Below are 224,721 nucleotides of genomic sequence, written 5' to 3'. Positions count from 1 at the left end.
CCGGCACGGGTGCGCATGCGCAGGCGGAAGCCGTGGGTCTTCGCGCGACGACGGTTGTTCGGCTGGAAGGTGCGCTTGCTCACTCGGGGGCTCCAGAAATGATTCGTAGATGGCGGGACATCGCCTGGCTGTCACCGTGCGCCCACGAGTAGCTCGCAATACGCCCGAGTGCACCGCTACACGATCACAGACCGTGATCTTTGCCCATCGGAGGCAGGCGGCAGCAGCCATCGACAACTCGACCTGGTTACGGTACGCGCGGCTACGCCATCCGGTCAAACCGACCTGTCGCCACCTCCCATTGTGCACAGGCTGTGGACAAAACTTGAACCACGTCATCCGCCCCGACTACCGTGAACGGTCTCCGTAATCTTTTTCCGTTCTGTCCTCACCTGTCCCGGGCGACCCGTCCGCACGGACTTCGACCCACCGTCCCCGAGAACCACACCATCGTGGGACCTGCGAGAAAGCGTGCCCTGTGGCTGACGTACCTGCCGATCTTGCCGCAGTGTGGCCGCGTGTCCTCGAGCAGCTTCTCGCCGAGGGCCAGCAGGGGATCGAGCCCAAGGACAAACAGTGGATCGAGCGCTGCCAGCCGCTCGCCCTGGTCGCGGACACGGCTCTGCTCGCCGTGCCCAACGAGTGGGGGAAGCGGGTCCTGGAGGGCCGGCTCGCCCCGCTGATCAGCGAGACCCTCAGCCGTGAGTGCGGCCGGCCGATCCGGATCGCGATCACCGTCGACGACTCCGTCGGCGAGCCGACGCCGCCGGCGCCCCCGGTGCAGCAGTCGCAGCAGTCGCGCTACGACGAGCGTCCGCAGCCCGAGCCGTACGAGAAGTACGAGGGCTACGGCCACCGGCCGATGTCCGACGACGGCCTGCCCACCGCGCGCCCGGCCTACCCGGACTACCAGCAGCCGCAGCGGCCCGACCCCGGCGCCTGGCCGCGCACCCAGGAGGACCTCTCCTGGCAGCAGCCGCGGCTCGGCGGCTACCAGGAGCGCGCCCCGTACACCGGCCCCAGCAGCCCGACCGGCCCCGAGCAGTCCCGGGGGAGCCGTTACGACGAGCCGGCCCGCGGTTACGAGCCGCAGCGGCCCGAGCGTGCCGAGCTGCCCGATCCGCAGAGCCACGGCCCCCGTCCCGGGCCCCGTCCGGGCGGTCCGGTCCCCGGGCCCGGCGGCGTGCCGGGCGGCGGCTCCTCGTCCTCCGGGCAGGGCGCCGGCGGCCCGAACGAGCAGCACGCGCGTCTGAACCCCAAGTACCTCTTCGACACCTTCGTGATCGGTTCCTCGAACCGGTTCGCGCATGCGGCCGCCGTCGCGGTCGCCGAGGCGCCGGCGAAGGCGTACAACCCGCTCTTCATCTACGGGGAGTCGGGTCTCGGCAAGACCCACCTGCTGCACGCGATCGGGCACTACGCGCGGAGCCTCTACCCGGGCACGCGCGTGCGGTACGTGAGCTCCGAGGAGTTCACCAACGAGTTCATCAACTCGATCCGCGACGGCAAGGGCGACGCCTTCCGCAAGCGCTACCGCGATGTGGACATCCTGCTCGTCGACGACATCCAGTTCCTGGCGAGCAAGGAGTCGACGCAGGAGGAGTTCTTCCACACCTTCAACACGCTGCACAACGCCAACAAGCAGATCGTGCTCTCCTCGGACCGGCCGCCCAAGCAGCTGGTGACCCTGGAGGACCGGCTCCGCAACCGCTTCGAGTGGGGCCTCACCACCGACGTGCAGCCGCCCGAGCTGGAGACGCGCATCGCGATCCTCCGCAAGAAGGCGGTGCAGGAGCAGCTCAACGCCCCGCCGGAGGTGCTGGAGTTCATCGCGTCCCGGATCTCGCGGAACATCCGTGAGCTGGAGGGCGCGCTGATCCGGGTGACGGCCTTCGCGAGCCTCAACCGGCAGCCGGTGGACCTCGGGCTGACCGAGATCGTCCTCAAGGACCTGATCCCGGGCGGCGAGGACAGCGCGCCGGAGATCACCGCTCCCGCGATCATGGCGGCCACCGCCGACTACTTCGGTCTGACGGTGGAGGACCTCTGCGGATCCTCGCGCAGCCGCGTCCTGGTGACGGCCCGGCAGATCGCCATGTACCTGTGCCGTGAGCTCACGGACCTGTCGCTGCCGAAGATCGGCGCGCAGTTCGGCGGCCGCGACCACACGACGGTGATGCACGCGGACCGGAAGATCCGCGCCCTGATGGCGGAGCGGCGCTCCATCTACAACCAGGTCACCGAACTCACCAACCGCATCAAGAACGGCTGACGCGGGCCTGCCACAGGGCCGTCAGAGCCTCTCGAAGGGCGCTCCGGGACACCTCCCCGGGGCGCCCTTCGGCGTTCCCTCGGCCCCCACGCGCCCGCACTTCGCCCCTGCCTGACCCCTGCCCCGCCCCCTCCTCGCCCCTGTCCCGCCTCCGCCTCACCCCTGGCCTGTTCGATTCCCTCGTTCCGGTGGCAGGTTCTCCACAGATTGGGGGATGATCTCCCGTCCACAGGGTGGGGACTGTCGAGTTATCCGGATTGTGTCCACAGGCAGGCCTGGTGACAGGGCATCACTCCAGGTCAGACCCTTGTGGAATTGTTGGCAACCGTTCTCCACAGCCTGTGGATGAATCTTTCGTCCACAGGGGGTCCCGAAGGTTGTCCACCGGCTGCCCACAGGGAGCAGTCGGTTGCCCACAGCTTCTCCACACCGCTGTCCACTGTTCGGCAACGAAACACCCCCGCTCACCGGGTCGAGTGAAAGCCGTCACACCAAGGGAGACGTTTGGGCTGTGGGGAACCTGGGGAAAGCTGGGGACAGCGCTGGGGAGAACTCCCCCTGGTCTGTGTATCGGCTGTGCAGAACTTTCGGGTGTCCACAGACACACCTGGTTTTCCACTGGTTCCACCCACAGCCTCGGTGGACAAAAAACCTGGACTGACCTGCGAGAACGGCGTTATCCACGGTTTCCACAGGCCCTACTACTACTCCCACATAGAGTTAGCTCGGAATCCGTTTCGAAGTGGGTCCTGTGCACAACTCGGCGCCGGAGCTCCGGCACGCTCTCGTCGCGATTTGACCCCGAGCAGCACCGAGTGTCTGCGGCGTACGTCAGACTGGTTCCCGCAGTCGACGAAGAGCCAGCAACAGCAGGAGGCGGTTCCGGTGAAGATCCGGGTGGAGCGCGATGTACTCGCGGAGGCGGTGGCCTGGGTGGCCCGCAGCCTCCCGGCCCGTCCGCCGGCCCCCGTGCTCGCGGGCCTTCTCCTGAAGGCCGAGGACGGCGCCCTGAGCTTCTCGAGCTTCGACTACGAGGTCTCCGCCCGGGTCTCGGTCGAGGCCGAGGTGGAGGAGGACGGCACCGTCCTCGTCTCCGGCCGGCTGCTCGCCGACATCTGCCGCGCCCTCCCCAACCGTCCCGTGGAGATCTCCACAGACGGTGTACGGGCGACCGTCGTCTGTGGATCCTCCCGCTTCACCCTCCACACACTGCCTGTGGAGGAGTACCCGGCCCTGCCGGAGATGCCCACCGCGACCGGCACCGTCCCCGGCGAGGTCTTCGCCTCCGCCGCCGCGCAGGTGGCCATCGCCGCCGGCCGTGACGACACGCTGCCCGTCCTCACCGGTGTGCGCATCGAGATCGAGGGCGACACGGTCACCCTGGCCTCCACCGACCGCTACCGCTTCGCGGTCCGCGAGTTCCTGTGGAAGCCGGAGTCCCCGGACGCCTCCGCGGTCGCCCTGGTGCCCGCGAAGACCCTCCTGGACACCGCCAAGGCGCTCACCAGCGGCGACACGGTCACCCTGGCGCTCTCGGGCTCCGGCAAGGGCGAGGGCCTCATCGGCTTCGAGGGCGCGGGCCGCCGCACCACCACCCGCCTCCTGGAGGGCGACCTCCCGAAGTACCGGACGCTCTTCCCCACCGAGTTCAACTCGGTCGCGGTGATCGAGACCGCCCCCTTCGTGGAGGCCGTGAAGCGCGTGGCCCTGGTGGCCGAGCGCAACACCCCGGTCCGGCTGAGCTTCGAGCAGGGCGTCCTCATCCTGGAGGCCGGCTCCAGCGACGACGCACAGGCTGTGGAGAGGGTCGACGCGCAGCTGGACGGCGACGACATCTCGATCGCCTTCAACCCGACCTTCCTGCTCGACGGCCTGAGCGCGATCGACTCCCCGGTCGCCCAGCTCTCCTTCACGACCTCCACGAAGCCGGCGCTGCTCAGCGGCAAGCCCGCGCTCGACGCGGAGGCGGACGAGGCCTACAAGTACCTGATCATGCCGGTTCGCCTGTCCGGTTGATCCCGGTTCCTCGGGGCATCGCCTGAGCGGCCGACCCCACAGGTGTGCACCCGGGTCCGGGCGTAGGCTCGGACCCGGGTAAACCGCACACGACGCTTAAGGAATCTCTGATGGAGCTCGGTCTCGTCGGTCTCGGCAAGATGGGCGGCAACATGCGTGAGCGCATCCGCCGCGCAGGCCACACCGTCATCGGATACGACCGCAATCCGGACCTCGCCGACGTCCACAGCCTCGAAGAGCTTGTGGGCAAGCTCAAGGGTCCGCGCGTCGTGTGGGTCATGGTCCCGGCCGGTGCCGCGACCCAGTCCACCATCGACGAGCTGGCCGACCTGCTCTCCCCCGGCGACATCGTCGTGGACGGCGGGAACTCGCGCTGGACGGACGACGAGAAGCACGCCGAGGAGCTCGCCGCCAAGGGCATCGGCTTCGTCGACTGCGGCGTCTCCGGCGGTGTGTGGGGCCTGGAGAACGGCTACGCGCTGATGTACGGCGGCTCCGCCGAGGACGTGGCGAAGGTCCAGCCGATCTTCGACGCGCTCAAGCCCGAGGGCGAGTTCGGCTCGGTCCACGCGGGCAAGGTCGGCGCCGGCCACTTCGCGAAGATGGTCCACAACGGCATCGAGTACGCGATGATGCAGGCCTACGCCGAGGGCTGGGAGCTCCTGGAGAAGGTCGACTCCGTCACCGACGTGCGCGAGGTCTTCCGCTCCTGGCAGGAGGGCACGGTCATCCGCTCCTGGCTGCTCGACCTCGCGGTGAACGCGCTGGACGAGGACGAGCACCTGGACAAGCTGCGGGGCTATGCGTCGGACTCCGGCGAGGGCCGGTGGACGGTCGAGGCCGCCATCGACAACGCCGTCCCGCTGCCGGCGATCACCGCCTCGCTGTTCGCGCGGTTCGCCTCCCGCCAGGACGACTCCCCGCAGATGAAGATGATCGCCGCGCTGCGCAACCAGTTCGGTGGCCACGCGGTCGAGACGAAGAAGTAATCCACAGGCTGTGCACCCCGCGGTGCACAGCCGCCGGGGGAAGAAGGTCGGCGCCCACCATGCACGTCACGCATCTCTCGCTGGCCGACTTCCGCTCGTACGCCCGGGTCGAGGTTCCGCTCGACCCGGGCGTCACCGCTTTCGTGGGCGCGAACGGCCAGGGCAAGACCAACCTCGTCGAGGCCGTCGGCTATCTCGCGACCCTCGGCAGCCACCGCGTCGCCTCCGACGCCCCCCTCGTCCGGATGGGGGCGGAGCGCGCGGTCATCCGCGCCGCCGTCACCCAGGGCGAGCGCTCCCAGCTGGTCGAGCTGGAGCTCAACCCGGGCCGCGCCAACCGCGCCCGCATCAACAGGTCCTCGCAGGTCAGACCGCGTGACGTGCTCGGCATCGTACGGACCGTGCTGTTCGCCCCCGAGGACCTCGCCCTGGTCAAGGGCGACCCCGGCGAGCGCCGGCGCTTCCTCGACGACCTGATCACGGCGCGCACGCCGCGCATGGCGGGCGTGCGCTCCGACTACGAGCGCGTCCTCAAGCAGCGCAACACGCTCCTGAAGTCGGCGGCGATGGCCCGGCGGCACGGCGGCCGGGGCGCGGACCTGTCCACCCTGGACGTGTGGGACCAGCACCTGGCCCGGGCCGGCGCCGAGCTGCTCGCCCAGCGGCTGGACCTCATCGCCGTACTGCAGCCGCTCGCCGACAAGGCGTACGAGCAGCTGGCGCCCGGCGGCGGACCGGTCCTCCTGGAGTACCGCCCCTCCGCGCCGGGCCCCGGGCACTCCCGCGAGGAGCTGTACGAGCAGCTGCTCGCCGCCCTCGCCGAGGTCCGAAAGCAGGAGATCGAGCGGGGCGTCACGCTCGTCGGACCCCACCGGGACGAGCTGCTCCTCAAGCTCGGCGAGCTCCCCGCGAAGGGGTACGCCAGCCATGGCGAGTCCTGGTCGTACGCGCTGGCGCTGCGGCTCGCCTCGTACGACCTGCTGAGGTCCGAGGGCAACGAGCCGGTCCTCGTCCTCGACGACGTCTTCGCCGAGCTCGACGCGCGGCGGCGCGAGCGGCTCGCGGAGCTGGTGGCACCGGGCGAGCAGGTGCTCGTCACGGCGGCGGTGGACGACGACGTGCCGGGGGTGCTGGCGGGCACGCGGTACGCCGTGTCCGGCGGGACGGTGGAACGGGTATGAGCGAGGAAATCTCTCCACAGTCTGTGGACAGGCCGGCGCCCCCGGTGCCCGAGCCTTCGGGTGTCGACCTCGCGCGGGTCGCGCTGCGCGCCGCCAAGGAGCAGGCGAAGGCGCGGGGCGCGGCGGCGGCGCAGAAGAAGCAGGCCAGGCGCGGGGGCGGGCTGCGCTCCGGCGCGCGCGCCGACGGGCGCGACCCGATGGCGCTCGGCGCCGCGATCAACCGGCTGATCACCGAGCGGGGCTGGGAGACGCCGGCGGCGGTCGGCGGGGTCATGGGGCGGTGGCCGCAGATCGTCGGCGAGGACCTGGCGAAGCACTGCGTGCCGGTGAGGTTCGACGACGAGCCGGATGCGCGGGTGCTGACGGTGCAGTGCGACTCCACTGCGTGGGCCACGCAGCTGCGGTTGCTGGCGCCGACGCTGGTGGCTCGGCTCAATGAGGACCTGGGGCACGGGACGGTGCGGGTCATCAAGGTGCTGGGGCCGGGCGCCCCCCGCCGTGGGTACGGCCCGCTCAGGGCGCCCGGAAGCGTCGGGCCCGGGGACACGTACGGGTAGTACGGGGGCCCCGGGGCCCCCGTGGTGCGGGTCCGGGCGGAGGGCGCCGTTGCGCGTGGGCGTTGTGCCCACCCTCCCCCAAGCTCTCGGCTTCGCTCGAGCAGGGGGGACCCCCTAGCCCCAGCGGAACGATCGCCCACAACGGGGCGGATCTGATGCCCACCGCGGGGGCGGAGCGCGTGCCCGCAACGCGTGGCCGACCGATGCCCACTGGCCGTCACAGCTCGAAGCGCTAGGTGGCCGTCTACGGCCTCTGGAGCCCCTGTGTGGATATGGGGAGTCGTCTCGCGCCCGCGCAGGGCGGCACATGCGCATTCAGGTACCGGCAAACCCCCATGAGTGTCGGCGGTACCGGTAGACTGGGAGACAATCCCGCCACCCTGCGGAACATGTCGAACGACGCAGCCGCTCCCGTATGCCCGGAGAACGGCCTGTGCTGTGCCAGAAAGGGCGCTTCGTGGCCGATTCCGGCAACCCCAACGAGAACACCCAGTACACCGCCAGCAACATCCAGGTACTCGAGGGCCTGGATGCCGTGCGCAAGCGCCCTGGCATGTACATCGGCTCGACCGGTGAGCGCGGTCTGCACCACATGGTGCAGGAGGTCGTCGACAACTCGGTCGACGAAGCCCTGGCCGGGCACGCCGACACCATCGACGTGACGATCCTGCCCGACGGCGGCGTCCGCGTCGTCGACAACGGCCGCGGCATCCCGGTCGGCATCGTGGCCTCCGAGGGCAAGCCGGCCGTCGAGGTCGTGCTGACCGTGCTGCACGCGGGCGGAAAGTTCGGCGGCGGCGGCTACGCGGTCTCCGGCGGTCTGCACGGTGTCGGCGTCTCCGTCGTGAACGCCCTGTCCACCCGGGTCTCCGTCGAGATCTGGACGGACGGCCACCGCTGGACGCAGGACTACAAGATGGGCGCCCCGACGGCCCCGCTCGCCCAGCACGAGGCGACCGACCGGACCGGCACGTCGGTGACCTTCTGGGCCGACCCGGACATCTTCGAGACCACCGAGTACTCCTTCGAGACGCTCTCGCGGCGCTTCCAGGAGATGGCCTTCCTCAACAAGGGCCTGACGATCACGCTCACCGACGAGCGCGAGTCGGCGAAGGCGACCGTCGGCGCCGACGACCCGGACGTCGAGGCCACCGCCGAGGCCGCCGCGCGCACGGTGAGGTACCACTACGAGGGCGGCATCGTCGACTTCGTGAAGTACCTCAACTCGCGCAAGGGCGAGCTGATCCACCCCACCGTGATCGACCTCGACGCCGAGGACAAGGACAAGAACCTGTCCCTCGAGGTCGCGATGCAGTGGAACAGCGGCTACAGCGAGGGCGTGTACTCCTTCGCCAACATCATCCACACCCACGAGGGCGGCACGCACGAGGAGGGCTTCCGCGCCGCGCTGACCTCGCTGATCAACAAGTACGCGCGCGACAAGAAGCTGCTCCGCGAGAAGGACGACAACCTCACGGGCGACGACATCCGCGAGGGTCTGACGGCGATCATCTCGGTCAAGCTGAGCGAGCCGCAGTTCGAGGGCCAGACCAAGACCAAGCTGGGCAACACGGAGGTCAAGACCTTCGTCCAGAAGGCGGTCTACGAGCACCTCAACGACTGGCTGGACCGCAACCCGAACGAGGCCGCGGACATCGTCCGCAAGTCGATCCAGGCCGCCACCGCGCGCGTGGCCGCGCGCAAGGCGCGCGACCTGACCCGCCGCAAGGGCCTCCTGGAGTCGGCGTCCCTCCCGGGCAAGCTGTCCGACTGCCAGTCGAACGACCCGTCCAAGTGCGAGATCTTCATCGTCGAGGGTGACTCCGCCGGCGGTTCGGCCAAGTCCGGCCGCAACCCGATGTACCAGGCCATCCTGCCGATCCGCGGCAAGATCCTGAACGTCGAGAAGGCCCGCGTCGACAAGATCCTGCAGAACACCGAGGTCCAGGCGCTGATCTCCGCCTTCGGCACCGGCGTGCACGAGGACTTCGACATCGAGAAGCTCCGCTATCACAAGATCATCCTGATGGCGGACGCCGACGTCGACGGCCAGCACATCAACACCCTGCTGCTGACCTTCCTCTTCCGCTTCATGCGGCCGCTGGTCGAGGCCGGTCACGTCTACCTCTCCCGCCCGCCGCTCTACAAGATCAAGTGGGGCCGGGACGACTTCGAGTACGCGTACTCGGACCGGGAGCGGGACGCGCTCGTCGAGCTGGGCAAGCAGAACGGCAAGCGGATCAAGGAAGACTCGATCCAGCGCTTCAAGGGTCTCGGCGAGATGAACGCCGAGGAGCTGCGCGTCACCACCATGGACGTCGAGCACCGCGTACTCGGCCAGGTCACCCTGGACGACGCCGCGCAGGCCGACGACCTGTTCTCGGTGCTCATGGGTGAGGACGTCGAGGCACGGCGCTCGTTCATCCAGCGCAACGCCAAGGACGTTCGCTTCCTCGACATCTGAGTCGGTCTCAGCTGACCGTACGAAAGGACTGACGACCAGCAATGGCCGACGAAACCACTTCCGGCACCACCGAAGAGCAGGAACCCGTGCTGCGGATCGAGCCCGTCGGGCTCGAGACCGAGATGCAGCGCTCGTACCTCGACTACGCGATGTCCGTCATCGTGTCCCGCGCGCTGCCCGACGTCCGCGACGGCCTCAAGCCCGTCCACCGGCGCGTGCTGTACGCGATGTACGACGGCGGCTACCGGCCCGAGAAGGGCTTCTACAAGTGCGCCCGCGTCGTCGGTGACGTCATGGGCACGTACCACCCGCACGGCGACTCCTCGATCTACGACGCGCTCGTCCGCCTCGCCCAGCCCTGGTCGATGCGGATGCCGCTCGTCGACTCCAACGGCAACTTCGGCTCCCCGGGCAACGACCCGGCCGCCGCCATGCGCTACACCGAGTGCAAGATGGCGCCGCTGTCGATGGAGATGCTCCGCGACATCGACGAGGAGACCGTCGACTTCACGGACAACTACGACGGCCGCAACCAGGAGCCGACGGTCCTCCCGGCCCGGTTCCCGAACCTGCTGGTCAACGGCTCCGCCGGCATCGCCGTCGGCATGGCCACCAACATCCCGCCGCACAACCTCCGCGAGGTCGCGGCCGGCGCCCAGTGGGCCCTTGAGCACCCCGACGCCAGCCACGAGGAGCTCCTCGACGCGCTGATCGAGCGGATCAAGGGCCCCGACTTCCCCACCGGCGCGCTCGTCGTCGGCCGCAAGGGCATCGAGGAGGCGTACCGCACCGGCCGTGGCTCGATCACGATGCGCGCGGTCGTCGAGGTCGAGGAGATCCAGAACCGCCAGTGCCTGGTGGTCACGGAGCTGCCGTACCAGACCAACCCGGACAACCTCGCGCAGAAGATCGCCGACCTGGTGAAGGACGGCAAGATCGGCGGCATCGCCGACGTCCGCGACGAGACCTCGTCCCGGACCGGCCAGCGCCTGGTCATCGTGCTCAAGCGCGACGCCGTCGCCAAGGTCGTCCTCAACAACCTGTACAAGCACACCGACCTGCAGACGAACTTCGGCGCGAACATGCTGGCGCTCGTCGACGGCGTGCCGCGCACCCTCTCGCTCGACGCGTTCATCCGCCACTGGGTGACGCACCAGATCGAGGTCATCGTCCGCCGGACGAAGTTCCGGCTGCGCAAGGCCGAGGAGCGCGCCCACATCCTGCGCGGCCTCCTCAAGGCCCTCGACGCGATCGACGAGGTCATCGCCCTCATCCGCCGCAGCGAGACGGTCGAGGTCGCCCGTACGGGCCTGATGGACCTCCTCGCGATCGACGAGATCCAGGCCAACGCGATCCTGGAGATGCAGCTCCGCCGGCTCGCCGCCCTGGAGCGCCAGAAGATCATCGCCGAGCACGACGAGCTCCAGGCGAAGATCAACGAGTACAACGCGATCCTGGCCTCGCCGGAGAAGCAGCGGACCATCGTCAGCGAGGAACTGGCCGCGCTCGTCGAGAAGTTCGGCGACGACCGCCGCTCCAAGCTGGTGCCCTTCGACGGTGACATGTCCATCGAGGACCTGATCGCCGAGGAGGACATCGTCGTCACCATCACGCGTGGCGGCTATGTGAAGCGGACGAAGACCGAGGACTACCGCTCGCAGAAGCGCGGCGGCAAGGGCGTGCGCGGCACGAAGCTGAAGCAGGACGACATCGTCGACCACTTCTTCGTCTCCACGACCCACCACTGGCTGCTCTTCTTCACGAACAAGGGCCGGGTCTACCGGGCCAAGGCGTACGAGCTGCCGGACGCCGGCCGGGACGCCCGCGGCCAGCACGTGGCCAACCTGCTGGCCTTCCAGCCGGACGAGCAGATCGCCCAGATCCTGGCGATCCGCGACTACGACGCCGCCCCGTACCTGGTGCTCGCCACCAAGGCCGGACTGGTGAAGAAGACCGCGCTGAAGGACTACGACTCGCCCCGTTCGGGCGGTGTCATCGCCATCAACCTGCGCGAGCGGGAGGACGGCAGCGACGACGAGCTGATCGGTGCCGAGCTGGTCTCCGCCGAGGACGACCTGCTGCTCGTCTCCCGCAAGGCGCAGTCGATCCGCTTCACCGCCACCGACGACGCGCTGCGTCCGATGGGACGCGCCACTTCGGGCGTCAAGGGGATGAGTTTCCGCGAGGACGACGAGCTCCTCTCGATGAATGTCGTCCGGCCCGGTACTTTCGTCTTCACCGCGACCGACGGCGGGTACGCGAAGCGCACCCCCGTCGACGAGTACCGCGTCCAGGGCCGTGGCGGCCTCGGCATCAAGGCCGCCAAGATCGTGGAGGACCGCGGCTCGCTCGTGGGCGCGCTGGTGGTCGAGGAGACCGACGAGATCCTCGCCATCACGCTGTCCGGCGGTGTGATTCGTACGCGAGTCAACGAAGTCAGGGAGACCGGCCGTGACACCATGGGCGTCCAGCTGATCAACCTGGGCAAGCGCGATGCCGTCGTCGGCATCGCGCGGAACGCCGAGGCGGGAAGCGAAGACGAGTACGCCGACAATGCCGAGGACGCCGAGGGCGTCGTCGAGTCGGACGGCTCGGGCGAGGCCGAAGCGGCCGAGGGCACCGAGGCCCCGGCCGGGGAGCACGAGGAGTAAGAGCGTGAGTGGAGCCACGGGCGCCGGATCGGCGGCTGCCGGAGCTTCTGCCGGTGCGGGAGCGAACGGCGCCCGTGGCCCCGCCACGGACTCCCAGGGGGTTGCGGTGACGGACACTCGGGGGCAGCAGCCCTCGTACGAGACGTACAACGGGCCACTGCCCGGCGAGCGCCCCCAGGGGCAGCCGGCAGGGCCCTACCACCCGCCGCAGGCGTACGGCACGCCCGCGGGCGGTACGCAGGGCGGGCAGACCGGGGCCGTGCGCCGGCCGCGTACCGGGGCGAGCACGACGCCCAGGACGCGCAAGGCGCGGCTGCGGGTGGCCAAGGCCGATCCGTGGTCGGTGATGAAGGTGAGCTTCCTGCTCTCCATCGCACTGGGCGTCTGCACGGTCGTGGCCGCGTCGGTGCTGTGGATGGTCATGGACGCCATGGGCGTCTTCTCGACGGTCGGCGGCACGATCAGCGAGGCCACGGGCTCGAACGAGTCCAACGGCTTCGACCTGCAGTCGTTCCTGTCGCTGCCGCGGGTGCTGATGTTCACCTCGGTGATCGCCGTGATCGACGTGGTCCTGATGACCGCGCTGGCGACGCTGGGCGCGTTCATCTACAACCTGTCGGCCGGCTTCGTGGGCGGTGTCGAGCTGACGCTGGCCGAGGACGAATGACGTGCGCGGGGGCCGGTGCGCTTACCGATTTTGGGACTGGCCCCCACGTGCGCTAATGTTCAGGAGTCAGCGAGCGGGACACACACCGCGAAGCAGACGGAGGGGCTATAGCTCAGTTGGTTAGAGCGCATCCCTGATAAGGATGAGGCCACAGGTTCAAATCCTGTTAGCCCCACATATCGGATCGACCCGGATGGTACTCCATCCGGGTCGATCCGTTTGTGTGAGGTTTGAAGCTCGCACAGGTCACCGATCGGTATCGGTCGATGTGTAGAGTGGGCGTCAGAAGTCTCCTACGTCAACGAAAGACGAGGTCGCGCGGTGAAGAAGCTTCTCCTGGTCGCACTGGCCGCCATCGGCGGGCTCCTCGTGTACCGCCAGATCCAGGCGGATCGCGCCGAGCAGGACCTGTGGACGGAGGCGACCGACTCCGTGCCCGCAGGTTCCGGTGTCTGAGAGACACGCATTCTGTGGGTGAAGCCCCGGCCGCTCAAGCGGACCGGGGCTTCATCGTTTCCGGACCACGCCTCTTCTGTTTCCCTTCGTGAACCTTTCGCTTGCTCACGCAAATCCTCGGGGGAGGCCGTGACGGCGGACACCGTAGGGACGGGCGGGGCAGGATGGGCGGCACCACCGGACGGGGACGGGAGAAGCGCGTGAGCACGCAGGCCGCGAGGCGGCGGACCGGGACGGGGACCGGCCGGAGGGCGGGGGCCCTGATCGCGGCGGTCGCGGTGGTGGGGGCCGTGGGGGCACTGCCCGCGCAGGGGGCGTGGGCTTCCGAAGGGGCCGTGGGGGCCGGCGTACCGCCGTACGCCTTCGACGGCTCGGCCCAGCGGATCCAGGGCGCCGCCACCAGCCTCGACGCGAAGACCCTGAGGACCGACCGGACGTACCGGGACACCCTCAGGAAGGACGGCAAGGCCTACTACCGGATCGACCTCGACACCCGGCGCAACGCGTACGTCTCCGTCGTCGCCGTCCCCAAGCCCGGCGCCAGGGTCGCGTACGGCGACGGCTTCAAGGTCGGCATCCAGGACAACTCCGGAGCCGACTGCGGCTACCAGGACGTCGACTTCGGCTCCGGGAAGTACGCCAGGCCGCTCGTCGGCTACGCCCGCCGGATCGTCGACCCCGACTCCTACAGCTGCCAGAAGCCGGGCGCCTACTACGTCCTCGTCGAGCGCGATTCCGCCCCGGAGTCCAGCGCGGACGACTGGGAGCTGGAGCTCCGGTACGTGACCGAACCCCTCCTCGCCCAGGCCGGCCCCACGGCGCTCCCCGAGGCCTGGCCGTCGGCCACGCCCGCGCCGCCGTCCGGAGGCCAGCGGAGGCGCCAGGGCGGCGCCGGGTTCCACGAGGCCGTCTCCCTGCGGGAGGGCGAGTGGCGGGCCGACCTCCGGCCCGGCCAGACGCTCTTCTACCGGGTTCCCGTCGACTGGGGGCAGCAGCTCTTCGCCGGCGCGGAACTCGGCAGCGGCACCGAAGGGGACCTGGTGGGCAACGCGCTCACCCTCTCGCTCGCCAACCCGGCCCTCGGCTTCGTCGACACGGGCACCGTCGGCTACGACGGGAGGCCCGCGACGGTGGCGCTCGACCCGCTGCGGCCGGTGGCCCACGAGAACCGCACCTCGTACGACACGGCCACCAACGGCATGAGGTTCGCCGGCTGGTACTACCTGTCGGCGACGCTCAGCCCGGAGATCGCCGCCGCGTACGGCGACAAGCCGGTGCCGCTGACGCTCCGGGTGAACGTCAGGGGCACCCCGAAGAAGGCTCCCGCGTACGACGCGGACCCCGGGATGTTCTCGGTGACCAAGGACGACCGGGAGGCGGCGGAGAACGGCGCCGCCGGGGCACCGGCCACGGCGGACGGCACCATGAAGGCCCTCGCGGCGGCCGGGCTCGGCACCGGCACCGTCCTGCTCCTCGGGCTCGGCGCCTGGACCCTGCTGGCCCGGCGGCGGGCCTGACTCAGATCCGCCCCAGCGCCCAGAACCCGACCGCGAGCGACACCAGCGCGAGCAGAAGCACCGGGACCGCCACCTTCGGGGGCGGCCCCGGGCGGCGTACGGGGGCGGGTGGGGGCACGGTGGGCACGGTGGGTGCGGGTGCGGTGGGCGCGTAGGGCGGCGGGTACGCGGCCGGCGGGGGCAGGTGGAAGCTGCCCGTCTCGGAGGGGCCGGGCAGCGGCGGCCCGAAGCCCGTGGGGACTTCGGGGGCTCCGGGGCCTTCGGTCATCCCGGGGCCTTCGGGGCCGAAGCCGGGCGGGAGGGGACCGAGGCGGTCGACGATCTGGACCGGCTCCTCGGCGGGGCCCTGCGCGGGCAGCATCTCGACGGCGGCGTTCAGGGCCGTGCGGGCTCCCGTGGCCGTACGGAAGCGGGCCCGGGGATCGGGCTGGAGCAGACCGGTGAGGACCTGCCAGAGGGGCTCAGGGACGCCCTCAGGGGCGCCGGGAGTGCCATGGGTGAGGAAGTGCTCCACCAGGGCCTGTGAGTCCGGCTTGCGGCCCTGGAGGAGATGGAGCCCGACCAGGCCGACGGCGAAGAGATCGGCGGTGAAGTCCGGCTCGGCGCCGAGGAGCTGCTCGGGCGCGAGGTAACCGGGCGTCCCCACCACGTAGTTGGTCTCGGTGAGGCGGGGTTCGCCCTTGCGCATGGAGATGCCGAAGTCGGACAGGCGCAGGTGCGGCCGCCCGGTGCCGGTGACCTCCATGAGGAGGTTGGCGGGCTTGACGTCCCGGTGCACGACCCCTTCGGCATGCACCGTGGCCAGGCCCGAGAGCAGCTGGTCGAGCAGGGTGCAGACGAAACGGGGCGGCAGCGGGCCGTGGTCCCCGACGACGTGGGCCAGCGAGCCGCCGGCCACCAGGTCCATGGTGAACAGGACCTTGTCGTCGTCGGCGGCCCAGCTGGCCGGGGCGAGGACGTGCGGATGGTCGATCCGCAGCGCCTGCTCGCGGACGAAGCGGAGCAGGGTGTGCGCGTCGCTCTGCTGGAGCACCTTGGCCGCCACGTAGCGGCGCCGCCGGTGGTCCCAGGCCCGCCACACCGCGCCCGCCCCGCCGCGTCCGATCGGGTCGACCAGCTCGTACCGACCAGCGAAGACCTCACCCATCGCGCTGCGCCCGCTCCCCGTCCGCGTCGTCTCCCCGAGGTCCCGGCCGGCTGCCGGGCCGCGTCAGTTCTGGTGCGACTCGTAGTGGGCGACCGCGTCGGCGGTGCGCCCGGCGCCGTACACCCGGAGGAACTCTGCCAGTTCCGGGTGGGCGGGGGCGAGCGAGTCGGCGGCGTCGATGATGTCGCCGGCGGCGGCCACGGAGCGCAGCAGCGACTGGATCTCGCGGACCACGCGGCGCACGGTCGGCGCACCGGAGCCGGTGGTGGTCTGGGCCGTGCTGGTGAGGACGGAGCCGCCCTGCGACTTCTTGATCTCGTCCATGCGGTCGGTGGCCTCGGCGGCGCTGACGCTGCCGTCGGCGACCTGGACGGCGAGCTCCTGGAGGGCCTGGACGCGCTGGACGACGGCCGGGTTTCCGATCTTGGCCCGCTGGCCGCTCATCAGCTGGGACAGCATGGGCGCGGAGAGTCCGAGTACGCCCGCGAGCCTGGCCTGATTGAGCCCGAGGTCGTCGATCAGCCGACGGAAGAGCGCCCCCAACGGCTCCCCGTACCAACTGCGCTGAAGCTCTCTGGCTCTTGCCGTGGCTTCCTGCTGCGCTGCGTCCATCACGTACTCTCCCCATCCCTTAGGTTCGCCACTGCGAACCTCGGGCAGCATCTTACGGAGAGTGGTCGCTGACCGGGAGTCCCAATCCTTTTGCCGGACATGGGGGGTGACCCGGTACGCTGTCCTCGTTCCGGGGCCTTAGCTCAGTTGGTAGAGCGCTGTCTTTGCATGGCAGATGTCAGGGGTTCGACTCCCCTAGGCTCCACCCGGACGAGACCCCCTTGGCCTGCGGCAGCGCAGGGCAAGGGGGTCTTTCGCGTGTGTGGCGCTGAGTGACCGGGGCGGGGCTGGGCCGACCGGGTGGTGTTCATCGGAAGAACTGCGCGACGGCGGCGTCGGTCCACGGAAACCGGGGCCCCATCCAGATCATGAGAAAGGTATGTAAAGCGCGCAACCTGAAATGAACCATCCGGGAACGTCACGAAAGTGAGGGGCCATGGCCACCGCCAAGGTCAAGCAGTTCTGGACCGCCTTCGTCTCCGTCCTCTTCGCCCTGCTCGCCTCCGTCGGCCTGGCGAACACCGCCGCCGCGGCCGCGCAGCCCGCCGTCCAGCAGCCCGAGGAGCCGGCCGCGCCCGCCGTGCCCGCCGCCGTCCGCGCCGTCACGGCCGGGGAGCGCGCCCTCGCCTCCGTACCGGCGCAGCGGACGCACCGGTGGCCGCTCGCCGGGGACCGTTCCCTGCCGCCCACCATCAAGCAGCGCATCGCCGCCGAGGCCCACGGCTCCTCGCCCGCCGCTCGCCAGCGGTCCTCGTCGACCGCCGCCGCCGAGAGCGACCCGGCCGCGCTGACCGAGCTCGCGCTCGCGGCCGCGGCGTAGGGGCGCGGGGAGACTCCCCGCACCCGGTACGACCCTGCCAGGACCCGAGTACGACCCCGGCAGGCCCGAGCACGACCCGGGCGGCAGCCCGGCGCACTCCGGCAGAACCCGGTAGGACCCGGGTACGGCCCCGGCAGCCCCAGTACGACCCCAGTACGGCCCCGGCAGGACCCGGTACGACCCGGGTGCGTCCCTGGCAGAACCCTTTACGACCCGGCGGGACCCGAGTACGACCCGGCAGAACCCAGTACGGCCCGGCAGAACCCGGTAGGACCCAGTACGACCCGGCAGAACCCGGTAGGACCCAGTACGACCCGGCAGAACCCGGTACGACCCGAGTACGGCCCCGGCAGGAGTGGTGGTCGGTCAGCGGCGTTCGTCGCGTTCGGTGGCCTCGGCCTCCGCATCCGCGTCGGTTTCGGCCTCCGTGTCGAGGGGAGCCCCACTGCCGTCCACGGACGACGGGGAGGAGTCCTCGTCCACCTCGGTGGCCGCGGGAGGTTCCACCAGCCAGTCGGGATTGGCCTGCTTGTCCCACCACTTCCAGGCGGCGAACGCGCCGCCGACCAGTAGGCCGAGGACGACGAGTCCCTTGGCGAGGCGTCCGGCCCTGGCCCGACGCTCGTGCTTCCTCACGATCTTCTGGATTTCCCTCGGCGTCACCTGACCGCGCAGCGCGGCCCAGGCGGCGGTGGAACGCGCTCCGGCCTCCTCAAGGACGGGACCGGTCGCGGCGACCGCGCTCTCGACGCGCGGAACGGTGTAGTCGGCCGCCTGACGGGCGGCCTGGCGGGTCTTGACCGCCGCACGGTGTGCGGCCGCGTCGACCCGCGGCGGTACGTGCGGTGCGACATACGAGTCGTACTGCGTGCGAGCCTGCGTACGGGCCGCGGACGCGGCCTTCGAGACCTTCGGCGCGAGCGCCGCCCGCGCCTCGTGTGCGTAGTGCGCGGCCTGGTCCTTGGCCGTGCCGGCGTACGGCGCCACCACTTCCGCGGCGTGCAGGACGCTCTCCTTCGCCGAACCTGTCGCGGCGCGCACGCTGTCCATGCGGGTCACGGGATTCCTCCTCCTCGGTGGCGATGTCGGTTTTTCACCTTTCCATCCTTTTCGGAATCATGCCCGCCGGAGCGGGCTCCGGCATGTGGGGCGGGCATCCGGGGCATGCGAGGATCGGACACACCAGAGACAGACGTGACATGACGCGGGACGCGGGGCGCGGGACGACGCGACGCGACACCACGCGACACGACGTGGGACGGAAGGCGACCGTGGCCGAGCAGCTGTACGCGATCCTCAAGACGAGCCTGGGCGACATCGAGGTGCGGCTGATGCCGTTCCACGCCCCGAAGACCGTCCGGAACTTCGTGGAACTCGCCTCCGGCGAGCGCGAGTGGACGCACCCCGCCACCGGCAAGGTCTCCTCGGACCCGCTCTACGACGGAACGGTCTTCCACCGGGTCATCAAGGGCTTCATGATCCAGGGCGGCGACCCGCTGGGGAACGGCACGGGCGGCCCGGGCTACGAGTTCGCCGACGAGTTCCACCCGGAGCTCTTCTTCGACCGGCCCTACCTGCTGGCCATGGCCAACGCCGGCCCGGGCACCAACGGCTCGCAGTTCTTCGTCACGGTCGGTGCCGCGACCTGGCTGAACCGCAAGCACACCATCTTCGGCGAGGTCGTGGACAAGGAGAGCCGCAAGGTCGTGGACGCGATCGCGACCGCCCCGACCGACCCGCACACCGAGCGTCCCCTCCAGGACGTGGTCGTCGAGTCCGTGGTGATCGAGAAGCGCTGAGGCGGAAGGGACGGAACCCGCCATGGACACGCAGCCCGGTCTGCTGCGCTGCTACCGCCACCCGGAGACCGAGACCGGCATCCGCTGCGCCCGCTGCGAGCGGCCCATCTGCCCGCAGTGCATGATCTCGGCGTCCGTCGGCTTCCAGTGCCCCGAATGCGTACGGGACGGCTCGGGCACCGGCCACTCCGCCGGCGCCAACCAGCCCCGGACGCTCGCGGGCGGCCGGGTGGCGGCGGACGGGCGCCTGGTCACCAAGATCCTCATGGCGGTCAACCTGGCGCTGTTCGTCGCCGTCCAGGTGGTGGGCGACCGGCTCGTCGACGACCTCGCGCTCATCGGCGGCGCGTACCTGCCGAGCGGTGAACCGGTCGGCGTCGCGGACGGCGAGTGGTACCGCCTGCTGACCTCCGCCTTCCTCCACCAGGAGATCCCGCACTTCCTCTTCAACATGCTGGGCCTGTGGATGATCGGCGGGATCGTCGAACCCGAGCTGGGGCGGATCCGGTACGCGGCCCTCTGCCTGCTCTCCGGGCTCTCCGGCTCCGCGCTCGCCTACTGGCTCTCCCCGCAGAACCAGTTCTCGCTCGGCGCCTCCGGCATCGTCTACGGCCTGCTCGGCGCCTGGATCGTGCTGGCCCGGCGCCGGCGCCAGGACATGCGGCCCGCGCTCCTGTTCGTGGGGCTGAACCTGCTCATCACGTTCACCCGTCCGGGGATCTCCTGGCAGGCGCACGTCGGCGGTCTGGTCGCCGGCGTCCTGCTGACGTACGCGATGGTGCACGCGCCCCGGGCCCGGCGGGACCTCGTGCAGTACGGGGCCTGTGGACTGGTGCTCCTGATCGACCTGGGGATCGTGCTCGCCCGATCGGCTGCGCTCACCTGAGCACACAGGGCTGTGGAAGAGCTTCTCTGTGAGCTTTCCCCAGAGTTATCCACAGTGCGTGGCGGATCTTCCGCGCTCTGTGGGGAAAGACCGCGCCCCTCGCCTCTGACCTGGTGTTTCTCCAGGGAGGCGAGGGGCGTTGTGTATATCGCCGGGGGTGATTCCGGTCATACCGGCGTCAACCTCGTGCGAGTTATCCACAGATCTTCGTAAGTTATCCAGTGCTGTGCACAACGCTGTGGATAAGCTCGGGGGAGAGCTTGACGGGAGGCCCGCGCAAGCGCTACCCGGCTACGTCCACCGCGTGGAGACGGCTACGTCCACCGTGCGGAGACGGCTACTTCCACTGCGTGGAGACGCCGAAGCCGGCCGCGATGAAGCCGAATCCCACCACGATGTTCCAGTTCCGGATCGACTCGACCGGCATGGAGCCGTCGGTGACGTAGAAGACCACGATCCACACCAGACCGATGGCGAACAGTGCCAGCATCACGGGCGCCACCCAGCTGCGGTTCGTCAGCTTGATGTTGGTCGCCTTGGCGGGCGGGGGCGTGAAGTCGGCCTTCTTGCGGATCCGTGACTTCGGCACGAGGGACTCTCCTGTCGATGCGCTGCGTGACCGCGCAGGGAACTGTGGCTGGCGCCGGGATGTGACGAAGGAGGACGACTGCGTCCCCCAGGCGTCCGTTAGCGTAGTGCTTCCGAGGCATTGAAGGGGATCAGGGTACGTTGAGCAATTCCGCCGACACTCCCGAAGGGCCGGGCCGCACCACGAGGTGGCGCCCCGTCCGGGTGCTCACCCTCGCCGTCTTCGCCCTCGCCGGACTGATCTTCGTCACGAGCTTCAACACGGCCAAGGGCACGAACCTCCGCACGGACGCCTCGCTCCTCAGGCTCTCCGACCTCATCGAGGAACGCAGCCACAAGAACGCCGGCCTCGACGAGTCCACCGCCGCCCTCCGGCACCAGGTCGACTCCCTCGCCGCCCGCGACGACGGCTCCACGCGCGCGCAGGACGAGAAGCTCGACGCCCTCGAAGCGAAGGCGGGCACCAGCGAGGTCGCCGGCGCCGGTCTCACCGTCACCCTCGACGACGCCCCGCCGAACGCCCAGGCCGCCCCCGGCTACCCCGAACCGCAGGCCAACGACCTGGTCATCCACCAGCAGGACCTCCAGGCCGTCGTCAACGCCCTGTGGCAGGGCGGCGCCGAAGGCATCCGCGTCATGGACCAGCGGCTCATCTCCACCAGCGCCGTCCGCTGCGTCGGCAACACCCTGATCCTCCAGGGCCGCGTCTACTCCCCGCCGTACAGGATCACCGCCGTCGGCGACCGGGGGAAGCTCACCAAGGCCCTGGCCGCCTCCCCCGCCCTCCAGAACTACCAGCTGTACGTCAAGGCGTACGGGCTCGGCTGGAAAGTCGACGAGCACAGGGCGGTGACTCTTCCCGGGTACTCGGGCACAGTGGACCTCCACTACGCGAAGCCGGTGAGCTGACAGCGGGAGGGCCGCTTGCGTCTCGTCGTCAGGACCCTCAGCGAGCTGTGCATCACCGCCGGCGCCCTGGTCGTCCTCTTCGTCGCCTACCTCCTGTACTGGACCGGCGTCCAGGCCGACAGCGCCAGCGCCGCCCAGATCGACACCCTCCAGCGCGCGTGGGCCGACGCACCCGTCGCCCCGGCCCCCGCACCCGCGCGCGTACCTGCGCCGTACGTCACCGGCAAGGGCATCGCCGTGATGTACGTCCCCCGGCTCGGCCGCGACTGGAAGTGGCCCGTCCTCGAAGGCACCGGCCCCGGCATCCTGGAACAGGGCCTCGGCCACTACAGCCGCACCGCCGCCCTCGGCGGCACCGGGAACTTCGCCGTCGCCGGCCACCGCCGCACCCACGGCGACCCCTTCAAGGACTTCCCGCGGCTGCGCCCCGGCGACGCGGTCGTCCTCACCGACGGCACGACCTGGTTCACGTACCGGATCGACCGCGGCCCCTACCGGACCGTCCCCGGCGACACCGCCGTCGTCGACCCCGTCCCCAGGAAGTCGGGCTTCCAGGGGCCCGGCCGCTATCTCACCCTCACCACCTGCGACCCCGAGTGGGGCAGCAGCCACCGGCTGATCGTCTGGGCGCACCTCGACGCCACCCGCCCGGTGACCGACGGTCGTCCACAGGCTTTGGACAGCTGACCCCTCACGGCCCCCTCGCCCCGTACTCTGGTCCCCGTAACGAACGGAAGGGGCGGTCCACGTCATGTACGGCTGGATCTGGCGGCATCTGCCGGGCAACGCGTGGGTACGGGCGCTGATCTCGATCGTGCTGGTCCTCGCGGTCGTCTATGTCCTCTTCCAGTACGTGTTCCCCTGGGCGGAGCCTCTGCTTCCGTTCAACGATGTGACAGTGGACGGCCAGTGAGCGCGCGAATTCTCGTCGTCGACAACTACGACAGCTTCGTCTTCAACCTCGTTCAGTACCTCTACCAGCTCGGCGCGGAGTGCGAAGTCCTCCGCAACGACGAGGTGGAGCTCTCGCACGCGCAGGACGGCTTCGACGGCGTGCTCCTTTCGCCGGGGCCGGGCGCGCCCGAGCAGGCCGGGGTCTGCATCGACATGGTCCGGCACTGCGCCGACACCGGGGTGCCCGTCTTCGGCGTCTGCCTCGGCATGCAGTCGATGGCCGTGGCGTACGGCGGCGTCGTCGACCGCGCGCCCGAGCTGCTGCACGGCAAGACCTCGCTCGTCACGCACGAGGGCCAGGGCGTCTTCGCCGGCCTGCCCTCGCCGTTCACCGCGACCCGCTACCACTCGCTGGCCGCCGAGCCCGCCGCCCTGCCGGCCGAGCTGGAGGTCACGGCGCGGACCGAGGACGGCATCATCATGGGGCTTCGCCACCGTGAACTCCCGGTCGAGGGAGTGCAGTTCCATCCCGAGTCGGTCCTCACCGAGCACGGTCACCTGATGCTCGCCAACTGGCTGGAGCAGTGCGGCGACAAGGGAGCGGTCGGCCGGTCGGCGGGGCTCGCTCCGGTGGTGGGCAAGGCCGTCGCGTGACGACGGGCTCGCCGTGGTTCCGGACGACGAACGGACCGGCGCCCGAGCCGATACCCGGGAACTCGTACGCGCCCGCAGAGCCGTACGCGCCAGCTGAGCCGTACGCGGGCGGTGAGTCGTACGCGGCGACCGAACCGTACGCGCCCGCGGAGCAGCCCTACGCGGGAGGCGAGCCGTACGCGGGCGCCGAGCCGTACGCCGCTGCCGAGCAGCCGTACGCACCGCCTGCCGATCCGTACGCACCGCCCGCCGACCCGTACGTCCCCGCAGAGCCGTACGCGTACGAGGAGCCCGCGTCCCAGTCGGACGTCGCCCAGGAAGGCCCCTACGAGCCCCCGTACGGGCCGTACGGGGCGCCGGAGTCCCCGCGGGTCCCGCGGGACGAGACGGCGCCCATACCGGTCGTGGAACAGGGCTCCGAGCCGCCCTCGGGGCCCGGGCGGGCCGAGCGCCGCCGCGCCGCCAAGGGCGGCCGGGGCAGGAGCCGGGGCGCGGCCCCCGCGGCGCCCGCTCCCGAAGGGCGGCCGCTGTCCCGCGTGGAGGCACGGCGGGCCGCCCGCGCGGCCAAGGAGAGCGTCGGCGTCGTCGCCAGCCGCGTCGTCGGGGAACTCTTCATCACCTTCGGCGTCGTCATGCTCCTCTTCGTCGCCTACCAGCTGTGGTGGACGAACGTCCTCGCCGGCCAGGAGACCGACCGGGCCAAGGAGCAGATCGAGGACACCTGGTCCAAGGGCGGCGGCGACAGCCAGCCCGAGGCCTTCGAGCCCGGCAAGGGCTTCGCCATCATGTACATCCCCAAGCTGGACGTCGTCGTCCCCATCGCCGAGGGCACCAGCAAGAGCAAGGTCCTCGACAAGGGCATGGTCGGCCACTACGGCGAGGGCAAGCTCAAGACGGCCATGCCGGCCGACAAGCAGGGCAACTTCGCGGTGGCCGGCCACCGCAACACGCACGGCGAACCCTTCCGGTACATCAACCAGTTGAAGCCCGGTGACCCGATCGTCGTCGAGACCCAGAGCGCGTACTACACGTACGAGATGACCAGCATCCTGCCGCAGACCTCGCCCTCGAACGTCTCGGTGATCGACCCCGTGCCGAAGCAGTCCGGCTTCAAGGGCCCCGGCCGGTACATCACCCTGACCACCTGCACGCCGGAGTTCACCAGCACGTACCGCATGATCGTGTGGGGCAAGCTGGTCGAGGAACGCCCGCGCAGCAAGGGAAAGCCGAAACCGCTCGTAGGCTGAGACCCCACACCTCCGGACGGGACGACGGGACGACCTAGTGGCACGCGCGCGCAACCGGATCGCCGGGATCATCAGCCTCTTCGGCGAACTCCTCATCACTGCGGGCCTGGTGCTCGGCCTCTTCGTCGTCTACTCCCTGTGGTGGACCAACGTCCTCGCCGACCGCGCCGCCGACAAGGACGGCGCCCAGGTCCGCGACCACTGGGCCGACCAGGGCCCCGGCGCGCTCGACACCAAGGACGGCATCGGCTTCCTCCACGTACCCGCCATGAAGAACGGCGAGGTCCTGGTCAAGCGGGGAACCGGCACCGACGTCCTCAACCACGGCGTCGCCGGCTACTACACCGACCCCGTCAAGTCCGCGCTGCCGCAGGACGAGCAGGGCAACTTCACGCTCGCCGCGCACCGGGACGGGCACGGCGCCAAGTTCCACAACATCCACAAGGTGAAGACCGGGGACCCGATCGTCTTCGAGACCAAGGACACCTGGTACGTCTACAAGGTCTACAAGACGCTTCCCGAGACCACGAAGTACAACGTGGACGTCCTCCAGCCGGTGCCGAAGGAATCGGGGAAGACCAAGCCCGGCCGCTACATCACGCTGACGACCTGCACCCCGATGTACACCTCGGACTACCGCTACATCGTCTGGGGCGAACTGGTCCGCACGGAGAAGGTCGACCGCGACCGGACGCCCCCGGCGGAACTGCGCTGATCTTCGGAGACGGCTTCGGGAACACGGGAGAGCCCCGGCATCCGCTTACCGGATGCCGGGGCTCTTCTCTGTGTGTGGCGGGCGTCAGCCGAAGAAGCCGCCGCCGGGGTTGCCGTTGTTGTCGCCCCCGCCGCCACCGCCCAGCGTGGTGACGGTGACCGGCTGGTTGGTGGGGATCGTCGAACCCTCCGGGGGGTTCGTGCCGAGGACGAGGGCGTCCTCCTTGTCGGAGCCCACCTGGACGACCTGCAGGCCCAGGCCCTGGAGCAGGTCCCGGACGTCCTTGAACTTCTTGCCGGTCAGGCCCGGGGGGATCGTGACCGTCTGCTGCTGCGGGCCCTTGGAGACCTTCAGGACGATCTGGACGTCCTTCGGCTGGTTCGACGGGCCCTGCGGGGTCTGGTCGACGACCGTGCCCGCGGGCTGGTCGTTGTCGACCTCCTCCTTGGACACGTTCGTGAAGCCGAGCGAGGTCAGCTGCTGGTAGGCCTGGTCGTACGTCCGGCCCTTCTGGTCGGGAAGCTGGGTGAGCTGCTTCTTCGAGACCGTGATCGTGATCTCGGAGTTCTGCTCCGCCTTGGTGCCGCCCTCGGGGTTCTGGCGCAGGACCGTGCCGGGGTCCTGGTCGGACTCCTCCTGCTCGACCTTGACCTTGAAGCCCTTGTCCCTGAGGCTCTGCTCGGCCCGCTCCTGGGACTGCTCCATGACGTCGGGCACCTCGATGAGCGGGGCGCCCTCGGACACGAACACCTGGATGGTGCCGTTGATGTCCATCTTCCGGACGTTGTCCGCGACCGGCTCCTGGCGGCAGACGCTGCCCTTGGGCTGGTCGCAGCGCTCGGTGCCGGCCTGCTGGACCTGCACCTGGACGTTGCGTGCGAGGCCCTTGGCCCCCTCCATGGTCTGGCCGACCAGCTGCGGGACCGTGACCTGCTGCGGGGCGTCCTTCTTGTTGAAGACCGCGACACCGATGAAGACCGCGCCGATGAGCACCAGGACGGCCGCGAGGGCCAGCAGGATCGTCGAGGTGTTCGACTTCTTCTGGCCACCGCCGCGGCGGCGGTCCGGACGGTCGTCGTAACCGCCGTAGCCGCCGTCGTCCGGGTTGACCGGCGGCAGCATCGACGTCTGGCCGACCGGGTCGGCCTGGCGCAGCGCGGTCGTCGGCTGGTCCTCGGGCGGATAGCCGTAGCCCCCGCCGTACGCGGGCGCGCCCGCCATGCCCATTCCCATGCCCATCGCGGCGGCGGCCGCGACCGGCTGACCGTCGAGGCAGGCCTCGATGTCCGCGCGCATCTCGTCGGCGGACTGGTAGCGGTAGTCGGGGTCCTTGACCAGCGCCTTCAGGACGATGGCGTCCATCTCGGGCGTGATCTCGGGGTCGAAGTTGCTCGGCGGTTGCGGCTCCTCGCGGACGTGCTGGTACGCGACCGCGACCGGGGAGTCGCCGATGAACGGGGGGCGGACGGTGAGCAGCTCGTAGAGCAGGCAGCCGGTGGAGTACAGGTCGGAGCGGGCGTCGACCTGCTCGCCCTTGGCCTGCTCCGGGGAGAGGTACTGGGCCGTGCCGATCACCGCGGAGGTCTGCGTCATGGTCATGCCGGAGTCGCCCATGGCGCGCGCGATGCCGAAGTCCATGACCTTGACCTGGCCGGTGCGCGTCAGCATGACGTTCGCCGGCTTGATGTCACGGTGCACGATGCCGGCGCGGTGCGAGTACTCCAGTGCCTGGAGGATGCCGACGGTCATCTCGAGGGTGCGCTCGGGCAGCAGCTTGCGTCCGGAGTGCAGCAGCTCGCGCAGGGTCGACCCGTCGACGTACTCCATCACGATGTACGGGATGGAGACCTGGTCGACGTAGTCCTCGCCGGTGTCGTAGACCGCGACGATCGCCGGATGGTTCAGCGAGGCGGCGGACTGTGCCTCACGGCGGAACCGGGCCTGGAAGGACGGATCACGGGCCAGGTCGGCCCGCAGCGTCTTCACGGCGACGGTGCGGCCGAGCCGGGTGTCCTGGGCGAGGTACACCTCGGCCATGCCACCACGGCCGAGCACCGGGCCCAGCTCGTACCGGCCGCCGAGGCGACGCGGCTCTTCCATAGCTAATCCAGCCCTCTCCGTCTGTCCCGACCGCACCCATGGGTGGTCCGGCGGTGTGTGCTGTTCGCGCATACGCTACCGGCCCCGGGGAGGCGTTCCGCCCGGGGCCGGTAGCTGATACCTGACCGGTACCTGGCTCGTACGGGGTCCAGGGGGTCAGCCCCGGGTCTTGAGGACCGCCTGCATCACGGCCTTGGCGATCGGGGCGGCGAGACCGCCACCGGTGATGTCCTCACGGTCGGTGCCCGCCGAGTCCTCGACGACGACGGCGACCGCGACCGGGGAGCCCTCGGAGGTCTTCGCGTACGAGATGAACCAGGCGTACGGACGCTTCGCGTTCTTCTCGCCGTGCTGGGCGGTACCCGTCTTGCCGCCGACCTTCACGCCGTCCATGTGCAGATCGGCGTTGCCGCCGGTTCCGTTGCTGACGACGTTCTCCATCATCTGCTGGAGCTTCTGGGCGGTCTCCGGCGAGACCGGGCGGCTCATCTCCTCCGGCTCGTTCTGCTTGAGGACGTCGAGGTTCGGGGCCCGCAGCTGGTCGATCATGTACGGCTTCATCAGCTTGCCGTCGTTGGCGATCGCCGCCGTGACCATCGCCATCTGGAGCGGGGTCGTCGCGGTGTTGAACTGGCCGATGGACGAGAGCGCGTTGCCGGGGCGGTCGGCCTTCTTGTCGAAGACGGAGGCCGAGGAACGGACCGGGGTGAACTGCTCGGCGTTGAAGCCGAACTTCTCCGCCATCTCGACCATCTTGTCGCGGCCGACGTCGTCGCCGAGCTTCGCGAAGACCGAGTTGCAGGAGATCTCCAGGGCACGGTTCAGGCTGGCGTTGGCGCAGCCCCTGGCGTGGTTGACCATCTCCTTGGTGGAGAGCGGGAGCTTCCAGCCCTCCGGGGTGTCGGTCGGCGCGTTGATGTCGGTGACCTTGCCGTTCTCCAGCGCGGCGGCGGCCGTGACGACCTTGAAGACGGAACCGGGCGGGTAGATCTCGCGGATCGCGCGGTTCAGCTTCGGCTTGTTCTTGTCCTTCTCCAGCGCGACCCAGGCCTTCTCGTCCTTGCCGGAGTAGCCGGCGAAGGAGGAGGGGTCGTACGAGGGCGTGGACGCCATCGCGAGGATCTTGCCGGTCTTCGGCTCGATGGCGACGACGGCGCCGGTCTTGCTGCCGAGTCCCTTGTAGGCGGCCTTCTGCGCGGCGCCGCTGAGGGTGGTGACGACGTCGCCGCCCTTCTTCTTCTCACCGGTGAACATGGCGAGGGTGCGGTCGAAGAAGAGCCGGTCGTCGTTGCCGGTGAGGATGCCGTCCTCGATCTTCTCGATCTGGTTGGCGTCGTAGGCCTGCGAGGCGTACCCGGTGACCGGGGCCCACATGGGGCCGTCCACATAGGTCCGCTTGTACTTGTAGAACTTGTCGCCCGAGTCGACGGAGCCCGTGACGGGCTTGCCGTCGACGATGATGTTGCCGCGCTCGTTCGAGTACCGCTCGATCTGGATGCGCCGGTTCTTGGGGTGGGCGGTCAGCTCCTCGGCGCGGACGGCCTGGAGCCAGTTGTCCCGAAGGAGCAGGGCGAGGACGAGCAGGCCGCAGAAGATCGCGACCCGCCGCAGCGGCTTGTTCACGGACGGACCACCTGGGTCATCTCGGCGTCGGGGTTCGGGGCGGGGGCGGGCGCGGGACGGCGCGCGGTGTCGCTGATCCGGATCAGGATGCCGATGAGGGCCCAGTTGGCGATCACGGAGGAACCGCCGTACGCGAGGAACGGCATCGTCATACCGGTGAGCGGGATGAGGCCCATCACACCGCCGGCGACGACGAAGATCTGCAGCGCGAAGGCACCGGAGAGGCCCATCGCGAGCAGCTTGCCGAAGGGGTCGCGGGCGGCGAGGGAGGTGCGGATGCCGCGCTCGATGATCAGGCCGTACAGCAGCAGGAAGACCATGACGCCGGTCAGGCCGAGCTCCTCGCCGACGGTGGCGAAGATGAAGTCGGAGTTGGCGGCGAACTGGATGAGGTCGGAGTTGCCCTGGCCGAGACCGGTGCCGAGGATGCCGCCCGAGCCGAACGACATGAGCACCTGCGTCATCTGGTCACAGGCGTTGAGCATGTTCGGGTCGGTGGCCGTCTTCAGGCACTCGAAGGGGTCGATCCAGGCGGCCACACGCGACTTCACGTGGCTGGCCGTGGAGCCCACGACCACCGCGCCGGCCACGGCCATCAGCAGACCCATGACGATCCAGCTGGTCCGCTCGGTCGCCACGTACAGCATGATCACGAACATGCCGAAGAACAGCAGCGAGGTGCCGAGGTCGTTCTCGAAGACCAGGATGAGGAGGCTGACCGCCCAGATCGTGATGATCGGGCCGAGGTCACGGCCGCGCGGCAGGTAGAGCCCCATGAAACGGCGGCTCGCCAGGGCCAGCGCGTCCCGCTTCACCATGAGGTAGCCGGAGAAGAAGATCGCCAGGACCAGCTTGGCGAACTCACCGGGCTGGATCGAGAAGCCGCCGACGCGGATCCAGATCTTGGCGCCGAAGACGTCCGCGCCGAGCCCCGGCACGAGCGGCAGCAGCAGCAGGACGAGCGCCGCCACCATCGAGATGTACGTGTACCGCTGCAGCACCCGGTGGTCCTTGAGCAGCAGCAGCACGCCCACGAACATCGCGATGCCGATCGCCGAGTACATCATCTGGCTCGGCGCGGACGGGCTGAACGCCCCGTACGCGCGCTTCGCCAGCGAGATCAGCCGCGGCGACTGGTCGAGACGCCAGATCAGCACCAGACCCATGCCGTTGAGCAGAGTCGCCAGCGGCAGCAGCAGCGGGTCCGCGTACGGCGCCCACTTCCGCACCACCAGGTGCGCGACGCCCGCGAGGAGGGTCAGGCCGAGGCCGTACCCGAGCATTCCGGCCGGGACCTTGCCGTCGATGGCCAGGCCCACGTTGAGGTACGCGAACACCGGGATGACGACAGCGAACGCGAGCAGCGCCAGCTCGGTGTTGCGGCGGCTCGGCGCCTCGATCGCGCCGATGGTGGTCGTGTTGGTGACAACGCTCATGGTGGTGAAAGGCCCCCTACGGGTGCTTACTGCTTGCCGCAGTTCGAGGCCAGCTTCTGCTCCTCCGCGGTGAGGGTGGGACCCGGGGACGGAGCGGCTGTGGTGGGCTTGGAAGTGGGGGTGGCGGTGCCCGCGGGCTTCTGGGCCGGCGGCTTGCTCGCCTGGTCGGCGGCCTTCTCGGCGGCGGCGTGACGCTGCTCCGCCTTCTTGCAGGCCGAGGCCTGCACGGCCAGCTCGGAGATCTTCGTCTGGGCCTTGTCGAGGCTGCCGCCCGCGATCGTGTCCTCGACCTGCTTCCGCTGGTAGGCGGGGAGGTACTTGAGTTCGATCTCGGGGTGGTCCTTCTCGACCTTCGAGAGCGACACCCACGCCAGGTCCTGGCTGATGCCCTGGTACAGCGCCACGTGCTGGTCCTTGGACCCCACGTAGTACTGCGTCTGCGTCCAGCGCCAGGCGCCGTAGAGGCCGCCGCCGACGAGACCGAGGACGAGGAGGAGGAAGAAGGAGCGCTTGAGCCACTTGCGGCCCGTGCGCGGCTTGACGAAGTCGTCGTCCGTGTACGAGTCGAAGGAGCCCTGCGGAGGCATCCCGCCGTACCCGTGGTCGCCGCCGCTGCCGGGCGGGCCGAAGCCGCCGGCCGGAGGCTGCTGGTGCGGCGCGGGCCGGCCGAGGCCGGAGGCGCGGCCGGCCGGGGTCTGCATCGCCCCGCCGTCGTTCAGCTGCGCCTGGTTCTCGGCGACGGCGCCCACGATGACCGGGGTGTCGCTGAGGTGGCCGGCGAGGGTGTCGCCGCCGTCGACGTCGAGGACGTCGGCGACGATCACCGTGATGTTGTCGGGGCCGCCGCCGCGCAGCGCGAGCTGGATCAGCTCCTGCACGGTCTCGTGCGGGCCCTGGTAGCTGGCGAGGGTGTCTTCGAGGGTCTGGTGCGAGACCACGCCGGACAGGCCGTCGGAACAGATCAGGTAGCGGTCGCCGGCCCGGACCTCACGGATGGAGAGATCGGGTTCGACGTGGTCGCCGCTGCCGAGCGCGCGCATGAGGAGCGAGCGCTGCGGGTGGGTGGTGGCCTCTTCCTCGGTGATCCGGCCCTCGTCGACGAGGCGCTGGACCCAGGTGTGGTCCTGGGTGATCTGGGTGAGGACACCGTCGCGCAGCAGATAGGCGCGCGAGTCTCCGACGTGCACGAGGCCGAGGCGCTGGCCGGTCCACAGGAGGGCGGTGAGCGTGGTGCCCATGCCCTCCAGCTGCGGGTCCTCCTCGACCATCATCCGCAGCTGGTCGTTGGCGCGCTGCACCGCCGTACCGAGCGAGGTGAGGATGTCGGAGCCGGGGACGTCGTCGTCGAGCGTGACGAGCGTGGAGATCACCTCGGAGGAGGCGACCTCGCCGGCGGCCTGGCCGCCCATGCCGTCGGCGATGGCGAGGAGCCGGGGACCGGCGTAGCCCGAGTCCTCGTTGCCCTCGCGGATCATGCCCTTGTGCGAGCCCGCGGCGAATCGCAGGGACAGAGTCATGCGCACCTGCCCTGTCGACGCTGCATCGGGGTACAGCCGGTCTCGACCCACACTGCCCACCCTCCGGTCGCTCCGTTCACGCCGGCCCCGCCGGTCGCTCCGGTCGCTTCAGTCGCTCCGGTCGGGAGCGCGGCACGGCCTTTGACGGGGCTCGTCCCGGCTCGCTCGCTCCGCTCGCTCATTCTCGTACTACTTCCGCAGCTCGATGACGGTCTTGCCGATGCGGATCGGCGCGCCCAGCGGAATGGGTGTGGCGGTGGTGAGGCGGGCCCGGTCGAGATACGTGCCGTTCGTGGACCCGAGGTCCTCGACGATCCACTGGCCGTCCCGGTCCGGGTAGATCCGGGCGTGACGGCTGGAGGCGTAGTCGTCGTCGAGGACGATCGTCGAGTCGTGCGCCCGGCCCAGCGTGATCGTCTGGCCCTGGAGGGCGACGGTCGTGCCGGTGAGGGTGCCCTCGGAGACGACCAGCTTCGTCGGGGCGCCACGGCGCTGGCGGCCGCCGCCCGCGTTCTGCTGGCCGCGCTGCTGCGGAGGCGCGGCGGCCTGCTGGCGCGCGTTCTGCTGGGGTCGCGCCTCCTGGCGCCGCGAACCACGCTGGGTGACCCGCGTACCGAAGAGGTCGCTGCGGATGACCTGGACGGCCACGATGACGAACAGCCACAGAACGGCCAGGAAACCCAACCGCATGACCGTCAGGGTCAGCTCTGACATTGCCCCCGCTTCACCCTTCGGCTTGCCGGTAAACGATGGTGGTGCTGCCCACGACGATCCGCGAGCCGTCGCGGAGCGTAGCGCGGGTGGTGTGCTGCCCGTCCACCACGATGCCGTTGGTGGATCCCAGATCCTGGATCGTCGAGGGCGTTCCGGTCCGGATCTCGCAGTGCCGGCGGGAGACGCCGGGATCGTCGATCCTCACGTCCGCGTCGGTGCTGCGGCCGAGGACCAGGGTCGGGCGGGAGATCTGGTGGCGGGTGCCATTGATCTCGATCCAGCGGCGCACCGGGGTGCCCGCTCCGGCGTGGGTGCCGGGGCCGGGCATGGATCCGGGGCCGCCCGCCGGACGTCCCGCGGGCGCCGTCGGCCGGTGGCCGGGCGCGCCGGGAGGCGGAGAGGAGGGCATGGGCGGGGCGCCGGCCGGGGGGTACCCGTAGCCGCCGCGGCCCTGGCCCTGCTGCCCGGGGGAGGGCGGCTGGGGCTGTGACGTACTCGACGCCAGCGTGCGGCTGCGGACGCGGTACAGGCCGGTGTCGAGGTCCTCGGCCTTCTCCAGGTGGACCTTGATCGGGCCCATGAAGGTGTACCGCTGCTGCTTCGCGTAGTCCCTGACCAGGCCGGCGAGCTCGTCGCCGAGCTGGCCCGAGTAGGGGCTGAGACGCTCGTAGTCCGGCGTGCTCAGCTCCACGATGAAGTCGTTGGGGACGACGGTCCGCTCGCGGTTCCAGATCGTCGCGTTGTTGTCGCACTCGCGCTGGAGCGCGCCCGCGATCTCGACGGGCTGGACCTCGGACTTGAAGACCTTGGCGAAGGTGCCGTTGACCAGACCTTCGAGACGCTGCTCGAAACGCTTCAGGACTCCCATGGGGCACCTCCTCCGTCGTTGTCGCCCTGGTACTGCTTACTGATCGTATCCACGCGTCGGGAAATCGGCTGGTTCCCCTTCTCTGCCCTGTGGACGAGTGTCACCTCTCACAGGCTTTCCCCACGGATCGTAGAGGCGGCCTGTGGACAGTGTCCCGCACCCGGCTGCGGGAGCGGAGGCGCGGGCCGGGGTTCCGGGCCGGTCCGTCCCCTTCCGCCCTCCTTCTCCCCTTCCTTCTTCCTCTCTTTCTCTCTCCTCCCTCTTCTTCCCGTCCCCTCCGCTGCCGCTCTTCTGCCGCTCTCCTCTCCCTGCCCTCCCCTGTCCTCCCCTCCCCTCTCACCACCCTCTCCCCCTTCTCTGCCCCCTCGGCTCCGTCGCTCCTGCCCGCCCGCTCCCGCCCCCGTTCCGCCGTGCCTCCACCCCTCTCCTTGTTCTCCGGGAGCGGGGGCGAAACAACGGATGTGAATCCACGGTCTGCGACGTGCTAATCTTCAGATGTCGCCAGGCGCTCCCACTGAAAAGTGAGAGGGCAGGGAGACCACCCAATGCGCGGGTGGCGGAATAGGCAGACGCGCTGGATTCAGGTTCCAGTGCCCGCAAGGGCGTGGGGGTTCAACTCCCCCCTCGCGCACCAGACGGAAGCCCCGTAGGTCATCGACCTACGGGGCTTCCGCGTTCGTCGGCACCGATGTGAGCCTTCCCACGTCGGGCCCCGGTGCATGCGAGCGGTCGTCGCTTGTCGGCGCGCGACCTTCGTCGTCGGAGGGCGAGACGAAAGAGAGGCGTCCGGGGTGCCGGGCGCTGCCTAGGGTTCGAGCGTGGACGCTATGTCGAAGTCGGGGACCTGGACCGTGCGGGAGATCGGGGCCAGGGCCACCGCCTGGTGGGACTGGTTCGCCGCGCCCGGACAGTGGTCGCGGCGCAGGATCACCGGCGAGGTGGCCCTCGCCCTGGTCCTCGCGGTGCTCGCGGCGGGGACCGAGGAACTCATGGGCGGCGAGGGCTGGCGGCCGGCCGCGGTCGGCGCCGGCGCGGCCGTCCTGTCGCTGCTCCGGCGCAGACTCCCCGCGAGCATGCTCGTCCTGACCGCCGGGCTCACACCCTTCGTGCCCGGCCTCGGGGCGCTGCTCATCGTGCTCGGCTGGTCGTCCGGCCGGTACATCGCCAGTGCCGGGCGGGCGCTGGCCGCGTTCATCGCCTCCTTCGTCCTGAACGTCGGCGGGACGGTCCTGGAGACCTGGGACCGGCAGCGGCTGCTCACCGTCGCCTTCATGGCGACCCTCTACTACCTGGGCACCACCCTGGCGCCCGGCCTCGCCCACCGGTACTGGACCCAGCGCCGGACCCTGCTCCACGCCCTCCAGGAGCGCAACGCACAGCTGCTGCGCGAGCGGAACATGGTGGTCGGGCAGGCGCGGCTGCTGGAGCGGCAGCGGATCGCGCAGGACATGCACGACAGCCTCGGGCACCAGCTGGCGCTGATCGCCGTGCACACGGGGGCCCTCGAAGTGGACCGGGAGCTCGGCGAGCGCCAGCGCGAGGTGGTCGGCGTCCTGCGGAACGCGTCGGTGACCGCCATGCACGAGCTGCGGGAGGTCGTCGGGATACTCCGCGACGGGGTCGCGGTGGACGGGACGGCGGCGCCCGCGCCGGTCGGGGACGAGACGGGGCGGGCCGCACGCGGCATCGCCGGGATAGAAGGGCTCGTCGAGGCGGCCAGGGCGACCGGCACCTCGATCGGGCTGCGGCGCCTCGGGGAGGAGCGGCCGCTGGCCCCGGCCGCCGACCACGCCGCGTACCGGATCGTGCAGGAGGCCCTGACCAACGCCTACAAGTACGCGCCGGGGACGCCGATCGGCGTCGAGCTGCGGTACGAGCCGGACACCTTCGTCGTGGAGGTCTTCAACGGCGAACCGGTCGACGGACCGGCGAAGGACGTCGTGAGCGGCGGGCAGGGGCTGGCCGGGCTCGTCGAGCGGGCCCGTCTCGTGGGCGGCATCTGCCACGCGGGTCCCGCCGACGGCGGCGGGTTCCGGGTGGCCGGGATGCTGCCGTACGGGGCCGCGCCCGTCGTGGAGGCAGCGCCTTTGGTCGATGCGGCCGACGACTTCCGGCAGCAGACCACGAAGCCGCTGGTGGGCGATGGTCGTCCGGTCGTGGTCGGACCGGCCGACTGGACGTTCACGGAGCGGGAGCTGGCGATGGCGGTGCGTGGGGGCAAGAGCAGGAGCACGGGCGGGGCGATCGCGCTGGGCTGCGGGATCGCGTTCGCGGCGCTCGTCCTGCTGGTGGTGGCCGGCGGCTTCGGCCTCTACTTCCTGATGGGCTCGCTGAAGGACGGGATGATCGACCCCGCCCAGTACGACGCGGTGAAGACGGGAATGACGGAGAAGGAGGTCCGCGAGCAGCTGCCCTCGGGCGGCACCATCGCCACGACCGGACTCGACGGCTCGGGACCCGAACGGCCGGAGGGCTCCCGCTGCCTGGTGCTGCTGTCCTCGGAGATGGGCGACGCCTATGACGAGGACCCCGTTTTCCGGTTCTGCTTCAAGGACGGCAAGCTGATCGAGAAGAAGTCGTACGTGGTCAAGCAGCGATAGCGCTGCACCGCCCGTACCGGAGGCGTGGGGGAGAAGCTGTGGCAGGGCAGCCCATCAGGGTCGTGATCGCCGACGACGAGCCCCTGATCAGGGCCGGGATCCGGATGATCCTCATCTCGGACCCGGAGATCGAGGTCGTCGGGGAGGCGGCCGACGGGCGGGCGGCGATCGAGGCCGCGCGGGCGCACGCCGCCGACGTGGTGCTCCTCGACATCCAGATGCCGGTGCTCGACGGCCTCTCGGCGCTGCCGGAGCTGCGCCGGGCGGCTCCCGCGGCCCGGGTGATCATCCTGACGACCTTCGGGGAGCGGGAGAACGTGCTGCGGGCCCTGGAGCACGGGGGTGCCGGGTTCCTGCTCAAGGACACGGCACCCGCCGAGCTGATCCGGGCGGTGCGGGCCGCCGCGGCGGGGGACGCGTACCTGTCGCCGGCGGCGACCCGGCACGTGGTCGAACGGCTCGCCACCGGCCGGGAGGCGGCCCGCGCCGAGGAGGCACGCGCACGCGTGGCGGCGCTCAGCGAGAAGGAGCGCGACGTCCTCGCGCTGCTCGGCGAAGGGCTCTCCAACGCGGACGCCGGAAAGCGCCTCCACATGAGCGAGGCCACCGTGAAGACGTACGTGAGCCGCATCCTGTCCAAGCTGCACTGCGAGAACCGGGTGCAGGCGGCGCTGCTCGCGCGGGACGCGGGACTGTAGCCGCAGGGGAACCCTCGGGGCTCCGGGTCAGGCGGAAGGGGCGTCCGGGAGAGGGCTCTCGATCGCTTCGTTGTAGCGCAGCAGGTACGCGGCGAAACGGGCGAGGTCCTCGGCCGGCCAGTCCTTCAGACGCTCCTGGAAGGCGGCCATGCGGTTCGTCTGGGCCGAGGCGAGGACCTCGGTGCCTGCCGCGGTGGGGTGCAGGACGTGCACCCGGTGGTCGTCGGGGGCCGGGCGCCGCTCGACGAAGCCGAGCTTCTCCAGAGCGGCGATCTGGCGGCTGACCGTCGACTTGTCCAGGAGGTAGTGGGCCGCGAGGTCGGTGGCGCGGCAGCCGCGCTGCTCCTCGATGTGGGCGAGGAGCGTGTACGAGACCAGCGGGAGCTCGGGATGGACCCGGGCCGCCGCGGCGCGGGCCCGGCGGGCGAAGGCCGTCAGCTCGCGCTGGATGACGTCCACGGACGCCTCACGGGGAGGCGGTGTGCCGCCGGTCATCGTGGGCTCCCTGTCGTCGTTCGTCGTTCGTCGTTCGCCATGGTCGCGGTGTTCGTCAGCCATGGGCTTTCGGTTGTATAGTACAACGGTTCTTTAGTTGTAAAAGCCAACCATGGAGGTCTCGGTGTCCGCAGGACCGAACACCAGCGGTGCGTTGCGGCATGTCCTCGGGCATCTGCTCACCCCCCTCTTGATGTGCGTCGGCATGGGGCTCGCCTACCTCGGCGCCTTCCACGCGCCCCAGCCCCACGACCTGCGCGTCGACGTCGTCGGCTCCGGACCCACCGCACAGGTCCTCGCGCAGACGCTCCACGACAAGGGCGCCGGCGCCCTCGACGTCCGTACCGTCGCCGACCGGGACACCGCCGTCTCCGCACTGCGCGAACAGCGCAGCTTCGGCGCCTACATCCCCGGTGAGAAGCCCGAGCTGCTCGTCGCCTCCGGCTCCTCCGACACCAGCGCCATGGCCGTCGAGAGGGTCTTCACCAAGGTCGCCGCCGCCCAGGACGCACCGCTCAAGGTCACCGACGTCGCCCCCACCTCCTCCGGCGACCCCACGGGCCAGGGCGTCTTCTTCCTGCTCGTCGCCCTCAGCATCGGGTCGTACGCCTCCGTCGCCGTCATCGGCGGCGCCGGCGCCGCCCTGCCCATGCGGATCAGGGCCCTCCTCGCCGCCGGCATGTCCCTCGTCGTCAGCCTCATCGGCACCCTCTTCGCCGGGCCCGTCTTCCACCTGGTCGACCAGGGGCTCGGCGGCGTGTGGGCGCTGTCCTGGCTGTACGCGGCGGGCATCCTGGCCGTCGGCGTCGGCCTGCACACCTTCCTGCGCCGCTGGACCACGCTCGGCGTGATGGTGCTCTTCGTCATGCTCAACTTCACGAGCTCCGGCGGCATCTACCGGCCCGAGCTCCAGCCCGGCTTCTTCGGCGCGCTGCATGCCTTCTGGAACGGCGCGGGCTTCGTCGAGGGCGTACGCGGCCACGTCTACTTCGACGGCCACGGGCTCGGCCGGAACGTCCTCGTCCTCGCCCTCTGGCTCCTCGCCGGCGCCGTGCTCCTCGTCCTCGCCGGGCTGGCGGAGGCGCGGCGGAGGAAGGCGGGCGCTGTGGTGGCCACGGCGTCGGCCGATTCCGCTGCCCGGCCCGGGACCGGGCACGCGGCCGAGACCGAGGCCGAGGCCGAGGAGGAGATGGAGGAGGCTGTCGCGGTCTGATGGCGGGCCCCGGTGGCGGGCCCTGCGGTGGGTCCGGTGGCGGGCCCGGGGTGGGTGCGGAGGTGGGGCCCGGGGTGGGTCCGGAGGTTGTCCACAGGCGTTGTCCACAGGGGGAGACGGCTGATCGGGAACGGCGGTACGGTCGGGGCCGGATGATGTTGGACATCGCATCGGGGGAGGGCGTCCCATGGACGAGATCAGGGCCGTCGTGCCAGGACAGCGCGGTACGGACGGAGAGCGGGACGGGGCGCGCATCCCGCACGTGCCGGGCTTCGCACGCCGATCCGCCCCCGGCGCCGGGGTCTCCCCCAAGGAGCGCGGCAAGCAGTTGCGCGAGCGGGTGCCCCGCTCCTCGCATGCCCTGCCGGCCCTCGCCGCCGACCGCCCGGACGCCGTGCGCGCCGTCGAGGAATCGAGCCGGGACCGGGTCCCCGAGCTCACGCCGATACGGGTCGGCAGGATGGCGGCGAGCCCCTTCGCCTTCCTGCGCGGTTCCGCCGGGCTGATGGCCCAGGACCTCGCCGGAACGCCCGTCACCGGGATCGCCGCCCAGATATGCGGCGACGCGCACGCCGCCAACTTCGGCCTCTACGGGGACGCCCGCGGCCGGCTCGTCATGGACCTCAACGACTTCGACGAGACCGTCGTCGGCCCCTGGGAATGGGACCTCAAGCGGCTCGCGACCTCCCTCGTCCTCGCCGGGCGGGAGGTCGGAGCGGACGAGGACGTGTGCCGGGCCGCCGCCTTCGACACGGCCGGCGCGTACCGGCGCACCATGCGCCTGCTCGCCCGGCTCCCCGCCCACGAAGCCTGGAACGCGATCGCCGACGAGGAACTCGTCTCGCACACCGACGCCCGCGACCTCCTCGGCACCCTGGAACGGGTCTCCGCCAAGGCCCGCAACAACACGAGCGCCCGGTTCGCCGCCCGGTCCACCGAGGCCGTGACGGACACCGAGGGCGGCGGCCGCAGATTCGTGGACGCGCCCCCGGTGCTGCGCAGGGTCCCGGACGCCGAGGCGGCCGAGGTCGCCGCCTCCCTCGGCGCGTACCTGGAGACCGTGTCCGAGGACAGACTGCCGCTCCTCGCCCGGTACGCCGTCCACGACGTGGCCTTCCGGGTCGTCGGCACCGGCAGCGTCGGCACCCGCTCCTACGTGGTCCTGCTCCTGGACCACCGGGGCGAGCCGCTGGTGCTCCAAGTGAAGGAGGCCCGTCCGTCGGCCCTGCTGCCCCATCTGCCGCTCGCCGGCTTCACCGTGCCGGACACCGGCCACGAGGGGCGGCGCGTGGTGCTCGGACAGAAGCGGATGCAGGTCGTCAGCGACATCCTGCTGGGCTGGACCACGGTCGAAGGGCGGCCGTTCCAGGTGCGGCAGTTCCGCAACCGCAAGGGCAGCGTGGATCCCGCCGCCCTCACCCCGGACCAGCTCGACGACTACGGGCGGATGACCGGCGCCCTGCTCGCCCGCGCACACGCCCACAGCGCCGACCCGCGCCTGATATCCGGCTACTGCGGCAAGAACGAGGAACTCGACGAGGCCGTCGCCGCCTTCGCCGTCACCTACGCCGACCGCACCACCGCCGACCACGCCGACCTGCTGTCGGCCGTCCGCACGGGGCGGATAGCGGCGGAACTGGGTGTCTGACGTCGGTCGGGTCGGCAAGCCGGGGCGCGCCCGGCAGGGGAAGCCAAGGGGGAGGGGGGAGGGGGAGGGAGGGGGGAGGCCCCCCCGGGAGGACCTAGGCTGGGTGGGACGAGGCGGAACGAGGACTTGGCGGGCGTGGACGTGAGCGTGGACCAGGGTGTGAACGAGGGGCCCGGGGACGAGCGGCCCGTGGCCGAGTCCGGGGAGCCGCAGGCTGCGGACCAGTCCGTCGCGGATGGGCCTGCTGCGGACCCGTCGGGTGGGGACGAGCGGCCCGAGGCCCGGTTGGAGCGGGCTGTCCGGGTGGCGGAGCAGGCGTTGATCGAGTTCGAGATCGCCGTGGAGACCTTCCGGGTCGAGGTGGAGAACTTCTCGCGGCTGCACCACCAGAAGCTCGGGCCGATGTACGCGCGGCTCGATGAGCTGGACGCGCGGATCGCCGAGGCGCGGGCGGCGCGTACCGGGGATCCCGAGGATCTGCGGCGGGCTCAGGAGGCGCGGGCGGCGGTGCTGCCGATGCCGGGTGTGGACGAGCTGTTCCATGACTGGATCGACACCGACGGGCTGTCCCCCGAGGCCGCCGCGATGCTCACGGACCGGCCCGTTCAGCCGCCGAAGCGGGTGCGGCCCGGCGAGGAGGCCCGCAGGCTCTACCGCGAGCTGGCCCGCAAGGCCCACCCCGATCTGGCCCGCGAGGAGGAGGAGCGGAAGCGGCGCGAGGAGTTCATCACGCGGGTGAACGCCGCCTACGCCCGCGGCGACGAGGCGCTGCTGCGCGAGCTGTCCGAGGAGTGGGAGGCCGGACCGGTGCCGGCCGAGGAGCGGCTCAGCGAGAGCGAGGAGCTGTACGCGCGCCTGGAGTGGCTGGCCGAGCGCAAGGACATGCTGTCGGCGGTCGCCCGCGAGCTGGAGGAGAGCGCGATCGGCGCGATGCTGCGGATGGCGCCGGACGACCCGGACCAGCTCCTGGAGGAGATCGCCGAGCAGTTGCTCGCGCAGGTCGCCGAGCGGGAGGGCGAGCTGGCGGGGCTGGTGGAGTAGGTTTTCAGTACCGGCCGAGTCCTTCGGGCGGTACTGGAACGAGAGAAGGCCTGTCCCATGAATTTCTCCCCGCTGCCCTCGGTGGACGCGGCTTCCGTGCCGGCCGATGCCCTGGTGCTGGACGTCAGGGAGGACGACGAGTGGAAGGCCGGTCACGTCGAGGGCGCGGTGCACGTGCCGATGAGCGACTTCGTGGCCCGCTTCGGTGAGGTGACGGAGGCCATGGCCGAGCACGGCCGCGCCTATGTGATGTGCCGGGTCGGCGGTCGTTCGGCGCAGGTCACCCAGTACCTGGTGCAGCAGGGCTTCGACGCGGTGAACGTGGACGGCGGGATGATGGCCTGGGACGGTGCGGGGCGCCCGATGGTGGCGGAGGGCGGCAGCCCGGCCTTCGTCCTCTGACGCTTCCTCCTGGGGCGTCAGCCGAGGGGGTGGGTGGCCAGCAGGTCGCCGAGGGCCTCCTCGTGGGCCGCTGCGGGGCCGAGGGACAGTTCGAGGTGCTTGGCCCAGGCGTGGTAGCGGTGCAGCGGGTAGTCGGTGTCGGCGCCGAAGCCGCCGTGCAGGTGCTGGGCGGTCTGCACCACGCGGCGGACCCCTTCGGAGGCCCAGATCTTCGCGACGGCGATGTCCCCCGCCGCGGGGAGCGCCCCGTCCGCGTCGCTGGAGAGGCGCCAGGCGGCCTGCCAGAGGGTGGCCTCCATGGCACGCAGGTCGATGTAGCGGTCGGCGGCCTGGACGGCGACCGCCTGGAACGTGGCCACGGGGTGGCCGAACTGTTCGCGTTTTCCGGTGTATTGACTGGTCATGGTGAGGACGGCCTCGCCGAGTCCGAGGGCGAGCGCGCACGTTCCGGTGGTGAGGAGGTCGCGCAGCCGTTCCCAGGCGCCGTCGGTCGCGATGACGTCCGCGTCGTCGATCCGTACGGCGTCGAGGCGTAGTTCGGCGAGGAGTTCGCCGCTGGTCGAGTACTGGGCGGTGAGGTTCACGCCCTCGTGGGTGCGGGGCAGCAGGGCGAGGACCGTGCGGCCTTCGGCGGTGTGCGCGGGTACGGCGATGATGTCGGCGCGGTGGGCCCAGGGGACGGCGGTCTGGAGGCCGTCGAGGATCCAGTCGGTTCCGTCGCGGCGCGCGGTGACGGCCAGGTCGGCGGGTTCGTGGCCGGTGCGTCCCTGGGAGGCGGCGGTGAGGACGAGTTCGCCGCGGGCGGTGCGGGGGAGGAGCGCGGCGGCCGTACGGGGGTGGGCGTACCGCTCGACGGTCAGGGCGACGGCGCTGGTCTCCAGGAGGGGGACGCGGGCGAGGACGCGGGCGGACTCGCGCAGGACGAGGCAGAGGGCGACGGGGTCGAGTCCGGCGCCGCCGTGCTCGGGGGCCAGGGCGAGGCTGAGGAGGTCGGCGGCGGCGAGGCGGGCCCAGAGCGGCCGGTCGAGGTCCTCGGCCACGGCGCCCGGGGTGAGGGCGGGGCTGGGGACCGCGTCGGGCGTGACGTCCGCGAAGACCGCCTTGGCCGCCTCGACGGCCGCCTGCTGCTCTTCGGTGAAGGTGAAGTCCACGGTGCTGCCTTCCCGTTGCCCGGAGCCTGCTCTTCTGACGGTTCGTCAAGATAGAACAGGTTCTAGGGGAAGGGAATGGTGGCGCCGCACCTCGTCGGCGCCCCGCTCGTCAGCGGTCGTTCGTCACCGTTCTTTTGTCAGCGGTCGTTCGTCAGCGGTCGAAGTCCAACTCCACGTCCGGGGTGGCCGGATGGGACTGGCAGGCCAGGACGTATCCGGCTTCGGTCTCCTCCGGCTCCAGGGCGAAGTTGCGGTCCATCCGCACCTCTCCGCCGACGAGGAAGGCGCGGCAGGTGCCGCACACGCCGCCCTTGCAGGCGTACGGGGCGTCCGCGCGGGCGCGGAGCACGGTGTCGAGGAGGGTCTCGCCCCGCTCCACCGGCCAGGTGCCGGACCGGCCGTGCAGGGTCGCCGTCAGGGTGGCGTGCGCCGGGGCGTCGGCCGCGGGGGCCGGGGCGGGCGCGGAGCCGTCGTCGACGTGGAAGATCTCCTGGTGGATCCTGCTCCGGTCGACGCCCAGGCCGCGCAGGGCCTGCTCGGCGCCCTGGACGAGTCCGAAGGGGCCGCAGAGGAACCAGCCGTCGATGCTGTCGACCGGCAGGAGGGCGGGCAGGAGTCCGGCGAGCCGCTCGCGGTCGAGGCGGCCGGACGGCAGGCCCGCCTGCTGCTCCTCTCTGGAGAGCACGGTGACCAGCTGGAAGCGGCCCGGGTAGCGGTCCTTGAGGTCGGCGACCTCGTCGAGGAACATCGTGGACGCGGCGGTGCGGTCGCTGCGGATCAGGCAGAACCGGGCCTCCGGCTCGCGGGCGAGCAGGGTGGCCGCCATCGAGAGGACCGGGGTGATGCCGCTGCCGCCGACGACGGCGGCGAAGTGGCCGGGGCGCGCGGTGAGGGTGAAGCGGCCCATCGGTTCCATGACCTCGACGAGGTCGCCGACGGCGAGTTCCTTGAGGGCGTACGTGGAGAAGGAGCCGCCGTCGACGAGCCGGATGCCGACGCGCAGGACGGGGGGCTCGCCGGCGGGGGACGCGGGGGCGCAGATCGAGTAGGTGCGCCGGATCTCCTCGCCCTGTTCGCTTCTGCGGCGCAGGGCGAGGTGCTGGCCGGGGAGGTGGCGGTACGCCTCGTGGAGTTCGGGCGGGACGGCGAAGGTGACGGCGACGGAGTCGTCCGTGAGCCGGTCGACCTGGCTGACCCGGAGGGGATGGAACCCGGCCCGTGCGGCGGCTGAGGATTCCATCTACAACTCCTTGAAGTGGTCGAACGGTTCGCGGCAGGCGGTGCAGCGGCGCAGTGCCTTGCACGCGGTGGAGGAGAAGCGGCTCAGGAGCTCGGTGTCGGTGGATCCGCAGTGGGGGCAGCGGATGGCCAGGGTGAGGGGCACCGGGCCGCCGGCGGGTCCCTGGGGGCGGGGCGGGGCGATGCCGAACTCGGTGAGTTTGCGCCGTCCTTCCTCGCTGATGTCGTCGGTGGACCAGGCGGGGGTGAGGACGGTGACGACGGAGACGTCCGGGACGCCGTGCTCGTGGAGGGCGTGCTCGATGTCGGAGGCCATCGCCTCGATCGCGGGGCAGCCGGTGTAGGTGGGGGTGAGGGAGACCTCGACGCGGCCGGGGCCGAGGACCTGCACGCCCCGCATGACGCCGAGTTCCTCCAGGGTGAGGACGGGCAGCTCGGGATCGGGGACGGAGCCGGCGACGCGGCTCAGTTCCTCCTCCAGGGCCGTCATGGTCACCATGTCGCCCCCGGGTGGCTGCGGTGCAGGTGCTGCATCTCGGCGAGCATCCGTCCGAAGGATTCGGTGTGGAGGCCCTGGCGGCCGGCGCCCGCGCTCCAGGCGCCGGTGCGGGGCCCGGAGGGGACGGTGAGCGTGGCCCGGCCGAGGACGTCGGTGACCGAGTCCAGCCAGGTGGTCTCCAGGGCCGGGAGGTCCAGGTCGAGGCCGTCGACGGGCTGGAACAGTTCGCCGGTGTACCGCCAGAGGGCGTCGCAGGCGCGCTGCATCCGCTCGTGGCTCTCGGGGGTGCCGTCGCCGAGGCGGAGGGTCCAGTGCTCGGCGTGGTCCTGGTGGTAGGCGACCTCCTTGACGGCCTTGGCCGCGAGGCCGGCGAAGGGGCCGTCGCCGGTGGCCAGCTGCCCGTACAGGAGTCGCTGGTAGGTGGAGAAGTAGAGCTGGCGGGCGATGGTGTGGGCGAAGTCGCCGTTGGGCTGCTCGACCAGCTGGGCGTTCCGGAAGGAGCGCTCCTCGCGGAGGTAGGCCAGTTCGTCCTCGTCCCCGACGAGGGAGAGCAGGACGCGGGCCTGGCCGAGGAGGTCGAGGGCGATGTTGGCCAGGGCGACCTCCTCCTCCAGGACGGGGGCGGAGCCGGCCCATTCGCCGAGGCGGTGGGAGAGGACGAGGGCGTCGTCGCCGAGGGCGAGCGCCGCGGCCGTCGAAACGGTGGTCTCGGTGGTCACAGGTGCTTCACCCCTTCCGGGATCTCGTAGAAGGTCGGGTGGCGGTAGGGCTTGTCCGCAGCCGGCTCGAAGAAGGGGTCCTTCTCGTCGGGCGAGGAGGCGGTGATCGCCGTGGAGGGGACGACCCAGATGGAGACGCCTTCGGACCGGCGGGTGTAGAGGTCGCGGGCGTTGCGCAGGGCCATTTCCGCGTCGGGGGCGTGGAGACTGCCCGCGTGGGTGTGGGACAGTCCGCGGCGGGAGCGCACGAAGACCTCCCACAGCGGCCAACCGTCGGTCGTCATGCCTGTCCCTCTCCGTGCTGTCCGGTGTGCTTCTCCGCGTAGGCCGCCGCGGCTTCTCTGACCCAGGCGCCGTCCTCGTGGGCCTGGCGCCGCTTGTTGAGCCTCTGGTCGTTGCAGGGGCCGTTGCCCTTGAGGACGGCCCAGAACTCGGTCCAGTCGATCGGGCCGAAGTCGTAGTGCCCGCGCTCCTCGTTCCACCGGATGTCGGGGTCGGGGAGGGTGAGGCCGAGGGCCTCGGCCTGGGGCACGGCGATGTCGACGAAGCGCTGGCGCAGTTCGTCGTTGGTGTGGCGCTTGATCTTCCAGGCCATCGCCTGGGCGGTGTGCGTCGACTCGTCGTCGGGCGGGCCGAACATCATGAGCGAGGGCCACCACCAGCGGTTCACCGCGTCCTGCGCCATGGCGTGCTGGGCCTCGGTGCCGTTCGACAGGGCGAGCAGTGCCTCGTATCCCTGGCGCTGGTGGAAGGACTCCTCCTTGCAGACCCGGACCATCGCGCGGGCGTACGGGCCGTAGGAGCAGCGGCAGAGGGGGACCTGGTTGGTGATGGCGGCGCCGTCGACCAGCCAGCCGATCGCGCCGACGTCGGCCCAGGTCAGCGTGGGGTAGTTGAAGATCGAGGAGTACTTCTGGCGGCCGGAGTGGAGCTTGTCGAGGAGCTCGTCGCGGCTGGTGCCGAGGGTCTCCGCCGCGCTGTACAGGTACAGGCCGTGGCCGGCCTCGTCCTGCACCTTGGCCATGAGGATCGCCTTGCGCCGCAGGGAGGGCGCTCGGGTGATCCAGTTCGCCTCGGGCTGCATGCCGATGATCTCGGAGTGGGCGTGCTGCGCGATCTGCCGGACGAGCGAGGCGCGGTAGGCCTCGGGCATCCAGTCGCGCGGCTCGATCCGCTCGTCGGCGGCGACGGCGGCGTCGAACACGGCCTCGTAGGCGGCCTGCTCCGCCGCCACGGCCGTGTCCGGCACGCCGGGTGCGCCGGTGGTCCCTGTCGTCGCTGCCGTCACCGCGGTCATCAGACTCCCTACCGACCGATCGTTCGGTTGAATGACTTCAATGGTGGGTCGGCGGCCCGTATGGTGTCAACCCTGTGGATAACCGAGGCAGGCTGATCGGGATCGGGGCGGGATGGACGCGTACGTCGAAAAGGACGCGGTCGAGGTGGGCGACGACGGGCGGAGACCCCCCGCGGACCCGCCGGTGGCCCCTCCCGAGACCCCGGGCGCCGCTCCCGAGACCCCGGTGACCGCTCCCGAGCATTCGGGCGCCACTCCCGGAGCCGAGGACGGCGAGGGGTCCAAGGGGGCCGGGAACGGCTCGGGCGTCGGGATCATGGCGCTCTCGCTGCCGTACCAGGTCGTCGCCGCCGTGGCGCTCGGCGTCGTCGGCGTCTTCGCCTGCGTCCACCTGGCGATGGTGTTCCTGCACGTGGCGCCGTCCAACACGCTGACCAAGCGGCACGGCGAGGTCGTCGACGACTGGATCTACCCCGAGTTCGAGCAGAACTGGAAGCTCTTCGCGCCCAACCCGCTCCAGACGAACGTCGCCCTGGAGGTCCGCGTCGAGCTCGCCCCCGCCGCCGACGGCGGCCGCCGCACCACCGGATGGGTCGACCTCACCGCCCAGGACATCGAGGCCATCCAGCACAACCCGATCCCCAGCCACTCGCAGCAGAACCAGCTCCGCAGGGCCGTGGACTTCTACACCAACACGCACAACGACAACGGCCGCTCCAACGGACTGCGCGGCGACCTCTCGGAGCAGTACATGCGCCGGCTCGTGATGCTCAGGCTCGACGCCCTCGAAGGCCCCGACGGACGCGCCCTCGGCCCCGAGGTGCGGCGCATCCAGCTCCGCACGGTCTCCCGGCCCGTCCCGGCCGCCCGGTGGAGTACCGAGAAGTCGCGCTCCACCCCCTCCTACCGCGCCTTCCCGTGGTGGACGATCACCGAGGCCGACCGGTCCTCCGGTGCCGGCGCGAGCCGCACGGAGGCGGGTCGATGAGCATCTCCCCCGCCACGCCCGCGCGTGCCCGCGAGCCCTTCGACCGCAAGCTCGCCCGCGGCGTGCAGGCCGTCACCGGCCGTGCCCTCGCCCCGTACCAGAGCGCGATCGTACGGATCGGCTTCTCGCTGACCTGGCTGGTCTTCCTGCTGCGCGAGCTGCCGCACCGCCATCTGCTGTACGGACCCGACGGCCCCTGGTCCTGGGAGCTGGCGCAGCGGCTGATCGCCGACAACCGGGCCTTCACCGTGCTCATGTGGTCGGACGGCCGGATCTGGTTCGAGCTCGTCTACGGGCTCGCGGTGCTCTCCGCCGCGCTGCTCCTGGTGGGCTGGCGCACCCGGGCCGTGTCCGTGGTCTTCATGGTCGGGGTGCTCTCGCTGCTGAACCGCTCCGTCTTCGTGGGCGACGGCGGCGACAACGTCCTCCACATCGTCGCGATCTACCTCGTCTTCACCCGCTGCGGCCAGGTGTGGTCCCTGGACGCCCGGCGGGCGGCCCGGGAGGCCCGCGCGGCCCGTGCCGGGGAGCCGCCGCGCCGCGATGTCGTCGGACCGCTGCTGTGGACGGTGCTCGGGGGCTTCCTCCTCGCCGCCACCTGGTTCAGCGACGTCAGCGGCGAGTGGTGGGTGCCGGTGCTGCTGTGGGTGCTGTGGCTCGGGAACGGGCTGTGGTGGCTGGCCCGCCGGATCGCGCCCGGGGAGCCGCGGATCCTGCTCGACGCCCTCGCCAACCTCGCGCACAACGCCGTCCTCGTCGTGCTCATGGCCGAGGTCTGCCTGATCTACTCCACGGCCGGCTGGTACAAGATCCAGGGCTCGCGCTGGGAGGACGGGACCGCGCTGTACTACCCGCTCCACCTGGACTACTTCTCCCCCTGGCCGGCCCTCTCCGGCCTGCTCGGCGCCAGCGGGGTCATGGTGATGCTGCTGTCCTACGGCACGGTGATCGTCCAGGTCGCGTTCCCCTTCACGCTCTTCAACCGCAAGGTCAAGAACGTCCTGCTCGTCGTGATGATGGCCGAGCACGCCGGGATCGCGGTGCTCCTCGGGCTGCCGGTCTTCTCGCTCGCGATGATCTCCGCCGACGCCGTGTTCCTGCCGACGGCGTTCCTGGTGTGGCTGGGCGCCCGGGTGGTCCGGGGCAGGGACCGGCTGCTGAAGCGGACGCCGGCCGAGGCGCTGCCCGAGCAGCGCCGTACGAGTGAGGAGCCGGACCCCCGTACCCTCGTCGGGTGAGCACCACGGAAGAACAGCCCGAGCCGGTCCAGTACGACGAGGGGTTCGGCCCCGAGATCGGCGTCGGGCCGCACCCGGAACCGTGGCCGCAGGGCGAGCGGTACGACCCCGAGCTGCTCGCCGGGGGCGACCGGCGCAACGTCGTGGACCGCTACCGGTACTGGACGCGCGAGGCGGTCGTCGCCGACCTGGACACCCGCCGTCACGACTTCCACGTGGCGGTGGAGAACTGGGGCCACGACTTCAACATCGGCTCGGTGGTGCGGACCGCCAACGCCTTCCTGGCGAAGGAGGTCCACATCGTGGGCCGCCGTCGCTGGAACCGGCGGGGCGCCATGGTCACCGACCGCTACCAGCACGTCCGGCACCACCCGGACACCGCCTCGCTGACCTCGTGGGCGGCGGCCGAGGGCATCCCGGTCATCGGGATCGACAACCTGCCGGGAGCCGTCCCGCTGGAGCGGACCGTGCTGCCGCGCCGCTGTGTGCTGCTCTTCGGGCAGGAGGGCCCGGGGCTCACCGAGGAGGCCCGCGCCCACGTGGAGATGGTCTGCTCGATCGCCCAGTTCGGCTCGACCCGGTCGATCAACGCGGGCGCGGCCGCCGCGATCGCCATGCACGCCTGGGTGCAGCGGTACGCGGAGATCGAGGCGCCGTAGTTCCCGCGGGTTCTCGTGGAGGCCCCGGAGGGCCTCCACGAGGCCGTGGGTCAGGCCTGGCGGCGGACCTCCACCACCCGGAAGCGGTTGGAGACGAAGGCGCCGTCGCACAGCGCGGCGTTCGCCGCCGGGTTGCCGCCGGAGCCGTGGAAGTCGGAGAACGCGGCCGTCTGGTTCACGTACACCCCGCCCGTCAGGTTCAGCGACAGCTGGGCCGACTCCTCCAGGCAGACCTCCTCCACCGCGCGCTCGGTGTCCGCCGAGGTCGTGTAGGCGCCGACCGTCATGGCGCCCTTCTCGCGGACCGTGCGGCGCAGCAGCTCCAGGGCGTCGGCGGTGGAGTCCACCGAGACGGCGAAGGAGACCGGGCCGAAGCACTCCGAGAAGTACGCGGCCTGGGCGTCCGGCTTGGAGCCGTCCAGCTTCACGATGACCGGCGTACGGACCACGGCGTCCGGGTACTCCGGGTTGACCACCTCGCGGGAGGCGAGCGCGACCTCGCCGAGCCCGGCCGCGGCCTCCAGGCGGGCCTTCACGTCCGGGTTGACCAGGGCGCCGAGCAGGCCGTTCGCCCGGGCGTCGTCGCCGAGCAGGCCGCCGACCGCCGCCGCGAGGTCGGCGACGACCTCGTCGTACGACTTGGGGCCCTGGTCGGTGGTGATGCCGTCGCGGGGGATCAGCAGGTTCTGCGGGGTGGTGCACATCTGGCCGCTGTACAGGGAGAGCGAGAAGGCCAGGTTGGCCAGCATCCCCTTGTAGTCGTCGGTGGAGTCGACCACGACCGTGTTGACGCCGGCCTTCTCGGTGTAGACCTGGGCCTGCCGGGCGTTGGCCTCCAGCCAGTCGCCGAAGGCGGTGGAGCCGGTGTAGTCGATGATCCGGATCTCGGGGCGGACGGCCAGGGTCTTGGCGATGCCCTCGCCGGGCCGCTCGACGGCGAGCGCGACCAGGTTCGGGTCGAAGCCGGCCTCGGCGAGCACCTCGCGGGCGACCTTCACGGTGAGCGCGAGCGGCAGGACCGCGCGCGGGTGCGGCTTGACCAGGACCGGGTTGCCGGTGGCGAGGGAGGCGAACAGGCCCGGGTAGCCGTTCCACGTGGGGAAGGTGTTGCAGCCGATGACCAGGGCGATGCCCCGGCCGACCGGGGTGAACTCCTTGCTCAGCTCCAGGGGGTCGCGCTTGCCCTGCGGCTTGGACCAGCCGGCCCGGCCGGCGGGGGTGCGGGTCTGCTCCTCGTACGCGTACGCCACGGCCTCCAGGCCGCGGTCCTGGGCGTGCGGGCCGCCGGCCTGGAACGCCATCATGAACGCCTGGCCGCTGGTGTGCATGACGGCGTGGGCGAACTCGTGGGTGCGGGCGGAGATCCGGGCGAGGATCTCCAGGCAGACCAGGGCGCGGGTCTCGGCGCCGGCGTCCCGCCAGGCGCCCATGCCGGCGCGCATCGCGGGCAGCAGCACGTCGATGTCGGCGTGCGGGTACTCGATGCCGAGCGCCGGGCCGTACGGCGAGGTCTCGCCGCCGGTCCAGCCGTCCGTGCCGGGCTGGTCGAGGTCGAAGCGGGTGTTCAGCGCGGACTGGTGGGCGGCGAGGCCCGCCGCCGCGTCGAGCGAGCCGTCCGCGCCGTACGCCTTCGGGTGCTCGGGGTACGGCGACCAGTAGGCGCGGGTGCGGATGGTTTCGAGCGCCTGGTCGAGTGTGGACCGGTGCTTCTCGGCCAGACGGTCGGTGGTCAGCTGAGCGGTGGCCATCGATGGACCAACTCCTCGTCGAGCTGGGCAGGGAGACGCGTACGGAGTTAGAGTAACCGAACGATCGGTCGGGACAAGGGGGTCCGTCGATCCTGTGGAAAACCCATCGGGGAGGATCACTCCCATGAGCGCCGACGTGAGCACCAACGTGACCGTCAGGGGGAGCGACGACGTGACCACCCGTGAGACCACCACCGAGGGACAGAACCGCGCCGCGGGCATCGGACCCGACCGCACCGTCGCCGTCGTCGGCACCGGGACCATGGGCCAGGGCATCGCCCAGGTCGCGCTGGTCGCCGGCCACCCCGTGCGCCTCTACGACAGCGCCCCCGGCCGGGCCGCCGAGGCCGTCGCCGCCCTCACCGCCCGCCTCGACCGGCTCGTGGAGAAGGGGCGCCTCGACGCCGCCGCCCGGGAGGCCGCCGTCGGCCGGCTGCACGCGGCCGAGGACCCCGCCGAGCTCGCCGACGCCGCCCTGGTGGTCGAGGCGATCGTCGAGGACCTCTCGGTCAAGCAGCGGCTCTTCGCCGACCTGGAGAAGATCGTCGGCGACGACACCGTCCTCGCCACCAACACCTCCTCCCTCTCCGTCACCGCCATCGCGGGAGGACTGCGGCTGCCCGGCCGCTTCGTCGGACTGCACTTCTTCAACCCGGCGCCGCTGCTCCCCCTCGTCGAGGTCGTCAGCGGCTTCGCCACCGACCCGGACGTCGCCACGCGCGCGTACGCCACGGTCAAGGGCTGGGGCAAGACGCCGGTGCGCTGCGCGGACACCCCCGGCTTCATCGTGAACCGGGTCGCCCGCCCCTTCTACGCCGAGGCGCTCCGGGTGTACGAGGAGGGCGCGGCCGACCCCGCCACCATCGACGCGGCCCTGCGCGAGTGCGGCGGCTTCCGCATGGGCCCCTTCGAGCTGACCGACCTCATCGGCCAGGACGTGAACGAGGCCGTCACCCGCTCGGTCTGGGACTCCTTCCACCAGGACCCGAAGTTCACCCCCTCGCTCGCGCAGCGCCGGCTCGTCGAGTCGGGTCGGCTCGGCCGCAAGTCGGGGCACGGCTGGTTCTCGTACGCGGAGGGCGCGGAGCGGCCCGAGCCGCACACGGCGGCGCCGGCCGAGGCACCCGAGCGGATCGCCGTACGCGGCGACCTCGGGCCCGCCGAGCCGCTGATCGGGCTCTTCGAGGAGGCCGGGATCGAGGTCCGGCGCAAGGGCGGCAACGGGTACGTCCTGCTGCCCGGCGGCGCCCGGCTCTGCCTCGCCGACGGCGAGACCGCCTTCGAGTACCCCACCGACGAGATCATCTACTTCGACCTCGCCCTGGACTACGCGCGCGCGACCCGGATCGTCCTGTCGACCGGCGAGCACACCTCGGCCGAGTCCCTCGCCGAGGCCGTGGGCCTCTTCCAGGCGCTCGGCAAGCAGGTGTCCGTGATCGGCGACGTGCCGGGCATGATCGTCGCCCGTACGGTCGCGATGCTCGCCGACCTCGCGGCCGACGCGGTCGACCGGGGCGTCGCCACGGCCGAGGACGTCGACACGGCGATGCGGCTCGGGGTCAACTACCCGGCCGGCCCGCTGGAGTGGGCCGGGAACGTGGGCCACGCGCGCGTACGCGACCTGCTCTCCGCCCTGCACGAGCGCTACCCGACGGGGCGGTACGCGCCCAGCCTGGCCACCGCCCGCCGGGGATACGCCGAGGAAGGGCAGGGCTCCTGATGACCACGGCCAAGCGCGACACGTACACCCCCGAGACGCTGCTCTCGGTCGCGGTGCGGGTCTTCAACGAGCGCGGTTACGACGGCACGTCGATGGAGCACCTGTCCAAGGCGGCCGGGATCTCCAAGTCCTCGATCTACCACCACGTCTCCGGCAAGGAGGAGCTGCTGCGGCGGGCGGTCAGCCGGGCGCTCGACGGGCTCTTCGCGATCCTCGACGAGCCGGGCGCCGGGCGCGGCCGGGCCGTGGACCGGGTCGAGTACGTCACGCGCCGCACCGTCGAGGTGCTGATCGCGGAGCTGCCGTACGTGACGCTGCTGCTGCGGGTGCGGGGGAACACCGGCACCGAGCGGTGGGCGATGGAGCGGCGCCGCGAGTTCGACCACAAGGTGGCCGATCTGCTGAAGGCCGCCGCCGCGGAGGGCGATCTGCGGGCCGATGTGGACATCCGGCTCGCGACCCGGCTCCTCTTCGGCATGATCAACTCGCTGGTGGAGTGGTACCGGCCGCATCCGGACGCGACGGCGGAGCGGGAGCAGCTGGCCGAGACCGTCGTCCACCTGGCCTTCGACGGGCTGCGGACGGCCCGCTGATCCCTCGTACGGCGCACTCGGGGCCCGGGGCTCAGCGGCCCGGGTCCAGGCGGTCCGGGTCGAGGTCCGTCTCCTCGAAGACCAGCAGGGTCCGGGTGGAGAGCACCTCGGGGATCGCCTGGAGCTTGGTGAGCACCAGCTCGCGCAGGGTCCGGTTGTCCGGGGTGTGGACGAGCAGCAGGACGTCGAAATCGCCGCTGACCAGGGCGATGTGCGCGGCTCCCGGCAGGGCCTGGAGCTGCTCGCGCACGGTCCGCCAGGAGTTCTGGACGATCCTGAGCGTGATGTAGGCGGAGGCGCCGTGGCCCGCCCGCTCGTGGTTGACGCGGGCGCTGAAGCCGCGGATCACCCCGTCGTCGATGAGCCGGTTGATCCGCGCGTACGCGTTGGCGCGGGAGACGTGCACCCGCTCGGCCACGGAGCGGATCGAGGCGCGGCCGTCCGTCTGGAGGATGCGCAGGATGTCGCGGTCGACGGCGTCCAGAGGGCGTGCCGGGACGCCTGGGATCACCGGTGCCGGAGCCGGTGCGACGACCCGCTCCCAGTCGTCGGCCATTTGTTCATCCGCCATATGCCCCCGCCTCTCTCCGGTGGACGACCTGCCCTTATCCCAGGCTGTGGAGAACCGTTTGTCCACAGGCTGGAGGTGCCTGTAGCCAAAATGCCTCCACGACCGAACAATCGGTAGGTGAGGCGCGCCACACTCGCGCCACCCGCCTTCGGGTCTTATGCCCGCTCCCACGAGGAGGTGGACTCGTTGCAACAGCGCAGTTCGACAGTCCAAGAGCCACCCGGTGCCGTTCCCGCCCACGCGCCCGCCCCGCCGCCGGCGTGGCGGCCGCGTACCGACCCCGCCCCGCTGCTGCCCGACGCCGAGCCGCTGCGCGTGCTCGGGACGGACGCCGTGGCCGACGCCGACCCCGCGCTGCTGCTGCGGCTCTACGCGGAGCTGGTCCGCGGCCGCCGGTACAACACGCAGGCCACCGCCCTGACCAAGCAGGGCCGGCTCGCCGTGTACCCGTCCACCACCGGCCAGGAGGCGTGCGAGGTCGCCGCCGCCCTGGTCCTGGAGGACCGGGACTGGCTCTTCCCCTCGTACCGCGACACGCTCGCGGCCGTCGCCCGGGGCCTCGACCCCGTCCAGGCCCTGACCCTGCTGCGCGGCGACTGGCACACCGGGTACGACCCGCACGAGCACCGCATCGCGCCGCTCTGCACGCCGCTCGCCACCCAGCTCCCGCACGCCGTGGGCCTCGCCCACGCCGCCCGCCTCAAGGGCGACGACATCGTGGCCCTCGCCATGGTCGGCGACGGCGGCACCAGCGAGGGCGACTTCCACGAGGCGCTGAACTTCGCCGCCGTCTGGCAGGCCCCCGTGGTCTTCTTCGTCCAGAACAACGGCTTCGCGATCTCCGTGCCGCTCGCCAAGCAGACCGCGGCCCCCTCCCTCGCCCACAAGGCCGTCGGGTACGGGATGCCGGGCCGGCTCGTCGACGGGAACGACGCGGTCGCCGTCCACCAGGTGCTCACCGAGGCCGTGGTCCGCGCCCGGCTCGGCGGCGGACCCACCCTCGTCGAGGCCGTCACCTACCGGATCGACGCCCACACCAACGCCGACGACGCCACCCGCTACCGCGAGGCGGGCGAGGTCGAGGCCTGGCGGGCGCACGACCCGATCCTCCTGCTCGAACGGGAACTGACGGAGCGCGGCCTGCTCGACGAGGACGGCAGGCGCGCGGCGGCGGAGGCCGCCGAGACGATGGCTGCGGAGCTGCGCGAACGCATGAACGCCGACCCGGTGCTCGAACCGATGGAACTCTTCTCCCACGTCTACGCGGAGCAGACCACGCAGCTGCGTGAGCAGGCGGCGCAGCTGCGCGCCGAGCTCGACGCCGAGAGCGAGGCGTGATGACGACCGCGACGAGCGGCCCCGCGGCGGCCAAGGCGGCCGCGAAGGCCGGGAAGACGAAGCCCGCCACGATGGCGCAGGCGCTCCAGCGCGCCATGCGCGACGCGATGGCCGAGGACCCGACCGTCCATGTGATGGGTGAGGACGTCGGCACCCTCGGCGGCGTCTTCCGGGTCACCGACGGGCTCGCCGAGGAGTTCGGCGAGGACCGCTGCACGGACACCCCGCTGGCCGAGGCGGGCATCCTCGGCGCGGCGGTCGGCATGGCCATGTACGGGCTGCGGCCGGTCGTCGAGATGCAGTTCGACGCCTTCGCCTACCCGGCGTTCGAGCAGCTGCTCTCGCACGTGGCGAAGATGCGCAACCGCACCCGCGGCGCGATGTCGATGCCGATCGTCATCCGCGTCCCGTACGGCGGCGGGATCGGCGGCGTCGAGCACCACAGCGACTCCTCCGAGGCCTACTACACGGCCACCCCGGGTCTGCACGTCGTCACCCCGGCCACCGTCGAGGACGCCTACGGGCTGCTGCGCGCGGCCATCGCCTCCGACGACCCGGTGGTCTTCCTGGAGCCCAAGCGGCTCTACTGGTCCAAGTCCGACTGGTCCCCCGAGGCGCCCACGCCCGTCGAGCCCATCGGCAAGGCCGTCGTGCGGCGCCGGGGCACCGGGGCCACCCTGATCACCTACGGCCCCTCGGTGCCCGTCTGCCTGGAGGCGGCGGAGGCCGCGCAGGCCGAGGGCTGGGACCTGGAGGTCGTCGACCTGCGCTCGCTCGTGCCGTTCGACGACGAGACCGTCTGCGCCTCGGTGCGGCGCACCGGCCGCGCGGTCGTCGTCCACGAGTCGACCGGCTTCGGCGGCCCCGGCGCGGAGATCGCCGCGCGCGTGACCGAGCGCTGCTTCCACCACCTGGAGGCGCCGGTGCTGCGGGTCGCGGGCTTCGACATCCCGTATCCGCCGCCGATGCTGGAGCGGCACCACCTGCCGGGCGTGGACCGGGTCCTGGACGCGGTGGCGCGGCTGCAGTGGGAGGCGGGAAGTTGATGGCACACGTGCTCGAGTTCAAGCTGCCCGACCTCGGTGAGGGCCTCACCGAGGCCGAGATCGTGCGCTGGCTGGTCTCCGTCGGCGACGTCGTCGCCATCGACCAGCCGGTCGTCGAGGTCGAGACGGCCAAGGCCATGGTCGAGGTGCCCTGCCCGTACGGCGGCGTCGTCACCGCCCGGTACGGCGAGGAGGGCACCGAACTCCCCGTCGGCGCACCGCTCCTGACGGTCGCCGTGGGCGGCACGGGGGCGCCGGAGGAGCTCGCGGAGGCCGCTCCGGAAGCGGCCCGCACGGAGGCCGACGCCGCCGTCTCCTCCGAGTACTCGGGCAACGTGCTCGTCGGCTACGGCACGGCCGGTCCGACCGCCCGCCGCCGTCGCGTACGGCATGCGAACCCGGCGGCCGCGCAGGCCCCGGCCGCCGCCCCGGCCCCGGTCGCCGCGCCCGCTCCGGCCGCGGCTTCGGCGCCCGCCGCTGCGACTCCGGCTCCGGCTGGGGCTCCGGCCGCGGCTTCGGCGCCCGGCAAGCACGAGGGCCCCGTGCCCGTCATCTCGCCGCTCGTGCGGAAGCTGGCCCGTGACCGGGGCCTCGACCTGCGGGAGGTGCGCGGCTCCGGACCCGAGGGGCTGATCCTGCGGGCCGACGTGGAGCTGGCCCTCGCCGCCCGGGAGCGGCAGGCCGCCGCCCCGGCACCCGCCCCCGCCGCGGCGGCCGCGCCCCTCGCGGCGCCGGCCGGTGAGCGGGTTCCGCTGCGCGGGGTCCGGGGCGCGGTGGCGGACAAGCTGTCCCGCAGCCGCACGGAGATCCCCGACGCGACCTGCTGGGTCGACGCCGACGCGACCGAACTGATGGCGGCCCGCGCCGCGATGAACGCGGCCGGCGGACCGAAGATCTCGCTGCTCGCGCTCCTCGCGCGCATCTGCGTCCACGCCCTGGCCCGGTTCCCCGAGCTCAACTCCACGGTGGACACCGCCGCCCGGGAGATCGTCCGACTGCCGTCCGTGCACCTCGGCTTCGCCGCCCAGACCCCGCGCGGTCTCGTCGTCCCCGTGGTCAAGGACGCGGGGAGCCGGACGGCCGAGTCGCTGACGGCCGAGTTCGCCCGGCTGACGGAGGCGGCCCGGCAGGGCGCGATCACCCCGGCCGATCTGACCGGCGGCACGTTCACCCTCAACAACTACGGGGTGTTCGGGGTCGACGGCTCCACGCCGATCATCAACCACCCCGAGGCCGCCATGCTCGGCGTCGGCCGGATCATCCCCAAACCGTGGGTGCACCAGGGCGAACTGGCCGTCCGTCAGGTCGTGCAGCTCTCGCTCACCTTCGACCACCGCGTCTGCGACGGCGGCACGGCGGGCGGCTTCCTGCGGTACGTGGCGGACTGCGTCGAACAGCCCGCCGTCCTGCTCCGCACGGTCTGACGCGGGCGTCCCCCGCGTTCCACCGGCCCGTCTCGTCTCGTCTGGTCTCGGCGAGGGAGACGGGCCCGTCGGCGGTGGCGCCCGACGGCCCATACTGCTGGGGTGACCACCGCATACGACGCCGTCGTCCTCGCCGGGGGAGCCGCCCGGCGCCTCGGCGGTTCCGACAAGCCAGGGGTACGGATCGGCGGCCGGACCCTCCTCGACCGGGTCCTCGCGGCCTGCCCCGACGCCGACCGGACCGTGGTCGTCGCCGATCCCCGCCCGGCCGTCCGCCCCGTCCGCTGGACCAGGGAGGACCCGCCCGGCGGCGGCCCGCTCGCCGCCCTCGGCGCGGGCGTCCGCGAGACCGGCGCCGACGTCCTGCTCGTCCTCTCCGCCGACCTGCCCTTCCTCGACGCGACCACCGTCCGCCGCCTCCTCGACGCGCTCGACGCGGATCCCGGGGCCGAGGCCGCGCTCCTCACCGACGCCGGGGGCCGGGACCAGCCGCTCGTCGCCGCGTACCGCCGCACCCCGCTCCTGCGCGAACTGGCGCGCGTCACCGACCTGCGGGGCACCCTCGCCGACGGGCCGCTGCGTCTCCTCACGGCGGAACTCCGCCTCACCCGGGTCACCGCGGACCCCCTCGCCTCATTCGACTGCGATACCTGGGAAGACATCGCCACGGCCCGGGCCCGCATCAGGGATCATGGGAACGTGCTGGATGAATGGATCACCGCAGTCAAGAACGAACTGGGCATCGACCTGGACGTCGACACCGGCCTCCTGCTCGATCTCGCCCGTGACGCCGCCCACGGCGTCGCCCGCCCCGCCGCGCCCCTGACCACCTTCCTGGTCGGCTACGCGGCGGCCCGCGCGGGCGACGAGGGCGGACCGGAGGCCGTCGCCGAGGCCGCCCGCAAGGCCGCGGCGCTCGCCCAGCGCTGGGCCGCCGAGCAGGACGAGGCCAGATGACGCTGAAGGAGCCCGTCCCCGTGGCCCCGGGAACCGCCACCGGCACGAAGGCCGAGCCGCCGCACCGGTCCACCGCCTGGCCCGAGGCCCGGGCCGCCGCCGTCCGCGCCGGGACCACCGCGCGGGCCGGCCGCGCGCCACGGCGCCTCCCGCTCGGGCAGGCGCTCGGCCACACCCTGGCCGAGCCGCTGCTCGCCCTCACCGACCTGCCCTCCTTCGACACCTCCGCCATGGACGGCTGGGCCGTCGCCGGACCGGGCCCCTGGACCGTCCGCACGGAGAGCCCCGTCCTCGCCGGTCACGCGCCCGCCGCCGCGCTGGACGACGGCGAGGCCGTACGGATCGCCACCGGCGCCCCCGTCCCGCCCCGGACCAGCGCCGTCATCCGCAGCGAGCACTCCCGTACCGAGCGGGCCGGGACCGCGGGTCTCGTCCTGCACGCCCTGCACGAGGTGGCCCCCGGACAGGACATCCGGCCCCGGGGACAGGAATGCCGCTCCGGCGACGAACTGCTGCCCGCCGGCACCGCCGTGACCCCCGCCGTACTGGGCCTGGCCGCGGCCGCCGGCTACGACGAGCTCCCCGTACCGCCGCGACCCCGGGTGGAGGTCCTCGTCCTCGGCGACGAGCTGCTCACGGCCGGACTCCCCCACGAGGGGCTCATCCGAGACGCCCTCGGCCCGATGCTCGGCCCCTGGCTGGCGGCGCTCGGCGCCGAGGTGCTCGCCACCCGGCGGGTCGGCGACGACGCCGAAGAGCTGTACGCGGCCGTCACGGACTCCGCCGCCGACCTGGTCGTCACCACCGGAGGCACCGCTGCCGGGCCCGTCGACCACCTCCACCGCGTGCTCGACAAGGCGGGCGCCACGCTCCTGGTCGACGGGGTGAAGGTCCGCCCCGGCCACCCGATGCTCCTCGCGGCCCTGGGCGGCCGCCGTCATCTCGTCGGCCTGCCCGGGAACCCGCTCGCCGCCGTCTCCGGCCTCCTCACGCTCGCCGAACCGCTCCTCACGGCCCTGGCCGGCACTCCCCTCTCCCGGGGCCGCGCCCCCGTCCAGGAGGAGGTGCACGGGCATCCGCACGACACCCGGCTCGTCCCGGTCGTCCGCCGCAACGGGCAGCTCGTCCCGCTGCGCTACAACGGGCCCGCCATGCTCCGGGGCATCGCCGTCGCGGACGGCATGGCCGTCGTCCCGCCCGGCGGCGCCCGGCCCGGCCAGGAGCTGGACGTCCTCGACCTTCCCTGGCCGCCGGCGTCGGGCGCCGTACCGGCCCAAGGGGCGTGTTTCACGTGAAACTTCCCAGCCGTGACGTGATGGCCCGCAACGCGGACGAGCGGGTCTCCGGCCCGCAGGTCCGGCTCCCCCGCCGGGTCGTCGAGAGACCGTTGCGGCAGGTCGGCAAGCGGCTGTTGATGGCGCTCGGGGTGCTCGTCGTGACGGTCCTCATCGTCTACGCCGACCGCGGCGGCTACCACGACAACGCCGACGAGAAGCTCGACTTCCTCGACTGCGTCTACTACGCGACCGTGACGCTCTCCACCACCGGATACGGCGACATCGTCCCGTACAGCGACACGGCACGGCTCGCCAACATCCTGCTGGTCACGCCTCTGCGCGTGCTGTTCCTGATCATCCTGGTCGGCACCACCCTGGAGGTCCTCACCGAGCGGACCCGGGAGGAGTTCCGGCTGAACCGCTGGAGGTCCACCTTGCGCGACCACACCGTCATCGTCGGTTTCGGGACGAAGGGCCGGTCCGCGATCCAGACGCTCTGCGCGACCGGGCTCCGCAAGGACCAGATCGTCATCGTCGACCCCTCCACCAAGGTGATCGAGACGGCGAACGCGGACGGGTTCGTCGGCGTCATCGGCGATGCCACCCGCAGCGACGTGCTGCTCCGCGCCGAGGTGCAGCGGGCCCGGCAGATCGTCATCGCCACCCAGCGCGACGACACGGCGGTCCTCGTCACCCTGACGGCGCGCCAGCTCAACCGGGGCGCGAAGATCGTCGCCGCGGTCCGCGAGGAGGAGAACGCGCCGCTGCTGCGCCAGTCCGGCGCGGACGCGGTCATCACCAGCGCCAGCGCCGCCGGGCGCCTGCTCGGCCTGTCCGTGCTCAGCCCCAGCGCCGGCACGGTGATGGAGGACCTCATCCAGCAGGGTTCGGGCCTCGACCTCGTGGAACGGCCGGTGACCAAGAGCGAGGTCGGCAAGAGCGTCCGCGAGACCGCCGACCTGGTGGTGAGCGTGCTCCGCGGCCACCGGCTGCTCGGTTACGACGACCCCGCGGCCAGCCCGCTCCAGCTGACCGACCGCGTGATCACCATCGTGCGCGCCGCACCGGTGACCCCGCTCTCCACACCGCCGGAGGACTGAGCCCGCGCGGGAGTAGCCTCGCCGCCATGTATGCGATCACGATTCCGGAACCCGGCGGCCCCGAGGCGCTCGTCTGGGCCGAGGTGCCCGATCCCGTACCCGGCGAGGGCGAGGTCCTCGTCGAGGTGGTGGCGAGCGCGGTCAACCGCGCCGATCTGCTCCAGCGCCAGGGCTTCTACGACCCGCCGCCGGGCAGCTCCCCGTACCCCGGCCTGGAGTGCTCGGGCCGGATCGCCGCCCTCGGCCCCGGAGTGTCGGGCTGGGCCGTAGGCGACGAGGTGTGCGCGCTGCTCGCCGGCGGCGGCTACGCGGAGAAGGTCGTGGTCCCGGCCGGCCAGCTGCTGCCGGTCCCGGAGGGCGTCGACCTGGCCACGGCCGCCGCGCTGCCCGAGGTGGCGGCCACGGTCTGGTCGAACATCTTCATGATCGCGCACCTGCGGCCGGGCGAGACGCTGCTCGTGCACGGCGGGGCGAGCGGGATCGGCACGATGGCGATCCAGCTGGCGAAGGCGGTCGGCGCGAAGGTCGCGGTCACCGCCGGCGGTCCCGAGAAGCTGGCGCGCTGCGCCGAGCTGGGCGCGGACATCCTCATCGACTACCGCGAGCAGGACTTCGTCGAGGAGCTGGCGAAGGCGACGGACGGGGCGGGCGCGGACGTCATCCTGGACATCGTGGGCGCCAAGTACCTGGAGCGGAACGTGAAGGCGCTGGCCGTGAACGGCCGGCTGGTCGTCATCGGCCTCCAGGGCGGGGTGAAGGGCGAGCTGAACCTCGGGGCGCTGCTCGCGAAGCGCGCCGCCGTCATGGCGACCACGCTGCGGGCCCGCCCGGCGCAGGAGAAGGCGGCGATCGTCGCGGCCGTACGGGAGCACGTCTGGCCGCTGATCGGCGCGGGCACGGTCCGGCCGGTCGTCGACCGCACCCTGCCGCTGGCGGAGGCCGCCGAGGGGCACCGGGCCCTTGAGGACGGCCGCCACGTCGGCAAGGTCCTGCTGCTCGCCCCGGGCGCCTGACGGCCGCCGAGCGACCGCCGGCGCCCGGGCCCGCCCAGCGGCCGCCGGTACGCGCACCCGGCGCCCCCGGTACGCGCCGCCCGGCGTCCCTGGTATGCGCCGCCCGGCGTCCCTGGTATGCGCCGCCCGGCGTCCCTGGTACGCGCCGCTCGGCGTCCCTGGTACGCGCCGCTCGGCGTCCCCGGCGCCCGTCCCCGGCGCCCGCGCCCGGCACCCGCCCCCGGCACCGCCTGTACCGGCGCGTGGCCCCGCCAGGACCGGCAGCCCCGCCGTGCGGTGCCCGTGGCGCAGGGAAGGGCCCGGCACACCAGGTGTGCCGGGCCCTTCAGCGCACGAGCTGTGCGACCTACAGGTACGGTCCCGAGCGGACCGCGTGGCCGTGGCCGTGGTCGTCGTCATCGTCGTGGGAGGCGCCCGGAGGCAGGGCACGGCGCATCTGCTCCAGCTGGGCGCGGGCCGCCATCTGCTGGGCGAACAGCGCCGTCTGGATGCCGTGGAACAGGCCTTCGAGCCAGCCCACCAGCTGCGCCTGGGCGATGCGCAGCTCCGCCTCGGAGGGGATCGCCTCGTCCGTGAACGGCAGGGAGAGCCGCTCCAGTTCCTCGACGAGCTCGGGAGCGAGCCCGTCCTCCAGCTCCTTCACGGAGCTGGCGTGGATGTCCTTGAGCCTGACCCGGCTCGCCTCGTCCAGAGGGGCCGCCCGTACTTCCTCCAGAAGCTGCTTGATCATGCTGCCGATCCGCATGACCTTCGCAGGCTGCTCGACCATTTCCGTCACCGGGACCTCGCGGGGTTCGTCGTCGCCCTGAGTGCCGCCGAGCGCCATCCCGTCCTGTCCCACGATGAGGACCTGGGGGCTCTCCTGCGACCTGTCATTCCTCGGCATCTCCATGCCGCCATTCTCTCGTACACACGCGTCATCACAGGGTGTGCCCCTGTACGGGGGTGATCCACCCTCGTACAGGGGCACAGGACGGGAACGAAGACCGTCAGGTCGCCGCGCGCCGGGCCAGCGCGCCGCGCGAGCGGGTCACCAGGGCGGCGAGGAGCGCGGCGCCGAGCGGGACGGCGACGAGCAGTCCGGCCAGCGTCTCCCAGGGGACGACGATCGGCACGTGGGGCGGGGTGAGGTCGGCGCTCCAGCCCTCGGCGAGGTTCTGCTCGTAGTAGTGGAGCTGCTCGCGCTCCTCGGTGAGCCGGAGTCCGACGGCGGGCAGCAGTCCGGCGGCCGAGCCGAGGACCACACCCATCGCGGCGACGACTCCGCACTGGAATCCGCTGAGGGTGCGGCGGACCCGGGGCGGGGCGCCCACGGCCGCGAGCGTCTTCAGATCGGCCTCGGCGTCGGCCTGGGCGAGCCCGGTGGCGATGCCGGCGGCGCCGATGGTGACCAGGCCCGCGAAGACGGCGAGCGAGAGCAGGATGATGCCGTACTCGTTGACGAAGCCCTCCTCCAGGTGCATCTCGACGTTGCTGCCGAGCTTGGAGAGCTCGCTGTCGAGCTTCTGGCGCTGCTCGCCGTCCGGGAGCCGGTCGGTGGAGACGTACACGCCCATCGGCACCGTGGCGAGGCCGGCGGCCTTGGCGGTGGCCGGGGTCATGAGGACCTGGACGCCGTAGGACTTCCTGTCGCCGGGCACCTGGTAGGCGGGCAGGGCGCTGACCTTGCCCGGGGTGGGGCGGCCCTGCTCGGCGGCCTTGTCGGCGGCGGGGATGTCGGTGACCTGCTTGATCCCGACGGTGCCGTTCCTGTCGACCAGGGAGCGGTTGAAGGCGACGATCTTCCCGTCGGCGAGGGCCTTCACGGTCGCGGGGTCGTCGACGCCGAGGACCTGGAGCAGCTTGGCGTCACCGACGACCAGGCCGCCGTCGGAGACCCACATCCCGCTGCTCGGGGACTCCTCGCACCGCCAGTCCTCGGTGAGCATCTTCCGCCGCTGCTCGGGCGTGTACTTCGCGGCGGGGTCGCCGCCGCCCGGGACGGTCGCGTACAGCGGGCACTCGTTCGCCGGCGGGACCAGGACCTCGTAGCGGCCGCATCCCGGGTCGCCGCCCCAGGGCGGGCAGCCGGGCTTGCCGACCGAGACGCGGCCGACGTCGGCGCGGACGTCGACGGGGAAGTTGCGCTGGATGGCCTCGCGGACGGCGGGGACGTCCCGGCCGCCCTCCTCCTGGACGAAGGCCGCGGCGACGCCGTACGGCAGGGTGGCCTCGTACTCGGCCCTGTGCTGGGCCTCGCGGCTGGCCATGTACGTGGAGACGGCGACCGTGCCCGCGACGGCGGCGAGGACGGCGGCGACGGCGGGCGCCGTACGGCCCCGGTTGCGGACGGCGTCCCGCAGCGCCAGGCGCGGGGAGAGCGGCAGCCAGCGGCCGGTGCGCCCGAACAGGCCCACCAGGGCCGGGGTCATGGCGACGACGCCCAGCTCGGCGAGGGCGGAGCCGACGGCCACGAGGGCGACCTGCTCGGAGACCATCGAGCCGAAGAGGGCGACCGCGCCGCCGATGAGGAGGGCGACCAGGCCGATCAGGGGCAGCACCCGGCTGCCGCGGCGGACCCCGCGCCGACCGGTGAGCGAGGCGAGGACGGTCTGCCGGGAGGCGGTGAAGGCCGGGACGATCGCGGCGAGCAGGCCGGTCAGGACCGCGAGCAGCGCGATGCCGAGGAGTTCGAGGGGCCGGATGTCGAAGGCCCCGAACCGCTGGCCCATGGCCTCTTCGAGGACCGGCTGGAGCACCAGGGTGAGGATCAGCGCGAGGACGGTGCCGGTGACGGCGGCCGCGACGCCGATGACGAGACCGCCGCTCAGCACGATGGCCCGGATGTGGCTGCGGGCACCGCCGTTGGCCCCGACCAGACCGAGCTGGCGGCGCGAGCGGCGGGCGCCGACCGCGAACGCGGGTCCGGCGAGGAGGCAGATCTCCAGGATCGCCAGGCCGACGACGGTGGCGAGGGAGGCGAGCGCGGCGGCGTCGGCCGCCGGGCTGGACTCGTAGTCGCCGAAGCTCTTCTTCTGGTAGAGCGGGACCTCGGACTTGGCCGGCGGGTCGAGGAGCGCCGCGCGCGAGACGACGGTGACGCCCTTGGCGTTGATCTCCTTGACGGTGTTCCACGTGAAACCACCGGACTTGCGCACCAGATACGAGACGGAGGCCTCGGGCGCGGGCACACCGGCCTTCTCGACCGCCTTGCCGTACGGGGCGAGGAAGGCCCCGGGCAGCGCGTTGACCTGGTCGGTGTTGAGCGTGTCGGGAAGTTCGTAGGAGCCGACGATCCGGTACGGGCGGTCGAAGTTGCGGGCGGAAAGGGTCGAGCCGATCGACAGCCCGCTGCTCTCCAGGAAGTGCGAGGTCGCCATGACCTCGTCCGCCTTCTCCGGGTAACGCCCCTCCAGGAGCGGCATGATGCCGCGGGCGATCGGGTCGGAGGCCTTGAGCTCGCGCACCTCGGCCTGGAGCAGACCGTGGGCCGTCGTCAGCTTGGCCGAACCCTGGGTGTCCGTGAGGACGGTGGAGCCCGCGGGGATGGTCCTGGTGACATCGGTGGAGCCGCTGGGCCAGGGCTCGTCCTCGTAGTCCTTGACCGGCGTGCTCGTCTCGCCGGCCGGGTCCTGGAAGATCGGGACGCCGCCGAGGGCGGCGTCCTTGAAGCGGGCGTCGGCCGCGCCGAGCGACCGCTCCACCTTCTCGGCGGGGGAGAGTTCGGAGCTGCGGTAGGTCAGGTCGAGGCCGCTGACGCCCAGGATGGGCAGCGCGATCATCGCGAGGACGAGGGCGCTGCGGCCCTTGGAACGCCAGGCGTCGCGGCGGGCTATGCGGATCGCGGCCCGCCAGGAGTGGAACCAGGTCTTCACGCTTCGGCCACCCGACCCGAGAGGAGCGAGTCGGCCTCGCTGCGTACGGTCTGGTCGACGATGGCGCCGTCCCGCAGGAACACGACCCGGTCGGCCCAGGCGGCGAAGCGCGGCTCGTGGGTGACGAGGACGCCGGCGGCGCCCGCGTCGCAGCGGGAGCGGAGCAGGGCGAGCACGGACTCGCCGGTCTCGGAGTCGAGGGCGCCGGTCGGCTCGTCGGCGAGGACGAGGCGGCGGTCGCCGACGAGGGCGCGGGCGACGGCCACGCGCTGCTGCTGGCCGCCGGACATCTCGTCGGGGAAGCGGTCGGCGAGGTGGCCGAGCCCCATCTCCTCCAGCGAGGCGAGGGCCTCGACGCGCGCCTTGCGGGCGGAGATCCCGTCCAGTTCGCGGGGCAGGGCGACGTTCTCGGCGGCGGTCAGGGCCGGGATGAGGTTGTAGTCCTGGAAGACGTACCCGATGCTGCGGCGGCGCAGGGCAGCGAGCTGCTTGGCGTTCGCGGCGGTGATGTCGGTGTTCTCGACGATCACCCGGCCCGAGCTGGGGGTGTCCAGGCCGCCCGCGATGGTGAGCAGCGTGGACTTGCCGGAGCCCGACGGGCCCATGACGGCGACGAGTTCGCCGGGGTACACGGCGAGGTCGATGCCGCGCAGGGCATGCACCTCGGTGGCGCCCGCGCCGTGGACGCGGGTCAGGTTCTGGAGTTGCAGCACGGGCTGCTGTGTCGGTGTGGACATGGAGGGTCCCCCCGTTGGCCGTACGCGGCGGTCGTGCCGGGTACGGGAGCGTGCGGTGGAAGGTGGTGCGGCGGCGGTACGGGTGGGGCGCGCGCGTGCGGTCAGCGCGCCCCGGGCGTACCGGTGGCCGGCGTGCCCTGCGAGGCCGGAACCCCGGGGCCGATGGGATCGGCGGGGCCGGTCGAGGTCCCCGGCACGGTCGGGATGGTCGAGGTCCCCGCACCGGTCGTGCCCGTCCCGGCCGTCGGCGCCGTCGCCGACAGGCGGATCAGCCGGGACTCGCAGTGGTCCAGCCAGCGGGCCTCCGCCTCGGTCTGGAAGATCAGCTGCTCCAGGACGAGCAGCCAGGCCACGTCGTCCCGCTCCCGGGCCTCGCCGCTCTCGACGGCGAGCAGGGCCTGCGCCTTGAGCCGGGTGTAGTCCTGCATCGCCTTCACGGTGTGCCGGCGCTGGGACTGGATGACGGCGCGGATGTCGACGCCGGGGGCGCCCACGGCCATGGCGAGCTTGATGGCCAGCTCGTCGCGGGCGGGGCTGGTGCGGTCCACCGGCTTCTCGAACCAGGTCCTGAGCTCGGCGCGGCCGCTGTCGGTGATCGCGTAGAGCGTGTGCCCGGCCGCGTCCTCGCCGCCCTGGGTGACCATGCCGTCGCGTTCCAGCCGGTTCAGGGTCGTGTAGACCTGGCCGACGTTGAGCGGCCAGGTGGAGCCGGTGCGGGACTCGAACTCCGTACGGAGCTGGGAGCCGTAGCGAGGGCCGCGTTCGAGGAGGGCGAGGAGCCCGTGGCGGATGGACATACTCAGTATGTATACCGGGTATGTCGACGCCGACAACCGTCCTGAGAGGGAAGCGCCAGGTCCGACTCAAGGGGGACCCGGCCGGTCCCGGCGGGGTCAGCGGCGGCGCATCCGGAGCCCGAGGAAGCCGATGCCGAGCCCCATCAGGGACAGCCCCACGCCCAGGGTGAGGACGGGAATCCGCTGGTCGGCGAGGGTGGGCGCGGCCTCGGCCGACAGCCCGGGCGCCGCGGCGGGCAGGCTGGCGGGCGCCGCCTCGGGCGGCACCGGGTCCTCCTCGCGTACCGCTTCGCCCGTCTCCTCGGCGGTCGCGCGCCCGCGCGGCGTTGTAGCGGTTTCGGTACGAGCGGGGCCGGTCGACGGCGTCGCGGCGCTCGCCGAAGCGGTGGCGGACTCGGTACGGCCGGGGCGCGGCCGCCCCTCCCCTGCCGGCCGGCCCGCGAGGGAGGCGGAGCCGCTCGGCGCGGGGGCGTCGGAGGGTTCGGCGCTCGGCGTGGCCGTGGAGGACGGCACCCCGGTGCCGGTGGGGGCGTGCGCGGGGGTGGCGTGCGCGTGGGTGCCCTGCGGGACAGGGGACGCGGAGGCGGAGGGGGAGCCCGGCGACGCGCTCGACGAGGGCGCGACGGAGGTCGTACTCGCGGCGGGCGTCGGGGCGGTGCTGGTCACCGAGGTACCGGGGGCCTCGGCCGCGCCTCCGTGGGCCGCACTTCCGTGGGCCGCGCCTCCGTGGCCGGCGCCTCCGTGGCCGGCGCCCCCGGCGACTGCGCCCCTGACGGTCGCGCCCCCGGAGCCGACCCCGCCCCCGACAGGCATGCCTCCGGCAGCCGCGCCTCCGAGGACAGGGCCTCCGGCAGCCGCGCCTCCGAGGACAGGGCCTCCGGCAGCCGCGCCTCCGAGGACAGGGCCTCCGGCAGCCGCGCCTCCGAGGACAGGGCCCCCGGCAGCCGCGCCTCCGAGGACAGGGCCCCCGGCAGCCGTGCCCCCGAGGACGGGACCCCCGGCAGCCGCGCCTCCGAGGACAGGGCCCCCGACAGCCGCGCCCCCGGAGCCGACCGTGCCGCCGGACGACGCCGCCGCGTACCCGATCGGGCCCGCGTACAAGGCGCAAGCGCAGGTGAGTGTGCAGGTGAGCGCGGGGCGGAGGGTCCGTGCGCGTGTCCTGCGGAGTGCTGGAGTCACCGGGTGACCCCCTCCCGTACCGAGCTGCCGAGCTGCCGAGATGTCCGACTCAGCGTCACATGTCGGAACAGTTCCGGCATCCGGGACGGGGCAGGGGGCGTACGCCGGTGTGCGGGGCTACTGCGGCGGGTTGCCCGTCGAGATCTTGAGGGTGAACTCGGCGTCCTTGTCCGTGATGTCCTCACCGGCCGGCGGGTACTGCTCCAGGACCGTGCCCTCGCCGTACGTGGCCTCGTCCACCGGGGTCTCGGTCATGATCTTCCACCCGGCCGCCTGGACACACGCCTTCACGGACTGGATGTTCTTGTAGGTGAAGTTGGGAACCTCGAACTTCGCGGGGTCGTCGCTCGACTCCGAAGGCTGCGTGCACTTCTTCGTGTCGATCGTCTTGGTGAGGTCGGGGCCCTTGTGCCCGGGCGCCGCCGTCTCGCTCTGCTGCGTGTCCGAGCCGCCGTTGCCGCCCGCCTGCGGGTCCGTGTCGTCCCCGTTCAGGTTGTACGCGAGGAGCAGGCCGCCGATCGCGAGCACCGCGGCGGCGATCGCGCCGACGACGATCCGGGTGCTCCGCCCGGAGCCGCCCCCGGCGGGGACGGGAGCGGGCGCGGGCGCGGGGACGGGCGCCGGCATGGGCATCGGCGTCGGGGCGTACGGCGAGGGGGCCGGGGTCTGGTAGGCGGGCGCGGGCGCCTGCTGCGGGTAGCCGTACGAGGGGCCGGGCGCGGGGGTCGCCGGGCCGTACGGACCGGGCTGGGGGGTCGGCGGCAGGTACGGCTGCTGCACCCCGTGCGTGGCCGGCGGCGGGGTCTGGCCGACGGGCGGGAAGACCGCCGAGCCGACGCCCGCGCCGCTGCTGACCGGACCGCCCTGGACGATCACCGGCGCACCGGTCTGGCCGGCCGAGAGCACCCGCAGGCACTCGTCGCGCATCGCCGCCGCGCTGGGGAACCGCTCGTTCGGGTTCTTCCGCAGGGCGCGGGCGACGAGGGCGTCCATCGCCGGGGTCACCGAGCGGTTGACGGAGGACGGGGCGACCGGCTCCTCCTGCACGTGCGCGTAGGCGATGGCGAGCGGGGAGTCGGCGTCGAAGGGCAGACGGCCCGTCAGCAGCTGGAAGAGCATGATGCCGACCGAGTAGAGGTCGGAGCGGGCGTCCACCGCGCGGCCGAGGGCCTGCTCGGGGGAGAGGTACTGAGGGGTGCCGACGACCATGCCGGTCTGCGTCATGGAGGTGACGCCGGACTGCATGGCCCGCGCGATGCCGAAGTCCATGACCTTGACCACGCCGCGCTTGGTCGTCATCACGTTGCCCGGCTTGATGTCGCGGTGGACCAGGCCCATCTCGTGGCTGACCTCCAGGGCGGCCAGCACGTCGGCCGTGACCTTGAGCGCCTTGTCGGCGGGCATCGCGCCGTACTGCTGGACGTCGGCGGCGAGGACCGAGCCGAGCGGCTGCCCCTCCACGTACTCCATGACGATGTACGGCATGACGGCGCCGTCGAGGGTGTCCTCTCCGGTGTCGAAGACCGAGACGATGTTCGTGTGCGACAGCTTCGCGACGGCCTGCGCCTCGCGCCGGAACCGCTCGCGGAAGGACTGTTCCCGGCCGAGCTCCGTGTGCAGCGTCTTGATGGCGACCTGCCGGTCGAGCGCGCTGTCGTAGGCCAGGTACACCGACGCCATGCCGCCCTCGCCGAGCAGGTCACGCAGCTGGTACCGGCCGTTCGCGACCGAACCGCCCGCATAGCGGCCCTGTGCGCCGTCCTGGCTCATCTGTGCTTCCCCCTACGCGCGCGTGGCGGCGTCGATCCGGAATTTCCTGGCGCAAGTCTGCCGTAGGGCAGTGACACGTCAAGCCGGGCACCGGTTCGGTACCCGTTCCGTGACCCTCCGCACAGGAAGCTTCCCCGAACCGTTTCCGCACGGCCGGATGAAACCCGTCGAATTTGCACAGGTGTACGTCGAGGGGGTTGGATGGCCGGTCCATCTCGGACCGTGGTGTCCCACGAAGCCTGTAGCGTGACGACTGGACACGGCACGACAGACGACGGCGAGGAACGATGGCACCCGAATCCGGAGCAGGTAACGGTGTGCCGGACGCGTCGGCGGAATCCTGGGGCGAGGGAGGTGTCGTCGGCGACGGCCGCTACCGCCTGACGCACCGTCTGGGCCGGGGCGGCATGGCGGAGGTCTTCGCCGCCGAGGACGTACGGCTCGGCCGCACCGTGGCCGTGAAGCTGCTGCGCGCCGATCTCGCCGAGGACCCGGTCTCCAAGGCCCGCTTCACCCGCGAGGCACAGTCCGTCGCCGGGCTCAACCACCACGCCATCGTCGCCGTGTACGACTCCGGCGAGGACCTCGTGGGCGGCCGGCCCGTCCCGTACATCGTGATGGAGCTCGTCGAGGGCCGCACCATCCGCGACCTGCTGCTCAGCGCCGAGGCGCCGGGTCCCGAGCAGGCGCTCATCATCGTCTCCGGGGTCCTGGAGGCGCTGGCCTACTCGCACCAGCACGGCATCGTGCACCGCGACATCAAGCCGGCGAACGTGATCATCACCAACAGCGGTGCGGTGAAGGTCATGGACTTCGGCATCGCGCGCGCCCTGCACGGCGCGCAGTCGACGATGACCCAGACCGGCATGGTCATGGGCACCCCGCAGTACCTCTCCCCCGAGCAGGCCCTCGGCAAGGCGGTCGACCACCGCTCCGACCTGTACGCGACGGGCTGCCTGCTCTACGAACTCCTCGCGTTGCGTCCCCCGTTCACCGGCGAGACCCCGCTCTCCGTCGTGTACCAGCACGTCCAGGACGCGCCCGTCCCGCCGTCCGACGTGACGGGATCGGTGCCGCCGGAGCTCGACGGCCTGGTGATGCGCTCGCTCGCGAAGGACCCGGACGACCGGTTCCAGAGCGCTGAGGAGATGCGCGGGCTCATCCAGTACGCCCTGTCGATGCTCCAGCAGCAGGGCGGCTACACCGGCACGTGGAGCACCGGGCCGGTCGAGATGTACGACGGCGGGCACACCCAGGGCGGCGGCATGGCCGCGACGACCGCGATGGGCCACCCCATGCACGGCGAGACCGCGCAGGGCCCGATCCTCCCGCCGAGGAACCCGGACGACGGCGGCGTCGGCGGGTACGGCGGCTACGACAGCGGCACGGGCGGCTACGGCCAGGACGGGTACGGCGCGCAGAACGGCGGCCGCGGCAACCGGGCCAAGATGTGGCTGTTCGCCGCGCTCGCGCTGATCGCGATCGTCGCCGGCGTCGCGTACGCGATCGACAAGTCGGGCGGCTCGGGCGAGGGCGGCGGGGTGCAGCCGACGAAGACCGTCACCGACTCGCCGTCGACCGCCTCCGAGGAGCCCACCGCCACGGACGAGCCCACCCACGACCAGACCGAGGACCCGGGCACCTCGACCGACGGCGGCTCGACCCAGCAGCCGTGGAACCCGCCGACGACGCAGGAGCCGACCCGGTCCACGGGCGAGCCGACGACCGCGCCCCCGACGCAGCCGACGACCGCCCCGCCGACGCAGTCCACGGGCGAGCCGACGGAGCCGACGGACCAGCCGACGACGGACCAGCCGACGCAGCCGACGGACCAGCCGACCGACGACTCCTCCGGCGGCAACGGCAACCCGGACACCCCGCCGACGGGCGCGGGCGCGGTCACCGGCTGACCACGGCGCGGCGGACCGGGCGGGACGGTCAACCGGCGAAGGCGTCGCGGACCGCCGCGTACTCCCGCGTCCACCAGACCGCCAGGGCCGACACCGCGGGGAACTGCGGGTCGGCCCTCCGGTCGTGCAGCTGGTAGCGCCAGCGCAGCGTCCAGAAGTCGTTGAGCCGCTCCCACCACACCCGGTGCGCCGCCGCCGCCAGCTCGGCGCCGTCCGCGCCCGTCGCCCTCCGGTACGCGCGCGCGTAGGGCCGCACCTTCTCCAGGGCGAGCTGCCCCTCCGGCCGTACGAAGAAGATGGCGGCGGCCCTGACCGCCTCCTCGGCCCTGGGGCGGACCCCCAGCCGGTCCCAGTCGACGATCGCGGCGGGCTCCGCGCCCCGGTAGAGCAGGTTCAGCGGGTGGAAGTCGCCGTGCACCCAGCCGGCCGCGGAGGCGGGCGGCGGACGGTGGTGGGCGTGCTGGGCGAGCAGCCTGCGGCGCTCCCTGAGCCGGTGCTCGGCGAGCGCGTCGAAGTTGTCGCGGGGGCGGTGCGCGCGGGCGAGGCGGAGCAGTTCGTCGATGGCCCGGAAGGTGTCCTCGGGGTGGGCGCTCTCGTGGTCGCCGCCCGGCGGCGGGGACTCCATGACCTGCTCCAGACAGGTGTGGACGCGGCCGAGGAGGGTGCCGAGGCGGCGTGAGCAGCCGGTGGAGAGCTGGGCGCCGTGGCGGTGGCGGCCGTCGACCCAGGGGTGCAGGGCGTAGCAGTGGCCTCCGACGAGCGCGACCGTGCGGCCCCGGCTGTCGGGGAGCGGCGGGGCCACGGGCAGTCCGAGGGCGGCCAGGCGCTGGGTGGCGCGGTGCTGGCGGGTGATGGTGGCCCGGTCGGAGGTGGGGGCGTCCAGGTGCTGTTTGAGGAAGTAGGCGCCGCGTGTGGTGGAGAGCCGGTAGCCGCGGTTGAGCAGGCCCTCGGTGACGGGGACGCAGGAGAGGGGCTCGCCGACGTCCGTGTAGCGGCGCAGGAGGGGGCGGAGGGGCGGAGCGGGGGGTACAGATGAGCGCGGCACTCCGCAGATGTTAGATCACGCTGCGTGGTGGAGGTGTCGCTCTTCGGAACGCTCTTCGGAATGCTCTTCGGGACGCTTTTCGGAATGCCCCGTGGAACCGGCTTCCGGCCGGCCGCTGTAGTCGAGCTCGTGGACCGTCACGAACTGCGGTTCGATCCGCAGGAACACCGGGGTGAAGGGCTCGCCGTCCACCCGGACGGGCTCGGGGCCGAAGGCGGCCAGCTCCTCCGTCGTCGGCTCGACGATCTCGGCGGTGCCGGTGAACTGCACGGACCAGATCCGCTCGGTGCCGGAGCCGAAGTTGTCCGCGCCGTACGCGACGACGCTGCCGTTGCACGCGCGGTGGTAGCCCAGGCCGCGGTGCATCCGGAGCAGGACGCGGCCGTCGGCCACGACGTGGCGGGCGGGGGCGACGAACGGCATCGCCCGCATGCTCGTCGCCACCCGGCCGTACGACACGCGGCCGAGCAGCTCGATGGCGCGGATCTCGTCGGCGGACACGGTCTCGTCGGCGGACAGGGCCTCGTCGGTGGACATGACGTCCACTCTCCGCCACCGGCACCGTGCCGGAAAAGGGGCCCCTGCCCCGGTTCGACGGGGCCTTAGGTCCCGAAAACGGCTCATCGGCCCCGGCCGGGCCCGTACGGGCGGGACCGGGGCCGCACGGGTCCCAAGGGCCTTCCGGCCCTGATCCGCCGGACGGGCCCTAGCGGCGCTCGGCCTGGAGCCGCGCCACGTACGCCGCGGCCTGCGAGCGCCGCTCCATGCCCAGCTTCGACAGCAGGCTGGAGACGTAGTTCTTGATGGTCTTCTCCGCGAGGTGGAGCCGCTCGCCGATGACCCGGTTCGTCAGGCCCTCGCCGATCAGGTCCAGGATCTTGCGCTCCTGTTCCGTCAGGTTGGCCAGTCTGTCGTCGCCCTTGCTGTTGTTGCCGTTGCGCAGCCGCTCCAGGACCCGGGCGGTGGCCACCGGGTCGAGGAGGGACTTTCCGGCGGCCACGTCCCGCACGGCCTGGAGGAGTTCGTTTCCCCGGATGGCCTTGAGGACATAACCGGAGGCCCCGGCCATGATCGCGTCGAAGAGGGCTTCGTCGTCCGCGTACGAGGTCAGCATCAGGCACTTGATCGACTCGTCCTGCGAGCGGATCTCCCGGCACACCTCCACCCCGCTGCCGTCGGGCAGCCGGACGTCGAGCACCGCGACGTCGGGGCGGACCGCGGGGATCCTGACCAGCGCGTCCGCCGCCGTCCCGGCCTCGCCGACCACCTCGATGTCGCTCTCCATGGAGAGCAGCTCGTGGACGCCGCGCCGCACGACTTCATGGTCATCCAGCAGAAATACCGTGATTTTTCCTTGTTCGCGCACGCGGTCAGTCTCACATATTGGGTCTTCCGGCGCCCGGGGTGCGCGGGATAACGTGCCGGGTGTTCCGACGAGGGCGTCGGGCCGTTGTCCATGCGCTGACCAGCGGCGTTTCCCCTATTTCTCGATTTACTTGGAAATCCAAGCAAAATCGCAGGTCAGGTGGGGTTTCGCGGGAATGCCGCGTCATGGGTAACGTGCCTATGACGGCGTTCGCCGGAGCACCTGTCACGCCCGACTCCGGCCGCGTCGCACCCACCCCGTGCGAAGGTACGGACAAGGCGGAGCCGCACTGGCCTCACCGGCGAACCCGGGGGCCGGACCGACGGAGGAGCACGCACGTGACCGTGGAGAGCACTGCCGCGCGCAAGACGACGCGACGCAGCAGCGGCACCAAGCGCACCGCAAGCGCGAGCACGAGCACCACCAAGAAGGCGACGGCCACCACGGCCACGGAGCCCGAGCTCGTTCAGCTGCTGACGCCCGAGGGGGAGCGCGTCCAGCACCCCGAGTACGACATCGACCTGAGCGCCGAGGAGCTGCGCGGCCTCTACCGCGACATGGTCCTCACCCGTCGTTTCGACGCCGAGGCCACCGCCCTGCAGCGGCAGGGCGAGCTGGGCCTGTGGGCCTCGCTGCTCGGCCAGGAGGCGGCGCAGATCGGTTCCGGCCGGGCCCTGCGCGATGACGACTACGTCTTCCCGACCTACCGCGAGCACGGCGTCGCCTGGTGCCGCGGGGTCGACCCGACGAACCTGCTGGGCATGTTCCGCGGCGTGAACAACGGCGGCTGGGATCCCAACAGCAACAATTTCCACCTGTACACGATCGTCCTCGGCTCGCAGACCCTGCACGCCACCGGCTACGCCATGGGCATCGCCAAGGACGGCGCGGACTCCGCCGTACTCGCCTATTTCGGCGACGGCGCCTCCAGCCAGGGCGACGTCAACGAGTCGTTCGTGTTCTCCGCGGTCTACAACGCCCCGGTCGTGTTCTTCTGCCAGAACAACCAGTGGGCCATCTCCGAGCCCATCGAGAAGCAGACGCGCGTCCCGCTCTACCAGCGCGCCCGCGGCTTCGGCTTCCCCGGCGTCCGCGTCGACGGCAACGACGTCCTCGCCTGCCTGGCCGTGACCCGCTCGGCCCTGGAGCGCGCCCGCCGCGGCGAGGGCCCGACGCTCATCGAGGCGTTCACCTACCGGATGGCCGCCCACACCACCTCCGACGACCCGACCCGCTACCGCCGCGACGCGGAGCGCGAGGCGTGGGAGGCCAAGGACCCGATCCTGCGCCTCAAGGTGTACCTGGAGAACGAGGGCCACGCCGACGCGGCCTTCTTCGAGGAGCTGGAGGCGGAGAGCGAGACCCTCGGCAAGCACGTCCGTGAGGTCGTCCGCGCCATGCCCGTCCCGGACCACATGGCGATGTTCGACCACACGTACGCGGACGGGCACGCGCTCGTCGACGAGGAGCGCGCGCAGTTCGCCGCCTACCAGGCGTCCTTCGAGGGCGGAGAGGCCGAGTAATCATGGCTGTTCAGAAGCTTCCCCTGGCGAAGGCGCTCAACGAGTCGCTGCGCAAGGCCCTGGAGACCGACCCCAAGGTCGTCATCATGGGCCTGGACGTCGGCAAGCTCGGCGGTGTCTTCCGCATCACCGACGGTCTGCAGAAGGACTTCGGCGAGGACCGGGTCGTCGACACCCCGCTCGCCGAGTCCGGCATCGTCGGCACCGCGATCGGCCTCGCCCTGCGCGGCTACCGGCCGGTCGTGGAGATCCAGTTCGACGGCTTCGTCTTCCCGGCGTACGACCAGATCGTCACGCAGCTGGCGAAGATGCGGGCCCGTTCGCTCGGCACGGTGAAGATGCCGGTCGTCATCCGCATCCCGTACGGCGGCGGCATCGGCGCGGTCGAGCACCACTCCGAGTCCCCCGAGTCGCTCTTCGCGCACGTCGCGGGCCTCAAGGTCGTCACCCCGGCGAACTCCTCCGACGCCTACTGGATGCTCCAGCAGGCGATCCAGAGCGACGACCCGGTCATCTTCTTCGAGCCCAAGCGCCGCTACTGGGACAAGGGCGAGGTCGACACCGAGGCCATCCCCGGCGAGCTGCACAAGGCCCGCGTCGCCCGCGAGGGCACGGACCTCACCCTCGTCGCCTACGGCCCGATGGTGAAGACCTGCCTGGAGGCGGCCGCCGCCGCGGCCGAGGAGGGCAAGTCGATCGAGGTCGTGGACCTGCGCTCGATCTCCCCGCTCGACTTCGACACCATCCAGGCCTCGGTCGAGAAGACCCGCCGCCTGGTGGTCGTCCACGAGGCCCCGGTGTTCTTCGGCTCCGGCGCGGAGATCGCCGCCCGCATCACCGAGCGCTGCTTCTACCACCTGGAGGCCCCCGTCCTGCGGGTCGGCGGCTACCACGCGCCGTACCCGCCGGCGCGCCTGGAGGAGGAGTACCTGCCGGGCCTGGACCGCGTGCTCGACGCCGTCGACCGCTCGCTGGCGTACTGAGGAGAGCACGACCATGACGATCCGCGAATTCAAGATGCCCGACGTGGGCGAGGGCCTGACCGAGGCCGAGATCCTCAAGTGGTACGTCCAGCCCGGTGACACCGTCACCGACGGGCAGGTCGTCTGCGAGGTCGAGACGGCCAAGGCCGCCGTCGAGCTGCCGATCCCCTTCGACGGCACGGTCCACGAGCTGCTCTTCCCCGAGGGCACCACGGTCGACGTCGGCCAGGTCATCATCTCGGTGAACGTCGGTGGCGGCGCCGAGCCCGAGGCGCCGGCGGCCCCGGCCGCGGCCGCCGCCCCCGCGCAGGAGCCGGTGGCCGAGCCGGCCGCCGAGCCCGCGCCGGAGGGCCGTCAGCCGGTCCTCGTCGGCTACGGCGTGGCCGCGTCCTCCACCAAGCGCCGGGCCCGCAGGACGACGGCCGCCGAGCCCGCCGCGGCGGTCGTGCCCGAGCAGCTGAACGGCCACGCTCCGGCCGCCGAGCGCCCGCTGGCCAAGCCGCCGGTGCGCAAGCTCGCCAAGGACCTCGGCGTCGACCTGGCGACGGTCACCCCGACCGGCCCGGACGGGATCATCACCCGCGAGGACGTCCACGCGGCCGCCGCCCCGGCACCCGCCCCGGTCGTCGAGGCCCCCGCGCCCGTGGCGGCCCCCGCCCCGGTCGCGGCTCCGGCCCAGGCGGCGCCCGCCGCCGCGTCGGACGCCCGGGAGACCCGTATCCCCATCAAGGGCGTACGGAAGGCCACGGCGGCGGCGATGGTCGGCTCGGCCTTCACCGCGCCGCACGTCACCGAGTTCGTGACCTTCGACATCACGCGCACGATGAAGCTGGTCGAGGAGCTCAAGTCCGACAAGGACATGGCGGGCCTGCGGGTCAACCCGCTCCTCCTCATCGCCAAGGCCGTCCTGGTCGCCGTCAAGCGCAACCCGGACATCAACGCGGCCTGGGACGAGGCGAACCAGGAGATCGTCCTCAAGCACTACGTGAACCTGGGCATCGCCGCGGCCACCCCGCGCGGTCTGATCGTGCCGAACATCAAGGACGCGCACGCCCAGACCCTGCCCGAGCTCTCGCAGTCCCTGAGCGAGCTCGTCGCCACCGCCCGCGAGGGCAAGACCACCCCGGCGGCGATGCAGGGCGGCACCTTCACCATCACCAACGTCGGCGTCTTCGGCGTCGACACCGGTACGCCCATCCTGAACCCCGGCGAGTCCGCGATCCTCGCGGTCGGCGCGATCAAGCTCCAGCCGTGGGTCCACAAGGGCAAGGTGAAGCCCCGCCAGGTCACCACCCTGGCCCTCTCCTTCGACCACCGCCTGGTCGACGGCGAACTCGGCTCCAAGTTCCTGGCGGACGTCGCCGCGGTCCTGGAGAACCCGAAGAGGCTCATCACCTGGGCCTGACATCCCATGTGACCGTTTCACGTGAAACAGGCCCGTCCGTATCGCGGACGGGCCTGTTTGTTGCACCTCTGTTGTATCTAAGCTGTGTTCATGGCATCCGCACCCCCAGCAGCAGACCGCGTCTACATGCACGTCAAGCAGGCCGTACTCGACCGGCGCTACGAGGGAGGCACCCTCCTCACCGAGGGCGAACTCGCCCAGGCCGTCGGGGTGTCCCGGACGCCCGTCCGCGAGGCGCTGCTCAAGCTGGAGATGGAAGGGCTGCTCAAGCTCTACCCGAAGAAGGGCGCCCTCGTCCTCGCCGTCTCCGCCCAGGAGATCGCCGACGTCGTCGAGACCCGGCTGCTCGTCGAGGAGTTCGCCGTCCGCCGGGCCGTGCCCGCGCCCGCCTCCCTGATCGCCCGCCTCGAAGAGCTCCTGGAGGAGCAGAAGCGGCATGCCGAGGCCGGGGACCTCGCCGAGGTCGCCGTCACCGACCGCTGCTTCCACGCCGAGATCGTCCGGCACGCCGGAAACCAGATCCTCGCCCGCCTCTACGACCAGCTCCGCGACCGGCAACTGCGCATGGGCGTCGCCGTGATGCAGTCCCAGCCCGACCGCGTCGCCAAGAACATCACCGAGCACGCCGAGATCCTCGACCGCATCAAGGCCGGCGACGTCGAGGGCGCCGCGCACTGCGTCCGCCAGCACCTCAGCTGGGTCAAGGTCCTGGTCCGGGGTGAGGCCCGATGAGCACGGTCAGCCTGCCCGGAGACCCTCCCGGCGGAAAGAAGGCCGCCCTCGTCTGGGGCGTCGGCGTCTCCGTCTACTTCGTCGCCGTCATCTTCCGTACGTCCCTGGGCGTCGCCGGACTCGACGCCGCCGACCGCTTCGACGTCAACGCCTCCGCGCTCTCCACCTTCTCCATACTCCAGCTGCTCGTCTACGCGGGCATGCAGATACCCGTCGGCCTCCTCGTCGACCGGCTCGGCACCAAGAAGGTCCTGACCCTCGGCGTCGTCCTCTTCACCATCGGCCAGCTGGGCTTCGCGCTCTCCCCCTCGTACGGCACGGCCCTCGCCTCCCGCGCCCTCCTCGGCTGCGGCGACGCCATGACCTTCATCAGCGTCCTGCGGCTCGGCAGCCGCTGGTTCCCCGCCCGCCGGGGCCCGCTGATCGCCCAGCTCGCCGGGCTCATCGGCATGGCAGGCAACCTCGTCTCCACCGTCTTCATCGCCCGCGCCCTGCACGGCCTCGGCTGGACGACCACCTTCGTCGGCAGCTCCCTCGCGGGCGTCCTCGTCCTCGTCCTGCTGCTGCTCCTCCTCAAGGACCACCCCGAGGGCTACGAGCCGACGCCCTCCGCCCACGCGGGCGCCGCCTTCGTCCGCCGCCAGATCGCCGAGTCCTGGCGCGAGCCCGGCACCCGGCTCGGCATGTGGGTGCACTTCACCACCCAGTTCCCGGCCATGGTGTTCCTGCTGCTGTGGGGCCTGCCATACCTCGTCGAGGCGCAGGGCCTGTCCCGGTCTACCGCCGGAACCCTGCTCACCCTGGTCGTGCTCTCGAACATGCTCGTCGGCCTCGCGTACGGGCAGATCATCGCCCGCCACCACGCGGCCCGCGCCCCCCTCGCCCTCGGCACGGTCGCGGCCACCGCCCTGCTGTGGGGGACCACCCTCGCGTACCCCGGCCACGCGCCGATGTGGCTGCTCGTCACCCTCTGCCTGGTCCTCGGCGCCTGCGGACCGGCCTCGATGATCGGCTTCGACTTCGCCCGCCCGGCCAACCCGCCGGAGCGTCAGGGCACCGCCTCGGGCATCGTCAACATGGGTGGTTTCGTCGCCTCGATGACGACGCTGCTCGCCGTGGGCGTGCTGCTCGACGCGACCGGCGGCAACTACCGGATCGCGTTCTCCTCGGTCTTCGTCCTGGAGAGCCTCGGACTCGTGCAGATCCTGCGCCTCAAGGCCCGCACCCACCGCAGGGAGAAGGAACGGCTCGTCGCCAGCCGCGTCGAGGCCGTGCACGTACCGGTATAGAACCTGGCGGTATCTACCGGGGCGTCACCACATCAGCGGGGCGTCACCGCGAAGTTGTCCAGGATCGCCGCCGCCAGCTCGGCGTCGCCCTCGGTCTTGACCCGGTCGGCCACCTCGGCCGGCCGGACCCGGCCGCAGGCGAGGCGCACGAACGTCTCCCAGTCCGTCGTCAGCGTCACCGCGGGACCCAGCGACGGCGCGCCGTCGATCGTGCCGCGGCCCTCCGCGTCCACCCGTATCGTCCGCAGGAACTCCACCGGCCCGGTCACGTCGAGCACCACCGCCGAGGACGCGGGCGCCCCGGCGTCCTTGGCGACCACGTCCGGCAGCGCCTCCAGGAGCACGTCCCGGGCCACCAGCGCACCCGCCGAGTCCAGGTTCCCCGGCACGCCCAGCGCCGTCCGCAGGTCCTGCTCGTGCACCCACACGTCGAAGGCCCGGTCCCGGTAGCCCGTTTCGAGGGTCTGCTCGGCGCTGAGGGGGGCGCGGATCAGGTGCTCGGGGGAGCGGGTCTCGTTGCGGAGCTGACGGGCCCGCCGGATCAGGATGTACTCCAGCTCCGAGGTCATCTCCGGGGAGGTGTGGTGCCGCCGCACATCGACCTGGACCTCCATGTAGCGGGCGAAGTCACTGCGCACGTGGTACAGGTCGCGGGGCAGGGAGTGGATCGGCCGCGGGTCGCCGAGCATCTCCGTCTCCATGCCGATCACATGGGACACGATGTCCCGCACCGACCAGCCGATGCACGGGGTCGGCCGGTTCCATTCGCTCTCCACGAGCGGCTGCACCAGCTCGGCTATCGCCTCGATGGAATGGGTCCAGGCGTCGGCGTAGTTCTGGAGGCTGGGATGGACGGTCACGGGACCCCTCGGCGGTTCTTCGGTGCGCGGGCTGAAAACACGACTGGGTGGGAGGCTCGGACGCTAAGTTACGCTGCCCGAAGGCACCCCGGCAGTGCTTTCGTGTGACGATCGTAGGCCGGTGTTGACGGCTCGAATGCCAGGACGGTGGTAGTGTGCGCGCCTCGCTGATCCAGATCGCGGTAGACCCGGACGAACCGGTTGATGCCAGACGGGCCCGCGTGGCCCGTCTCGTAGGGGAGGAATCCGGCCGCGCCGACCTCGTGGTCCTCCCGGAACTGTGGACCGTCGGCGCCTTCGCGTCCGACCTCTTCGCCGCCGAGTCCGAGCCGCTGAACGGCCCCACCCACCGGGCGATGGCGGCGGCCGCCCGTGACGCCGGGGTCTGGCTGCATGCCGGCTCCTTCGTCGAGGCGGAGGGCGGCGCCCTCTACAACACCTCGCTCGTCCTCTCCCCCGACGGCGAACTCGTCGCCTCCTACCGGAAGATCCACCGCTTCGGCTTCGACAAGGGCGAGGCCGTGCTCATGGCCGCCGGCGAGGACCTCGTCACCGTCGACCTGCCGCTCCTCACCGTCGGCGTCGCCACCTGCTACGACCTGCGCTTCCCCGAGCTCTTCCGCGGGCTCGTCGACGCGGGCGCCCAGGCCTTCGTCGTCCCGGCCGGCTGGCCCGCCCGCCGCCGCGCCCACTGGACGCTCCTGGCCAGGGCCCGTGCCGTCGAGAACCAGGCGTACGTCCTCGCCTGCGGCACCGCCGGCACCCACGCGGGCGTCGAACAGGCCGGTCACTCGATCGTCGTCGACCCCTGGGGCGAGACCCTCGCCGAAGCCGGTCCCGACGAGGAGATCCTCCGCGTCGTCCTCGACCCGGCGAAGGTCCGCACGACCCGCGAGGAGTTCCCGGCGCTCAAGGACCGGGTGCTGGGGATCGCGGCCCCGCGCATCCGACGGGGCTGAGCGCCGCCCGCCCGCCGTGGCGTGCCTGAGCGCGGTGGGGCCCCGGGCCTCGCCGCGCCCGAGCACCGCAGGGCCGGGCCTCGCCGCGCCCGAGCACTACGGGGCCGGGCCCCGCCGCCTCTGAGCACCGCCGGCCGGGCCCGGCCCGGGGCCGGCCGGCCCCGCGCTGCCCGGCCCGGGCCGCCCCGCTCAGCCCCCACCCCACCCCACTCCACCCAGCCCCACCGAGAGGCCCCCACCCCCGTGACCGACCCCGCCACGGCCGCCCTCGCCGCCTTCGCCGCGCTCTTCGGGCCGCCGCCCGAGGAACCGGCCCCACCCGTCGACTGGGACGCGGTCGAGGAGTGGACCGGCCTCCGCCTGCCCGCCGACTACAAGGCGATAGCCGCCGCGTACGGTCCGCTCGACATCGGCGAACGGCTGTGGCTGCACACGCCGTTCGCGAGCGACGCGCGCCTCTTCGACTACGGCCGCTTCGTCGAGGAGGGCCGCCGGGCCGCCCCCGGTGTCCTCCCCTTCGGCGCCACCCGCAGGGCCGACACGCTCTACTGGGACACGACCGCCTCGGACGACCCGGACCAGTGGCCCGTCGTCGTCCATGTGCAGGATCTCGCCAATTCCGGCAAGGACCCCTGGCTCCGGCCCGGCACCACCCTCCTGCCCACCCTCGCCGGTTTCGTCTCCGACGGCCTGCGCCCGCGGCTCGCCCGCAGCGGCATGGCGGGCGGCGAACTGTCCGCCTGGACCCCGCCGGCCCGCCGCCCCGAACCGACCCCCGAGCAGCGCGCGGCCCTCACCGGCGGCGGTACCGGCCTCGACACCCTCACCGCCCTGGTCCCGCCGCCCGCGGAGCCGTACCTCGGCGAGCAGAGCTGGGAGTGGCTGTACGAGCGGCTCGGCACCCGCCTGCCCACCGAGTACGTCCGGCTGATGGAGGCGTACGGCGGCGGCGCCTGGTGCCAGTGGCTGCGCTTCAGCACCCCGCTGGGCACCGGGCACTACGACCTGGCGGGCACGGAGGAGTGGTACGGCGAGGCCTACCGGGGCCTGCGCGCCGACCACCCCCAGTACCACCCGCTGGCCGTCTGGCCCGAGCTCGGCGGCTTCCTGCCCTTCGCCGACTCCATCGACGGCGACCAGCTGTGCTGGCTCACCGAGGGCGACACCCCCGACGACTGGCCCCTGATCGTCGTCCCGCGCCACGCCGACCAGGGCCCGCCCCTCACCGGCACCCTCACCGCGACCCTCCTCGCCTGGCTGCGCGGCGAACTCGTCACGGACGGCTTCCCCCGCCTCGTACGCCCCCACGAGGACCCGCTGGAGGCCATCGACTTCGAGCAGTACGGCCCGGAGGACGACGACTAGCGCAGCTCCGTCGCGTCCGGGAGCAGCGCGGTCAGTTCCTGCCAGACGCGCTTCGGGGTGACCGGGCGCAGCCGGAACGGGCCGTCGGCGGGCGCGCCGCCCTCCGCGAGGGGCTCGGCGGGCAGTTCGCGCAGCCAGTAGCCGAGCGGGCCGCAGTCCCAGGCGGCGACCGTGCGGGCGACCACGCCCTGGGCGCCGTCCTGCCGGCCCTGCCAGGCGGCGGTCATGCGCCACTGGGAGCGGAGCTCGACGATCAGGTCCGCGAGCCGGGAGGCGGTCGAGGCGGTCACGGAAGTGCCTCCCGCCGCGCGCAGCGCCTCCGCGACCAGCGCCCGTTCGTTCGCGCCGGGCTCCGCGGAGGCCTTCTCCAGGGCCGCGAGCCCGGCCTCCAGGACGCCCACCGTCGTCTCCACGACCTCCTCGCCCTCGAACTCGCCCGACTGCCGCAGGGCCACCAGGTCGGCGAGCGTCCACACCACGGTCCTGGGCTCCACGAGCCGGTACTCGGCCTCCTCCTCGCCCGGCCAGGTCTCGTGGCACACGACGTGCTCGTCGCCGATCAGCAGCCCGTGGTGCAGGGTGCCCTGCCGGCCGCCGGCCTCCAGGGAGACGATCACGGACGGCTGCACGAGGGTCTTCATCAGCGGCAGCAGGAGGGCCGACAGCTCCCCCGCCCCGTTGACAAGACCGGCGTCCCGCAGCCGCGCCGCCGCCGGCTCCAGGGAGTCCGGGACCGGCTGACCGGTCGCCAGCTGGGCGAGGACGAAAACCTCGTCGTCGTTCAGCCGGAAACGGGATCGGGTCACGTCGAAGGAAGGCATCTCACGCTCACTCATCAGGTGGTCAGTACTGGGACTCGGTCCAGAAGTGGGTCACGCGGGACAGCCCGGCCTTCACCGCGCCGAGCTGCGTCAGCGTGGAGCGGTCCACGCCCGCGAAGATCAGGGCGAGCGACAGGTCCCCGCCCTCGGCGCGCCCGTCGACCCGCACGGAGAGCCGACGGCCCTTGCCGCGCCCGGTCTCCTGGACGGTGATCCGCACGCCGGGGTCCTCGTCGTCCGCGGCGCGGGTCAGGACGTAGCCGTGCTTGTCGAGGGCCGCGAGCCGGTAGTGGTCGCCCGCGTACCGCATCGCCAGGGCGCGCTGCTCCAGCGTGGCGCCGAAACGGTTCCGCTCCACGTACACGACCCGGTCGCCGACCCGCAGCGTGGACCGGTTCAGGCCCGGCAGCTTCATCCCCTCGACGTGCATCCCGCGCGCCTCGAAGGAGGCGGTCGGCAGCAGCCCGCCGCGCACCTCCGAGACGAGCGACTCGGGGGAGGTGCGGGGGAGGGGGCAGGTCAGCAGGATCTCGCCGAACTCCGGCGAGACCCCCTTCCAGCCGGCGCGGTAGTCGTGCCGGTTCCCCTCCTTCCACGCCTGGAGTTCGAAGGGGGTCACCTGGATGTGCATCTGTCTCAAACTCCTGTGCAGTCGAAGGGGCTCGGTCGAAGGGGCTCAGTCGAAGGGGTTCAGCGCGCTGCCGAGCTTCTTCGCCCCGTCCTTGAGCCCGTTCCCGATGTCGGACGCCGTGTCGCCGACCCAGTCCCCGGCCGCCTCCAGGCCCTTCCCGATCGCCTCGTGGTTGTCCCAGATCAGCGCCGCGCCGTACGCAACGCCCGTACCGACCGCGAGGCCGAGCGTGACCGGGTTCGGGGCCACGGTCAGCGCGGTCAGCGAGGCGTTGAAGGCCGTCCCGGTGAGGTCCGTGGCGAACTTCGCCGGGTCCGCCTTGATCATGTCCGTGTCGTACGTGGCGAGGTTGGCCACGCCGTACGCGGTGGCGGCCACGCCGCCGACGACACCCGCGCCGCGCAGCCAGCCCGCTGCCTTGGCCGCGTTGGCGAGGCCGCCGTTCTGCGCGACCTTCAGCAGGTTGGCCTCGGCGGCCGTCGGCATGAAGAAGGCGCCGTTGCGCATGAACCCGCCGTACATGGCGGCCTCGTCGGAGCCGGTGATCGCGGTCGCGACCCCCGGCGGCACCTTGCTGAGCAGACTGCCCGGAGCGGCCCCCGCCAGCCGCATGTTGAACTGCTTCGACAGGAAGGTGCCGGGCGCGGTCGGGTGCGTGAACGGCGGCCGTAGCGCCTTGGACAGCTTGTACGAGTAGAGGCCGGCGGCCGTCAGGGCGCTGGAGAAGGCGCCCGCCGTGATGGCGCCCCGGGTGAACTTGTCGACCAGATCGGCGAGTTTCTCGTTGCCGGTGAGCTTGGCGATGCCGTCGCGCTGGAGCCGCTGGACGTAGTCGTCGAGCGTCTCGTCGTCCTTCATCTTCAGCCAGGCCAGGTCCATCCGGTCGTCCTTGGCCTTGTCGTCGGCCGCGGCGATCTTGCCCGCGTCACCGTTGAAGCCGGTGCCGAGGGTCTCGTCGTTCTTGTCGCCGTAGCCGTCCCGGACCACGGCCTCCAGGTCCTTCTTCAGGTCCTGGTCGGCGACGTCGAAGGCCTTGACGCAGCCGTCCAGATGTTCGGCCCAGGACGCCTCGGCCTCCCGGACGCTCCTCGCGCCGTCCGGGTCGTGGTGCAGCGCGCTGCGCTCCTCGGGGGTCAGCCGGTCGTAGTCGTACGCGACCCTTCCCGCCTCGGAGACCTTCATGCCGGCCTTCACGGCGTCGGCACGGGCGTTCTCCAGCTGCTTCTTCAGCTCCGTGAACTGCTCGTGGGCGTTGCGCAGCAGCGTCGCGGTGGCCTTTGCCTGCGTCTGTGCCGCCTGGTACTCGTAGCGGGTGGCGGCGAAGTTGGTGTGGGCGGCGGTCGCGCTCTCGCCCAGCCAGGTCTGCGCGGTGGTCAGCGACTGCACGCTGTCCCGGTAGCGCTCCTCCACCTTGTGCAGCTCGCCCGCCATCTCGTCCCACTTGTCGGCGGCGGTGGCGAGCTTGCCCAGGTCGGTCGTCATGATCTCGGCGTACGTCAGCACGGGCCGCCCCCTCAGTACTGACCGATGCGGGAGGCCGGCTGGACCCCCGCGAGACGGGCGCGGGTGTCGGTCTCCTGCCGGCCGAAGGCGTCCGCCGTGCCGCGCAGGGCGGTCTTCTCGGAGGCGAGCCGGGCGAGGAGCGTCCTGACCTGCTTGTCCCAGGTGGTCTCGACGGTCTTCAGACCGGCCGCGGTCGCCCAGCCGGTGAAGCCGCCGACGGCCTCCGTGGTGGCGGCGTCCGCCCACTGTGCGGCCTTGCCGGTGTTCGGCTCCAGCTCGGTCTCGATCGTGTTCGCCGCGGCCTTCTTCTTTGCTGGTGCGGTGGCGAGATCGGGCGCCCCGCCCGCCGCACCGCCACCGCCGCCGCCGTCGAGCTGGTTCAACCGCATTCCGACGGGGGCCTGTTCCGTCGCGTCGGATCGTATTCCGGCCCATTCCTCGTCAAAGCCCATACCGCACTGCCCCCATGGAAGAATGCTTGCCACTTTGCAGGTGCATCGTATGTTTCCGTGGTGACGGTGCGGCACGCAAGGCCGGACGGCACGTCGGCGACCTGGCCGCCGGTCCGTTCGCCGTCTAGTCCTCCCGCTCCCGCTCGGCCATCCGGATGACGCACACGGCGACCGCGATCTGCAGGGCCGCGTCCGCGTCCTCGCGGACGACGTTCACCGCGTAGGTCTCGCGGACGTGGAACCACTGCCGGGAGATGTGCGCCAGGAGCTCGCCCTCGTACTCGACGGTGAACTCGCGGTCCAGGACACGGCCGCTGACGTCCAGTTCGGTGCCGTCGACGAGCGTCACCCGGTAGTGGTTGCGGAGCAGGGAGAGCCGTTTGCGGCGGACGGTCGCGAGCGGCCGCTCGTCCCGCTCGATCGTCATCGCGTCCCGGAGGCTGAACATCTTCTGCCGCAGGGTGACGAGGACCTGTCCGTCGGGGTCCTTCAGCTCCAGGGTGTCGCGCAGCCGCAGGGCCTTGCCGTCGACGAGGAAGGCGTGGCGGCCCCGCTCGTCCTCGATCCAGTAGTCGTCGCCGATCGCGAAGATCTTGTCCCGTACGAGATATTTCACGGTCCTATGTCTGCCCCGCCCGCCCCGCTTCTCACCCGAAGTAACGGGTGAACGCGTCCGGCGACGCCCCGAGCATCTCCCCGAACGGCGAGTCGAGCTGATGGATCAGCAGCACCGTGAAGGCGATGAACCCGGAGAGCCCCATCACCATCACCACGTGCGTCCTACTCCTCTTGATCCCGAAGAGGAACATGAACGCCAGCGTCAGCACGCCCCCGATCAGCAGCCCCGTCCACAGCACGGGCGACAGCCGCTCCTGCGCCGCCGCCTCCCGCCCCCGCCGCGCGTCGTCGACGTACCCGAGCTGGGCCAGCACCTCCTGGGCCGCGATCTGCTCCGGCACCTTGGCCGAGTCGTCCACCTCGCTCGCCTTCCGGAGCCGCGCGAGCAGCGTCCAGCCGGAGTCGCCGAGCGGCTCGCGGACGGCCATCTGCGGCCATTCGACGTCGACGACGTGACGGGCGTACGCCTGGTGCAGGGCGCTCGCCTCCGTCTGCGCGTGGTCGTCGGCGGAGGCGCGGGTGTCCCAGACGGAGACCAGACAGATCCCGAGCACGACGGCGTACAGCACCGACACCATCATCGCGATGTACTCGGCGACGTCCTCGCGCGGCTCCTCGTCCTCGCCGACCGGGAAGAGCCTGGTCTTGGCGAAGACGGCGAGGGCGGCGACGAGCGCCACCCCGAGGACGACGAACAGCGTCTCGAACAGGGCCACGGTCACTTCCCCCGGTTGCCGAGGAGCGCCGCGGCGACGGCCGCCGGGATCAGGACCAGCAGCAACATCATCACGACCCCGAACTCCTTCGCCTCCCGCCCCCGCCGACTCAACCGCCCGACGAACCCCTCGTCGTCCCGCACGGCCTGCGCCCGCGGCGGGCGGGCTGCGGTGGCGCTGGTGCCCGTGCCGGTGCCGCCGCCGGTGCTGGTGCCGCCGCCTGTGCCTGTGCCGGGCACTGCCGCCGACAGGTCGGGGACGGACCGGGGAGGGGAGACGCGGGCAGGGGCGGAGGGCTTGGGGGAGGTGGGGGAGGTGGGGCGTACGGCGGGGGGTACGCCTCCGGTGCCGGTCCCGGCACCGGTTCCGGCTCCGGCACCAGTTCCGGTCCCTGTCCCTGTCCCGGCCGCTGCGCTCGCGCCAGGAACCCCGAGAGCCCCAGGAGTCCCGAAAGCCGCAGCAGACCCGGCAGCACCAGCGACACCAGCAGCACCAGCCGCCCTGGCACCACCAGCCCCGCCGACCCCACCGGCCCCGGGCACCACCCCACCAGCTCCCCCACCCCCACTTCCCCCACCCCCACCCCCACCAACCCCCCGCACCACCACAGGCGAAGCGATCGTGAAGACGGCGGACGAGCGGGCGGTGAGGGCCGGGGCGGGGACGAGGGTGCCCGCGGCGTCGTAGGTGGGGACCCGGTCGGTGCCGGTGGCGAGGCCGGTGCTGCGGTGGGTGCCGGGCGGGCGGCGGACGGTGGCCGTGCAGCGGACCGAGGCGCCCGGGGAGAGGACGGGCGCGGTGCCGCCGCAGTCGACGGTGCCGAGGCCGAGGCCGAGGGCGGTGTCCCCGACGCGTACGGCGTGGACGGGCCGGTTGCCGATGTTGGTCACGGTGTAGGTGACGGTCGCGGTCCCGGCGGGGGCCGCGTGGACCGACCGTCCGGCCGTTCCGGGCGCACCGGCCCCGACCACGACCCGCTCGCCGAGCGCGAGGGCCCCGGAGACGCCGTCGTACCCGGAGCGGGCGGTGGCGTTGATGCGGCGCCCGAGGGACGGGATGTCCCCCTCGGCCCGCGCGGTGGCGAGGCGCGCCCCGGGCTGGGCGGGGAAGCGGGCGACGCATTCGAACTCCCGGAGCGCGCCGAGCGTCCGCCGGGGGCACCGTACGACCCCGCCGGGCACGCCCGGGTCGAGGATCCGCACGCCGTACAGGTGCGCCTCGCCGTGGTTGACCAGCCGGTACCGCTTCACGACCTGCGTCCCGGCCCGTACGGTCGGCGGCCGTGCCGCGCTGTCGGTCCGCCCGGCCACGGTGACGGTCATCCGCAGTGCCCCGTCCCCGGCCCCGCCGGCCCAGGCGACGGCGCCGGGCGGCACGAGCAGTACCGCCATCAGCAGTCCACCGCTCACCCGACGGCGGTGGTAATCCGATGATCTGCCCGCACGCGTCATGTGCCCCATGCCACCGCCCGTCCCCCGACCACCCCCTCCCGGGACACGCCCCGGCCCCCCGCCCGGCCCTCACTTTCCACCCGTACGGCACCCTTGACCCATGAACGCTCCCGCGCCCACCCCCGCGCCCCGACGTGCCCGTGTCCGCGCCCCCGAGCTGATCGGCAAGGGCGGCTGGCTGAACACCGGCGGAGAAGAGCTGACCCTCGCCGATCTGCGAGGGAAGATCGTTCTGCTCGACTTCTGGACCTTCTGCTGCGTGAACTGCCTGCACGTCCTCGACGAGCTCCGGGACCTGGAGGAGAAGCACCGCGACACGCTCGTGATCGTCGGGGTGCACTCGCCGAAGTTCGTGCACGAGGCCGAGCACCAGGCCGTCGTCGACGCCGTCGAGCGGTACGAGGTGCACCACCCCGTCCTCGACGATCCGGAGCTCGCGACCTGGAAGCAGTACGCCGTGCGCGCGTGGCCGACGCTCGTCGTGATCGACCCCGAGGGGTACGTCGTCGCCCAGCACGCCGGGGAGGGGCACGCCAACGCGATCCGGACGCTCGTCGAGGAGCTGGAGGCCGAGCACGAGGCCAAGGGGACGCTGCGGCGCGGGGACGGGCCGTACGTGGCGCCCGAGCCGGTCGCGACCGACCTGCGCTTCCCCGGGAAGGCCATCACGCTCGACAGCGGGAACTTCCTCGTCTCCGACACCACCCGGCACCAGCTCGTGGAGCTCGCCGAGGACGGGGAGACCGTCGTGCGGCGGATCGGCGAGGGCGTCTTCCGGGAGCCGCAGGGCCTCGCGCTGCTGCCCGACGGCAAGGTCGTCGTCGCCGACACCGTGAACCACGCCCTGCGGACGTACGACCCGGAGACGGGGGCCATCGAGCTCGTCGCCGGCACCGGGAAGCAGTGGTGGCAGGGGTCCCCGACCTCCGGCCCGGCCCTCGACGTGGACCTGTCCTCGCCGTGGGACGTCGCCTGGTGGCAGGGCAAGGTGTGGATCGCCATGGCCGGTGTGCACCAGCTGTGGACGTACGACCCGGAGACGCGGACCGTCGGGGTCGCGGCCGGGACGACGAACGAGGGGCTCGTCGACGGCCCCGCCGCCGAGGCCTGGTTCGCGCAGCCCTCCGGGCTCGCCGCCACCGAGGACCGGCTGTGGATCGCCGACTCCGAGACCAGCGCCGTCCGCTGGATCGACACCGAAGGCGTCGTGCACACCGCCGTCGGCACCGGGCTCTTCGACTTCGGGCACCGGGACGGCGCCGCCGACCAGGCGCTGCTCCAGCACCCGCTGGGCGTGACCGCCCTGCCCGACGGCTCGGTCGCCGTCTCCGACACGTACAACCACGCCCTGCGCCGCTACGACCCCGCCACCGGCGAGGTCACCACCCTCGCCACCGATCTGCGCGAGCCCAGCGACGCCGTCCTGGTCGGCGGCGACATCGTGGTCGTCGAGTCCGCCCGGCACCGGCTGACCCGGCTGCGGCTGCCCGAGGAGGCCGTCCAGGTCGAGTCCGCCGCCTACCGGACGCAGCGCGAGGCCACCGAGGTCGCCCCCGGCCGGCTCCGCCTCGACGTCGTCTTCCAGGCGCCGACCGGGCAGAAGCTGGACGAGCGGTACGGGCCCTCGACCCGCCTGCTGGTCTCCTCGACCCCGCCGGAGCTGCTGCTCGGCGGCGAGGGCACGGGGACGGACCTCTTCCGGGAGCTCGACCTCAACCCCGAGGTCACCGAGGGCGTGCTGCACGTCTCCGCGATGGCCGCCTCCTGCGACGACGACCCGGCCAACGAGTACCCGGCCTGCCACGTCCACCAGCAGGACTGGGGCGTCCCGGTGAAGGTCACGGCGGCGGGCGTCGCCCGCCTCCCGCTGATCCTCGCCGGCATGGACGGCTGATCAGCGGACGATCCCCTGGTTCCTGGACGGGCGCCCCGCGGCCCCGTCCAGGCACCCCTCCACCCAGGCCGCCGGGTCGTGCACGGCCCGGTCGCCGCCCATCCCCTGCCGTTCCATGTCGGCGCACTCGCCCTCGCGCAGGGCGCGCCACTTCACGATCCGTACGGCTTGCAGGTAGCCGCCCTCGTACGCGATGTCCGTGCCCCACGGGGGCCGTCCGTCGTAGCGCGCGATCACGGCTCCCGCCGCCGCCGCGGCGAGCACCACGGCGGCGGCGAGGACGGCGAAGAACTTCCCCCGGGGCGGGCCCTCATGACGTTCCATGAGGACCACGCTCTCAGCGGGGGGCTTTCGCGGATGTTTCCGTGGTGCTCAGCCCTCCAGGAACGCCACCAGCGCGTTCGCCAGGAGGTACGGGTCGTCCGCGCCGCAGAGTTCGCGGGCGCTGTGCATCGAGAGGATCGCGACGCCGATGTCGACCGTCGAGATGCCGTGGCGGGCGGCGGTGATCGGGCCGATCGTGGTGCCGCAGGGCATGTCATTGTTGGAGACGAAGGACTGCCAGGGCACCCCCGCCTTCTCGCAGGCGGCGGCGAACACCGCGCGGCCGCTGCCGTCGGTGGCGTAGCGCTGGTTGACGTTCACCTTGAGGATCGGGCCGCCGTTGACGCGCGGGTGGTGCGTCGGGTCGTGGCGCTCCGCGTAGTTGGGGTGGACGGCGTGGCCGGTGTCGGAGGAGAGGCAGACGGTGCCGGCGAAGGCGCGGGCCCGGTCCTCGTAGGAGCCGCCGCGGGCGTAGACCGAGCGCTCCAGGACGTTGCCGAGGAGGGGGCCCTGGGCGCCGGTGTCGGCCTCGGAGCCGTTCTCCTCGTGGTCGAAGGCGGCGAGGACCGGGATGTACGGGAGGTCGTCGCGGCCCGCGAGGGAGGCGAGCGCGGCGACGGCGGCGTGCACGGACAGCAGGTTGTCCATGCGCGGCCCGGCGAGGAGCTCGTTGTCGCGGCCCAGGTAGGCGGGGGCGTCGACGGCGTGGACCATCAGGTCCCAGCCGGTGACGTCCTCGGCGTCGACGCCGGCCTCGGCGGCGACGAAGGAGATCAGGTCGCCCTCGTGGACCTCGCCGATGCCCCAGATGGGCTGCATGTGGCGCTGGCGGTCCAGCTTGAGGCCGTCGTTGACCGAGCGGTCGAGGTGGATGGCGAGCTGCGGGACGCGCAGCAGCGGCCGGTCGACGTTGACCAGGTGGTGGCTGCCGTCGCGGAGGGTGAGGCGGCCGGCGAGGCCGAGGTCGCGGTCGAGCCAGGTGTTGAGGAGGGTTCCGCCGTAGACCTCGACGGCGACCTGGCGCCAGCCCTGGGCGCCCATGTCGGGGCGCGGCTTGACGCGCAGGTTGGGGGAGTCGGTGTGGGCGCCGACGATCCGGTACGGGGTGTGGGCGGCGGCGCCCTCCGGCACGTACCAGGCGATGATCGCGCCGCCGCGGATCACGTACTTCCCGCCGCTCGTCCCGTCCCAGGCCGCGGTCTCCTCGACGCGCCGGAAGCCGACCTTCTCCAGCCGCTCGGCGGCGGTCGCCACCGCGTGGTACGGCGAGGGGGAGGCCGTCAGAAAGGCCATCAGGTCGTCGGTGTGTCCGCGGTCGAAGGGGCCGGCGGTGGGGCGGGAAGCTGCGCTGCTCATGGGGTTCACCTTACGCACGGACCGCATACGGAATACCAGACTCCGGAAAGGGTGACCAAGATGTGCCCAGGCAGCAGGACGGCCCGCCCCCCTCCCCGGGGACGGGCCGTGCCTGCAGGACGAGGGGCGTCTTAGAACGCGGCCTCGTCCAGGTCCATGAGCGAGCCGTCGACGGCCTCGGCCAGCGCGCGCTCGGCGGAGACGCCCGGCAGGACGTTGGCGGCGAAGAACTTCGCGGCCGCGATCTTGCCCTGGTAGAAGGCGACGTCCTTGGCGTTCGCGCCCTCGGCCAGCTTCTCGGCGGCGACGGCCGCGCCCTTGAGGAGCAGGTAGCCGACGACGACGTCGCCGGAGGCGAGCAGCAGGCGGGTGGTGTTCAGGCCGACCTTGTAGATGTTCTTGACGTCCTCGCCGGTGGCGGTGAGGTCGGTGATCATCTTGCCGACGATGCCCTCCAGGTCGACGGCGGCCTTGGCGAGCGCGTCGCGGGCGCCGGCCAGCTCCTCGCCGCCGGTGCCGACCGCGAGGAACTTCTTGATCTCCTCGGACAGCGCGTTCAGGGAGGCGCCCTGGTCGCGGACGATCTTGCGGAAGAAGAAGTCCTGGCCCTGGATGGCCGTGGTGCCCTCGTAGAGGGTGTCGATCTTGGCGTCCCGGATGTACTGCTCGATCGGGTACTCCTGCAGGAAGCCGGAGCCGCCGAAGGTCTGGAGCGACTGCGCGAGCTGCTCGTAGCCCTTCTCGGAGCCGTAGCCCTTCACGATCGGCAGCAGCAGGTCGTTCAGGCCGTGCAGCGCCTTGGCGTCCTCGCCGGCCGCCTCCTTGATCGCGATCTCGTCCTGCACGGAGGCCGTGTAGAGGACGAGGGAGCGCATGCCCTCGGCGTACGCCTTCTGCGTCATCAGCGAGCGGCGGACGTCGGGGTGGTGCGTGATGGTGACCTTGGGGGCGGCCTTGTCCATGAAGTTCGCCAGGTCGGTGCCCTGGACGCGCTCCTTGGCGTACTCCAGGGCGTTGAGGTAGCCCGTGGAGAGGGTGGAGATCGCCTTCGTGCCGACCATCATGCGGGCGAACTCGATGATGAGGAACATCTGGCGGATGCCGTCGTGCTTGTCGCCGATCAGCCAGCCCTTGGCGGGGTGCTTGTCGCCGAAGGTCATCTCGCACGTGTTGGAGGCCTTGAGGCCCATCTTGTGCTCGACGTTGGTGGCGTAGACGCCGTTGCGCGCGCCCAGCTCGCCGGTCTCCCAGTCGAACTCGTACTTCGGGACGAGGAAGAGGCTCAGGCCCTTGGTGCCGGGGCCGGCGCCCTCGGGGCGGGCGAGGACGTAGTGGAGGATGTTCTCCTCCATGTCGTGCTCACCGGAGGTGATGAAGCGCTTGACGCCCTCGATGTGCCAGGAGCCGTCCTCCTGCTGCACGGCCTTGGTGCGGCCGGCGCCGACGTCCGAGCCCGCGTCGGGCTCGGTGAGGACCATGGTGGAGCCCCAGCGCTTCTCGACGGCGATCTGCGCGACCTTCTTCTGCGCCTCGTTGCCCTCGTTGTAGAGGATGCCGGCGAAGGCCGGGCCGGAGGAGTACATCCAGATGGCCGGGTTCGAGCCGAGGAGCAGCTCCGCGTAGGCCCAGATCAGGGAGCGGGGGGAGACGGTGCCGCCGATCTCCTCCGGGATGCCCAGACGCCAGTACTCGGACTCCATGAAGGCGTTGTACGACTTCTTGAAGGTGGCCGGGACGGGGGCGGTGTTGGTCTCCGGGTCGAAGACCGGCGGGTTGCGGTCGGCGTCGGCGAAGGACTCCGCGAGCTCGTTCTCGGCGAGACGGCGGATCTCGTCGAGGATGCTCTTGGCGGTCTCGACGTCCATCTCCTCGAACGGACCGGTGCCATACACCTTGTCGCGGCCGAGGACCTCGAAGAGGTTGAACTCGATGTCGCGGAGATTCGACTTGTAGTGCCCCATGGCGACGGCTCCGTAAGGCTCGGGGAGGCGGATTCTTCGTACGACGTACTACCGGTGAGTAGCTCACGCTCTCTACGATGATGCTACCCACCGGTAATAACGGCAACCCCTATCCGGGCCGGATGTCTGTGACGCGGACCGCAGCCACCCCCCGTGGCCCCTCCGCGCCTCTCAGTCACCCACCTTGTACGCCGGGTCCACGTAGCACGGCGAGGTCACCGAGACCGAGAGGCTGTCCCGGGTGGCCTTCTCCCACTTCGAGGCGTCCTCGTACGTCGACGGGAGCAGCAGCTCGATCGTCGCCGTGTGGTGCTCCTTCTCGTGCTCGACGTCCAGCTGGAGCTGCTTGGCCTCGGACTTCGCCGGCGCGAAGCGCTGGACCTTCCAGCCCTTGGCCGGCAGGTCCTGGTGCAGGCGGTCCATGGCCTGCTTCAGGGCGTCGGCGTTCGGCCCGTACATCGACCAGAAGTGGCGGACCCGGAAGCCGTGGTCCACGCCGTCGCAGGGCGCGGCGTCGGGGGCGCCGTTGTTCGCCTCGCGCAGGCCGGCCGCGTCGTAGATCGCGCTGGACTGGGCGCGGACCAGGTCCTTGGCCTCGGCGACCGTCTTGTGCTGCGGCTCGTAGGGCAGGCCGCTGCCGCCGTCGTTGCTCATGGTGCTGCATCCCGTCAGGAGGAGGGCGGCCGCGGCGGCGAGCGCGCCGCCGCGCGCCGCGGAGGAACCGGAGGGGCGGAGGGTCACTGGTAGGTCACTTCCTTGTACCGGCCGGTGACGACACGGGCCTGGTTGTTCAGGCTCTCGGTGCCGTTGTCCCAGTAGCCGCTGTGGCCGCGGGAGCCGTCCGTGGCCACGATGTGCGCGCCGAAGTCGGGGTTGGTGGGGGTCAGGGGCTTCACGACGCTCATGCCGTCGCCGTCGAGCCACGAGGGGAGGATGTCGATGTCGACCTTCTTCGGCGCGTGGCCCCAGCCACCGATGTCCGGCACCGGGTCGCTGGTGACGAAGGGGACGTTGAAGCCGCCGTACTTGTCGTCGGTGAGGGCGCCGAGCGGGCCGGGCAGGTGCAGCCCCTTGAGGTACGGGTCGCTGTCGGCCTCCGCCGCGTAGACGTGGCCCTTGGGCACGTCCAGGTCGGTGGCGCTGCCCACCTGCATGCCGGGGCTGCCCGCCACGAAGACGTCGTCGGCGTGCAGCGTCCCCTGGCGGGCGGCGGAGCCGATGACCGTGGAGCCGTAGCTGTGGCCGGTGACCGTCAGGTGCGAGGGCTCGCCCTGGTGGGTGGCGCGCAGGCCGTCCACGAAGTTGTTCAGCTTGGGGGCGCCGTCGTCCGCGTAGTGGCTGAAGGGGGCGTCCTTGACGATGTTCTGCGGGGCGTCGTAGCCGAGCCAGGTGATCGTGGACACGCTCTGCCCGTTCGCCAGGTTGTCGCTGGCCCGCCAGAGGGTCTCCATGCGCTTGATGTCGCCGCCGATGCCCTCCAGGTTGGACGTGGTGCCGGGTACGTACATCGCGGTGTGCGTGGCGGTGTCCGGATTTCCGTTGGCGACGATCGCATGCCCGTTGCCCTGGGTGTCGAAGCCGAGGAGGTACGCCTCGGGCAGCGGCTTCTCGCCGGGCCGCTCGGCCTTTCCGGTGCGGTCGAAGCGGTCCTGGATGGCGTTCATGCCCTTGAGGTCCGCCTCCAGCTCCTTCTTCCGGTCGCCGTACTTGTCGTTCCACTCGCGCCACTCGGGGTTCTTGATGACCGCCGGGTAGGAGCCGTTGGGGTTCGGCAGGTACTCCTGGGGCTGCTTCGGGATGGCGTTGAGGTCGAGCTGGGTCTGGGCGCGGGTCTCCGCGAGGACCATCCGGTTGGCGTCGTCGCGGACCGCGGAGGGTATGCCGTCCAGGGCGCCGATGGAGGCCGGGTAGAGCGTCGCGTACTCGTCGCGCTGCTCCTGGCTCAGGCCGTTCCACCAGTCGGCGTTCTCCTTGGGGGACTTGCCGTGGGGGATCTTGTCGTCGTCGGCGTACTTGCCGGCGGCGTCCTGCATCGCCTTGGTGTCCTTGGCGGCGTCCGCGAGGGTCTCGTCGCTGACGGTGAGGCCGGGCTCGGCCTTGAGCTTGCGCAGGACTCCGGCGTAGCGGCCGTCGATCTCGGCGGCCTCCCGGACGGCGTCGCCGATGCGCTGGGCGATGTCCTCGGCCTTGCCCTTGTTGGCGTCGGCGCTGCCGATGCCCTCGGCCTTGCCGGGGAGGTAGGGGAAGGGGGCGCCGTCGTGCGCCGTGTTCGAGCCCGGGGCGAGGACGTACGACTGGGTCGGGTAGGTCACCGTCCCGTCGGGGTTCACGGTGAACTTCAGGTTCTCCGCGTCCTCAAGGGCCTGCTTCAGCTTCTTCTGCGGGGCGGCGAGTTCGGCCGCGAGCCCGTTGAGCGCCGTACGGATCAGGCCGCACTCGGTGTGCAGGTACTGGTAGTTGCGGGAGAGCTGCTGGACGTCGCCGCTCGCCTTGGTGGCCGCCTCGCCCTTCTGGGTGTCGTGGATCTTGGCGAACACGCCGTTGTCCACGCGGTCCTTGTCCGCGTTGGCGCGGGAGCTGACCTTGCCCCAGCCGTCGGCGGCATCGGTGTACTCGCTCAGCTTGACGTCGCGCAGCTGCTGCCAGGTGGGCACGGAGGTCAGCCCTCCTTCTTCTGGGAAGGACCTGACTGGCGGGCGCCCTCGGCGGCCACCTTCTGCCGGGTGTCCTCCTCGCGCTCGCCGAAGTCCCGCCCGGCGGCCTTGAGGGCGCCTTCGAGCCGGCCGCACTCGTCGCGGACGGCGGAGAGGCGGGTCTTCCAGGTGCCGAGGATCTCGTCGAGCGCGGCGGAGGAGTCGAAGCCGGCGGTGGAGCCGGTGACGCCCTCGTTGGCCGTGTCCAGGTCGGTGACCGAGTTCGAGGTGGAGGTCCGCAGCTCGCCCGCGGTGTTTCCGGCGCTGTGCCAGGGGCCGACGTCCGCCTTGAGGTCGCCTCCGCCTCCCCCGTCGGGGGCGGGGAGCCCCGCGAGGCTCATCGCGGCGGGTTGTTCTCCGATGATTTCCTGCCATTTGGCGTTCAGCGCCATCTGTCACCCCCGTGGTGGCCGGATTGCTTCCGCGAACCTAGCAAGAGAGGGGGTGCGGTGCGAAGAAGGGGGCGAGAGGCACCCGTGCGCCTGTCCGTGGCCCCGCCGCTCGATAGTCTTGGCCCCATGTACGGCTACGAGCAGAACCCGGGTGCCCAGCAGCAGTACGCGCCTCCCCAGCAGGGGCAGTACCCGCCGCAGGGCGGCATGCAGGCCGGGATGCAGGGCGGTGTCCCCGGTGGGTACGCCCAGCAGCAGCCCCCGCTCTACCCCGAGCCCTCGCCGCCCTCCCTCGCGGACGCCGTACGCGCCTTCACGACCGGCACCCTGGCCCCCGAGGACTTCCAGCAGATCTTCGCGACCTCCAAGGTCTACTGCCCGCGCGGCGACAACCCCGGCTTCCTGGCCCTGCACAACACCCAGCAGCCGGTCATCCCGATGTTCACCTCGCTCAAGGAGCTGCGGCGGTACGCGGGCAAGGAGTCGAAGTACTTCGTGATCACCGGCGCCGAGGTGATCGACCTGCTGCCGACCGGCTACGGCTTCGTCCTCGACATGGAGGGCGACCACCGCATGGTCTTCGACGCGAAGGCCGTGGAGCAGATGGTCGACTACGCGATGCGGCGGATGTACGGCTGAGCCGTACGGCCGACGGAAGCGCGGACGCGCGCACGCGGCCGCACGGACGTGTACGGGCGGGCCCGGCACCCTTTCGGGGGTCGCCGGGCCCGCCCGTTCCCCGTGCGGCCTACTCCGCCTCCGCCGCGATGAGGTCCGCGTACTGCGAGGCGTCGAGCAGTCCGGCCGGCGCGCCGGTGCCGGACGTCTCGATCTCGATGATCCAGCCGTCGCCGTGCGGGTCGGAGTTGATCAGCTCGGGCTCACCGTCGAGCTCGGGGTTCTTGGCCGTCACCCGGCCGGCGACGGGCGCGTACAGCACGCTCACCGACTTGACCGACTCCACGGTGCCGAACTCCTCCCCCGCCTCGACGTCGCGGCCCATCGCCGTGACGTCCACGAAGACGATGTCGCCGAGCTGCTTCTGCGCGAAGTAGGTGACGCCGACGCGCACGCGCCTGTCGCCCGTCACCTCCACCCACTCGTGGTCCTTCGAGTACTTCAGGTGCTCCGGGTAGTGCGACATGCGGGCTCCTTCAGGGGCCGTCGGGGTGCCGGGAGGTCTGTCCGGCGGAGACAGCGTGCCCGAGTGGCCGGGGGCGCGGGGGCGTGGCTCACTCGGACGGGTGGGCGGCTTTCGGCCGTCCGGACGGGACGCCCGGGAATGACGCGGAACGGTTCCGCGTTCCGGGTGGCAGAAAGTTCAGCGTTCAACTAAAGTGGACGTACAAGGTCGCACCCAAGGAGGTCCGGTCATGCCCGCTGTGACTGTCGAGAACCCGCTCACCCTGCCGCGCGTCGCCGCCCCCGCCGACGCCGTCTCCCGCCCCGTCCTCGCCGTCACCACGGCCCCCCAGGGCTTCGAGGGCGAGGGCTTCCCGGTGCGCCGCGCGTTCGCCGGGATCAACTACCAGTACCTCGACCCGTTCATCATGATGGACCAGATGGGCGAGGTGGAGTACGCGCCCGGAGAGCCCAAGGGCACGCCCTGGCACCCCCACCGCGGCTTCGAGACCGTCACCTACATCATCGACGGGACCTTCGACCACCAGGACTCCAACGGTGGCGGCGGCACCATCACCAACGGTGACACCCAGTGGATGACCGCCGGCTCCGGCCTCCTCCACATCGAGGCCCCGCCGGAGTCCCTCGTCGTCAGCGGCGGCCTCTTCCACGGCCTCCAGCTGTGGGTCAACCTGCCCGCGAGCGACAAGATGATGGCCCCCCGCTACCAGGACATCCGCGGCCGCCAGGTCCAGCTCCTCACCTCCCCCGACGGCGGCGCGCTGCTCCGCGTCATCGCCGGCGAGCTCGACGGCCACGAGGGCCCCGGCATCACCCACACCCCCATCACGATGATCCACGCCACCCTCCGCCCCGGCGCCGAGATCAACCTCCCCTGGCGCGAGGACTTCAACGGCCTCGCGTACGTCCTCGCCGGCCGCGGCACCGTCGGCACCGACCGGCGGCCGATCCACACGGGCCAGACCGCCGTCTTCGGCAAGGGCGGCGCCCTCACCGTCCGCGCCGACGAGAAGCAGGACGGGAACACCCCCGACCTGGAGGTCGTGCTCCTCGGCGGACAGCCCATCCGCGAGCCCATGGCCCACTACGGCCCGTTCGTCATGAACACCCAGGCCGAACTCCGCCAGGCCTTCGAGGACTTCCAGGCGGGCCGCCTCGGCACGATCCCGGCGGTGCACGGGATGGGCGAGTAACGGAGGAGTCGGTACGGGGCGGGGCCGGAGGCCCGGCCCCGTACGGCCCGGGGCGTGCCACGCGCGTGCCCACGCGCGCGTGGCCGTGGGCGTGCGGACCGGGCCACGCGCGTAGCCGTCCGTGCCCCGGCCGCACCCCTGACGGGCTGTCACCCGTACGGCTGTCAGAGCGCGACGACACGCCGACGGGCGTGGTCCGGTGAGGAGGTGCAGACCAGCCGAGCGCCGCTCCTCCCCGAACCCGCCCGCCGGTTCGCCGCCTGGTGCGTCGTCCTGCTGCTCGCCGCCGGGGTCGCCGCCGTCTTCATCTGGCTCTGCGTCCTCTTCAAGACGGCCGTCACCCCCGTCCTCCTCGCGATCCTCGGCGCCGCCCTCCTCGGCCCGCTCCACCGGCGCCTGCTGCGGATGAAGGTGCGCAGGGGCCTCGCCGCGGCGCTCACCGTCGTCGCCGTCCTCGTGGTCGTCGGCGGCGCCACGTACATCGTCGTCGCCGCCCTCGTCGAGACCGGCGACCAGATCATCGCCTCGCTCCGGCAGGCCGCCACCGACATCGCCGACCACCTCGGCGCCGCCGGCACCTCCCTCGACGACATCGCCGGGAACGCCGAGAAACTCCTCAGGGAGTTCGGCGGCACCGCCGCCTCCGGCGTCATCAGCGGCCTCAGCGTCGTCGGCCAGATGCTCGCCACCGGCGTCCTCGCCCTGTTCCTCATCTTCTTCTTCCTCAAGGACTCCGACCGGGCCGCCGGCGCCCTGCGCTCCCTCGCCCCCCGCGGCACCGGCGACCTCGTCGAGGCCATGGCGCGCCGCGCCTTCGAGGCCGTCGAGGGCTTCATGCGCGGCACCACCTTCATCGCCCTCGTCGACGCCGTCCTCATCGGCATCGGCCTGGTCGTCCTCGACGTGCCCGGCGCGGTGGGGCTGGCGGCGCTCGTCTTCGTGACGGCCTACATCCCCTACCTCGGGGCCTTCCTCTCCGGGGCGATCGCCGTCCTCGTCGCCCTCGCCGACCGCGGCTTCGCCATCGCGCTGTGGGTCCTCGGCGTCGTCCTGGCCGTCCAGGTCGTCGAGGGCCACGTCCTCCAGCCCCTCGTCCAGAGCAGGACCGTGCAGATGCACCCGGCGGTGGTGATGCTGGCGATCACCGCGGGGGCGTCCGTCGCGGGCGTCCTGGGCATGCTGCTCGCCGTACCGCTGACGGCGGCGGCGACGGGGATCCTGGGGGTGCTGCGGACGCGGTACGGGGCACCACCGGAGCCCGTGGACGAGGCCTGAGACCTGTCCGACAGGCCTCAGGCCTCAGGCCGCCGCCATCCCACCCGCCTCGAACGAGGCCAGGAGCTGTTCGAGCGCCGCCTGGTCGGGGCCGACGAACGGGTCGGCGTCCGGGGCGGCGGCGATCGTGCCGAGCATCTGCCGCGTCATCCGTACGGCCGGAGGCAGGTGCGTGCACAGCACGATCTCCGGGTTCATCTCCGCCAGCGGGGCGAGCGACGCCCGGTACTTCTCCGCGTCCACCAGGTGCACCCACGGGCTGTCGATCGTCGCCCACAGCAGCTGCGCCCGCCGCAGCTCCTCCGGCTTCAGGTCGCTCGCGTGCCCGCTCTCGGCGAGCTCGGCGCTCGGCATCGGACCGCCGAAGCAGTCGGAGCTGAAGCAGATCCGGGTCCGGTCGTCGTAGAAGCCGACGGTGGCGGGGTTGTCGAAGAGCGGCGGCCGGAAGGCGTGCAGGGTGCGGTCGCCGACGTCGAGGGACTGGCCCGGATTGAGGAAGTACACCCGGTCCATGGGCAGTGCCCGCTCGGTCGTCATGATCCCGAAGCCGAGGAAGGTCGTGACCACGCGCGCGCGTGGGGCCGCGTCGAGCAGGTCGAAGATGCCGCCGGTGTGGTCCCGGTCGGGGTGGGTGAGCCAGATCCAGCGGACGTCGGCCGGGTCCATGACCCCGCCGAGCGCGGCGACGAAGTCGCGGTCCTCGACCGAGAGCCCGGTGTCGACGACGACGGGTTCGGCGGCGGTGAGGACGTAGGCGTTGGCGGGGACGTGCCCGATGCCCGGGACGTCGAGACTGTCGGCGATCACCGTCGTGTCGCTGCCGACCTTGTGGGTGTCCATGGCGCGCTCCGTTGTCCCCCACGCGCGACCGTACGAAACCAGTCTGCGCCCCGTTCCGACCCCGCGCCCGGCTGGGCGCCGTCCGGGCGGGGGCACCGCTCCGGCGGGCGCGGGCCCACAACGGGCTAGCCGCAGCAGCCCCCCTCCGAATCCGGTTCGTTCAGTTCGAACCAGATCGCCTTGCCCTCGCCCCGAGGATCGACCCCCCACGCGTCCGCCAGCATCTCCATCAGGACCAGTCCGCGCCCGCTCGACGCCATCTCGCCCGGGTGTCGCTTGTGCGGCAGTTCGTCGCTCCCGTCGGAGACCTCCACGCGCAGCCGCCGTGCCTTCTCGCCGCACGCCACCTCGGCCACCAGGAGCGCGTCGCCGTCCGTGTGGACGAGGACGTTCGTGACCATCTCGGAGACCATGAGGACGGCCGAGTCGAGCTGGTCCCCGTCGGACCAGTCGTGCAGCAGCTGCCGGACCTGCTCGCGCGCCTCGGCGATGCGTTCCGGTTCGGCCTGGGCGATGGACATGAGGGTGCGGCGGGGGGCCTCGCGCACGGTGCCGGCGGGCCGGCGGGAGAGCAGCAGGACGGCGATGTCGTCCTCACGGCGGTCGGCGAGCGGCCCCGTCGTGTGGTGCGATCCGGGCCCGTGGACGGCCTCCACGAGGACGTCGGCGAGCCCCTCCAGGTCCTCGCCGTCGTGGGACTCCAGCAGCTTCCGTACCCGCTCCCAGCCGCTGTCCAGGTCGTGCCCGCCGGTCTCCAGGAGCCCGTCGGTGCAGATCATGAGCGTCTCGCCGGGATCCAGGGTGAGCCGGGTGGTGGGGTAGTCGGTGTCGGGGTCGATGCCGAGCGGAAGGCCACCGGCCGTGGGCCGGAGCAGAACCGTTCCGTCGTTCATCCGCACCGCCGGATCCGGATGCCCCGCCCGCGCGATGTCGACGGTCCCCGTCTCCAGGTCGACCTCCAGGTAGAGGCAGGTCGCGAAGCGCGGACCGCCGCCGTTCCCGTCCCCGTCGTCCCCGTCCGTGATCCCGTACAGGAAGCGCGAGGCCCGCGAGAGCACCGCGTCCGGCCGGTGGCCCTCGGAGGCGTACGCGCGCAGGGCGATCCGCAGCTGCCCCATCAGCCCGGCCGCCCGCACGTCGTGCCCCTGGACGTCGCCGATGACGAGGGCGATGCGGCCCGGGCCGCGCCCGCCGGTGCGGGAGGTGCCGCCGGGCAGCCGGATCATGTCGTACCAGTCGCCGCCGACCTGGAGCCCGCCGCCGGTCGGCACGTACCGCGCGGCGACCTGGATGCCGGGGATGCCGGGCCCGAGGACCGGCATCATCGTCCGCTGGAGCCCGAGCGACAGCTCGCGCTCGGACTCGGCCACGCCCGCGCGTGCGAGGGCCTGCGCGAGCATCCGCGCCACCGTCGTCAGCACCGACCGCTCGTCGGGCGTGAACGCCACCGGGTGCTTGAAGGCCGCCATCCAGGCGCCCATCGTCCGCCCGGCGACGACGAGCGGCACGAAGGCCCACGACCGGCGCCCGAAGCGCTGCGCGAGCGGCCAGGTCATCGGGAACCGCCGCAGGTACTCCTCCGGCGTCGGCAGGTAGATCGCCCGCCCGGTCCGTACGACCTCCGCCGCCGGATAGTCCGTGTCCAGCGGCATCGACGAGAACGGCCCCTCGTCGCCCTCGCTGTGCCCGTGGTGGCCGATGACCGTCAGCCGGTCGCCCGCCACGCCGAAGACGGCGAGCCCGTCGGGCGAGAAACCGGGCATCGACAGCGAGGCCGCCACCCGCAGCACCTCGGCCGTCGACCGCGCCTCGGCGAGCGCCCGCCCCGCGTCGAGCAGGAAGGCCTCGCGGGAGCGGCGCCAGTCGCCGGTGATCGGGGTGCGGGCGGCGGTGCCGGGCGGCTGCTCGGCGACCTCCTGGAGGGTGCCGACCAGCTGGTAGTCGTTCCCCTCGATCAGCGGCTTCGACCTGCTCCGTACGGTACGGAGCACCCGCCCCTGCTCGTCCATGATCCGCAGCCGGGCCTCGGCGAGGGTGCCCTCGGCGACGGCGAGGTTGACCACCCCGTCGATCTCGTTCCAGTCCACCGGGTGGAAGCGCGACCGCACGGCCGCCTCGCTGAGCCGCACGGGCTCGGCGGGCAGCCCGAGCAGCCGGGCGGCCTCTGCGTCGAGCGAGACGATCCCGGACGCGTTGTCCCAGCGCCACAGGCCGGTCGCGATCGCGGCCAGGACGTCCTCGGTGCGCATTGCCCCACTTTATGAATATCGGACACCAGGTCGCCACCGAGAGTATTCGAAATGCGATCTTGGCCCGGCCGGTACCCTGGGTGGGTCTGCCCGCGTGTCCTGTGACATCTGTGACAGTGCTCACGTCCGGCCGGCGCCCCAGACCCAAGATCCCGAAGACTGGATGAACGACGATGCATCGGTACAGGTCCCACACCTGCGGCGAGCTCCGCGCCTCTGACGTCGGCACCGACGTCCGGCTGAGCGGCTGGCTGCACAATCGGCGCGACCTGGGCGGCATCCTCTTCATCGATCTGCGCGACCACTACGGCATCACGCAGCTCGTCGCCCGGCCCGGCACCCCCGCCGCCGAGGTCCTCGACAAGCTGACCAAGGAGACCGTCGTCCGCGTGGACGGCAAGGTCGTCTCCCGTGGCGCCGACAACGTCAACCCGGAGCTCGCGACCGGCGAGATCGAGATCGAGGCCGCCGAGGTCGAGGTCCTGGGCGCCGCCAAGCAGATCCCCTTCACCATCAACGCCGACGACGGCGTCAACGAGGAGCGGCGCCTGGAGTACCGCTTCCTCGACCTGCGCCGCGAGCGCATGCACCGCAACATCATGCTGCGCTCCGCCGTCATCGCCTCCATCCGCTCCAAGATGGTGGCCCTCGGCTTCAACGAGATGGCGACCCCGATCCTCGCCGCGACCTCCCCCGAGGGCGCCCGCGACTTCGTCGTCCCGTCCCGCCTGAACCCGGGCAAGTTCTACGCGCTGCCGCAGGCGCCGCAGCAGTTCAAGCAGCTGCTGATGATCTCCGGCTTCGACCGGTACTTCCAGATCGCGCCCTGCTTCCGCGACGAGGACGCCCGCGCCGACCGCTCGCCGGGCGAGTTCTACCAGCTCGACGTCGAGATGAGCTTCGTCGAGCAGGAAGACGTCTTCCAGCCGATCGAGAAGCTCATGACGGAGATCTTCGAGGAGTTCGGCGGCGGCCGCCACGTCACCTCCCCCTTCCCGCGCATCCCGTTCCGCGAGTCGATGCTGAAGTACGGCAACGACAAGCCGGACCTGCGCACCGACCTCGAACTCGTCGACATCTCCGACGTCTTCGAGGCCTCCGAGTTCAAGGCCTTCGCCGGCAAGCACGTCCGCGCGCTCGCCGTCCCGAACACCGGCGACCAGCCGCGCAAGTTCTTCGACTCCCTCGGCGACTTCGCGGTCTCCCTCGGCGCGAAGGGCCTGGCCTGGGTCCGCGTCGGCGAGGACAACGCCCTCACCGGCCCCATCGCCAAGTTCCTCACCGAGGAGAACGTCAAGGTCCTCACCGAGCGCCTCGGCCTGAAGCCCGGCCACGCGATCTTCTTCGGCGCCGGCGAGTTCGACGAGGTCTCCAAGATCATGGGCCCGGTCCGGGTCGAGGCCGCCAAGCGCGCCGGCCAGTTCGAGGAGAACGTCTTCCGCTTCGCGTGGATCGTCGACTTCCCGATGTACGAGCGGGACGAGGAGACCGGCAAGATCGACTTCTCGCACAACCCGTTCTCCATGCCGCAGGGCGGCCTCGAGGCCCTGGAGACCCAGGACCCGCTGGACGTCCTCGGCTGGCAGTACGACATCGTCTGCAACGGCATCGAGCTCTCCTCCGGCGCCATCCGGAACCACGAGCCCGAGATCATGTTCAAGGCCTTCGAGATCGCCGGCTACTCCCGCGAGACCGTCGAGTCCGAGTTCGCCGGCATGCTCCGCGCCTTCGAGTACGGCGCCCCCCCGCACGGCGGCATCGCCCCCGGCGTCGACCGCATCGTCATGCTCCTCGCCGACGAGCCCAACATCCGCGAGATCATCGCCTTCCCCCTCAACGGCAACGGCCAGGACCTCCTCATGGGCGCCCCGACCGAGCTCGACGAGTCCCGCCTGCGCGAGCTGAACATCCAGCTCCGCAAGCCCGTCGAGAAGAAGGTCACGGAGGACCGCCCGATCACGGAGTCGGTCCACCCGGAGGCGGGCCGCTAATCGGCTTTCGACACTGGTGGGGCCTGGAACCGTGGATGCGGTTCCGGGCCCCACCGGTGTTTCTCGGCTGCGCGAACGATCAGCGGATCCCGACCGCGCAACCGCAACAGCTCAGCCCTCGTGCGGGTTCTCCCGCGCGGAGGTGAGCTGGCCCAACGTTCGTATGATCGCGTCGAGGTCGTCCCACGCCTGCGCGCAGAAACCCTGGTCCCGCGTGGCCGTCTCGACGCGTTCGTCGAAGGCGGGTGAGGCGGCCGGGTTCGCACCGTCTCCCAGGATGCGCGCCGGAGCGAGAAGCCAGTTTCTCCGGGACGTGTCCACGCGCCACTCCACCTGGGTGGGTGTCGTGCGCACGGCCTCTTCGACGAACTGGAGCTTCGAACTGCTGGGCTCGGCGAACCGCCAACCGACGTAAGGCACTTGAAGATGGCCGAGTTGGGGGTGGCGACTCACACTGAGTTTGAACCATTCCAAAGCCCCAAGACGGCTGATTGTCTTGCCCGCCACCTGAAAACGTGCCGACATGCGTCCGATGCCTTTCTCTTCGTCACCAGAGAGGCCCGTCGTATCCGCCGTTGCCGACGATCAATTTCTTCCCAGGGTTATTCAGTCGAATCGCGCGTTCGTAGTCCCCGTAGGGAATGGGGTCGCTGCTCATTGCTGGGTCGTATACGTACCTACCGTCCGTGTATACGTCATGATAGCGATAATCCGTCACCTTTGAGCCCATATTCTCTGGGATGTTTATGCCGTCGCCTCCCCTGAGCGTGAAGTTGATGATCTTCCCGTTGCCGCTAGAACCCTCGAGTACTCGTTCCGCAATCTCCGAGCAATCGATGTTTCCACCGCGTGGGGCGGACCTCATGGCGTCTACGGCGGCCTGGTCAGGTGGGAACTGAGGATTTGGTTGCCGGAAATCGTACTCACCGCGTTCGTCGGGGCAGGGCGAAAGTCCTAGCGGGTCGCTCCATCTGTGTGGGTTGTGGACGTATGTAGCCGGATTCGGGGCGGGGGTCAGCCCCAGGGGGTCCTGGCTGAGGTAGCGGGACAATTCCGGGTCGTAATAGCGGAAATAGTTGTAATGCAGGCCAGATTCGGGGTCGAAATACTGCCCAGGGAAGCGCAGCGGTGTATATGCCGTGGCGTCGCGGTTCCACGTTGTCGTGCCCCAGAGAGCCGAGCGGGTGCGCCAGGCCACGTCACCCGACTCGGAGACCAGTTCCGTCGGTGAGCCGATCAGGTCGGTGACGATCGCGAAGAAGCGCTCGGCCGTGGAGTCCGGGCCCGTGCGGCGTTCCGTCTGGGCCAGGGGGCGCAGGCCCGCGTGGTCCCAGGTGAGGGTGATGTCCTCGGTCGTCTGCTCGCAGAGAGTGGCGCCGTCCCAGGTGAAGTGGACCGTCTCCAGCGGGGATTGCTTGGATATGCGGCGGCCCAAGGGGTCGTACCCGTAGCGCCACACCGTGCCGTCCGGTGTCGTCACCGCCGTGAGGCGGTCTTCCGCGTCCCACTCGTAGCGCCAGGTGTCCGGCTTCCGTGAGAGGCGGGTCTTCTGGCGGAGGACGATCCGGCCCTGGGCGTCGTGTTCGTAGCGGACGGAACCCGCGCTGGTGATGCGCGTGCCCTGGTAAGCGCGTGCTCCCGTCGACGAGTGGGACGGGTGCGTCGACGGCCAGGACGCCTCCGTCTGGTTGCCGGCGTCGTCGTAGGCGTACCGCTCCGTCCAGTTGTGGGCGTGGACGGCCGTGACACGGCCGGCCGCGTCCAGGTCGAAGCTGCGGGTGCCCGAGAGCGTGTCCGTGATGCCGATGAGGCCGCCGTCCGCGCGGTGCTGGAGGCGGCGGCCCGAACCGCCCGTGACCTCCTGCGCGGTGAGGCGGCCCATGGTGTCGAACGAGAAGTCCAAGGCGGCGAAATCGGCTACCCGACGCGAGACTTCACGGCCGACGGCGTCGTGGGTGAAGGCCAGCGTCCGGCCCGAGGACGTCAGTTCCGTACGGCGGCCCGCCGCGTCGTACGACCATGTGCTCGTCGAACCGCCCGGAGTCGTCTGCCCCGTCCGCACTGCCCGCGTCCAGCGCGACCCCTCCCGGCCCCGGCAGCATCGGCACCATCACGTCGAGGAGCCGCGCGCCGAGGACCGTCCGGTACGTCCACTCCCGCGCCGCGTCTCCGCGCGCGACCGCGAACCGGGCCAGCGCCTCCTCGTCCGAGAACGCGCAGATCCACCGCACCCCGTTGAAGTCCGTGGTCCACAGGCTGTCGTGGTCGTCGAACGGTACGAGGACGGCGGTACGCCGGAATTCGCCGAGCAATCGCGCAAACTCGCGTCGCTTCGTCGCCGCCGCCTCGTCGGCCGGTCGCGGCTCCGGATCCGGCTCCGGTTTTGGCTGTACGGGCGGCACCGCTACGCCTGCCGGTGCGTCTGCCGGTGCGTTCGCCAACTCCGCCAGCCGTGACAGCTGGTGGGGCTCCGGCCTGTCGTCCCCCTGCTCAGTCACTCACGCAGGCTGGCAGGCGAACATTCGCGCGAGCAACGAGGAGTGGCCCACCCTGTCAGGTCGCCGACGCGCAGGCGGCGCAGGTGCCCGGTTCGGGGCCCCGGTAGGCGCGGTCGCAGATGTCGCAGTTCTGGAGGGGGTGCTGGACGCCCGGTTCGGGGGAGCAGAAGGGCGGCAGGGGCGGGAGGTGGGCGATGAGGCGGTGGGCCAGGAGGGCGGCCGGGCGGTGGAGTTGTTCCCGGGGGAGGGCGAAGGTCAGGATCCGGCGTACGGACTCCGGGGTGACCTGGCGTTCCAGCCAGGTGGCGACGCCCGGGGCGAGGTGGTCCACGTCGGTGGCGGAGAGGTACAGGCGCGGGTCGTCACGGCGCAGGTCGATGAGCATCGCGCGTGCCGTCACCAGGAGGTCCGGGGCCGGGTAGGCGGGCTGCGGGACGGCGGGGAGCGCCTTGCGCTGGGGGTCCGGGCGGCGGGCGGGCAGCTCGGGTTTCGCCGGCGGTTCTTCGACGGTCTTCCGGCCCGGCATGTTGTGCGAGACCGTGCGGGTGACCATCCGCCCGTCCGCCAGGCGCTCTCGCGTCCGGCTCAGATAGCCGTGGGCCTCCAGCTCGTTCAGCGCGTCGCTGATCCGCTTCCTCCCCTCCGGGAACTTCCCTTCGAGGGTCTTGATGCTGACGCAGGACCCGGTGGGCAGCGACTGGATGTGCGCGGCGAGGCCGATGGCGGTCAACGACAGCTCGGCGTGCTGGGCGAGGTGGTTGCCGATCACCGTGAAGCGGCGGATGTGGCGGCCGTTGTCGTGCATGACGCCTCCGGGACGGGCGCATGTACGCGCCTTGGGGTGGGTTTTCGCGCCGTTACGGGACGAGGCGGAGGTGCGCGCGCTAGTGTTCCGAGTACCCATCAGGAAGTGGTCCTTCCATGGTGGTCAGGCCCTCGTCCTGGGATTGCCCTCCCGGCGAGGGCCGACGCATGTCTGTTGGCATATGCCGGTCGAGCCGAGCGTAAAGCAGGCAACCCCTCCCGAATCCAGCCCAGTTGGCGTCATTCACTCGCATGAGTGAGCCTTCGACGTGGGAGGGAAAGGGTGGGGTTTGGTGGGGGTTCTTTCTCTCGGCTCGTTGCTTTGGAAGACGTCCCGCCCAGCCGAACGCCGCATTCCCGGAGTTCGGCTGAGTGGGCCGTTTCCGCAGGTCAGAGTTGCGGTAGATCGATTTCTGCCCATACGGTCTTTCGGGGCGAAGGGCCGGTCTCCACGCCCCACCGGTCCGCCAACGCCTCGACGAGCAGCAGCCCGCGCCCGGAGTCCCCGTCAGGGGCTGGGCGTTGGACGCGGGGAAGGTCCTCGCCCCGGGTGTCCGTCACCTCGATCCGGAGAGCGTCCTCCCGGGTGAGAAGCCCGAGCCGGAAGCTCCGGCCGGCGACCCGGCCGTGCGTCGCCGCGTTCGCCGCGAGCTCCGCGACGACGTGGGTGGCGGTCTCGGCCACGCCGTAAGGAACCTCGTGATCCCGCATCCACTCGACGGCGAGCAGCCGGGCGAGCCGGGCCCCGCGGGGCGTGGGTGACAGGAGCACGCTGAAGTGACGTGCAGGGAAAAGGAGTTGGGTGGTGTTCTGCTGATTCACATCACCGAGCGTGGCCGCCCCTGGCTACCGTGAACAGTGACGACTCCGATGCGTAGGGTCACTGTCCGGGGCTTGTCCACTGCTGTCCGGCCTGTCCGGAGGCCTGCGGAGGGTAGGGGTGTCGCGCCATGAAACGGGGCCAGGGAAGGGTGCGGTATGTCGGTGGACGACGGCGTGCGGAAGCTCAAGAGCGAGGCGGACGAGCCGGGGTGGGAGGTCGACCCGGACGACGACTGGGGACTGGCCGTCATCGCCACCGTGGGACGGCAGTTGAGACTGCGGAGGGAAGCGGTGGGGATGCGGGCCGTGGACTTCGGGATCGCGGTCGGCTACGGCGAGGACCTCGTCTACAAGATCGAGGGCGGGAAGCGGATCCCCCGGCCCGAGTATCTGGACAAGGCCGACGAGGTCCTGGACGCGGGTGGGCTGATCGCGGCGATGAAGGACGACGTCGCGAAGGTGCGGTACCCGAAGAAGGTCCGAGCCTTGGCGAAGATGGAGGCCACGGCGGTCGAGATCGGGGTGTACGAGTGCAACATCATCGCCGGCCTGTTGCAGACCTCGGAACACGCCCGGGCCGCCATCGAGGCGGCGCAGCCTCCGTACTCGCAGAGCGATGTGGAGCGGATGGTGGCCGCTCGGGTGGCCCGGCAGTCCGTCTTCGAGCGGGATCCCGCCCCCGCGATCGGTTTCGTGCTGGAAGAGGCTCCGCTGAGGCGCCCTCTCGGAGGCACAATGGCGTGGCGGAGGCAGCTCGAACGTCTGCTGGAGGTGGGCCGTTTGCGTAATGTCACGCTTCAGGTGATGCCGATGCACTGCGAGGTGCACTCCGGTCTGGACGGCAGGATCGAACTGCTGAAATTCGCGGACGGTACGGCGGTGGGGCGCTCCGACGGTGCGTTCGGCGGGCGTCCGGTGACCGACCTCAAGCAGCTCCGCATCCTTGAGCTGCGATATGGCACCATCCGGGCGCAGGCACTCCCGCCACGGGAGTCGCTGGCCCTCATCGAGCAACTGCTGGGAGAAACATGATTCGCAAGGCCTCTGCCAGGGACGCTTCCGAACTGGCGTGGTTCAAGAGCAGCTACAGCGGTGGCAACGATGGCGAGTCCTGCGTCGAGGTGGCCGCCACCCCCGCCACCGTCCACGTCCGCGACTCCAAGAACATCGGCGGCCCGCAGCTCGCGCTCACGCCCGGCGCGTGGGCCGGGTTCGTCTCGTACGCCGTCGTCGGCGGCTGACGGACGCGGGAACCCGCAGCCCGCTCTCACGCGGGCTGCGGGGGCGCGGGCGATGTCCTCGACGCGCGGCCCCAGCAGGCGGGCTCGTCAGTTCTCGTCAGAGAAGTGGTGCATGACGATCCAGTGGTCGTACTCCTCGTCGGACACCGCGCACATGGTCTGCCCGTCCACGGAGACGGTCAGGAACTCCGGGTCGCCGGTGGCGGCCAGGATGCGGGAGGGGAGGTTGGTGCCGATGGGGTCCTTGACGCGGATCCAGCCGATGTCGTGGGAGCCGGGGCCGGGGGCCAGCATGCAGAACTCGCCGGCCGGGTCCGTGAGGTGGGCGGAGGTCGTCAGGGAGTTCCACTGGCGGTCGAGTTCGGCCGCGGCGTCGGGCAGGTCACGGCTGACCGAGACCGTCGGTTTGACCTCGTAGCCGGCGAAGGCGCGGTGGGCACGGGGGACGTCGGGGAGGTGGGAGGCACGGTCGAGGTCCAGGACGCGGAGGCCGCTCGCTTCGAGCTTGCGGTGCCAGTCGGGGGCCGGGTGGGAGACGAGGACGTCCCCTGCGCGGAGTCGGTCGAGCGGGCCGCCGGACAGGAGGACGGCGGCGCTGTGCGGGGGGTCGAGGGACTCCAGGGGCTGCCGGTACTTCTCGATGCGGTCGAGGACGAGCGTGTTTTCCGGTCCCGCCGTGTCCTGGTCGCGCTCCAGGACGAAGACCTGCCCGACGCGGGCGGTGCCCCCGACGCAGCGGACGATGCAGAGGCCTCCGTCGGCGGCCTCGCCCGGTCCCACGACCTCGTAGACCTGGAGCCTGCTGAAGAGGGCGGGGTTCTCGGAGGCAGGCACGTGGCCCTCCCGGGTCGGTGTCTCGGCTGCGGTCGGGAACAGGCTGGTGCCAGGCCGCGCGGGCTCGCAAGGCCGGCTCCCCGGGTGCGTCACGTTCCGGCCCCGTGCGCGGCCGGAGAAGTTTTTTCCGACGGCTGTCACACATCCCGTCCGGGGTCCGTCAGTGCAGTGTCCGGCTCGGTCGAGGCGGATACGGAAGAGGCAGCTGAAGGAGCCCGAGATGTTCGCCGAGATGTCCACCACCGCCATCGTCGTCACCGCCGTCGCCGCGTTCATGGCGGGGTTCTCCGGGGCGTCGATCTTCTTCAAGGCGAAGTTCACCGTCGAGCCGCTGGCCCAGTACGGGGTGCCGCGGGCCGCGTGGAACTGGCTGGGGGCGGCGAAGGTGGCCGGGGCGGTCGGGCTCGTCGTCGGCTTCTACGTCCCGGTGATCGGGACGCTCGCCGCGATCGGGCTGATCCTGTACTTCACCGGGGCCGTGATCACCGTGCTGCGGGCCCGTGCGTACGCCCACGCTCCCTTCCCGGTCGTCTACATGGCGCCCGCCGTCGCCGCCCTCGCCCTGACCTGGTGATGCGGGCAGCGAGAAGGCCGCCGGCCCCCTGCGAGCAGGGGACGGCGGCCTTCTTCGTGCGTCAGGGCGTCAGGGCGTCAGGGCGTCAGGACGTCAGTCCTTCTTCGGGTCCTCCAGGCGCGGGAACAGCACCGCGCCCTTCGTCACCGTCGCGCCGGCCGGGAGCAGGCCCCACGTCCCGGAGGACTGCACCGGCTGGTCGGCCAGGGCGCCCAGGGAGGCCTCGGCGCCGAGGGACTCCCAGAGGGCCTGGGAGGTCTCCGGCATGATCGGGTTCAGCAGGACCGCCACCGCGCGGAGCGACTCCGCGGCCGTGTAGAGGATCGTCGCCAGGCGGGCCTTGCCCTCCGGCGAGTCGTCCTTGGCGACCTTCCACGGCTCCTGCTCCGTGATGTAGCCGTTGACCTGCTTCACGAAGTCGAAGATCGCCAGGATGCCGCCCTGGAAGTCCAGCTCCTCGCCGATCTTCGCGTCGGCCGTCGCGACGGCCTTGGCGAGGCCCTCGTGGATCGCCTTCTCCGCGTCGCCGTCGGCCGTCGAGGCCGGCAGCTCGCCGCCGAAGTACTTGCCGACCATCGCCGCCACGCGCGAGGCGAGGTTGCCGTAGTCGTTCGCCAGCTCGCTCGTGTAGCGGGCGGTGAAGTCCTCCCACGAGAACGAGCCGTCCGAACCGAACGCGATCGCCCGCAGGAAGTACCAGCGGTACGCGTCCACGCCGAAGTGAGAGGTCAGGTCCTGCGGCTTGATGCCCGTCAGGTTCGACTTCGACATCTTCTCGCCGCCGACCATCAGCCAGCCGTTGGCCGCGACCCGGCCGGGAACCGGCAGGCCCTGCGCCATCAGCATCGCCGGCCAGATCACCGCGTGGAAGCGCAGGATGTCCTTGCCGACGAGGTGCGTGTTCGCCGGGAACGTCTCCTCGAACTTCGCCGGGTTCTCGTTGTAGCCGACCGCCGTCGCGTAGTTCAGGAGCGCGTCGACCCACACGTAGATGACGTGCTTCTCGTCCCACGGGATCGGGATGCCCCAGTCGAACGTCGACCGCGAGATCGACAGGTCCTGCAGGCCCTGCTTGACGAAGTTCACGACCTCGTTGCGCGCCGACTCCGGCTGGATGAAGCCCGGGTTCGCCTCGTAGAACTCCAGGAGCTTCGGGCCGTACTCGCTGAGCTTGAAGAAGTAGTTCTCCTCCTTGAGGATCTCCACCGGCTTCTTGTGGATCGGGCACAGCTTCGTGCCGTCCTCGGCCTCGATGAGGTCGCCCGGGAGCTTGTACTCCTCACAGCCCACGCAGTACGGGCCCTCGTACCCGCCCTTGTAGATCTCGCCCTTGTCGTACAGGTCCTGCACGAACTCCTGCACGCGGTCGGTGTGACGCTTCTGCGTGGTGCGGATGAAGTCGTCGTTCGCGATGTTCAGGTGCTCCCAGAGGGGCTTCCAGGCCTCCTCGACGAGCTTGTCGCACCACTCCTGCGGCGTGACGTTGTTCGCCTCCGCGGTGCGCATGATCTTCTGACCGTGCTCGTCCGTGCCGGTGAGGTACCACACCTTCTCGCCGCGCTGACGGTGCCAGCGCGTGAGCACGTCGCCTGCGACGGTCGTATAGGCGTGGCCCAGGTGAGGAGCGTCGTTGACGTAGTAAATGGGGGTCGTGACGTAGAACGCCTTCGCCCCCTGCTTCTCGGATCCAGTGGCCGCCATGGTCGAAATCCTAACGGGCGGATGTAGATCCCCTCACATCAGTAAACCCGGGGCTGTGGATGATGAGCGCCATGCGTGTACTCGTAGCAGAGGACGAGCGGGACCTCGCCGCACTCGTCGCCACCGGCCTGCGGCGGGCCGGGTTCGCCGTCGACACCGTCCACGCGGGGGACGACGCCCTGGAGCGGATCGGTCTGTACGCGTACGACGTGCTCGTCCTCGACCGGGACCTGCCCCGTGTACACGGTGACGACGTGGCCCGGCGGCTCGTCGCCGCCGGATCGCCCACGCGGATCCTCATGCTCACCGCCTCCGCCGCCGTCGAGGACCGCGTCGAGGGCCTCGACCTCGGCGCCGACGACTACCTCGGCAAGCCCTTCGACTTCCCCGAGCTGGTCTCCCGCGTCCGCGCGCTCCGGCGGCGCTCCGCCCGGCCCGCCCTGCCGCCCCTCCTCGAACGCGACGGGCTCGTCGTGGACACCGTCCGGCGGACCGCCGTCCGCGACGGGCGGGACCTCGACCTCTCCCCCAAGGAGTTCTCCGTCCTCCAGATCCTCCTGGAGGCCGACGGTGCCGTCGTCTCCGCCGAGGAGCTCCTCGAACGCGCCTGGGACGCCCACGCCGACCCCTTCACCGGGGCCGTGCGCGTCTGCATGAGCAAGCTGCGGGCGAAGCTCGGGGAGCCGGGGCTCGTCCGGACCGTGCAGGGCGTGGGGTACGTGCTGTGAGCCGCCCCGGGCTTCTCGGGGCCGGGTCCACCATCCGTACCCGTATCGCGCTCGTCTACGGAGGCGTCTTCCTCGTCCTCGGAGCCGTCCTGCTGCTCCTGGTGAACCTGCTGGTCAGGGCCGGTACGGACGCCGATGCCGAGGCGATCGTGGCGGGGGCGGACGACGTCGCCGTCGTCGAGGCGTACCGGATCGGCGACGACGTCAGCCGGGCCGCCGGCGAGCAGATGCTCATGTGGTCCTGCATGGCGCTGCTGGTGGTGGCCTGCGGCGCGGTGGTGGTGGGGTGGTGGACCGCCGGGCGGGTGCTGCGGCCCGTTCACGAGATGACCGCTCGGGCCCGGCGGCTCTCCGGGCTCGACGAGAGGCTCGACGTGCGGGGGCCCGACGACGAGCTCAAGGAGCTCGGCGACACGGTGGACGCGCTGCTCGGACGCCTTGAGGCCGCCTTCGACAGCCAGCGCCGGTTCATCGCCAACGCCTCCCACGAGCTCCGCACCCCGCTCGCCACCCAGCGCGCCGCCATCCAGGTGGGTCTCGACGACAACTGCGACGTGCGACAGGTCCTGCTCGACAGCAACCTTCGCAGCGAACGCCTCATCGACGGGCTCCTGCTCCTCGCGCGGAGCGAGCGCGGGCTCGCCGAACGGGAGGACGTGCGGTTCGGCGACGTCGTCGAGGAGGAGTACGCGCACGCGTGCGTGCGGGGAGACGGCGGTGTCGTACGGGGGAGCCGGGTGCTGCTCGCCCAGCTCGTACGGAACCTCGTCGCGAACGCGGTCGCCTACAACGTGCCGGGGGGCGAGGTCCGCGTACGGGTCGAGGCGCCCGGGGTCCTGACCGTCGTCAACACCGGGCCGGTCGTCCCGCCGGACGACGTCGACGGGCTCTTCGAACCCTTCCGGCGGGGGGAGGGGCGGGACCGGATGGGGCCCGGCGCGGGGCTCGGGCTCTCCATCGTGCGGTCCATCGCCCTCGCGCACGGGGGCGCCGTGCGGGCCGTCGCCCGGAGCGCCGGGGACGGGGGCGGGCTGGTGGTGACGGTGACCCTGCCGGTCACCGCCACCCCCGCCGTCGGCTCCTAGAACTCCAGGTCGGCGAGCAGGCCCCGGTAGAAGGCCGTGTGCGCCGTCTCGACGGGGGTCACGCCCGCGAAGTACGTCGCCGTACGGGGCGTGCCGTCGAGCTTCCGGAGGAAGTCGAAGGCCTTGTTGTCCTCCTCGCCCCAGACCACGAACCGCCAGTGCAGCGGACGGTCCGCCGCCTCGGCGAGCGCCTGCGTCGCGGCCGTCTTCGACTCCGGGGCGCCGTCCGTCTGGAACACGACGAGCGCCGGGCGGGCCGGGTCGTTCTTCTCGTGGTGGGCCAGGACCTCTTCGACGGCCCGGTGGTAGTTCGTACGGCCCAGGCGGCCCAGCGTGCCGTTGATCTCGTCGACGCGGGTGGGGGTGAGCTCGGCGGGGGTCAGGTCGACCGTGCCGTCGATGTCCGTCGAGAAGAACACCGTCGTGACGGTGGCCTCCTCGTCGAGGTGCGCCGCCAGCGCGGTGACCTGCTCCGCGAGCCGCTGCACGGAACCGTCCTTGAAGTACCCGCGCATCGACCCCGACCGGTCCACGACCAGGTACACGGCTGCCCGCGCCCCCGTCAGCCCCTGCTTCTTCAGCTGCGCCCCGGCCGCCTTGTACGCGTCCGCGAGGTGCGGGGCGGCGGCCTTGAGGGAGGAGAGGGAGAGGGCGGGGGTGAGGGCGACCTGGTCGGCCTGGTCGTCTGCCGGGGCCTCGTCTGCCGGGGCCTCGTCTACCGGGGCCTCGTCGGCGGGGGCTTCGGGGGCCGGGGGCGTGTCCGCCGGGGCCTCGTCGGCCTGGGCCTCCGGCTCGGGGGCGGCGTCGGCCTCCGGCTCCGCCGCCGGGGCGGTTGCCTCGGCCTGCGGCTCGTCGGCGGCGCCCGCCCCGGGCTCGGTGGCCTCGGCGGCGGGCTCGGCCGCTTCCTGCTCCTCCGGAGCGGGCTCGGGTGCGTCGGCGTTCGCGACGACGTCGGCGGCGGGCTCGGCCACCTCCTGCTCCTCCGGAGCGGGCTCGGGTGCGTCGGCGTCCGCGACGACGTCGGCGACGGGCTCCGCCGCCTCCTGCTCCTCCGGAGCGGGCTCGGGTGCGTCGGCGTCCGCGACGACGTCGGCGACGGGCTCGGCCGCCTCCTGCTCCTCCGGAGCGGGCTCGGGTGCGTCGGCGTTCGCGACGACGTCGGCGGCGGGCTCGGCCGCCTCCTGCTCCTCCGGAGCGGGCTCGGGTGCGTTGGCGTTCGCGACGACGTCGGCGGCGGGCTCGGCCGCTTCCTGCTCCTCCGGAGCGGGCTCGGGTGCGTTGGCGTTCGCGACGACGTCGGCGGCGGGCTCGGCCGCTTCCTGCTTCTCCGGAGCGGGCTCGGGTGAGTCGGCGTTCGCGACGACGTCGGCGGCGGGCTCGGCCGCCTCCTGCTCCTCCGGAGCGGCTTCGGACGCGTCCGCGTCCACGACGGCGGCCGTCTCCGGCTCCGCCGCGACGACGGCCTCGGCCTGCGGCCCGTCCGCAGCGTCCGCCTCCGGCTCCGCCGCCTCGGCGGCGGGCTCCGCAGCGGCAGCCTTCGGCTCCTCGGCGTCCCGCGCCGTCGGCGCGTCCACCACGGCCTCGGCGGGAGCCTCCGGCTCCTCGGCCGGAGCCGCAGGCGTCACCTCGGCCTCAGCCGTCCGGGCCTTGGGGATCTGCGGGTTGTCGAAGGCCGCAGCGACCAGGTCGTCCGCCGCCCGGCGCGCAGCCGCTTCCGAGGCGACCGGGGCGGCCGGGGCCTCCGGGGCGGCCGGGGTCGCCTCGGGAGCGGGGGCCTCCTCAGCCGCAGGGGTCTCCACCGCACCCGGGGTCTCCACCGAAGCCGAAGCGGTAGCCGCAACCGCAGCCGCAGGCTCCGGCGCAGTGGCCGTTTCCGGGGTCTCACGCGTCTGGGGCGGGACGGAGGTTGCCGGGGATTCCTCGCGGTCCCGGCCGAAGACCTTGCGCAGCATGCTCCGAATACCCATGGGCGAACCCTTTCGCATGAGTGAGGGGTGCAGTGTGAATGTCCGTACTGGGGGTTTCGGGACGTTTCATCCCTGGCCAGGGCGGACACGTAAGGTTAGCGGCCACCCCCTCCCCTTCCGATGACCCGGTCGGCCCCGGTCGTCGTGCATTCACGCGGCGTTCACTCCGGCGCCGCCCCGGTGCGGATCTACGCCCATAGCATTGCTCTCGTCGAGGAGCCCGGGAGTCACTCCACCCCCAGGCCCTCCCTGAATCTGACGAACTGCTCCTCCGGGTCGCCCGTGTACGCCCACGGCACCCACGCCGCCCGGGTGCCGAGCAGGCTCATCAGCTCCCGCGCGATCTCCACCTGGCCCGCGTAGCAGGCCGCGTGCGCGAGGAAGTTGAGGTCGCCGATCTCCTCCGGGGCCACCGGCTGCCCCGGTTCCCGCTCGCCGATCCAGCGGGCGTGGGTGCGGCGCAGCTCGGTCACCGCCAGTTCGTGCTTCCAGTGCTGGTCGAAGCCGCGGACCGGGCCCCGGCCGAGCGCCCCGTCGGCGATGTAGCGGTACTCCTCGACGCGGGCCACCTGCACCAGGACCGGCAGGGGGGAGCCGGGCGGCGCCACGCCGGCCGCGTCGCGGGCGAAGTCGTACATGCTGCCGTGCGTGCCGTGCCACCGCGCGGACCAGTAGCGGAGGACCTGGATGTGTCCCTCGGTGTTGTACGGGTCGCGGCGCCGCAACTCGTCGAACCAGTGCCGCAGTTCGCGGCGCGGCACCCCGCCCTCGTACAGCCTGGCCACCGAGAGCATCGACACCCAGGGCATCGGGTCCTCCGGCGCGGCCTCGGCGGCGCCCCGGCAGGCGTCGACGGCCGCGTCGATCCGGCCCCGTTCGATGGTCGCGCCCCGGCCGGCCGCGATGGCCGCGTCGAAGACCCGTACCACCTCGGTCGCGGCCCGCAGGACGGCGGCGTCGGGGTTGCCGGGCTCGGCGGCCCGCCAGGTCTCGACGGTGGAGCTGCCGGCGGCGGCGTGCGAGAGGAGCCGCAGCCGGTGGGTGCGGCGCGCCCAGTGCGTGCCGGTGGCGGCGAGCAGGTCCCGTACGCCCTGCCAGCGGCCGATGACGATGTCGTGGCGCGCCTCGGTCAGCGCCCGGTCCCCGAAGTCCGGGTCGAAGTCGGGTGCGAAGCGCTCCGGGCGCGCCGGGCGCAAGGAGCGTCGGCGTACGGCCATCGGGGGCCTCCTTCGGGTTCGGCTGCCGTGGGGAGAGGTCGCCGCGTCGGAAGTCGACGCGTCCGTACGGGCGCGGTCAGAAGTCCGTCGCGTAGTTCTTGTCGCGGGCTCCCGTACGCGGGCGCGTGGCCGGGGCCGAGCCCGCCGCCGCCTCCAGGGCGCGGACGGCGTCCAGGCGGGCCGGGCGGTAGTAGTCGCTGCCCTTGCGCCAGTACACGAGCAGCGGGACGACGCCGAGGAGCAGTCCGCCGAGGCCGATGGTGACGGCGGTCGCGGAAAGGGTGCTGAGCGATTCGGCGAAGGCCCAGAGCATGAACGCGGAGCCGAGCATCGGCCACAGCCCGCCGAGGACGAAGTTCGGTACGGAGCGGAACAGGACCGACTTGTACGCGACGATCGCGGCGATGCCCGCGAGGCCGTAGTAGAAGGCGATCTGGAGGCCGATCGCGGCGACGGCGTCGCTGAGGATGCGCTGCACGGAGCCGGCGGCCGCGGCCGCGGCGAACATCAGGAGGGCGGCGCCGCCGACGGCGGCGACCGCGACCCACGGGGTGTTCCAGCGGCGGTGCACGAGGCCGAGCGCGGCGGGCAGGGTCCGGTCGCGGCCCATCGCGAAGAGCGAGCGGGTGACCTGGAGGAGGGTGGTCTCCAGGGTGGCGACGGTGGACAGGAGGACGGCCGCGACGAGCAGTTTGCCGCCGACGCCCGGCCAGATCTCCTGGCCGAGGACGGCGAGGACGTTGGGTCCGGCGGCGCGGATCTCCTCGGCGCTCAGCAGGACGTTGACGGCGACGGTGAAGGCCTCGAAGAGGAGGAAGACGAAGCCGACGCCGACGAGCGCGGCGAGTCCGGCGGTGCGGCGGCTGTCGCGGGTCTCCTCGCTGAGGTTGCTGGTGACGTCCCAGCCCCAGTAGTAGAACGCGGCGATCAGCGCCCCGGCGGCGAAGGTGTCCGGCCCGTGGAAGTGGTCGAGGGCGAACCAGGACCAGTCGAAGGCGGTCGCCCGGCCCCGGTGCGCGACGGCGGCCAGGACGAAGCCGAGCAGGATCAGCATCTCGACGCCGGACATCACGAGTTGCGCCCGTACAGTGAGCCGGGCGCCGCCCAGGACGACGAGCAGCATCATCAGGAACCAGCCGGCGCCGACGGCCGCCGCGAGCGGGGTCGAGTCGGCGAGCCCGGGGCTGATCAGCGAGAGCGTGAGGGTGCCGGCGGGCAGCGAGCCGGCCACCATGAACACGGTGGCGGCGAAGACGAGGGCCCAGCCGGAGAGGAAGCCGAGGAAGGGGTGGAGGGTGCGGCCCACCCAGGAGTATCCGGCGCCGGCGTTGACGTCGATCCGGCCGAGGCGGGCGTACGCGAGGACGATGCCGAGCATCGGTATCGCGCAGTAGAGCAGGGCGGCGGGTCCGGCGAGGCCGACCGCGCCGAAGAGGACGGCGGTGGTCGCGGCCAGCGAATAGGCGGGGGCGCTGCCGGCGACGGCCATCACGATCGTGTCGAAGGTGCCGAGGACGTTGGGCTGGAGACCTCTGTTCGTGGTGGTGCGCATGGCGGGTCCTCGGGGAGCGGGGAGGCTGAGGCGGGGCGAGGCGGGGCAGGGCACGGCTGAGTGGCGTGCTCGCCGGGCCGGTTGCCGGCGGCGGCGGGCGCGGATCACGGGTGAATCGAGCGCATCGTAGTCGCCCGGGTGGATTCCGGTAACGGCGGTGGGGAAGGTTCCGTTCCGTGACCGCCGGTAAGTCCTCCCGTGCGCCCCCGGAACGGGGTTTACCGCAGGTCGGGACCGGCGATGGCGCGGGCCGCGCCGACCTCCCGGCGGAGCGGTGCCAGGACTCCGTTCTCGTCGCCGGGGAGCTCCGCGCGGACCTCCACGAGCGTGTCGGTGCCGCGCAGTCCGTCCGCGAGCTCCCTCAACTCCCGCTCGACGGCGGCGACCTCCGCCGGATCGGGCGCGGCGGCACCGTGGTCGACCCGGATCCTGGCCGCGGTCGTCGAGTCCACGATCCGCTCCACGGCGACGACGAGCGGCCACCAGGCGGCGGCGCGGGGGCCGGTGGGCGGCGGTTCGGTCAGGGCCCGCTGGAACTCGGAGCGGACGGTGGACAGATCGCGGTAGAGCTTCCGCCGCGCCCGCAGCCTGCCGCCGTGGTCCTCCTCGCCCCCGAAGGCCTGCCGCACGTACGCGGCGGTGTCGGCGACCGCGTCCGCGAGCCGGTCGCCGACCCGGGAGTGCCAGGACTCGGGCCAGAGCAGATAGCCGGCGACCAGGGCGATCCCGCAGCCGATGAGCGAGTCGTACAGGCGGGGCAGGACGAGGTCGAAGCCCTGGTGGTTGAGGATGTCGGAGAGCAGCAGGATCACCGGGGTGATGGCCGCGGTCTGGAAGGCGTACCCCTTCGCGGAGGAGGCGGGGATCAGCGCCGCGAGCACGGCCATCACCGGAACGTCCCACCAGCCCCGGGGCACTTCGGCGAGGACGAGGGCGGCGAGGACGATTCCGGCGGCGGTGCCGGCGGCGCGCAGCACGGCCCGGGAGAAGACCGAGCCGAAGTCGGGCTTCATGACGAACGTGACGGTGAGCGCGACCCAGTACGAGCGGGGGACGGGGACGAGGGACACCAGGGCCTGGGCGAGGCCGATGCAGAGCGCGAGCCGCAGGCCGTACCGCCAGGACGCCTCCGAGAACAGGACGGCGCGGGCGGCCCGGCGGGCGCGGACGCGGAGCGCGGCGGGCCGCCCGAGCCGGTCGTCGACGTTGTACACGTCGGGGTCGGCCTTGTGCACGACGGCCGCCGCGTGCCGCAGGGCGTGGTCCACGGCCTTCTCGGCGGGCCGCTCGGGCGTCGGCAGGGCGAGTACGGGCGCCCCGGTGCGCCCCTCCTCGACGGCGTCGGCGAGCTCCCGCACGGCCGCCGGGATCTCGGGCGGCAGCGGGCCGAAGAGCTGGGCCCGCAGATGGGCGGCGGGCGCGGCCTCGACGAGCGGGATGACGACGTTCAGCTGGGCGAGGATCCGCACCAGGGAGCCCGCCCGGCCGTGCTGGCGGGCCCTTCGCGCGAGCACCAGGTCGTACGACTGGTTGAGCGAGGCGGTGACGGCCTGCCGCTTCTCGTCGTACGCGGCCGTCCCGGTGGCCTCGTACAGCTCGGCGACGGCCCGGTAGGTCCCGGCGACGGCCTCCCGCTCGGGCGCGGCCCGCCGCACCGGCCAGCCGAGGAGGGTGAGGACGAGGACGAACAGGCCGCCGAGGGTGAGGAGGAGGGGCGCCTTCCACCAGGGGTGGGGCATGGGCAGACCGGCCCCGACGACGGCGTTGAGCAGCAGGAGGAGCCCCGAGACGGAGGCGACCGCGCCGATCGAGGAGATCATCCCGGAGACCAGGGCGACGAGGGTGACGACGGCGACGGCGATCCAGCCCTCCCCGAAGACCAGCGTCCCCAGGGTGACCCCGAGCGCCCCGAACAGCTGCGGCACCGCGATGTTGAAGACCCGCATCCGGTAGGCGTCGGCGGTGTCCCCGATGACCCCGGAGAGCGCCCCCATGGACACGAGCGCCCCGTACGCCGGCTTCCCGGCGGCCAGCCCCACGGCCAGCGGCACGGACATCGCGACCGCCGCCCGGACGACGGCCGCCCACGGGACCGGCGCGGGCGCGGGCCTCAGCCCGGCGGTCAGCCATGCGGGCGGTGCGATCCGTGCGGGTCCCGCGCTCCGTGCCGTGCGACGTGCCATGCGACCAACGTACGACGCCGCCGCCGGGGGCCCGGGCAGGTGTCAGTTGCGGTACGCCTCGACCTCGGCGGCCGGGCGGAGGGCGGCCGTGTCCGGATCCTCGCCGAACTCGGCTTTCGCGCGGCGCTGGCGCAGCAGGTCCCAGCACTGGTCCAGGCGCACTTCGAGCTCGGCGAGGCGGGCGCGTTCCTCGGGGAGGAGGCCGCCGGTGCCCGCGCGTCGCCGCAGGGCGCGCTCCTCCTCGACGAGGGCGCCGATGTCGTCAAGGATCTCCTCGTTGTCCATGCATTCCAGCGTGGGGGATCAGCGCTGGCTCCGCAGGTCGAGGTCGGCGAGGACGGCCCGGTGGTCGGAGCCGGGGAGGGCGGGGAAGCGGACGGCGGCGACGGAGAAGTGGTCGCTGACCAGGACGTGGTCGATCTGGACGTACGGCGGCAGGGGGCCTTCCGTGGGCCAGGTCGGGGTGCGGCTGGTGCGTGCCGTCCGGGCGGCGTCCTGGACGTGGCCCGCGCGGAGGACGGCGCGGAAGGCGTGGTGGTCCTGGGAGGCGTTGAAGTCCCCGGCGAGCAGGAGCGGGGTGGTGGTCGGGCGCTCGGCGGCCGCCTTCCTGAGACGGCCGAGTTCCCTCTCCCACACGTCCACCTGGCCCGGCAGCGGCGGCATCGGGTGGGCGAGCTGGACGCGGACGGCCCGGCCGGCGATCTCGGCCGTGGCGCCCGGCATCCCCATCACCGCCGGGATCACCCCCTCGTCGCTCAGCGGGTAGGCGCTGAGCAGGACCGAGCCGGCGGAGCCGCCGGAGTCGACCGAGGCGTGGTGGGGGAGCTCGGCGGTGAAGGTGCTGGTGAGGGCGTGTCCGCAGACGTGGTCGCACTCGGAGACGAACACCAGCTGGGGGCGTTCGCGGCGGATCGTGCCGATCAGCGACTCGGTGGCCTGGCCGAACTCGACGTTGGCGGCGAGGACGCGGACCCGGGCGAGCGGCAGGCCGCCGTAGGCGGTGACGGTCTGCGGCATGTACGGCAGGGCGCTCCAGGCGGTCGCGACGAGTACGACGACGGCCGTGAAGGCGAGGGCGCGGCGGCGGGCGAGGGCGGCGAGCAGCACCCCGAGGGCGGCGGGGACGCTGAGCCAGGGGAGGAAGGAGAGCAGCTGCGGGACGGGCGTGACCGCGTCCGTGTCGAGGGCTCGGCAGCCCGCGACCACGGCGGGCACGAGCAGGAGCAGCCCCGCGGCCCAGGCGGTGAGGCGGTGCCTGGGCCGCAGGGGAGGCGCTTCGGGTGCCGCGGAAGCGGGGGCGGGTTCTTGAGGGGCGGGTTCTTCCGGGGCGGGGGCTCGGTCCACGCGCCTCAGTGTCGCAGCGCCTGCGAGATCTCCGCCTTCGTCGTGCCCGAGAGCGTCCGATTGCTGCGTGCCGTACCGGTCTTGGACTTCCCGGGTTCGACGCCGTCGATGTTCATGACGACGCTGTCGAGGAAATTGCCGTCGCCGTCCCGGAAGGTGACCATGATCGTGTAGTCGGCGGTCTCGTCCTTGGGGTTGGTCGCGGTGATGGTCGCGACCGTGCGGTCCCCGTCGGTGCTGGTCGCGCCGGCGCTGACGTCGCCGGTGGCGTTCACCCCGTCCTTGACCTTGTCCATCTGCTCCTGGGCGGCCGAGGCGACGGCCGCGGTGGCGGAGGAGACGATCTCGCCCGCCTTGTCCTTCGCGTTGTCGCAGCCGGTGAAGGAGACGAGGAGGGCGGCGGCGGCGAGGGCGATTCCCGTCGTGCGTCTCATCTGCCCGCGCCTCAGAACGTCTCGCCCGGGCCGTACTGGTCGTCCGTGGCCAGCGCCCAGATCACGAAGATCGAGATGGCCATGGAGAAGAGCGCCCACCACGGCTGGTAGGGGAGGAAGAGGAACTGGAAGAGGACGTTGAGCGAGGCCAGGGAGATGCCGGCGATCCGGCCCCACTCGGCGCCCCTGAGGATGCCGACGCCGGCGACGGCGACGATGACGCCGAGGATCAGGTGGATCCAGCCCCAGGTGGTGAGGTTGAACTTGAAGACGTAGTCGCCGATGCGGGCGTAGACGTCGTCCTCGGCGATCCCGGCGATGCCCTGGAAGACGTCCATGAAGCCGGTGACCAGCATGAGGACGCCGGCGAAGAGGGTGCCTCCGGAGGCCCAGGCCCCGGAGGTGCTCTGCTGGGGGGCCGCCTTGCGGGGTGCGGTGTTCTGGCTCATGGCCCCATCGTGGGAGCGTTCGTACGATTCCGAACTTTCAAGTGGGCCGAACGAGTGAGCGGAGGAAGGCGTCGAGGGCCGCGTCGAACTCCTCGGGCCGCTCCAGATTGGGCAGGTGGGCGGCCCGTTCGATCACGGTCAGCGTGGAGTGGGGCAGCAGCGCGTGCATCTCCTCCGCGTCCGCCACCGGGGTGTACGTGTCGTCCCGGCCGACGACGACGAGCGCGGGCACCGCGAGCGTCGCCAGCGTCTCCCGGTAGTCGGGGCGCTCGGCCCGCCCGCGCAGGGCGGCCGCCGCCGCGACCGGGTCGGTGGCGCACATCATCCGGTGGACGTGCGGCGCGGCGTGCGTGTTGTACGGGGCGACCATCCGGTCCAGTACCTCGTCGGCGTACCCGCGCATGCCCTCCCTCAGGAGCCGGTCGGCCATGGCGTTCCGGTCCTTCCTGCCGTCCTCGGTCTCGGCGGCGGGGAAGGTGTCGGCGAGGACGAGGCCCCGGACCCGCCCGGGGTGGCGGCGGACGAGCTCCATGGCGATCTGGCCGCCCATGGAGAGGCCGGCGACCACGCACTCCTCGATCTCCAGGGAGTCGAGGAGGGCGACGAGGTCCTCGGCGAAGTCGCCGAGGGTGGTCGTCCCCGTACGGGGGCCGAGGGGCGTGGCGCCGTAACCCCGCAGGTCAGGGGTGATGACGCGGTATCCGGCGCGGGAGAAGCGGTCGATCTGCGGCTGCCACATGGTGTGGTCGAAGGGGTGGCCGTGGATGAGGAGGAGGGCGGGGCCGGTGCCCCGGTCCTCGTAGAAGGTGGGCATGACGGAAGGCTAGGCAGCCCCAACTGCTCGGTGCAATAAGATCTTTGCTCTCGGTGCAATGAGGGGAATGAGGGGGCGGGGCCCGTGGAGGAGTACCGGAGGATCGCCGACCGCGTCGAGGCGGCCGTACGGGACGGGCGGCTGCGCCCCGGCGACCGGCTGCCGCCGCAGCGCGTCTTCGCCCGCCGCCACGGCATCGCGAACTCCACGGCCATCCGCGTGTACGGAGAACTGGCCCGCCGCGGCCTGGTCGTCGGCGAGGTCGGACGCGGCACCTTCGTCCGCGCCGCACCCCCGCTGCCCGGCCCCGCGCTCGCCGAGGCGACCGGCGCCGCGCCCGTCGACCTCCAGCTCAACTACCCGGCCGCCGAAGGCCAGTCGGAGCTGATGGCCCGCGCCCTCACGGCGCTCGCCCGGCCCGACGTCCTCGCCGAGGCCGTCTCCCGCCCGGCCGCCGCCACCGGCACGCCCGAGGCCCGCGAGGCGGCGGTGACCGTCCTCGCCCGGCCCGGCTGGGCCCCCGACCCCGACGGCGTCCTCTTCGCCGGGAACGCCCGCCAGGCCATCGCCGCCGCACTCTCCGCACTCGTGCCGCCCGGCGGCCGCCTCGGCGTCGAAGCGCTCACGTATCCGCTGGTCAAAGCGGTCGCCGAGCGGCTCGGCATCCGGCTGGTCCCGCTCGCCCTCGACGGTGAGGGAGCGCGCCCCGACGCCCTGGAGGCCACCCACCGGGCCGCGCCCCTCGCCGCCGTCTACCTCCAGCCCACCCTCCACAACCCGCTCTCCACCACCGCCGGGGAGGAGCGCCGGGCCGAACTCGCCGCGCTGCTCCGCCGCCTGGACCTGACGGCAGTCGAGGACACCACCTGGGCCTTCCTCGCCCCCGACGCGCCCGCGCCGCTCGCCGCGCACGCCCCCGAGCGGGTCCTCCTCGTCGACAGCCTCTCCAAGCGGCTCGCCCCCGGACTGACCGTCGGCTACGTCGTGGCACCGGTCCGTCTCCGCACCGCCGTCGCCGACGCCCTGCGCTCCGGCGCCTGGACCGCCGGCGGGCTCGCCCTCGCCGCCGCCACGCGCTGGACCGGGGACGGGACGGTCGCCGAGGCGGTCGCGCTCAAGCGCGCGGACACCCGGGCCCGGCACGCCCTCCTCCTCCGCCGCCTCGCCGGCCAGACCCTCCGGGCGTCCCCCCAGGGGTACTACTGCTGGTGGGAGCTGCCCGCGTCCTGGCGCGCGGAGACCTTCACCGCGGCGGCCGCCGCCCGCGCCGGCGTGGCCGTCACCCCCGGCAGCGCCTTCGCGGTGGGGCCCGGCACCGCCCCCGACGCGGTCCGCCTGGGCCTCGCGTCCCCGCCGCACGCGGTACTCGACGAGGCCCTGGCCCGCCTGGCGGCGGTGGCGGCGGACGGCTGATCCACTTGCGGGGCGCGGGGCAGGGGTGTGCCCTGGAGGGTGCGGGAACGGCAACCAGGGGGGCGAGAGACGAGGAGCTCCTGCCATGGCCGCACACGCAGCGGCGCCGACCGGGCGCCGGATCAGCACGAACGGCTGGGGATTCCCGGTCACGGCCGGCGTCCTCTACGGCCTCTACGCCGAGGTCAACGCCCGCGACGGCGGCGCGCTCAGCTGGGGCCAGTTCTGGCTCGGCCTCATCTCCGCCGTCGTCCTCGCCGTCGCCCTCTACTCCCTCCGCCGCTACGGCCGCGCCCTCCCCCGCGAGGCCCGCGCCGCCGCCTGGGGCGCCCTCTCCGGCATCGCCATCGGCTTCCTCTACAGCGTCACCGGCGCGAGCATCTACTCGTCCGTGCTGCTCGGGCTGATCGTGGCGGCTGTCGCCGGCGGCGCCGCCTACTACCTCTTCTACACCCACGAGGACGCCCAGGGCCGCCCTGCCCCGTACTGACGGTCCCGCCCCGTGTGGGGCCCGCACCCGCCTGGGGCTCCGCCCCCGCCCGTGTGGGGCCCGCGCCCGGCGGGGCGGTGCGCTTCGCCCCCGCCCTCGTGTGGGGGCCGCACCCGCTGCCCGTGTGGGCCGTGCGCCCGGCGGGGCGGTGCCCCTTCCCACCCGCCGTGTGGGCAATCGTCCCGCTGGGGCGGGACGGGTGGGCACACGGGACGGCGCCCTTGAGCGGCGCCTCCGCGTTCCGGGCCTGGACCCGCACCCGGTGCACAGCTCGCATGGGGTGCGGGTTCAGGCGCGTAAGCCTCTGGCGCCGGCAGGGCGCGGGTCCGTTGTGCCCACCCGTTCCGCCCTGCGGAACGATTGCCCACAACGGGCGGGGTCAGTTCAGGCGGAGGTCGGCGAGTTGCTGTTCGAAGGGGATGAGGGAGTCGTCGGAGGAGTGGCGGGTGGGGCGCGCGGCCACCGTGTCCGCGAATTCGGTGCCCGCGCGGGTGATGCGGGCAGGGAGGCCTTCCGTGTACTCGTCGCCGCCCGAGCCCCAGTCCTCGGAGGCCGCGTAGACGGCGGTGGGGGAGACGGAGGCGCGGAGGTAGGAGAAGAGGGGGCGGAGGGCGTGGTCGAGGACGAGGGAGTGGCGGGCGGTGCCGCCGGTCGCGCCGAGGAGGACCGGCGTACCCGTGAGCGCCGTCGGGTCGATCAGGTCGAAGAAGGACTTGAACAGGCCGCTGTAGGAGGCGGTGAAGACGGGGGTGACGGCGATGACGCCGTCCGCGGCCGTCACCTTCCCGATCGCCTCCTCCAGCGCCGCCGACGGGAAGCCGGTCACGAAGTTCTTCGCGATGTCGACGGCGAGGTCGCGCAGTTCGACGACCTCGACGTCGACGGCGTACTCCTGCTCGGCGAGCCGGTACCGGGCCGCCTGGAGGAGGCGGTCGGCGAGCAGCCGGGTGGAGGACGGGGAGCTCAGGCCGGCGGACACGGCGACCAGCTTCAGCGTCTGCATGGCGTCAGACCTCCTGGGAAGCGGTGACGGCGGGGTGGAGCGGGGCGGTCTCCGGGACACCGGCCGGCCGCAGGTTCGCGAACTCCTTGCGCAGGACCGGGACGACCTCCTCGCCGAGGATGTCGAGCTGCTCCAGGACCGTCTTCAGCGGAAGCCCCGCGTGGTCGACGAGGAACAGCTGGCGCTGGTAGTCGCCCACGTAGTCGCGGAAGGACAGGGTGCGCTCGATGACCTCCTGCGGGGAGCCGACGGTCAGCGGGGTCTCGCGGCTGAACTCCTCCAGGGAGGGGCCGTGGCCGTAGACCGGCGCGTTGTCGAAGTACGGGCGGAACTCCCGTACCGCGTCCTGCGAGTTCTTCCGCATGAAGACCTGGCCGCCGAGGCCGACGATGGCCTGCTCCGCCGTGCCGTGGCCGTAGTGCGCGTACCGCTGGCGGTAGAGGCGGACCATCTTCTCGGTGTGCTGCTTGGGCCAGAAGATGTGGTTCGCGAAGAAGCCGTCGCCGTAGTAGGCCGCCTGCTCGGCGATCTCGGGGGAGCGGATGGAGCCGTGCCAGACGAACGGCGGGACGCCGTCGAGCGGGCGCGGGGTGGACGTGAAGCCCTGGAGGGCGCTGCGGAACTTGCCCTCCCAGTCGACCACGTCCTCCCTCCACAGCTTGTGGAGGAGCGCGTAGTTCTCGATGGCGAGCGGGATGCCCTGGCGGATGTCCTGGCCGAACCACGGGTAGACCGGGCCGGTGTTGCCTCGGCCCATCATCAGGTCCACGCGGCCGTCGGCGAGGTGCTGGAGGGTCGCGTAGTCCTCGGCGATCTTCACCGGGTCGTTGGTGGTGATCAGGGTGGTCGAGGTGGAGAGGATCAGGTTCTCCGTGCGGGCGGCTATGTGCCCGAGGAGGGTCGTCGGGGAGGACGGCACGAACGGCGGGTTGTGGTGCTCGCCGGTCGCGAAGACGTCGAGCCCGACCTCCTCGGCCTTGAGCGCGATCGCCACGGTGTTCTTGATGCGCTCGTGCTCCGTGGGGGTGCGGCCGGTCGTGGGGTCGGTCGTCACGTCGCCGACGGTGAAGATCCCGAACTGCATCGTGCTCACCTCTCGCGTTCCTGATTAGTGGTTGAAGCTTAAACTATCCGCTCCAACGATGCCACCCCCCTCCCTATTCCGCCCCCGTACCCTGGACCCCATGACCGAGAAGGCGACCGAGCGGGCCACCGAGAAGACGCACGACAGCGAGCGCTGGAAAGAGCGCGGCGTGATGCTCCGCGTCTTCGTCTACGTCTTCGCCACGCACGCCTTCGCCGGCTTCGTCTGGCTCCTCTTCTACGTCGGCCAGAACGCCCAGAAGTGACCGTCAGGTAGGTCCCGACCAGGGCTCACGTAGAGTCCCCGACGTGAACGCTGCGATATCGGTGGTGTCGGTCGTCGGAATCGGCGCGGACGGCTGGGACGGGCTCCCCGAGAGCTCCCGCCGCGTCCTGCGCGCCGCCGAGGTCCTCATCGGCGCCCCCCGCCAGCTGGACCTGCTCCCCGCCGACGCCTGCGCCGGCGAGCGGATCACCTGGCCCTCCCCGCTCCGCCCCGCCGTCCCCGGTCTGCTCGCCGCCCACGAGGGCCGCGCGGTCGCCGTCCTGGCCAGCGGAGACCCCAGCTTCCACGGCATCGCCCGCACCCTCGCGGAGAGCGGGGCCGCAGGCGCCGACCGCCTGCGCGTCCACCCGCACCCGTCCTCCGTCTCGTACGCCTGCGCCCGCCTCGGCTGGCCCCTGGAGGCCACCGAGACGGTCTCGCTCGTCGCCCGGCCCCTCGCCGCGCTCTCCGCCGCCCTCCACGACGGCCGCCGCCTCCTCGTGCTCAGCGAAGGCGCCGGGACGGCCGCGCGGGTCGCGGAGCTGCTCCGTACGACCGGCTGGGGCGGCACCCGCATCCGGGTCCTCGAACAGCTCGGCGGCCCCGCCGAGCGGATCCTCGACGGGACCGCCGCCGACTGGCCCCACGAGCGCACCGACGCCCTCAACGTCCTCGCCCTCGACTGCGTACGCGACCCGGACGCCCTCCGGCTCGGCGCCGTGCCCGGACTTCCGGACGAGGCGTACGAGCACGACGGCCAGCTCACCAAGCGGTACGTCCGCGCCGCCACCCTCGCCGCCCTCGCCCCCGCCCCCGGCGAACTCCTCTGGGACGTCGGCGGCGGCTCCGGCTCCATCGGTGTCGAATGGATGAGGACCCACCGCTCCTGCCGCGCCGTCGCCGTCGAGAAGTCCCCCGAACGGGCCGCCCGCATCACGCGCAACGCCGACGCCCTCGGCGTACCGGGCCTGCGCGTCGTCACGGGCCCGGCCCCCGCCTCGCTGGCCGGACTCCCGACCCCCGACGCGATCTTCATCGGCGGCGGCCTCACCGCCCCCGGCCTCCTCGACACCTGCTGGGAGGCCCTGCCGCCCGGCGGCCGGCTCGTCGCCAACACGGTGACGCTCGAATCCGAGGCGCTCCTCGCCCAGTGGTACGGCCGCCACGGCGGCGAACTCGTCCGGCTCGCCGTCGCCGCCGCCGTGCCCGTGGGCGGCTTCACCGGCTGGCGCCAGGCCATGCCCGTCACCCAGTGGTCCGTAACGAAGGGTTCCACCGACTCATGACCGTCTACTTCATCGGCGCGGGCCCCGGCGCGGCCGACCTCATCACCGTGCGCGGCGCGCGGACCCTCGCGAAGTGCGGGGTCTGCCTCTACGCCGGCTCCCTCGTCCCCACCGAGCTCCTCGCCGAGTGCCCGCCGGACGCCAGGCTCGTCGACACGGCGAAGATGGACCTGGACCAGATCGTCGCCGAGATCACCGCCGCCCACGAGGCCGGGCAGGACGTGGCCCGGCTGCACTCCGGCGACCCGTCGGTGTTCAGCGCGGTCGCCGAGCAGATGCGGCGGCTCGACGCGGCCGGCATCCCGTACGAGGTCGTGCCCGGCGTCCCCGCCTTCGCGGCGGCCGCCGCCGCGCTCAAGCGCGAGCTGACGGTCCCCACCGTCGGCCAGACGGTCATCCTCACCCGCATCGCCCAGCAGGCCACCCCCATGCCGGAGGGCGAGGACCTCGCCACCCTCGGCCGCAGCGGCGCCCTGCTCGTCCTCCACCTCGGCGCGCGCTACGTCGACCGCATCGTCTCCGAGCTGGTCCCGCACTACGGCGCGGACTGCCCGGCGGCGGTCGTCGCCATGGCCAGCCGCCCGGACGAGGTGGTCCTGCGCGGCACGCTGGAGGACATCGCCGAGCAGGTGAAGGAAGCCGGCATCACCAAGACGGCCGTCATCATCGTGGGCCGTACGCTCGCCGCCTCGGAGTTCCGCGACAGCCACCTGTACGACCCGGCCCGGGACCGCCACAGCTGCTGACGGTCCCGACCCCGGCGGCCCGGTGCCTCAGGCGTTGGGCCGCTTGCCGTGGTTCGCCTTCTTCTTCTTGCGGGCCCGCTTCTTGTTGCCGCGCTTCGCCATGGGACGGACTCCCTCTCGGTCGGGGATGCTGCCGTGGCCAGCCTAGGTTCGGGGCCGGGGGGCCGCATGTCGGTGCCGGGGTCTTCAATGGTCCCGTGACCGTTTACGACGTGGCCCGGGCGCTGCCGGGCATCGAGGAACTCCGCGACCACTCCCGAGGGCTCGCGATGCTGGACGCCGTCCTCAGCCCGGAGTGGGAGGACCGGTACTACTCCTTCGACGCGCACTGGTCGGAGACCGAGCAGCTGGCGTCCATGAAGGACGGTCAGGGCGACGAGTACACGATCGTCCTCTCCCCGGCGGGAGCGTTCGCGCGCGTCTTCGCCCACGAGTCGATGCTGAGCCCGTTCGGGCCGCTCGCGGACGGGCAGACCTGGCCCGGGGTGCTCGACGGGGTCCCGGAGGCCTTCCGGGAGTACCTGACGGAGCCCGCGTTCACGGACGAGGACGGGGTGCACGTGACCACCGCTTGCCTGTGGCGCGAGCCGACGGACACGGCCTGGCACACGGGCACGGTCGAGTACCCCGACGCGGGCGACGACCGCGAGGACCCGGACGGCTCCGGCCGCCTCCTCCACCTGCTCGTGGACCGTACGGCGGAGGCGTACGCCGCATGGGCGTCGGACTACTACGAGACCCCGGTCGACCCGGAAGCCGTACGCCACGTCCTGGCCCTGCGCCCGCTCACCCCCGAGCTGGTGTCCGCCCTCAACCCGGACGTGACGCTCGACGACCTCGCCGAGGACATCGCGGAGATCGGCTACCCGACGGCCTGACGGGCCCCGGCCCACTCCGGCGCGAGCACCGACATCACCGTCGCGTCCACCCGCTCCCCCTCCCACAGGAGCGCGCCCCGCAGCACGCCCTCCGCGCGGAAGCCCGCCTTCTCGTAGGCGCGGCGGGCGCGGGGGTTGAAGGCGTAGACCTCCAGCCAGATCCGGTAGAGGCCGAGCGCCTCGAAGCCGTGGCCGACGATCAACCGGGTCGCCTCCGTGCCGAGGCCCCGGCCGACGGCGTCCGGGACGAAGCAGATCCGGAAGGCGCAGCTCTCGTTGGCGGGGTCCCAGTCCAGGAGGACGGCCTCGCCGACGACCCGCCCGGTCGCCCGCTCGACCACGGCGAGGTCGAGCCGGTCGTCCTGCGCGCCCCGCGAGCCGTACCACCGCACCAGCTCCGCCTCGTCGAACCGCCGGTGGCTGCCGGTCAGCCGCGTCACCTCCGCGTCCTCGAACAGCGGCAGCAGCGCGGGCACGTCCGCCTCGGTGACGGGCCGGAGGGTCACCAGGTCACCGGTGAGGGTGGGCTTGTGCGAGAAGTCGGTCATCCCCGGATTCTCGGCGGGCGGCCGCCGCGCTGTCGCCCGGATTACGACCCCGCCGGCCCCTGGGGCTCCGACCGCCCCACGACCGTCCCCGCCCGGTCGACGCAGATCACGTCCACCGCGACCGGGGCCCCGCGCAGCACGGCCAGGGCCTCGTCGCGGGCGCGGGCGGCGACCAGGTCCCCCAGGGGCACGGCGGCGGCCTCGCAGAGGCGGAGGGCGGCGAGGCCGGTGTTGGCGGCGGCGATCTCCGACGCCAGCGCGTCCGACGCGCCGCCGGTGCGGGCCAGCTCGGCGAGGAAGGCCTTGTCGACCTGGGAGCGGGCCGAGTGGAGGTCGAGGTGCCCGGCGGCGAGCTTGGAGAGCTTGGCGAAGCCGCCGCAGATCGTGAGCCGGTCGACGGGGTGGCGGCGGATGTACTTGAGGACGGCGCCCGCGAAGTCGCCCATGTCGAGGAGGGCGATCTCCGGCAGGTCGTAGATCTCGGTGACGGTCCGCTCGGAGGTCGAGCCCGTACAGCCCGCTACGTGGGTCAGACCGCCCGCGCGGGCCACGTCGACGCCCCGGCGGATGGAGTCGATCCAGGCGGAGCAGGAGTACGGGACGACGACGCCGGTCGTGCCGAGGATCGACAGGCCGCCGAGGATGCCGATGCGGGGGTTCCAGGTGGAGCGGGCGATCTCGGCGCCGTTGTCGACGGAGACGGTGATCTCGACGTCGCCGCTCGCTCCGTGCCGGGCGGCGACCTCGGCCACGTGCTCGCGCATGAGCTGCCGGGGCACGGGGTTGATGGCGGGTTCGCCGACGTCCAGGGGGAGCCCGGGCAGGGTGACGGTGCCGACGCCCTCGCCCGCGCGGAACACCACGCCCGAACCCGGCGGCAGGAGCCGTACCGTCGAACGGATCACGGCCCCGTGCGTGACGTCCGGGTCGTCGCCCGCGTCCTTGACGACGGCGGCCATGGCGGAGCCGCCCGCCAGGGACTCGGCGGTCAGCGCGAAGGACGGCGTCTGGCCCTTCGGCAGGGTGATCGTCACCGGGTCGGGGAAGTCGCCGGTGAGCAGCGCGGTGTACGCGGCGGTCGTGGCCGCCGTCGCGCAGGCACCGGTCGTCCAGCCCGGCCGGAGGCCGGTGTGCTTGAGTTGGGCCTCACGCCCGCCGCCTGTACTCACGAAGAGGCTCCTGTGCACGTACTCATTCTCGGCGGGACCACCGAGGCCCGCGCCCTCGCCGGACTGCTGCACGGCCGCGTCCGGGTGACCAGCTCCCTCGCGGGGCGGGTGGCGAGCCCGCGGCTGCCGGCGGGCGAGGTCCGGATCGGCGGGTTCGGGGGGCCGGAGGGGCTTGCCGCATGGGTGCGGGAGCAGGCCGTGGACGCGGTCATCGACGCCACCCATCCCTTCGCCGAGCGGATCAGCTTCAACGCGGCCCGGGCGGCCGCCACCGCCCATGTTCCCCTGCTGGCCCTGCGCCGCCCGGGTTGGGTCCCGGTCGACGGCGACGACTGGCATTCGGCCGCCTCCCTGGAGGAGGCGGCCGGGGCCCTGTCCACCCTCGGCGACCGCGTCTTCCTGACGACCGGCCGCATGGGCCTGGCGGCCTTCGCGGCCTGCCCCCAGTGGTTCCTGGTCCGCTCGGTCGACGCCCCGGACACCCCGATGCCGCCCCGCACCGAGATCCTCCTCGACCGGGGCCCCTTCACCCTGGCCGGCGAACGCGAACTCCTGGCCCGGCACCGGATCGACGTGGTGGTGACGAAGGACAGCGGCGGCGCGGCGACCGCCCCGAAACTGACGGCGGCCCGCGAGGCGGGTCTCCCGGTGGTCGTGGTCCGCCGCCCGCCGGTCCCGGAGGGCGTCCCGACGGCGGCGACCCCCGAGGAGGCCGCCGCGTGGGTCGCTACTCGCTGACGGGCGTGCCGAGTTCGGTGACCTCGACCCAGTTCATGTTCGGGTCGTCGACGTAGATCTGGTTCTCCGAGGTGTCGAAGGCGATCACGCCGTAGAGCACGTGCTCGCCGTCCGCCGCGCTCTCGTGGAGGAAGGACGAGGCGGTGGGCAGCAGGTACTCGACGCGGTGGGCGATCCAGATGAGGTTGCCGTCGCCGTCGTCCACCTGCTCGGCCTTGTAGACCTCGTACCGCTTGAGGTCGGGCTCGGTGTTCGGCGTCCACTCCAGGAACACGCCGTCCTCGCGCGGGGTCGCCTTGAGACCGGCGACCGGGGCGGGGGCGGTGTAGTCACCGTGGGTGGCGGTGACCGCGGTGCGGGCCGAGGCGTTCCCGGCGGCGTCGACGGCCGAGACCCAGTACGTGTAGCCGGTCTCCTCGGTGACGGCGGTGTCCGTCCACTTCGTGGCGGTGACGCCGGTCGCGACCTGGGCGACGGGGTCGGTGGTGCCGGTGCGCTGCCGGTGCACGGTGTACGTCGCCGCGCCCGTGACCGGCTGCCACGCCAGGAACACGCCGGTGGCGTCGTCGGTCGCGGTCACGCCCGTCGGGGCGTCGGTCGGGGTTTTGTCCACGGACACGACCGTCAGGTCGGCGGAGCCGTAGGACTCGTTGCCGGCCTTGTCGACGGCACGGACCTCGTAGAGGTACGTCTGGCCCGTCGGCGGCGGGTAGTTCACGAACGACGTGGCCGTGACGAGGGCGGTGGCGCTGCTGATCTTCGTCCAGGTGGTGGAGGTGCTCAATCGGCGGTAGACGCGGTAGCCGGAGAGGTCCATCTCCTTGTTGGCCGCCCAGCGCAGGGTGGCCTTGTTCAGGGTCTTGTCGTACGCGACGGTGGCACCGGTCGGCGCCAGCGGGCGGACCTTGTCGACGACGGACGAGATGTTGGGCGCGTAGGTGAACTTGACGTTCGCCGTGCCCGTCCACGCCACGTAGTCGACGCGGAGGGTGTGCCGGCCCGCCGGGACGGTGAGGTTGACCGTCTTCTTCTGGGTGGTGGAGACGTTCTTCCAGAGGTCGATCTTCCGGACGCCGTCGAGGTAGACGCGGATGCCGTCCTGCGTCTCGGCGGCGAAGGAGAACGGGCCGCCGGAGCCGAAGTCGCGGGTCACCGACCAGCGGACGGAGAAGTTGTCCGTGGGCAGGGTGACGCCGGCCGGGTCGCCGTAGCCGTAGTTCTCGGCGATCGCGCTGTCGCACGCGGTCAGCTTGGGCGTACCGGTGAAGGTGGGGTTGGCGAAGTACTCCGCCTTCCACACCGGGGATGCGCAGGTGACGGCCGCTGCGGCCGGGGTGGCGGTCAGCAGACCGCCGGAGGCGGCGAGGGCGGCCGCGGTGGCCAGCGCGCTCAGCCGGGTGCGAGTCATCACAGGGGGAGGGCCCTTTCCGGACCTATGTGAAGCATGTGAAACGGGGAACTCCTGTGTGACTCCCGAGGTGGGGGAAGGGTTGTGCCCGCCCCCACCTCGGATTTCATGCCCCGGCCGTCAGCCGTACCGCCGCGGCGTCCACGTGATCGTGCGCCCGTCGCCCCGCTCGACCGCGCGGGTCTGCGAGGAGCCGATGAGGAGGAGGGTGCGCATGTCGACCTCGGAGGGGTCCAGGGTCTTGAGGGTGAGGACGCGGACGGACTGCTCCGGGCCACCGACGTCGCGGGCGACGACGACCGGGGTCTCGGGGGCGCGGAGTTCGAGGAGGAGGTCGCGGGCGGCGGCGACCTGGTGGGTGCGGGACTTGGAGCCCGGGTTGTAGAGGGCGATGACGAGGTCGGCGGAGGCGGCGGCGCGGAGGCGGGTCTCGATGACGTCCCAGGGCTTGAGGCGGTCGGAGAGGGAGATGGTGGCGTAGTCGTGGCCGAGGGGGGCGCCCGCGGCTGCGGCGGCCGCGTTGGCGGCCGTCACCCCCGGGAGGACCCGTACGGGCACGTCCGCGTACTGCGGTTCGCAGGCGACCTCCAGGACCGCCGTCGCCATGGCGAAGACGCCCGGGTCGCCGCCGGAGACGACCGCGACCTTGCGGCCGCGCCGGGCCAGGTCGAGGGCGAACTCGGCGCGCTCGGACTCGACCTTGTTGTCGGAGCCGTGGCGGATCTGGCCGGGGCGCAGGACGGGGACCCGGTCGAGGTAGGTGGTGTAGCCGACGAGGACGTCGGCGTTGACGAGCGCGCCGCGCGACTCGGGGGTGAGCCAGGGTGCCCCGGCGGGGCCGGTGCCGACGACGGTGACCTCGCCCCTCTCCCGTACGGGGGGCTGCTGGTCGATGCGGGAGGGGAGGACGGCGACGGAGAAGTACGGGACCGAGGCCGGGTCCACCTCCGTCAGCTTCTCCGTGCGCTCGCCCGCCATGAACGCGCGCTCCACGTACCGGGCGTCGTCCAGGCGGCCCGCGCGCTCCAGGGCCCGCCGCACCGTCGGGAAGGTGCGGCCCAGCTTCATCACGACCGCCGAGTCGGTGCCCGCGAGACGGGCCGTCAGCTCGTCCTCCGGCAGGGTGCCGGGGATGATCGTGAGGACCTCCTCCGCCTCGCACAGCGGCTCGCCGAGCCGGGCGGCGGCGGCGCTCACCGAGGTCACGCCGGGGATGACGGTCGTGTCGTAGCGGTCCGCGAGCCGCTTGTGCATGTGCTGGTACGAGCCGTAGAACAGCGGGTCGCCCTCGGCGAGGACGGCGACGGTGCGCCCGGCGTCCAGGTGCGCGGCGAGGCGGGCCGCGGCCTCCTCGTAGAAGTCGTCCAGGGCGCCCCGGTAGCCGCCCGGGTGGTCCGTGGTCTCCACCGTGAGCGGGTACACCAGCCGCTCCTCGATGTGGTCCTCGCGGAGGTGCTCGGCGGCGATGGAGCGGGCTATGGAGCGGCCGTGGCGGGCCGAGTGGTACGCCACGACGTCGGCCGAGGCGATGGCCTTCACCGCCGCCACCGTCATCAGGTTCGGGTCGCCGGGGCCGAGGCCCACGCCGTACAGCTTGCCGGGCACGGTGCTCACTTCTGGATCTCCGCTTCGTGGGCGAGGGCGTTGAGCGCGGCGGCCGTCATCGCGCTGCCGCCGCGCCGGCCCCGTACGACCAGGTAGTCGAGGCCGAGGGTGTTCTCGGCCAGCGCGTCCTTCGACTCGGCGGCGCCGATGAAGCCGACCGGGATGCCGAGGACGGCGGCGGGCTTCCCCGCGCCCTTCGCGATCATCTCCAGGAGGTGGAAGAGGGCGGTCGGGGCGTTGCCGATGGCGACGACGGAGCCTTCGAGGCGGTCCCGCCACAGTTCGAGGGCGGCGGCGGAGCGGGTGGTGCCGAGCTCGGCGGCCAGGCCGGGGACGGCCGGGTCGGAGAGGGCGCAGAGCACCTCGTTGTCGGCGGGCAGCCGCTTGCGGGTGACGCCGCTGGCGACCATCTGCGCGTCGCAGAGGATGGGCGCGCCGGCCTGGAGGGCGGCGCGGGCGCTCGCGACGACGCCCGGCGAGTACGCGATGTCCTGCACGAGGTCGGTCATGCCGCAGGCGTGGATCATCCGGACCGCCACCTGGGCGACGTCGGCGGGCAGGCCCGCGAGGTCCGCCTCGGCGCGGATCGTGGCAAAGGACCGGCGGTAGATCTCCGTCCCGTCCTTCTCGTAGTCGAACATCCTGGTGCTCTCGCTCATCTCGTGTGGGTCGGCAGGCTGCGGGCCGTGGTCACTGCTTCGGGCAGGGAGGTACGGGGAGTGGGGACGCCGTCCACCAGGTAGGTGTCGTCGCCGGTCGCGAGGACGTCCACCCAGGTGCCGTGCGGGTGGCCGCAGCGGCGCTCGCACCCGGAGTAGTGGACGGGCAGGCCCCCTCGGCGGACGAGCCCGGCGTCCGTCCGTACGTCGGCGAGGGACTTGGCGCAGCCGGGGCGTCCGGTGCAGGCGCTGACCCCGACCGAGGGCAGCTCGGGCCGGGTGATCAGGCCGTGCGCCGCCAGGTCGGGCAGGTCGGGCAGCCGGTCGGCGGCTCCCACGACGACCACCCCGCGCCAGGGCGTGAGCCGCAGCTCCTCGGCCCCGTCGGCCAGGGCCCGCAGCTGGGCGGCGGTCAGCCGGCCGAGCGGGGCGAGGACGTGCAGGGCGCGCTCGCCGAGCGGGCCGGGCGCGGGCGGCGGGGACGCGGGAAGCGGCGGTACGGGTACGGGCTCCGCCGTGATCCCGGCCCGCGCGAGGGCCCCGGCCCAGTCGGGCACGTGCTCCTCGGGCAGTTCGCGGGGCCGCCAGGCCCCGTTCCCGGCGGCCTCGGCGGCGTCGAGGAACGCGAGGGCGGCGGTGAGGGCGGCGCGGACGGGCTCGGCCACCCGGAACGCCCGCGAGCCGAGGCGCAGGAGGGCGGACCCGTCCGGTCCTGCGACCAAGCTCACATCGCCGCCGAGCCCGGCGACGTCCCCGCGCCCGTCGTCCAGGACGAACAGGAACCGTCCCGAAAGGGATGCCGCCCGGGGCTCCGCGCACAGCGCGGCGTCCAGCTCGCGCGCCCACAACTGCACGTCCGCGCAGCCGAGTCCGTCGAGCCCCGCGCCGGGCGAGGCCACGATGTTGCGGACGCGCTCGTGGGTGGGGGAGGGCAGCAGACCGGCCTCGGAGAGGAGCGCGGCGAGCTCGGCCCCGCAGCCCTCGCCGAGCCCGCGCAGCTCGGCGTTGCCGCGCGAGGTGATGCTGATCCGCCCGTCGCCCAGACCCTCGGCCGCACGGGCCAGCACCTCGGTCTGACGTACCGTCAAGCGCCCTGCGGGCAGGCGCAGTCGGGCCAGACGTCCGTCGTCGGCGGGATGCAGGCGCAGCGCCCCGGGGCAGGCGTCGCCACGGTCCCGTACGCGAGCTTCGCCCGGTTCGGGCGTCGGGGGTGGGGTGGGCGGCATGGCGGCGAGCATACCCACGGGGAACCGGCTGACCACCGGGTGTGATCCGGCCGACTTCCGGCCCTCCGGGCCTGCTGGGGCTTGCCGGTCCTTGGCGCTCCGGGCCTGCCGGGGCTTGCTCCCTTCGGCGCCCCGGGTTCGTCGATGCCTGCCGACGCTCGGTGGTTCGGGCTGCCGGCGCTTGCCGCCTCCGGCGCTCCCGGGCCGCCGGCGCTCCGCCCGCGTCGTCGCCGTGCGCCCCGGTGTGATCCCCGGTGTGATCCGGCCGACCCCGACGCTCCCTGGGGCCCGCCCACGGCACGATCTAGGATGCAGAGCGGCATGGGGTCCCAGGACCCCGGGGAGGAAGCCCGGTGAGAATCCGGCGCGGTCCCGCCACTGTGAGCCCGTACCAGCCATGGCACGGGTGAGTCAGGAACTCCCTTCCCCAAGCTCTCGGCTTCGCTCGAGCGAGGGGAGGCCCCATCCCACACGACCACCCGGGGCGCGGACAACCCCGAGGAAGGCCTGAGCTCGCCATGCTCCTGCTGCTGTCGCACTCCGACACCGACCTGCTCAGCGCCCGTGCGGCCGGAGGGCCGGTGGAGTACCGCTTCGCCAACCCCTCCCGGCTCCCGCTCGCCGACCTCCCGGACCTGCTCGACGGCGTCGACCTGGTCGTCGTACGGCTCCTGGGCGGCGTCCGCTCCTGGCAGGAGGGCCTGGACGCGATCCGCGCCGCCGGGAAGCCGGTCGTCGTGCTCAGCGGCGAACAGGCTCCCGACGCCCAGCTGATGGAGGCCTCCACGGTCCCCGTCGGCGTCGCCACCGAGGCGCACGCCTATCTGGCGCACGGCGGCCCGGCGAACCTGGAGCAGCTGGCCCGCTTCCTCTCCGACACCGTCCTGCTCACCGGCCACGGCTTCGAGGCCCCGGCCGCCGCCCCCACCTGGGGGCCCCTTGAGCGGACGCCGAAGGCCGACGTGACCGGCCCGACCGTGGCCGTGCTCTACTACCGCGCCCACCACATGAGCGGGAACACCGCCTTCGTCGACGCCCTGTGCGGCGCGATCGAGGACGCCGGGGCCCGCGCCCTCCCGCTGTACGTGGCGTCCCTGCGCGCCCCCGAGGCGGAGCTCGTCTCCGTACTGCGCGGGGCCGACGCGATCGTCACCACCGTCCTCGCGGCCGGTGGCACCAAGCCCGCCGAGGCGCAGGCCGGAGGCGACGAGGAGGCCTGGGACGCGGGCGCGCTCGCCGCGCTCGACGTGCCGATCCTCCAGGCCCTGTGCCTGACGGGTTCGCGGTCGGCGTGGGAGGAGAACGACGAGGGGCTGTCCCCGCTGGACGCCGCCAGCCAGGTCGCCGTGCCCGAGTTCGACGGCCGCCTCATCACCGTCCCGTTCTCCTTCAAGGAGATCGACGAGGACGGCCTGCCCGCGTACGTCGCCGACGCCGAGCGCGCGGCCCGCGTCGCCGGCATCGCCGTCCGGCACGCCCGGCTCCGCCACATCCCGAACGCCGAGAAGAAGCTCGCGCTCGTCCTCTCCGCGTACCCGACGAAGCACTCCCGCATCGGCAACGCGGTCGGCCTCGACACCCCCGCCTCCGCCGTCGCCCTGCTGCGGCGCCTGATCGCGGAGGGGTACGACTTCGGTCCCGAGGCCGAGCTCCCCGGCATCGTCTCCGGCGACGGCGACGAGCTGATCTACGCCCTCATCGAGGCCGGTGGCCACGACCAGGACTGGCTGACCGAGGAGCAGCTCGCGAAGAACCCGGTCCGCATCCCGGCCGCCGACTACAAGCGCTGGTACGCGACGCTGCCCGCCGAGCTCCGCGAGCAGGTGGAGGAGCACTGGGGCCCGGCGCCCGGCGAGATGTTCCTCGACCGCTCCCGCAACCCGGAGGGCGACATCGTCCTCGCCGCCCTGCGGCGCGGGAACCTCCTCGTCCTCATCCAGCCGCCGCGCGGCTTCGGCGAGAACCCGATCGCGATCTACCACGACCCCGATCTCCCGCCGTCCCACCACTACCTGGCCGCCTACCGCTGGATCGCCGCCCGCGCCGAGGACGGCGGCTTCGGCGCCGACGCCATGGTCCACCTGGGCAAGCACGGCAACCTGGAGTGGCTGCCCGGCAAGAACGCCGGCCTGTCCGCCGCCTGCGGCCCCGACGCGGCCCTCGGCGACATCCCGCTGATCTACCCGTTCCTCGTCAACGACCCGGGCGAGGGCACCCAGGCGAAGCGGCGCGTCCACGCCACGCTCGTCGACCACCTGGTGCCGCCGATGGCCCGCGCCGACTCGTACGGCGACATCGCGCGCCTGGAGCAGCTGCTCGACGAGTACGCCCAGATCAGCTCGATGGACCCGGCGAAGCTCCCGGCCATCCGCGCCCAGATCTGGACCCTGATCCAGGCCGCCAAGCTCGACCACGACCTCGGTCTGGAGGAGCGCCCGGAGGACGACGGCTTCGACGACTTCCTGCTGCACGTCGACGGCTGGCTGTGCGAGGTCAAGGACGCCCAGATCAGGGACGGTCTGCACGTCCTCGGTGGCGCGCCCGAGGGTGAGGCCCGGGTCAACCTGGTCCTCTCGATCCTGCGCGCCCGCCAGATCTGGGGCGGTACGCAGGCGCTCCCGGGTCTGCGCGAGGCCCTGGGCCTGGACGAGTCGGCCGCGACCCGCACCACCGCCGACGAGGCGGAGGCGAAGGCCCGCGAGCTGGTCGAGGCGATGGAGGCGGCGGGCTGGGACGTGGCGGCGATCCCCACGTCGTACGGTCCCGAGGTCCAGGCGGTCCTCCGCTTCGCCTGCGAGCAGGTCGTGCCGCGTCTCGCCGCCACCACCGACGAGCTCGCCCACGCCGTGCACGCGCTCAACGGCGGCTTCGTCCCGGCCGGTCCGTCCGGCTCCCCGCTCCGTGGCCTGGTCAACGTCCTGCCGACCGGCCGGAACTTCTACTCGGTCGACCCGAAGGCCGTGCCGTCCCGGCTCGCCTGGGAGACCGGCCAGGCGCTGGCCGACTCGCTCCTGGAGCGCTACCGCACCGACAACGGCGAGTGGCCGACCTCCGTCGGACTCTCCCTCTGGGGCACCAGCGCGATGCGCACCGCCGGCGACGACGTCGCCGAGGCGCTCGCCCTGCTCGGCGTCCGCCCGCTGTGGGACGAGGCCTCGCGCCGCGTGAACGGCCTGGAGCCGATCCCGCTCGCCGAGCTGGGCCGTCCGCGCATCGACGTGACGCTGCGCATCTCGGGTTTCTTCCGGGACGCCTTCCCGCACGTCATCGGGCTCCTCGACGACGCGGTGCGGCTGGTCGCCTCCCTGGACGAACCGGCGGAGGACAACTACGTACGGGCGCACGCGCAGGCCGACCTCGCCGAGCACGGCGACGAGCGGCGCGCCACCACCCGCATCTTCGGCTCGCGTCCGGGCACGTACGGCGCGGGCATCCTCCAGCTGATCGACTCGCGGGACTGGCGGACGGACGCCGACCTCGCGGAGGTCTACACGGTCTGGGGCGGCTATGCCTACGGCCGTGGCCTCGAAGGCCGCCCGGCCCGGGAGGAGATGGAGACCGCGTACAAGCGGATCGCCGTCGCCGCGAAGAACACGGACACCCGCGAGCACGACATCGCCGACTCCGACGACTACTTCCAGTACCACGGCGGCATGGTCGCGACCGTCCGCGCGCTGACGGGCACGGCCCCCGAGGCGTACATCGGCGACTCGACCCGCCCGGAGACCGTCCGCACCCGCACCCTCGTCGAGGAGACCTCCCGCGTCTTCCGCGCGCGCGTGGTCAACCCGCGCTGGATCGAGGCGATGCGCCGCCACGGCTACAAGGGCGCGTTCGAGCTGGCGGCGACCGTCGACTACCTCTTCGGGTACGACGCGACGACGGGTGTCGTCGCCGACTGGATGTACGACAAGCTCACCCAGGAGTACGTCCTCGACGAGACGAACCAGGCCTTCCTCAAGGAGGCCAACCCCTGGGCCCTGCACGGCATCGCCGAGCGCCTCCTCGAAGCCGAGTCGCGCGGCATGTGGGAGAAGCCGGACCCGGAGACCCTGGCCGCCCTGCGGCAGGTGTTCCTGGAGACGGAGGGCGACCTGGAGGGCGAGGACTAAGCCCTGACGGGCGCCGGGGCCAGTTCGAGGACGCGGCCCCGGTACCCCTCCCTCAGCCGCCGGTCGTGGCTGACGATCACCAGCGTGCCCGCGTAGGGGGCGAGCGCGGCCTCGATCTCCTCCACCAGGCCCGGGGCCAGGTGGTTGGTCGGCTCGTCGAGGAGGAGCAGATCGGCGGGGGAGGTCACGAGCCGGGCCAGTTCCAGCTTGCGGCGCTGGCCCGCCGAAAGCAGCCGGACCGGGGTCGCCAGATCCCGGGCGGCGAAGAGCCCGAGGGCGAGCAGTTCGTCCTCGCGGCCCTCTCCGAAGGCCTCGCCCACCGTACGGGGGTCGAGGGGTGGGGCCGTGTCCTGGCGGAGCAGCCCGACCCGGGCGGGCACGGTCACCGTGCCCGCGTCCGGGGCGAGTTCGCCCGCCAGGACCCGGAGGAGGGTGGTCTTTCCCGCGCCGTTCGGGCCGGTGAGCAGCAGGCGCTCGCCCGGGTCGAGGTGGAGCGCGTCGAGGTGGAGCCGGCCGTCGACGCGTATCCCGGTGAGGTCGACGGGCGCGCCCGTTCCCGTGAGGTCCGCGTGGAACCGGAGCGGTTCCGGCGGTGCGGGGACGGGGTGGGCGGTGAGCCGGGCGAGTCTCTCGCGGGCGGAGCGGATGCGGCTCATCGCGCCGTGCGCCCGTGACCGGGCCCGGAAGGCGCCCGCCCCGCTGAACGCGGCCGGGGCCTTGCGGGGGATCGCGGAGAACCGGTCGACGTTCGTGTCGGCGAGCGCCCGGTGGCGGGCGAGCTCGGCCTTCCACTCCTCGTGCTCCCGTTGTCTGCGGGCCCGTTCGGCGGCGCGGCCGGCGAGGTAGCCGCCGTAGCCGTCGCCGTACCGCCGCACGGTGTGGCGGTCCTCGTCGACCTCCAGGACGGCGGTGGCGACGCGGTCGAGGAAGACCCGGTCGTGGGAGACGGCCACGACCGTGCCCCGGTGGGCGCGCAGCCGCTCCTCCAGCCAGGCGACGGCCTCGTCGTCGAGGTCGTTGGTCGGCTCGTCGAGCAGCAGCAGTTCGGGTTCGGCGGCGAGGACGGCGGCGAGGGCGAGCCGGGCGCGCTGCCCGCCGGAGAGCGTCCCGAGGGGCCGGGCGCGGTCGAGCGGGCCGGGTTCGCCGAGCCGCCGCAGGGTGGTCTCGACGCGCCGGTCGGCCCCGGCGCCGCCCCGGGCCTCGTAGGCGGCGAGCAGCCCGGCGTATCCGGCGAGGTCGCCGGTGGCGGCGAGCCCGGTCTCGGCCGTACGGATCGCCCGCTCAAGCTCCCGTATCTCCGCGAGCGCGTGGTCGACGGCGTCGCCGACGGTCGCATCCGCGGGGAGGTCGAGGGTCTGGGCGAGGTGGCCGAGGCCGCCGGGGGAGTCGACGGTCACGCTGCCGTTGTCGGGGGTCTCCAGGCCGGCGAGGAGCCGGAGGAGGGTGGACTTCCCGGAGCCGTTGTCGCCGACGACGCCGAGGCGTTCGCCGGGGCGGACGGTGAGGGAGACCCGGTCGAGCACGGTCCGGTTCCGGACGTACCGGTCGTCGTAGCGCTTGGTGACGTCGGTGAGTCGGGCACGGAACAAGGGCGACCTCCTGCCGTCGGGGACACGGGCGCGAGACGTGGCGTCTCGTTTGAGCGACAGTACGGCACGCAGAGGGGCCTGGCAAGACGATACGTCTCGTCTTGATGGTGGAGCGGTCAGGCGGAGGCTATGCGCAGCACCAGTGCCGCCGCCGCGACCAGGGCGAGAACCGCCGCCGGTGCCAGCTCGAAGTCCTTCACGCGCAGGTGGGAGGTGACGGCACCGAGGAAGTAGAGCACCAGGCCCACGGCCGCGGCCTCGCCGAGGAGCGGGACGAAGAGGCCCGCGAGCAGGCCGAGCGCGCCGGCGGCCTTCGCGGCCGCGAGCCACGGCAGTGCGCCCTCTGACACGCCCACCTTGGTCATGTTGCCGATGACCTGCGGGTTCTTGGTGAACGTCATGAAGGCGGAACCGAGTGAGGCGAGGGCGAGCAGGGCCGCGACGACGGCATAGGCGATGAACATGGAGGTGCTCCAACGATCCGGGGACGAAAACCGTTGAAGAGTAACAACGATTTCTCTCGCTCCACAATCACGTTGTTGTTACGGTGGACGGCATGGCAGCACTCCCGACCGATCGCCTCGGCTTCCTCCTCTCCTTCCGCGGCGAGCTCACCGGCGCCCGCATCCGCGCCGCCCTGGGCGTCGCCGGGCTGCCCCCGCGCAACGCGATGACGCTGATGCAGCTCGCCCCCGGAGCCACGAGCCAGCGCGAGCTCGCCGTCGCGATGGAGATCGACCCGAGCCAACTCGTCGCGATCCTCAACGAGTTGGAGGCGGCCGGGCTCGCCGAGCGCCGCCGCGACCCGGCCGACCGGCGCCGCCACATCGTCGAGATCACCCCGGCCGGCACCGCCACCCTGGAGCGCATGGACGAAGCCGTGCGCGAGGCCGAGCGTGAACTCTTCGGCGACCTCACCGAGGCCGAACAGCACCTCCTGAGGGGCCTCCTGGACCGCGTCGTCGTGGACCCGGCCGTCCACGAATGCGGCGAGTAGTCGCCAGAGAGGTGTGAAGGAAAACCCGGAGGGAGATCGCTCTCGGCGATGAGTTCCGGGGGTGCGGACGGTCTACCCCGTGACCGTTCCACCAGTGAGGAGACCACCATGGCCGAGACCGACACCCGGACCCTGGACGCCGCCGGCGCGACCCTGCGCTACGACGTGCGCCCCGGCACCGGGACCGACGGGCGTCCCCTGCTGCTGATCGGCTCGCCCATGGACGCGAGCGGCTTCACCACGCTCGCCTCGCACTTCACCGACCGCACCGTCGTCACGTACGACCCGCGCGGGGTGTCCCGCAGCGAGCGCACCGACGGCGCCCCGGAGAACCTCCCCGAGGAGCACGCCGACGACCTCGCCCGGCTGATCGAGGCGCTCGGCGGCGGGCCCGTGGACGTCTTCGCGAGCAGCGGCGGCGCGGTCAACGCCCTCGCCCTGGTGGCCCGGCGCGGCGACCTGGTGCACACCCTCGTCGCGCACGAGCCGCCGACGGCCCGGGTCCTCCCGGACCGCGAGGCGGCCCTCGCGGCCTGCGCGGACGTCCACGCCACCTATCTGCGGGACGGCTGGGGCGCGGGCATGGTGCGGTTCATCGCCCTGACGAGCCACCAGGGCCCGGTCCCGGCGGACTGGTCCGAGGGCCCCTTCCCCGCGCCCGAGACCTTCGGGTTCCCGGCCGAGGACGACGGCTCGCGCGGCGACCCGCTGCTCGGGCAGAACATGCGCGGCTGCACCTCGTACCTCCCCGACTTCACCGCCCTGCGCGCCGCGCCGACCCGGATCGTCGTCGCCGCCGGCAAGGAGTCCGAGGGCACGTTCGCCGCGCGGGCGGCGGTCGGCGTCGCCGAGGGGCTCGGCACCCCGGTCGCCGTCTTCCCGAGCCACCACGGCGGCTTCCTGGGCGGCGAGTTCGGGCAGCAGGGCGCCCCGGCGGAGTTCGCCGAGGCGCTGCGGTCGGTGCTGACCGAGGGCTGAGACCCGATCCCCGGGACCCGAGCGCCGAGTCCCGGGCCCCGATCCCCGACGCGCTACTTCTTCGCGGCGGCGGCCTTCACGGCCGCCGCCGCGTCGACGTTCCCGAGGCCCAGTTTGAGGGCCTGGCCCGGGTTGGCGGCCGTGTCGCGGATCGTCCGCGTGATGGCGGCCGGGTCCAGGCCCTGGTGGCGGGCCGGCGGCGCATGAAGATCTCCCCATTCGTCTGCGTCTGCCCAAGTCGACAACCGGTACGGGCGGCCCGCATCTCGAAGATCTTCTGCCGCTGCCCGACCCCAACCCGCATTGTTCTAGTAGAGTGCAAACAAGGGAGGATTCCATGAACCGTGCCACGCCCCGTCTCCGCGCGCTCGCCGCGCTCCCCTTCGTCCTCGCGCTCGCCGCGTACGAGCTGCTGCTCGTCCTCCGGTACGACCGGCTCCCCGACCCGCTCGCCACCCACTTCGACGCCGGGGGCACCGCCGACGGCTTCACCGGCCGCGCCGCGTTCCTCCTCGTGAGTACGGTCCTGCTCCTCGGCCTCGGCGCCGGCTGGACGCTCCTCGTCCGCCGCTCCGCGCTGTGGGGGGCCTGGGCGACGGCCGGCTTCACCGGCACGCTCTTCGCCCTCCTCGTACGGGACAACACGGACGTCGCCGACCCGGCCCGGGTGGAATCGCCGCTGGTCAACCTCACGGTCGCGGCGGGTGTCGCGGGCGGGTGCGCCGCCGTCGGCTGGGCCCTGACCCGGCTCGTCCCGCCGGAGGACGCCGAGACCCCCGCCACGGACGTCCCGCGGCTCGCGCTCGGCGCCCACGAGCTCGCGGGCTGGACCCGCGCCACCGGCTCCCGGCCGCTCACCGCCCTCGCGGTGCTCGCCCTCGTCGCGACCCCCGCCGTCCTGCTCCTCGCGCCCTGGCCGGCCGCGCTGCTCGGCCTCCTCGGCCTCGTCGTCGGCCTCCCCGGACTCGTCCTCGCCCGGATCAGGGTCACCGTCGACCGGCGCGGCCTCACCGTCCGCCCCTCGTTCGCCTCCTGGCCCCGCGTCCGCGTCCCGCTCGACGAGGTCGCCGGCGCCGACGCCCGGGACATCTCCGCCCTGGGCGACTTCGGCGGCTGGGGCTACCGGGTCAGGGCCCACCGCACGGGCCTCGTGGTGCGCTCCGGCGAGGCCCTCGTCGTACGGCGGACCGGCGGCCGCGAGTTCGCCGTCACCGTGCCCGACGCGCGGACCGCCGCCGCCCTCCTCAACACCCTCGCCGAGCGGCATGGGAAGGTCTGACCGTGCTCTTCCGTGTCGACCCGGCCTCCGCCGTCCCCCTCGGCGACCAGATCGCCGCCTGCGTCCGGGGCGCCCTCGCCGACGGCTCCGCCGCGCCCGGCGAACGCCTCCCGGCCGCCCGCGAACTCGCCGACTCCCTCGGCGTCAACGTCCACACCGTCCTCCGCGGCTACCAGCGGCTCCGCGAGGAGGGCCTCATCGAACTCCGCCGCGGCCGCGGCGCCCTCATCGTCCCCGGCGCCACCGCCCCCCACCGGGCCCGCCTCCTCTCCCTCCTCCGCGAGGCGGCGACAGAGGCCCGCGAACTCGGCCTCACCGAACCGGAGTTCCTGGACCTGGCCCGCACGAGCCTGCACTAGCGCCTGGGCGGGGGCTCAGCCCAACTCGCGTACCGGCGACCCCGCGAGGAACGCCTCGATGTTCTCCACCGCCTCGCCGAAGTACCGCCCGTAGTTGGCCTCCGTGACGTAGCCCAGATGGGGGAGGGCAAGGACGTTCGGGAGGGTGCGGAGGGGGTCGTCGGCGGGGAGGGGTTCGGTTTCGTACACGTCGAGGCCCGCCCCGGCGATCCAGCCCTCGCGGAGGGCCCGCAGGAGGGCGTCGCTGTCGACGAGGCCCGCGCGGGAGGTGTTGAGGAGGTAGGAGGAGGGGCGCATCGCGCGTAGTTCGGGTTCGCCGACGAGGCCGCGGGTGCGGTCGGAGAGGACCAGGTGGAGGGAGACGAAGTCGCTGGTCGAGAACAGGTCGAGCCGGTCCTTCGCGAGCCGTGCGCCGTGCTCGGCGGCCCGCTGCTCCGTCAGGTTCGGGCTCCACGCGGCGACGTCCATGCCGAAGGCGAGCCCGATGCGGGCCACCTTGGCGCCGATCTTCCCGAGCCCGACGAGGCCGAGCGTCCGGCCGGCGAGGTCGGAGCCGACGGTCGACTGCCACGGCCCACCCTCCCGTACCGCCCGCGCCTCCGCGGGTACGTGGCGGGCGAGACCCAGGAGGAGCGCCCAGGTCAGTTCGGTGGGCGGCTCGGAACTGCTGGCGGTGCCGCAGACGGTGACGCCGCGCGCCGCGCAGGCGGCGAGGTCGATCGAGGCGTTGCGCATCCCGGAGGTGATCAGCAGCCGGAGCCGGGGGAGGCGGGCGAGGAGCTCCGCGTCGACCGGGGTCCGCTCCCGCATGACCACGAGGACCTCGCAGTCCTCGACGGCGGCGACGAGCGCGTCCCGGTCCGTCAGGTGCTCGCGCAGCACGCGGACGTCCACGCGGTCGGCGAGCGGGCTCCAGTCGGCGGAGGTGAGGGCGACGCCCTGGTAGTCGTCGAGTACGGCGCAGCGCAGCTTCATGACCGCATGATCGCGTACACCCCTGTGCGCCGCCCAGAGCGACAGAACCATCCCCCTTCTGGAGAATTGCCCTGACTTGTCCAGAACGTGAGGAGTGGGTGCCATGAGTGCAGCGGCCGGCGACAGCGGTGACGAACTCGCCCTGCTCCGGGCCCGGGTGGCCGCCCTGGAAGCGGAGAAGGCGACCGCCCGGCCGCCCCACCACCGCGTCCGCTCCTTCTTCTCCGCCCTGCTCATCGTCATCGGCTGCATCCTCGTCCCGCTCGGCATCGTCTCCACCTGGACCGCGGACCTCCTCGGCGACACCGACCGCTACGTGCAGACGGTCAAGCCGCTCGCCTCGGACCCGGACGTCCAGGCCGCCGTGGCCAACCGGGTGACGAACGCCGTCATGGACCACATCGACCTGCAGTCCCTCCTGGAGGGCGTCGCGCCCGACCAGCGGCCCCTGGCGGCCAAGGCCCTCGGCAAGCTGGGCGGCTCCCTGGAGAGCGCGGTCGGCAGCTTCGTCCACGAGCGGGCGCAGGACGTCGTCGCCTCCCCGGCCTTCCAGACGATCTGGGCCGACGCCAACCGCGCGATCCACACCTCCCTCGACCGCGCCCTGACCGGCAGCGACGAGGGGGCCGTGAAGATCGAGACGAACACGGTCACCATCGACCTGGCGCCCGTGATCGACCGCGTGAAGCAGCGGCTCGTCGACTCCGGCCTCGACGTCGCGGCCAAGATCCCCGAGATCCACACCGACTTCACGGTGGTCAAGTCCGAGGACATCGGCAAGGTGAAGACCGGCTTCGCGCTGCTCCAGACGATGGGCGTGTGGCTGCCGGTCATCGCGATCCTGCTCGTCGCCGGCGGTGTGCTGCTCGCCGTGCGCCGCCGCCGCACCCTCGTCGCCGCGGGCCTCGGCGTCGCCGTCGCGGCGATCGTCCTCGGCGTGGCCCTCACCGTCTTCCGTACGGTCTACCTGAACGCCCTGCCCGCCAACGTCTCCCCGGGCGCGGCGAGTTCCATCTACGACACCCTGATCCGCTTCCTCCGCACCTCGGTGCGGGTGTACGCCACCCTGGGCATCGTCGTCGCCCTCGCCGCCTGGCTCTCCGGCCCCAGCCGCCCCGCCGTCCTCGTCCGGGGCTTCTGGCACTCCGGGATCGACGCGAGCCGGTCCTTCGCCGACCACGCGGGCATGCGCCTCGGTCCGGTGGGCCCGTTCGTCCAGCGCTACCGCACCTGGATCACCTGGATCCTCGTCGCCGGGGCGGCCGCCGCGGTCGTCTTCTGGCCCCACCCCACCGCCTGGGTCATCGTGGGGCTCGTCCTCGCCCTGGTCTTCGTGCTCGCGGTGGTGGCCTTCCTGGCGGAGGAGCCGGGGGAGTCGGCGGAGGCGCCGCCCTCGAAACCCGTATCGAGCGCCTGAACACCCGGCTACCATCCCCGCAACCGGGGGGTGAGCGATGAAGCGCGGGCTTCTTGTGAGCGTGAGTGCGGGTGTATTGCTGGCCGTCGCGACCGGGTGCACGGGGGCCACCCCTCCACCTGAGGCCCGGGCCTCTTCCGCTCCTCCCTCCTCCCGCTCTCCCGAACCGCCCGAGCGCGGCCCCGCCACGCCGCTGGGCGCGGCGGTGATCACCGCGAAGGACGCGAAGCTGGTCGAGGCCTTCCGCAGGTGGAAGGTCTTCCCCGCGGATACGGCCGTCCCGGCGCTGTCCGACGTGGCGGTCCTGCGGCGCGGCCGGCCGGCGGGGACGGGGGACCTGGCCTGGATGCCGGACGCCGACACGTACTGCCAGGTGTCGATCCGCGAGCGGGGCGCGGACCGGGAGTGCTTCGGCCTCGCGGCCGGGCGGAAGCCGCAGGGCTACGTGCACGTGGGCAGGGCCGCTCCGCACGGTGTGGGCGATCAGGCGGGACCGCCGGTCATGTGGCTCACCGTCAGCGTCGTCGAGAACGCCGCCGGGCCCTTCGCCTTCACCGGCGGGACGCCGGAGCACGTGACCCCGCCGAGGGAAGCCACGGTGAGGTTCCCCTCGGGCAGGACGATCACGTTCGTGACGTACGAGCTCCCGGAGCGTACGGAGATCCCGACGGGCGCCGAGGTCTGCGGTCCCGGCCGGGTCGTCTGCTTCGACCCGTTCGAACCGAGCGGACCCTAGGGGCCGCCGTTCGGGAACTCCCTCTCCACCCGCGCCGGTACGAGCGCCGCCCCCGCCAGGAGGCCGACCGCGATCGTCGTGACGACCGTGAGGAAGTCCATGAGGTCGTGGAAGCCGTGCAGGACGTGCCCGCCCGCCAGGGAGGTGAGCGCCCGAAGGCCGAGCGAGCCGACGGTGAGGGTGAAGAAGCCGCCCAGGAAGAGGACCAGCCGGGGCGGGCGTCCGGCGGGGCGGGAGAGCAGGTCGGCGGCCACCGCGAGGGCCATCGCGGCGACGAACGTGCCGCCGACCTCGCCGATCAGGGCCGTGCCCGCCGCCTGGACGCCGAGCGACAGGTACACGAGCCCCGTCACCGGGCCCGCGAGCCGCCACGGCACCCCGAAGGCCAGGAACAGGCCCGCCGTGAAGACGGCCCAGCTCCCGACGATCACCCAGCGGGACAGGTCCGCGTCCTGCGCCGTGTCGAGGAGCGCGCTCGTCGGCGTGCCGGTGACGGCCACGCCCAGGAGGACGCCCACGTACAGCTGGAGGAGCAGGACGAGGGCGTAGACGAGGCGGACGGCGCCGGTCGACAGGAAACCGCCGACGAGTTCGGCGGCGGCCGCGCTCAGCAGGTCGCCGGGCACGAAGAAGAACAGCGCCGGAAGCATGATCAGCACCGGGCCGCCGTGCTCCTGGCCCGGCCGGAGCAGCCCCAGGGTCACCAGCGAGACCAGGGCGGCGGCGAGCAGCGGCAGGACGCGGGCGAGGCGCGGGCGCCGGTCCGACAGGACGGTCAGGAGCGCGACCAGGGCGGCGAGGAGGGCGGTGGTGCCGATCTCGTACCAGGTCGGCTGCACGGCGGGCGCGAACCCGACGGAGAACAGCACGATGCCGACGCCCCGCGCCCAGCGCGGCACCGTCGCGGGCAGCGTCTCGATCCGCCGCAGCCCGGCCGCCGCCTCGGGCAGGGGCGGCCGGGTGTCCCGTACGCGCTCGACGAACTCCTTGAGCGCGACCGCCCGGTCGAGCCGGGAGACGTCGGGGAAGGCGGTGACGGTCGAGGTGAGCGTGCGGTCCCCGGCGGTCACGGAGAGCACGGCGCCGTCCGCGACGAGCACGGTCTCGGCACGGCCGCCGTACGTACGGGCGACGCCCCGGACGACCCGGTCGACGCCCTCGGCGCCCTCTCCGCTGAACGTCAGCATGAACCGCGTGAGTTCACGGAGGAAGTCGTGCAGGGCGCCGGGGCCGTCCCCGGGGTCGGCGTCGGGACCGTGCCCGGGGGCGGCGTGGGGACCGTGCCCGGGACGAGGACCAGGGCCGGGATCGAGGGCGTGCTCGGGCTCGGGGCCGCCCGTCACCGGCGGACGGTGTCGTCGGTCTTGAGGTCCTTCAGCTCTTCGTCGAAGTCGTCGAGCTTGTCCGGGCAGTAGACCTGCAGGACGATCCGCTCGGCCTGGACGGCCCTGGTGTCGGAGATGACCGGCCGCATGCCGGGGCCCGTGGCGCCGTTGGCCTGCTGGATCTTCCACAGCGCCGTGTTGAGGGCGCCGCCCGGGTCCTCGCAGACCGGGCCGCCGTCGGTGCCGAGCAGCTGCTGGACGGTGTCGGTGTCGGGGGAGGGGTACCCGGCCTTCACCAGCTCCTCCTGGAGCTGCTCGGCCTTGGCATGCGTCTCGTTGTTCTTCTTCACGCTCGCGTACCGGATGACCCCGGTGACGGCGAGGCCGACGAGGAGCACGATCGCGCCCCAGTAGATCCACTTGTGCTCGGAGGCGAAACGGGTGGGGCTCATGCCCGGTCTCCCTCGCTCGAAGTGCCGGAGGCGGCGGCGGTGCGCCAGTCCGGCTTGCGGAACTTCAGGAAGAGCCACGGGATCAGGAAGCCGAGGACGAGCAGGCCGCAGGCGATGAAGAGGACGTACGACCAGACGCTGCCGCCGCCGAACTGGGAGGGCGGTACGAATCCGATGCCGAGCGCCGCGAGCGAGGCGAGCAGACCCACGGTGCAGACCAGGCCCAGGGCGGGCACCCGGTAGCCGCGGGGGTGGTCGGGCTGTGTCTTCCGCAGGCGCATCGCGGCGGCGAACATCAGCAGGTACACGATGAGGTACACCTGCGTGGTGATCGTGGAGAAGATCCAGTAGACGCTCGACACGTTCGGGATGAGCGCGTACATCAGGGCGATGACCGAGGTCACGACGCCCTGGGTGACCAGGATGTTCTGCTGGATGCCGAACTTGTTGAGCTTCTGCAGGAACGGCGGCAGGTAGCCCTCCTGGCGGGAGATCTCCAGGAGGCCCTTGGACGGCCCGGCGAGCCACGTCAGCATGCCGGCCAGGGAGGCGGAGATCAGCATGACGGCGGCGATCGGGGTCATCCAGCCGACGTCGAAGTACGAGAAGAAGGCGTCGAAGGCCTGCATCACGCCGGCGGTGAGGCTGAGCTGATCGGCCGGCACGACCCAGCTGATGGCCAGGGCGGGCAGGATGAAGATCAGCAGGACGAGGCCCATCGCCAGGAACATCGACTTCGGGTACTCCTTCGCCGGATCCTTCAGCGAGGAGACGTGCACCGCGTTCATCTCCATGCCGGAGTACGACAGGAAGTTGTTGACGATCAGGACCAGGCTGGCGAGTCCGGTCCACTCCGGCAGCAGGTGACCGGAGTCCATCGGCGCGGCGGACGGGTTGCCCTGGCCGAGGAAGACCATGCCGAGCACGACGAGGATCGTGCCCGGCACGAGCGTGCCGATGATCAGGCCCCAACTGGACAGTCCCGCGAGGGCCTTGGTGCCGCGCGAGGAGACCCAGACGCCGGTCCAGTACAGGACCATGATGACGATCGCCGTGTAGACGCCGTTCGAGGCGAGGGACGGGTCGATGACGTACGCGATGGTCGAGGCGACGAACGCGAGCAGGCTCGGGTAGTAGAAGATCGTCATCGCGAACTGGCACCAGACCGCGAGGAATCCGAGCGGCTTGGACAGCCCCTCGGCGACCCAGCGGTAGACGCCGCCGTTCCAGCCGGAGGCGAGCTCCGCGGAGACCAGGGCGGTCGGCAGCAGGAACACGATCGCCGGGACGAGGTAGAGGAACACGCAGGCCAGCCCGTAGACGGCCATCGTCGGCGCGGCCCGCAGGCTCGCGACCGACGCCGTCGTCATCAGGGCGAGCGTCACCCAGGTCATGGTGCTGGGCGCGGCGGTCCGCACCGCGGCCCGCGGCCTGGGGACTTCGGCCGGTGTGTCGAGGCTGCTCAAGGGGCCCTCCCGTACGTACGCAGGACGTCGGTTCAGCCTTGAACGGCCCTGGGGGCCCGGCAACCGGTATCGGCCGTACGGGGGACGGGTCCGGACCACTCGTCGGAGTGGGGTACGTGCCTCAGGGCGTACGGCCGAAGGAGCGGCGGTACGTGCGCGGGGGCACGCCCCGGCGGCGGACGAACTGGGCGCGGAGCACCGCCGCGCTGCCGAAGCCGACCGCGCGGGCGATCTCCTCCACCGGGAGCTCCGTCGTCTCCAGGAGCTCCTCGGCGCGGCTGAGGCGCAGCCCGAGCAGCCAGGCGTGCGGGGTGGTGCCGGTCGAGGCCGCGAAGCGGCGGGCGAAGGAACGCCGGCTCATCAGGGCCCTGCGGGCCAACTCGGCGACGGGCAGCGGCTGGTGGAGGTTCTCCCGGGCCCAGGCGAGGACCTCGGTGAGCCGCTCGTCCCGGCTGTCCTCGGGCACGGGCGTCGCCAGGTACTGGGCCTGGCCGCCGTCGCGGTGGGACGGCAGCACCAGGTCCCGGGCGATGGCGTTGGCCGTGGCCGCCCCGTACTCCCGCCGCAGCAGGTGCAGGCACAGGTCGAAGCCGGCGGCGGCGCCCGCGCCGGTGACGACCGTGCCCTGGTCGACGTAGAGGGCGTCGGGTTCGACGGCGACCTCCGTGTGCCGTTCGGCGAGGAGGCCGGCGAACCGCCAGTGGGTGGTGGCCCGCCGCCCGTCGAGCAGCCCGGCCGCGGCGAGCGCGAAGGCCCCGACGCAGTGGGCCGCGACCAGCGCCCCGCGCGCGTGCGCGGCGGTCAGCGCGTCGAGCACGGCGGGGGCCGGAGGCGTACGGAAACCGGCCCACGGCAGGGCGATCACCAGATCGGCACCGGCGAGCCGGTCCAGGCCGTGGTCGACGACCAGCGGCAGCCCGACATCGGTACGGACCCGGCCGGGCCGGTCGGTGCAGAGCGCGAAGTCGAAGGCGGGCAGGCCCTGTCCGCGCGCGTCGAACACCTCGGAGACGATCCCGGCACCGAGCATCCCGACGCCGTGCGGGGCGTAGGCGGCGACGGTGAGGAAAGGCACCGGGGCAGTGTGGCACGATTCCCGCGATCAGTGGCAGGACGGCCACTCGTGAAGGTCCTTGCCCCACAGAAGACTTGGGGCCATGACGACGACGAAGAACCTCCCCGGCGACGCCCTCCCCGCTCACGGCGACGCCCTCCCCGCTCACGGCGACGCCCCCACCGCCCGCACCGCCACCTACACGGTCCTGACCACCGGCTACACCCTCTCCACCGGCCCCGGGGTCGCCGCCACCGTCTCGTACGTCCGCGACGGCGACCGGCACGTGATCGTCGACCCCGGCATGGTCGCGAGCCGCGACCGGATCCTGGGCCCGCTCGCCGCGCTCGGCCTCGGCCCCGACGACATCACCGACGTGGTGCTGAGCCACCACCACCCCGACAACACCATGAACGTCGGCCTCTTCGGCCGGGCCCGCGTCCACGACCACAAGGCGGTCTACGAGGCCGACCAGTGGACCGACCGCGACGCCGAGGGACACGAACTCGCCCCGTCGCTGAGGCTGATCCGCACCCCCGGCCACAGCGCCGAGGACATCACCCTCCTCGCGGGCACCGGCGAGGGCGTCGTCGCCTTCGTGGGCGACCTCTGGTGGCGGCCGAACGGCCCCGTGGAGGACCCGGTGGCCCCCGACCACACGGTCCTGCGGAACTCGCGCCTCCGCGTCCTCGCCGCCGCCGACGTCATCGTCCCCGGCCACGGCCCCGCCTTCCCGGCGGACGACACGGCACCGCTCTAGAAGCCGTTCGAGCCGGGCGGACGACACCGCGCCACTTTAGGAGCCGCCCAAGGGGGCCCGCCCCTGCCCCGTGTGCCTAGACTCGTCTTCCATGTCGATCCCTGACGAGTTGCTCGTCGACGTCGCCGCCACCGTGGAGTCCGGGCGGAGCAACCAGATGTCCCTGACCGTCGTCGCGGGGGGAGTGGTCATCACCGGGCGCCTCGCGCCGGAGGCCCTGTGGAGACAGCGGGTGTCGGAGGTCCTGACGGACTCGGCCCGGCTCGGAGAGTTCTCCGGGGTCTTCTCCCCCGTACGGGACGAGCTGAAGACCGTGGAGCCCCCCACCCACCTCCACTTCCACCTCGCCCGCATCCTCCAGGGCACGGTGGGGATGCCCGAGACCGGCGGCATGTACCGCGTCGCCATCGCGGACGTCAGCGCCTGGACCGTGGGGGACTTCAGCTACTCCGACGGCTGACCGCCGCGCCGGTCGTCCCACGCCCGTCGTCCCACGCCCGTCACCTGACCCCGGAGACCACGAGGAACGGCGGGTGCCCGGCCTCCGCCGGATCGCCGCCGAGCAGCGCCGAGCGGTGGGTGAGGACGGGCTCGTGGACGTCCAGGTCGGTGAACCCGGCCTTGCCGAGGACGTCCAGGTACGTCTGGCACGGCCAGTGGTGGTCGACCGTCTCCAGCGGGGCCGCGCCGCCGGGCAGCTCCCGGCGGGAGCGCCGCCGCTCGCCCTTGGTGTAGACCCGGCCGGGCTCGCCGCCGCGGAAGGTGGAGAACCGGATGCCCGCCGTGCGCGGATTGGCGTCGAGCACGGCGAACCGGCCGCCGGGGCGCAGCACGCGGTGCGTCTCGGCGGCGATGTCGTGCAGGTCGGCGATGTCCCCGGTGGTGGTGAAGACGAAGCAGGCCATGGCGGCGTCGACGGAACCGTCGGCGAGGCCGTCGAGACCGCCGTCCCCGGCCGCCCGGTAGTCGATCCGCGGGTGCGGGCGCCGCGTACGGGCGATCTCCAGCATGTGCGGCGAGCGGTCGACGGCGATCACGCTCGCGTCGGAGGCCTCGACGACCCGGGTCGCGACCTTGCCGGGCCCGCAGCCGTAGTCGAGGACCGTACGGACGGCACAGGAGCCGATGCCGAGGGCGTGGAAGACGGCGGGGTACCCGATGAGGCGCTCGGGGAGGTCGTCGTAGGCCTCGAAGGCTTCGGCGAAGGCTGCGGTGTGCTGGTCGGGAGCGCTGATCGTACGAGAGGTCATGAGGTGGGAGCCTTCCGATGATGATCCACTTCGTCCGGAACGTACTGGTCGGGGAAGCCGCAGGACAGGGCCTGGACGTACCCCTCACCCGGGTGGGCCAACGGTCCCGGCCGCTGCCGGGCGCCCCGCCCGGCCCCGTGGGTTGATGAGAGGACTGTCGACGACACCTTTGATCGAAGGGGAAACTGTGGCGCTCCACGAGATGAAGGCCCCGCAGAGCGCTGACGCGGCGACGGACGTGTTCGCCTCCGCGCTCAGCGAGCGCGTCCTGCCGAAGCACCGGATGCCGGAGGAGTCGAACATCCCCGCGGTCGTCTACGCGATGCTCCACAACGAGCTGCTGCTCGACGGCAACTCGGTGCAGAACCTCGCGACGTTCTGCACGACGTGGACGGACGACGAGGTCCGCCGGCTGATGAACGAGTGCCTCGACAAGAACATGATCGACAAGGACGAGTACCCGCAGACCGCCGAGATCGAGTCGCGGTGCGTGAACATCCTGGCCGATCTGTGGAACGCCCCCGGGAGCGCGACAGGCGAGGGCACGGCGATCGGCTGCTCCACCACCGGCTCCAGCGAGGCCGCGATGCTCGGCGGCCTGGCCCTGAAGTGGCGGTGGCGGGAGAAGCGCCGCAAGGAGGGCAAGCCGACGGACCGGCCGAACCTCGTCTGCGGGCCCGTGCAGATCTGCTGGGACAAGTTCGCCCGCTACTTCGACGTCGAGCTGCGTCAGATCCCGCTGGAGCCGGGCGCCACCGGCCTGCGGCCGCACCAGCTGAAGGAGTACGTCGACGAGAACACCATCGGCGTCGTCGCGATCCTCGGCGTCACCTACACCTGCGACTACGAGCCGGTCGCCGAGCTGGCCGCGGAACTCGACCGGATCCAGCAGGAGACGGGGCTCGACGTCCCGATCCACGTCGACGCGGCGAGCGGCGGCTTCGTCGCCCCGTTCCTCCACCGGGACCTCGTCTGGGACTTCCGGCTGCCGCGGGTCTCCTCCATCAACGCCTCCGGCCACAAGTTCGGCCTCGCGCCGCTCGGCGTGGGCTGGGCGGTGTGGCGGACCGCCGACCTGCTGCCGGAGGACCTCGTCTTCCGGGTGAGCTACCTGGGCGGCGACATGCCGACGTTCGCCCTGAACTTCTCCCGCCCCGGCGGCGAGATCGTCGCCCAGTACTACAACTTCCTGCGGCTGGGGCGGGCCGGATACCGGCGCGTCCAGGAGGCGTGCGCGCTGACCGCCCGGTACCTCGCCGAACAGATCGCGGACATGGGCCCGTTCACGCTGCTCTACGACGGGCAGGGCGGGCTGCCCGCCGTCTCGTACACCCTCACCGACCCGGAGGGCGCGGGCTTCAGCCTGTACGACCTCTCCGACCAGCTCCGGATGCGCGGCTGGCAGGTCCCCTCCTACCCGCTGCCCCCCGAGCGGCAGGAGACCGTCATCCAGCGCGTCCTGATCCGCCACGGCATCGGCCGCGACGAGGTCGACCTCCTGGCCCAGGACATCCGCCACTGCCTGGAACGCCTGGAGAAGGGCGTGCCGTCGGACGCCGACCGCGCGGGATTCCACCACTGAGGGGACTTCGTCCGACACCGGTCAGGATTCGAGAAGCGCGGAACCGGGGCCCGGAACTAGCGTGAAGTCCATGGACATCACCATTCACACCAGCGCCCTTCCGCACGACGACCCGGACGCCTCCCTGGCCTTCTACCGGGACGCCCTCGGCTTCGAGGTCCGCAGCGACGTCGGCCAGGGCCGGATGCGGTGGATCACGGTCGGCCCGGTGGGGCAGCCGGGGACGTCGATCCTCCTCGCGCCGCCGGCCGTCGATCCCGGCATCACCGAGGAGGAGCGACGCACCATCACCGAGATGATGGCCAAGGGCACGTACGGCTGGATCCTCCTGGCCACCCCGAACCTCGACTCCGTCTTCGAGAAGGTCCGGGCGACGGACGCCGAGGTCGTCCAGGAGCCGACGGACCAGCCGTACGGCATCCGCGACTGCGCCTTCCGCGACCCGGCGGGCAACCTGATCCGCATCCAGGAAGTCCGCTAGATGTGCCGCCCCGGCTGGGCGCAGGCCCGCACCACGGCGCGGCACCTGGAGGACCTCACCCGCATGCGCCGCGTCCGCGACCGCATCGACCGGGAGTACGCCCGCCCCCTGGACGTCCTGGCGCTGGCCCGCGCCGCGGACCTGCCCCCGGGCCTCCTGAGCCGCCGGTTCCGCCTCGCGTACGGGGCATCGCCCTACGACTACGTACTGTCCCGCCGTGCGGAACGCGCGAGGACGCTGCTGCTGCACGCCCCCCGTACCTGAGAGGGGCCACGGAGGACCGCGTCGTCGCCCTCCTCAAGCGGGCGACGGCCTGAGGGGGGACCGCCCTCCAGACGGGGTCCTCGCCCGCGTGTGCGCCGCCGACCCGCCCCGGGATTCGCCATCCTGACGGCATGACGGACGAGGCGGGCGAACGACTGCAGACCTCCGCGCGCGGCTGGCTGACCCTCCAGCTCGCCGTGCTGGGCTTCGCGGGGCTGTGCGGGGCGATCAAGAGCGGCGGCACGGGCGGCTCGGGGGCGCCGCGCGTCGTGGAGGCGGTGGCCGGGGTCCTGGTGCTGCTGGCCCTCGGCGTCGCGTGCGCGGCGACGTACCTCGTGGCGCGGATCGCCTGGCCGCTGCACGCGGGACCGACGACGGACGCGGTACGCGCCGGGCGGCGGCTGCGCCTCGGCATCGCCCTCACCTTCCTCGCCGTCCTCCTGGTCGCCGTCGCGGCCAGCACGGCGTGGTGGCCGGAGGAAGAGGAAGCGGCCTCGGCGACGGGGGCCCTGGTCCAGGTGTCCACCGCCTCGGGCACCTGGTGCGGCGTCCTGCGGGCGAGCGGCGAGGGCGTCCTGGGCCTGGAGGTCGCGGACGCCGGGCGGGCCGTGGACATCCCGCTGGGCGAGGTGGCCGCACTCCTGCCGGTCGGCACCTGCGGCTCGTGACGCGGGGCCTCGTGACGCGGGGCCTCGTGACGCGGGGCCTCGTGACGCGGGACCGCGGAGCGCACGGTCGATCAGCTCATCGGAACATCCCCCTCACCCGGTCCACCAGCACTCCGAAACCGGCCTTTCGAGAGGCCCGGACAGCCTCCCGCGTCCCCACCGCGTCGTCGTCGCCCCGCCAGGTGCCGAGCTGTCGCTCGGCGCGCTCCAGCCAGCTCCTGTACCAGTGGCCGAAGTCGTGCCCGGTCGGCCGGATCCCCAGGTCCGCCGCCCGCAGGTCCTCCCAGACGGCACCCCGGTGCGGGCCCGTCATCACCAGCAGCGACGTGTAGCCGCAGCCCTGCTCGCCGAGGAAGACCGCGCCCGCCTCCTGCGCGTCGTACAGCTCCTCGTAGCGCTCGTTCCAGGCCGACTGGGCGCGATGGAACTCCTCGTCGCTCGCGAAGGAGTCCTCCTCGGGCTCCTGCGCGTCGAGCTCGTCGAGCTCGCCCTGCAGCGCCTCGGCCACGAAGGGCCGGCCGGCGAACCCGGCGGTGGTCGGCTGGGCGGAGAAGGTGAGGCCGGTGCCGCGCCACTGCCACCCGTCCTCGCCCGGGGACGGCGTCATCAGGCCGTAGTGGGGACCGGCTCCTCCCGCTCCGACATGGAGGAGGAAACCCCGGTACTGCGCGGGCAGACCGGTGCCGAGCTCCGCCTCCAGCGCCCGGAGCTGCTCCTCGCTCATGACCGGACCGAGCCGAAAGCCGTGCCCCCGCGCGCCGAAGACCTGGTCCGCTTCGGGGTGTTCGGCGAGCCGGAGCACCCGCTCCCGTACGCCCGCCCACACGTTCTCGTCCATGCGGCACACGCTAGCCCGAAGGTGGCCCAGTCGTCCTGTGTGCAATTGGCCTGTGGGACGGGGCAATTGAGCACTAGCGTAGGCGCAATGACGACAAGATCTACTACGGCCGTGACCCTCGCCGACGCGCCGCTGCGGCAGGCCCGCAACTCCGCCGCCCTGTGGACCGCGACCGGCCTGGCCCGGGGGAACGAGGTCGTCCGGCGCCGCGGATTCGTCGCGGTCGACGGCGGCGAGCGGGCCGGTGTGCGGGTCCTGGTCCAGGAGCCTGACCTCGACCCGGGCGAACTCGCCGAGCTGAGCGAGCTGGTGCGCCGCGCCTCGGGCCCGGTGACCGCCGAGGACCCGTTCAGCTCGACCGACCTGAACCACCTGGGCATGCGCAACTGGCAGATGCCGGTCATGCTGCGCCCGCCCGCCCCCGTCGACGCCCCGGCGCTCGACGTGTTCCGGGTGGAGAAGCCCGAGGACCTCCAGGCGGCCGAGCGGATCGTGATCGAGAGCTTCGAGCTGGACGGATTCGAGCCCGACCGCCCCGGCGGGCTGTTCCCGGCGGCGCTGGTCGAGCAGCCGGGCGTGGACGTGTTCCTCGCCCTGGTCGACGGCGTGGCCGCGGGGGCCGGCGTCAGCGTCGTGGACGACGGCATCGGCAGCCACTACTGGATCGGTACGTCGACGGCCTTCCGGTCGCGCGGCGTCGGCCGGGCCGTCATGCTCGGCGCCCTCGCCCACGTGGCCGACCTGCCGGTCACCCTCACCGCCTCGAAGCTGGGCAGGCCTCTGTACGAGTCCCTGGGCTACACCGTCGCGGCCCCCTCGACCTGGTGGTCCTCCGTCCCGGCGACGGCGTAGGTTCCGAGCCCCCGAACCGGAGGCCCGGAGACTCGGAGGCTCAGGGGCCGGGCGCGGGCGGGACGCGTCGTCGGCCGGGCACCCCGCCCCCTGTCCGGGCCGGTCAGTTGGCCGGGCTGAAGTCGCCGCCCACCGGCGCGGGAGAGGAAGGGGCCGGCCGTCACGGCCGTTCAGCGGCCCCCCGAGTACCCCGTACGAACCCCTTCCGGCGGACACGGGGCATCGCGCGGCGGTCCTCGCGCGGGCGGGCCCCAGGCTGGGCGGGGGCGTGTGCTCTGCCGCCGAGGCGGCCGGACGGGAAAGAGCTGATCGACATGAGGGACGAGATCCGGATCGCTCCGGCGGACGGTCAGGCGGCCGAGGACGTCGCCGACGTGCTCGCCCAGGCGGCGGAGGCGCAAGGGCTCGACGCGGGGGAGATCACGCTGAGCGGCGACCAGGTCGTCGTGCCGCGCGCCCTCGCCGCCCGCATGGACAGCAGCGGCCTCACGGGGTTCCCGCCGGAGAACCAGGCGTACAGGCTCCAGGGCCCGGTCGACCTGATCGACCCCGAGAACCCGGACCGGCCCACGTTCCTGGTCGTCCCCGACAACTGACGGGCGGCAGCGGCGGCGGCAGTGGCGGGGAGCGCGGCCGGCCGCCGTCGACCTCGACCGCCGGCATTCGTGACGTACCCCCCAGGAGACCGCTTGTGGCGCTGTGGCTGCTCAACCACCTGAGCACGTTCGTGCTGGCCCTGCTGATGGTCGGCGGGATCGTGCTCGTCGCCGTCGCGGGCAGCGCGCTCGCCCGCCGTCGGTTCCCCCGCCTGGCCGAGGGCGAACACAACGACATGGCCGGCGTCGTCCTCGGCATGTTCGGCGCGATCTACGGGATCATCCTCGCGTTCGTGGTCGTCACCCTGTGGACGCAGCTGGACCACACCCAGACCGTGGTCTCCCAGGAGGCCACCGACATCTCCCTGGTCATCCGCACCACCCGGTCCTTCCCGCCCGCGGAGCGGGCGCGGGTCGACAGGGCGGTGGGCGAGTACGTACACGCCGTGGTCGACGTGCAGTGGCCGAGGATGCGCGACGGACGGCCGAGCTTCGACGTCACGTCCAGGAAGCTCGGGGCGGTGTACGACGCCCTGGAGGCCTACGAGCCGCCCACGGCGCGCGCCCAGACCTTCTACGGGGAGGCCGTCACCCGCCTCGACGACGCGGCCGCCATGCGGCGCGAACGCATCAACCTCGCCACGAACGAACTCCCGGTGCTGCTCCAGGTCCTGGTCTACGGCGGCGCGCTGGTGATCATCCCGCTGACCTTCCTCTACGGCCTCCGCAGCCTGAGGACGCAGTTCCTCTTCGTGGCCAGCGTCGCCGCCCTGATCGGCTTCAGCCTCCTCCTGGTCCTGGTGCTCGACCGCCCCTTCACCGGCGACCTCACCGTGAGCCCCCAGCCGTTCAAGGAGTCGTCCCTGTCCCGGTTCTGGCCCCGGGGAGCACTCGGCTCGCCGTGAGGAGCCCCGCTCGAAGCAGCTCAGGCGAGTCCCCCGAGGAGCTCGCCGAGGACGTGCCGCAGGACGTCCGGTCGCTCCAGGTGGACGTCGTGTCCCGTCCCGGGGACGCTCAGGGCCACGGTCTCGGGGCGGAGCCGGAGCATCTCGCCGGTCTCCTCGGGCGGGATGATCCCCGACTGGCCGAGGACGGCCAGGGTCGGGCAGGTGATCCGCGACCACTCGTCCCAGAAGGACCGCTGGGCGATCTCCGCCAACGACCCGACCAGCACGTCGCGTTCGAAGCGCGGCCACCAGCCGCCGTCGCGCTCCGCGAGGCCGTCCGCCCAGCCCTCGCCGACCGGGCCGCCGCCGAGGAACTCGACGGCGGCCTCCCGCGAGGGGAACGGCCGGGGCCAGGCGTCGAGCCAGCCCCCGATCTCCGTCTGGACGTCGCGGTTCGGCCCGCCCGGCCCGGCCTCCACCAGGACGAGGGCGCGGAAGAGCCCGGGGTGCGCGGCGGCGGCGAGCATGGCGGTGTGCCCGCCCAGCGACTGGCCCACCAGGACGGGCTGCCGGAGGCCGAGCTGTTCGAGCACGGCGACGACGTCCCCGACGTACGCGGCCCGGGAGACGTCCCGCGGGTGGCGCTCACTGGCGCCGTGGCCGCGCTGGTCGACGGCGACGACCCGGTGGCGGGGGCTCAGATCGCGGGCGACGGCGTCCCATTCGCCCGCGTGCCCGGCGAGCCCGTGCAGCAGGACGACGGGGGTTCCCGATCCGCCCCAGTCGCGGCAGGACAGCCGGACGCCCTCGCGTTCCACGGTGCGTTCGGACCAGGTCATGCGGCCTCTTTCCCGTTCTGGAGGATCAGCTGTCGCGGTGGGGCGGACAGCGGACAGCGGACAGCGGTCAGTGGTCGGCGGCAGGCGGTAGGCGGTAGGCGGCGAGGAAGGCTCGGGCGCCGGCGGCGGCGTAGCGGTCGAGTTCGGCCTCGGTGTGCTGGGAGCGGCCGGTGAACATGGCCTTGTTCACCGGGATCCACAGCAGCAGCCCGGAGAAGTGGTTCGCGGCCAGGAGTGCGTCGTCGACGCGGAGCAGCCCTTCGTCGGCCAGTCGCCGGAAGGTCGCGGCCAGCGTCGAGAGCCCCCGTTCGAAGCCCTTCTCGTACCACTCGGTGCCCAGCTCGGGGAAGACGTCGGCGTTGGCGATGATCAGGCGCCGCAGCTGGATGACCTGGGGATGGGTGAGGGTGGTCAGGAACCGGCGGGCGAGCAGGGTCAGGTTCTCCTCCAGGTTGGTGGCGTCGGTCGGGACGTCGGCCAGCAGGTCGATCGCGGTGTCGAGCCGGTCGGTGGTGGCCAGGACGATGTCGGCGAAGAGCTTCTCCTTGTCGGAGAAGTGCTTGTAGACGGTCTGCTTGGACACCGCGGCCAGTCTCGCGATGTCGTCCATGCTGGTGCCGGCGTAGCCCTTCTCCAGGAACACCGCGGTCGCGGCCTCCATGATCGCCTGGTGCTTGCGGGCCGAGCGGCCTTGTCCGGTGGTGTCCATGCGTCTCCTTCAATGAGTACTGGACAGTCTAGTTCCTGTGTGAGTACTGTACCGTCCAGTTCCGAATCGCGGGGTGCAATCAGGGCGCTCACCGCGCAATCACGGCGCTCACGGCGCCATCACGGGGAGGGAAACCATGCGGAAGATTGTCGCGGGCCTGTTCATGTCTCTGGACGGAGTCGTGGAGGGCCCGGAGAAGTGGGGCATGCCCTACAACACCGGTGAGGCGGCCGAGGCGGTGACCCGGCTGTTCGACGACGCCGACACCGCCCTGCTGGGCCGCGGCACCTACCAGCTGTGGAGCTCGTTCTTCCCGCACGTCACCAGCGAGCAGGTGCCCACCGCCGACTGGCTGAACGCCGCTCCGAAGTACGTCGTCTCCTCCACCCTCACCGAGGTCGGCCCGTGGCAGGGCAGCCACCTGATCACGGGCGACGACATCGCCGGCCGGATCCGGGCCCTCAAGGAGCGGCCCGGCGGCAACATCAACGTCGGCGGCAGCATCACCCTCGTCCAGTGGCTCATGGGCAACGGCCTGCTGGACGACCTCTACCTGCAGATCGCGCCCGTCATCGCCGGCACCGGCCGCACCCTCGCCGACGGCGAGCAGATCCCCATGCGCCTGGCGGGCACGCGCGCCTTCGCCAACGGCGTCATCGAGGCCCACTACACCCCCCAGCCGCGCTGACCCGTCCGGCCGCCCCGCCCGTGCCCACGCCCACGCCTAGGAGAGACCTCCGCATGTCCCAGACGCTCGACTCCCCGGCCGTTCTCGCCGCGACCCCGTCCCCGGCCCGCCCGGCCTCACGGCTCCTGCCGGCCGCCGGCATCGCGGCGGGCCCGCTCTTCCTCGCGGCGGGCCTGGCCCAGGGCCTGACCCGGGACGGGTTCGACTTCACCCGCAACGCCCTCAGCCAGCTCAGCCTCGGCGACCTCGGCTGGATCCAGGTCACCGCCTTCCTGCTGACCGGCCTGCTGGTCATCGGCGGCGCGCTCGCGATGCGCCGGGCGCTGCGCGGTACGCCGGGCGGCACCTGGGCGCCCCGGCTGCTCGGCGTGTTCGGCGCCTCGTTCCTCGTCGCCGGGGTCTTCCGCGCCGACCCGGGGGCCGGGTTCCCCGCCGGTGCTCCCGAGGACCGGGTCACCTCGCTGAGCGCACACGGCACCGTCCACATGCTCGCCGGGACGGTCGGCTACCTCGCGCTGTGCGCCGCCTTCCTCGTACTCGCCCGGCACTTCGCCGCCCGCGGGCAGCGCGGCTGGGCCCTCGCCGCCCGCCTCCTGCCGGTCGGCGTCCTCGCCGGATTCGCCGCCTCCGCCGCCACCGTCGCGGCCTTCACCGCCGGAGCGGGACTCGGCCTGCTCGCACTCAGCGCCGTCACCGCCCGACTGCTGGTCACGACGCCCCCCGAGCGGCGGTGACCACCCCCCTGGCAGAGCGACAATCCAAGATCATCAAGCACTAGTGGACAGGAACCAGCACCATGACCGAACCCGTGAAGGGCCCCGCCAGCTACTTCCCCTCGATCGAGAAGAAGTACGGCCGTCCGATCCCCGAGTGGAAGGACCAGATCCGCTCCTCACCCCTGACCAAGCACATGGAGCTCGTCTCCTGGCTCAAGACCGAGCACGGCCTGGGCCACGGCCACGCCAACGCGCTCGTCGCGCACACCCTCGCCGAGAACAGCGGAACCTGACCCGCGGACACGGCCGTCGGCGAGGCGGCTCCGGTCACGTCGTGGCACGGATGCCCCCGTCATGCCGCGTCCCCGCCAGGGCGGTCGTGCACGGAGAGCTCCGCCACGGCGGCGTCCCCCACCTGTTCGAGGTCGGCGATGTAGGGCGGGGTGTCCGGCAGGGGGGTGCAGAACGTGACCTGGGCGGTCAGGAGGTCGTCGTCGAGGCCGCCGAGGGACAGGGAGACGTACGCCCGCACCCGGTCGTCGCCGAAGTGGTCGCGCGCCGCCCGCAGGCAGCCGGCGGCGTAGGCGAGGCAGCGGCGCAGCAGCACGTTCGCGCGCTCGTTGGCGGCGGCGGGCTCGGTGGGGAGGTCGTAGTCCGTCATCCCGCGGCCGTTGACCGTGGTCTCCTCCGCCAGGCGGTCGAAGTACGACCCGGCAGGGTCGGGGAGGAGGTCGGTCAGCACCCGCGCACCGCTCCCCGTCACCGACCAGCCGCGCTCGACGACCTCCTGGAACATCGGGGGGACGTCCGACGGGGAGAGACCGGTGAGGTCCGCGTCCGTCAGGAGTTTCCTCATCCACTGGTTGGTGCGCACGTCCACCCTTCGCCGAGTGCGGCGAGACCCTTCCTGATGCCCGCGATGAAAGCGGGGTTGTTGCCGACTGCCTTCTCGATGCTCCGTGGGGGACCCTCGAACTTCCCGGACTCGAAGTCGAACGGGCACTTCGCACCCTTGTCGCTCCGGTCCCGGAAGTGCAGCTGCCCCGGCCGTCGGCCCGGGTGGGGGTTCTCCACGTCGATGCCGTGGCGGTCGCGGTTTTCCTTGATGCGCTGCTCGACGACGTCGGGGTGGCAGGGGTCCCGCTCGAACCCCGGCGACGAGGTGTACCCCTCGCGCAGCGGGTCGTAGGGGCGAGGCCCAGCGGGTCGGCCCAGGTGCGCGGGTCGTGCACGTAGGCCGAGGGGCCGGGGCCGGGTGCGAGACCGAGCGGGTCCTGCGTCAGGTACTCGTCGAAGACCTCCTGGGAGGCGTCCGCCGCGAGCACGCGCGCCGGTGCGGCCGAGGTCACCGCGCTGGTGGAGGCGCCGGACGTGGCGGATCCGGAGCGTGTCGCCTTCACGCCCGGCGTGAGTGTGGTGCCCCACGCGAAGGAGGGGTGACCCCGGGAAGCCGGGCTCACCCCTCCGTGTCACGGGCGGCTGGACGACCGTGTCAGTCGAGGTCGCGGACCTTGAACGAGTAGATGCCGCGGCCGTGCGTGGCCGCGTACAGGGTGCTGCCGTCCGGGCCCAGCTTCAGCTGGAGCACGGCGACGGCGGGAAGCGAGCCGAGGCGCTGCCAGGTCGTGCGGCCCGGGGCGCGGTAGACGACGCCGAGGTCGGTGGCGAGGGCGAGGCCGCCGTTGGGCGTGACGACCGCGGAGTCGGCCGGTACGTCGGGGAGGTTGGTGGAGACGTCCTTCCAGGTGGTGCCGCCGTCGGTGGACTCGAAGACGTGGCCGACGCCGGCGCCGGGGCCCTCGGTCCAGTGCCGGGAGAAGCCGTTGACCGCGAGGTAGACGTGGTCGGCGTTCTCCGGGTCGATGGCGAAGCCGCTGAGGTAGCGGTTGGGCACGGTTCCGTCCACGGGCAGGTTCACGTCGTGCCAGCCGGTGCCGTCGGCGTTGCCGACGGAGATGCCACGGGTGAAGCCCTGGTTGTTGCAGGGGCCGCACCAGGCCGCGTAGACCTTGCCGCCCGAGGCCGCGACGGCGGTCGCGGTGCGGTGAGCGCCGAGGTCGTACGCGCTCTGCCACTCGTTGCCGCTGCGGATGGCGTAGCCCTTGGTCTGCACCCAGACGTGCCGGCCGCCCGCGATCCACGTCGAGCTGTTCTTCATGTCGGCGGCGAGGGGCGCGATGAAGCGGGCCTCGCTGGTGGCGTTGTCGGCCGGGGCGACGTTGTACGAGGTGGCCTTGGCGGCGTCGCCGGTCCAGCTTCCGTCGTTCACCGCGCAGTTCTGGGTGATCTGGACGCTGAGGTAGACGTACTCCTCGGCGATGTTGCAGCCGTTGGCGGGGTCGGTGAGGGTGTCGCCGCCGTCGCCGCCGAAGTTGGAGCCCATGACGGTGTCGTTGCTGCGCAGAACGGACTGGCCGTTGTCCTGCAGGCCGCCGGTGACGGACAGGCCGCCGTGGTCGAGGTCCTTGCCGACGCCCACCGAGTAGTACTGCAGGGTGTCGATCGTGCCGTCGTTGAGGGAGGTCCAGTCGGTGGCGTGACCGGAGGCGTCCTGGGCGCCGCTCACCGGGCGCTTGTAGACGCCGCCGTCGTTGCCGACGTACACGAAGCTCTTGCCGTGGTAGCGGCCGATGGCGACGCCGTGCTGGTCGGGGTGGGTGGTCTGGTGGCAGTCGCCGGTCTGCTTGGCGGGGTCGATGGCCCAGCAGGCGAAGCCGAAGTTCCAGTACGGGCCGACGGCCGACCAGGTGGCGCCGCCGTCCTTGGTCTCGTGGACCTCCTCCAGGCCCGCGTACACGTGCTGGGGGTCGGCCGGGTCGACGGTCAGGAACTGGTTGTACCAGGCCTGTACGCCCGGCATGTAGCCGCTGGAGGTGAGTGCCGAGCCGTCGGCGGCCAGCTGCTCGTAGCCGGCGATCTTCTTCCAGGGGCCGAAGGGCGAGGCGGCGCTGTAGATGCCGCCGAGGCCGCTGTCCGGGTTGGTGGCCATCTGCTCGGGCGACTGGTCGACGGCGTAGTAGCGCGAGCCGTCGGCGGAGCGGGCGAAGGTGACCGTGCCGACGTTGTCCGCGTCGGTCGGCAGGTCGCCGAAGCCGCTAGTGATCGGCTGCCAGCTGCCGCCGGTCTTGGTGTAGAAGCCGTTGTAGTCGTCACCGCTGCGCCAACCGACGGCGAGGATCACCTTGGAGGGATCCTTCGGGTCGATCGCGATGTCGTTGGCGATGTTCTTGTACGCGGCGCTGTCGTCGTTCGCCTTCGAACCGCCCGGCAGGTAATCGGGGTTGGGGGCGAACTCCAGCTTCCAGGCGCCGCTGAGCGTCTTCGTGGAGTGGCTCCACACGCCCTTGCCGGTCGCCGCCCACACCTTGCCGCCGCCGAAGCGCAGTTGGCGGACGGTGGTGGACTCCAGCTCGTCGCCGCCCACCCGGCTGCGTGCGGAGAAGGTGCCGTGCTGAGGGTCGGACAGCACGTACACGCCGCTGCCGAGGTAGGCGTCCGCGTTGGTGTTGGCCTCGCCCGTGCCCAGCCAGAGCCGCCCGGTTCCGTCGAGCGCGAGCGCGCCGGTGGACTGCGAAGGCAACCGGTCGCTGATGGGCTGCCAGTGCCCGCCGCCGGTGCGCGACCGCCACACCCCGCCGCCCGCGCTGCCCGCGTACACGTACCCGTCGTCGTCGGCGGCCACCGCGGCCATCCGTCCGGTGACCTTGCCTGCGCCGCCGCTGGAGTTGGAGTCGATGTCGCGGTAGCGCGGGTCGTCGGAGTCGTAAGGGCGGTTCGTGACGTGCCGCCAACTGCCGTCGGTGCCGGTCAGATTGGTCAGAGCGTTCCATGCGGAGCCATATGCGCCCGGCGCGACGACGCCGGGCGAGGTGCGGGCCTCGGCGTACTGGTCGGCGCCCTCGGCGATCTCGTCGGCCTCGTTGCCGTCGTCGCCTTCTTCCGCCGTCAGCGTGGGGCTCATGGCCCCCGCCGACTGCTGCCGCTCCTGGGCGAGTCGGTCGAGCGTACGGACCCCGAAGGGGTCGTTGTGCCCGCCGGGTGCGGCGCTCGCGGGTATCGCGACGAGTCCGGCGGATGCGGTGATGGCGCAGATCGTGAGCCATCGTCTTCCACGGGTTGGTGCTGACACCAGATCCTCCGACAAAAGGGTGGTCGTACAGCTGTCGGGGAAGACCTGATCACCAGCGGGCGGAGACGTCCGACACTTGGGCAAGTCTTTGACTAGAACCTGTCATTATGCGATACGGGGCGGACTCCGAGGTCCGCCGCGGCACGGCGGCGGCCGGGAACGGGTCGAGTGGGCTCGCGGGGCCGCCGGCACCCCCTCCGCGAAGGCCCGCGCGGCCCGACGAGCAACCATGGAGTCGCAACCCACTGCTCGGGAAGCCTGAAATCGGCGAGCAGGGACGTCATCGCACGTTCCAGCCCCCTGGCGTTCTTCAGCGCGGGCCGTAAGCGCGGAGGCAGGGCAGTTCAGCGTCGGTGGCTCGAAGGACGCTGCGACTCCCGGTGCTTGAACGCGCGCTGGCGTTCGGGGTCGGCGAGGGGCCCGGCAGGGGCTTGGTGAAGACGGCCGCCCGGCCGCGCTTTCGTTCGCCTCAAGCTCCGCTTCCAGGGCGTCGACCCGGTCACGCAAGCGACGCTCGAAGTCGGCCAAGGTTGCTTCGGGACGCGTCCTTGACACCTCCTCGCGGAAGGACGCGAACCCCAGGACTGCCAAGCGCGCTGGACCACGGCCTTTTCCCGCGCTTCCCGTGTGGCGTCGTCCCGTTCGCCGACCGGGATGTCGATCGGGTACGGATGGGTCGCCACGATCGCCGCCCGGCCGGCCACCTGGCGGAGCATGCGGCCGATCGGCAACCGTCCGACCCCGCCCGGCCCACGCCACGCCGGAGCGATCCGCACCCGGTCGATGATGACGACCTGGTCACCGCTCACCAGGCACTCCTCCGGCTCGGAGTGCAGGCCGAGGCCCCCCGACGCCTCGAAGAGCGGTGCGAAGTGCTCGTGGTCCGCGTCGCGCGAGTCCGGCGACGCGTAGACGTTCCCGATGCGCCACAGGTCCAGCGTGAGGCCGGACGTGGTGAGGATCGTCAGCCCCTGGTGCTCACCCCGGGACGCCTGGGCCGGCGATACGCCAGGGGTCAGGAGTCGTGCGTTGTCGGCCACGGCCTCCTCGTCGCCCGGCTCCCACAGGGGCAGGACGGCGTGGCAGCCCCCGACAGCTCCAGACAACGACGAAGCCCCGGGTCTCTGACCCGGGGCTTCGTTCAAGAGTGGATGACGGGAATCGAACCCGCTCCATAAGCTTGGGAACCACCCGGTGCTTGAGCCGGCATGCGGCGTTTGACCTGCGGAAATGGATGCCGAGGGTGGGGGCGGACTGTCCGGGGCCGCCGCCTGTCGATCGCTGGTCACCGCCGCCACTGGCACGTTGTGGCACGGCGGTCGACGTCGTGCGGTGTCGTGCTGCTCGTGGCGGACCCCACCTGGGGCATCGGGCTCACGCGCCGCTCCGCCCACCGCCGCCGAGCCCGAGGGCCCGGCTACCAGGGCGGGCTCCACTGGAGGGTGACGAGCCCGAGCGACTGTCCCGGGGCACCGGCCGGGCGCGGAGGGTGGGAACCCGTATCGAAGCAGGGCGCGGCGGTACCGACCGGCTCGCTGGACTCAGTCCGAGGGCGGCGTGGAGGAGGATTCGGCGGCGCGGCGGTACTCGGCGTTGATGCGCTGGGCTTCCTCGAGCTGGTCTTCGAGGATGATGATGCGGCAGGCCGCCTCGATGGGGGTGCCCTGGTCGACCAGCTCCCGGGCGCGAGCCGCGATGCGCAGCTGATAGCGGGAGTAGCGGCGGTGGCCGCCGGCGGAGCGGAGTGGAGTGATGAGGCGCGCTTCGCCGAGAGCGCGCAGGAATCCCTGGGTGGTGCCGATCATCTCGGCGGCCCGACCCATCGTGTAGGCCGGGTAGTCGTCGTCGTCGAGACGGTCGTAGGAGTTGTCTGCTGTCACTTGCACCTCTCCGATGAACGCGTGGAGGGGCCCTGGTGCCGTACTGACACCAGGGCCCCGAGGAACTACTACACCATCTGCCGGTACCGATACTGCACCGGCCTTCTGTTTCCGTGCGCCCGACCGAGACACTGTCGGGCATCCGGGGATCGCGGTTGCTTGACCGGAGACCACCTCGCTATCGATGTCCTGCGGTACCCGAGCTCAAGGCTTACGCCCGGGCGATCCTGATGGCGCTCGGTCCCTCCGTTCTTCCGTCGGCGATCAACTGCTTTCCAGCGGGCGTACTGCTGGTCCCGCTTTCCTGCGTACTGCACTGACGGGCGCCGGGATTTCCGTGCCGGCGGTCCCGTTCGCGGCGGCCCCTGATCACTGCGGGCCCCCCGGTGCGGTCGCCAGTCCCGTCGCCGTCTTCCCACAATCCTGGCTTCGGAACTCCGCCACCGCACCGTTCTGCCAACTGCACCTGCGGGTACTGCTGCCCGGCAGTTCATCTCTGCCGGGCTCTCTTGTCTCGCGGGGTTACGAGAGAAACCGTACGCGCGGCACAGCCGAATGTCTACTCTGGCCGACATAGATTTTTGAGCACGGAGAGGGGAGACAGTCCTTCGCCGCCGGTTCAGGACGTGGAGAGCCGCCGGGCGCCGCAGCTCAGGCGCCGGGTGGTGCGGCCGGCACGGTCAGGGCAGGGCGGGGATCCCCGAGACGGGTGGGATGGACCGCGTCGCGATCGTGGAGGTCACCGCCTGGACCATGGGGGACTTGAACTACTCCGCCCACGACACGGCGCTGCCGGGAACTCGGCCGTACGAGGAAGGGCCCGACCGGCACGTGTGCCGGTCGGGCCCTTGGCTGTCGCGGTGGCGGCTCGCGCCGGCCGTGTCGGTCAGGCGGCGGCCGATGTGCCGAGCAGAGTGGATGCCTGCTGGACCGGGGTGAGGCCGGGAGCGGGGGCTCCGGCGTCGTGAGGCCCGCGGCAGGTGAAGCCGAGCCGGGCCATGGCCCTCAGGACTTCGTCGGCGCTGAAGTCGCGGCGGTCCTGGCGGGTGATGACCTGGCCGACCTGCTTGGCGGGGTAGGTACGGCGGCCGATGATCACGGATGCGCCGGTGACCGGCTCGGGCTTGACGCCCTTCATGGACTCCAGGACGCCGCTCTTGGTCAGGTCGAAGGGGAACCGGGCGATGACACAACGCATGGTGCCTCACAGGGAGAAGAGGGAGAAGAGGGAGGAGGAGCGGGAGAAGGGACCGGCTGGGGGAAGTCGGTTCAGACGGGGGCGAAGACGACCGGAGCGCGGCCCTGGCCGGCCGACACGGGCGGGGTGCCGCTCCGACCGTTTCCCGTCGGGTGTCCGGCGGGAGCCATCGGGATGTGGGGTGAGGGCGACGGCCCGTGGTCGCCGGGGACGTCGCGCAGCCGGATGCGATCCGTGTACGCGCTGCTGTCACGGACGGCGGCGAGCTGGGCCCGGGTGACGAGCCGGGTACACAGGCCGTCGTCGTCACAGATGAGCAGATGCCCCGTGCGGGCACTGATCACGACGGACAGGGCCACTTCCACGGTCATGTCGTCACCGACCCGCGGTGCGGCCGTGTCCGTGGCGCAGTCCGCCTTCCTGTCCGCGGGGGTGGCGTCCACCGAGCGGGGCCGCGTCTGAACGGGCGTCACAATGCCTCCTGCGGGGATGGGATCGGTTTGCTGATCGCGTGACGTACGGACCGCCAGGACGATCGCGGACCGCCGTCGACTCACGTGCCGGACCGCTGCGCGCTCGCGCGACGGGCCGCCGCGGTGGCACCGTGCCGACCGCGGGACACCGGGCCGCGCTTGCGCCGCTCGGGCGCGGGTGCGGGCGCCGGCGCGGTGATCGTGACCGGGACGCCGGAAGGGGTCCGGGCGCCGGTGATCCGGTGGAGGGCTTCCTCGCCGGAGCGGACCTGGGTGATCCGGGGGGAGATGCCCGCGTCGTCCATGAGGCGGGTCAGGCCGCGGCGCTGGCTGGAGGTGACCAGGGTGACGACGCTGCCGGACTCGCCCGCGCGGGCGGTGCGGCCGCCGCGGTGGAGGTAGTCCTTGTGGTCGGTCGGCGGGTCCACGTTGACGACGAGGTCGAGGTTGTCGACGTGGATGCCGCGGGCGGCGACGTTCGTGGCGACCAGGACGGTGACGTGTCCGGTCTTGAACTGGGTGAGGGTGCGGGTGCGCTGGGGCTGGGACTTGCCGCCGTGGAGCGCCGCGGCGCGCACCCCGCTGTCGAGGAGGTCCTGGGTGAGCCGGTCCACGGCGTGCTTGGTGTCCAGGAACATGATCACCCGGCTCTCGCGCGCCGCGATCTCCGTCGTCACCCGGTGCTTGTCCGCGCCGTGCACGAGCAGGAGGTGGTGTTCCATCGTGGTGACCGCGCCCTGGGAGGCGTCGACGGAGTGGACGACAGGGTCGGTGAGGTACCGGCGGACCAGGAGGTCGATGTTGCGGTCCAGGGTGGCGGAGAACAGCATCCGCTGGCCTTCGGCGCGCACCTGGTCCAGGAGAGCGGTGACCTGGGGCATGAATCCCATGTCGGCCATCTGGTCGGCCTCGTCCAGGACCGAGATCGCGACCTGGCTCAGCCCGCAGTCGCCCCGGTCGATGAGGTCCCCCAGGCGACCGGGCGTGGCGATGACCACTTCGGCACCCCCGCGCAGGGCGCGGGCCTGGCGCCCGATGGGCATGCCGCCGACCACGGTCGCCAGGCGCAGCCTGACGGCGCGCGCGTAGGGCGTGAGGGCGTCGGTCACCTGCTGGGCCAGCTCGCGTGTGGGGACGAGGACCAGGGCGAGCGGTCGACGGGGCTCGGCGCGTTGCCCGGCGGTGCGGGCGAGGAGCGCCAGGCCGAAGGCGAGCGTCTTGCCGGAGCCGGTCCGGCCGCGGCCCAGCACGTCACGACCCACGAGGGAGTTCGGCAGGGTCGCGCCCTGGATCGGGAACGGCACGGACACGCCCTGCGCGGTGAGCTCGGCCAGGAGCTCCCTGGGCATGTCGAGCTCGCCGAAGGCCTCGACGGAAGGCAGCGCGGGAGTGATCGTCTTCGGGAGGGCGAACTCTCCCTGTACCGCGGCGGGTCGTCGGCTGTGGCCGCCCGAACGGCTCGGGCTTCCGGCACGACTGAGGGCGGACGGACCGAAGCGACCGGCCCGGACGGGAGCGACGCTGGGACCGAACCCGGAGCCGCCGGTGCGTCGGCGGCCTCGTGAGGAGCGGCTGTTCGTACGCGTGGGGTTCATTCAGAACCTTCCTTGATGCGGCACGTCACCAAGAAATTCCCCCAGGATCGGAGCAGCGCGGGGAACCGCAAGAACGGGCCGATGGGAATGAGCAGGAAATTCCGCGCGCCTGTAATTCGTGCCGGCGCACAGGCGCTTAAACGCGAACCGGGGTGCCGTGGAGCGGGCGTCCGGATCCCGGGGCGCCTGCGGAACGCGGGTTCGAAGCGGCGATGTTCCCGGGGCCCGTGGGCAACGGTCGTCGACGGACGCCCTGCCACTGGAACGCTGCCGGAAAACGCGTGCAGCTGGGGCCCGCACCCCGAGGGATGCGGGCCCCAGCTACGAACTGCGCGTCAGTTTCAGGCGGGAACGATGTTCTCGGCCGTCGGGCCCTTCTGGCCCTGCGCGATGTCGAAGGTGACCTTCTGGCCTTCAAGCAGCTCGCGGAAGCCCTGGGCGGCGATGTTCGAGTAGTGGGCGAACACGTCGGGGCCGCCACCGTCCTGCTCGATGAAGCCGAATCCCTTTTCCGCGTTGAACCACTTCACGGTACCAGCAGCCATGCTATTTCTCCCTTGGGCATTACGTCGGATTCCGCACTGTGCGGACTCCGTGTCGCCGCGATGATGCCCCGACCGGAAGATGACCGGAAGTGCAAGGCATCTCCTGCGTCATGAAGATCGCATGAGGATCGAACAGGGATGCCTGGATTTTGTGGGTACCAAAACTGCAACTGAGATCGACAGTAGCACGTCGCAGGGATTCGGCGTGTAAATAATTTCCCCCTCCGAGTGTCGGAGTAAATACTCTCCCCGCGGGAGTCGTTAAACTCTCGGTCCGCGAGCGTAGATATTGATTCACCCTGAGCGGAGTTTTCCGGAGGGACGGGGCACGCGGAGGGGGTGGTGCCTCCCTCCGGCAGGGCCGGGGGCCCCCCCCCCCCCCCCCCCCCGGGCGCCCGCGGCGGGGGGGGGGGGGGGCGCCGCGGGGGGGGCGCGGGGGGCGGGGCGGCGGCAAAAAAACGTAGAGGGCGGGGGGTGCGGGGGCCGGGGGGGGGGGGGGCCCCCCCCCCCCGCCGGCCCCCCAAACAACCCCCCCCCCGGATAGCCCCGGGGGGTTGGCGTGGGCCCCGGCCCTGCCGGATCCCGGATGCGGGCCCTGGAGACGTACAACCATCTGACTGCTCGGGTGTCTGAACTGGTGAGGCGCATGGTGCGCTTGATGTTTTCGGGAGGAATGCCCGTGCCCCTGACCCGTTCGACGCGACGGCGGCTCGTCGGCGCCGTCACCACCGTTCTCGCCGTCACACTCGGGGCGACCGCCCTGACCGCTCCCGCGTACGCCGCTTCGGTCTCGGGCGGGGCACTCGTGGCGAACGCGACGACGGCCACGGATCCGATCGCGTACCCCAAGAGCAGCAGGCTCGTCGGGGCCGGCGTGGCCGGCTTCCTGACGACCTCCAACACCGGCATCACGACCTTCCGGCGCTATTCGGACGGCACCGGGCAGGCGTACGACGGCGCCGTGTACCTGCGGTCGACGCCGACGACCGACTTCCTGGTCTTCAGGGGCGCGTACGGGATCACGCAGCGGAATCTGGCGACGAACGGATCCCTGGAGGTCCCCGTCGGTTCCCTGACGGGTGACGCGAAGTGGGCGGGCGCGGCGGGTGATGCCGTCTTCACGACCATCGTCACCGAGGCGGGCACGGTGCTCCGCAAGCACGTCGACGAGGCTCCCACCGTGACGGTCACCGGCCTGCCCGCCGACGCGGCCTCCGTCATGGTCACGCCTGCCACCCCCGCCCACGCCAAGGTCACCTTCACGCAGAACGGGCTGGGCAAGTGGGGCCTCCTCGACCTCGCCACCGGCGTCCTCACCCCCGGCGCCACCGGGATCGGCGCACAGGCGGTCTCCGCGACCCACACCGCCTGGTCCACCGGCTCGGCGACGGACCAGGGCCCCCGGGTCTTCGTCGCGGACCGGTCAACCGGCACCGTGCAGGAGGCTCCGGTGCCCCCGGTGCCGTCGCTCGGCAACCTCCAGGTCGGCCTGGTCGGCGACTGGGTCCTGTACGGGCAGAAGGGCGGCATGGACTTCGTCCAGCCCAGCGTCCACCACGCCATCACCGCCTACAACGTCACCACCAAGGCGACGGTGAAGGTCCTCGACCACGCCTACGAGTTCACGTCCGCCCCCGACGGCAGCCTGTACGCGCGCGGTGGCCTCGTCGGCCGGGGCGAGGGCATGTACCGGATCGCGGCCACGGGCGGCGAGCCCCTGAAGGCCGAGCTGGTCGCGGCGACCGGCGAGCCCACCGAGGTCGTCGTCACGGATTCCACCGTGCCCCCGGCGGTCCTCGACCTCGACCAGGTCGACGGGTTCACCTTCAGGTGGACGCTGTCCCGCCAGGTGCGGAACCCGAAGCTCACCGTCCGCCATGTGCGGACCGGGAAGACCCACGACCTGACCGTGGTGCCCAGCAGCAGCACGCCGGCGTTCGCCTGGGTCGGCAACAACTGGGACGAGGACGTCCCCAACGGCGACTACACCTGGGAGTTGACCGGAGAGCCGGTCAACGGCATCGGCCCGGCCGTCACCGCCGGCGGTACGTTCAAGGTCGTCCGCAAGGCGCAGCCGCACGACTTCAACGACAACGGCAGCCCCGACCTGCTCAGCCGGGACTCCGCCGGCCGCCTGTGGCGCACGGACCTCTTCTACCGTCCGATCGACGAGTGGCGCGGCATCAACGAGGCCGGGGCCAGGACCTACCTCGGTTCGGGCTGGGGCGTCTACGACCGGATCGAGGCCGCCGACAACCTGGGCGGCACGCCGGTCGGGGACCTCCTGGCCCGCGACAAGTCCGGCGTGCTCTGGCTGTACCAGGGCAAGGGCACCGGCGACTTCGCCGCCCGGGTCCAGGTCGGTGGTGGCTGGCAGGTCTACGACAAGATCACATCCGGCAGCGACCTGACCAACGACGGCCGCGTGGACGCGCTCGCCACCGACAGGTCCGGTGTGCTCTGGCTCTACACCGGCACCGGCAACGCCACGAAGCCGTTCCTCCCCCGCAAGAAGCTCGGCACCGGCTGGGGGATTTACAACGACATCACGGCCGTCGGCAATATCGCGGGCGGTACCGCCGGCGATGTCGTCGCCCGTGACAAGGACGGTGCCCTCTGGCTCTACCTGGGCAAGGGCGACGGCTCGTTCGCGCCCCGCACGAAGATCGGCAGCGGCTGGAACGCGTTCCGCCCGCTGATCGCCGCCGGTGACGCGGACGGCGACGGGCGCCCCGACCTCATGGGCCTCGGCGCGTCCTACCAGACGCCGAAGCTGTACAAGAGCACCGGCGACTGGAAGGTCCCGTTCCGGACCGGCGAGGTCATGTACCTCGAGCAGGTCAACGCGAACACGTCGGACCTCGTGTTCTGACCCCGCCGGACGCGGGGAGGGGAGGCCGCGGCAACACCCGGCCTCCCCCCCCGTACGGGTGCGGCCCTCCTCCTTCGTCCGCATCGCCACGAACTTCACGCTGCGGACAACAACGAAGGCCCAGGTCTCTGAACTGGGCCTTCGTTCAAGAGCGGATGAAGGGAATCGAACCCGCGCCATAAGCTTTGAAATCACCCGGTACTTGGGCGTACGTATGTCGTCTTACCTGCGGGAACGTCAGCTTTAGAGAATTTCTGGCTGCTCGTGGGGGTCCGTGGCCGACCGCTGTTCACCGCGACTGCCGGCACGTGGCGGCAGGGGCCTTCCCGGCTTCGTGCCGCCCGCGTCGAGTCGGGGCCGCTCACCGAGGCGTCACGTGCACGATCTCCTTGACGACCGTGCTGACTCCGGACACGACGTGGTAGATGGCTCCGCTCGCCACGATCAGGGTGCCGAACAGGATCCAGCCGCCAGGGCCGCTGTCCACCTGGAAGTCCGAACCGTCCGAACCGGGGTTCCCGCCGGTCGAAGCCCGCAGCATCTCCCTGGTGATGTGTGCCGCACCGACCGCGGCATGGGCGGCCGTGGCCAGCGCCATGCCCGTGACGCCGAGGACGAACCACTCCGCTCGCCCGAGCTCGTCCATCGTTCTCGCCTCCTTGCCTCGGGGCCTCCGCGCCTGCTGCGGCGACCCGCCTTCACCTCCGATCCTCGACGCGGCGCGCACGGTGCCACCAGAGACCGGAAGGGCAGATCAGGGGGCCATTGGGCCCAACCGCCTGCCCGATCCGTCCCCCGACCACTGCGCTCCCCGGCACGGCCTTCGCCCGGCGCACGAGTCCACCGACCCCGGCCGGGTGCAGGCCGCCGGCACCGGCTGGACCGGCGCGACAGCAAAACGAAAAGCCCCAGGTCGCTGACCTGGGGCTTCGTAGAAGAGCGGATGAGGGGAATCGAACCCGCGCCATAAGCTTGGGAATCACCGACCCCTTGGCCGCCAATATGGCCTCTGACCTGCGGGCAAGCATCTTCGCAGGGTGTTCCGAGGGGTTCCGCCCGCACCCCTGGTGACCGCTGTTCACCGCTTTGAAGGGCACGGAAGGGGCACGCAACAGGTTTCCAGCAGGGTGCCCGGGGAGACGGCTCCCCCTCACAGCCGGTCCCCCTCGGGGCGCGGTCCCGGCGATTCCGGAGGACAGCGGTCGCGTCATGGACGTCCGCCTGCCTCGTTCGGGTGGAATCTTTCCCCCTTGTCGGGGATCGATGCTGGTCACATGGGGTGAAAGGGTCGCGTGGCTCGTTCCCCGTCCCCGGGCGGGAGGTGTTGATGGGGACGTGAGTACTTCAAGCGCCGCACCGATACTGTCCGCCGCTCTCGCCGCCCCCGCTGCTCCTGTCGTGCACGACTCGGGCGCGGACACCGCGCCCGGTGTCATAGTCGTCGACTCCTGCACCACCCTCGGCACCACCCTGGTCCTCCGCCTCGCCGGAGAGATCGACCACTTCAGCGCCGCCCCGCTGCGGGCACTGCTGGCCTCGGCGGCCGACGACGGCTGCACCGGGCTCGTCCTGGACACCTCCCGGGTCACCTTCTGCGACTCCGGCTTCCTGGCCGTCCTCGACTGGTGGCCCCAGCAGGGACGCCGTCTCAGACTCGCGAACCGATCCCGGGCCGTTCAGCACCTTCTGAACGCCGCTGCACCAGTACGACGGCAGCGGGCCCATGCCGGCTCCCTGACGGCGGCAGGCCGGTCATGACGTTCCTGCTCCTGACCTGCGTCCCGATGCTCGCAGCGGTTCTCCTCGCACACGGGGAACCGCGCGAACCAGGGCACCGCCGTTCCGCCCCGCCTCCGCGACCCGCACCTCGCAGGACCCTGATCCACTGCCGCCTGGCGCCCCCGCTCCACTGCACCATGCAATAGACGATGGAAGGGGTTGGGGCCCGCGACAGCGCGCGGGCCCCGACGGCGGATCTCCGGGCCGGCGCTGACTGGCGTCGCGAGGGACGACGGGCGCCGACGTACCGGCCGGTGCCACGTCCGAGACGCCGGGTGCGCGGGCCTGGCGGCGGTCGTCACAACGGCCCCGGCGCATTCACTCCGTCGGGGCCGCCCTTCCGGATCGTCACACGTGAGCGTGCTCGATCCGTGTTCAATCGTACGACTTCTCGGCCGGGCGGGCCGGGTGAGAGCGGGACGTCGGGGTGGTCCGGCTCAGCCGCGCTCTTGTTCTTCGGCCTCCATGCGGAGGATTCCCTGGTGGGTGAGGGAGACCATCGCGGGTGTGTTGCCCGGTTCCCAGTCGACGCTGATCAGGCCCTCGCCGGTGAGGTAGGTGCAGGCGGCGGCCAGGTCTTCCTCCGGGATGCGCAGGTCGTTGCGCAGCTTCCGTCCCGGGACGCCGAGGAGGCGGTTGCCTGCGGTGGCTTCGTAGAGGGCGATCAGGATCCGGTCGCGGTACCCCTGTCGCTCGCGGAGTGTGGCCATGACCGAGTCCTTTCGTCGTGTGAAGGTCCGATTCCGCTCAGACTTCGTCGACGTGGGTGCCGGTGAGAGGAGACGATCTGCTGGTGGTGAGCCAGGAGCGGGCGGGCTCTGCGGCGGTTTCGGTGTCGACGGAGAGGTGGAGCCGGGTGCCGCCGTCGAGGACGGGGTAGCTGCGCTGTTCCGTCCCGGCGAACGAGCGGCGGATCACCTCGGCGACCGCGCGGGCGGCTTCGGGGGTGGCGGCGACGATGCGGATCTCGGCCTGTCCGGCCGAGGGCAGGGCCGCGGTGTCGGTGCGGTACAAGGGGCGTGGTCCCTTCACGGGCGAGCGAGAGGCCGGCGGGTGGGTTGTCCCGGGTGTCGGGTGCCCCACCCGCGGCCTTCGGTCGGAGGAGTGGTCTCTGGAGCGGTCAGGGCCAGGTGCCCGTGGCCCTGCGGCGGGCGGCTTGCTCTGTCGGCGTGTGGGGGCTGTGACCGGGCGGTCGGAAGATGGCCGGGAAGGGGTCGCTGTAGTGGCGGGCGGCGATGCGTGCGTCGTGCTGGGCGTTGAGCCGGTGGACAAGGCGCGTGCCGAGCGTGATCAGCACGGCGACGGCCGCGAGCGCGATCAGGGTCTCCATGTCGTCACCACCGCGTGTTCTTCGGCAGCGGAATCATCCGCGCGCCGACGACCGGGTGCCGGAGGGGCGGCAGGGCGGCTCCTCCGTCCGTCTCCCAGGCGTCCTCGCCGCTGCGGGCGTCGCGCATGCGACGGCCGGTCGCGGCTTCGTCGGACATCAGGACACCGGCGGTGAGGACGCTGCCGGGGACGGCGGCGGCCGCCATGAGCCGGGTGGCCGCGGCGGGTTCGGTCTCGGGCGGTATCACCAGCAGGTCGACGCGGCCGACGGTGTAGGAGAGCAGGATCATCTTGTCGGGATCCTGTTCGGTGAACCAGCCGACGTGCACGGTGTGCCCGGCGACGGCGACCTTGTGCGGGACGACGGGCCAGCGGGTGGGGTTCACCGTGACCCGTGTGATGCGTCCGAAGCGCTCTTCCAGCGCGTCGACCAGGGGCGGAAGCTCAGCGGCGAGGTCACGCGAGCGAGGCCACCAGGCGCCGTCCAGGAGACCGGCGAGTGTGGTCTTCGGCGTCACCGAAAGGCGCGCCGAATGCGAGGGTGCGAGGGTGGTGGTCATGATCGCGGACCCGTCTCCGGGCCGCCCTGCAGGGCGGCCCAGTGTCTTGATCGCCGGAAACGACGTCCGCGTGGGAGCGGGTGTTCGAGTTACTCCCGGTACCTTCAGCCTACTCCGCGCCGGGGGCGGACGAGTGGCGTCCGTCCAGCCGATTTCCCGGGCCGGGAGCATCCGCCCGGTCGGCGTCGGTGACCTCACCCCGCGGCACGTCCCTCCGTCACCCGCGCCACTCGACCAGGAGGAGCGTGGCGTCGTCCGAAGTGGCCTCGCCACGTGCCCGCTTGAGGGTGTGGGACAGGTCCCGCGCCACCGCGTGTACCTCCCGGTCCGCCCTGTCCAGCTGATTCACCCAGTTGATCAGCTGGTCCTCGCCGAACTCCTCCTGCCCGCTCTCGTGTTCCTCGACCAGGCCGTCGGTGAAGCAGAGAATCCGGTCCCCGGGCAGCAGTGCCACCTCGCTGACCTGCGGCTGGTCTCCGCCGAAGCCGACGGGGAGGGTGGTGGGGCTGTCGAGGCGGCGTACGACGCGGTGGTGGCGGATCAGCATGGGGGCGGGGTGTCCGGCGTTGACCCACTGGAGGCGGCCGGTGTCGGTGTCGAGCCGCAGCATCTGGGCGGTGACGAAGTGGTCGGGGGCGAACTGCTCGGCGACGGCCCGGTCCATGAAGAGGTAGATCTCGGAGAGTTCGACGCTGGTGCGGCGGGCGTGCCGGTAGGCCCCGATGGCGACGGTCGCCATGGTCGCGGCGTCGAGGCCGTGGCCCATGGCGTCGATCATGGCGAGGTGGAGGATGTCGCCGTTCAGGGCGTAGTCGAAGCTGTCGCCGGCCACGTCGTAGGCGGGTTCCAGGACTCCTGCGACGGCGACGCGGGGCATCGTCATGGCGAGCGGCGGCAGGAGCGACCACTGGATCTCGGCGGCGACGCTCATCGGTTCGCCGCGGCGGGTGCGGAAGAAGAGGTCGGTGTAGCCGTTCTTGGTCTGCAGTGTGGCGGCGGCCAGGGCGCCGAGCCTGCGCAGGATGCGGCGGGCGTCGTCGTCGACCGCGTCCAGGGTGACGGCGAGGACGCCGGCCTGGTCGCCGCCGTCCAGCAGCGGGATGTGGACCCGCACCCCGTCGGCCAGCGCCCTCTCGACCGGGCGCGAGGTGAGGAAGCACCGGCCGGCCGCCGAACCGTCGATCGGCAGGGGATCGCCGTCCTCCAGCCCGTCCCCGGCGAGGGGGACCAGATTCCGCTGCCCGTAGTCCTGGAGCAGGATCCGCACCTCGCGGCCCCCGATCCGGGCCACCGCATCGGCGAGGGCGGGTCCCACCCGGTCGGGCGGCAGCGCGTGGGCATGGTCCAGGAGCCCGCCCAGCAGCATCTCCCCGAAGCTCTCCGAGCGGTTGGGATCCCCGTCCTCGTGCGGTCCGACGGTCATCCGGGGCCTCCAGGCGGGCGGCGGGGCGACGCCCTGGTCCGGTGGACGGGGGCGGATCCGTCGGCATCGCGGTGCGGCTTCCAGGATGCTTCGCGGAGGCCGGGGCCGCCACGCGCATCCGCCGACTCCGGCTGCCCGGTCAGGGTCCCTCGGCGTGGGGCCCGGTGCCCCGCTGGGGACGGCCGGTGGTCAGTCGGGCCCGGCCCGGCGGTGCGGGTGGTGTCGACGGTGAGACGGAGGCCCGTGCCCTTGCCCGGGGCGGGGTAGCCGCGCTGCTCACCGTCGGCGAGACGGTGGCGCGGGGTGTCGGCCACTCTGCGGGCGGCGTCCGTGGAGGCAGAGGCGATCCGGAGTCCGGCGTCCCCGGCGGCGGCGGGGCTTCGGCGTCCGGCTCGTTGCGGTCCAGGACGGCACCGTCCTTCCCGCCGGGGCCTGCCCGGGCGACCGAAGTGAGGCGGGTACGCCTCCATACGTCCACGGTACGTCCGGAGCCCGGGCGCCGATCGGTTCCCCGACGGAGAGCTGCGCGTCCGCGCGTCCTCCCGGAGTACGGTGAAAGTGCGGGGCCGTCGCCCCGCCCGCCGGCCCGGCGTCCGCTGCGGCACCGACCCGGGCGGAAGCGGCACCACCCGTGGACGGGCGGACCACCATGACCGACGCAAACGTTTCCCCCCACCACGTCCCGGCGCCCCAGCGCCTCCTGCCGGACGAGATCCACCGGTCGGTCGGGCCGGGCACCGCGCTGCTCCGGATGGAGACGACGGGGTCCCGGCAGAGCCTTCTGGACGGCGCGTGGTGGCCGCGCTCGCGTGACGTCGAGCGGGAACTCCCGCCGCTGATCACCGCCCTGACCGAGCACCTCGGGCCCATCACCCGGGTCGGCCTGGACGACTCCGCCTGGAACGGCATCCCGACCCGCCTGGTGGTCGACGGCCGGGTCGTGCACCTCGACTCCTTCCCCGTCGGCGACGACACCGTCCTGGTCACCCGCGGCGACAACGACCACTTCTCCCTGATGGTCGTCCCGCCGGACACACCACCGGAGGCCGCCCGCACGGCCATGGCCCGCGCCGTCCACGCCGACAACGCCACTCAGGCCGCCGAGATCCTCCTCGCCGGGCCGCCACGGTCGGCGGGCCCGCCGCGGCAGCCGGCCTGATCAGAGACGGGCAAGGAGCAGACGAAGCCGGAGGCGCCGCGGTCCGTCGCGAGGGGGAACAGACGCAGAGTGCCCGTGATCTCGAACAGGCGCCGGATCCGGAAGGGAAGCGGCCCGACGAGGACGAGCCCGGCGGGTCCGCGATGCGCCTCGACCAGTGCGTGGAGGAAGGTGGAGTCCCCGAAGCCCACCTGGGAGACATCGAGCAGGATTCGCTCGGCGTCGTCCCGGCGGGCATCGCCGACTGCCTCGCGCAGGCAAGCGGCGGTGTCGGCGTCGAACTCGCCCGCCGCGCGGAGAAACCACGTCGAGGATGCCTCGTTGCCCACACGCTCGACGCGTGCGTATCCGTTCACCGCTCGGTAGACGCGCCGCGCGGAGTGGAGGGAGACACGCGGCGCCTCGCTGCTCGGGATTCGTGGGTCGTTCGCTTCCATCACCATTCGACCCCCTCGCCTGTGTGAGCTGGCTTGAGGATCCTTCGGCTGTTTTTCCAGTGTGCGTCCCCGCGTCATCGTCTGTCAGCGGGGTAGGTCGATCCGGGCATGGACGGTCTTGCCGCTTCCGTGGCACATCACGGTCAGCTCGCTGGTCAGACGGGCGATGATGCCCCAGCCGTATCCGCCGTCCCCGTCAGGGCTGGGGCTCCTGGGATGCGGTGGTCCGCGGCTTTGATCGCTCACGTCGATGTCCATGGCGTCCGGTCGCAGGGTGAGGTCCACGGAGCATCCGCCTCCGGCATGACGGAGGGCGTTGCTCACCAGTTCGCTGACCACCAGCATCGCGTCGGCCTCGGTCACCTCGCTGACCGCCTCGCCCGCCAGGAGGGCATCGGCCACGAGGCCGTGCATCTCGCGGCGTGCCTCGGCGGCGGCCCACGGGCCACGGATGGTGCAGTGCCGTCGAATCGAGGCCGCCATGTCGGTCCTCTCCGCGAGCTAGGGCGCCAGCTCTTACGGGGCCGTCTGCCCAGATCCGGGCCGCCGATGCGCAGACCCGCAGGGAAACGGCGGTTCCCGGACGGCTCTCCGGGGACCACGCGAAGGCCGGACACTCGGAGGAGACCGGGAGCGGCGGTCGGCCATCGGCGATCAGCTTGCGGATCACGGGCCGGTTCGGCCTGCTCAGGATGCTGGTCGTAGTGGATGTCGTACGGTCCTGGTGCGCTCGTGGGGACGTCGGGTGGTGCGCCGTGAGACGTCGTGCGAACCGGCGCGGGGCTTCTGGAGGAGGGCATGAGCCGCCGGCAGGCCGGCCCGTCCGAGGGTCCGCGGCCGAAGGCTTCCATGACCATGCGACGCGCCTCCGCGTCACGACGAATCCGGGAGGGGAGCGGACATATGTGGACCATCCGGCCCCTGTTCCGCGTCCGGAACCGCGCGATGCTGTGAAGGAAGGGAGACTCGTCGCACGCGAGGGGCCTGCGCGGTCCTCCGGGCGGACCAGGAGCAGTTCTTGCTCGTCGCCGTCGTTGACGGGCCGCGCGCGGGTGGGACGTGGGCCCTCGTTCTGAGGAGCAGCATCGTGGGCGTTCTGATCGTCGTTCTGATCGTCCTGGCCGTGATCGCCGTTGTGGGGCTGGCGATGGCCATCAAGATCGTCAGGCAGTACGAGAAGGGGGTGCTGTTCCGTTTCGGCCGACTGATCGGTGTCCGCGAACCGGGACTGCGGCTGATCGTGCCGTTCGTGGACGTTCTGCACCGGGTGTCGTTGCGGATCGTCACCATGCCCATCCAGTCCCAGGGCATCATCACCCGCGACAACGTCAGCGTCGACGTCTCCGCGGTCGCCTACTACCGCGTCGTCGACGCCGTGAAGTCCGTCATCGCCGTCGAGAACGTCGGCGCGGCCATCAACCAGATCGCGCAGACCACCCTGCGCAAGGTCGTCGGGCAGCACACCCTCGACGAGACCCTCTCGGAGACCGACCGCATCAACACCGACATCCGCGAGATCCTCGACGTCACCACCGCCGACTGGGGCGTCGAGGTCACCCTGGTCGAGCTGAAGGACATCCAGCTGCCCGAGAGCATGAAGCGCGCCATGGCGCGCCAGGCAGAGGCCGAGCGGGAGAAGAGGGCCAAGATCATCAGTGCCGAGGGCGAATCGATGGCCGCGGCGGCACTTGGCGACGCCTCCGACATCATGATGTCCCACCCGCTCGCCCTCCAGCTGCGCAACCTGCAGAGCTTGGTCGAGATCGGGGTGGACAAGAACAGCACCGTCGTCTTCCCTGCCCCTCTCATGAGCACCATCGGCGAACTCGGCACCTTCCTGGCCCGCGAAACAGCCGCCGCACAGCAGGACAAGACTCCGGCGGACATCGCCGAGGACACCGCTGTGCGGTCCCCGGCGGACGTAACCGCCGAACCCTCCTGACGGCCGGAGCGCCCGCCCCGAAGCCCCGGGCACGGGAGGCACCGACCGCGCAGTGCTTCTGAGCGGAGCCCGACGCTACCGCGCCCGAGACCGGTCGCCCGGAGTACGCCCGGTGACGTGCCGTCCGCCGGTCCGCGGGCCCGGGAGGGCCGGAGAAGCCGTTCCGATATCCCGGACAGTGGCCTCCGGCCGGAGAACGAGAGAGGGTGGAAGCAGCCCCTCGGCGGGCAGACAGGCGCGTTCCCCCGTTCCGTCCCGTCCCGGCACCGTCACGGCACACCGCCGCTCGCGGATCACGCCAACCGGACGCACGAGACCAGGCGTTCCCATGGCCGGTACCTACGCGCTGATCAGTCCCGACGGACTCCTGCACTTCCACGAAGGCGTTCCCGGTACGCCGGGCCAGATCGGCGGCCTGCCCCGCACTACTCTCTCCACCTTCGGCATCCAGCATGCCGGCTGGGGCGGCCCCGGCCTCCACGGCCACACCGTCGCCGCTGACGGCCCTGTCGGTGCCCACCGCTTCAACCGCGCCGCCTCGTCCGTCGCGTCCGTGCTGGGCGGGCCCGACCAGAGCATCCTCGACAGCCTGGTCATCTGGGGGGAACGGGATGAGCCCGGCTCAGGACCAGCCATTCCCTGCGGTCTCACCGAAGCGCAACAGCACCTCATCCAGGACGTGCACCGAGCCGTCCTCGAAGACGCCTGCATAGACGGGCGCGGAGGAGGGAACTGACCGGCGGCCTTCTGCTCCGGGCCGCACGGAGCGGTCGGGCGACAACGATGAAGCCCCAGGTCTCTGACCTGGGGCTTCGTAGAAGAGCGGATGACGGGAATCGAACCCGCGCTATAAGCTTGGGAATCACCGTCGCCGACGCCGATCATAAGGTGTCTGACCTGGGGAAACTCCCCTTCTCGCGGCTCCTTTCGGCGGTCCGGCGATACCCGTGTCGACCGCTGTTCACCGTTCAGAAGGGCACGGATGGGGCACGGTCGTCATCGCCGCGATCGTGCTGGGCATCATCGGCGCGGTCGCCGAAGGACTGTTCTGCCTGCTGATCGTTGTGGTCGCGCTGATCATCGCCGGCTCGACGCTTGGCGGTGCGCTGGTTCGTACGGGCGACGCCGGGCACGTTACATCGGCACAATCCTTTTTCCGACACACGACATCGGCGGCACGGCGCGTGATCAACAACCGGTGCTCCATGCCAATCTGCTCGTGCACGTGGTGGCTTGGAGCCGGAGGTACACCGCCCATGGCGGCGAACAACAACCCCACCGTCACAGGACGACGACTGGGGGCGGAGCTGCGCCGGCTCCGTAAGGACCGCGGTATGACCGGCACGCAGGTCGCGGCGGAACTGCTGATCTCCCAGGCCAAGGTCAGTCACATGGAGACGGGTCGCCGTGCGGTCGGCCCCCGCGACGTACGCGATCTCTGCGTTCTCTACGGCGTCACCGACCAGCATCTTGTCGACCACCTGACTGCGCTGGCCAGGGAGTCGAGCCGACAGGGCTGGTGGCACTCCTACGGCGACATCCCCCACAGCGTCCATCTCGACCTGGAGGCGGTCGCCACCTCCATCCGGGCGTACGAGTCCATGGTGATCCCCGGCCTGCTGCAGACCCCCGCCTACGCCGCCGCGGTCATTGAGGAAACGATCCCTCTCGTCACGGTCGACCAGTCCGCCGCGCGGCTGAAGGTGCAACTTCGTCGTCAGCACCGGATCTATGACCCCGCCCGCCGGTTGCATCTGTGGGTCGTCCTGGACGAATCGGCCCTGCGGCGCGTCGTCGGCAGCCGGGAGATCATGCGCGAGCAACTGGAGCACCTGCACGCGCTCAGCACAGAACCGCACATCACCGTCGAGGTGCTCCCCCACAGCGCAGGCGCTCACCCGGGGCTGACGGGACAGTTCTCCCTCCTGGAGTTCTCCGACACCCGTGAGGCGGTGGTGTATCTGGAGAGGTTCACCAGCGGCCTCTGCCTGGCGAAGGCGTCCGACGTACAGCAGTACAGCGTGACGCACGCCCGACTGCGGGCGCTGGCCCTCGCCCCGGAGCAGAGCCGGCACTTCATCACCGACGCCATCAAGCTCTACGCGTCCTGAACCCCGAGGGCGACGCGCCGGGCTGCGACGGTGCCCCGGAACCGCTGCTCCTCCACACGCGGCCGGCACCGGGAAGAACCCGCCGCTGCTGCCGCGCCTCGTTGCGCTTTTCGCCCCCGGGCGCGCCACGCCCATGCCGCAGCGGTCCTGATTCGACCCGGTCGGCGTACATCCGTGTTCACATCGGGGTCGGTTTCAGGACAGGTGTGCGGTGTCGCTTCGTGTGAACTGATCGAATTTCACTCATCCGGCGATGTTCCGAATCGTCGGCGGCGCGGGATTGCGTATTTTCATCACACCCCGCGGCGTTGAATGTTTTTATATTCATCCCCCTCCTCTTTTTCGGCCTGCGCGGGTGCGCAAATTTTCATGCGTAATATGCGGCCACAGCTAGAAGGCGCCCCGGGTGATCCGTAGGCCCGGCGTGTGCCATGGCCCCCCACAGAAAATGGCCTCTTGATCAAGCTGCACATCCCTCGAACGACTCAGCGCCGCATTCTGTCCGGCGGGCTGGCCTCGGCCCTCGCCACAGCAGTTGCCGCCGCCATGGTCGCCGTCACGTCGACGCAGGCACTTGCCATCGCGACGCCCGTACCTCTGGGCACGACCGCCAGCTACTCCGTCCTGGCAGGGCAGGGAGTCACCAACACCGGCAACTCGGTGCTCGATCACGACCTCGGGACGCACCCGAACCCGGCCATCACCGGCTTCCCGCCCGGCCTGGTACTCGGCGCTGTGCACCCCGCGGACGCCGCGGCCGCCCAGGCCAAGAGCGATCTGATCGTGGCGTACAACAACGCGGCCGGCCAACTCACGGGCCAGGCGCCGGACTTCCCGCTCGCCGCAGGAATCGGCGGGGGTCAGGAGCTGCTTCCCGGCGTCCACAGGGCCACCTCCGGTGTCGGCCTCACCGGTGACCTGATCCTGAACGCCGGGGGAAACCCCAACGCGGTCTGGGTGTTCCAGATTCCCGAAGCCCTGACGACGGCATCCAACAGCAGGATCCTCCTCACCAACGGTGCTTCGCCGTGCAATGTCTACTGGCAGATCGGGAGTTCGGCGACCCTCGGCACCACCTCCACCTTCGTGGGCACCATCATGGCCCTGACCTCGATCTTCGTGAACCAGGGGGCGAGCGTCGAGGGCCGGGCACTGGCCCGCAACGGTGAGGTGACGCTCAACAACAACAGGATCTTCCTCGGCGGGTGCGCCACCGGCGGTACGACGACCGGCGCGACGACGGGAACGACGACCGGAACGACGACCGGAACGACGACCGGAGGGACCACCGGGGCGACGACGGGTACGACTCTGGGTCTGATCGGCGGCACCCTCATCGGCGGGCCCAGCGTCAACCTGGTGGGCGGCGGCACCTCGGGGAACATCGCGGGCAACACCTCCGGGAACACCGTGGGCAACACCGCCGGGAACACCACTGGTGGTAACACGTCGGGCAACAGTGCCGGCAACACGACCGGCGGCTCCATCACCGGAGGGAACGTCACCGGCGGGAACGGCGGCAAGCCGGAGCACGGCGGTCCGGAGCACGGCGGTCCGGAGCATGGTGGGCCCGAGCACGGTGGGCCGGAGCACGGGCACGACGAGGGGCCCGGCAAGCCGGAGCACGGCGACCACGGCGACCACGGCGACTACGGCGACCACGGTGAGCAGGCTGACGGGCACTACGGCTACGCCGACAAGCCCGCGGTCCACGAGGGCTGAGCAGCAGGCCGCATAAGACCGTTCATCGGATGACGGCGCGCGGCGGAATCCTCAGCGGTTCCGTCGTGCGCCGCCGGTGAGAGACGCAGAGACTCAGGCGCGAGCAGCGCATACGCGAAGGACAGGGTGGGCGGTGTCGAGCGGAATCGAAACAGCGGCCGTGCAGGAACTTCAGCAGTGCGGTTCCGATCCGGCCCCCCTGCCACCAGAACACGACAGAGCGACCCCGCCGGACAGACGGCCCATGAGGGTCCGGGCACTGAGAGTGGGGCTGCGCACGGCCGTGGCCCTGTGTCTGGTGACCACGCTGGTCCATGTCGTCATGGTGTTCCTTCACGTAGCCCCCTCCAACCCCGTGTCGAAGCGGTACAGCCCACAGGTCAACGGGTGGGTGTACCCCCTTTTCGAGCAGAATTGGCGACTTTTCGCCCCGGACCCCGATTCCTTCAACCGGAAGGTCCTGGCGAGAACTGCACGAACGGCCTCCGACGGATCGGTACGAGTGAGCCCCTGGTTCGACCTGGCCGCCGTGGACAATGCCGCAGTCGACCACAACGCATTTCCGAGCCACACGGCTCAGAACCTCTTGCGCCGCGCCTGGAGCTCCTATGTCGAGACGCACGGAGGAAGTGACACGGCACGCTCGGAACGGGCGGTGATGATGCAGAAGTACCTGCGCAATATCGCCGCGGACCGCTTCGCCGCCCGCCACGGTGGCGACACGTTCGACTTCGTTCAGCTTCGGGTCGTCACGACGCCCATCGCCGCTCCCGGCACAGCCGCCGGTAGCCGCCCGCCGGTACCCACCGAGAACCGGCTCCTGCCCTGGTGGAAGGTGACCCCCCATGGGAAATGAGCAGCCCTCCAGGCCCTCCTCGGCGGCAGCCGCACCCCAACTCCCGCCGAATCAGGGGACTTCGCTCATCGGTGCCGCCCATCAGTGGCTCCTCGGCCAGGTCAGCGCTCTGTGGGCCCTCCTCACCGGCCGCCCGGTGTCCTTGTATGCCGCCTCGGTGCTGCGCATCGGCTACGGGCTGCTCTACCTGGTCTTCCTGCTCCGCGAGTTCCCGCACCGTGGAGAGATCTGGGGACCCGAGTCCCCTTGGACGCCTGCGCTGGCGGAACAGCTCTTCGAGCAGACGGGCTGGAACAGCGTCCTGATCCTGTCCGACAGCCCCGCCTATTTCGAGTTCTGCTACGCGATGGCCGTCGTCACGTCCGTACTGTTCATCCTGGGCTGGCGGACCCGCGTCATGTCCGTCCTCTTCGCCGTCGTGGTGATCTCGTTCCACGCGAGGTCGATCTTCATGACGGACGGGGGTGACAACCTGGTCCTGCTGATGGCGATGTACCTCGTCCTGACCGCGTGTGGTCGGCGCTGGTCCCTGGACGCACGCCGCGACCGGCTCAAGTCGGCTCGTGCGGGCGACGTGCCGGAGCCGGTGCGGGGCTTGTACGCGCAGGAACTCCGCCACGCCCGCGTCACCTTGACCACCGTGGTGCACAACTGCGGCGTCTTCGTCATCGCCGCACAGGTCTGCTTCCTCTACGGATCGGCAGGCCTGTACAAGGTCCAGGGTTCCACCTGGGGCGGCGGCACCGCTCTGCACTACGCGCTGAACCTCGAACTGTTCCAGCCCTGGCCCGCGCTCTCCCACCTCGTGGACGATTTCCCGATGGTGATCGCGATCACCGGCTACGTCACGGTGCTCGTCCAGGTCGCCTTCCCGTTCGTACTCTTCGGCCGGCTCAAGTATCCCGTCCTTGCCGTGCTGCTCGGGATGCACATCGGCATCGCCGTACTCATGGGGCTGCCGCTCTTCTCCGGCGCGATGATCATCGCGGACGCCGTGTTCCTGCCCGACCGCTTCTACACCTTCCTGCCCCGACTGTGGCGCCGTGCGGCACGGCGCACCGGAATGCGGCAGCCGGCACCCGGCCGGGCCACAGGATCGGGATCCGTACCCGCCCAGGGAAGACCGGAGCTACCCGCCCCGCAGGACCAGGTCGTTCCGAGTGGAGGGTAAAAGCGGTTCAGTCCTCGCGATGGGCCCTGTGGCGGACTTCCCGGAGGCTGACCTCGGACGGGAGACGGTCCAGGCCTGCCGAGTCCCGTGCGCGTGCGAGCGTCTCCCGGCCGAGCCGCCCCAGGGTCTGCCGCGGTTGCGCCTCAGGCTCCAGCCAGAGGCGCACCCGCGCGACGCTATGGCGCCGCGTAGGTGGTGCGGGAGGAGCCCCCAAGAGGTCTAGACAACAAGGAAGCCCCAGGTCGCTGACCTGGGGCTTCGTGTGAAGAGCGGATGACGGGAATCGAACCCGCGCTATAAGCTTGGGAAGCTCATGTTCTACCATTAAACTACATCCGCGCAACGGCCGGGTGATCCGTGCCGCATCGTTGCACACTGTACCCCATGCGCCACTTGAGGCGAAGTTCACGCGTTCGGCGTGGGGCGGAGTGCCGCGTGGAGGGCGCCTTCTTCATCCCCTAATGTGGCTGATCGTCCACCACACGTGTAGGGGAAGGGACTTGATGGGTTCGATGGAGCGCACCGTCGTCCGTTGTGCCGAAGGGCATGTGTTCAGTACCGCCTCGTTCCCGCTTCAGCAGCTCGGTGCCGGGAGGATCGGGCCCGGGCGGCTGATCCGGTGTCCGCGGTGTGCGCGGCTGCGGCATGCGGTGCCGGTGGAGGCCGGGCGGCGCTGAGCGGTGAGGGGCCGGGGCGCGGGCGCTTGCCGATCGGGGCAGGTCCGCGCCCTCTGCGTATCGTGCGTATCGTGGGGGCGTGCTTCTCTCAGACAAGGACATCCGGGCCGAGATCGATGCCGGACGGGTGCGTATCGACCCGTACGACGAATCCATGGTGCAGCCCTCGAGCATCGACGTGAGGCTTGACCGCTTCTTCCGGGTGTTCGAGAACCACCGCTACCCCCACATCGACCCCGCCGTCGAGCAGCTCGACCTGACGCGTGAGGTCGAGCCGGAGGGCGACGAGGCGTTCATCCTGCACCCGGGCGAGTTCGTGCTCGCCTCGACCTACGAGGTCATCACCCTGCCGGACGACATTGCCTCGCGGCTGGAGGGGAAGAGCTCCCTCGGGCGGCTCGGGCTGGTCACGCACTCGACCGCCGGGTTCATCGACCCCGGTTTCTCGGGGCACGTGACCCTGGAGCTGTCGAACCTCGCGACCCTGCCGATCAAGCTCTGGCCGGGGATGAAGATCGGCCAGCTGTGCATGTTCCGGCTGAGCTCGCCCGCCGAGTTCCCGTACGGGAGCGAGCGGTACGGCTCCCGGTACCAGGGCCAGCGGGGGCCGACGGCCTCCCGTTCCTACATGAACTTCCATCGGACCCAGGTGTGAGGCGGTCGCAGGCATGAGTGAGGTACGCGAGAACCTGACGTACGAGGGCTTCGGCACCGCCGTCCGCGAGCTGGCGCAGACCATCGCCGACGACGGCTACGAGCCGGACATCGTGCTCTCCATCGCGCGCGGCGGCGTCTTCGTCGCCGGCGGTCTGGCCTACGCGCTGGACTGCAAGAACATCCACCTGGTGAACGTGGAGTTCTACACGGGCGTCGGGACCACGCTGGAGATGCCCGTCATGCTCGCGCCCGTCCCGGACGCGATCGACTTCAGCGACAAGAAGGTGCTCATCACCGACGACGTCGCCGACACGGGCAAGACGCTGAAGCTCGTCCACGACTTCTGCGTCGACCACGTCGCCGAGGTCCGCTCCGCCGTCATCTACGAGAAGTCCCACTCCCTCGTGAAGTGCGAGTACGTGTGGAAGAAGACCGACGAGTGGATCAACTTCCCCTGGTCGGTCGAGCCGCCCGTCGTGAAGCGCGAGGGCCAGGTTCTCGACGCCTGATCCCCCCGGATACGAGAAACGCCCCCACCGCGCATGCGGTGGGGGCGTTTTCGTCGGGCCTTAGAGCGTGCCCAGTTTGATCAGGCTCAGCAGGGCCACCAGCTGGATCGCCGACGCGCCCAGTGCCTTGGGCCACGGGAGGTCGTGGGAGCGGCTCACCATCACCGTGAACAGGGCGCCCGCCGCCAGCCAGGTCGCCCAGCCGAGGACCTGGACCAGGCCGTTCTCGGCGCCGAGGAAGGCCGCGAAGACCAGGCGGGGCGTGTCCGTGATCGACATGATCAGCATCGACAGGCCGACCGTGGGCTGCCAGGCGCCGTCACCGCCCAGCTGGCGCGCGAGGGTGTGGGTGACCGTGCCCAGGATCAGGCCGCCGAGCACGAAGGCGAGGGCCGTCATCAGGGCGGCCGAGACCGTCGGGTCGAGCGTCTCCTTGCCGTCCTTCTCGAAGCCGAAGATCGCGAGGACCCCGTAGAGGAACGTGACGATCAGCGCCGGGCCCCAGACGGCGTGGTCCCGCGCCCGCAGGAACGTGTCCGCCGGGCGGAGCACGATGCCGCTGAGCAGCTGCTTCCAGGGGAGGCGGGGGGCCGTCGGTACGGGGGCGGGCGCCGGGCCGCCCTGGGCGTACGGGTCGTCGACGCTGAACATCTGGGTGTGGCCCGGGTTGTTCGCCGCCGCCGCGTGCTGCTGGTGCCCCGGCTGGCCGCCGTAGGGGTCGCCGAAGTACTCCGGCTCCCCGTAGGGCTGCTGCTGACCCGCCTGCTGACCGTAGGACTGCTGACCCGCCTGCTGGCCGTAGGGCCGCTGACCCGCCTGTCGGCCGTACTGCTGCTGACGCCCCTGCTGCCCGTACTGCTGCCCCTGCGGCGGCTGCTGCTGCCACTGCTGCTGCGGGTACGGCGGCGGGGCCGCGTTGTGCCCGTACGGCGCCTGCTGCGGTTGTTGTTGCGGGTGCTGCGGGGGGCGGTTGTCCCGGCCGCGTCCGTTCCTGAATCCAGCCACGTCGTCGAACGTACCCGCTTTCGACGTGCGGGCGCTCCCCAGGTCCGGCCTTGCCACTGACCTGTGACATCCCCTAGGGGGACCTCCGGAGGAAAAAGGGGCCGCCCCGCGCGCACGGCGCGGGGCGGCCCCTCTCACGTCGGGTCCGGGTTCAGACGGCCGGCTCCGGCTCCTCGGCCGCCGGCTCCTCCTCCGGCTCGACCGGGGTCTTCACCGAGTCGAGGAGCAGCTGGGCGACGTCCACGACGGTGACGGACTCCTTGGCCTTGCCCTCGTTCTTCTTGCCGTTCACGGAGTCCGTGAGCATGACGAGGCAGAACGGGCAGGCGGTGGAGACGATGTCCGGGTTGAGGGACAGGGCCTCGTCGACGCGCTCGTTGTTGATGCGCTTGCCGATCCGCTCCTCCATCCACATCCGGGCACCACCGGCGCCGCAGCAGAAGCCGCGCTCCTTGTGGCGGTGCATCTCCTGCTGGCGCAGGCCCGGGACGGCGGACATGATCTCGCGCGGCGGCGTGTAGACCTTGTTGTGACGGCCCAGGTAGCAGGGGTCGTGGTAGGTGATGAGGCCCTCGACCGGGGTCACCGGGATCAGCTTGCCCTCGTCGATGAGGTGCTGGAGCAGCTGGGTGTGGTGGATGACCTCGTACTCGCCGCCGAGCTGCGGGTACTCGTTGGCGATGGTGTTGAAGCAGTGCGGGCAGGTCGAGACGATCTTCTTCGCCGACTTCGGCTTCTTCGTCGACTCGTCCTCGTCGTCCTCGCCGAACGCCATGTTCAGCATCGCGACGTTCTCGGCGCCCAGCTGCTGGAACAGCGGCTCGTTGCCCAGGCGGCGCGGGGAGTCACCCGTGCACTTCTCCTCGCCGCCCATGATCGCGAACTTGACGCCCGCGATGTGGAGCAGCTCCGCGAAGGCCTTGGTGGTCTTCTTGGCGCGGTCCTCCAGGGCGCCGGCGCAGCCGACCCAGTAGAGGTAGTCGACCTCGGTGAGGTCCTCGACGTCCTTGCCGACGATCGGGACCTCGAAGTCGACCTCCTTGGTCCACTCGACGCGCTGCTTCTTGGCCAGGCCCCAGGGGTTGCCCTTCTTCTCCAGGTTCTTGAGCATCGTGCCCGCCTCGGACGGGAACGCGGACTCGATCATCACCTGGTAGCGGCGCATGTCGACGATGTGGTCGATGTGCTCGATGTCGACCGGGCACTGCTCGACGCAGGCGCCGCAGGTGGTGCAGGACCACAGGACGTCCGGGTCGATGACGCCGTTCTCCTCGGCGGTGCCGATGAGGGGGCGCTCGGCCTCGGCGAGGGCGGCGGCGGGGACGTCCTTGAGCTGCTCCTCCGTGGCCTTCTCGTTGCCCTCCATGTCCTTGCCGCCGCCCGCGAGCAGGTACGGCGCCTTGGCGTGGGCGTGGTCCCGGAGGGACATGATGAGGAGCTTGGGGGAGAGCGGCTTGCCCGTGTTCCAGGCGGGGCACTGCGACTGGCAGCGGCCGCACTCGGTGCAGGTGGAGAAGTCGAGGATGCCCTTCCAGGAGAACTGCTCGACCTGGGAGACGCCGAAGACGGCGTCCTCGGCCGGGTCCTCCCAGTCGATCTCCTTGCCGGCCGTGGTCATCGGCTGGAGCGCGCCCAGGGCGGTGGAGCCGTTGGCGTTGCGCTTGAACCAGATGTTCGGGAAGCCGAGGAAGCGGTGCCAGGCGACGCCCATGTTGGTGTTGAGCGAGACCGTGATCATCCAGGTGAAGGACGTGACGATCTTGAGGCACGCGAAGAAGTAGGTGAGGTACTGGATCGTGCTCAGGTCCAGGCCGTCGAGCAGCGCGATCAGCGGGTACGAGGCGAAGAAGCCGGGCTCCCAGCTCGTCACGTCGTGCTGGACGCCTTCGAGGGCGCGGAGCGTCATGATGCAGACGCCGACGATCAGGATGACGGCCTCGACGAAGTACGCCTGGCCGGTCTTGGAGCCGGCGAAGCGGGACTTGCGGCCGGCCTTGGTCGGCTTGCTCAGCTGGCGGATGACGATGAGGGTCACGATGCCCAGGACCGTCATCAGGCCGAGGAACTCGGTGAAGATCTCGTACGGCAGCCAGTCGCCGATGATCGGGATGAGCCAGTCGGCCTGGAAGAGCTGGCCGAAGGCGTTCACGATCGTGAGGAGCAGCGAGAAGAAGCCCACCGCGACGAACCAGTGCGCGAAGCCGACGATGCCCCAGCGGTTCATGCGCGTGTGGCCGAGGAATTCCTTGACCAGCGTGATGGTGCGGGCCTTGGGGTCTCCGGTGCGGGTGCCGGCGGGGACCGGCTGGCCGAGCCGCACGAAGCGGTAGATCTGCACGATGGCGCGGCCGAACAGCGCGACGGCCACCACCGTGATGGCGATCGACACGATGATCGCGGCGAGTTGCATGACGGGCTCCTCGGGCGGGCCTACTAAGCGGTAACTTATGGAGTTCCCGCTGAGATTACCCGGTCGCGGCGCCGCGCTGTAGCGGCGCTCGCGGTGATATGTGTCGCTCAGGCAAACCTTGCCCTCTCAGGCAAGCCTCGCCGTGCGACGCCTGCGGACTGCTGGAAGCGTACGCGCAAGGATCAGCAGATCCATCCCCAGCCAGTGGTGGTCCACATAGTGGAGATCGAGCAGCTCGCGCTCCTCCCACGGCAGCTCCGAGCGGCCGCTGATCTGCCACGGTCCCGTCACCCCCGGACGTACGGAGAGCCGGCGCCGGCCCTCGCCCGCGCACTCGCGGTGGCCCGGGGTCAGCGGGCACGGCCCGACCAGCGACATCCGGCCCGTGACCACGTGGAGGAGGAGCGGCAGCGCGGCCAGCGGGCTCCTCGTGCGGAAGGTCAGCATCGTGAAGGGCCGCCCCGCCAGGCCGGCCACCGTCCGGCGGCGCAGGACCGGGCCGCTCCCGCCGAGGGTGACGGAGAGGGCGGCCCAGGCGATCAGGGGCGCGAGTGCGAGGAGCAGGACGAGCCCGCCCGCCACGTCGAACGCGCGCTTCGCCGTCATGCGCTCACACCCTTCGGCGGGGATCCTGGGACAGGGGATGCGGGATATGTCCTGACTATGTCCGGACCCTCTCACGCGAAACCGGTCAAACGGGGGAGCGGCGCGCTCTTTGAGTGGTGGGCTCGGCGAAGAGTTGAGTCGACCACGCTCAGGTCTGTTGACGCGCCCGGGTTCGTCGTGCATCCTTGAGTCAGTTCCACTCAAGTCAGTCAGCTGGAGGAATCGAAATGGCACGTGCGGTCGGCATCGACCTGGGCACGACTAACTCCGTCGTCAGCGTTCTGGAAGGCGGCGAGCCCACCGTCATCACCAACGCCGAGGGCGCCAGGACCACGCCGTCCGTCGTCGCCTTCGCGAAGAACGGCGAGGTGCTCGTCGGCGAGGTGGCCAAGCGTCAGGCCGTCACCAACGTCGACAGGACCATCCGGTCGGTCAAGCGCCACATGGGCACCGACTGGAAGATCGACATCGACGGCAAGAGCTTCAACCCGCAGCAGATGAGCGCCTTCATCCTGCAGAAGCTCAAGCGCGACGCCGAGGCGTACCTGGGCGAGAAGGTCGTCGACGCGGTCATCACCGTCCCGGCGTACTTCAACGACTCCGAGCGTCAGGCCACCAAGGAGGCCGGTGAGATCGCGGGCCTCAACGTCCTGCGCATCGTCAACGAGCCGACCGCGGCCGCCCTGGCCTACGGCCTCGACAAGGACGACCAGACGATCCTCGTCTTCGACCTCGGTGGCGGCACCTTCGACGTGTCCCTCCTGGAGATCGGCGACGGCGTCGTCGAGGTGAAGGCCACCAACGGTGACAACCACCTCGGTGGTGACGACTGGGACCAGCGCGTCGTCGACTACCTGGTGACGCAGTTCCAGAACGGCCACGGCGTGGACCTGGCCAAGGACAAGATGGCTCTCCAGCGTCTCCGCGAGGCCGCGGAGAAGGCGAAGATCGAGCTCTCGTCCTCGACCGAGACCACGATCAACCTGCCCTACATCACGGCCTCCGCCGAGGGCCCGCTGCACCTGGACGAGAAGCTCACGCGCGCCCAGTTCCAGCAGCTCACCTCGGACCTGCTCGAGCGCTGCAAGGTGCCGTTCCACAACGTCATCAAGGACGCGGGCATCGCCCTCAAGGAGATCGACCACGTCGTTCTCGTCGGTGGCTCGACCCGTATGCCGGCCGTCGCCGAGCTCGTCAAGGAGCTGACCGGTGGCCGCGAGGCCAACAAGGGCGTCAACCCGGACGAGGTCGTCGCCATCGGCGCCGCGCTCCAGGCCGGTGTCCTCAAGGGTGAGGTCAAGGACGTCCTGCTCCTCGACGTGACCCCGCTGTCCCTCGGCATCGAGACCAAGGGCGGCATCATGACCAAGCTCATCGAGCGCAACACCACGATCCCGACCAAGCGGTCCGAGATCTTCACGACGGCCGAGGACAACCAGCCGTCCGTGCAGATCCAGGTCTACCAGGGCGAGCGCGAGATCGCGGCGTACAACAAGAAGCTCGGCATGTTCGAGCTGACCGGTCTGCCGCCGGCCCCGCGCGGCGTCCCGCAGATCGAGGTCGCCTTCGACATCGACGCCAACGGCATCATGCACGTGACCGCGAAGGACCTGGGCACGGGCAAGGAGCAGAAGATGACCGTCACCGGCGGCTCCTCGCTGCCGAAGGACGAGGTCGACCGGATGCGCCAGGAGGCCGAGCAGTACGCGGAGGAGGACCACCGCCGCCGCGAGGCCGCCGAGACCCGCAACCAGGGTGAGCAGCTCGTCTACCAGACGGAGAAGTTCATCAAGGACAACGAGGAGAAGATCCCGGCCGAGGTCAAGACCGAGGTCGAGACCGCGCTCGGCGAGCTGAAGGAGAAGCTCAAGGGCGAGGACACCGCCGAGATCCGCACCGCCACCGAGAAGGTCGCGGCCGTCTCCCAGAAGCTCGGCCAGGCGCTGTACGCCGACCAGGGCGCCCAGGCCGCCGGCGGCGAGGCCCCGAAGGCCGACGACGACGTCGTCGACGCCGAGATCGTGGACGACGAGAAGGGCGGCCAGGCGTGACCGAGGAGACCCCGGGCTTCGAGGAGAAGCCCGACGTCCCCTCCGGCGCCACCGCTGACGACGCCGCCGAGACCGTCGAGTCCTCCTCGGAGGACTCGGCGGCCCCGGCCGGGGACGCTACGGATGTAGCCCTGCTGGCGCAGCTGGACCAGGCCCGTACGGCGCTCACCGAGCGCACGGGCGACCTCCAGCGGCTCCAGGCCGAGTACCAGAACTACCGCCGCCGCGTGGAGCGGGACCGGGTCACGGTCAAGGAGATCGCCGTCGCGAGCCTCCTGTCCGAGCTCCTGCCCGTCCTCGACGACGTCGGCCGGGCCCGGGACCACGGCGAGCTCGTGGGCGGGTTCAAGTCGGTGGCCGAATCGCTGGAGACCGTCGTCGCCAAGATGGGTCTGCAGCAGTTCGGCAAGGAGGGCGAGCCCTTCGACCCGACGATCCACGAGGCCCTGATGCACTCGTACGCGCCGGACGTCACCGAGACGACCTGCGTGGCGATCCTGCAGCCGGGGTACCGGATCGGCGAGCGGACCATCCGGCCCGCCCGCGTGGCCGTCGCCGAGCCCCAGCCCGGGGCGCAGGGGAAGGCCGAGGAGTCGGAGGACTCCGGCAGCAAGTCCGAGAAGTCCGAGAAGGACAGCGAGTAACAGCCGTACCCGTGCGCGGGAGGAGGGACGTCGATGAGCACGAAGGACTTCGTCGAGAAGGACTACTACAAGGTTCTCGGCGTCCCCAAGGACGCCACCGAGGCCGAGATCAAGAAGGCGTACCGGAAGCTCGCCCGCGAGAACCATCCGGACGCCAACAAGGGTGACGCGAGCGCCGAGGCGCGCTTCAAGGAGATCTCCGAGGCGAACGACGTCATCGGAGACCCCAAGAAGCGCAAGGAGTACGACGACGCCCGCGCCCTCTTCGGGAACGGCGGCTTCAGGGCCGGCGGCCCCGGCGGCGGCTCGTTCAACTTCGACCTGGGCGACCTCTTCGGGGGCGCCCAGGGCGGGGCGGGCGGCGGCTTCGGCGGCGGCGGCATCGGCGACGTCTTCGGCGGCCTGTTCAACCGCGGCGGGGGAGCGGGCGCCCGCACCCAGCCGCGGCGCGGCCAGGACATCGAGTCCGAGGTGACGCTCAGCTTCACCGAGGCCATCGAGGGCGCGACCGTCCCGCTGCGGATGTCCAGCCAGCAGCCGTGCACGGCGTGCTCCGGCACCGGCGACAAGAACGGCACGCCCCGCGTGTGCCCGACCTGCGTCGGCACCGGGCAGGTCTCGCGCGGCAGCGGCGGCGGCTTCTCGCTCACCGACCCCTGCGTGGACTGCAAGGGCCGCGGCCTCATCGCCGAGAACCCCTGCGAGGTCTGCAAGGGCAGCGGGCGGGCCAAGTCCTCCCGCACCATGCAGGTCCGCATCCCCGCGGGCGTCAGCGACAACCAGAAGATCCGTCTCCGCGGCAAGGGAGCGCCGGGCGAGCGCGGCGGACCCAACGGCGACCTGTACGTCGTCGTGCACGTCGACGAGCACCCGGTCTTCGGCCGCAGGGACGACAACCTCACCGTCACGGTGCCGGTCTCCTTCGTGGAGGCGGCGCTCGGCGGCGAGATCAAGGTCCCGACCCTCGGCGGCCCCGCTGTCACCCTCAAGCTGCCCGCGGGCACCCCGAACGGCCGGACCATGCGCGCCCGGGGCAAGGGCGCGGTCCGCAAGGACGGCACGCGCGGCGACCTCCTCGTGACGGTCGAGGTCGCGGTGCCGAAGGAGCTCGACGACAAGGCACGCGAGGCCCTGGAGACCTTCCGCGAGGCGACCGCCTCCGCGGACCCGAGGGCCGAGCTGTTCCAGGCCGCGAAGGGAGCGTGACCCGGTGAGACGCAATCCGTACGAGCTGACCGACGAGAGCCCCGTGTACGTCATCTCGGTGGCGGCCCAGCTCTCCGGTCTGCACCCGCAGACCCTGCGGCAGTACGACCGGCTCGGTCTGGTCTCCCCGGACCGCACGGCGGGCCGCGGGCGGCGCTACTCGGCCCGTGACATCGAGCTGCTCCGCCAGGTGCAGCAGCTGTCGCAGGACGAGGGCATCAACCTGGCCGGGATCAAGCGGATCATCGAACTGGAGAACCAGGTCGCGGCGCTCCAGGCACGGGTGTCCGAGCTGTCGGCGGCGGTCGAGGGCGCGGCGGCGACGCTGCGCCAGCGCGAGGCCCAGGTGCACGCCTCGTACCGCCGGGACCTGGTCCCGTACACCGACGTGCAGCAGGCGAGCGCCCTCGTGGTGTGGCGCCCGAAGCGCGGCGAGTAGCCCTTCGCTTCTGCCTGGGCTTCTGTCCGGAAGAGGCCCCCTCCACCCGCGGGTGGAGGGGGCCTCTTTCAGTTGTCCCGTTCGAGGATCCCCGACTGGGCGATCAGATAGCCGAGTTGTGCCCGGCTGCCGCTGCCGAGGGCGGCGGCGAGTTTGGCGATGTGCGCCCGGCAGGTCCGTACGTTCATCCCGAGCCGCCGGGCGATGGCCTCGTCGACGTGGCCCTCGACGAGGAGCCTGGCGATGGACCGCTGGACGCCGCCGATGCCGTCGGTCTTGATGTCGTACGGGATCTCCTCCCGGATCGGCACCGCCAGCTGCCAGAACTGGTCGAAGACGCCGCAGAGGTAGGCGACGAGGCCGGGGTGGCGCAGCTCCAGGGCCACCTGGCGGTCGCTGCGGGCCGGGATGAAGGCGACCTCGCGGTCGACGATGATCAGCCGGTCGATGATCTCTTCGAGGGTGCGGACCTGGACCTCGGGGCCCACGTGCTCCAGATAGGTCAGCGTGAGCTCGGTGTGGCGCGCGGTGTGCTGGTAGAGCGTGCGCATGTTGATGCCGCGGCCCAGGAGCGGGGAGACGCGGTCGAGGGCCTCGCTGAGGGCCTGCGCGGGGCGGCCGCCGCCCGGCTGGACGGTGAGGAGCTCGCTGCGGCAGTTGGCCACGACGCGGTCGAGGGTGGCGTTGATGCGGTCGATGCCCTCGAGGACGTTGATGGCGTGTGTGGCGGGGGAGTCGTGGGCGCTGATGGCCATGAACGGCTCGAAGGCGTCGGACAGGGCGACGGTGCGCCGCCGGCGGTCGAGGATCTCCCGTTCGATCGGCTGGAGCAGCTGGGCGAGCGCTGCGGAGGGGGGAACCGGACGGAGCCACTGCGCGTCGTCCGGGTCGGGGTGGAGCAGTGAGAGGTCGAGGAGGCACGGTGCCTCGACCGCCTCTGACCGGGGTATTCGTCCGGTCCGCAGAGCGGCCGCGTACAGCTCGGAGCCCGCTTCGCACAGTTCCGCGTGCGAATGTGGGTGACCTGTTTCGTCCGCTTGTTTCCGCATATGTACACCCCCAGGCTCCTGCATCTCAGGAACATGATGCATGGGTTTGGTGGTGCAGGCGCAGAGAGTAGGCCATCGTCTTACTCGCGGGGGTTGGAAAAGAGACGTTGCCTTCAAGTGAGGTTGCTCGGTGATGATGAAGAAGCTCATACGCGCGGCGGCCGGAGTCGCCTTCATCGCGGCCGCCACGGTGGGTGCGGGAGTGGCCCTCGACCCGGGCTGGCACTCGGATCCGGCGCACGTGCAGGCCGCCCCGCTCGACCCGGGCTGGCACTTCGCGGCCCCCACCGTGGTGGACGACCCGGGCTGGAGCGTGGCCCCCGTGCAGGATCCCGGCTGGAGCTAGACGGGCACATGAATGTTCCCGATGACTCCAGGTTCCGCCGGGAGATGGCCTCGGCCTATCGCTCCGGCTGGCACTTCGTCGACCTCGCCACGGCAATCCCCCACCGTGGCGACTCGCTGAAGGTCACGCTCTTCGGAGAGCCGATCGTCGTCGCCCGCGGACAGGACGAGGACGTCCGCGCGTACCGCTGCCTGCGCCGCCCCCGAGGCGCTCCGCAGCCCATCCGCTGTGCCATCCGGTACGGCATGATCTTCGTCAATCTCGACCAGCGGGACCACCAGCTGATCGAACCCGAGACCATCACCGCCACCCCCCGCAGTGCCTGAGCGATTCCCCCGTCGTTGTAGATCGCTCCGGCACTTCCCCCACACAGCGGCGCCATCGCGGACCTGAAACGCGATGGCGCCGCTGTGCGTTTCCGTGCGGACGGTCAGGCGCGGCCCATCGCCCGGGTGAGGGCGATCTCGATGACGACCCGGTCCGGGTTCGGGCTCGGCACGCGCCCGTAGCGCTCGGCGTAGCGGGCGACGGCGTCCGCGACCGCCTCGGCCTCCGTACGGATCCGGGCGACGCCCTCCAGGGTGGCCCAGCGCCCCTTGTCGACCTGGCAGACCGCGACCCGCGCGCCCTCCGCGCCCGCCGCCAGGACGTTGGCGACCTTCCGGCTGTTCTTGTTGGTGATCACGCGCGCGTACCCGCCCTCGGGGTCGTACGTGACGCCGACCGCGACGACGTGCGGCGTGCCGTCCGGGCGCGGGGTGGTCAGGGTGCACATGTGGTACTCGCGCCAGAAGCTCAGGTACGAGTCGGACGGGTTCCTGGGGTCTGTGGCCATGCCCGGAAACTACCCGTGGCGGAGCTCCCACCAAAACCTTGAGCGGAATAGACTCAACTTTGTGTACGTTGGAAGGGTCATAGAGAGAAGTGGACCCACGACGTTCGAGGAGGAGCACCGCACGTGGACGCCGAACTGACCAACAGGAGCCGGGACGCGATCAACGCGGCGAGCAGCCGCGCCGTGTCCGAAGGGCACGCCGACCTGACCCCCGCCCACCTACTCCTTGCCCTCCTGGCCGGTCAGGACAACGAGAACATCACCGACCTGCTGGCCGCCGTCGGGGCCGACCAGGCCGTCGTGCGCGCCGGCGCGGAGCGGCTGCTCGCCGCCCTGCCGAGCGTCACCGGGTCCACGGTCGCGCCCCCGCAGCCCAACCGCGACTTCCTCGCCGTCATCGCCGACGCCGACAAGCGCGCCAAGGAGCTCGGCGACGACTTCCTGTCGACCGAGCACCTGCTCGTGGCCATCGCCGCCAAGGGCGGCCAGGCCGGTGAGATCCTCGACGCGCAGGGCGCGAGCGCGAGGAAGCTGCTCGACGCGTTCGAGAAGAGCAGGGGAGGACGCCGGGTGACCACACCCGACCCGGAGGGGCAGTACAAGGCGCTGGAGAAGTTCGGCACGGACTTCACCGCCGCCGCGCGCGAAGGCAGGCTGGACCCGGTCATCGGCCGCGACCACGAGATCCGTCGCGTCGTCCAGGTGCTGTCCCGCCGCACCAAGAACAACCCGGTCCTCATCGGTGAGCCCGGCGTCGGCAAGACCGCCGTCGTCGAGGGCCTCGCCCAGCGGATCGTGAAGGGCGACGTGCCCGAGTCCCTGAAGAACAAGCGGCTGGTCTCCCTCGACCTCGGCGCGATGGTCGCGGGCGCGAAGTACCGCGGCGAGTTCGAGGAGCGCCTGAAGACCGTCCTCTCCGAGATCAAGGAGAGCGACGGCCAGATCATCACCTTCATCGACGAGCTGCACACGGTCGTCGGCGCGGGCGCCGGCGGCGACTCCGCCATGGACGCCGGCAACATGCTCAAGCCGATGCTGGCCCGCGGCGAGCTCCGCATGGTCGGCGCGACCACCCTCGACGAGTACCGCGAGCGGATCGAGAAGGACCCCGCCCTGGAGCGCCGCTTCCAGCAGGTCCTGGTCGCCGAGCCGACCGTCGAGGACACCATCGCGATCCTCCGCGGCCTCAAGGGCCGGTACGAGGCCCACCACAAGGTGCAGATCAACGACTCCGCCCTGGTGGCCGCCGCAACCCTCTCCGACCGGTACATCACCTCCCGTTTCCTCCCCGACAAGGCCATCGACCTCGTCGACGAGGCGGCCTCCCGGCTCCGCATGGAGATCGACTCCTCGCCCGTCGAGATCGACGAGCTCCAGCGCTCCGTGGACCGGCTCCGCATGGAGGAGCTGGCTCTGAAGAACGAGACGGACGCGGCGAGCAAGCAGCGCCTGGAGAAGCTGCGGCGGGACCTCGCCGACCGCGAGGAGGAGCTGCGCGGCCTCACCGCCCGCTGGGAGAAGGAGAAGCAGTCCCTCAACCGGGTCGGCGAGCTGAAGGAGCGCCTCGACGAGACCCGCGGCCGCGCCGAGCGCGCCCAGCGCGACGGCGACTTCGACACCGCCTCCAAGCTGCTGTACGGGGAGATCCCCGGCCTGGAGCGGGAGCTGGAGGCCGCCACCGAGGCGGAGGCCCAGCAGGAGGCGTCCAAGGACACGATGGTTAAGGAGGAGGTCGGCCCCGACGACATCGCGGACGTGGTCGGCTCCTGGACCGGCATCCCCGCCGGCCGCCTCCTGGAGGGCGAGACGCAGAAGCTGCTCCGCATGGAGGACGAGCTCGGCAAGCGGCTCATCGGCCAGTCCGAGGCCGTGCGGGCCGTCTCCGACGCGGTGCGCCGCACCCGCGCCGGGATCGCCGACCCCGACCGGCCCACCGGCTCCTTCCTCTTCCTCGGCCCGACCGGCGTCGGCAAGACCGAGCTGGCGAAGGCGCTCGCGGACTTCCTCTTCGACGACGAGCGGGCCATGGTCCGCATCGACATGTCGGAGTACGGCGAGAAGCACTCCGTCGCCCGACTGGTCGGCGCGCCTCCCGGCTACGTCGGCTACGAGGAGGGCGGCCAGCTCACGGAGGCGGTCCGCCGCCGCCCGTACAGCGTGGTCCTGCTCGACGAGGTGGAGAAGGCGCACCCGGAGGTCTTCGACGTCCTGCTCCAGGTCCTGGACGACGGCCGCCTGACCGACGGGCAGGGCCGGACGGTGGACTTCCGCAACACCATCCTGATCCTCACCTCGAACCTGGGCAGCCAGTTCCTCGTGGAGCCGCTGACCTCGGAGGACGTGAAGAAGCAGCAGGTCCTGGAGGTCGTGCGGGCCAGTTTCAAGCCGGAGTTCCTCAACCGTCTGGACGACCTCGTCGTCTTCTCGGCGCTCGACCGGGCCGAGCTGGGCCGCATCGCGCAGCTCCAGATCGACCGGCTCGCCAAGCGGCTCGCCGAGCGGCGCCTCACCCTGGACGTCACCCCGGCGGCCCTGGAGTGGCTCGCCGAGGAGGGCAACGACCCCGCGTACGGCGCCAGGCCGCTGCGCCGCCTGATCCAGACGGCGATCGGCGACCGGCTCGCCAGGGAGATCCTCGCGGGCGAGGTCGTCGACGGCGACACGGTCCGCGTGGACCGCTTCGAGGACGGTCTGATCGTGGGCGCGGCAGGCTAGTGTCCGGCTGACGGCCGGGGCAGGCCCCACCACCGGCGGCGGGATCTTGTCAGCCCGCAGCGGATCGCGGGCGGTGGGGCTTGCCACGTACCGCCCGGCATGGGGGAGGATGGCGACATCCGTACGAAGGGAAAAACACGGTGAGCATCGACCCGTCCTCGATTCCGAATTTCGGGGGCCAGCCCCAGCCTCAGGCCGCAGGACCGGCGGGCCCCGTCGTCCCCGACCAGGACCTCGTCAAGCAGCTCCTCGAGCAGATGGAACTCAAGTACGTCGTCGACGACGAGGGTGACCTCGCGGCGCCGTGGGAGGAGTTCCGCACGTACTTCATGTTCCGCGGCGAGGGCGAGCAGCAGGTCTTCTCGGTGCGGACGTTCTACGACCGCCCGCACTCCGCCGACGACCGCGCGAAGATCCTCGACGCGATCGACGACTGGAACCGCCGCACCCTGTGGCCCAAGGTGTACACGCACCTGCACGAGGAGGAGGACGGCTCCGCCACCCTCCGCCTCATCGGCGAGGCCCAGATGCTGATCGGCACCGGTGTCTCCCTGGAGCACTTCGTGTCCTCCACGGTCAGCTGGGTCCGCGCCTCCATCGAGTTCGACAAGTGGATCGTCGAGCAGTTCGGCCTGGAGTCCCCCGAGGAGAAGGCCGCGGGCGACGAGGAGGCCTGAGCCCCCTCCGTAGCCCGGCGTCTCAGATCGCCATGCGCGCGAGCGTGAGGGCGTACGCCCCGTAGCAGAACGACAGCCCGGCCAGGGCCGCGACCACCAGGACCGCGGCCCTCGGCCGGGCTTTCGTCAGCGCCGCCGCGAGCGGCAGCAGCAGCGGGAAGGCCGGCAGCAGGAACCGCGGCTTCGACTCGAAGAAGCCCGAGCCGCCGACGGCGATGAGCACGAGCACCGCCGTGTGGACCAGCACGGGCGGCGGCGGCCGCTCCCCGGACACGAGCAGCGCGAAGAGCAGCACCGCCGCGCCGGTGATGAGCAGGGCCATCGCGAAGCCGAACTGCGTGGGGCCGCTCAGCATGTCCCGTACGAAGACGAGGGCGCCCCGGCCGAGGTCGAAGCGGGAGGTCCAGCCGGCCTGCACCGCGAAGTAGCCGCCGAGCGGATCGTTTCTCCGGACGCCCACCCAGAGCACGTACGAGAGCCAGCCCGCCGGCGCGAGCAGGCCCGCCGCCCAGACGCGGGGCCCGCACCGGCCCCGGGTCCGCCACAGCTCGCAGCCGACGGCGGCCAGGACGGCGGCGGCGACCGCGACCCCGTTCGGCCGGGTGAGACCGGCGAGGCCCGCGAGGGCGGCCGCTCCCAGCCACCGCCGGGTCAGCAGCGCGTACAGCGCCCAGGCGGCGAACGCGGTCATCACCGGCTCCGTGTACGCCATGGTCAGCACGACCGAGTGCGGCAGCAGCCCCCACAGGAGCACGAGCACGGTCGCGGTCGCGCGGCCCCGCAGCCGCTCCCCGACCAGGTAGACGCCCCAGGCGGCGGCCCCGGCGGCCGTCCAGGAGAGCAGCAGCCCGGCGGTGCCCCCGGTGACGGGGAGGACGGTGGTCACGGCCCGGACGAGCGCCGGGTAGAGCGGGAAGAACGCCAGGTCGTCCAGGACCATGCCGTGGGCGCCGTGGAGGACGCGCCCGTAGCCGTGCGCGGCGATCCCGGCGTACCACTCGGAGTCCCAGGAGGTCGCGAGGAGCGCCCGGGGCGAGCGGCCGGAGTGCCGGGCCCACAGGGTGAGGACGAGCAGTCCGGTGAGCCGGGCGGCGGCGAACAGACCGAGCGCGGGCAGCGCCCGGCGCAGCGGGCCCCGGTCCGGGGCGCGGGGCCCGCTGCGGACCGGGGCCGGCGGGGCCGCCGGGCGGTCGAGTGTCTCGGCGGACAGGGTGCACCTCCGGGCGCGGGGAGACCGATCGTTACCCGGTAAATCGGTCTACCCGACGATCGTCCCGGCGCCCGGGGGGCGCGCGCGGGCACGCCCCCGACCGGCCGAACGGCCTCTCAGGCGCCGAGGGCCTTCAGGCGCGAGACGGCCTCCTCGAGCACCTCGGTCTTCTTGCAGAAGGCGAAACGGACGAAGGGGGCGCCGGCCTCGCGGTGGTCGTAGAAGACGGCGTTGGGGATGGCGACGACCCCGGCGCGCTCCGGCAGCGAGCGGCAGAAGGCGAAGCCGTCGGTGGCGCCGAGGGGGCGGATGTCGGTGGTGACGAAGTAGGTGCCGGCCGGCCGGTAGACCTCGAAGCCCGCCTGCGCGAGTCCCTCGCTCAGCAGGTCCCGCTTGGCGCTCAGATCGGCGCGCAGGCCCTCGAAGTAGGCGGCCGGGAGGCGCAGGGCCTCGGCGACGGCGTACTGGAAGGGGCCCGAGGAGACGTACGTGAGGAACTGCTTGGCCGAGCGGACGGCGGAGGTCAGCTCCGGGCTCGCGGTGACCCAGCCGACCTTCCAGCCGGTGAAGGAGAAGGTCTTGCCGGCCGAGCCGATGGTGACCGTGCGCTCGCGCATCCCGGGGAGGCTCGCGATCGGGAGGTGCTCGGCCCCGTCGAAGACCAGGTGCTCGTACACCTCGTCCGTGACGACGAGCAGGTCCCGCTCGACGGCGAGCTCGGCGACGGCGGTCAGTTCGGCGCGGGTGAGGACCGTGCCGGTGGGGTTGTGCGGGGTGTTGAGCAGGATCAGCCGGGTCCGGTCGGTGACGGCGGCGCGCAGCTCGTCGAGGTCGAGGACGTAGGCGCCCTCGTGGGGGCGGAGGGTGACGGGGACCCGGCTGCCGCCGGCCATCGCGATGCTCGCCGCGTACGAGTCGTAGTAGGGCTCCAGGGCGATGACCTCGTCGCCCGGCTCGACCAGGGCGAGCAGGGCCGCCGCGATGGCCTCGGTGGCGCCCGCCGTGACGAGGACCTCGGTGTCGGGGTCGTACGCGAGGCCGTACCGTTCCCGCTGGTGGTCGGCGATGGCCGAGCGCAGCTCGGGGACGCCGGGGCCGGGCGGGTACTGGTTGCCGCGGCCGTCCCGCAGGGCGCGGACCGCCGCCTCCCGGATCTCCTCCGGGCCGTCGGTGTCGGGGAAGCCCTGGCCGAGGTTGATCGACCCCGTCCTGGCGGCGAGCGCGGACATCTCGGCGAAGATCGTCGTCCCGAACTCGGCGAGGCGGCGATTGAGCAGCGGTCGTGTCATGGCGGCCATCCTGGGGCCAAGCTCTGGACTTGCTCAAGTGCGCTTTGACGGGGCGTCGGACCGGGCATCCCCCTCGCACAGAAGAACGGGGGTAGTACAGATGGAATTCGTGATCCTGATCGTCTTCGCACTGGTGGTGATCTTCCTGGTCTCCGGCAGGAAGTCGGGGGGCCGCAAGCGGCGTGGCGGGCGCAAGGGCGGCGGCAGCAGCTGGGCCGACGGCGGTGGCGGGGGCGGCTGTGGCGGCGGCAGCTCCTGCGGCGGAGGCTCCTGCGGGTCCGGCTGTGGCGGTGGTGGCTGCGGCGGCGGCAGCTGATTGAACAAGTGAGCTGTTGGGGCCCCGAAGGGGTTGGAAAACACAGCAAGTTGGGTAAAAACGCTGCGAGTCGCCCGGCGTCCGTGGTTCTCTCGCTCCTGACAGAGACAGCCCTCGGACCGTGTGTGGACCCGAGCCGGCGATTCCCCACTCCCGTAGAACCCTTCTCCGGGGCGCCCCCGGCCCACCCGTCAAACCGTGTTTGCGGAGCCGACCCATGCTCACCACCCTGAAGACCTCTTACACCGATACGCGCGCGGCCGATCTGGCCTGGGCCCTCGGGCGCGAGCCGCTGCCCGCGCTCGCCGTGCTCGATCTCGAACTCTCCGGCGCCAAGCTCCAGTTGAGGCTGCTCGGCGCCTCCCATCAGGTCCTCCTGGAGGAGGAGGGGCGCCGCTGCTCGGAGACCGTGGCCTGTATGCCCGGCAGCAGCACCCCGCTCCCGCTCGGCGTGTCCAAGCGCGTCGGCGAATGGGAGTACGAATTCGCGGCGCGCGTCGAGACGATGTCGCAGGGCGCCTTCGCGGGCCGCGCGCAGGAGCTCCTCGCGCTCGTCGCCGACCACCCCAACGGGCTCGCGGGGACCTTTCCCGGCTCCCCGCATGCCTTCACGGCGATGCTCGCGCAGCGCCACGAGGGCCAGGTGCGGTGGCGCACCTGGCATGCCTACCCGCAGGAGGGGCAGTTGGTGGTGACCAGGACCCGTCTCGGCGCACGTATGCCCGCAACGCTCTGATGCGCCCTCCCGGAGCCCCATGTGCACTCGTGTGGGTGACAAGGGGTGCGACAGTCGTGACGTAGCGTTACGGGCATGATCGAGCCGACCGTGACCATGCCACCCAAGAGGGTGCGCCGGCCGCCCCCGCGGCGGTCCGTGCGGCCGCCGCGCGAAGCGGTGCGGTTCCCGGTCCTCGCGGTCGTCTTCGTCTGCGCCGCCTGCGGCCTGGTCTACGAACTCGAACTGGTCGCCCTCGCGTCGTACCTGATCGGCGACTCGGTCACCCAGGCCTCCGTCGTGCTCTCCGTGATGGTCTTCGCGATGGGCGTGGGCTCGCTCCTCGCCAAGCGGCTGCGCTGCCGTGCCGCCGTCGGCTTCGGCCTGGTCGAGGCCGGGCTCGCGCTGATCGGCGGCTGCTCGGCGATGGTGCTGTACGCGGCCTTCGCCTGGCTCGGCGAATCGCGGTACGTCCTGGTGGCGTTCTCGCTCGCGATCGGCGTGCTCATCGGGGCCGAGATCCCGCTCCTGATGTCGCTCATACAGCGGGCGGGACGGGGCTCCCCGGGGGACGGCGCTCCGGGGAAGAGGCGGGTCGGGCGGGCCGGACGGCAGGCCTCGCTCGGGGACGAGGACGACGCCGCCGGGACGGTCGCCGACCTCTTCGCCGCCGACTACGTCGGCGCGCTCGTCGGCGGCCTCGCCTTCCCCTTCCTGCTGCTGCCCTGGCTCGGCCAGCTCACCGGCGCGCTCGTCACCGGCGCGGTCAACGCCGTCGCGGGCGGCGGCCTGGTCCTCTGGGTGTTCCGCCACGACCTGACCCGCCGGTCCCGCGCGCTGCTCGTCGCGGTGAACGTGGGCGTCCTCGCCGTCCTCGCCACCGCGACCGTCCTCGTCGACGACTTCGAACAGGCCGCGCGCCGGGCCGTGTACGGGGAGCGGGTGCGGGTCGCCGTCCACACCGAGCTCCAGGAGGTCGTCGTGACCGGGGGCCGCGAGGAGCTCCCCGACCTGTTCCTCGACGGACGCCTCCGGGTCTCCGGCCGGGACGAGTACCGCTACCACGAGGCGCTCGTCCACCCCGCGATGAACGGCCCGCACGCGCGCGTGCTGATCGTCGGCGGCGGCGACGGCATGGCCGCCCGCGAGGTCCTGCGCTACGCCGGGGCCCGCTCCGTCACCGTCGTCGAACTCGACCCGGGCGTCGTCCGCCTCGCCCGTACGGACCCGGCGCTCGCCGCGCTCAACGCCCAGGCCTTCCGCGACCCGCGCGTCCACGTCGTCTACGCGGACGCCTTCCGCTGGCTGAGGGGCGCCGCCGATCGTCTGCAGGAACGGTACGACGTGGTGATCTCCGACCTTCCCGACCCGGGGATCACCCCCAGCACCAAGCTCTACTCGGAGGAGTTCTACGGCCTGGTGGCCGGGGTGCTCACCGACTCCGGACGGTTCGCCGTGCACGCCGGATCGGCCACCGACCGGCCCCGCACCTACTGGACCGTCGACGCCACCCTGCGCGCCGCCGGCTTCGCGACCCGCCCGTACAGCGCGAGCGGCCGCGCCCCCGGCTTCGCCGCCGGACCCGACCGCGCCGACCGCACCGGCGGCACGGAGCGGGGGCCGGGGGACTGGGGCTTCCTCCTGGCCGTACGGGGCGACCGGCCGCCCGCCCTCGGCCTCGCCCCCGACGCGCCCCGGCTGCGCTCGCTCGGCCCCGGGGTCCTGGAGCGCGCGGCGCGCCGCGCCGAACGCACCCGGGGCGCCGAACCGCCGCCCTCGACCCTGGTGCACCCCCGGTACGGGGCCTGACCCGCCACCCGGCGCAAACAGGCGACGCCGCGCCCCGCCCTGAGTAGGCTCGGCTTCCATGGAGCATGAGGTGTTCGTCCCCGTCCCGGCCGAGGCCCTGCGCGCGACGCTCGCGGACCCGGCCCGCGTGGTGCGCTGCGTGCCCGGTCTCCAGCGGGACGCCGACGCGGCGGCCGGCCCCCTCACGGGCCGCCTCAAGGTGCGGGTCGGCGGCAACACCATCACCTACCGGGGCGCCCTGCGGGTCATCGAGCGGGACGGCGCCATCACCTACGAGGGCGAGGGCACCGAGGCCCGGGGCAAGGGCTCGGCCGAGCTGTCCCTCACCGTCGTCCTCACCCCGGTGGCCGAGGGCACCAGCCTCAGCTTCACCGGCGCCCTCACGGCGACCGGCCGGCTCGCCGAGGCGACGGACGAGGCGCGCTCCACGGCGGGCGCCAAGCTCCTCGACAAGTTCGTGGAGGCGGTGGCCGCGCTCGCGGAGGAGCAGTCCGGGGACGCCGCCGACACCGGTGCCGAGGCCGGCGACGACACCGATGCCGACTCCGATGACGACGGGGTCGACGACGGCGTCGAGGAGCCTTCGGGACGGGGCTCCGCCTCCGACGCGCCGGTGCCACCGTCCTCCCTCGACCCCTTCCTCGGCGAGGACTTCGGCGAGGGCCTGGGCGACGGCCCGGGCGGGGACGGCCCGGGTGAGGGGCTGGTCGACGCCCCGATCGAGTTCCCCGCTCCGCAGCCCGCCGCCGAGGCCGCCCACGCCCGCCGCACCATGATCGGGCGGAGCGCCGAGGAGGTCGACCACGCCCCGCCGCGCGGCCGGTACGCCCCCGTCCCCGCCCCCGAGACGTCGAGCGCCGGCGCCACCCTGCGCTGGATCGCCCCGGCCGCGGCCCTCGCCCTGGCCTCCGCCGTCGTCGTCGGCCGGGCGCTGCGCCGCCGTCGTTGAAACGGCCCCGGCACGGCTAGGGTCGGAGCGTGACCACGCAGACGCGACTGACGGCGGGCGACGCCGAGTTGACCATCAACCCCGACCACGGCTGCCGGATCGAGAGCCTGCGCATCGGCGGCACCGAGGTGCTGCGCCAGGGCGAGCGGTACGGCAGCTTCCCGATGGTGCCCTGGTGCGGCCGGACCGCGCTCGGCCGCTTCCGCAACGGCGCCACCACACACCAGCTGCCGGTCACCGCGCCCCCGCACGCCATCCACGGCACCGTCCGGGACATCGCCTGGAAGACCGCCCGGACCTCCGCGACCGAGGCCGTCTTCACCTGCGAGCTCGGCGACCCCTGGCCGTACAAGGGCCGCGTCACCCAGGTCTTCGAACTGTCCGAGGACTCCCTCACCCTCACCTTCGGCGTGGAGACCTACGAGGACTCCTTCCCGGCGCAGGCCGGCTGGCACCCCTGGTTCCTGCGCAACCTGGGCCAGGGCGGTCAGGACGTGCGGATCGACTTCACGCCCGCCTGGCAGGAGGAGCGCGGCGACGACCACCTCCCCACCGGCCGCCGCATCGACCCCCTCCCGGGCCCCTGGGACGACTGCTTCGGGATGCCCGACGGCGTCGACGTCACCCTCACCTGGCCGGAGGAGCTGGAGCTGAAGGTCGCCAGCCGCGCCGAGTGGGTCGTGATCTACGACGAGCCGGCCGAGGCGGTCTGCGTCGAGCCGCAGTCCGGCCCGCCGAACGGCCTCAACACCCACCCGCGCCTGGTCACCCCCATCGACCCCCTGGAGGTCGCGAGCACCTGGAGCTGGCGGCGGCTTTAAGCTCAGTGGCATGACTGACGTACGCGCTGAGCTGCTCCAGCAGATCAAGGACAAGGCCGTGGTGCACGGCAAGGTGACCCTCTCCTCGGGTCTGGAAGCCGACTACTACGTGGACCTGCGCCGGATCACGCTGGACGGTGCGGCTTCGCCGCTGGTCGGCCAGGTCATGCTCGAACTGACCAAGGACCTCGACTTCGACGCGGTCGGCGGCCTGACGCTGGGCGCCGACCCGGTCGCGACCTCGATGCTGCACGCCGCCGCCGCGCGGGGCGAGCGGCTCGACGCCTTCGTCGTCCGCAAGGCCGCCAAGGCCCACGGGATGCAGCGTCAGGTCGAGGGCCCGGACATCAAGGGCCGTCGTGTCCTGATCGTCGAGGACACCTCCACCACCGGCGGCTCGCCGCTGACCGCCGTCGAGGCGGCGCGCGCGGCCGGCGCCGAGGTCGTCGCCGTCGCCACGATCGTGGACCGGGCCACCGGAGCCGGCGAGAAGATCAGCGGCACGGCGGGCGTTCCGTACCTCTACGCGTACGCGCTGGACGAGCTCGGCCTGGCGTAACCGCCGCGAAGTCGTGACTTAGGTCCCGGACCCCCGCCAGAGCGGTCCTGACCTGCGTTTTTCCCCAAGGGCGGGGTGTTTCACGTGAAACACCCCGCCCTTCGGTGTGCCGCGCCCGTGGGAGCCCGTACAAGAGTCTGGAAAGATGGGCCGCGACGATGACGTCGCCCCTAGGTCAGGGACAGCAACGCACACACCCCGCACATCACAAGGAGCGGACGAATGCCCATCGCAACCCCCGAGGTCTACAACGAGATGCTCGACCGGGCGAAGGCAGGCAAGTTCGCCTACCCGGCCATCAACGTGACCTCGTCCCAGACCCTGCACGCTGCGCTGCGCGGCTTCGCGGAGGCCGAGAGCGACGGCATCATCCAGATCTCGACCGGCGGTGCCGAGTTCCTGGGCGGTCAGTACAACAAGGACATGGTCACGGGCGCCGTTGCCCTGGCCGAGTTCGCGCACATCGTCGCCGCGAAGTACGACATCACGGTCGCCCTCCACACCGACCACTGCCCGAAGGACAAGCTGGACGGCTACGTCCGCCCGCTCCTGGAGGTCTCCGCCGAGCGCGTCGCCCGTGGCGAGAACCCGCTGTTCCAGTCGCACATGTGGGACGGCTCCGCCGAGACCCTCGCCGACAACCTGGCCATCGGCCAGGAGCTGCTCGCGAAGGCCGCCGCCGCCAAGATCATCCTTGAGGTCGAGATCACCCCGACCGGCGGCGAGGAGGACGGCGTCAGCCACGAGATCAACGACGAGCTGTACACCACCGTCGAGGACGCCATCCGCACCGCCGAGGCCCTCGGCCTGGGCGAGAAGGGCCGCTACCTGCTCGCCGCGTCCTTCGGCAACGTCCACGGCGTCTACAAGCCGGGCAACGTCGTGCTCCGCCCCGAGCTCCTCAAGGACCTCCAGGCCGGTGTCGCCGCCAAGTTCGGCAAGGCCGACCCGTTCGACTTCGTCTTCCACGGCGGCTCGGGCTCGACGGCCGAGGAGATCGCCACCGCGCTTGAGAACGGCGTCGTGAAGATGAACCTCGACACCGACACCCAGTACGCCTTCACCCGCCCGGTCGTGGACCACATGTTCCGCAACTACGACGGCGTCCTGAAGGTCGACGGCGAGGTCGGCAAGAAGTCCACCTACGACCCGCGCACCTGGGGCAAGCTGGCCGAGGCCGGCATGGCCGCCCGCGTCGGCGAGGCCTGCGTCGCGCTGCGCTCGGCCGGCACGAAGCTGAAGTAAGCCTGTGAGCGACGGGCCCGGTCACCTCTCGGGGGGCCGGGCCCTCGTCATGTCTGGAGGATGACCGCGTGGCGTACGACTTCGACCGGGAGATAGACCGGCACGGGACCTGGTCCGTCCAGTGGGACGGCATCGCGGACCGCTTCGGCGTCCCCGACCTGCTGCCCTTCACCATCTCCGACATGGACTTCGCCTCCCCGCCGGAGGTCCTCGCGGCCCTGCGCGAGCGCGTGGACCACGGGGTCTTCGGCTACACGGACTGGCGGCTCGGGGAGTTCCGCGAGGCGATCCGCCACTGGTACGCGAGCCGGTACGGCACCGAGATCGACCCCGGGTCGCTGGTGTACGCGCCCTCCGTGCTCTCCCAGCTCTCGCAGCTCCTCCAGATGTGGACCGCGCCCGGCGACGGCGTCGTCGTCCACACCCCCACGTACGACGGCTTCCGCAAGGCCGTCACCGGGCTCGGGCGCGAGCTGCGGGGCGTCCCGGTCGGCGACCCGGAGGCCCTGGAACGCGAGCTGGCCCGGCCGGACAGCCGGATGCTGCTGCTCTGCTCCCCGCACAACCCGACCGGCCGGGTGTGGACCGAGGAGGAGCTCACCGTCTTCGCCGAGCTGGCCGAGCGGCACGGCGCGGCCGTCGTCAGCGACGAGATCCACGCCGACCTGACGGCCGAAGGCCACCGGCACGTGCCCTGGACGCGGATCGCCGAGCCGGGGCGGGGCCGCCGCTGGGCCCTGGTCACCTCCGGCACGAAGGCCTTCAACTTCCCCGCCCTCTCCGGCTCGTACGGCATGGTCGGCGACCCCGACGAGCGCGAGGCCTTCGTCCGGCGCATGGAGACCGGCGAGGGCCTCGCCTCCCCCGCCGTCCTCTCCCTGACCGCGCACATCGCCGCCTACCGGCAGGGTGCGGCCTGGCTGGACGAGCTGCGCGCGTACGTGGCGGGCACGATGGAGCTGCTCCGGGACCGGCTGGCCGCGCTGCCGGGCGTCGACTGGATGCCCCCGCCGGCCGGCTACCTGGCCTGGATCGACCTGCGGCCGCTCGGCATCGAGGAGGCCCGGCTCCAGGAGGAGCTGGTGGCCGTGGAGAAGGTCGCGATCATGCCGGGCGGGGTCTACGGCACGCCCGGCTTCGTCCGGCTCAACGTCGGCTGCCCCCGGAGCAAGGCCGAGCGGGGCGTGGACGCGCTGGTCCGCGCGGCGAACCGGCTGCGGACGGACTGAGGCGTCTTGCGGACGGACTGAGGCGTCGGCGGGCGGACTGAGGCGTCGGCGGGCGGAAGCCCCCGCTTCGCGGGACCATGCTGGCATGGGTGTGCGGGACGTGCGGATGAGCTCCGGGACGGGACGCTGGATCGTCTTCACCACCGTCCTCGGCTCCGGGATGGCGCTGCTCGACTCGACCGTCGTCAATGTCGCCCTGCCGCACATCGGCGAGGACCTGGGCGCCGACCTCGCCGTCCTCCAGTGGACGGTCAACGCCTACATGCTGACGCTGGCCGGGCTGATCCTGCTCGGCGGCTCGCTCGGCGACCGGTTCGGGCGGCGGAAGGTCTTCGTCGTCGGCGTGGTGTGGTTCGCGCTCGCCTCCCTGCTGTGCGGGCTCGCCCCGAACGCCGGGGTGCTGATCGGGGCCCGCGCCCTCCAGGGCGTCGGCGGGGCGCTGCTCACGCCCGGCTCCCTCGCGCTGATCCAGGCGAGCTTCCACCCGGACGACCGGGCGCGGGCCGTCGGCCTCTGGTCGGGCTTCGGCGGGGTGGGCGCGGCGATCGGGCCGTTCGTGGGCGGCTGGCTGGTGGACGGCCCCGGCTGGCGGTGGGTGTTCCTGCTGAACGTGCCGCTCGCCGCCCTCTGCGTGCCCGTCGCCCTGCGGCACGTCCCGGAGTCCCGGGACGAGACCGCGCACGGCCGGTTCGACGTGCTCGGCGCGGTCCTGGGCGCGGCGGCGCTGGCGCTCGTCACGTACGCGCTGATCGGCGCGGCCTGGTGGGCCGGGGTGGCCGGGGTGCTGGTCGGGGCCGGCTTCACGGCGGTGGAGCGGCGGCGCGGGGAGCGGGCGATGGTGCCGCTGTCGATCTTCCGCTCCCGCATGTTCACCGCGGTCAACCTGGTCACCCTCTGCGTGTACGCGGCGTTCGGCGGCTTCTTCTTCCTGGCGGCCCTCCAGCTCCAGGTGGTCTCCGGCTACTCGGCGCTCGGCGCCGGCATGGCCCTGCTGCCGACGACCGTGATCATGCTGCTGCTCTCGGCGAGGTCCGGGGAGCTGGGGGAGCGGATCGGGCCCCGGATCCCGCTCACCGTGGGGCCGCTGCTGTGCGCCGCCGGAATGCTGCTGATGCTGCGGGTCGGGGAGGACGCCTCGTACCTGACGGACGTGCTGCCGGCGATGCTCGTCCTGGGGCTCGGCATGACGACCCTGGTCGCGCCGCTGACCGCGACCGTCCTCGCCTCGGTGGACGTGTCCCGGGCGGGCCTCGCGAGCGGCATCAACAACGCCGCCGCCCGCGCGGCCGGGCTGATCGCGGTGGCCGCGCTGCCGCTGCTCGCCGGGATGGGCCCGGAGGCGTACCGCTCGGCGGAGGAGTTCGGGGCGACGTTCCGGCGGGCGATGCCGATGTGCGCGGGGATCCTGGTGGTGGGCGCGGTCCTCGCCTGGACGACCATGCGGACCCCGGCCGCGGCGGCGGACTGCCACCCGGAGTGCAGGGTCCACTGCGGGGTGCAGTCCCCGCCGCTCGACCCGGGGGAGCGCGACACCCCCGCGGAGGAGGCGGGCTGACCCCGCGGAGGAGACGGGCCGGGGCGGGGCGCGGTCCTTGGCGGGGGCTCCTGAGATGGGGCGCGGTCCTTGGCGGGGGCTCCTGGGGTGGGGCGCGGTCCTTGGCGGGGGCTCCTGAGGTGGGACGTGGTCCC

213 protein-coding genes, 4 tRNA genes, 1 pseudogene and 1 riboswitch (1 of these 219 only partly in view) are annotated in these 224,721 nt (G+C 71.9%); of the genes and pseudogenes, 112 read left to right on the top strand and 106 right to left on the bottom strand.

The features are described from left to right. Positions 1-83, bottom strand: the 5' portion of a protein-coding gene (gene rpmH, locus ACH4TP_RS19060; RefSeq protein ID WP_015659252.1) for a 50S ribosomal protein L34. It extends 55 nt beyond the left edge of the window; 83 of the gene's 138 nt are visible here — the first part of the coding sequence; it begins with the start codon at positions 81-83; the stop codon falls past the left edge of the window. 395 nt (positions 84-478) lie between these two features. Here rpmH and dnaA point away from each other — a divergent pair, with 395 nt between their 5' ends. The 11 genes from dnaA (at position 479) to ACH4TP_RS19005 (ending at position 14,770) form a co-directional block, all read left to right on the top strand. Then, on the top strand, positions 479-2,272 hold the full coding sequence (gene dnaA / locus ACH4TP_RS19055; RefSeq protein ID WP_398438586.1) for a chromosomal replication initiator protein DnaA: 1,794 nt from the start codon (positions 479-481) through the stop codon (positions 2,270-2,272). Positions 2,273-3,157: 885 nt separating this feature from the next. Beyond that, positions 3,158-4,288: a DNA polymerase III subunit beta gene (dnaN, locus tag ACH4TP_RS19050; protein WP_041130169.1), complete on the top strand. Its 1,131-nt coding sequence runs from the start codon at positions 3,158-3,160 to the stop codon at positions 4,286-4,288. A 110-nt stretch (positions 4,289-4,398) separates the two neighbouring features. Beyond that, on the top strand, positions 4,399-5,277 hold the full coding sequence (gene gnd, locus ACH4TP_RS19045) for a phosphogluconate dehydrogenase (NAD(+)-dependent, decarboxylating) (RefSeq protein WP_150268264.1): 879 nt from the start codon (positions 4,399-4,401) through the stop codon (positions 5,275-5,277). A gap of 59 nt (positions 5,278-5,336) precedes the next feature. Next, positions 5,337-6,458 carry a DNA replication/repair protein RecF gene (gene recF / locus ACH4TP_RS19040; protein ID WP_398181086.1) on the top strand — a complete coding sequence of 374 codons (1,122 nt, stop codon included), beginning with the start codon at positions 5,337-5,339 and terminating at the stop codon, positions 6,456-6,458. Beyond that, complete coding sequence (locus ACH4TP_RS19035) at positions 6,455-7,015, top strand: DUF721 domain-containing protein (RefSeq protein ID WP_398181089.1); 561 nt, start codon at positions 6,455-6,457, stop codon at positions 7,013-7,015. The genes recF and ACH4TP_RS19035 overlap by 4 nt, the downstream gene beginning before the upstream one ends. A 433-nt stretch (positions 7,016-7,448) precedes the next feature. Further along, positions 7,449-9,479 (top strand): DNA topoisomerase (ATP-hydrolyzing) subunit B, encoded by a 2,031-nt coding sequence (gene gyrB / locus ACH4TP_RS19030; RefSeq protein ID WP_389222596.1) that lies wholly within the window; start codon positions 7,449-7,451, stop codon positions 9,477-9,479. A gap of 41 nt (positions 9,480-9,520) precedes the next feature. Continuing rightward, positions 9,521-12,130, top strand: coding sequence for a DNA gyrase subunit A (gene gyrA, locus ACH4TP_RS19025; protein WP_389222598.1), 2,610 nt, complete (start codon positions 9,521-9,523; stop codon positions 12,128-12,130). Between the two features lie 106 nt (positions 12,131-12,236). Beyond that, complete coding sequence (locus ACH4TP_RS19020; RefSeq protein ID WP_389222600.1) at positions 12,237-12,797, top strand: DUF3566 domain-containing protein; 561 nt, start codon at positions 12,237-12,239, stop codon at positions 12,795-12,797. A gap of 101 nt (positions 12,798-12,898) precedes the next feature. Next, a tRNA-Ile gene (locus tag ACH4TP_RS19015) sits at positions 12,899-12,972 on the top strand. A 146-nt stretch (positions 12,973-13,118) separates the two neighbouring features. Then, entirely contained in the window at positions 13,119-13,253 is a 135-nt protein-coding gene (locus tag ACH4TP_RS19010; protein ID WP_003958712.1) for a DLW-39 family protein, read from the top strand. Positions 13,254-13,453: 200 nt separating this feature from the next. Continuing rightward, positions 13,454-14,770 carry a hypothetical protein gene (locus tag ACH4TP_RS19005; RefSeq protein WP_398181094.1) on the top strand — a complete coding sequence of 439 codons (1,317 nt, stop codon included), beginning with the start codon at positions 13,454-13,456 and terminating at the stop codon, positions 14,768-14,770. A 1-nt stretch (position 14,771) separates the two neighbouring features. On the opposite strand, the gene ACH4TP_RS19000 is transcribed toward ACH4TP_RS19005, so the two are convergent. Then, positions 14,772-15,917 (bottom strand): serine/threonine-protein kinase, encoded by a 1,146-nt coding sequence (locus tag ACH4TP_RS19000; RefSeq protein ID WP_398438585.1) that lies wholly within the window; start codon positions 15,915-15,917, stop codon positions 14,772-14,774. A 63-nt stretch (positions 15,918-15,980) separates the two neighbouring features. Further along, positions 15,981-16,529, bottom strand: a complete 549-nt coding sequence (locus ACH4TP_RS18995) for a helix-turn-helix domain-containing protein (RefSeq protein WP_389222606.1) — start codon at positions 16,527-16,529, stop codon at positions 15,981-15,983. Positions 16,530-16,661: 132 nt separating this feature from the next. On the opposite strand from ACH4TP_RS18995, the gene ACH4TP_RS18990 reads away from it, so the two are divergent. Beyond that, positions 16,662-16,734, top strand: a tRNA-Ala gene (locus tag ACH4TP_RS18990). Positions 16,735-16,965: 231 nt separating this feature from the next. Then, complete coding sequence (locus tag ACH4TP_RS18985; RefSeq protein ID WP_389222608.1) at positions 16,966-17,349, top strand: DUF6344 domain-containing protein; 384 nt, start codon at positions 16,966-16,968, stop codon at positions 17,347-17,349. A 366-nt stretch (positions 17,350-17,715) separates the two neighbouring features. On the opposite strand, the gene ACH4TP_RS18980 is transcribed toward ACH4TP_RS18985, so the two are convergent. After that, a complete protein-coding gene (locus ACH4TP_RS18980) occupies positions 17,716-18,408 on the bottom strand; it encodes a DUF5324 family protein (protein WP_398438584.1) in 693 nt (230 codons plus the stop codon). 212 nt (positions 18,409-18,620) lie between these two features. On the opposite strand from ACH4TP_RS18980, the gene ACH4TP_RS18975 reads away from it, so the two are divergent. Both ACH4TP_RS18975 and ACH4TP_RS18970 read left to right on the top strand, forming a co-directional pair. Next, positions 18,621-19,148 (top strand): peptidylprolyl isomerase, encoded by a 528-nt coding sequence (locus tag ACH4TP_RS18975; protein ID WP_398181106.1) that lies wholly within the window; start codon positions 18,621-18,623, stop codon positions 19,146-19,148. A gap of 22 nt (positions 19,149-19,170) precedes the next feature. Then, positions 19,171-20,034, top strand: a complete 864-nt coding sequence (locus ACH4TP_RS18970) for a rhomboid family intramembrane serine protease (protein WP_398181109.1) — start codon at positions 19,171-19,173, stop codon at positions 20,032-20,034. 337 nt (positions 20,035-20,371) lie between these two features. Here ACH4TP_RS18970 and crgA read toward each other — a convergent pair whose 3' ends face one another. After that, positions 20,372-20,623 (bottom strand): cell division protein CrgA, encoded by a 252-nt coding sequence (gene crgA, locus ACH4TP_RS18965; RefSeq protein ID WP_030685820.1) that lies wholly within the window; start codon positions 20,621-20,623, stop codon positions 20,372-20,374. 140 nt (positions 20,624-20,763) lie between these two features. Here crgA and ACH4TP_RS18960 point away from each other — a divergent pair, with 140 nt between their 5' ends. The 6 genes from ACH4TP_RS18960 to ACH4TP_RS18935 all read left to right on the top strand — a co-directional run bounded on the left by ACH4TP_RS18960 (position 20,764) and on the right by ACH4TP_RS18935 (position 25,041). Continuing rightward, positions 20,764-21,531: a DUF881 domain-containing protein gene (locus ACH4TP_RS18960; RefSeq protein WP_398181113.1), complete on the top strand. Its 768-nt coding sequence runs from the start codon at positions 20,764-20,766 to the stop codon at positions 21,529-21,531. 15 nt (positions 21,532-21,546) lie between these two features. Beyond that, positions 21,547-22,218 carry a class E sortase gene (locus ACH4TP_RS18955; RefSeq protein ID WP_389222618.1) on the top strand — a complete coding sequence of 224 codons (672 nt, stop codon included), beginning with the start codon at positions 21,547-21,549 and terminating at the stop codon, positions 22,216-22,218. Between the two features lie 64 nt (positions 22,219-22,282). Further along, positions 22,283-22,444, top strand: a complete 162-nt coding sequence (locus tag ACH4TP_RS18950) for a hypothetical protein (protein ID WP_015034837.1) — start codon at positions 22,283-22,285, stop codon at positions 22,442-22,444. Then, on the top strand, positions 22,441-23,079 hold the full coding sequence (locus ACH4TP_RS18945) for an aminodeoxychorismate/anthranilate synthase component II (RefSeq protein ID WP_086830118.1): 639 nt from the start codon (positions 22,441-22,443) through the stop codon (positions 23,077-23,079). The genes ACH4TP_RS18950 and ACH4TP_RS18945 overlap by 4 nt, the downstream gene beginning before the upstream one ends. Next, positions 23,076-24,326 carry a class E sortase gene (locus tag ACH4TP_RS18940; RefSeq protein ID WP_398438583.1) on the top strand — a complete coding sequence of 417 codons (1,251 nt, stop codon included), beginning with the start codon at positions 23,076-23,078 and terminating at the stop codon, positions 24,324-24,326. Before ACH4TP_RS18945 ends, ACH4TP_RS18940 begins: the two co-directional genes overlap by 4 nt. 37 nt (positions 24,327-24,363) lie before the next feature. Next, positions 24,364-25,041, top strand: a complete 678-nt coding sequence (locus ACH4TP_RS18935) for a class E sortase (protein WP_398438582.1) — start codon at positions 24,364-24,366, stop codon at positions 25,039-25,041. Positions 25,042-25,125: 84 nt separating this feature from the next. Here the strand turns inward: ACH4TP_RS18935 and pknB are convergent, their stop codons facing one another. From pknB to ACH4TP_RS18905, 6 genes are all read right to left on the bottom strand, one after another. Beyond that, positions 25,126-27,141: a Stk1 family PASTA domain-containing Ser/Thr kinase gene (pknB, locus tag ACH4TP_RS18930; protein WP_398438581.1), complete on the bottom strand. Its 2,016-nt coding sequence runs from the start codon at positions 27,139-27,141 to the stop codon at positions 25,126-25,128. Between the two features lie 156 nt (positions 27,142-27,297). Next, positions 27,298-28,764 carry a peptidoglycan D,D-transpeptidase FtsI family protein gene (locus ACH4TP_RS18925; protein WP_389222627.1) on the bottom strand — a complete coding sequence of 489 codons (1,467 nt, stop codon included), beginning with the start codon at positions 28,762-28,764 and terminating at the stop codon, positions 27,298-27,300. Beyond that, positions 28,761-30,200: an FtsW/RodA/SpoVE family cell cycle protein gene (locus ACH4TP_RS18920; RefSeq protein ID WP_086830110.1), complete on the bottom strand. Its 1,440-nt coding sequence runs from the start codon at positions 30,198-30,200 to the stop codon at positions 28,761-28,763. The genes ACH4TP_RS18925 and ACH4TP_RS18920 overlap by 4 nt, the downstream gene beginning before the upstream one ends. A gap of 26 nt (positions 30,201-30,226) precedes the next feature. Further along, positions 30,227-31,717 carry a Stp1/IreP family PP2C-type Ser/Thr phosphatase gene (locus ACH4TP_RS18915; protein WP_389222629.1) on the bottom strand — a complete coding sequence of 497 codons (1,491 nt, stop codon included), beginning with the start codon at positions 31,715-31,717 and terminating at the stop codon, positions 30,227-30,229. Positions 31,718-31,906: 189 nt separating this feature from the next. Beyond that, positions 31,907-32,431, bottom strand: a complete 525-nt coding sequence (locus ACH4TP_RS18910; protein WP_389222631.1) for an FHA domain-containing protein — start codon at positions 32,429-32,431, stop codon at positions 31,907-31,909. Positions 32,432-32,441: 10 nt separating this feature from the next. Next, the gene (locus ACH4TP_RS18905; protein WP_389222633.1) at positions 32,442-33,299 is read right to left on the bottom strand and encodes an FhaA domain-containing protein; all 858 of its coding nucleotides are present in this window, start codon (positions 33,297-33,299) and stop codon (positions 32,442-32,444) included. 547 nt (positions 33,300-33,846) lie between these two features. Here ACH4TP_RS18905 and ACH4TP_RS18900 point away from each other — a divergent pair. The 3 genes from ACH4TP_RS18900 to ACH4TP_RS18890 all read left to right on the top strand — a co-directional run bounded on the left by ACH4TP_RS18900 (position 33,847) and on the right by ACH4TP_RS18890 (position 36,597). Further along, positions 33,847-33,933: transfer RNA gene (locus ACH4TP_RS18900), tRNA-Leu, on the top strand. 193 nt (positions 33,934-34,126) lie between these two features. Continuing rightward, the gene (locus ACH4TP_RS18895; protein WP_398438722.1) at positions 34,127-35,899 is read left to right on the top strand and encodes a sensor histidine kinase; all 1,773 of its coding nucleotides are present in this window, start codon (positions 34,127-34,129) and stop codon (positions 35,897-35,899) included. A 38-nt stretch (positions 35,900-35,937) separates the two neighbouring features. Then, on the top strand, positions 35,938-36,597 hold the full coding sequence (locus ACH4TP_RS18890; protein WP_389222635.1) for a response regulator: 660 nt from the start codon (positions 35,938-35,940) through the stop codon (positions 36,595-36,597). A gap of 27 nt (positions 36,598-36,624) precedes the next feature. Here the strand turns inward: ACH4TP_RS18890 and ACH4TP_RS18885 are convergent, their stop codons facing one another. Continuing rightward, positions 36,625-37,092 carry a MarR family winged helix-turn-helix transcriptional regulator gene (locus tag ACH4TP_RS18885; protein WP_389222637.1) on the bottom strand — a complete coding sequence of 156 codons (468 nt, stop codon included), beginning with the start codon at positions 37,090-37,092 and terminating at the stop codon, positions 36,625-36,627. A 124-nt stretch (positions 37,093-37,216) separates the two neighbouring features. Between ACH4TP_RS18885 and ACH4TP_RS18880 the strand changes: the two genes are divergently transcribed. The 4 genes from ACH4TP_RS18880 (at position 37,217) to ACH4TP_RS18865 (ending at position 41,396) form a co-directional block, all read left to right on the top strand. After that, positions 37,217-38,305, top strand: a complete 1,089-nt coding sequence (locus ACH4TP_RS18880; protein WP_398438580.1) for a hypothetical protein — start codon at positions 37,217-37,219, stop codon at positions 38,303-38,305. 187 nt (positions 38,306-38,492) lie between these two features. Further along, complete coding sequence (locus tag ACH4TP_RS18875; RefSeq protein ID WP_398438579.1) at positions 38,493-39,953, top strand: DUF2252 domain-containing protein; 1,461 nt, start codon at positions 38,493-38,495, stop codon at positions 39,951-39,953. A 135-nt stretch (positions 39,954-40,088) separates the two neighbouring features. After that, a complete protein-coding gene (locus ACH4TP_RS18870) occupies positions 40,089-40,994 on the top strand; it encodes a hypothetical protein (RefSeq protein ID WP_398181140.1) in 906 nt (301 codons plus the stop codon). Positions 40,995-41,051: 57 nt separating this feature from the next. Next, positions 41,052-41,396, top strand: coding sequence for a rhodanese-like domain-containing protein (locus ACH4TP_RS18865; protein WP_389222645.1), 345 nt, complete (start codon positions 41,052-41,054; stop codon positions 41,394-41,396). A gap of 17 nt (positions 41,397-41,413) precedes the next feature. On the opposite strand, the gene ACH4TP_RS18860 is transcribed toward ACH4TP_RS18865, so the two are convergent. The 6 genes from ACH4TP_RS18860 to paaA all read right to left on the bottom strand — a co-directional run bounded on the left by ACH4TP_RS18860 (position 41,414) and on the right by paaA (position 46,301). Next, positions 41,414-42,547 carry an acyl-CoA dehydrogenase family protein gene (locus ACH4TP_RS18860; protein WP_398438578.1) on the bottom strand — a complete coding sequence of 378 codons (1,134 nt, stop codon included), beginning with the start codon at positions 42,545-42,547 and terminating at the stop codon, positions 41,414-41,416. A gap of 151 nt (positions 42,548-42,698) precedes the next feature. Then, the gene (locus tag ACH4TP_RS18855) at positions 42,699-43,787 is read right to left on the bottom strand and encodes a 2Fe-2S iron-sulfur cluster-binding protein (protein WP_389222649.1); all 1,089 of its coding nucleotides are present in this window, start codon (positions 43,785-43,787) and stop codon (positions 42,699-42,701) included. Next, positions 43,788-44,285, bottom strand: coding sequence for a 1,2-phenylacetyl-CoA epoxidase subunit PaaD (gene paaD / locus ACH4TP_RS18850; RefSeq protein WP_389222651.1), 498 nt, complete (start codon positions 44,283-44,285; stop codon positions 43,788-43,790). Then, on the bottom strand, positions 44,279-45,004 hold the full coding sequence (paaC, locus tag ACH4TP_RS18845; RefSeq protein ID WP_398181147.1) for a 1,2-phenylacetyl-CoA epoxidase subunit PaaC: 726 nt from the start codon (positions 45,002-45,004) through the stop codon (positions 44,279-44,281). The genes paaD and paaC overlap by 7 nt, the downstream gene beginning before the upstream one ends. Continuing rightward, positions 45,001-45,288: a 1,2-phenylacetyl-CoA epoxidase subunit PaaB gene (gene paaB / locus ACH4TP_RS18840; protein ID WP_030692422.1), complete on the bottom strand. Its 288-nt coding sequence runs from the start codon at positions 45,286-45,288 to the stop codon at positions 45,001-45,003. The genes paaC and paaB overlap by 4 nt, the downstream gene beginning before the upstream one ends. Further along, complete coding sequence (gene paaA / locus ACH4TP_RS18835) at positions 45,285-46,301, bottom strand: 1,2-phenylacetyl-CoA epoxidase subunit PaaA (RefSeq protein ID WP_389222655.1); 1,017 nt, start codon at positions 46,299-46,301, stop codon at positions 45,285-45,287. Before paaA ends, paaB begins: the two co-directional genes overlap by 4 nt. Positions 46,302-46,413: 112 nt before the next feature. Between paaA and ACH4TP_RS18830 the strand changes: the two genes are divergently transcribed. Genes ACH4TP_RS18830 through ACH4TP_RS18820 form a run of 3 tightly spaced genes read left to right on the top strand, consistent with a single transcriptional unit; the run spans position 46,414 to position 49,186 of the window. Further along, on the top strand, positions 46,414-47,289 hold the full coding sequence (locus ACH4TP_RS18830; protein ID WP_398438577.1) for a DUF5819 family protein: 876 nt from the start codon (positions 46,414-46,416) through the stop codon (positions 47,287-47,289). After that, positions 47,286-48,527, top strand: a complete 1,242-nt coding sequence (locus ACH4TP_RS18825; RefSeq protein ID WP_389222659.1) for an HTTM domain-containing protein — start codon at positions 47,286-47,288, stop codon at positions 48,525-48,527. The genes ACH4TP_RS18830 and ACH4TP_RS18825 overlap by 4 nt, the downstream gene beginning before the upstream one ends. Then, positions 48,524-49,186, top strand: a complete 663-nt coding sequence (locus tag ACH4TP_RS18820; RefSeq protein ID WP_389222661.1) for a TrmH family RNA methyltransferase — start codon at positions 48,524-48,526, stop codon at positions 49,184-49,186. The genes ACH4TP_RS18825 and ACH4TP_RS18820 overlap by 4 nt, the downstream gene beginning before the upstream one ends. A gap of 50 nt (positions 49,187-49,236) precedes the next feature. Here ACH4TP_RS18820 and paaN read toward each other — a convergent pair whose 3' ends face one another. Beyond that, positions 49,237-50,934: a phenylacetic acid degradation protein PaaN gene (gene paaN, locus ACH4TP_RS18815; protein ID WP_398438576.1), complete on the bottom strand. Its 1,698-nt coding sequence runs from the start codon at positions 50,932-50,934 to the stop codon at positions 49,237-49,239. A gap of 124 nt (positions 50,935-51,058) precedes the next feature. Here paaN and ACH4TP_RS18810 point away from each other — a divergent pair, with 124 nt between their 5' ends. Continuing rightward, positions 51,059-52,654, top strand: a complete 1,596-nt coding sequence (locus ACH4TP_RS18810) for a 3-hydroxyacyl-CoA dehydrogenase (RefSeq protein WP_398181159.1) — start codon at positions 51,059-51,061, stop codon at positions 52,652-52,654. Then, positions 52,654-53,247: a TetR/AcrR family transcriptional regulator gene (locus ACH4TP_RS18805; RefSeq protein ID WP_389222667.1), complete on the top strand. Its 594-nt coding sequence runs from the start codon at positions 52,654-52,656 to the stop codon at positions 53,245-53,247. The genes ACH4TP_RS18810 and ACH4TP_RS18805 overlap by 1 nt, the downstream gene beginning before the upstream one ends. Before the next feature lie 31 nt (positions 53,248-53,278). On the opposite strand, the gene ACH4TP_RS18800 is transcribed toward ACH4TP_RS18805, so the two are convergent. Further along, positions 53,279-53,803, bottom strand: coding sequence for an Lrp/AsnC family transcriptional regulator (locus ACH4TP_RS18800; RefSeq protein ID WP_389223214.1), 525 nt, complete (start codon positions 53,801-53,803; stop codon positions 53,279-53,281). Positions 53,804-53,995: 192 nt separating this feature from the next. Between ACH4TP_RS18800 and pdhA (ACH4TP_RS18795) the strand changes: the two genes are divergently transcribed. From pdhA (ACH4TP_RS18795) to ACH4TP_RS18765, 7 genes are all read left to right on the top strand, one after another. Then, positions 53,996-55,156, top strand: a complete 1,161-nt coding sequence (gene pdhA, locus ACH4TP_RS18795) for a pyruvate dehydrogenase (acetyl-transferring) E1 component subunit alpha (protein WP_389222669.1) — start codon at positions 53,996-53,998, stop codon at positions 55,154-55,156. Beyond that, entirely contained in the window at positions 55,156-56,202 is a 1,047-nt protein-coding gene (locus ACH4TP_RS18790; RefSeq protein WP_389222671.1) for an alpha-ketoacid dehydrogenase subunit beta, read from the top strand. The genes pdhA (ACH4TP_RS18795) and ACH4TP_RS18790 overlap by 1 nt, the downstream gene beginning before the upstream one ends. Further along, positions 56,202-57,626, top strand: a complete 1,425-nt coding sequence (locus ACH4TP_RS18785; protein WP_398438575.1) for a dihydrolipoamide acetyltransferase family protein — start codon at positions 56,202-56,204, stop codon at positions 57,624-57,626. The genes ACH4TP_RS18790 and ACH4TP_RS18785 overlap by 1 nt, the downstream gene beginning before the upstream one ends. Before the next feature lie 102 nt (positions 57,627-57,728). Beyond that, positions 57,729-58,583, top strand: a complete 855-nt coding sequence (locus ACH4TP_RS18780) for an NTP transferase domain-containing protein (RefSeq protein ID WP_398438574.1) — start codon at positions 57,729-57,731, stop codon at positions 58,581-58,583. Continuing rightward, positions 58,580-59,878: a molybdopterin molybdotransferase MoeA gene (locus tag ACH4TP_RS18775; protein ID WP_398438573.1), complete on the top strand. Its 1,299-nt coding sequence runs from the start codon at positions 58,580-58,582 to the stop codon at positions 59,876-59,878. The genes ACH4TP_RS18780 and ACH4TP_RS18775 overlap by 4 nt, the downstream gene beginning before the upstream one ends. A 20-nt stretch (positions 59,879-59,898) precedes the next feature. Then, entirely contained in the window at positions 59,899-60,960 is a 1,062-nt protein-coding gene (locus ACH4TP_RS18770) for a potassium channel family protein (protein ID WP_389223217.1), read from the top strand. A gap of 26 nt (positions 60,961-60,986) precedes the next feature. Beyond that, complete coding sequence (locus ACH4TP_RS18765; protein ID WP_389222679.1) at positions 60,987-61,973, top strand: NAD(P)H-quinone oxidoreductase; 987 nt, start codon at positions 60,987-60,989, stop codon at positions 61,971-61,973. 346 nt (positions 61,974-62,319) lie between these two features. Here the strand turns inward: ACH4TP_RS18765 and ACH4TP_RS18760 are convergent, their stop codons facing one another. The 6 genes from ACH4TP_RS18760 to ACH4TP_RS18735 all read right to left on the bottom strand — a co-directional run bounded on the left by ACH4TP_RS18760 (position 62,320) and on the right by ACH4TP_RS18735 (position 70,310). Beyond that, entirely contained in the window at positions 62,320-62,865 is a 546-nt protein-coding gene (locus tag ACH4TP_RS18760; protein ID WP_123453478.1) for a bacterial proteasome activator family protein, read from the bottom strand. Between the two features lie 97 nt (positions 62,866-62,962). After that, a complete protein-coding gene (locus ACH4TP_RS18755) occupies positions 62,963-65,827 on the bottom strand; it encodes an FtsX-like permease family protein (protein ID WP_398438572.1) in 2,865 nt (954 codons plus the stop codon). Continuing rightward, positions 65,824-66,564 (bottom strand): ABC transporter ATP-binding protein, encoded by a 741-nt coding sequence (locus tag ACH4TP_RS18750; RefSeq protein WP_389222685.1) that lies wholly within the window; start codon positions 66,562-66,564, stop codon positions 65,824-65,826. Before ACH4TP_RS18750 ends, ACH4TP_RS18755 begins: the two co-directional genes overlap by 4 nt. 101 nt (positions 66,565-66,665) lie before the next feature. Next, positions 66,666-67,361 carry a PadR family transcriptional regulator gene (locus ACH4TP_RS18745; protein ID WP_398438571.1) on the bottom strand — a complete coding sequence of 232 codons (696 nt, stop codon included), beginning with the start codon at positions 67,359-67,361 and terminating at the stop codon, positions 66,666-66,668. Between the two features lie 96 nt (positions 67,362-67,457). After that, positions 67,458-68,027, bottom strand: coding sequence for a hypothetical protein (locus ACH4TP_RS18740; RefSeq protein ID WP_389222689.1), 570 nt, complete (start codon positions 68,025-68,027; stop codon positions 67,458-67,460). 630 nt (positions 68,028-68,657) lie between these two features. Continuing rightward, positions 68,658-70,310 (bottom strand): protein kinase, encoded by a 1,653-nt coding sequence (locus tag ACH4TP_RS18735; protein ID WP_398181181.1) that lies wholly within the window; start codon positions 70,308-70,310, stop codon positions 68,658-68,660. A gap of 287 nt (positions 70,311-70,597) precedes the next feature. Here ACH4TP_RS18735 and ACH4TP_RS18730 point away from each other — a divergent pair, with 287 nt between their 5' ends. Beyond that, on the top strand, positions 70,598-72,220 hold the full coding sequence (locus ACH4TP_RS18730; protein ID WP_389222693.1) for a protein kinase: 1,623 nt from the start codon (positions 70,598-70,600) through the stop codon (positions 72,218-72,220). 28 nt (positions 72,221-72,248) lie between these two features. Here ACH4TP_RS18730 and ACH4TP_RS18725 read toward each other — a convergent pair whose 3' ends face one another. The 3 genes from ACH4TP_RS18725 to ACH4TP_RS18715 form a co-directional block, all read right to left on the bottom strand. Beyond that, a complete protein-coding gene (locus ACH4TP_RS18725) occupies positions 72,249-73,265 on the bottom strand; it encodes a phosphotransferase (protein ID WP_398181187.1) in 1,017 nt (338 codons plus the stop codon). Between the two features lie 15 nt (positions 73,266-73,280). Beyond that, positions 73,281-73,802 (bottom strand): pyridoxamine 5'-phosphate oxidase family protein, encoded by a 522-nt coding sequence (locus ACH4TP_RS18720; protein WP_398438570.1) that lies wholly within the window; start codon positions 73,800-73,802, stop codon positions 73,281-73,283. A gap of 169 nt (positions 73,803-73,971) precedes the next feature. Beyond that, complete coding sequence (locus ACH4TP_RS18715) at positions 73,972-74,631, bottom strand: response regulator (RefSeq protein WP_389222699.1); 660 nt, start codon at positions 74,629-74,631, stop codon at positions 73,972-73,974. A 338-nt stretch (positions 74,632-74,969) separates the two neighbouring features. Between ACH4TP_RS18715 and pdhA (ACH4TP_RS18710) the strand changes: the two genes are divergently transcribed. From pdhA (ACH4TP_RS18710) to ACH4TP_RS18690, 5 genes are all read left to right on the top strand, one after another. Then, positions 74,970-76,154, top strand: coding sequence for a pyruvate dehydrogenase (acetyl-transferring) E1 component subunit alpha (pdhA, locus tag ACH4TP_RS18710; RefSeq protein WP_398438569.1), 1,185 nt, complete (start codon positions 74,970-74,972; stop codon positions 76,152-76,154). A gap of 2 nt (positions 76,155-76,156) precedes the next feature. Further along, positions 76,157-77,137: an alpha-ketoacid dehydrogenase subunit beta gene (locus tag ACH4TP_RS18705; RefSeq protein ID WP_093875189.1), complete on the top strand. Its 981-nt coding sequence runs from the start codon at positions 76,157-76,159 to the stop codon at positions 77,135-77,137. A gap of 13 nt (positions 77,138-77,150) precedes the next feature. After that, positions 77,151-78,542, top strand: coding sequence for a dihydrolipoamide acetyltransferase family protein (locus ACH4TP_RS18700; protein ID WP_398438568.1), 1,392 nt, complete (start codon positions 77,151-77,153; stop codon positions 78,540-78,542). 90 nt (positions 78,543-78,632) lie between these two features. After that, positions 78,633-79,274 (top strand): GntR family transcriptional regulator, encoded by a 642-nt coding sequence (locus tag ACH4TP_RS18695; RefSeq protein ID WP_389222705.1) that lies wholly within the window; start codon positions 78,633-78,635, stop codon positions 79,272-79,274. Then, positions 79,271-80,563 (top strand): nitrate/nitrite transporter, encoded by a 1,293-nt coding sequence (locus ACH4TP_RS18690; protein ID WP_389222707.1) that lies wholly within the window; start codon positions 79,271-79,273, stop codon positions 80,561-80,563. The genes ACH4TP_RS18695 and ACH4TP_RS18690 overlap by 4 nt, the downstream gene beginning before the upstream one ends. Positions 80,564-80,595: 32 nt before the next feature. Here the strand turns inward: ACH4TP_RS18690 and ACH4TP_RS18685 are convergent, their stop codons facing one another. Then, complete coding sequence (locus ACH4TP_RS18685; protein ID WP_398181201.1) at positions 80,596-81,423, bottom strand: maleylpyruvate isomerase family mycothiol-dependent enzyme; 828 nt, start codon at positions 81,421-81,423, stop codon at positions 80,596-80,598. Between the two features lie 155 nt (positions 81,424-81,578). Here ACH4TP_RS18685 and ACH4TP_RS18680 point away from each other — a divergent pair, with 155 nt between their 5' ends. Then, positions 81,579-82,382, top strand: a complete 804-nt coding sequence (locus ACH4TP_RS18680) for a carbon-nitrogen family hydrolase (protein WP_389222711.1) — start codon at positions 81,579-81,581, stop codon at positions 82,380-82,382. Between the two features lie 243 nt (positions 82,383-82,625). Further along, positions 82,626-83,747 (top strand): SMI1/KNR4 family protein, encoded by a 1,122-nt coding sequence (locus ACH4TP_RS18675; RefSeq protein ID WP_398438567.1) that lies wholly within the window; start codon positions 82,626-82,628, stop codon positions 83,745-83,747. On the opposite strand, the gene ACH4TP_RS18670 is transcribed toward ACH4TP_RS18675, so the two are convergent. The 7 genes from ACH4TP_RS18670 to ACH4TP_RS18640 form a co-directional block, all read right to left on the bottom strand. After that, the gene (locus ACH4TP_RS18670) at positions 83,744-84,583 is read right to left on the bottom strand and encodes a histidine kinase (RefSeq protein ID WP_398438566.1); all 840 of its coding nucleotides are present in this window, start codon (positions 84,581-84,583) and stop codon (positions 83,744-83,746) included. The genes ACH4TP_RS18675 and ACH4TP_RS18670 overlap by 4 nt on opposite strands. A 7-nt stretch (positions 84,584-84,590) precedes the next feature. Beyond that, on the bottom strand, positions 84,591-85,199 hold the full coding sequence (locus ACH4TP_RS18665; RefSeq protein ID WP_389222717.1) for a hypothetical protein: 609 nt from the start codon (positions 85,197-85,199) through the stop codon (positions 84,591-84,593). A gap of 45 nt (positions 85,200-85,244) precedes the next feature. After that, a complete protein-coding gene (locus ACH4TP_RS18660; protein WP_398438565.1) occupies positions 85,245-86,702 on the bottom strand; it encodes a hypothetical protein in 1,458 nt (485 codons plus the stop codon). Between the two features lie 11 nt (positions 86,703-86,713). Further along, entirely contained in the window at positions 86,714-87,091 is a 378-nt protein-coding gene (locus ACH4TP_RS18655) for a hypothetical protein (protein WP_389222721.1), read from the bottom strand. Between the two features lie 187 nt (positions 87,092-87,278). After that, complete coding sequence (locus ACH4TP_RS18650; protein ID WP_398181216.1) at positions 87,279-87,770, bottom strand: LURP-one-related/scramblase family protein; 492 nt, start codon at positions 87,768-87,770, stop codon at positions 87,279-87,281. Positions 87,771-87,801: 31 nt separating this feature from the next. After that, positions 87,802-88,488: a hypothetical protein gene (locus ACH4TP_RS18645; protein ID WP_398438564.1), complete on the bottom strand. Its 687-nt coding sequence runs from the start codon at positions 88,486-88,488 to the stop codon at positions 87,802-87,804. Positions 88,489-88,490: 2 nt separating this feature from the next. After that, a complete protein-coding gene (locus ACH4TP_RS18640; protein ID WP_398438563.1) occupies positions 88,491-89,879 on the bottom strand; it encodes a hypothetical protein in 1,389 nt (462 codons plus the stop codon). Between the two features lie 160 nt (positions 89,880-90,039). Here ACH4TP_RS18640 and ACH4TP_RS18635 point away from each other — a divergent pair, with 160 nt between their 5' ends. Then, on the top strand, positions 90,040-91,833 hold the full coding sequence (locus tag ACH4TP_RS18635; RefSeq protein WP_389222729.1) for an NHL domain-containing thioredoxin family protein: 1,794 nt from the start codon (positions 90,040-90,042) through the stop codon (positions 91,831-91,833). Here ACH4TP_RS18635 and ACH4TP_RS18630 read toward each other — a convergent pair whose 3' ends face one another. The 6 genes from ACH4TP_RS18630 to ACH4TP_RS18605 form a co-directional block, all read right to left on the bottom strand. Beyond that, positions 91,834-92,157 carry a hypothetical protein gene (locus ACH4TP_RS18630; RefSeq protein WP_398438562.1) on the bottom strand — a complete coding sequence of 108 codons (324 nt, stop codon included), beginning with the start codon at positions 92,155-92,157 and terminating at the stop codon, positions 91,834-91,836. Between the two features lie 48 nt (positions 92,158-92,205). Continuing rightward, positions 92,206-93,513, bottom strand: coding sequence for a M18 family aminopeptidase (locus tag ACH4TP_RS18625; RefSeq protein WP_398181228.1), 1,308 nt, complete (start codon positions 93,511-93,513; stop codon positions 92,206-92,208). A gap of 131 nt (positions 93,514-93,644) precedes the next feature. Then, complete coding sequence (locus ACH4TP_RS18620) at positions 93,645-95,474, bottom strand: acyl-CoA dehydrogenase (protein ID WP_398438561.1); 1,830 nt, start codon at positions 95,472-95,474, stop codon at positions 93,645-93,647. Positions 95,475-95,645: 171 nt separating this feature from the next. Then, complete coding sequence (locus tag ACH4TP_RS18615; RefSeq protein WP_398438560.1) at positions 95,646-96,215, bottom strand: hypothetical protein; 570 nt, start codon at positions 96,213-96,215, stop codon at positions 95,646-95,648. Next, complete coding sequence (locus tag ACH4TP_RS18610; RefSeq protein WP_398438559.1) at positions 96,212-98,128, bottom strand: alpha/beta hydrolase; 1,917 nt, start codon at positions 98,126-98,128, stop codon at positions 96,212-96,214. The genes ACH4TP_RS18615 and ACH4TP_RS18610 overlap by 4 nt, the downstream gene beginning before the upstream one ends. Before the next feature lie 5 nt (positions 98,129-98,133). Continuing rightward, a complete protein-coding gene (locus tag ACH4TP_RS18605) occupies positions 98,134-98,559 on the bottom strand; it encodes a hypothetical protein (protein ID WP_398438558.1) in 426 nt (141 codons plus the stop codon). A gap of 126 nt (positions 98,560-98,685) precedes the next feature. Between ACH4TP_RS18605 and ACH4TP_RS18600 the strand changes: the two genes are divergently transcribed. Then, positions 98,686-99,198, top strand: coding sequence for an SseB family protein (locus ACH4TP_RS18600; protein ID WP_398181242.1), 513 nt, complete (start codon positions 98,686-98,688; stop codon positions 99,196-99,198). A 109-nt stretch (positions 99,199-99,307) separates the two neighbouring features. On the opposite strand, the gene gcvH is transcribed toward ACH4TP_RS18600, so the two are convergent. Next, positions 99,308-99,703, bottom strand: a complete 396-nt coding sequence (gene gcvH, locus ACH4TP_RS18595; protein ID WP_398181245.1) for a glycine cleavage system protein GcvH — start codon at positions 99,701-99,703, stop codon at positions 99,308-99,310. A 229-nt stretch (positions 99,704-99,932) separates the two neighbouring features. On the opposite strand from gcvH, the gene ACH4TP_RS18590 reads away from it, so the two are divergent. Beyond that, positions 99,933-100,895 carry a pirin family protein gene (locus tag ACH4TP_RS18590; RefSeq protein ID WP_398438557.1) on the top strand — a complete coding sequence of 321 codons (963 nt, stop codon included), beginning with the start codon at positions 99,933-99,935 and terminating at the stop codon, positions 100,893-100,895. Between the two features lie 207 nt (positions 100,896-101,102). After that, positions 101,103-102,170 carry an AI-2E family transporter gene (locus ACH4TP_RS18585; protein WP_398181248.1) on the top strand — a complete coding sequence of 356 codons (1,068 nt, stop codon included), beginning with the start codon at positions 101,103-101,105 and terminating at the stop codon, positions 102,168-102,170. Positions 102,171-102,194: 24 nt separating this feature from the next. On the opposite strand, the gene ACH4TP_RS18580 is transcribed toward ACH4TP_RS18585, so the two are convergent. Together ACH4TP_RS18580 and ACH4TP_RS18575 are read right to left on the bottom strand one after the other, a co-directional pair. Continuing rightward, a complete protein-coding gene (locus ACH4TP_RS18580) occupies positions 102,195-103,010 on the bottom strand; it encodes an MBL fold metallo-hydrolase (RefSeq protein WP_398181251.1) in 816 nt (271 codons plus the stop codon). 125 nt (positions 103,011-103,135) lie between these two features. After that, entirely contained in the window at positions 103,136-105,259 is a 2,124-nt protein-coding gene (locus tag ACH4TP_RS18575) for a SpoIIE family protein phosphatase (protein ID WP_398438556.1), read from the bottom strand. Between the two features lie 173 nt (positions 105,260-105,432). On the opposite strand from ACH4TP_RS18575, the gene aspS reads away from it, so the two are divergent. Further along, positions 105,433-107,250, top strand: a complete 1,818-nt coding sequence (aspS, locus tag ACH4TP_RS18570) for an aspartate--tRNA ligase (RefSeq protein ID WP_398181258.1) — start codon at positions 105,433-105,435, stop codon at positions 107,248-107,250. Positions 107,251-107,361: 111 nt separating this feature from the next. On the opposite strand, the gene ACH4TP_RS18565 is transcribed toward aspS, so the two are convergent. The 4 genes and pseudogenes from ACH4TP_RS18565 to ACH4TP_RS18550 all read right to left on the bottom strand — a co-directional run bounded on the left by ACH4TP_RS18565 (position 107,362) and on the right by ACH4TP_RS18550 (position 111,374). Further along, a complete protein-coding gene (locus ACH4TP_RS18565) occupies positions 107,362-107,775 on the bottom strand; it encodes a hypothetical protein (protein ID WP_389222756.1) in 414 nt (137 codons plus the stop codon). 406 nt (positions 107,776-108,181) lie between these two features. Next, positions 108,182-109,309, bottom strand: a pseudogene (locus tag ACH4TP_RS18560) (RHS repeat-associated core domain-containing protein); the annotation flags it as partial. A 494-nt stretch (positions 109,310-109,803) separates the two neighbouring features. Beyond that, a complete protein-coding gene (locus tag ACH4TP_RS18555) occupies positions 109,804-110,652 on the bottom strand; it encodes a helix-turn-helix domain-containing protein (protein ID WP_398181273.1) in 849 nt (282 codons plus the stop codon). Between the two features lie 290 nt (positions 110,653-110,942). After that, positions 110,943-111,374 carry an ATP-binding protein gene (locus tag ACH4TP_RS18550; protein WP_398438555.1) on the bottom strand — a complete coding sequence of 144 codons (432 nt, stop codon included), beginning with the start codon at positions 111,372-111,374 and terminating at the stop codon, positions 110,943-110,945. A gap of 156 nt (positions 111,375-111,530) precedes the next feature. On the opposite strand from ACH4TP_RS18550, the gene ACH4TP_RS18545 reads away from it, so the two are divergent. Then, entirely contained in the window at positions 111,531-112,406 is an 876-nt protein-coding gene (locus ACH4TP_RS18545; protein WP_398181278.1) for a helix-turn-helix domain-containing protein, read from the top strand. After that, positions 112,403-112,615: a DUF397 domain-containing protein gene (locus ACH4TP_RS18540; RefSeq protein ID WP_398181280.1), complete on the top strand. Its 213-nt coding sequence runs from the start codon at positions 112,403-112,405 to the stop codon at positions 112,613-112,615. The genes ACH4TP_RS18545 and ACH4TP_RS18540 overlap by 4 nt, the downstream gene beginning before the upstream one ends. 87 nt (positions 112,616-112,702) lie before the next feature. On the opposite strand, the gene ACH4TP_RS18535 is transcribed toward ACH4TP_RS18540, so the two are convergent. Continuing rightward, entirely contained in the window at positions 112,703-113,449 is a 747-nt protein-coding gene (locus ACH4TP_RS18535; RefSeq protein ID WP_398438554.1) for a hypothetical protein, read from the bottom strand. Between the two features lie 220 nt (positions 113,450-113,669). Here ACH4TP_RS18535 and ACH4TP_RS18530 point away from each other — a divergent pair, with 220 nt between their 5' ends. After that, positions 113,670-114,023, top strand: coding sequence for a DoxX family protein (locus ACH4TP_RS18530; RefSeq protein WP_389222773.1), 354 nt, complete (start codon positions 113,670-113,672; stop codon positions 114,021-114,023). A gap of 93 nt (positions 114,024-114,116) precedes the next feature. Here the strand turns inward: ACH4TP_RS18530 and metG are convergent, their stop codons facing one another. Then, the gene (gene metG / locus ACH4TP_RS18525) at positions 114,117-115,724 is read right to left on the bottom strand and encodes a methionine--tRNA ligase (RefSeq protein ID WP_389222775.1); all 1,608 of its coding nucleotides are present in this window, start codon (positions 115,722-115,724) and stop codon (positions 114,117-114,119) included. A gap of 71 nt (positions 115,725-115,795) precedes the next feature. Between metG and ACH4TP_RS18520 the strand changes: the two genes are divergently transcribed. After that, positions 115,796-116,452 (top strand): response regulator transcription factor, encoded by a 657-nt coding sequence (locus ACH4TP_RS18520; protein WP_389222777.1) that lies wholly within the window; start codon positions 115,796-115,798, stop codon positions 116,450-116,452. After that, positions 116,449-117,537, top strand: a complete 1,089-nt coding sequence (locus tag ACH4TP_RS18515; RefSeq protein WP_398438553.1) for a sensor histidine kinase — start codon at positions 116,449-116,451, stop codon at positions 117,535-117,537. Before ACH4TP_RS18520 ends, ACH4TP_RS18515 begins: the two co-directional genes overlap by 4 nt. On the opposite strand, the gene ACH4TP_RS18510 is transcribed toward ACH4TP_RS18515, so the two are convergent. The 9 genes from ACH4TP_RS18510 to ACH4TP_RS18470 form a co-directional block, all read right to left on the bottom strand. Next, positions 117,534-119,336: a VWA domain-containing protein gene (locus tag ACH4TP_RS18510; protein WP_398438552.1), complete on the bottom strand. Its 1,803-nt coding sequence runs from the start codon at positions 119,334-119,336 to the stop codon at positions 117,534-117,536. The two genes, ACH4TP_RS18515 and ACH4TP_RS18510, sit on opposite strands and share 4 nt — an antisense overlap. 395 nt (positions 119,337-119,731) lie before the next feature. Next, a complete protein-coding gene (locus ACH4TP_RS18505) occupies positions 119,732-120,721 on the bottom strand; it encodes a hypothetical protein (protein ID WP_398181294.1) in 990 nt (329 codons plus the stop codon). A gap of 76 nt (positions 120,722-120,797) precedes the next feature. Next, the gene (locus ACH4TP_RS18500; protein ID WP_398181297.1) at positions 120,798-122,273 is read right to left on the bottom strand and encodes an APC family permease; all 1,476 of its coding nucleotides are present in this window, start codon (positions 122,271-122,273) and stop codon (positions 120,798-120,800) included. Positions 122,274-122,491: 218 nt separating this feature from the next. Beyond that, positions 122,492-124,456: an FUSC family protein gene (locus ACH4TP_RS18495; protein ID WP_398438551.1), complete on the bottom strand. Its 1,965-nt coding sequence runs from the start codon at positions 124,454-124,456 to the stop codon at positions 122,492-122,494. Between the two features lie 42 nt (positions 124,457-124,498). Next, entirely contained in the window at positions 124,499-124,741 is a 243-nt protein-coding gene (locus tag ACH4TP_RS18490; RefSeq protein WP_398181303.1) for a DUF2630 family protein, read from the bottom strand. A gap of 18 nt (positions 124,742-124,759) precedes the next feature. Beyond that, positions 124,760-125,800 (bottom strand): endonuclease/exonuclease/phosphatase family protein, encoded by a 1,041-nt coding sequence (locus ACH4TP_RS18485; RefSeq protein ID WP_398438550.1) that lies wholly within the window; start codon positions 125,798-125,800, stop codon positions 124,760-124,762. 5 nt (positions 125,801-125,805) lie between these two features. Next, positions 125,806-126,234 carry a hypothetical protein gene (locus ACH4TP_RS18480; RefSeq protein WP_398181309.1) on the bottom strand — a complete coding sequence of 143 codons (429 nt, stop codon included), beginning with the start codon at positions 126,232-126,234 and terminating at the stop codon, positions 125,806-125,808. 11 nt (positions 126,235-126,245) lie between these two features. After that, positions 126,246-126,683 (bottom strand): hypothetical protein, encoded by a 438-nt coding sequence (locus ACH4TP_RS18475; protein WP_398181312.1) that lies wholly within the window; start codon positions 126,681-126,683, stop codon positions 126,246-126,248. A gap of 37 nt (positions 126,684-126,720) precedes the next feature. Next, entirely contained in the window at positions 126,721-127,497 is a 777-nt protein-coding gene (locus ACH4TP_RS18470; RefSeq protein WP_398438549.1) for an alpha/beta fold hydrolase, read from the bottom strand. Between the two features lie 84 nt (positions 127,498-127,581). On the opposite strand from ACH4TP_RS18470, the gene ACH4TP_RS18465 reads away from it, so the two are divergent. Further along, positions 127,582-128,910, top strand: a complete 1,329-nt coding sequence (locus tag ACH4TP_RS18465) for a PLP-dependent aminotransferase family protein (protein ID WP_398438548.1) — start codon at positions 127,582-127,584, stop codon at positions 128,908-128,910. 85 nt (positions 128,911-128,995) lie between these two features. Beyond that, a complete protein-coding gene (locus ACH4TP_RS18460) occupies positions 128,996-129,400 on the top strand; it encodes a hypothetical protein (RefSeq protein WP_398438547.1) in 405 nt (134 codons plus the stop codon). Between the two features lie 379 nt (positions 129,401-129,779). Here ACH4TP_RS18460 and ACH4TP_RS18455 read toward each other — a convergent pair whose 3' ends face one another. Together ACH4TP_RS18455 and ACH4TP_RS18450 are read right to left on the bottom strand one after the other, a co-directional pair. Next, a complete protein-coding gene (locus ACH4TP_RS18455; protein ID WP_398181323.1) occupies positions 129,780-130,403 on the bottom strand; it encodes an FMN reductase in 624 nt (207 codons plus the stop codon). A gap of 4 nt (positions 130,404-130,407) precedes the next feature. After that, positions 130,408-131,487 carry an LLM class flavin-dependent oxidoreductase gene (locus tag ACH4TP_RS18450; protein ID WP_389223223.1) on the bottom strand — a complete coding sequence of 360 codons (1,080 nt, stop codon included), beginning with the start codon at positions 131,485-131,487 and terminating at the stop codon, positions 130,408-130,410. A 100-nt stretch (positions 131,488-131,587) separates the two neighbouring features. On the opposite strand from ACH4TP_RS18450, the gene ACH4TP_RS18445 reads away from it, so the two are divergent. The 3 genes from ACH4TP_RS18445 to cobM are packed head-to-tail and all read left to right on the top strand — an operon-like array spanning position 131,588 to position 133,783. Next, the gene (locus tag ACH4TP_RS18445; protein ID WP_389222805.1) at positions 131,588-131,752 is read left to right on the top strand and encodes a DUF6126 family protein; all 165 of its coding nucleotides are present in this window, start codon (positions 131,588-131,590) and stop codon (positions 131,750-131,752) included. 43 nt (positions 131,753-131,795) lie between these two features. Next, positions 131,796-133,037 (top strand): precorrin-6y C5,15-methyltransferase (decarboxylating) subunit CbiE, encoded by a 1,242-nt coding sequence (gene cbiE, locus ACH4TP_RS18440; protein WP_398438546.1) that lies wholly within the window; start codon positions 131,796-131,798, stop codon positions 133,035-133,037. Then, positions 133,034-133,783: a precorrin-4 C(11)-methyltransferase gene (gene cobM, locus ACH4TP_RS18435; RefSeq protein WP_389222809.1), complete on the top strand. Its 750-nt coding sequence runs from the start codon at positions 133,034-133,036 to the stop codon at positions 133,781-133,783. The genes cbiE and cobM overlap by 4 nt, the downstream gene beginning before the upstream one ends. Before the next feature lie 27 nt (positions 133,784-133,810). Here the strand turns inward: cobM and ACH4TP_RS18430 are convergent, their stop codons facing one another. After that, positions 133,811-133,885 (bottom strand): 50S ribosomal protein bL37, encoded by a 75-nt coding sequence (locus ACH4TP_RS18430; RefSeq protein ID WP_099895366.1) that lies wholly within the window; start codon positions 133,883-133,885, stop codon positions 133,811-133,813. Between the two features lie 95 nt (positions 133,886-133,980). Here ACH4TP_RS18430 and ACH4TP_RS18425 point away from each other — a divergent pair, with 95 nt between their 5' ends. Then, complete coding sequence (locus ACH4TP_RS18425; protein WP_389222811.1) at positions 133,981-134,661, top strand: hypothetical protein; 681 nt, start codon at positions 133,981-133,983, stop codon at positions 134,659-134,661. Here ACH4TP_RS18425 and ACH4TP_RS18420 read toward each other — a convergent pair. Continuing rightward, positions 134,646-135,209: a GNAT family N-acetyltransferase gene (locus ACH4TP_RS18420; protein WP_398181330.1), complete on the bottom strand. Its 564-nt coding sequence runs from the start codon at positions 135,207-135,209 to the stop codon at positions 134,646-134,648. The genes ACH4TP_RS18425 and ACH4TP_RS18420 overlap by 16 nt on opposite strands. A 41-nt stretch (positions 135,210-135,250) precedes the next feature. Next, entirely contained in the window at positions 135,251-136,378 is a 1,128-nt protein-coding gene (locus tag ACH4TP_RS18415; protein ID WP_398438545.1) for a cobalt-precorrin-5B (C(1))-methyltransferase, read from the bottom strand. 12 nt (positions 136,379-136,390) lie between these two features. On the opposite strand from ACH4TP_RS18415, the gene ACH4TP_RS18410 reads away from it, so the two are divergent. After that, a complete protein-coding gene (locus ACH4TP_RS18410; RefSeq protein WP_398438544.1) occupies positions 136,391-137,116 on the top strand; it encodes a cobalt-precorrin-6A reductase in 726 nt (241 codons plus the stop codon). Here ACH4TP_RS18410 and ACH4TP_RS18405 read toward each other — a convergent pair. From ACH4TP_RS18405 to ACH4TP_RS18390, 4 genes are all read right to left on the bottom strand, one after another. Next, entirely contained in the window at positions 137,106-138,524 is a 1,419-nt protein-coding gene (locus ACH4TP_RS18405) for a fibronectin type III domain-containing protein (protein ID WP_398438543.1), read from the bottom strand. The genes ACH4TP_RS18410 and ACH4TP_RS18405 overlap by 11 nt on opposite strands. 120 nt (positions 138,525-138,644) lie before the next feature. Further along, entirely contained in the window at positions 138,645-140,078 is a 1,434-nt protein-coding gene (gene cobJ, locus ACH4TP_RS18400) for a precorrin-3B C(17)-methyltransferase (RefSeq protein ID WP_389223229.1), read from the bottom strand. Between the two features lie 56 nt (positions 140,079-140,134). Next, on the bottom strand, positions 140,135-140,788 hold the full coding sequence (locus tag ACH4TP_RS18395) for a precorrin-8X methylmutase (protein ID WP_389222819.1): 654 nt from the start codon (positions 140,786-140,788) through the stop codon (positions 140,135-140,137). After that, positions 140,785-142,026, bottom strand: coding sequence for a cobalamin biosynthesis protein CobG (locus tag ACH4TP_RS18390; RefSeq protein ID WP_398438720.1), 1,242 nt, complete (start codon positions 142,024-142,026; stop codon positions 140,785-140,787). Before ACH4TP_RS18390 ends, ACH4TP_RS18395 begins: the two co-directional genes overlap by 4 nt. Positions 142,027-142,320: 294 nt before the next feature. Next, a riboswitch (cobalamin riboswitch) is annotated at positions 142,321-142,454 on the top strand. A 78-nt stretch (positions 142,455-142,532) separates the two neighbouring features. On the opposite strand from ACH4TP_RS18390, the gene cobN reads away from it, so the two are divergent. Beyond that, complete coding sequence (gene cobN / locus ACH4TP_RS18385; protein ID WP_398181338.1) at positions 142,533-146,126, top strand: cobaltochelatase subunit CobN; 3,594 nt, start codon at positions 142,533-142,535, stop codon at positions 146,124-146,126. On the opposite strand, the gene abc-f is transcribed toward cobN, so the two are convergent. Beyond that, positions 146,123-147,715 carry a ribosomal protection-like ABC-F family protein gene (gene abc-f, locus ACH4TP_RS18380; protein WP_398438542.1) on the bottom strand — a complete coding sequence of 531 codons (1,593 nt, stop codon included), beginning with the start codon at positions 147,713-147,715 and terminating at the stop codon, positions 146,123-146,125. The genes cobN and abc-f overlap by 4 nt on opposite strands. A 116-nt stretch (positions 147,716-147,831) precedes the next feature. Continuing rightward, a complete protein-coding gene (locus ACH4TP_RS18375) occupies positions 147,832-148,179 on the bottom strand; it encodes a DoxX family protein (protein WP_398438541.1) in 348 nt (115 codons plus the stop codon). A gap of 92 nt (positions 148,180-148,271) precedes the next feature. Between ACH4TP_RS18375 and ACH4TP_RS18370 the strand changes: the two genes are divergently transcribed. Together ACH4TP_RS18370 and ACH4TP_RS18365 are read left to right on the top strand one after the other, a co-directional pair. Continuing rightward, complete coding sequence (locus ACH4TP_RS18370; RefSeq protein ID WP_389222827.1) at positions 148,272-148,712, top strand: MarR family winged helix-turn-helix transcriptional regulator; 441 nt, start codon at positions 148,272-148,274, stop codon at positions 148,710-148,712. Positions 148,713-148,820: 108 nt separating this feature from the next. Next, positions 148,821-149,690 carry an alpha/beta fold hydrolase gene (locus ACH4TP_RS18365; protein ID WP_398438540.1) on the top strand — a complete coding sequence of 290 codons (870 nt, stop codon included), beginning with the start codon at positions 148,821-148,823 and terminating at the stop codon, positions 149,688-149,690. 53 nt (positions 149,691-149,743) lie between these two features. Here ACH4TP_RS18365 and ACH4TP_RS18360 read toward each other — a convergent pair whose 3' ends face one another. Next, entirely contained in the window at positions 149,744-149,935 is a 192-nt protein-coding gene (locus ACH4TP_RS18360; RefSeq protein ID WP_398181353.1) for a hypothetical protein, read from the bottom strand. A gap of 92 nt (positions 149,936-150,027) precedes the next feature. On the opposite strand from ACH4TP_RS18360, the gene ACH4TP_RS18355 reads away from it, so the two are divergent. Beyond that, the gene (locus ACH4TP_RS18355; protein ID WP_398438539.1) at positions 150,028-150,969 is read left to right on the top strand and encodes a DUF1648 domain-containing protein; all 942 of its coding nucleotides are present in this window, start codon (positions 150,028-150,030) and stop codon (positions 150,967-150,969) included. A gap of 2 nt (positions 150,970-150,971) precedes the next feature. Next, positions 150,972-151,328, top strand: a complete 357-nt coding sequence (locus ACH4TP_RS18350; RefSeq protein WP_398438538.1) for a GntR family transcriptional regulator — start codon at positions 150,972-150,974, stop codon at positions 151,326-151,328. 15 nt (positions 151,329-151,343) lie between these two features. On the opposite strand, the gene ACH4TP_RS18345 is transcribed toward ACH4TP_RS18350, so the two are convergent. After that, positions 151,344-152,303: a D-2-hydroxyacid dehydrogenase family protein gene (locus tag ACH4TP_RS18345; protein ID WP_398438537.1), complete on the bottom strand. Its 960-nt coding sequence runs from the start codon at positions 152,301-152,303 to the stop codon at positions 151,344-151,346. Between the two features lie 103 nt (positions 152,304-152,406). Here ACH4TP_RS18345 and ACH4TP_RS18340 point away from each other — a divergent pair, with 103 nt between their 5' ends. Both ACH4TP_RS18340 and ACH4TP_RS18335 read left to right on the top strand, forming a co-directional pair. Then, the gene (locus ACH4TP_RS18340; protein ID WP_398438536.1) at positions 152,407-153,720 is read left to right on the top strand and encodes a hypothetical protein; all 1,314 of its coding nucleotides are present in this window, start codon (positions 152,407-152,409) and stop codon (positions 153,718-153,720) included. A 205-nt stretch (positions 153,721-153,925) separates the two neighbouring features. After that, positions 153,926-154,456 (top strand): hypothetical protein, encoded by a 531-nt coding sequence (locus ACH4TP_RS18335; RefSeq protein ID WP_398438535.1) that lies wholly within the window; start codon positions 153,926-153,928, stop codon positions 154,454-154,456. Here the strand turns inward: ACH4TP_RS18335 and ACH4TP_RS18330 are convergent. From ACH4TP_RS18330 to ACH4TP_RS18315, 4 genes are all read right to left on the bottom strand, one after another. After that, entirely contained in the window at positions 154,453-155,799 is a 1,347-nt protein-coding gene (locus ACH4TP_RS18330) for a threonine/serine exporter ThrE family protein (RefSeq protein WP_398438534.1), read from the bottom strand. The two genes, ACH4TP_RS18335 and ACH4TP_RS18330, sit on opposite strands and share 4 nt — an antisense overlap. Further along, entirely contained in the window at positions 155,796-156,233 is a 438-nt protein-coding gene (locus ACH4TP_RS18325) for a hypothetical protein (protein ID WP_398181374.1), read from the bottom strand. The genes ACH4TP_RS18330 and ACH4TP_RS18325 overlap by 4 nt, the downstream gene beginning before the upstream one ends. Continuing rightward, positions 156,230-157,699, bottom strand: a complete 1,470-nt coding sequence (locus tag ACH4TP_RS18320; RefSeq protein WP_398438533.1) for an APC family permease — start codon at positions 157,697-157,699, stop codon at positions 156,230-156,232. Before ACH4TP_RS18320 ends, ACH4TP_RS18325 begins: the two co-directional genes overlap by 4 nt. A gap of 121 nt (positions 157,700-157,820) precedes the next feature. After that, positions 157,821-158,729 (bottom strand): helix-turn-helix domain-containing protein, encoded by a 909-nt coding sequence (locus ACH4TP_RS18315; RefSeq protein ID WP_398438719.1) that lies wholly within the window; start codon positions 158,727-158,729, stop codon positions 157,821-157,823. A gap of 127 nt (positions 158,730-158,856) precedes the next feature. Between ACH4TP_RS18315 and ACH4TP_RS18310 the strand changes: the two genes are divergently transcribed. Then, the gene (locus ACH4TP_RS18310) at positions 158,857-159,513 is read left to right on the top strand and encodes an MBL fold metallo-hydrolase (protein WP_398438532.1); all 657 of its coding nucleotides are present in this window, start codon (positions 158,857-158,859) and stop codon (positions 159,511-159,513) included. A gap of 91 nt (positions 159,514-159,604) precedes the next feature. Continuing rightward, the gene (locus ACH4TP_RS18305; RefSeq protein ID WP_389222847.1) at positions 159,605-159,973 is read left to right on the top strand and encodes a hypothetical protein; all 369 of its coding nucleotides are present in this window, start codon (positions 159,605-159,607) and stop codon (positions 159,971-159,973) included. A 40-nt stretch (positions 159,974-160,013) separates the two neighbouring features. Here ACH4TP_RS18305 and ACH4TP_RS18300 read toward each other — a convergent pair whose 3' ends face one another. After that, the gene (locus ACH4TP_RS18300; protein WP_389222849.1) at positions 160,014-160,763 is read right to left on the bottom strand and encodes a class I SAM-dependent methyltransferase; all 750 of its coding nucleotides are present in this window, start codon (positions 160,761-160,763) and stop codon (positions 160,014-160,016) included. 187 nt (positions 160,764-160,950) lie between these two features. Here ACH4TP_RS18300 and ACH4TP_RS18295 point away from each other — a divergent pair, with 187 nt between their 5' ends. The 4 genes from ACH4TP_RS18295 (at position 160,951) to ACH4TP_RS18280 (ending at position 163,758) form a co-directional block, all read left to right on the top strand. Further along, on the top strand, positions 160,951-162,345 hold the full coding sequence (locus tag ACH4TP_RS18295; protein ID WP_398438531.1) for a glutamate decarboxylase: 1,395 nt from the start codon (positions 160,951-160,953) through the stop codon (positions 162,343-162,345). A 70-nt stretch (positions 162,346-162,415) separates the two neighbouring features. Beyond that, entirely contained in the window at positions 162,416-162,826 is a 411-nt protein-coding gene (locus ACH4TP_RS18290; protein ID WP_398181384.1) for a VOC family protein, read from the top strand. After that, the gene (locus ACH4TP_RS18285; protein WP_398438530.1) at positions 162,827-163,090 is read left to right on the top strand and encodes a hypothetical protein; all 264 of its coding nucleotides are present in this window, start codon (positions 162,827-162,829) and stop codon (positions 163,088-163,090) included. Positions 163,091-163,221: 131 nt separating this feature from the next. Next, on the top strand, positions 163,222-163,758 hold the full coding sequence (locus ACH4TP_RS18280) for a hypothetical protein (RefSeq protein ID WP_398438529.1): 537 nt from the start codon (positions 163,222-163,224) through the stop codon (positions 163,756-163,758). A gap of 76 nt (positions 163,759-163,834) precedes the next feature. Here the strand turns inward: ACH4TP_RS18280 and ACH4TP_RS18275 are convergent, their stop codons facing one another. After that, complete coding sequence (locus ACH4TP_RS18275; protein ID WP_398438528.1) at positions 163,835-164,596, bottom strand: SMI1/KNR4 family protein; 762 nt, start codon at positions 164,594-164,596, stop codon at positions 163,835-163,837. Positions 164,597-164,707: 111 nt separating this feature from the next. On the opposite strand from ACH4TP_RS18275, the gene ACH4TP_RS18270 reads away from it, so the two are divergent. From ACH4TP_RS18270 to ACH4TP_RS18260, 3 genes are all read left to right on the top strand, one after another. Then, on the top strand, positions 164,708-165,448 hold the full coding sequence (locus tag ACH4TP_RS18270; protein ID WP_398438527.1) for a GNAT family N-acetyltransferase: 741 nt from the start codon (positions 164,708-164,710) through the stop codon (positions 165,446-165,448). Positions 165,449-165,762: 314 nt separating this feature from the next. Further along, positions 165,763-166,044, top strand: coding sequence for a hypothetical protein (locus tag ACH4TP_RS18265; protein ID WP_398438526.1), 282 nt, complete (start codon positions 165,763-165,765; stop codon positions 166,042-166,044). Positions 166,045-166,139: 95 nt separating this feature from the next. Beyond that, on the top strand, positions 166,140-166,949 hold the full coding sequence (locus tag ACH4TP_RS18260; RefSeq protein WP_398438525.1) for a hypothetical protein: 810 nt from the start codon (positions 166,140-166,142) through the stop codon (positions 166,947-166,949). A gap of 20 nt (positions 166,950-166,969) precedes the next feature. Here ACH4TP_RS18260 and ACH4TP_RS18255 read toward each other — a convergent pair whose 3' ends face one another. Both ACH4TP_RS18255 and ACH4TP_RS18250 read right to left on the bottom strand, forming a co-directional pair. After that, positions 166,970-167,770: an alpha/beta fold hydrolase gene (locus ACH4TP_RS18255; protein ID WP_398438524.1), complete on the bottom strand. Its 801-nt coding sequence runs from the start codon at positions 167,768-167,770 to the stop codon at positions 166,970-166,972. A 67-nt stretch (positions 167,771-167,837) separates the two neighbouring features. Then, a complete protein-coding gene (locus ACH4TP_RS18250; RefSeq protein ID WP_398181407.1) occupies positions 167,838-168,479 on the bottom strand; it encodes a TetR/AcrR family transcriptional regulator in 642 nt (213 codons plus the stop codon). Between the two features lie 136 nt (positions 168,480-168,615). Here ACH4TP_RS18250 and ACH4TP_RS18245 point away from each other — a divergent pair, with 136 nt between their 5' ends. The 3 genes from ACH4TP_RS18245 to ACH4TP_RS18235 all read left to right on the top strand — a co-directional run bounded on the left by ACH4TP_RS18245 (position 168,616) and on the right by ACH4TP_RS18235 (position 170,176). After that, a complete protein-coding gene (locus ACH4TP_RS18245) occupies positions 168,616-169,167 on the top strand; it encodes a dihydrofolate reductase family protein (protein ID WP_398181410.1) in 552 nt (183 codons plus the stop codon). 53 nt (positions 169,168-169,220) lie between these two features. Beyond that, positions 169,221-169,901 carry a DUF998 domain-containing protein gene (locus ACH4TP_RS18240; RefSeq protein ID WP_398181413.1) on the top strand — a complete coding sequence of 227 codons (681 nt, stop codon included), beginning with the start codon at positions 169,221-169,223 and terminating at the stop codon, positions 169,899-169,901. A gap of 62 nt (positions 169,902-169,963) precedes the next feature. Further along, on the top strand, positions 169,964-170,176 hold the full coding sequence (locus tag ACH4TP_RS18235) for a DUF4287 domain-containing protein (RefSeq protein ID WP_398438523.1): 213 nt from the start codon (positions 169,964-169,966) through the stop codon (positions 170,174-170,176). A 59-nt stretch (positions 170,177-170,235) separates the two neighbouring features. On the opposite strand, the gene ACH4TP_RS18230 is transcribed toward ACH4TP_RS18235, so the two are convergent. From ACH4TP_RS18230 to ACH4TP_RS18195, 8 genes are all read right to left on the bottom strand, one after another. Then, the gene (locus ACH4TP_RS18230; RefSeq protein ID WP_389222875.1) at positions 170,236-170,757 is read right to left on the bottom strand and encodes a hypothetical protein; all 522 of its coding nucleotides are present in this window, start codon (positions 170,755-170,757) and stop codon (positions 170,236-170,238) included. A gap of 618 nt (positions 170,758-171,375) precedes the next feature. Continuing rightward, on the bottom strand, positions 171,376-174,012 hold the full coding sequence (locus tag ACH4TP_RS18225; RefSeq protein ID WP_398438522.1) for a glycosyl hydrolase: 2,637 nt from the start codon (positions 174,010-174,012) through the stop codon (positions 171,376-171,378). Positions 174,013-174,356: 344 nt separating this feature from the next. Next, positions 174,357-175,052, bottom strand: a complete 696-nt coding sequence (locus tag ACH4TP_RS18220) for a hypothetical protein (protein ID WP_398438521.1) — start codon at positions 175,050-175,052, stop codon at positions 174,357-174,359. A gap of 501 nt (positions 175,053-175,553) precedes the next feature. Beyond that, on the bottom strand, positions 175,554-175,892 hold the full coding sequence (locus ACH4TP_RS18215) for a MerR family transcriptional regulator (RefSeq protein ID WP_046910300.1): 339 nt from the start codon (positions 175,890-175,892) through the stop codon (positions 175,554-175,556). Positions 175,893-176,778: 886 nt separating this feature from the next. Next, positions 176,779-177,090, bottom strand: coding sequence for an SCO5918 family protein (locus ACH4TP_RS18210; RefSeq protein WP_389222881.1), 312 nt, complete (start codon positions 177,088-177,090; stop codon positions 176,779-176,781). Between the two features lie 71 nt (positions 177,091-177,161). Then, positions 177,162-177,563 (bottom strand): hypothetical protein, encoded by a 402-nt coding sequence (locus ACH4TP_RS18205; RefSeq protein WP_389222883.1) that lies wholly within the window; start codon positions 177,561-177,563, stop codon positions 177,162-177,164. 80 nt (positions 177,564-177,643) lie between these two features. After that, complete coding sequence (locus tag ACH4TP_RS18200) at positions 177,644-179,158, bottom strand: DEAD/DEAH box helicase (protein WP_398438520.1); 1,515 nt, start codon at positions 179,156-179,158, stop codon at positions 177,644-177,646. Between the two features lie 341 nt (positions 179,159-179,499). Continuing rightward, positions 179,500-179,703, bottom strand: coding sequence for a cold-shock protein (locus tag ACH4TP_RS18195; protein ID WP_045556499.1), 204 nt, complete (start codon positions 179,701-179,703; stop codon positions 179,500-179,502). Between the two features lie 673 nt (positions 179,704-180,376). Here ACH4TP_RS18195 and ACH4TP_RS18190 point away from each other — a divergent pair. After that, entirely contained in the window at positions 180,377-182,575 is a 2,199-nt protein-coding gene (locus ACH4TP_RS18190; RefSeq protein ID WP_398438519.1) for an FG-GAP-like repeat-containing protein, read from the top strand. Positions 182,576-182,936: 361 nt separating this feature from the next. Here ACH4TP_RS18190 and ACH4TP_RS18185 read toward each other — a convergent pair whose 3' ends face one another. Beyond that, positions 182,937-183,221, bottom strand: a complete 285-nt coding sequence (locus ACH4TP_RS18185; protein ID WP_398438518.1) for a hypothetical protein — start codon at positions 183,219-183,221, stop codon at positions 182,937-182,939. Between the two features lie 689 nt (positions 183,222-183,910). Between ACH4TP_RS18185 and ACH4TP_RS18180 the strand changes: the two genes are divergently transcribed. Next, a complete protein-coding gene (locus ACH4TP_RS18180; RefSeq protein WP_398438517.1) occupies positions 183,911-184,333 on the top strand; it encodes an STAS domain-containing protein in 423 nt (140 codons plus the stop codon). Between the two features lie 458 nt (positions 184,334-184,791). Here ACH4TP_RS18180 and ACH4TP_RS18175 read toward each other — a convergent pair whose 3' ends face one another. The 5 genes from ACH4TP_RS18175 to ACH4TP_RS18155 all read right to left on the bottom strand — a co-directional run bounded on the left by ACH4TP_RS18175 (position 184,792) and on the right by ACH4TP_RS18155 (position 187,666). Then, complete coding sequence (locus ACH4TP_RS18175) at positions 184,792-185,064, bottom strand: hypothetical protein (RefSeq protein WP_398438516.1); 273 nt, start codon at positions 185,062-185,064, stop codon at positions 184,792-184,794. Positions 185,065-185,101: 37 nt separating this feature from the next. Next, positions 185,102-185,368: a hypothetical protein gene (locus ACH4TP_RS18170; RefSeq protein WP_376412505.1), complete on the bottom strand. Its 267-nt coding sequence runs from the start codon at positions 185,366-185,368 to the stop codon at positions 185,102-185,104. 106 nt (positions 185,369-185,474) lie between these two features. Then, positions 185,475-185,684, bottom strand: a complete 210-nt coding sequence (locus tag ACH4TP_RS18165) for a hypothetical protein (protein WP_398438515.1) — start codon at positions 185,682-185,684, stop codon at positions 185,475-185,477. Between the two features lie 4 nt (positions 185,685-185,688). Beyond that, positions 185,689-186,243 (bottom strand): DUF5994 family protein, encoded by a 555-nt coding sequence (locus ACH4TP_RS18160; RefSeq protein ID WP_398438514.1) that lies wholly within the window; start codon positions 186,241-186,243, stop codon positions 185,689-185,691. A gap of 217 nt (positions 186,244-186,460) precedes the next feature. Then, complete coding sequence (locus ACH4TP_RS18155; RefSeq protein ID WP_398438513.1) at positions 186,461-187,666, bottom strand: PP2C family protein-serine/threonine phosphatase; 1,206 nt, start codon at positions 187,664-187,666, stop codon at positions 186,461-186,463. 649 nt (positions 187,667-188,315) lie between these two features. On the opposite strand from ACH4TP_RS18155, the gene ACH4TP_RS18150 reads away from it, so the two are divergent. Then, positions 188,316-188,825, top strand: coding sequence for a DUF5994 family protein (locus tag ACH4TP_RS18150; RefSeq protein WP_398438512.1), 510 nt, complete (start codon positions 188,316-188,318; stop codon positions 188,823-188,825). On the opposite strand, the gene ACH4TP_RS18145 is transcribed toward ACH4TP_RS18150, so the two are convergent. Together ACH4TP_RS18145 and ACH4TP_RS18140 are read right to left on the bottom strand one after the other, a co-directional pair. After that, a complete protein-coding gene (locus ACH4TP_RS18145; protein ID WP_398438511.1) occupies positions 188,759-189,268 on the bottom strand; it encodes an STAS domain-containing protein in 510 nt (169 codons plus the stop codon). The two genes, ACH4TP_RS18150 and ACH4TP_RS18145, sit on opposite strands and share 67 nt — an antisense overlap. A 78-nt stretch (positions 189,269-189,346) precedes the next feature. Further along, the gene (locus tag ACH4TP_RS18140; RefSeq protein ID WP_398438510.1) at positions 189,347-189,745 is read right to left on the bottom strand and encodes an ATP-binding protein; all 399 of its coding nucleotides are present in this window, start codon (positions 189,743-189,745) and stop codon (positions 189,347-189,349) included. Between the two features lie 604 nt (positions 189,746-190,349). Between ACH4TP_RS18140 and ACH4TP_RS18135 the strand changes: the two genes are divergently transcribed. The 6 genes from ACH4TP_RS18135 to ACH4TP_RS18110 all read left to right on the top strand — a co-directional run bounded on the left by ACH4TP_RS18135 (position 190,350) and on the right by ACH4TP_RS18110 (position 197,064). Further along, entirely contained in the window at positions 190,350-191,204 is an 855-nt protein-coding gene (locus ACH4TP_RS18135; protein ID WP_398438509.1) for a slipin family protein, read from the top strand. Between the two features lie 328 nt (positions 191,205-191,532). Continuing rightward, positions 191,533-191,940 (top strand): hypothetical protein, encoded by a 408-nt coding sequence (locus ACH4TP_RS18130; protein WP_398438508.1) that lies wholly within the window; start codon positions 191,533-191,535, stop codon positions 191,938-191,940. A 211-nt stretch (positions 191,941-192,151) separates the two neighbouring features. Continuing rightward, positions 192,152-193,315 (top strand): helix-turn-helix domain-containing protein, encoded by a 1,164-nt coding sequence (locus ACH4TP_RS18125; RefSeq protein WP_398438507.1) that lies wholly within the window; start codon positions 192,152-192,154, stop codon positions 193,313-193,315. 459 nt (positions 193,316-193,774) lie between these two features. Beyond that, positions 193,775-195,037, top strand: coding sequence for an ice-binding family protein (locus tag ACH4TP_RS18120; protein ID WP_398438718.1), 1,263 nt, complete (start codon positions 193,775-193,777; stop codon positions 195,035-195,037). 244 nt (positions 195,038-195,281) lie between these two features. After that, positions 195,282-195,893, top strand: coding sequence for a DUF5819 family protein (locus tag ACH4TP_RS18115; RefSeq protein WP_398438717.1), 612 nt, complete (start codon positions 195,282-195,284; stop codon positions 195,891-195,893). Beyond that, positions 195,883-197,064, top strand: coding sequence for an HTTM domain-containing protein (locus tag ACH4TP_RS18110; RefSeq protein WP_398438506.1), 1,182 nt, complete (start codon positions 195,883-195,885; stop codon positions 197,062-197,064). The genes ACH4TP_RS18115 and ACH4TP_RS18110 overlap by 11 nt, the downstream gene beginning before the upstream one ends. 268 nt (positions 197,065-197,332) lie before the next feature. Here ACH4TP_RS18110 and ACH4TP_RS18105 read toward each other — a convergent pair. After that, a tRNA-Gly gene (locus tag ACH4TP_RS18105) sits at positions 197,333-197,403 on the bottom strand. A 417-nt stretch (positions 197,404-197,820) separates the two neighbouring features. Between ACH4TP_RS18105 and dcd the strand changes: the two genes are divergently transcribed. Both dcd and ACH4TP_RS18095 read left to right on the top strand, forming a co-directional pair. Continuing rightward, a complete protein-coding gene (gene dcd / locus ACH4TP_RS18100; protein WP_030690788.1) occupies positions 197,821-198,396 on the top strand; it encodes a dCTP deaminase in 576 nt (191 codons plus the stop codon). A gap of 13 nt (positions 198,397-198,409) precedes the next feature. Further along, entirely contained in the window at positions 198,410-198,907 is a 498-nt protein-coding gene (locus tag ACH4TP_RS18095; RefSeq protein ID WP_024755952.1) for a phosphoribosyltransferase, read from the top strand. A gap of 60 nt (positions 198,908-198,967) precedes the next feature. Here the strand turns inward: ACH4TP_RS18095 and ACH4TP_RS18090 are convergent, their stop codons facing one another. The 3 genes from ACH4TP_RS18090 to ACH4TP_RS18080 form a co-directional block, all read right to left on the bottom strand. Beyond that, positions 198,968-199,912: a Yip1 family protein gene (locus ACH4TP_RS18090; protein ID WP_398438505.1), complete on the bottom strand. Its 945-nt coding sequence runs from the start codon at positions 199,910-199,912 to the stop codon at positions 198,968-198,970. Between the two features lie 151 nt (positions 199,913-200,063). Further along, on the bottom strand, positions 200,064-202,322 hold the full coding sequence (locus ACH4TP_RS18085) for a (Fe-S)-binding protein (RefSeq protein WP_398438504.1): 2,259 nt from the start codon (positions 202,320-202,322) through the stop codon (positions 200,064-200,066). Positions 202,323-202,448: 126 nt separating this feature from the next. After that, entirely contained in the window at positions 202,449-202,928 is a 480-nt protein-coding gene (locus ACH4TP_RS18080) for a sugar transferase (RefSeq protein ID WP_398438503.1), read from the bottom strand. A gap of 227 nt (positions 202,929-203,155) precedes the next feature. Here ACH4TP_RS18080 and dnaK point away from each other — a divergent pair, with 227 nt between their 5' ends. From dnaK to ACH4TP_RS18060, 4 genes are read left to right on the top strand one after another with little or no spacing between them, the layout of a single operon-like run. Then, positions 203,156-204,979 (top strand): molecular chaperone DnaK, encoded by a 1,824-nt coding sequence (gene dnaK, locus ACH4TP_RS18075; RefSeq protein WP_389222896.1) that lies wholly within the window; start codon positions 203,156-203,158, stop codon positions 204,977-204,979. Next, complete coding sequence (gene grpE, locus ACH4TP_RS18070) at positions 204,976-205,623, top strand: nucleotide exchange factor GrpE (protein WP_389222898.1); 648 nt, start codon at positions 204,976-204,978, stop codon at positions 205,621-205,623. The genes dnaK and grpE overlap by 4 nt, the downstream gene beginning before the upstream one ends. Before the next feature lie 33 nt (positions 205,624-205,656). Beyond that, the gene (gene dnaJ, locus ACH4TP_RS18065; protein WP_398438502.1) at positions 205,657-206,829 is read left to right on the top strand and encodes a molecular chaperone DnaJ; all 1,173 of its coding nucleotides are present in this window, start codon (positions 205,657-205,659) and stop codon (positions 206,827-206,829) included. Between the two features lie 4 nt (positions 206,830-206,833). After that, entirely contained in the window at positions 206,834-207,268 is a 435-nt protein-coding gene (locus tag ACH4TP_RS18060) for a heat shock protein transcriptional repressor HspR (RefSeq protein WP_086825514.1), read from the top strand. A 68-nt stretch (positions 207,269-207,336) separates the two neighbouring features. On the opposite strand, the gene ACH4TP_RS18055 is transcribed toward ACH4TP_RS18060, so the two are convergent. Beyond that, the gene (locus ACH4TP_RS18055) at positions 207,337-208,317 is read right to left on the bottom strand and encodes a helix-turn-helix transcriptional regulator (protein WP_389222902.1); all 981 of its coding nucleotides are present in this window, start codon (positions 208,315-208,317) and stop codon (positions 207,337-207,339) included. Between the two features lie 133 nt (positions 208,318-208,450). Here ACH4TP_RS18055 and ACH4TP_RS18050 point away from each other — a divergent pair, with 133 nt between their 5' ends. Together ACH4TP_RS18050 and ACH4TP_RS18045 are read left to right on the top strand one after the other, a co-directional pair. After that, positions 208,451-208,663 (top strand): hypothetical protein, encoded by a 213-nt coding sequence (locus tag ACH4TP_RS18050; RefSeq protein WP_398181456.1) that lies wholly within the window; start codon positions 208,451-208,453, stop codon positions 208,661-208,663. A gap of 8 nt (positions 208,664-208,671) precedes the next feature. Continuing rightward, positions 208,672-208,989: a (2Fe-2S)-binding protein gene (locus ACH4TP_RS18045; protein ID WP_389222906.1), complete on the top strand. Its 318-nt coding sequence runs from the start codon at positions 208,672-208,674 to the stop codon at positions 208,987-208,989. Positions 208,990-209,093: 104 nt separating this feature from the next. Here the strand turns inward: ACH4TP_RS18045 and ACH4TP_RS18040 are convergent, their stop codons facing one another. After that, positions 209,094-209,498 carry a pyridoxamine 5'-phosphate oxidase family protein gene (locus ACH4TP_RS18040; RefSeq protein WP_389222908.1) on the bottom strand — a complete coding sequence of 135 codons (405 nt, stop codon included), beginning with the start codon at positions 209,496-209,498 and terminating at the stop codon, positions 209,094-209,096. Positions 209,499-209,621: 123 nt separating this feature from the next. Between ACH4TP_RS18040 and clpB the strand changes: the two genes are divergently transcribed. Both clpB and ACH4TP_RS18030 read left to right on the top strand, forming a co-directional pair. Next, positions 209,622-212,213, top strand: coding sequence for an ATP-dependent chaperone ClpB (gene clpB, locus ACH4TP_RS18035; RefSeq protein ID WP_389222910.1), 2,592 nt, complete (start codon positions 209,622-209,624; stop codon positions 212,211-212,213). A gap of 140 nt (positions 212,214-212,353) precedes the next feature. Beyond that, a complete protein-coding gene (locus ACH4TP_RS18030; RefSeq protein WP_389222912.1) occupies positions 212,354-212,890 on the top strand; it encodes a YbjN domain-containing protein in 537 nt (178 codons plus the stop codon). A 22-nt stretch (positions 212,891-212,912) separates the two neighbouring features. Here the strand turns inward: ACH4TP_RS18030 and ACH4TP_RS18025 are convergent, their stop codons facing one another. Both ACH4TP_RS18025 and ACH4TP_RS18020 read right to left on the bottom strand, forming a co-directional pair. Continuing rightward, positions 212,913-214,007 carry a hypothetical protein gene (locus tag ACH4TP_RS18025; RefSeq protein WP_398181700.1) on the bottom strand — a complete coding sequence of 365 codons (1,095 nt, stop codon included), beginning with the start codon at positions 214,005-214,007 and terminating at the stop codon, positions 212,913-212,915. A 209-nt stretch (positions 214,008-214,216) separates the two neighbouring features. After that, complete coding sequence (locus ACH4TP_RS18020) at positions 214,217-215,398, bottom strand: pyridoxal phosphate-dependent aminotransferase (protein ID WP_398438501.1); 1,182 nt, start codon at positions 215,396-215,398, stop codon at positions 214,217-214,219. 91 nt (positions 215,399-215,489) lie between these two features. Here ACH4TP_RS18020 and ACH4TP_RS18015 point away from each other — a divergent pair, with 91 nt between their 5' ends. From ACH4TP_RS18015 to ACH4TP_RS17975, 9 genes are all read left to right on the top strand, one after another. Further along, positions 215,490-215,705 (top strand): hypothetical protein, encoded by a 216-nt coding sequence (locus ACH4TP_RS18015; protein WP_398181464.1) that lies wholly within the window; start codon positions 215,490-215,492, stop codon positions 215,703-215,705. 217 nt (positions 215,706-215,922) lie between these two features. After that, complete coding sequence (locus ACH4TP_RS18010; protein WP_389222918.1) at positions 215,923-216,441, top strand: DUF2617 family protein; 519 nt, start codon at positions 215,923-215,925, stop codon at positions 216,439-216,441. A 75-nt stretch (positions 216,442-216,516) separates the two neighbouring features. After that, positions 216,517-218,229, top strand: a complete 1,713-nt coding sequence (locus ACH4TP_RS18005) for a polyamine aminopropyltransferase (RefSeq protein ID WP_398438500.1) — start codon at positions 216,517-216,519, stop codon at positions 218,227-218,229. Between the two features lie 58 nt (positions 218,230-218,287). After that, entirely contained in the window at positions 218,288-219,178 is an 891-nt protein-coding gene (locus ACH4TP_RS18000; RefSeq protein ID WP_398438499.1) for an SRPBCC family protein, read from the top strand. 29 nt (positions 219,179-219,207) lie between these two features. Beyond that, positions 219,208-219,999: an aldose 1-epimerase gene (locus ACH4TP_RS17995; RefSeq protein WP_398181473.1), complete on the top strand. Its 792-nt coding sequence runs from the start codon at positions 219,208-219,210 to the stop codon at positions 219,997-219,999. A 10-nt stretch (positions 220,000-220,009) separates the two neighbouring features. Beyond that, positions 220,010-220,558 (top strand): orotate phosphoribosyltransferase, encoded by a 549-nt coding sequence (pyrE, locus tag ACH4TP_RS17990; RefSeq protein WP_041129971.1) that lies wholly within the window; start codon positions 220,010-220,012, stop codon positions 220,556-220,558. A gap of 222 nt (positions 220,559-220,780) precedes the next feature. Then, on the top strand, positions 220,781-221,803 hold the full coding sequence (gene fbaA / locus ACH4TP_RS17985) for a class II fructose-bisphosphate aldolase (RefSeq protein WP_389222926.1): 1,023 nt from the start codon (positions 220,781-220,783) through the stop codon (positions 221,801-221,803). A 68-nt stretch (positions 221,804-221,871) separates the two neighbouring features. After that, a complete protein-coding gene (locus tag ACH4TP_RS17980; protein ID WP_398438498.1) occupies positions 221,872-223,032 on the top strand; it encodes a MalY/PatB family protein in 1,161 nt (386 codons plus the stop codon). Positions 223,033-223,117: 85 nt separating this feature from the next. Then, the gene (locus ACH4TP_RS17975; protein WP_398438497.1) at positions 223,118-224,587 is read left to right on the top strand and encodes an MFS transporter; all 1,470 of its coding nucleotides are present in this window, start codon (positions 223,118-223,120) and stop codon (positions 224,585-224,587) included. The last annotated feature ends 134 nt before the right edge of the window (positions 224,588-224,721 follow it).

The sequence above is a fragment of the Streptomyces sp. NPDC021012 genome, assembly GCF_044333355.1.
Taxonomy (GTDB): Bacteria; Actinomycetota; Actinomycetes; order Streptomycetales; family Streptomycetaceae; genus Streptomyces.
Note: the sequence above shows the minus strand (reverse complement) of the source record. Positions and strands in the feature narration are given on the sequence as shown.

Coding starts and splice junctions, on each gene's coding strand:
- gnd (WP_150268264.1), top strand. CDS start 4,399: ATGGAGCTCGGTCTCGTCGGTCTCGGCAAGATGGGCGGCAACATGCGT.
- recF (WP_398181086.1), top strand. CDS start 5,337: ATGCACGTCACGCATCTCTCGCTGGCCGACTTCCGCTCGTACGCCCGG.
- ACH4TP_RS19035 (WP_398181089.1), top strand. CDS start 6,455: ATGAGCGAGGAAATCTCTCCACAGTCTGTGGACAGGCCGGCGCCCCCG.
- gyrA (WP_389222598.1), top strand. CDS start 9,521: ATGGCCGACGAAACCACTTCCGGCACCACCGAAGAGCAGGAACCCGTG.
- ACH4TP_RS19000 (WP_398438585.1), bottom strand. CDS start 15,917: ATGGGTGAGGTCTTCGCTGGTCGGTACGAGCTGGTCGACCCGATCGGA.
- ACH4TP_RS18995 (WP_389222606.1), bottom strand. CDS start 16,529: ATGGACGCAGCGCAGCAGGAAGCCACGGCAAGAGCCAGAGAGCTTCAG.
- ACH4TP_RS18985 (WP_389222608.1), top strand. CDS start 16,966: ATGGCCACCGCCAAGGTCAAGCAGTTCTGGACCGCCTTCGTCTCCGTC.
- ACH4TP_RS18970 (WP_398181109.1), top strand. CDS start 19,171: ATGGACACGCAGCCCGGTCTGCTGCGCTGCTACCGCCACCCGGAGACC.
- ACH4TP_RS18950 (WP_015034837.1), top strand. CDS start 22,283: ATGTACGGCTGGATCTGGCGGCATCTGCCGGGCAACGCGTGGGTACGG.
- pknB (WP_398438581.1), bottom strand. CDS start 27,141: ATGGAAGAGCCGCGTCGCCTCGGCGGCCGGTACGAGCTGGGCCCGGTG.
- ACH4TP_RS18920 (WP_086830110.1), bottom strand. CDS start 30,200: ATGAGCGTTGTCACCAACACGACCACCATCGGCGCGATCGAGGCGCCG.
- ACH4TP_RS18915 (WP_389222629.1), bottom strand. CDS start 31,717: ATGACTCTGTCCCTGCGATTCGCCGCGGGCTCGCACAAGGGCATGATC.
- ACH4TP_RS18910 (WP_389222631.1), bottom strand. CDS start 32,431: ATGTCAGAGCTGACCCTGACGGTCATGCGGTTGGGTTTCCTGGCCGTT.
- ACH4TP_RS18905 (WP_389222633.1), bottom strand. CDS start 33,299: ATGGGAGTCCTGAAGCGTTTCGAGCAGCGTCTCGAAGGTCTGGTCAAC.
- ACH4TP_RS18895 (WP_398438722.1), top strand. CDS start 34,127: ATGTCGAAGTCGGGGACCTGGACCGTGCGGGAGATCGGGGCCAGGGCC.
- ACH4TP_RS18885 (WP_389222637.1), bottom strand. CDS start 37,092: ATGACCGGCGGCACACCGCCTCCCCGTGAGGCGTCCGTGGACGTCATC.
- ACH4TP_RS18875 (WP_398438579.1), top strand. CDS start 38,493: ATGGACGAGATCAGGGCCGTCGTGCCAGGACAGCGCGGTACGGACGGA.
- ACH4TP_RS18865 (WP_389222645.1), top strand. CDS start 41,052: ATGAATTTCTCCCCGCTGCCCTCGGTGGACGCGGCTTCCGTGCCGGCC.
- ACH4TP_RS18855 (WP_389222649.1), bottom strand. CDS start 43,787: ATGGAATCCTCAGCCGCCGCACGGGCCGGGTTCCATCCCCTCCGGGTC.
- paaD (WP_389222651.1), bottom strand. CDS start 44,285: ATGGTGACCATGACGGCCCTGGAGGAGGAACTGAGCCGCGTCGCCGGC.
- paaB (WP_030692422.1), bottom strand. CDS start 45,288: ATGACGACCGACGGTTGGCCGCTGTGGGAGGTCTTCGTGCGCTCCCGC.
- paaA (WP_389222655.1), bottom strand. CDS start 46,301: ATGACCGCGGTGACGGCAGCGACGACAGGGACCACCGGCGCACCCGGC.
- ACH4TP_RS18830 (WP_398438577.1), top strand. CDS start 46,414: ATGGACGCGTACGTCGAAAAGGACGCGGTCGAGGTGGGCGACGACGGG.
- ACH4TP_RS18825 (WP_389222659.1), top strand. CDS start 47,286: ATGAGCATCTCCCCCGCCACGCCCGCGCGTGCCCGCGAGCCCTTCGAC.
- paaN (WP_398438576.1), bottom strand. CDS start 50,934: ATGGCCACCGCTCAGCTGACCACCGACCGTCTGGCCGAGAAGCACCGG.
- ACH4TP_RS18810 (WP_398181159.1), top strand. CDS start 51,059: ATGAGCGCCGACGTGAGCACCAACGTGACCGTCAGGGGGAGCGACGAC.
- ACH4TP_RS18805 (WP_389222667.1), top strand. CDS start 52,654: ATGACCACGGCCAAGCGCGACACGTACACCCCCGAGACGCTGCTCTCG.
- ACH4TP_RS18800 (WP_389223214.1), bottom strand. CDS start 53,803: ATGGCCGACGACTGGGAGCGGGTCGTCGCACCGGCTCCGGCACCGGTG.
- ACH4TP_RS18790 (WP_389222671.1), top strand. CDS start 55,156: ATGACGACCGCGACGAGCGGCCCCGCGGCGGCCAAGGCGGCCGCGAAG.
- ACH4TP_RS18785 (WP_398438575.1), top strand. CDS start 56,202: ATGGCACACGTGCTCGAGTTCAAGCTGCCCGACCTCGGTGAGGGCCTC.
- ACH4TP_RS18775 (WP_398438573.1), top strand. CDS start 58,580: ATGACGCTGAAGGAGCCCGTCCCCGTGGCCCCGGGAACCGCCACCGGC.
- ACH4TP_RS18770 (WP_389223217.1), top strand. CDS start 59,899: ATGGCCCGCAACGCGGACGAGCGGGTCTCCGGCCCGCAGGTCCGGCTC.
- ACH4TP_RS18765 (WP_389222679.1), top strand. CDS start 60,987: ATGTATGCGATCACGATTCCGGAACCCGGCGGCCCCGAGGCGCTCGTC.
- ACH4TP_RS18760 (WP_123453478.1), bottom strand. CDS start 62,865: ATGGAGATGCCGAGGAATGACAGGTCGCAGGAGAGCCCCCAGGTCCTC.
- ACH4TP_RS18750 (WP_389222685.1), bottom strand. CDS start 66,564: ATGTCCACACCGACACAGCAGCCCGTGCTGCAACTCCAGAACCTGACC.
- ACH4TP_RS18745 (WP_398438571.1), bottom strand. CDS start 67,361: ATGTCCATCCGCCACGGGCTCCTCGCCCTCCTCGAACGCGGCCCTCGC.
- ACH4TP_RS18735 (WP_398181181.1), bottom strand. CDS start 70,310: ATGAGCCAGGACGGCGCACAGGGCCGCTATGCGGGCGGTTCGGTCGCG.
- ACH4TP_RS18730 (WP_389222693.1), top strand. CDS start 70,598: ATGGCACCCGAATCCGGAGCAGGTAACGGTGTGCCGGACGCGTCGGCG.
- ACH4TP_RS18720 (WP_398438570.1), bottom strand. CDS start 73,802: ATGTCCACCGACGAGGCCCTGTCCGCCGACGAGACCGTGTCCGCCGAC.
- ACH4TP_RS18705 (WP_093875189.1), top strand. CDS start 76,157: ATGGCTGTTCAGAAGCTTCCCCTGGCGAAGGCGCTCAACGAGTCGCTG.
- ACH4TP_RS18700 (WP_398438568.1), top strand. CDS start 77,151: ATGACGATCCGCGAATTCAAGATGCCCGACGTGGGCGAGGGCCTGACC.
- ACH4TP_RS18695 (WP_389222705.1), top strand. CDS start 78,633: ATGGCATCCGCACCCCCAGCAGCAGACCGCGTCTACATGCACGTCAAG.
- ACH4TP_RS18690 (WP_389222707.1), top strand. CDS start 79,271: ATGAGCACGGTCAGCCTGCCCGGAGACCCTCCCGGCGGAAAGAAGGCC.
- ACH4TP_RS18670 (WP_398438566.1), bottom strand. CDS start 84,583: ATGAGTGAGCGTGAGATGCCTTCCTTCGACGTGACCCGATCCCGTTTC.
- ACH4TP_RS18665 (WP_389222717.1), bottom strand. CDS start 85,199: ATGCACATCCAGGTGACCCCCTTCGAACTCCAGGCGTGGAAGGAGGGG.
- ACH4TP_RS18655 (WP_389222721.1), bottom strand. CDS start 87,091: ATGCGGTTGAACCAGCTCGACGGCGGCGGCGGTGGCGGTGCGGCGGGC.
- ACH4TP_RS18640 (WP_398438563.1), bottom strand. CDS start 89,879: ATGGCGGTACTGCTCGTGCCGCCCGGCGCCGTCGCCTGGGCCGGCGGG.
- ACH4TP_RS18635 (WP_389222729.1), top strand. CDS start 90,040: ATGAACGCTCCCGCGCCCACCCCCGCGCCCCGACGTGCCCGTGTCCGC.
- ACH4TP_RS18630 (WP_398438562.1), bottom strand. CDS start 92,157: ATGGAACGTCATGAGGGCCCGCCCCGGGGGAAGTTCTTCGCCGTCCTC.
- ACH4TP_RS18625 (WP_398181228.1), bottom strand. CDS start 93,513: ATGAGCAGCGCAGCTTCCCGCCCCACCGCCGGCCCCTTCGACCGCGGA.
- ACH4TP_RS18620 (WP_398438561.1), bottom strand. CDS start 95,474: ATGGGGCACTACAAGTCGAATCTCCGCGACATCGAGTTCAACCTCTTC.
- ACH4TP_RS18605 (WP_398438558.1), bottom strand. CDS start 98,559: ATGGCGCTGAACGCCAAATGGCAGGAAATCATCGGAGAACAACCCGCC.
- ACH4TP_RS18600 (WP_398181242.1), top strand. CDS start 98,686: ATGTACGGCTACGAGCAGAACCCGGGTGCCCAGCAGCAGTACGCGCCT.
- gcvH (WP_398181245.1), bottom strand. CDS start 99,703: ATGTCGCACTACCCGGAGCACCTGAAGTACTCGAAGGACCACGAGTGG.
- ACH4TP_RS18590 (WP_398438557.1), top strand. CDS start 99,933: ATGCCCGCTGTGACTGTCGAGAACCCGCTCACCCTGCCGCGCGTCGCC.
- ACH4TP_RS18580 (WP_398181251.1), bottom strand. CDS start 103,010: ATGGACACCCACAAGGTCGGCAGCGACACGACGGTGATCGCCGACAGT.
- ACH4TP_RS18575 (WP_398438556.1), bottom strand. CDS start 105,259: ATGCGCACCGAGGACGTCCTGGCCGCGATCGCGACCGGCCTGTGGCGC.
- aspS (WP_398181258.1), top strand. CDS start 105,433: ATGCATCGGTACAGGTCCCACACCTGCGGCGAGCTCCGCGCCTCTGAC.
- ACH4TP_RS18565 (WP_389222756.1), bottom strand. CDS start 107,775: ATGTCGGCACGTTTTCAGGTGGCGGGCAAGACAATCAGCCGTCTTGGG.
- ACH4TP_RS18555 (WP_398181273.1), bottom strand. CDS start 110,652: ATGGGTACTCGGAACACTAGCGCGCGCACCTCCGCCTCGTCCCGTAAC.
- ACH4TP_RS18545 (WP_398181278.1), top strand. CDS start 111,531: ATGTCGGTGGACGACGGCGTGCGGAAGCTCAAGAGCGAGGCGGACGAG.
- ACH4TP_RS18540 (WP_398181280.1), top strand. CDS start 112,403: ATGATTCGCAAGGCCTCTGCCAGGGACGCTTCCGAACTGGCGTGGTTC.
- ACH4TP_RS18530 (WP_389222773.1), top strand. CDS start 113,670: ATGTTCGCCGAGATGTCCACCACCGCCATCGTCGTCACCGCCGTCGCC.
- metG (WP_389222775.1), bottom strand. CDS start 115,724: ATGGCGGCCACTGGATCCGAGAAGCAGGGGGCGAAGGCGTTCTACGTC.
- ACH4TP_RS18520 (WP_389222777.1), top strand. CDS start 115,796: ATGCGTGTACTCGTAGCAGAGGACGAGCGGGACCTCGCCGCACTCGTC.
- ACH4TP_RS18505 (WP_398181294.1), bottom strand. CDS start 120,721: ATGGCCGTACGCCGACGCTCCTTGCGCCCGGCGCGCCCGGAGCGCTTC.
- ACH4TP_RS18500 (WP_398181297.1), bottom strand. CDS start 122,273: ATGCGCACCACCACGAACAGAGGTCTCCAGCCCAACGTCCTCGGCACC.
- ACH4TP_RS18495 (WP_398438551.1), bottom strand. CDS start 124,456: ATGGCACGTCGCACGGCACGGAGCGCGGGACCCGCACGGATCGCACCG.
- ACH4TP_RS18490 (WP_398181303.1), bottom strand. CDS start 124,741: ATGGACAACGAGGAGATCCTTGACGACATCGGCGCCCTCGTCGAGGAG.
- ACH4TP_RS18480 (WP_398181309.1), bottom strand. CDS start 126,234: ATGAGACGCACGACGGGAATCGCCCTCGCCGCCGCCGCCCTCCTCGTC.
- ACH4TP_RS18475 (WP_398181312.1), bottom strand. CDS start 126,683: ATGAGCCAGAACACCGCACCCCGCAAGGCGGCCCCCCAGCAGAGCACC.
- ACH4TP_RS18470 (WP_398438549.1), bottom strand. CDS start 127,497: ATGCCCACCTTCTACGAGGACCGGGGCACCGGCCCCGCCCTCCTCCTC.
- ACH4TP_RS18460 (WP_398438547.1), top strand. CDS start 128,996: ATGGCCGCACACGCAGCGGCGCCGACCGGGCGCCGGATCAGCACGAAC.
- ACH4TP_RS18455 (WP_398181323.1), bottom strand. CDS start 130,403: ATGCAGACGCTGAAGCTGGTCGCCGTGTCCGCCGGCCTGAGCTCCCCG.
- ACH4TP_RS18450 (WP_389223223.1), bottom strand. CDS start 131,487: ATGCAGTTCGGGATCTTCACCGTCGGCGACGTGACGACCGACCCCACG.
- ACH4TP_RS18445 (WP_389222805.1), top strand. CDS start 131,588: ATGACCGAGAAGGCGACCGAGCGGGCCACCGAGAAGACGCACGACAGC.
- cobM (WP_389222809.1), top strand. CDS start 133,034: ATGACCGTCTACTTCATCGGCGCGGGCCCCGGCGCGGCCGACCTCATC.
- ACH4TP_RS18420 (WP_398181330.1), bottom strand. CDS start 135,209: ATGACCGACTTCTCGCACAAGCCCACCCTCACCGGTGACCTGGTGACC.
- ACH4TP_RS18405 (WP_398438543.1), bottom strand. CDS start 138,524: ATGACTCGCACCCGGCTGAGCGCGCTGGCCACCGCGGCCGCCCTCGCC.
- cobJ (WP_389223229.1), bottom strand. CDS start 140,078: ATGACGGTGGCGGCGGTGAAGGCCATCGCCTCGGCCGACGTCGTGGCG.
- ACH4TP_RS18395 (WP_389222819.1), bottom strand. CDS start 140,788: ATGAGCGAGAGCACCAGGATGTTCGACTACGAGAAGGACGGGACGGAG.
- ACH4TP_RS18390 (WP_398438720.1), bottom strand. CDS start 142,026: ATGCTCGCCGCCATGCCGCCCACCCCACCCCCGACGCCCGAACCGGGC.
- cobN (WP_398181338.1), top strand. CDS start 142,533: ATGCTCCTGCTGCTGTCGCACTCCGACACCGACCTGCTCAGCGCCCGT.
- ACH4TP_RS18375 (WP_398438541.1), bottom strand. CDS start 148,179: ATGTTCATCGCCTATGCCGTCGTCGCGGCCCTGCTCGCCCTCGCCTCA.
- ACH4TP_RS18370 (WP_389222827.1), top strand. CDS start 148,272: ATGGCAGCACTCCCGACCGATCGCCTCGGCTTCCTCCTCTCCTTCCGC.
- ACH4TP_RS18365 (WP_398438540.1), top strand. CDS start 148,821: ATGGCCGAGACCGACACCCGGACCCTGGACGCCGCCGGCGCGACCCTG.
- ACH4TP_RS18355 (WP_398438539.1), top strand. CDS start 150,028: ATGAACCGTGCCACGCCCCGTCTCCGCGCGCTCGCCGCGCTCCCCTTC.
- ACH4TP_RS18345 (WP_398438537.1), bottom strand. CDS start 152,303: ATGAAGCTGCGCTGCGCCGTACTCGACGACTACCAGGGCGTCGCCCTC.
- ACH4TP_RS18340 (WP_398438536.1), top strand. CDS start 152,407: ATGAGTGCAGCGGCCGGCGACAGCGGTGACGAACTCGCCCTGCTCCGG.
- ACH4TP_RS18325 (WP_398181374.1), bottom strand. CDS start 156,233: ATGAGCCCCACCCGTTTCGCCTCCGAGCACAAGTGGATCTACTGGGGC.
- ACH4TP_RS18315 (WP_398438719.1), bottom strand. CDS start 158,729: ATGCTCGGTGCCGGGATCGTCTCCGAGGTGTTCGACGCGCGCGGACAG.
- ACH4TP_RS18310 (WP_398438532.1), top strand. CDS start 158,857: ATGACGACGACGAAGAACCTCCCCGGCGACGCCCTCCCCGCTCACGGC.
- ACH4TP_RS18305 (WP_389222847.1), top strand. CDS start 159,605: ATGTCGATCCCTGACGAGTTGCTCGTCGACGTCGCCGCCACCGTGGAG.
- ACH4TP_RS18300 (WP_389222849.1), bottom strand. CDS start 160,763: ATGACCTCTCGTACGATCAGCGCTCCCGACCAGCACACCGCAGCCTTC.
- ACH4TP_RS18290 (WP_398181384.1), top strand. CDS start 162,416: ATGGACATCACCATTCACACCAGCGCCCTTCCGCACGACGACCCGGAC.
- ACH4TP_RS18285 (WP_398438530.1), top strand. CDS start 162,827: ATGTGCCGCCCCGGCTGGGCGCAGGCCCGCACCACGGCGCGGCACCTG.
- ACH4TP_RS18280 (WP_398438529.1), top strand. CDS start 163,222: ATGACGGACGAGGCGGGCGAACGACTGCAGACCTCCGCGCGCGGCTGG.
- ACH4TP_RS18275 (WP_398438528.1), bottom strand. CDS start 164,596: ATGGACGAGAACGTGTGGGCGGGCGTACGGGAGCGGGTGCTCCGGCTC.
- ACH4TP_RS18265 (WP_398438526.1), top strand. CDS start 165,763: ATGAGGGACGAGATCCGGATCGCTCCGGCGGACGGTCAGGCGGCCGAG.
- ACH4TP_RS18255 (WP_398438524.1), bottom strand. CDS start 167,770: ATGACCTGGTCCGAACGCACCGTGGAACGCGAGGGCGTCCGGCTGTCC.
- ACH4TP_RS18250 (WP_398181407.1), bottom strand. CDS start 168,479: ATGGACACCACCGGACAAGGCCGCTCGGCCCGCAAGCACCAGGCGATC.
- ACH4TP_RS18245 (WP_398181410.1), top strand. CDS start 168,616: ATGCGGAAGATTGTCGCGGGCCTGTTCATGTCTCTGGACGGAGTCGTG.
- ACH4TP_RS18240 (WP_398181413.1), top strand. CDS start 169,221: ATGTCCCAGACGCTCGACTCCCCGGCCGTTCTCGCCGCGACCCCGTCC.
- ACH4TP_RS18235 (WP_398438523.1), top strand. CDS start 169,964: ATGACCGAACCCGTGAAGGGCCCCGCCAGCTACTTCCCCTCGATCGAG.
- ACH4TP_RS18210 (WP_389222881.1), bottom strand. CDS start 177,090: ATGCGTTGTGTCATCGCCCGGTTCCCCTTCGACCTGACCAAGAGCGGC.
- ACH4TP_RS18200 (WP_398438520.1), bottom strand. CDS start 179,158: ATGAACCCCACGCGTACGAACAGCCGCTCCTCACGAGGCCGCCGACGC.
- ACH4TP_RS18195 (WP_045556499.1), bottom strand. CDS start 179,703: ATGGCTGCTGGTACCGTGAAGTGGTTCAACGCGGAAAAGGGATTCGGC.
- ACH4TP_RS18190 (WP_398438519.1), top strand. CDS start 180,377: ATGCCCGTGCCCCTGACCCGTTCGACGCGACGGCGGCTCGTCGGCGCC.
- ACH4TP_RS18185 (WP_398438518.1), bottom strand. CDS start 183,221: ATGGACGAGCTCGGGCGAGCGGAGTGGTTCGTCCTCGGCGTCACGGGC.
- ACH4TP_RS18175 (WP_398438516.1), bottom strand. CDS start 185,064: ATGGCCACACTCCGCGAGCGACAGGGGTACCGCGACCGGATCCTGATC.
- ACH4TP_RS18165 (WP_398438515.1), bottom strand. CDS start 185,684: ATGGAGACCCTGATCGCGCTCGCGGCCGTCGCCGTGCTGATCACGCTC.
- ACH4TP_RS18160 (WP_398438514.1), bottom strand. CDS start 186,243: ATGACCACCACCCTCGCACCCTCGCATTCGGCGCGCCTTTCGGTGACG.
- ACH4TP_RS18155 (WP_398438513.1), bottom strand. CDS start 187,666: ATGACCGTCGGACCGCACGAGGACGGGGATCCCAACCGCTCGGAGAGC.
- ACH4TP_RS18150 (WP_398438512.1), top strand. CDS start 188,316: ATGACCGACGCAAACGTTTCCCCCCACCACGTCCCGGCGCCCCAGCGC.
- ACH4TP_RS18145 (WP_398438511.1), bottom strand. CDS start 189,268: ATGGTGATGGAAGCGAACGACCCACGAATCCCGAGCAGCGAGGCGCCG.
- ACH4TP_RS18140 (WP_398438510.1), bottom strand. CDS start 189,745: ATGGCGGCCTCGATTCGACGGCACTGCACCATCCGTGGCCCGTGGGCC.
- ACH4TP_RS18130 (WP_398438508.1), top strand. CDS start 191,533: ATGGCCGGTACCTACGCGCTGATCAGTCCCGACGGACTCCTGCACTTC.
- ACH4TP_RS18115 (WP_398438717.1), top strand. CDS start 195,282: ATGAGGGTCCGGGCACTGAGAGTGGGGCTGCGCACGGCCGTGGCCCTG.
- ACH4TP_RS18110 (WP_398438506.1), top strand. CDS start 195,883: ATGGGAAATGAGCAGCCCTCCAGGCCCTCCTCGGCGGCAGCCGCACCC.
- ACH4TP_RS18095 (WP_024755952.1), top strand. CDS start 198,410: ATGAGTGAGGTACGCGAGAACCTGACGTACGAGGGCTTCGGCACCGCC.
- ACH4TP_RS18085 (WP_398438504.1), bottom strand. CDS start 202,322: ATGCAACTCGCCGCGATCATCGTGTCGATCGCCATCACGGTGGTGGCC.
- ACH4TP_RS18080 (WP_398438503.1), bottom strand. CDS start 202,928: ATGACGGCGAAGCGCGCGTTCGACGTGGCGGGCGGGCTCGTCCTGCTC.
- dnaK (WP_389222896.1), top strand. CDS start 203,156: ATGGCACGTGCGGTCGGCATCGACCTGGGCACGACTAACTCCGTCGTC.
- dnaJ (WP_398438502.1), top strand. CDS start 205,657: ATGAGCACGAAGGACTTCGTCGAGAAGGACTACTACAAGGTTCTCGGC.
- ACH4TP_RS18055 (WP_389222902.1), bottom strand. CDS start 208,317: ATGCGGAAACAAGCGGACGAAACAGGTCACCCACATTCGCACGCGGAA.
- ACH4TP_RS18050 (WP_398181456.1), top strand. CDS start 208,451: ATGATGAAGAAGCTCATACGCGCGGCGGCCGGAGTCGCCTTCATCGCG.
- ACH4TP_RS18045 (WP_389222906.1), top strand. CDS start 208,672: ATGAATGTTCCCGATGACTCCAGGTTCCGCCGGGAGATGGCCTCGGCC.
- ACH4TP_RS18040 (WP_389222908.1), bottom strand. CDS start 209,498: ATGGCCACAGACCCCAGGAACCCGTCCGACTCGTACCTGAGCTTCTGG.
- ACH4TP_RS18020 (WP_398438501.1), bottom strand. CDS start 215,398: ATGGCCGCCATGACACGACCGCTGCTCAATCGCCGCCTCGCCGAGTTC.
- ACH4TP_RS18015 (WP_398181464.1), top strand. CDS start 215,490: ATGGAATTCGTGATCCTGATCGTCTTCGCACTGGTGGTGATCTTCCTG.
- ACH4TP_RS18010 (WP_389222918.1), top strand. CDS start 215,923: ATGCTCACCACCCTGAAGACCTCTTACACCGATACGCGCGCGGCCGAT.
- ACH4TP_RS18005 (WP_398438500.1), top strand. CDS start 216,517: ATGATCGAGCCGACCGTGACCATGCCACCCAAGAGGGTGCGCCGGCCG.
- ACH4TP_RS18000 (WP_398438499.1), top strand. CDS start 218,288: ATGGAGCATGAGGTGTTCGTCCCCGTCCCGGCCGAGGCCCTGCGCGCG.
- pyrE (WP_041129971.1), top strand. CDS start 220,010: ATGACTGACGTACGCGCTGAGCTGCTCCAGCAGATCAAGGACAAGGCC.
- fbaA (WP_389222926.1), top strand. CDS start 220,781: ATGCCCATCGCAACCCCCGAGGTCTACAACGAGATGCTCGACCGGGCG.
- ACH4TP_RS17975 (WP_398438497.1), top strand. CDS start 223,118: ATGGGTGTGCGGGACGTGCGGATGAGCTCCGGGACGGGACGCTGGATC.